This is a genomic window from Cumulibacter soli (genome assembly GCF_004382795.1).
GTDB lineage: Bacteria > Actinomycetota > Actinomycetes > Mycobacteriales > Antricoccaceae > Cumulibacter > Cumulibacter soli.
In genome coordinates this window covers 57,672-288,357 of record NZ_SMSG01000004.1, presented here as the reverse complement: position 1 = coordinate 288,357, position 230,686 = coordinate 57,672, and the positions used below count along the sequence as shown (strand labels likewise).

The window sequence follows — 230,686 nt, the reverse complement described above, 5'->3', positions numbered from 1 at the left end:
ATGAATGGCGCCGTGCGGCGGGCTTAAGCGTCGGCGGAATGTCGAACCACCTCATCTTCGCCGGAGCGCCAGGCACCGGAAAGACGACAGTGGGGCGCATCTACGGACAGCTCCTCGCAGCCCTGGGGGCGCTACCGGGCGGACCGCTGAAGGAGGTCTCGCGTCGCGATCTGGTCGGGCAGTACGTCGGGCATACCGCGGAAAAGACCGCCGCCGTCTTCGACGAGGCCAAGGGCGGTGTCGTGTTCCTCGACGAGGCCTACACGCTCACCAGGCAGGCCGGCGGCGGCAGCAACGACTTCGGTCAAGAAGCCGTCGACATGATCGTGAAGCTGATGGAAGACATGCGTAAGGACATCGCCGTGATCGCCGCGGGATACACGCACGAGATGCGTGACTTCCTCGATGCGAACCCCGGCCTTGCGTCCCGCTTCGTCAAGACCATCGAGTTCGAGAACTACGATGCCGACGACCTCACCAAGATCATCACCGGGATGATCACCAGCAACGACTACGCGATCGCCGACGACGCGGTGGGGCTACTGCGCGACTACTTCGAACGGATCCCGCGGGATGAGAACTTCGGTAACGCGCGAGATGCGCGCAAGCTGTTCGAGAAGCTCCGCAAGGTCCAGTCGGGTCGGTTACGGCAGCTGGCGAGTCGTCCGGAACTGAGCGAGCTCATCACGATCACCTCCGCGGACGTGCAGGAAGCGACGAGTACGCCGTAGGCCTGCTCGTCGCGACTCAGCGGCGACAAAACTTTGAGGGCCGCTCTCGTAGACGAGAGCGGCCCTCAAGGCGTTATGCGGCAAATGTTGTGGGGCGCTACTCGACGGTGATACCGCGCTCGGCGAGCCATACCTGCGGGTTCTCGCGCGCGCCGTACATCCCCTTCGTCACCTCAAAGTGCAGGTGCGGGCCGGTGGAGTAGCCGCGGTTGCCGACATCGGCGATGTGCTGGCCGGCCTTGACCTTCTGCCCGTCACTGACGAAGTACTCGTTGACGTGGCCGTAGACCGTCACGTCGCCGTTCTCGTGCTGGATGTAGACCGCGAGACCGAATCCAGTCGCCGGACCGGCGCGCATGACGGTGCCGTCGCCGGCTGCGAAGATCGGCGTACCGATCGAGTTCGCCAGGTCGATGCCCTCATGGAAAGTGCCCCAGCGAGCGCAGTAGCAACTGGTGAGGGTGCCGTCGACCGGCTTCGCCCACTTGCCCTTGACCTCGCCGGTGATCTTGTCCTTCGGTGCGCTGGCAGCGCTGGGGGCCTCACTGGAGGTCTCCGGCATGCCGGCTTCAGCCTTGAGCGCGTCCATCTTGACCTGCGCCGCAGCGAGTTTGGCCTGGCTGTCGGAGGAGACCTTCTGAGCCTTCTTGGACTGCGCGGACGCCGTCGCGGCGGCCTCGTCGGCCGACTTCGACGCGGCCTGCTGCGTCGACTTTGCCGCGAGCATCGCGTTGATGTGCTTGAGTTGGTAGTCGGTCACGGTGTCGCCGAGTACAGCCTTATCGATGAACTCCTGCGGGCCATCGGAGGACAGCAGCGTCTGCTCGGTCAGGGACATCGGGCCCTGCATGTACATATCGGCGGCGACGGCGTTCGCCTGATCGGTAGCGGCCTCGGCCTCAGCCGTGGCCTCCTTGAGGGCCTTCTTGGCCTTATCCGCCTTCTCCTTGGCGAGGCTCGCCTTGCCTGCGGCCTGGTTCGCCGCATCAGCGGCGGCGAGCATTTCGGCGTTGAGCTTCTCGATCTCGAGCTGCAGTTGGGTGACCTCGGGCGAGTATTGGCCGCCGGTGCCACCGGTCGCGCCGTTAGCCTCGCCCGTGCCGGCGGTGCCGTCGGTAGTCCCGGTTCCGTCGCTGTATCCGGTTCCGTCGTTGGTTCCGGTTCCGTCGGTATATCCGGTGTTCGCGTCGCCAGTTTCGCCGTAGCCGTTGGACTGATCGTCGTATTGGTACTGGCTGTTGTATCCGTACTGATCGGACTCGGAACCAGAAGACGGGGCGGCGCTCGCGGCGAGCGGGGTGCTCAGTGCCACCGTGGTGGCGGCGAGCGCACTCACGATCGCCATCTTGCGTCGATGCACTAGGTCGGGTCCTTACGTTGATTCGGTGCCTCAGCAGCGAGACAAACGATAACGGACAGATAAAGACTGTCAACAGTCTGTACCCGGCCGCACTCCCGGAGTTCAGTTATCCACAGGGATAACCGTCAGCCGGCTTACAGCATTTTGGATCGATTCGAGGGGGCCACGACCCACTGCGTAACGATCCGGTAACACGGTAGTGCGGTCGGGCCGACAGGTCGAGCGATCGGGGCATAGGTAACACTTTGACCCCCGTTCGTACCCGTATCGTTCACCCCCTGTTGTCCTTGTTGACCTGGGGTTTCGGGGACTTTAATGATTCTTGTGCGACGTGCGGCACATTTTTGGTGATGCGGTTTGCAGTTCACGCCGACACGATGTAGACCCGTAAGATTCGACGGGTCATCCGTTCGCCGTCACCTGCGCGTGATCCTTGCGCACCGACCACCGTGGAGCATCTCGATGGCCGCTGGACTTGCCGCGTTACTGGACGACATCGCTGCGTTCGCGAAACTGGCTGCCGCGTCGCTGGACGATATCGGCGCAGCGGCTGGCAAGGCGAGCGCGAAGGCAACTGGCGTCATCATCGATGACGCCGCAGTGACACCGCGGTACGTCGAAGGCCTGGCGGCCGAGCGCGAGTTACCGATCATCAAACGCATCGCCGTGGGATCGATTCGCAACAAACTCGTCTTCATCCTGCCGATCGCGTTACTGCTGAGCGAGTTTCTGCCGTGGCTGCTCACACCGATCCTGATGTGTGGCGGTGCATACCTCGCCTACGAAGGTGCCGAAAAGGTCTGGGAGTGGATCTCCGGACATGACGCACACGCGCCGGCGGATGGAGCGGCGGCGAAACCGACCAGGGTCGACGAAGACAAGGTTGTGAAGAGCGCCGTGACCACCGACCTGATTCTCAGCGCCGAGATCATGGTGATCGCGTTGAACGAGGTCGCTGACCAAGCGTTGTGGATGCGAGCGATCATCTTGGTCCTCGTCGCGTTGCTGATTACCGCGATCGTGTACGGCGCGGTCGCGCTCATCGTCAAGATGGACGACATCGGGCTCAGGTTGGCGGGACGCGAATCGGCGTTCTCGCAGAAGCTCGGGCGCGGGATGGTCGCCGCGATGCCGAAGGTCATGAGCGTGCTGTCTACGGTCGGAATTGTCGCGATGCTGTGGGTCGGCGGGCACATCCTGTTGGTAGGCGTCGACGAACTCGGCTGGGGATGGCTCTACGAGCAGGTGCACCACCTCGAGGAGGCCGTGCACGGCGTCGCCGGGATTGGCGGATTCCTCGGCTGGCTCGTCAACACCGTTGCCTCCGCCATCGTCGGCCTCATCGTCGGCGCGGTGATCGTGGCGATCATGCACCTCATCCCGCGGCGTACGAAAGCAGCCCACTGACTGGGCGTTGTTTCGCGATTGTTGACGCGCGCGGGGCGGCAATCAGGTCGATCCCGTGGATGGCGTGGATCCCGGAAACTAGCAGCGGCGTGCGGGGCCTGCCGGGCAGTGTGCGCTGGGGCATAGAGTGGTTCAGGCTCCATCGTCGGACGCTGAGGAGAAGCGATTGAGCACCACCAGCACTCCGCCTACTGAGACGGCTATGCGTCGGGCGCTTGCCCGCGTCGAACGCGGCAGCACCATTGATGAGGTTGAAGCGGAGATTCTGCTGCACGCCCGTGGTGCCGACCTTGAGCGACTCAGTGCGGCAGCGTCTCGCGTTCGCGACGCGGGTCTCGAGTCCGTCGGTCGCGCCGGCATTCTGACCTACAGCAAAAAGGTATTCATCCCGGTCACGCGACTGTGCCGCGACCGGTGCCACTATTGCACGTTCGCGACCGTCCCGCACCGCGTGGAATCCATCTACCTCTCACCCGACGAGATCCTAGAGATCGCTCGTGAGGGTGCGGCGATGGGCTGCAAGGAAGCGTTGTTCACGCTGGGCGATCGCCCCGAGGACAGGTGGGACGCCGCCGCGCAGTGGCTGGATGAAGCCGGCTACCCCGACACGCTCTCTTATGTGCGCGCGATGGCAATCCGGGTACTGGAGGAAACCGGGTTACTGCCGCACCTCAATCCGGGCGTGATGTCGTGGCAGGAGCTGCAACGGCTGCGTCCGGTCGCGCCGTCCATGGGGATGATGCTGGAGACGACATCCCGGCGGCTGTACGAAACGCCGGGCGAGGTGCACTACGCCTCGCCGGACAAAGATCCCGACGTTCGGATTCGGGTACTCGAGGACGCCGGCCGATCCAACATTCCGTTTACCACCGGCCTGCTGATCGGTATCGGCGAGACGTACGCCGAACGTGTCGACTCAATTTTCACCCTGCGCCGCATCGCCCGCACCTACGGCGGCATTCAGGAAGTGATCATCCAGAACTTCCGCGCCAAACCCGATACGGCGATGCGCAATGAACCGGATGCCGACATCCAGGAGTTCGCGGCGGCGCTCGCGGTCACCCGCGTGCTGCTCGGACCGAAGATGCGGCTGCAGGCGCCACCGAACCTCGCGCCCGACGACCTGAAACTGCTGCTGGACGCCGGCATCGACGACTGGGGTGGTATCTCCCCGTTGACCCCGGATCACGTGAACCCGGAGTATCCGTGGCCGCAGCTCGACGAACTGACGGCGTTCGTTGCCGAGCAGGGATTCACGCTGCGGGAGCGCCTGACCATTTACCCCGAGTACGTTGCCCGGCGCGAGTCCTGGCTTGACCCGCGGCTGTTCGCGCACGTGGATGCCCTGGCCGATGACTCGGGGCTCGCCGTTGCTGACGCGGTAGTGCAAGGGCGAGCGTGGCAAGAGCCGCCGTCCGCGATGATCGCCTCCGGCCGCGTGAACCTGAATAGCGACATCGACAGCGAGGGGCGACGGACCGAGACCCGCTCAGACTTCGACGGTGTGTACGGCGACTGGGAGGAGATCGGCCGCGCCGTGACCCAGCCTGCGCCGCGTGGATCATCGGGCTCGATTCGCCCCGAGTTCGCCCAGGCGCTCTCGGCCGCGGAGAGTCGGCAATCGGCGATCAGCGATGCCGAAGCGGCAGTGCTCTTTGATGCGCAGGATGGCGCGGAGATCGATGCATTGGCCGGCTTAGCCGATGAGTTGCGTCGTGAGGTCAACGGCGACGTCGTCACCTACATCGTCAACCGGAATATCAACTTCACCAACGTCTGCTACACAGGGTGCCGATTCTGTGCGTTCGCGCAGCGGCGAACCGACGCCGACGCGTTCACGCTGTCGCTGGAACAGGTCGCTGACCGGGCGCAGCAAGCGTGGGAAGTCGGCGCCACTGAGGTGTGCATGCAAGGTGGCATCCACCCTGACCTGCCCGGTACGGCGTACTTCGACATCGCTCGGGCTGTGAAGGACCGGGTGCCGCAGATGCATGTGCACGCGTTCTCGCCGATGGAGGTCATCAACGGCGCTAGCCGCACGGACCTATCTATTAGCGACTTCTTGGCGGCGGCGTCCGAGGCCGGTGTCGATTCCTTCCCCGGTACGGCCGCGGAGATCCTTGACGATGAGGTCCGCTGGGTGCTGACCAAGGGCAAACTGCCGACCGCGCAATGGATCGAGGTTGTCACGGCCGCACATCGGCAAGGGCTGCCCACGACGTCCACGATGATGTACGGGCACGTCGATCATGCCGGACACTGGCTAGCGCATCTGCGACTGCTCGGCCAACTGCAGGACGAGAACGGTGGCTTCAGCGAGTTTGTGCTGCTGCCGTTCGTGCACTCGTCCTCGCCCATTTACCTGGCGGGTCTGGCGCGGCCGGGGCCGACCAAACTGGAGAACAGGGTCGTACACGCGATGTCGCGGATCCTGCTGCACGGCAAGATCAACAACATCCAGACGTCCTGGGTGAAGACCACCGAAGACAGCGTGCGCGATCACCTGCGCGGCGGGGTCAACGACATCGGCGGCACGCTGATGGAAGAGACCATCTCGCGGATGGCGGGCTCGGAATCGGGCTCGTTCCGCACTATCACCGAACTTGAACGGATCGCGGCCGAGGCGGGGCGCCCAGCTCGCCAGCGCACCACCGAGTACGGCGAGGTGTCGGCGGAGCGTCGTGCGGTGGCTGTGCAACACGATGGCGTCTTGCCAGGGGATCTGCTGCGGCACATCCCCGTCGCCGGCGTCGTCTCTCGCTAGCGCCAACCGCCTAATGGCCCCCGGTCTTCGGCGCGTCAGCAGGTGTAGACCGACACGGCCCAGTCGGCGTCCTCGCGCCACGGCTCTAGTTGCCAGGTCGCAAACCGATGTTGCAACTGGAGCTCGATTGCTGCGGCGTCCGCGTCCTGCGTCGACACGGAGTAGTCGCGGCCGGTGGCGAACCCGGTGACGATCCGTCCGCCCTCGCGCAACAACGTGCGCAGATTGGCCAGCACATCGCGTTCGGTGCCAGGCGCGAGGTAGACCATGACGTTGCCCGCCAACACGATGATGTCGTACGACGTCGGCAACCGCGCCGATCCCAGCGCGCTCGGGGTGAGCGTGAGTAGGTCGTGCGCCAGGAGCGGCAGTCCGGGGTACCGTGCGCGTCCGACCGCGATATGTCCGGCGTCCTTGTCGACACCAGCGACGTGGTGACCGGCGGTCGCCAGCGCTGAAGCGACTCGTCCCGCACCACAACCGGCGTCCAGAATCGCCGCGGAACGGTCAGCGATTGCGTCGATGAACCGGGCCTCGCCGGCTGTGTCGGCGCCAGAGTCGTGCAGGCCGGTGAACCGGTCGACGTACGCCTGCCAGCGCGATCCGTGCGCGATGAGTTCGTTGTCCCAGCGAGTGGGCTGCGAGGCGGTCATGGCTCGATTGTCGCACTCAGCAGCGCGATGGCGGTGGGGCCGAAGAGATCCCGCGCGACGGACAATTACGGCGTTGAGTATGATGTCTTCTGCGTCACTGCGGGCGTAGTTTAATGGTAGAACTTCAGCTTCCCAAGCTGATAGCGCGGGTTCGATTCCCGTCGCCCGCTCCAAATAAAGGAGCCCCATATTCCAGCGATCGTCACGATCCGCCGGACATGGGGCTTCAACATTTCTAGGCACTGCGGCGTGAGTGACGACCGGGCCGTCCGTCGGCGGCTCTTGGGACGCCGTGAGGCGCGCTGACGGCGGGACGCTCACCACGATCGACGTTCGTGATTAGGAGGCCGACCATGTCCGCTCAAGCCGCTGCTGAGGATCCAACTCCCTCGCCGAACGCGGCACCTTTGCCGCCTGCGGCATTCCACCGCTGGTACGGGGGTTGGGACCCGCTCGATCCGACGTCGATTGGTCCGTTCATGGAGGGCTTCGATCGTCCGTGGTGGATCATCGGCGGGTGGTCGGTCGAGAAATGGACCGGAGTTTCGCGATCGCATGAGGATATGGACATCTCGATTTTCGCCTCGGACGCTGAGGCGTTCCGGTTGTTCCTCGCGGATCGCTGGACGCCGTGGAACATGGACGACGGGTGGCTGCGTCCGTTCGATCACCGCTTCCGCATCGTGGGTCGCACCAGTTCAATCTGGGTACGGAAGAACGCGCAGTCCGCGTGGGTCCTGGACGTGCCACTAACGCCCGACGACGGCGGGAGATGGACGAACAAGAAGCTCCCAGGTCACGCGGCCCCGCTGGATGAGGTCACCTGGGTCGCGGACGACGGCCTGCGATACCTCAACCCTGAAATCGCGCTGTTCATGAAGCACCAGCAAGCGCGTGAGAAAGACCGAGTTGATGCCGCGACGCTGCGCCCGCGATTGGACCGACACCAGCAGCGATGGCTGCGGAGTGCGGTCGCGCAGGTACGACCCGATCACCCGTGGGCGGTATCCCCGCAGCCATAGCCGCCGACGACCCGCCGACGGCGCGCCGAGGATGGGCATGAGTGACTCATCCTCGCTGTCGTCACCGACGGCCGGTTGGCGACGAGAGTGAACTCTTGCGTCAGCGGGATCGTGGCTACTTCTTTTTGGTGCCGGGCAGTATGCCCGCATCGATCACCGACTTCACGAACGGCCGCACGGCGGCGAAGAACTCGTCCGCGTCGTCCACGTTCGCCCAGATCGACGCGGCAGCGTCGTCTGTCTGGTCTTCGATCAGGTCGTACAACTGCGCCCCAGCGGTGGTCAGCCGCTCGGCGTCCGCTTCCAGCAGCCCGCGGGTCCGCAGCCTGTCTGCCGCCGCCTCCCAGGCCTCATCGCCCCACGCGCGGGACGACTTCGTCGCGTCCTTGCTCAGCGCGCCGCCGCCGACCGAGGGGTCGGGGTGCTCGGCGGTGTGCAGCACGAGTGCCTCGACCGGCGGCAACTCGTTGGCGATCAGGGCACCGATGTGTCCGTCGCCGCGCCATTCGCGCCACGTCGCGGTCGCCTGCCAGAGGGCGACATGCGGCTCTGAGTGGCGAGCGACGTCGAGGTTCGCAGCGCCGAGCGCTCGCCCAGCCTTGGTCGCGTTCGACAGGATCCCATTCAGTCGGTCGACCACCCGCGGCAGTTGATCGCTGCCGAGCAGGTCGCCGAACGCGCCGGTCAGAGCCTTGTCGGCGATGCGTTCGCGGGCCGCCAGCAACTGTGCCGGGGTGTGGCTGGCCAGCGCATCCTGCCAGCCCTTCTCGATCACTGCCGGGTTCCAGTTGTAGAAGGCGGCAGCGACGACGGCGGGGGAGCAGGCGCCGAGTGGCGCTCCCCGGAAGCCGACGTACGAGCCGTAGAAGTTCAGCCCCTCCGCTTTCGACACCTCCCCGACCTGTGGCCCGAAGTACGCGACGATGTGCAGCGGTTCGAGGGCTTGGTATGCCTGGCGGGCGTAGCCGCGGGCGCGTTCGTTGTGGCGGAGGGTCATGCGATGCTCCAATGCGACGAGCGGACGGATATCCCCACCTAATCACGACTCCCCGGCCGCGAGCAGGTCGTGGAGGTTCGCCGCGGCTCGGCTACAGGTGTTTCTGAATGTCCGGCAGTGCCTCGGTGAGCACGTCCAAACGCGCGCGGGTGCGATCGGGTTCGCCGACGACCGCCAGATTCGCCATCCCGGCGTCTCCGCGTGCTATCCCGGCCGCGATGCGCTCGCAGGCCAGGGCCATCCGCCGCTGTGCGGCGTGCGCGATGCTCAGCGCCGACGCCCCGCCGTACGAGGCGGCGAGCAGCGATAGCCGCCGTGCCACAAGCGCCGGGTCGAGCCCTTGGTACAGCGGTATCGCCGTCCACGCCAGGAAGCCGAGGTCGTCCATCGCGTCACCCGGGCCGGCCATATCCCAGTCGAACAATCCACTGGCCCGATCGCCGTCGAAGGCCCAGTTGTAGACACCGGGGTCGTTATGGCAAATCACCTCATCGCTGCCCAGCGTGCGTTCGCCGTACCGCCACTGCCGCGGGCCAGTCGGGCGAAACGACGCCATGGCATCGTGCAACGCGCGAAGCGCGGCGCCGCACGAGGACACCTGCGCGTCGGTGAGTAACTCGTCATCCGGTGCCACGGTGCGTCCAGGTATATAGGTGAGGACCTCGCGGCCGCGATCATCGATACCGATCGGAGTCGGCGCGAACTGCAGTGGCCGCAGGTGCTCCAGCAACTCGTGCACTGCCGGCGTCCAGGGTCCGGTCGGACGGCGAACCGTGGATCCGATCCGCACGGCTCCGTCTGTCGCGCCACCGGCGAGGGGTTCGCCATCGAGCAGGCGTTCACGCAGTTCGGGTAGGAACGCGCGATCGGCGCCCACCCAGTCCACGTCGTCGAGCTCGTCGGGTCCGACCCACCGCAGCGCGGAGTGCTCGCGCGCGACCGGAACACCGGCCGCGAGCGCGGCGTACACGGCGATCAGCCGTACCCCGGGACGTGGCTGCGCCGACGCGCCCAACTGGTCCAGCACCCGCACCGTGCACCCGAGCTCTTCGGTGATCTCTCGGACGGCCGCGTCGGCTATATCCTCGCCAGTCGATACCTTCCCGCCGGGAAGCTCCCAGCGTCCGGCGAGGTCTGGTGGGTACGCGCGTTGCGCGGCGAGGACCTCACCATTCGCGATAATGGCGACCGCGACGACGAGCTGTTCGATGGTGGACATCCACCCACGCTAGTGATCCGCTTTGGGTTCGCGAGTCCGAGGTCAGTACGCTTGGCGAATGCTGCTGTCAGACCGTGACCTGCGTGCCCGCATCGACCGAGGTGAACTAGGCATTGAGCCGTTCGATGAGGGACTAATCCAGCCGTCCAGCATCGACGTACGGCTCGACCGCTTCTTCAGGGTGTTCAACAACCAGAACTACACCCATATCGACCCGGCGCAACAGCAGGACGACCTCACCAGCAGCGTCGAAGTCCCCGAAGGTTCGCCGCTCGTCCTGCATCCCGGCGAGTTCGTGCTCGGTTCGACTCTGGAGGTCATCTCGCTGGCTGAGGATCTCGCGGGACGGCTGGAAGGCAAGTCCAGCCTCGGTCGGCTGGGGTTGTTGACGCACTCGACGGCCGGCTTCATCGATCCGGGATTCTCCGGGCACATCACCCTCGAACTGTCGAATATGGCGAATCTGCCGATCACGCTCTGGCCGGGGATGAAGATCGGCCAATTGTGCGCATTCCAGCTGAGTAGCCCCGCCCAGCACCCGTACGGATCGGAGATTTACGGGTCGCGGTATCAGGGCCAACGCGGGCCGACCCCGTCGCGCTCATCGCGTAACTGGCGGGTCTGGCCGACGATCTGAGCAGGTGTCGTTTGGGCGGAGACGCTGGCGCCACCGTCGTACAGACGCGCGCCGGTATGCGGACTGTCGCTGAGGCATGCAAGGTTGCGCTCGCTGACTGTGTTAGTACCGGTCTCGCCGAGGCGCTGCGCGGGAACGAGTTGCTATATAACGATCGTTCGCCCTAGCCAAGTCCGGTGCACATGGTCGAGAATCACGGCTAGTGACCGTCCGGCGGAGCGCCGGCGGCAGACGAGCCGCAGTGCGCGGCTGGAAGGGAACACCTGGTGACGTGGTACTCCTATGCCCAGACCGACCCGGACCGAGCGGCGTTAATCGCCGACGACGTACGGGTGAGTTTCGGTGAACTCAACGAGCAGGTAAATCGGATCATCAATTCGCTCGACTCACTCGGCGTTGGCCGCGGTGATGCGGTCGCGATCGTGCTGCCGAATGAGTGGGAATACCTGCCTCTCGAGTTGGCCTGCCTGAGCACCGAGCGGTACATCGTCCCGGTCAACCGCCACCTGACCGCGCCCGAGATCGCGTACATCCTCAGCAATGCTGAGCCCAAGTTGGTGTTGACCAACGCCGACCTGCTTCCCGTGGTGCGCGAAGCAGCCGCGGAGGCCGGGTTGCCCGGCACCGATCGGATCTACACCACCGGTGACCCGAGTGCGCCGACTGCATGGGCGAGTGCGTGGCAGAACTCTCCTGCCGATCCGCCGAAGGACCGGCTCGCGGGCTCGGTCATGTTCTACAGCTCGGGTACGACCGGCAAGCCGAAGGGGATTCGGCGTGCGTTGAGCGGGCTCACCCCTGAACAGGAGCACGAGGTCGGCAGGCAGACGTGGGGGCTGCTCAACTTGACCGAAGGGCCGGGCGTGCACGTTGTTGCGGCGCCGTTGTACCACTCGGCGCCGAACGGTATGGCGCTCGGCGCACTCGGTCGCGGCGTCACGTTGGCGTTCCCGGCCATGGGCCGATTTGACCCCGCCGAGTTCCTATCGTTCATCGAACGGGTCAAGATGACCGAGTCGTTCATGGTGCCGACGATGTTCCAGCGATTGCTGCGCCTGCCGGACGATGTACGCGCGGCATTTGATTCCTCGTCACTGCGTGCGGTGGTGCACGCGGGCGCACCATGCCCGGTCCCGACCAAGCACGACATGATCGCGTGGTGGGGCCCGGTGCTCGAGGAGTTCTACGGCTCAACCGAGAGTTCCGTCGTCACCACGGTGAGCTCGAAGCAGTGGCTAGAGGCGCCCGGCACCGTCGGGCAGGTACGCCCAGGGTGGCGGATGGAGATTCGTGGCGCTGACGGCAAGCCCGTCGCGCAAGGTGAGGAAGGGCTGATCTTCAGCATCGGCAGCGCGCCGTTCGATTACGTCAAGGACCCGGAGAAGACCGCTGGCACCTGGGAAGGTGAGGCGCTGCTGATCGGCGACATCGGCAAGGTCGATGAAGAGGGCCGGCTGTTTGTGCTGGACCGTCGTACTGACCTGATCCTGTCCGGTGGCGTGAACATCTACCCGGCCGAGATCGAGTTCACCCTCGCCGAGCACCCGTCCGTGATCGATGTTGTCGTGATCGGCGTACCCGACGAGGAGTGGGGCCAGAAGGTCGTCGCGATCGTGCAGCCTGTGGAAGGTGCGGACCGCTCGGCGCTGTCCGAGGAATTGGTGGAGTTCTGCCAAGGTCGGTTGGCGAAGTACAAGCAGCCGAGCCGTATCGACCTGGTCGATGAACTGCCGCGGATGCCTACCGGCAAGATCAGCCGCTCGAAGGTGCGCGACTCCTACCTCCCCGCGTAAGACCCGACGCGCCCTAACTGGTCACCGACCCGCGCCATCCCTGCGCTCTCGGGCTGGTCTATTGCGCGAACTTGCGGGGGAGTGGGTAACGCTATCCGCTCGATAGCGTTACCCACTACCCCGCAGATCGCTCCTAGGTGGGGTTGCCGGAGCGGTCGACGCGTACGGCGTCGCGGTGCGTACTGATCCTGCCGACGTAACCCTTCCAATTCGCGTCGATACCGCCGCGCTCGTCAGCCGTGGTCTCCCGGACCACCTTGCCGGGCGAGCCGAGCACCATCGAGTTCGCCGGGATCACGGTTCCCTGCGTGACCAATGCGCCAGCTCCGATGATCGATCCGGAACCGACGACGGCGCCGTTCATCACGATGGCGCCCATGCCGACGAGGACGTCGTCCTCGATGGTGCAGCCGTGCAGGATCGCGTTGTGGCCGACTGCGACGCGTTCGCCGACCGTCAGCGGAAACCCTGGGTCGGCATGGCAGGTCGTGCCGTCCTGGATGTTCGATCCGGCGCCGATCGTGATTGGCGTGGTGTCGGCGCGTAGGACGGCGCAGTGCCACAACGATGAGTCGGGGCCCATCGTTACCGCTCCGGTCACAATGGCCGTGGGTGCGATGTACGCCGACTCGTCGATCTGTGGCGTGCCGGTGTCGATCCGATAAATGTGCTCAGGCATGCGCCTGATTCTGCCCGAGGTACTTCCGCTGGCTCGGCGGTGGCCCCACCCGTCGTGAATTAAGGTCCTGGCCAATTGCCGGGTGTGCCTGAGCTTCCAGACCTGTCGGACGTGACGGAGCCGGGTTCTCGTTTCTTGTCCTGACTGGGTCGACGAGCGGTTGGTTTCCGTGCGCTGGTTGGTCGACACCGGCGGTGCTACAACGACGACGGGCGCCCGCCGGCCGAAGCCGAGGGCGCCCGTCGCGGGAGCGGCTATTACTGTCCGGACTTGTAGTTGCCCTTGACGGCCGACTTGTAGGTGCCGTCCTGGCCCGATCCGGCCGGCTTGGCCGGTGCTGCCGGGGGAGCCTGCTGCGATACTGCGGCCGGAACCTCAGTTTCCGGGGCGGGTGCGGAGTCGTCCGCGGCGTGCCTCGGTCCCGGAGCGGGAGCCGGGTCGGCCGCGGGCGCTGGGGCGCTCGCTTCCGGCTCGTCTTCCGCGGCCGCGTGACGACCGCCGGTTGACTCGCTCGCTGGTGCGGCTTCGGCCTGGGGCTCCTCGGTCGCTGGCGACGCAGGTGCCGCGGCCTCAGGTGCCGCTGCTTCGGGCGCTGACGCCTCGGCAGCAGGGGCCGGGGTCGGTGCTGCAGGAGCGGACGACGCCGGGGCCTTCTTGGCGTACTTCGACAGGTCGGAGTTGCCGTACGACCCCTTCACCTCTGACTTAGGCAGCGCCGCTGGAGCGCTCGCCGCCATCGTCTCCGCAGCCGGTGCCGCAGGGGCCTCGGTAGCGGCGGTGTCGGTGGCAGGCGCTTCCGCAGCCGGAGCTTCGGAAGCAGAAGCCTCGGCAGCGGGCGCGGTAGCCGGAGCCTCGGCAGCAGGAGCGGCCGCGGCCGGCGCCGCCTTCTTGGCGTACTTCGACAGATTCGAATTGCCGTACGACCCCTTCGCTCCGCCCGTGCCCTTCGGCGCGGCCGGTGGCTGCGCTGCTGGAGCGGACGGCGTGGAGGTAGCCGACGCCTGTTCGGTAGCCGGAGCTGATGCCTCGCTCGCCGGGGCATCAGCCGCCGGAGTAGCAGGCGCCTTCTTGGCGTACTTGGCTAGGTTCGATGAACCCGAGCCGTACGAACCCTTGGTGCTCGAGCCGTACGACCCCGTCGGCTTGCCCGCCGCTGCCTCGTCGGCAGGAGCCTCAGCGGCCGGTACGGCAGGCGCCGCAGCGTCACTCTTGGCGTACTTGGCCAAGTTCGATGAACCCGAACCGTACGACCCCTTACCGCCGGAGCCGTAGGAGCCCTTGGTCCCCGAACCGTACGAGCCCTTTGGCTTCTCGGTCTCCTCGGCGGGCTTCTCGGCCTCTTCAGGTTTGCCAGCGGCACCAGCAGCAGCACCGCCCGAGGCGTACGACGTTGCCTTGCCGCCAGAGCTGTACCCGCCAGCCTTGCCGCCCGATGAGTAACCACCGGCCGAACCGCCGGAGGAGTACCCGCCCGAGCCGGTCTTGGAACCACCCGAGGAGTAGCCGCCTCCACCGGAGGAGTAACCGCCTCCCGCGGGCTGCTCCGCGGCTGGCGCCTCGGCCGGTGGTGCTTCGGGCGCCGCGACGGACGCCGTTGCTCCGGTGTCTTCACGCTCGGCGACAGCAACCGCGGTCGCCGCGGCGACCGGGGCCGCGACGGCCGCAGCCGTCGCCGACTTCACCGCCGTCGCGAACCGTGCTGCCGATTCGGCAACGCCCGCCGACGCCACAGCTCCTACCGGCGCCAACTCACGCTTGGTGGCTCCGGCCATCGAACGCTGCATAATCTGCGCGACGTCGAGGACCTCGATCTCTTCACGCGCCTCACCGGACTGCTTGCGTGCAGTCACGGCGTCCGACAGCATCGTGATGCAGAACGGGCACGCAGTCGACACGATGTCCGGATCAAGCTCGAGCGCCTCATCGACACGTTCGACGTTGATCCGCTTACCGATGCGCTCTTCCATCCACATCCGAGCGCCGCCGGCGCCACAGCAGAAGCCGCGGTCCTTGCAGCGGTGCATCTCTTCGGTCTTGATACCGGGAACGCCGGCAAGCACTTCGCGCGGCGGGGTGTAGACCTTGTTGTGGCGGCCGAGGTAGCACGGATCGTGGTACGTGACCTTGCTGTCGATCGGGGTAACCGGGGTGAGCCGACCCGACTCGACGAGGTGACCAAGCAACTGCGTGTGGTGCACGACTTCGTAATGACCACCGAGCTGCGGATATTCGTTCGCGAGCGAGTTGAAGCAGTGTGGGCAGGTCGCGACGATCTTGCGAGTGCCCTCAGCACGGTTCTCGAATACGCCGTTGAGCGTCTCGACGTTCTGCTGAGCCAAACCCTGGAACACCAGCTCGTTGCCGAGGCGGCGCGCCGGGTCGCCGGTGCATGTTTCTCCCGAACCCATGACCCCGAACGACACACCGGCCAGGTCCAGCAACTCCGCGACCGCGCGGGTGACCTTCTTGGAACGGTCCTCGAGCGCGCCAGCGCAGCCGACCCAGAACAGGTACTCGACGTCGTCGGGGATTTCCCCTTCGATCTTGCGGACGTCGAAATCGAGGCCGGTCATCCAGTCCTCGCGAGCGGACGCCGACATACCCCACGGGTTGCCCTTGCCCTCAAGGTTCTTCAGCATGACGCCGGCCTCGGACGGGAACGCCGACTCAATCAGCACCTGGTAGCGACGCATGTCGAGAATGTGATCGACGTGCTCGATATCGACCGGGCACTGCTCAACGCAGGCACCACAGGTGGTGCAGGACCACAGCACGTCCGGGTCGATGACGCCGTTCTCTTCGGCGGTGCCGATCAACGGGCGCTCGTGCGCGGCGAGGGCGAGAACGTCCAGGCCCTCCAGCGCATTGGGGTTACCGACCTCTTCGCCCATCGAGTCACGTCGTCCGCCTGCCTGCAGGTACGGCGCCGTCTCGAACATGTGGTCGCGCAGGCCCATGATCATCAACTTGGGCGACAGCGGCTTACCGGTGTTCCAAGCCGGGCACTGCGACTGGCAGCGACCGCACTCGGTGCAGGTGGAGAAGTCCAGCAACCCCTTCCAGGTGAAGTGCTCAATCTGGGAGACGCCAAACAGGTCTTCCTCGGGATCCGATTCCTCCAGATCCATGACCTTGCCGTCGCTCATCATCGGCTTCATATCGCCGAGGGAGTTGCGACCGTCGGCGTTGCGCTTGAAGAAGATGTTGAAGAACGCCCACAACCGGTGCCAGCCGATACCCATCGCGGGCTGGCGCGACAGCACGAAGAAGAACGTCCAGGACGTCATGATCTTGATGAACGCGATGAGGCTGATCAGTACGCCGGCCGTCGACCAATTCACACCGATCGCTTCCCACAGGTTCGCGATAGCGTGCGAGACCGGCGCGGTCCACACCTGAAGGGTCTCTTCGCCGGCAGCGTCCGCGCGCACGATGCGGAACGAGCGGATCAGCATGATGGTCAGGCCGATCGTGAAGACGACAGCCTCGACGAAGTACGCCTGCCAGAACGTGGATCCGCTGAAGCGAGACTTGCGCTGCGGGTCACGCGGGTGTGCCCGCTGACGGAAGATGATGAGCGCGACGATTCCGAAGATCGTGCCCAGCGCGAGGATCTCGGTGACCAGCGACAGTCCCCACCAGTGGCCGATGATGGGGAGGTGGAAGTCAGGGTTGAGCGCCTCGCCGTACGCCTCTAGCAGCGTCAAGAAGAGGCCGAAGAACCCGAGGAAGGTCAACCAGTGAGCGAAACCGACGAAGCTCCACTTGAACATCTTGGTATGGCCGACAGTCTCGCGGGCCAGCGTCTTGGCCCGCGCGCCCTTGTCATAGCTTCTGGTGCCGTCGGGCTGGCCGTGCTTGAAGATTTTCCAGACGCTGCGAGCCTTGCCCACGAACAGCGCGATCGCTGTGACCGTGAACAAGACCGCGACGACGAAGAAAAACCAATTTAAGGCAGTCATCACGATCCTCTCGGGTTCCGAAGCAGGATACTCTGCGGTATTCACCGCAAATACGCTGCGTTCGGCTGGCCATCCACAACGTTCATCTGCTGGTTAATGCTCGGTACGGGTCAACCCGCTATGGTCAGCGTAATGAGAATTTCACGCAAGACACTGAGTTTTGTCGCACTTGTAGTGAGCATGTTGTACGGCGTCGGCTTTACCGTCGTCGACGACAAGCAGACATATGCGCCGATTGGTGGCGTGATCGTGGCGATCGCTTGGATCGCGGTGGGCGTGTTCGGCCGCGACGACCGCGCTATCGAGCGTCGGGACTCCGCGATCGAGTAGTCGGTACTCGCACGGCGACCGACTGGCTGATCCGGGCGAAGGCTGTGCTGGTGAATGGCACGTGAAGCATGCGGGCCGATCTCTCGCTTTTGTCGACTCGTGGCGTCCATCATCGCTACGGTCGGCGCGTGACGGACGTTCAGGAATACGCAGCGACGTACTACGACTTCTCCCGACCGACCGATGGGGTAAAGCACCGGGTCGACGGTTGGCGTGACTGGGTGCTTAGGCGACAGATTCGTCGGCGGTTGCCGCGACGCTCTCCGGGGCGATTGCTTGACGTAGGTTGTGGCCTCGGACTTTTCCTGGAGTCGATGAGCGCTGAGTTCGATCTATGGGGCCTGGACGTGTCCGAGTACGCGATCGCGCGTTGCCGCCAGCGACTGCCGGCCGCCACGTTCGACTGCGGGTCGCTGTCCGACGGAATCCGTTTCTCGGTGAAGTTCGACGTGGTCACCGCGATCAATGTCTTCGAACACCTCCAGGATCCGGCGCGAGCGGCGGACGCCGTACGCAGCCGCATGACGACCGGTGGATTGTTGATCACGCACCTGCCGACCATCGGCAATCGGCTGCAGCGCGCGCTGTATCGAGGCAGTTACGACCAAGACCCCACGCACATCTACCGTCCGTCCGGCACAGCCTTCACCGAACTGATCAGCGCCGCCGGATTCAGGTGCGTGGCCTCGGCGTACGCCCCGTTCGTACCGATGCCGGTGCTGCGTCGGGTGCCCGCGCACCCGGCATTCTTAGCGGTTTTCGAGGCTGCGTAGCGCCTCCGCGGGGTTCCGGCGGTGTGCGGCTGCCGATACGTTTGAGGTATGAAGCCTGATCTGCACGTGCACGCAAACGATCTTGAGTTCGCGTGCTTGGAGCGCGGCTCCGGACCATTGGCGCTGGTGCTGCACGGATTCCCGGACACTCCGGTGTCGTTCATCCCATTACTGGAGGCGCTCGCGGACGCGGGTTACCGCGCCGTTGCCCCGTGGATGCGTGGCTATGCGCCCACGGCGATTCCCGAGGACGGCGACTTCTCCGTCGCGGCGTTGGTTTCCGATACGAGTGCGCTGCACGAGGAACTCAGTGGGGACGAGGACGCGGTGATCATCGGCCATGACTGGGGTGCGAGCGTGTCGTACGCCGCCGCCGCGGCCAACCCCACCCGGTGGTCGAAGACGGTCGTGATGAGCGTTCCTCCGCCGCCGTACACGATGCAGGTGTTGCAGGACTATGACCAACTGAAGCGCTCCTTCTATATGTGGTTGTTTCAGTTGGGCATCGCCGAGAAGATGCTGACCACCCGTGACGGTGTGTTCATCGAGCGGCTCTGGCGCGATTGGTCGCCTGGTTTTGATCCCACCGAGGCGCTTACGCACGTACGTCGAAGCCTGGCCACGCCGGAGAACCTGACCGCGGCAATTGGGTACTACCGCGCGTCCTTTGGTGCCTTCCACCTCGGCGCACCACGGCCGGCGATAGCGCCGGTGCCGCCGCCGACCTGCCGCCAGCCGGGCCTGTACCTGCATGGGGCGGACGACGGCTGCATGGTCGCCACGTCGGAACTACTGGGAAAGATCGTGACGAACTTCGGTGCGGGATCAGCCGCCGAGTTCGTGCCGGACGCCGGTCACTTCCTGGTCAACGAGCAGCCGGCGGCCGTCAGCGAACGCATAGTCCGATTTCTCGCCAGCTGACCTGAATGCCGCCGGACGCTCGCCGACTACGCCGCGGCAGTGGGATCCATCCACATGATTTCCCAGATGTGCCCATCCAGGTCGGCGTACGAGCGGCCGTACATGAACTCGCCCATTTCCTGGGTGCGCCCTTCCGTCGCGCCGGCGGCGACGGCGGCGTCGACCAGTTGGTCGACCTCACCGCGGCTGTTCGCCGATAGTGCGGTGAGGACCTCGTGGGTGCCGGGTTCGGCGGTGGCGCCACTGTGGAAGGTGGCGAAATGGTCGCGGCTGAGCAGCATCGCGAACAGGTTTTCGCCGAGGGCGAGGCTGGCCGCGACGCCCTCCTGGCAGAACTCCTCGTTGAACGAGTACCCGAGTTTGCCGAAGAACTCCCGGCTACGCTCGACGTCCGCGACTGGCAGGTTTACGAAGATCATGTGATGCATGGTGTTGGCTCCTTAGTCTGGTACGGGGCCGGTGCCCCGTTCTGTAGGGCTGTTCTGCCCCGTTCACAGAGGTAGACGACGCCGAGATCGCAAACTCATCGGCATCTCGAAAGAATGTTCTGCGGTGCCGCGCAAAACGCAGTCCCAGCGGTTGCCTATCGCGCATAGAACGATGAGCGGCCTCTGGGACTGCGTCTTTCAGTCGTGCTTTGGGCTACGCCCTCGAGGTGCACCCTGGTCCGGGATGCAACCTGAGTCCGGTTACGCCCTGTGTCCGGATTGCACCCTGTGTCGGGTTACGCCGTGTGTCCGGTTACGCCGTGGGCAACTCGAGTCCGCCCTCTGGGGCGAGTTCGGCGGCGCGGGTACGCAGCAGCTTCTTATCGATCTTGTCCAGCAACCCCGTCGGCATCTCCTCAACGAAGTACACCTCACGCGGCCGCTTGAAGTCGGCGAGTTCGCGGGCGCTCGCGTCCAGTACCGCTGTTCGGACTTCGTCTTCACTCATCGATGCCTGATCAAGCAGTTTGATGAAGACCACCGGCACCTCGTCGAGCATGCGGTGCGGCGAAGCGATCACGGCGACGCTGTGTAACTGCCCTGGCGCTGCGAGCATCACCACCTGCTCGACCTGTTTCGCCGACACGTTCTCGCCGCCGACGCGCAGCACGTCTTTGTCACGGTCTGCGAAGTACACATAACCTTCGGCGTCGATCTGCACCCGGTCACCGGTGTGGAACCAACCGTCGGCGGTGTACGCCTTCGCGTTCGCCTCCGGGTTGTTGAAGTAGCCCAGCGCGAGTTGGACGCCGCGGGTTCCGCGCACGTACAGGTCGCCGATCACCCCCGGTGCGGCGCGTTTGCCGGACTCGTCGATCACCGCGATCTGATAGCCGGGGGTCACCGATCCGATCGATCCCTCGGGGGTGTCGATCATCAGGTCTCGGCGCAAGACGTGCGAGACGGTCTCGGTCATTCCGTACGCGCTGAACGTCGGCACGCCGTAGTGCTGTTCGATCAGCGGCAGCCGCGCCCCGTGGCTGAACAGGCGCAGGTTGTGCTTGGGCACCGGCTGCGAGGACAGTGCCTGGTGCGAGAACGCCTGCATGCTGCATACCGTCACGTTGTGACACAGCACCACGTCCCAGAAGGTGGACGCCGAGAACTTCGGCTGCAGTACGACCCGGCCGCCGGCCCAAATCATTGGCCATACGTTCCAGGCCTGCGCGTGGGTGTGGAACAGCGGCATGTTGGTCAGATAGGCGTCCACCGGCGTGATCCGCAGGTTGTCCGATACGGTCCGGGCGCCCCATAGGAAGTTCGCGTGCGTGTGGATCACGGCTTTCGGGCGCGCAGTGGTCCCGGACGTGTACTGGATTCCCGCCGGCATCAACGGATCAGGTTCGCGCAGTTCGAAGTCGTCGCTGTGACTCAACAACTCGTCGAAATCCGCACCGATCACGATGTACCAGCCGAGGGTGGGCGTGTGCGCCTTGAGCTCATCGAGTAGGTGAGGCTGGGTGATCGCGCCGACGGCGCCGCTGTGCTCAGCGAAGTACGTCAACTCGCCGCCGCGGGTGCGGGTGTTGGTGGTGACTGCGATCGCGCCCAACGTCGCGCACGCGTACCAGGCGAGCATCATCTCGGGGCAGTTGTCGCTGTGCACCTGGATGCGATCTCCGACCTGCACGCCTCGGGCGCGCAGTCCGTTCGCCGTACGGCGAACGTCGGACCAGAACTGGGCGTATGTCCAGCGACACTCGTTACCGTCGCGGGGTACCCATACCAGGAATTCGTCGTCGCCGGAGTGCTCGGCGCGATAGCGCAACAGCCACGGGACGTCACGCCCGAAGAAGGTTTCGTCGTCGAAATCCAGGTTCAGGGCGGGCATCGTGTCCGGCAAGGGTGTCCTCCAGAGGTGAGATCGTGCACTGTTTCTATCACCACGTCCCGAGAGACTGGTAACGATGATCACCGCTGGACGCCGGACTGCGCGAGAATGACGCGAGCCCTGTTTCGCTTTACGTCGGCGGGCGGCAGACCTGAGCAGATGACCCGAAAGAGCAGAACGACATGATCGAGATCCTCTCGCCGCGCGAGATCGAGCAGATGAGGCCGGCGGGCGCATTCGTCGGCAAGGTGTTGAGCACGCTTCAGCAGGAGGTCCGCGTAGGCGACAACCTGCTGGAGATCGATGCCCGCGCCCACGAGATGATCCGGGAGGTAGGCGCCGAGTCGTGCTACCTGGACTATGCGCCGTCCTTCGGTAGCGGGCCGTTCGGGTATGTCATTTGCACTTCGGTCAACGACGCCGTGCTGCATGGCAAACCGCGCGACCAGAAGGTGCAGGACGGTGACCTCGTCAGCCTCGACTTCGCGGTCTCCATTGATGGCTGGGTGTGTGATTCGGCCGTCAGTTTCAATGTCGGCACGCAGCGTGACGAGGATCAGAAGATGATCGCCACAGCGACCGAAGCCTTGCACGCGGGAATTGAGCAGGCGCGCGTCGGTAATCGAATCGGCGACATCTCGCACGCAATCGGCACGATCATGCGCGGCGGCGGGTACGGCTTCAACACGGACTTCGGCGGACACGGTGTCGGCAGCACGATGCACGGCGATCCGCACATCCCGAACAGTGGTCCGCGCGGGCGGGGGATGAAGCTCAAAGAAGGTCTCGTCATCGCGATCGAGCCGTGGCTGATGGCCGGCACCAACGACCTGATCACCGATAAGGACGGCTGGACGCTGCGCAGCGCGGACGGTTCGCGTACGGCGCACGTCGAGCACACGGTCGCGATCACGAAGTCTGGTCCGATCATCATGACCGCCCGCGACTAACGCCGGTACTTACTGGGCTGGTTTAGGGGCCGACAACCGGCCCGTATAGGGGCGGACAACCGCGACCCATCCGGCCCGAAACGAGCGCGGATCTGTCGCGGGTCCTTAGCGCGGCTAACGGTGTGCGGCACAATGGCCGAATGACCACCTCCGAGGCACCCGCGATCGGGGCGGGTCCGATGCGTCGGGCGCTGGTGGTCCTGTGCATCACCGAGATCGTCGCCTGGGGCGTGCTCTACTACGCGATGCCGGTAGCCGCCGAGCCGATGGCGAACGACACCGGCTGGAGTCAGTCGTCGATCTTCGGTACGTACTCGGCGGGCCTGGTGGTCAGCGCGTTCGTCGGTATTCCGCTGGGTTGGTTGCTGGAGCGTCGTGGCCCGCGTCTACTGATGACCGGCGCTTCGATTCTCGTCGTGCCTTGCCTGATCATCGTCGCCACGGCCACCTCGATCACCCAACTCGCCATCGGCTGGATCCTCGCCGGACTCGTCATGCCGGCGCTGTTCTATCAAGCCGCATTCACCGCGTGCACCGGCTGGATGGGCGAGAACAGGGTCAAGGGCATCACGGCGGTCACCGTCGCCGGCGGGATCTCCAGCACGGTGTTCGCGCCACTGACCAGTTGGCTGCTCAGCGAATTTCACTGGCGCACGATGTGGCTGATTCTCGCCGGCGTACTCGTGTTGATCTTGGTTCCGTTGCAGTGGTTCTGCCTGAATCTGCCGTGGACGCCGGTGGCGAAGGCGGATGCCGCGGCGATGCCGGTCGGGCGGATCGTGCGTACACCGCGGTACATCGCGCTGTCGGCGTCCATCACCGTGTTCATCTTCGGCGGGTTCGCCGTATGTCTGACGATCGTGTCGCTGATGACCGAGCGCGGGTTCTCACATTCGTTCGGTGCCACGGCACTCGCGTTGATCGGAGTCGGCCAGCTCGTGGGCCGGCTCGGGTTTGGCCGATTCGGTCACGGCCGAGCGCGGATGGTCCGCAACATGGTGATCGTGTGGACGTTGGTCCTCAGCACCGTGCTGGTAGCGGTGGTGGAGCGGCCGGTGTGGGTGCTGATCGTCATCGTCGTCCTGCTGGGTGCGGCCCGCGGCGCAGGGACGCTGATGCACGCCACGATGGTCGTCGACATATGGGGCCCTGAGCGGTACGGCGCCCTCATCGGAATCTTCACGATGCCGATCACGCTGGCGCAGGCGATCGCGCCGTGGGCCGGTGCGGCAATGGCGGCGCAACTGGGCAGTTTCCGCGCGATGGACCTGGTGATTGCGGGGCTGATCGCGGTCTCCGCGGTGGGGATCTACTTCAGCAGCCGGGTTCCCGCTCCCGTAGCGGAGGTAGCGCGTTAGCTACTTGGGCTCGAGCGTAAGAGAGTCGACTTCTTCGATCGCGTCATCGCAGTCGGCGCTCATGGTGCGGGTCGCCGTACCGCCCTCTTCGGGGATCTCGACGGTGTAGTTCGCGTCGATCATTGCGCCGGCGGTCGGAGTGCACGCGATCTGGTCGGTTCCCTCGCCGGACCAGACGCCATCGGCCAACTCCAGAGTTATCGTGAGACCGCTTTCCTCCACGGTGAGTTCGCAGGTCGTGTCGGTGCAGTCTTCGATCGTCCAGGTCTGCGGCTTGGTGAACGCCTCCGCGCCCTCGGTGCGCGGCGTACCGCCGAGTTGCCCGGTGGTCGGTCCGGAGTAACTGTCGATAGTCCCGTTCACGGAGTAGGTGCCGGCGATCGCAGGGCTGGCCGCTGTGGGCGACGATTCGGACTGGCCTGACGACTCGCTTGATTCGGCCTCGCTAGAAGGCGAACCGCCGGACTCAGCGGCCTCATCCGATTCGTCGGTGCGCTCGGCGGCGCTGGAAGGTGGTGCGTCGCCCGCCGAGGTGTCGTCGTCGGACTGAAAGAACAGGAAATAGCCGCCGACCGCCACGATCGCGACCACGAGGACCGCGGCGATCCCGATGATCCACCCCTTCGCGCCGCCTTTCTCGCCTTTGCCCGGTTCGTCCGATGATGTCTCGCTCCCCGACGCGCTGCCGAACGGGTCGGGGGCGCTTTGGAAGGAGGTCGGCGGGGTGTTGTGGATGAAATACTCGGGTTCGCCCGCTTGTGTGGTGGCCTCGTGACCTGCGTTTTGTTGATTGGCCTCTTGATTAGTGGCGCCTTGACCGGTCGGCGGCGCGGGCGGTGGAGTCCATCCGGGTTGCGCACTCGATCCGCTGGGTGCGGTAGGAGGGCTTGCGGCTGACGCATCCTGGGGTGAGCCCGACGCAGGCGCGCTGAACGGAGGTTCTGGCGTCGGTCCCGGCTGTCCAAACTGGGAATCCTGTGGCTGACCACTACCTGGTTGCTGTCCGTCGCGTGGGTCAGTCATCGCTGTCCTCTCAGGGGGCGGGGAGGGTCGTCGGCGTACGGCGCACCTGGCGGTGGCCTGGTGTATCGGAGGGACGAACCCGCCGGTACGTTCCCGCCCGGCTGAGGTTGCCGAAAAAGTTTCTGCGCGTGGGAATTACCGCACGGACGCGCGCGTTGTTACCGATGTAAAGTTGAGCAAGAGCGACTCAAGTCTTTGAGCACCGACTCGCTCACCTCACGAACTACGCAACAACTCGCACCACCCTAGTCAAAGGAGCATCACCCATGGCACGTGCTGTCGGTATCGACCTCGGAACCACCAACTCCGTCGTCTCCGTCCTTGAAGGCGGTGAGCCCAAGGTCATCGCCAACGCAGAGGGCTCGCGTACTACGCCCTCGATCGTCGCCTTCGCCAAGAACGGCGAAGTGCTCGTGGGACAGGCCGCCAAGAACCAGGCCGTCACCAACGTCGACCGCACCCTTCGCTCGGTCAAGCGCCACATGGGCACCGACTGGACGGTCGAGATCGACGACAAGAAGTACACCCCGCAGGAGATCTCGGCGCGCGTGCTGCAGAAACTGAAGCGGGACGCCGAGACCTACCTGGGTGACACTGTCACCGACGCGGTCATCACCGTGCCGGCGTACTTCTCGGACGCCGAGCGTCAGTCGACCAAGGAGGCCGGTGAGATCGCGGGGCTGAACGTGCTGCGTATCGTCAACGAGCCAACCGCTGCCGCATTGGCGTACGGCCTCGACAAGGGCGAGAAAGAGCAGACGATCCTGGTCTTCGACCTCGGTGGCGGCACCTTCGACGTGTCTCTGCTGGAGATCGGCGACGGTGTGGTCGAGGTCAAGTCGACCTCCGGTGACACCCGCCTCGGTGGCGATGACTGGGACGAGCGCCTGGTCGAGCACCTGGTCAAGACGTTCAAGAACGAGACGGGGATCGACCTGGCCGGCGACAAGCTCGCGATGCAGCGCATCCGTGAAGCCGCCGAGAAGGCCAAGATCGAACTGTCCGGTTCGCAGTCCACGGTCGTCAACCAGCCGTACATCACCGCTGGTCCCGACGGGCCACTGCACATGGACATCACGGTTACCCGTGCCGAGTTCCAGCGGATGACGCAGGACCTCCTCGAGCGCACCAAGGCGCCGTTCAACCAGGCGATCAAGGACGCCGGTGTGTCGCTGAGCGACATCGACCAGGTCGTTCTGGTCGGCGGTTCGACCCGCATGCCTGCTGTCACCGAACTGGTGAAGGAACTCCTCGGTGGGCGCGAACCGAACAAGGGTGTGAACCCGGACGAGGTCGTCGCCGTTGGTGCCGCGCTGCAGGCCGGTGTGCTCAAGGGTGAGGTCAAGGACGTTCTGCTGCTCGATGTCACCCCGCTGTCGCTGGGCATCGAGACCAAGGGCGGCGTCATGACCCGACTGATCGAGCGCAACACCACGATCCCGACCAAGCGTTCGGAGATCTTCACGACCGCAGATGACAACCAGCCGTCGGTGCAGATCCAGGTCTTCCAGGGTGAGCGCGAGATGACCCAGTTCAACAAGCGCCTCGGCATGTTCGAGCTGACCGGTCTGCCGCCGGCCCCGCGTGGCGTGCCGCAGATCGAGGTCGCGTTCGACATCGACGCCAACGGCATCGTGCACGTGACCGCGAAGGACCTTGCCACCAACAAGGAACAGTCCATGCAGATCACCGGCGGCTCGGCCCTGTCCAAGGACGAGATCGACCGCATGATGAAGGACGCCGAAGCACACGCCGAAGAGGACGCCAAGCGTAAGGAAGAGGCCGAGACCCGTAACAACGGCGACGCGCTCCTCTTCCAGACCGAGAAGTTCCTCGCGGAGAACGGCGACAAGGTTCCCGAGGACAAGAAGGAAGAGCTCAACGAGGCGATCTCCGGGCTGCGCGCAGCCCTCGGCGGTTCGGATATCGAGGCGATCAAGACCTCGCACGAGAAGGTTCAGGAATTGACTCAGCAGGTCGGCGCCGCGATCTACGAGCAGGCTCAGGCCAGCGCTGCCGCGGGCGGCGAGGGTGACGCCGGTGCTTCGCAGGCCGGTGCCGATGATGATGTGGTCGACGCCGAAATCGTCGACGAGGATGACGAGAAAGACACCAAGTAGTACGGGTCTGCTGAAGCCCACCGCGATGCCCGGCCTGTCGGGCCGGGCATCGCGGGACATCATCTGCATTGAGGAATGACATGGACCAGAATCAAGATCCGGCCGGTACGTCCCCAGACAACGGCGAGCAGGAGCCGATCGTCATCCGCGACAAACGCCGCGTGAATGACGTTGACGGTGCTCCTCGTACGCCGGATGAGACCCCCGACTCGCCGGAGGGTTCGGCTGCGCCTGAGGGCTCCGCGGCCGAGGACGCCGCAGTGCTGAGCGAGGGAGAGCTCGGCGAGATCGACCGGCTCACGAAGGAATTGGCCGAGCGGACCGGCGACCTACAGCGGGTCAACGCCGAATACGCGAACTACCGCAAGCGCACTGATCGTGAACGCGAATCGCTGATTGCGATGGGACAGTCGTCGTTGCTGGGCAACTTGTTGCACGTGCTCGATGACATCGACCGCGCAGACGAACACGGTGACCTGACCGGTGGATTCAAGAATGTCGCTGACGCGCTACGCAAGGCGCTCACCGACGTGGGTCTGGAGGAGTTCGGCGCCGAAGGCGATGAATTCGACCCGCAGATCCACCAGGCCGTATCGCAGTTGCCATCCCCGGATGTGACGTCGGAGGTGCTTGCGGCGGTCATGCGCAAGGGCTACCGGCAGGGCGAGCGCGTGCTGCGTGAAGCGATGGTCGCCGTCAAGGTTCCGGAATAGGTCGTTTCCGGTCGTCGACGGCCTGAGTGGAGGCGTCACGTGCGAGTCTTCCGGTCGTCTCGGAGCGAGTTGCTACGGGGACGTCGCAGGACTCAGATGACGGTGACCGATTTCAGCAACTAGCGAAGGATGGAGTGAACGTGCACAGTTTGTATCAAGGAGAGCCACCAATGGTGACCTCGTCGTACAACGACGTCACTGCTCGTTCGACGAGCTCGTCCCTCGCTAGTTCGCTTCGGTCGACGTCCGCTGACGAGCCTTTGTTCCTCGCCTACGGCACGGAATTACGACAGGAATCTTAGGTATGAGTCAAAAGGACTACTTCGAGAAGGATTACTACGCCGCGCTCGGGGTCGCGAAGGACGCAAGCGCCGCGGACATCAAGCGGACGTACCGCAAGCTCGCCGGCGACCTGCACCCGGACAAGAACCCGGGAGACGCCGAAGCCGAGCGTCGCTTCAAGGAGGTCTCCGAGGCGTATGGCGTACTCGGGGATGCTGAGAAGCGCGCGGAGTACGACGAGGCCCAGCGCCTCGCCGCGAGCGGATTCTCCGGATCGGGTGGCTTCCCAGGCGGATTTGGCGGCGGCCACCCGGGCGGATACTCGCAGGGGTTTAGCGCCGAGGACCTGTCCGACATCTTTGGCCGCAGCCGCGGCGGTGCCGGCGGACCGGACCTGTCCGATCTGTTGGGCGGGATGTTCGGCGGCGGTGGCGGCGGGTTCAACCAGCAGCCACGACCTACTAAGGGCGCCGACGCCGAAGCCAGCGTGTCGCTGAGTTTCGACGATGCCGTTAGCGGGGTCAGCCTGCCGCTGCGTACCGCGGGGCCGAACGGCACGCGGACCGTAACGGTGAACGTCCCTGCCGGGATCAACGACGGTCAACGATTCCGGGTCAAAGGCAAGGGTCAGCCCGGGAGCGGGGGCGGTCCGGCCGGAGACCTGCTGGTGCGGGTCAGCGTCGAGAAGCACCCGATTTTCGGGCTCGACGGCAACAACCTGACGGTGACTGTGCCGGTGACGTACGCCGAAGCCGTGCTCGGCGCCAAGGTGAAGGTGCCGACGTTGGACAAGCCGGTGACGCTGCGTGTCCCACCTGGCACACAGAACGGCCGCAAACTGCGTGGCCGCGGCAAAGGTATCACCACGAAGAAGGGGACCGGCGATCTGATCGTCACGCTTGAGATCGTCGTCCCGCAGAACCTCTCGGCGGATGCCGAGGAGGCGCTGAAGAAGTACGCGGAGTTGCAGTCGGGTGATCCCCGCGAGCACCTGGGTGTGTAACAGTCGACCGTAGGTCGGCGCGGGGGCCGGCATCAAGCCGGTGGAACGGAAGGATGGGGCGAGATGGCGAACGAATACGACCGGAGCAACGGCGTTCCGCCTGTCGAGGCGGTTGCCGAAGACGCGCCCGTCTTCGTGATCTCCGTGGCCGCCGAACTCGCCGGCATGCACCCACAAACGCTGCGTCAGTACGACCGGGTGGGTCTGGTCTCGCCCGGTCGCACGGCCGGCGGCGGACGTCGATACTCCCCGCGAGATGTCGCGACCCTGCGGGCTGTGCAGCAGTTGAGCCAGGAGGAAGGCATCAACCTGGCCGGCATCAAACGGATACTCGAGTTGGAAAATCAGGTTGCTGCGCTGCAGCGGCGGGTCGAGGAACTCCTGGTGGAGATCTCGGCGATGGATATGCGCGCGGCTGCGGCCGAGGCGGCCGTGCACGCGTCGTACCGCCGCGATCTTGTGCCCTTCAAGTCGATGTCGCTGGTCCCGCGCGGCTTCTTCCGCTGAGCCGCCGCTTTCTGCGAGAAGCGCCGGGGCGTGGGTGCTCGGCTTCTTCTGCTGAGCCTCCGCGTTCAGTCCTGCGTTCGGCGTGCTGGAAACGCAGAGCAGGAGGCTGCTTGTCGGCTATACGTGGATGAGTCGCTTCTGAGGCTGCGTGTTCAGCGAGGAAGCCCAGTGCCCGGCGCGGGCGAGTGCCGCGAACCTGTTCACGCGGCGACGTTCGCCACGCGGCGGCTCACTCGATGACGCGGTCGCCGCGGGTATAGACGTTCAATGCGTCACCGCGGTTGAAGCCGATCACGGTCACGCCGACATCCGCCGCGAGTTCGACGGCCAGTGCTGACGGTGCAGACACCGCCGACAGCACCGGGATCCCGGCCATGGCGCATTTTTGTACGAGTTCGAACGAGGCCCGACTCGACACCTGCAGCACCGAGCCGGTCAGTGGCAAGCGGCCATCGAGTAGCCCCCACCCGATCACCTTGTCGACGGCGTTGTGGCGGCCGACGTCCTCGCGCACGCAGGCCAGGTTCCCGTCCACCAGCAGACCCGCGGCGTGCACCCCACCGGTCTTGCCGAACACCTTCTGCTTCTCCTGGAGCCGCCCCGGTAGGGCGAGTAATTCCGCGAGAGTCACAGCGCCAAGATCGCCAGCGACGGGATAGGCAGATTCCTTCTGCACCGTTTCGATCGACGCCGTACCGCACACGCCGCAACTGCTGGAGGTGTAGACCTGCCGCTGCTGCGAGGCGGCGGGCGGTGCGGCACCGTCCGCCAGCTTCACGTCGATCACGTTGTAGTCGCGGTAGCCGTCGGCGCCAATCCCGGAGCGGTAGTCCATAGTCCGGATTTGCTCGCGCCGCGTGATGACCCCTTCTCCGACGAGGAACCCCGAGACGAGTTCGAAATCGCTGCCAGGGGTGCGCATAGTGACAGTGAACGGTTCGCCGTCGATCCGGATCTCGAGCGGTTCCTCACCGGCGAGGACGTCGGGGCGTTCGCGAGCGGGTACGCCCGCGCCGAGGCGCATTACCCGCCACGGCTTCGTCACGCGTGCCATCGATGCCCCCTCAGTACGAACCTTGCCCTTGCATAGCCTAGTTACGCTGGTGGAATGGGCGAGGAACCACTGAAAATTGGTAAGCGCAAGACCAGCGCGGTCGGCATACCAGGCGTCGCGCATGCGATGCAGCACGTACTGCGTGAGATGGGGCCGGTGCGCGGGGCGAAGGGGTTGCTGAACCTCAACCAGGTCGGCGGATTCGACTGTATGAGTTGCGCCTGGCCAGATCCGGATGCCGGTGAACGAAGCCACGCCGAGTTCTGCGAGAACGGCGCTAAAGCCCTCGCTAGCGAAGCGACCCGCAAGCGGATTACTCCCGAGTTCTTCGCCGAGCACAGCATCAGTGAACTTGCGCAGTACGACGACTATTGGCTCAATCGGCAGGGACGCCTCACTGAGCCGATGATCAAGGAGCCGGGTGAGGACCACTATCGCCCAATCTCCTGGGATGCGGCCCTTAGCCGGATCGCCGACCAGATTCGCGCCCTACCGGATCCGAACCGCGCCGCCTTTTACACGTCCGGTCGTACGTCGAACGAAGCGGCCTTCCTGTACCAGCTGATGGTGCGCGGTATCGGTACCAATAATCTGCCGGACTGCTCCAACATGTGCCACGAGTCCTCAGGCGAGGCGCTGGGACAGACCATCGGCATCGGGAAAGGGTCGGTGACCCTGCACGACGTGCATACCGCGCAACTAATCATTATCGCTGGACAGAATGCGGGCACGAACCATCCGAGGATGCTCACTGCCTTGGAGAAGGCAAAGCGTTCGGGTGCGGTGATCGTCGCCGTTAACCCACTGCCGGAAGCGGGTCTGACTCGCTATCGCAATCCGCAAACGGTCCGCGGTATCGCCGGGCGAGGCACCGTACTTGCCGATCACCACCTGCAGATCAAGCTCGGTGGTGATCTCGCGCTATTCCAGGGATTGGGGAAAGTCCTGGACGAGGCCGAGCGCGCCGGACGCCGTACCCTCGGCATGAGCAGCGTTTTCGATCACGATTTCATCGAGCGCTACACCGACGGAATCGAGCAATATCTGGAGAACTTGCGATCGACGTCCTGGACGGCGATCGAGCAGGCGTCCGGGCTGAGCGAGTCCGAGATTCGCGTCATCGGTGAACTGTTGCTCGCCTCGAACCGCACGATAGTTGCGTGGGCGATGGGGCTGACCCAACACCGTCACGCCGTACCGACGATCAAAGAAATCGTGAACGTCGTGCTGCTACAGGGAAACCTGGGCCGAGAGGGTGCCGGGCTGTTGCCGGTGCGTGGACATTCCAACGTCCAGGGCGATCGGACGATGGGCATTTTCGAGAAGATGCCCGAGCCCTTCCTGGATCGGCTGGACGCCGAGTTCTCCTTCACCAGTCCGCGCGAGCACGGCTACGACACCGTGAACACGATCCGCGCGATGCGCGACGGCAAGGTCGACCTCTTCATGGCGATGGGCGGCAACTTCCTCAAGGCCTCACCGGACACCGCGGTGACTGAAGCAGCGCTGCGATCTTGTGCTATGACCGTGCAGGTGTCGACGAAGCTGAATCATTCGCATCTTGCGCCGGGCAGTACGGCGCTGATTCTGCCGACCTTGGGACGATCCGATGCCGATCGGCAGGCCTCGGGGCTCCAGCGCGTCACCGTCGAAGATTCCATGTCCATGGTGCATGCATCTCAAGGGCGGCTGACCCCTCCGAAGGGTGACTTGCTGTCGGAGGTCGCGATCGTCGCTCGGCTCTCCGCGAAACTCTTCGACGATTCCGCGGGAAGCGCGATCGCCGGAGCGCCGGTAGCGGACTGGTCGGGGCTGGAAGCCGATTATGCAAAGATTCGCGAGCACATCTCGCGGGTCGTCCCGGGGTTTACCGACTACGAGGAGCGAGTCGCCGAGCCCGGCGGTTTCAAACTGCCGCACGGCCCGCACGACGTTCGGACCTTCACTACGTCGTCCTCGAAGGCGAGCTTCACGACGAGTGAGCTGTGGTGGCCCGAGGTGCCGGAGGGGCGGTTACTCCTGCAGACGTTGCGTTCGCACGATCAGTACAACACGACTGTGTATGGGAACGAGGATCGATATCGGGGAATTCACGGCGGCCGTAAGGTAGTGCTGGTGAACCTTGATGACCTGAGAGCGTTGGGATTCGCCGACGGCGATGTCGTCAACCTGGTTTCGGAGTTCCGTGACGGTATAGAACGGCGGGCCGACGGGTTTCGTGTCGTCGCGTACGACACTGCTCGGGGGTGCGCGGCGGCGTACTTCCCGGAGACGAACATGCTGGTTCCGCTGGATTCCACGGCCATCGACTCCAATACGCCGACCAGTAAGTCGATCGTCATTCGACTCGAGCCCGCCGCATAATCAGTGAGTCCCTCGGTTTCGTGTCGAGCGACCGCGAAACCGCATATCAACTGTGAGTTGATGTGCCGTATAGGCACAAAATCTCACATGCGACGCGGATCCCGTCGGCGCGAACAGTATTACCGGCGACATCCTCTTTTAGAGCACGAAGAGTTCTGCCGAGTTGGAGTCGACCAGTTTGAGTTCGCCGTCGCTGTCGCCGACGTACACCAGCGTTGAGCGCGAGGTATGTCCCGTGCTGGTGAAGTAGTCCCAGGTGATCGAGCACACGAGGTCTTCGCCGCAATGCAGTGACGACAACTGCGGTGATTCGATCTGCTCGAAGAACGAGATGAAGCCGTCGTGCCCGCCGCTGAGGGTTTGTTGTAGTTCGGGCGCGATCAACTCCCACGCGGCCTCGGGATCCTCCGCGCCGCCGACGAGGACCTGCGTGACGACCTCCTCGGCCTGCTCGGCTGGCGATAGTGACTCGTCGGGCGACTCGGACGAATCGCCGTCGCCGGAGGCATCCTGAATTGACTCGGTGCCGGATCCGCCGGCCTCGGTGGCCGGTTCGGTGACCCACCGCAGGCCGTAGCCCGCCGCGAGCATCACCACGCCGACGATTGCGACTAACCACCACGGAGAGCGCCGCGGGGCTTGCGCCCGGGTTCGGGCTCGCGGATTCGTCGGTGCTTCGGCGCCCTGTGCGGCTACTGCATCAGCGGAAGCGGGCGCGGGATCGCCACCGCGGGGGGTGGTGGACGGCGGCGGCATCCGGGTCGGCGGCGCCAACGCGCGAACGGTCTCCGCAGCCTCCATCCGGGCACGGCCAAGCGGCTGCTGCGCGAGTTTGCGTAGTACGTCGTCCAACGCGTCGACCGCCTGCAGCGCAGTCATCCGGCGGGCTTCATCGGCAGCCATCAATCCGTCGATGACCCCCGCGAGAGGTCCCGCTGCGCGCATCGGCTCGCGCTGCGCGTTGCCGATGCGCTGTAGCAAGACCAGCGTGGGTCCATCGCCAAACGGTAGATACCCCTCCACGGCGTGGAACAGTGTCGCGCCGAGACCCCACGCGTCGGCAGCCGGTCCGGCCGGCCGACCGCGAACGACCTCCGGCGGCAGGTACGCCGGAGTGCCCGTGATGAAGCCCTCGGCGGTGACGTGCGGATCGCCGTCGGCGCGAGCGATCCCGAAGTCACTGAGCAGTGCTTCGTCCTGTGCGCTGAGCAGCAGGTTGCCCGGTTTGACGTCGCGGTGCACGATACCGAGCGCATGCGCCGCGGCGAGCGCCGATGCGGTCTGTGCGCCGAGACGTGCGACGCGCGCTGGGGGTAGCGGGCCGTGGCGGAGCACGGACGACAGCGCCGGACCCTCGATGTAGTCCATGATCAGCCACAAGTCGCCGTCGGCGGAGATCAAGTCATGAATGGTGACAGCGTTCGGATGACGCAGTTGAGCAGCCAGGCGGGCCTCACGTGTCTCGAGATCACGGTCGACGCCGACGGACGAGCGGATCTGCTTGATCGCGACCTTGCGTTGCAGCAGTTGGTCGTGCGCCTGCCAGACCGTGCCCATGCCGCCCTTGCCGATCGGGTTCTCCAACCGGTAGCGCCCGGCGAGCACCTGCGGTGCCTGGCTCATGCGCCTTCTCCCTCGTCGTCGCAGCGCACTAGAGCCTATCGGCGCCCATGTTGCGGTCGTCGAGATGGCCAGAGGGTCCCCGTGCCCGCGTTGTGATTGCTCCCCGCCGAAGCGGCAGCCACCGCAAGCACCGTCGGCTCGAGAGTCGTTACTGCGAGCAACGTGGTCGCAGTTAGCGCAGAGCGGCCGCGCGCTCGCGGCATCGGCGAGCATCTTCGGGGGCTTGGGCCACCGTGAACGAATCGGCAGCCGCATCGAACATCGCGGCCGCATCTTTGTGGTGGGCTTCGGCGAGGATCCCACCCACCGTCTCGGCGTACGACCCCGCGAGACGATGGTTGCCGTTACGCAAAGCGATCCCGTAGCGCAGGACGTCGATTTCGGCACGCTCCTCGCCCGTCGTGCGCTCCAAAAAGGGTTCGTTCTCGCGCAGTACCCTTTCGGCCTTCGCATGCTCACCGATGCCGATCAGCGTCTCGGCCAGCAGCTGCACTTCGGAGGCCAGCGTGTGTGTCCAGGCGCCGTTTCGTTGCAGCACGATGGACCGCTCCAGATCCGCGCAGCCGACCAGTATGGCGCCGGTCGCCATTCGTAGCATCCCGCGCAGGCGCAGTGTCGACGCATAGAGGACGTCGCCTAACCCATCGGCCAGATCGGCCGCCTCCTCGGCGATTTCGAGCGCCTCGGTCGTCTCCTTGGCCATTCCGTGCACACCGGCTAGGAAACGCAGCATGGTTGCGAGTTGAACGTCGTCACCGGTGGATCGGGCGTGCGCGATCGCCTCGGCGGCCAGCTCGCGAGCTGATGTGTCGTGGCCCGCCTGCTGCGCGCACAGCGCGCGTGCCCCGAGCGCCTTGCCACGCTCAATGTCGTCGTCGGCCAGTTGGTGCGCGCGCTCGAATATTGCCCGGGCCACTTCAAGACGATCGATAGCAAGGTTGGCGAAACCGGTGGTGAGCACCGACTCGACCAGTTGACGGCGGGTTGGCTGGGCCGCCTCAAGCGCCGTCAATAGATGGTCCAACTTTGCCGCCAGCGGGACGATCGCGAGTGCGTCGGGGTGAGCCTCGCCGATCTGCGCGGTCACCACGGCCATTCGCATCGCGAGTTCGTTGGCATGCGCATCGATACCGCGCCACGCTTCGGCTGCATCGGTGGCGAATTGAATCGCGTCACTGAACCGCATATCGGTCATCGCCAGTAGCGTGTGCGCCTCGAACATCAGCGCGCGTTGCCGCAGCGTCAGTCCGTCCTCGAGAATGCAGCAGGACGCCGCGTCAACCAACTGCGCTGCGCGCAACTGCGCCAACGAGGTGCCGGACGCTATCGCCGCACCGAACTTCTCGAGGGCCTCGATCTGGTGCGATAGCGAGTGCGAATGCGTCATGCCTCCATAGTCGCGCATCGCTGCGACATTCTTGGTGAACTTTCGCAGTCTGTGGATAACGCGGCTCAGAGGACGAACGCCAGTGCGATGGGTAGGAATAGAAAGGCGAAGAGGTTGCCGAGCAGTACCGCCGAAGCGACCTTGTCGGGCTCTTGGTGGTAACGCTCGGCGAACATGAAGTTGAGCACCGCGGGCGGTAACGCACCGAAGATCAGCAAGGTCGCGGCTTGAATGTGCGGCAGATCGAATACTGCGATCAGCGCCGCCGCAATCAACATGCCGATGATCGGCCGCGAGATCGCGACGATAAGCGCGAAGCCGAGTGTGGAGATCTTGGTGGTGGCCATCCGAACGCCGAGACCGAACAACATCAGCGGAATAGCGACGTTGCCGACCATCACCACGGTCTGCAACAGCGGGTCCCAGATCGGTATGTCCAGCAGGCTGACGCTCAATCCGGCGATCGCCGCGAGCACCGATGGATTGCGCAGTACCGACCACAAGTTCGCGTGGTGGTCCAGATACCAGGCGCCGAAGGAAAAGTGCAGCGTGTTCGAGAGCGCGAACAGCACGACCGCGGCGGGGACGGCGTCCTCGCCGAACGTCAGCAGCGCGACGGGTATGCCCAGGTTGCCGCAATTGTTGAAGGTCATCGGCGGTACGAGCGTGCGCGGGTTGTGCCCGGTGAGTAACGCGATCAGCCGACCGCTGAGGCCGCTGCCGATGATGACGATGAGCCCAGCGAGCGCCAGCCAGCCGTAGGTCGATGCCTCGACGTGTCGCCCAGCGAGCGCACCGAACACCAGCGCCGGGGTGAACACATCCATGTTCAGCCGATTTGCCTCGGTCAGGTCCGGCGTGCGGCGACGCGCCACGACGTACCCGAGGGCGGCAATCGCGAACAGGGGAAAGAGAATCGAGATGATTCGTACGGCCATGGTGCCGGTAACGATAGCGACGGCGGCGCGCGCGACCTGCGCCGCCTGTGCGGGAACATTGACGGATGCCCTTCGGTGCCACCACTCAACCCCGCCGATGAGTCGTACGGTGGGGGTATGTGCCGAAACATCAAAGTCCTGCACAATTTCGCTCCGCCGGCCACCTCCGACGAGGTTGGCGCCGCCGCCCTGCAATACGTGCGCAAGGTCAGCGGATCCGCCAAACCGTCCGCGGCAAACCAAGAGGCCTTCGACGCAGCGGTTGCTGAGGTCGCCGCGGCGACCCAGAAACTGCTTGATGCGCTCGTGACGAGTGCGCCGCCGAAGGACCGTGAGGTTGAAGCGGCTAAGGCGAAAGCCCGCAGCGCCGCTCGCTTCGGCTAGGCAACTGTCCGGCTAATACAACGATCTAGTCCCCGGTGCAGCCGTGGAACGATCGTTCACTAGGGTTGTCGCCATGCGTACCTGGCAGGTAACTGAACTCGGCGACCCGACAAAAGTAGTCGCGCAGACTGAACTCGATGAACCGCGCCCGAGCGGCGATGAGCTCCTCGTGCGGATTCAGGTCGTCGGACTCGGCTTCCCCGACTACCTGATGGCACAGGGGCTGTACCACGACAAGCCAGAGTTGCCGTTCGGCATCGGCGGTGAGTCATCGGGCGTCGTGCTGCAGGCCCCACCAGGAAGCCCCTTCAATGAGGGCGACCACGTGCTGACGCTCGCCGGAAAGAAGGGCGGTGTGGTGCTGACGAGCCGCGTCGCCGCCGCGCCGGAGCGGCTGCTGAAAGTCCCCGCCGACATGCCGCCGGAGCACGCCGCGGTGATGTTTTCCGGTTATCAGACCTCGTACGTCGGGTTGATGCGACGCGGACATCTCGAGGCGGGTCAGACCGTAGTGGTCCATGGCGCCAGCGGTGGGGTCGGTATGGCCGCGGTGCAGATCGCCAAGGCCAGGGGGGCCAAAGTCATCGCGGTGGCCGGCGGGCAGCGCAAGGTCGATGCGTGCCGCGAGTGGGGTGCTGACGTCGTGATCGATCATCAGAAGGAAGACTTCGTCGAGGTCGTCAAGGACCTCACGAACGGTCGCGGTGTCGAGATGGTATTTGACCCGGTTGGCGGCGAAGTATTCGACAAATCGCGTCGAATCATGGCCGTTGAGGGACGACTCATCGTTGTGGGGTTCGCTGGTGGGACGATCCCGTCGGCGCCCGCGAACCATGTGCTGCTGAAGAACTATGACGTTGTCGGCATGCGGATGCGTCCGTTCCGGGAGGACCCGGAATACCGCCAGTTCGTGCATGACGAACTGATACAGATGTACCAGGACGGCGCGCTGAAGCCGTGGACCAGCAAGTACGCATTCGATGATCTGCCCGCCGCATTGGCCGAGATCGGTGAGCGCCAGGTCATCGGCCGCGTGGTTGTGACAGCGCCCGAAGAATAGGACTACCGGGACTCGGTTCGCTGACCGATCTCGGCCGTGACCCACGCTAGGCGCTTGGCGCAGCGTGAATGCGGTCTGCGTAGCGGGATAGAGTCTAAAGGTGACGGCGATGCCAGAGAGACCGCAGCGAATTTTAGTCGCCGGCGTATCGGGGTCAGGGAAGACGACCTTGGCTCGTCAAATCGCTGATATATCAGGCATCACGCACACTGAGATTGATGGGCTCTATCACGGTCCGAACTGGACGCCGCGCGCGGAATTCGTCGATGACGTTCGCGAGCTAGTCGCAGCCGAGGCCTGGGTCACCGAATGGCAGTACCGCGACGTACGCCCGTTATTACTGTCGCGGGCCGAATTGCTGATCTGGCTGGACCTGCCGACACACATGGTGATGTTTCGGGTGATCCGCCGTACGCTCTCGCGCCGCCTAAATCGAACGGTGCTGTGGAACAACAACGTCGAACCTCCGCTGCACACGATCTTCCGGGACCCTGAGCACATCATCAGATGGGCATGGCGTACGCGCGGGAAGTACCGGGATATGCATCAGAACCTGGACGTTGAGCATCTGGACGTCGTGCGCTTACGCAGCCGCCGCGCGGTGCGCGACTGGTTGGCTGAGTTCAGTGCGGATGCCGCAGCGCAGCGGCACGAATGACGAGCTGATCGCGTTCGGCGGTACTCGTCGCGTCGCGCGCGGCGTCGGCGTAGAGCGCCGCGGCAGTTTCCAGATCACCGACTTTCTCCTGTAGGTACGCAGACACCGCCTTGTATCGGGGAAGGGTCGGTTCGAGGTTGGCAAGCTCCGCGAGCGCAACGTGCCCACCATCGGCCTCCGCTGTCGCGACGACGCGGTTCAGCCGCGCGACTGGGCTGTCGGTGAGCGCGATGAGTTCGTCGTACCACTCCCGGATTTGGACCCAGTCGGTTTCCTCGACGCGGCGAGCATCCGCATGTAACGCAGCGATCGCTGCCTGTGTTTGAAACTCGCCGAGCTCATCACGCGCAAGCGCCCGCTGCAGCTTGTCGATTCCTTCGGTGATCAACGCGGTGTCCCAGCGCGATCGGTCCTGATCGGCCAGCAGCACGAGAGACCCATCGCTTCGGAATCTTGTGGAGCGACGAGCCTCGTGCAGCAGCATCAGCGCTAGCAGGCCGGCCACCTCGGGATGGTCGATCGCGACGTACAACTGACGCGTCAGGCGAATAGCTTCAGTGGCGAGGTCTACTTCGCCGCTATATCCCGCATTGAACACCAGGTAGAGCACGCGAAGCGCCGTCGCCACGTCGCCCGGGGCGTCGAGTCGTACGTCGGCAATAGTGCGTTTCGCGCGGGTAATCCGTTGTGCCATCGTCGATTCGGGCACCAGGTAGGCCTCGGCGATTTGCCGAGTCGTGAGGCCACCCACGGCACGTAGCGTCAGCGCTGCGGCCGAGGCGGCGCTCAGTCGCGGGTGAGCGCACAGGAAGTAAAGGTGCAGGGTGTCATCGACGTCCGGCACGACCGGCGCCTCGGCGTCGACCTGATGATCGGTGTCGACCTGCTCCTCGCGGCGGTGCCGAGCAGCATCCGATCGCGCGGCATCAAGAAACTTCCGCCACGCGACTGTGATGAGCCAGCCCTTGCGGTCCTCCGGCTCCTGCGACGTCCAGGTGCGGACAGCCTCAAGGAGTGCCTCCTGAACAGCGTCCTCTGCCGCCGCGAAGTCGGCTCCGCGGCGGCAAAGGATCGCGATCACACGTGGGACCAGCGCGCGTAACTCATCCTGGTCCATCCGCTACTCGCCGTTCGGCGCACCGCTCAGCAGCGGGCGGACTTCCAGCCATTCGTGCAACGGGTCCCCGCCGGCTCCTGGCGCCGCGGATAGCTCGCCGGCCAGTTCGATTGCGCGTTCCTGACTGTCGACGTCGATCAGCATCCAGCCAGCGATCAGGTCCTTGGTTTCGGCGAAGGGGCCGTCGGTGACGGGCGGGCGACCTTCGCCGCCGAACTGCACCCACATCCCGTCGAACGCTAATGCCTGGCTATCGACGTACTCGCCGGACTCACGCAGGCGCGCCGCGAAGTCGTTCATGTACTGGATGTGTGCGGTTACTTCTTCGGGCTTCCACTGGTCCATGGGTACGTCGTTCACCGATGCCGGTGCGCCGCGGTAATGCTTGAGCATGAGGTACTTGGCCATGACGATCTCCTCCGATTCGATGCGGCCCTCTTGACCGTATTCGCACCTGGGACGGAACGGATCTACCGATATCGACATCTCCGCCAAAAATCTTTCGGCTCACCGCATTTTGGGCTCGACTGTGATGCGCGTGTGAGGTGTGCCATAGTGCAGTGGAGACTGCCTGCACGATCACTGGGCACCATCTGAGGGAGACAATTTTATGCCGTTGAACCCGGAAGTTGAAGGCTTGCTTGCTGCTATGGCCGAGGCAGGTGCACCGCCCACCGCTGAATCGCCGGTGCCGTTGGCGCGCGCCGCTACCGAGGCGTTTGGCGAGATGCAAGGTGAGGCAGAGGAGGTCGCCAACGTCGAGAACCGCACCGTGCCAGGTCCCGACGGCGCGATTCCTGTGCGGATCTACACGCCGGCGACCGATGGCCCGAGGTCGGCGATCATCTATTACCACGGCGGCGGCTGGGTGATCGGTGATCTGGAGACCGTCGACAAGCCATGCCGGACGCTGGCGAACCGCACCGGTTCCGTTGTCATATCCGTTGATTACCGGCTCGCGCCCGAGCATGCCGCACCGGCAGCGTTCGATGACTGTTATGCCGCGACTGTGTGGGTTGCCGATAACGCTGCGGATCTGGGCATTGACCCGGCGAAGATTGTCGTGTCAGGCGACAGCGCCGGCGGCAACCTCGCAGCCGCGGTGTCCTTGGCCGCGCGGGATCGCAAGGGTCCGCAGATCGCCGGACAGGCGCTGATCTACCCCGTCACCAACTATGACTGGAGCAGTCCGTCGTTGGAGGAGAACGGCGACGGTTACCTGTTGACGCGTTCGTCGATGCAGTGGTTCTGGGCGCACTACCTCGGTGCGGCCGATCCGACCAACAACCCCTACGTGGTTCCGGCGCGTGCGGAAAGCTTCGCTGACCTGCCTCCGGCGTACGTCGGAACGTGCGAGTTTGATCCGCTGCGCGATGAAGGCGAGGCGTATGCGGGGGCGCTGCGTGATGCTGGAGTTGAGGTCACCGCCAAGCGGTACGACGGCATGGTCCACGGCGTGTTCTGGCTGCAGGGTGCTGTCCCGAGCGCGAAGGTTCTCATGGACGATGTGGTCGATTTCGTACACGGGGTCACGAAGTAATTCGTGGCTATCTGACGCCCGTGTCGGTGATTTCTCGCCGACACGGGCGTCGTGCGTTCGCAGGTCAGGCGCCGAGGATGACCGAGGCCTAAAGTCATCGGTCTGCGCTGGGTGGCGTAGCGCTGCGTGGGTACCCTCTGCCAACGGCACTTTCCGATGAAGCCAGAGAATTCCCGCCTCGTCTGAGGTCGCACACGTAAGTCCGATCCCACATAGTGAACTGCGCCCATCATGCGTTCCGGCTCGCGAAATCCTTGTCGCGCCGCGCCTTCCTCGCGATCAAGGTGTAGGGGATGCCCTACTAGCCGACCCGTAAATCCCGGTCGTAGCGTGATCTCACTCACCAAAGACCGCTCGAGATGCCAGCGCCCCTTGAACGGTCGAATCGGACCGGAGAAAGAAGGCACGCTGCACATGCCGGCTGAACGCAGTCTCACCGAAGAGCAAATTGCGGAGGACATCCGTCGGCGGCAGCGCGATGTGTGGCCGACAGAAGTGCCCCAGGAATTCGGTTACGAGCTGGGTGAGCGGCCTTTAACGGAGTACCTGCGAGAGCGTGCGCGGATATCGCCCAACGACCCGGTCTTGGTCTTTTACGGGTACGAGATGACCTTCGGCGAGCTCGACGAAATCAGCGATCGAGTCGGGGCTTATCTCCTGCAGCAAGGAATACGTCGGGGCGATCGGGTAGCGGTGATGATGCAGAACTGTCCGCAGTTCATTGCCGCGTTCTACGGAATCCTCAAAATCGGCGCGGTGCACGTACCCGTCAATCCAATGTTCCAAGAGTCAGAGTTGGTGTACGAGCTAGAGGACTGTGGCGCCGAACTGATCTTCGTGCTCGACGATCTAGCGCCGCTAGTGAGCCGAGTACTGGACCGTACGGCGCTGCGCGCGATGGTCACGACCTCCTTGACGGAGTATCTACCGGCGAAACCTTCGATTCCGACGCCTTCAGGAATGGCGAATCACCATCCCGCCACAAGCCACGCGGCACGATGGCGGGATGTAATGCGCGCTGCGTTGCCTGAGGAGTGGCCTCAGACGCACCTGGACGATTTAGCTGCGCTGAACTACACCGGCGGAACGACGGGCCTGCCGAAGGGATGCGAACACACACAGCGACACATGCTGTACACAGCCGCCGCAACGCAAAACTCGCGGTTCACCGGCGGGCAACACGAGCAGCCAGTCATGGTCAGCTTCCTGCCTGTGTTCTGGATTGCCGGCGAAAATAGTTGCGTCATATACCCCGTGTATACCGGTCGGCCATGTGTCTTACTGACGCGCTGGGATCCGGTCGCTGTAATGACGGCCGTACACCGCTACAAAGCGACTGCAGTCACCGGGACTGTCGATAACTATATCGAAATTCTCGAGCATGATCGATTCGATGAATTCGATCTCTCTTCGCTCACGGCTCCGGCCGCTATGTCGTTTGTGACGCGACTCAATTCCGATGTGCGAGCCCGGTGGCGAAATGCGGTGCACGTTGACAGCGTTCTGCGCGAGGGTTCGTATGGCATGACCGAAACGCATACCAGTGACTCCTTCATCAGAGGATTTCAAGAGGACGATTATGACCTCAATTCGCGGCCGGTCTTCTGCGGTCTGCCGATGCCAGGGACGGTTTTCAAAATATGCGATTTCGGCACCGGGAAAACTCTGCCGGTAGGTCTTGAGGGCGAAATATGCGTGAAGAGCCCATCACTGCTTACCGGTTACTGGAATAAGCCCGATGCGACACGTGCAGCGCTCAAGGATGGGTGGCTGCACACGGGAGACATCGGTCAGATCGGCGAAGACGGCTGCTTGAGGTTCCTTGGGCGAAGCAAGGAGATGCTCAAAGTGAACGGTATGAGCGTCTTTCCGTCCGAGATCGAGGTGCTGCTGTCGAAGCATCCCGCGATCGAATCAGCGGCCGTAATCGGAATCCCGGACGTTAAACGGGGCGAAAGCCCACTCGCGTTCGTGCTGATCGATGAAGCCGCTGGGGCGGATGTCGATGAGCGATCAATAGAGGCGTGGTGTCGCGAGAATATGGCGAAGTACAAAGTCCCGGGCATCGAAATCGTTAGCGAGATGCCTTTGACGGCGACCGGAAAGATTAAAAAGCATGTCCTACGGGAGCGCCTAGTCGAATTGACTAGTCACTCAGATGAGTAGCTTGCCGGATTGAGGAAACTTAGGGGGAGTAGTCGTAATTCGCGCATCGTAACTTGTTTCCGCGCGCCGACAGAATCGGAAAGTTGCCAGAACCGCATTAATCGACTTGGCCGCTTGAAGTCTGAGCCGCAGTATGTGCGACCAATCTCGCGTCGCCGCACATTCGGTCAGTGTCGCTGTGGTCGACGAGATTATCGAGGGGAGCACTTATGGCGTTAGTTGACGAGCACACCAAGCCGTCTGCGGCTACCGGTTTTTCTCCCAACAGGAAGGACTCACGCCGCACAACACATGCCGCGAAGGGGCGGCGCCGCAGGGAATTCAGAACACCGTGGGTAGCGATCACGTGGCTCGCGATAATCGTTCTGACGGGCGTGTTCGCTCCGCTTCTAGCTCCCCACGACCCCATCGAACAGCAACTTTCGGTTGTGAGCGAGGGCCCCGGTTTTTCATCGGACGAGTTCGGGATGTACCTCTTAGGTACCGACAACCTCGGCCGCGACATGCTCTCGAGGTTGATCTGGGGCATCCGGCCGATGCTGATCGTCGCCGGCCTCAGCGTCCTGATTGCTGGCACGATCGGCTTGATCGTCGGTCTGGCTGCCTCGAACGGTGCGCGATGGCTCGAGTTCCTGCTGATGCGGCTTAGCGACATCCAGCTTTCGATCCCGACATTCGTTCTGGCCATGTTGATGGCGTTCACCTTCACGCCCGGCGTTAAGAGTTCGATCCTTGCGATATCGGTCGCGACGTGGCCCTACTACGCGCGTCTTGTCCGCGCCGATGTCATTACCGTGCGTTCGTCGGCATTCGTACAACTCGCGCGGGTCGCTGGTCGGAGAGGTCCAGGACTTGTGTTCCGGCATGTGGTGCCGAATGCCCTGAACTCGTTCCTCGCGCTTTGCGTTCTGAATCTCGGCGTCTGCGTATTGATCGGAGCGTCGCTTTCATTTCTCGGGGTCGGGGTGCAGCCGCCGCAACCGGACTGGGGAAGCATGATCGGCCTCGGCAAGGACCATCTTGAGTCGTGGTGGATGGTGGTCATTCCTGGCGTGGCGTTCTGTTCTTTCGTGATGGCGCTCAACGCCTTCGGCAACTGGACCCGCTTCAAGTTGTCAGCTGACACCGGAAACGTCATTGGAGCACCGGCTATCGCGCCGTCGACTGAGGTAGCGACGTCAGAGAGTAATCACGGCGACACGGATGCTGCCGAGTTAGACGATGGCGCGATCGGCAATGACACGGTCTTGCACGTCGACAACCTCAGCGTCCATGACGATGCCGGTAAGTACGTCGTCAAAAATGCCTCACTCGTGCTGCGCCCGGGCCGCGTCATGGGAATTATCGGCGAGTCCGGCAGCGGAAAGTCCACCCTGTGTAAAGCAATCACGGCGCTGTTATCGCCGGGCCTGACCGCGTCTGAAGGGCGTCTTCGGTACGGCGATGCTGTGATCGGCGTGGATGAAGCAGCGGCATTGCGTGGCCGTCACGTCGGCATGGTCTTTCAGGATCCGTTGTCATCATTGAACCCGCTTCGCAAGATCGGGTGGCAGCTCGGCGAGACCAGGCAAATCCACGACATAGGTTCCCCGAGCCAAGTAGGGGAGTGGGTCCACGAGACTTTGGACGACCTCGGTTTCCAGGACAGTCAAGCCGTCGCTAACGCCTACCCGCATCAACTCAGCGGGGGAATGCGTCAGCGAGTCTGCGTCGGCATCGCCTTTGCTGGCGAGCCGAAGGTCGTGTTGGCCGACGAACCCACCACCGCCCTTGATGTATCACTCCAAGGACGTGTGCTTCGTTTACTGCTGGACGATTGCCGACAGTCTGAAGCGAGCCTGGTTCTGATCAGTCACGACGTCCGAGTGATCCGGGATACCGCCGACGACTTGACGGTCATGTATGGCGGCCGAGTGCTGGAGCAGGGGTCGGCCAAGCAGATCCTCGAGGCGCCTCGAAGCCCTTATACGCGCGCGCTACTCGATAGCGTTCCCGAGTTGACTCCGGCCCTCATCGATCGTCGGATGTCGTTCATACCGCCGGCCCCCGAAGGCACCGACACGACTGCCGGCTGCCCGTTCGTCGGCAGGTGCGCCAACGCTGTCGATGCGTGCCACTCGGCGTTCCCGCCGGCCTCGACCGTCACCGAAAACCATGTGGTGTGGTGCCACAACCCAGTAGCTGACGGGGTTGAGGGAGGACATCGTGTCTGAGATTCGCAACGACAATGATCGTGGCACAACTGTGCCCATTCTCGAAGCCGAGAACGTCGGACGACACTACCTCGGGGGCCGGGGAAACCCGCCTGTCATCGCGCTCGACCAGATCGACTTCCGCCTGACCGCTGGACAGTCCGTAGGAATTGTCGGCGAATCTGGGTCAGGTAAGACAACGCTGCTACGGCAGCTTCTGCACCTGGAGGAGCCGACGCGGGGACGGGTTCTTTTTCATGGTTCTGCATTGGGCAACGCGCCAGCTGCCGACCGTCGGGAGTTCCATCGGCGGGTACAGGCTGTCTTCCAGGATCCACGCAGTTCGTTGAACCCGCGCATGCCGATTTGGAAGTCGATAACCGAGCCGGCGACGGTCACGAACGGGCTGAATCGAACGCAACAAATGGAACTCGCGCGCAGATTGATCAGATCGGTAGACCTGCCGGAGGCATACCTTGCTCGGCGCCCAGGAGGTATGAGTGGTGGCGAGTGCCAACGGGTGTGCATAGCGCGCGCCATGTCCTCCGAGCCGGAGGTGATTGTTCTGGATGAGCCCGTGACGTCGCTTGATGCATCACTGCGTGGGCTCGTGCTGAACCTGCTACGGGACACAGCGCGCGAGCACGATGCGAACTTCATTGTGGTGTCCCACGACGTGACCCCGATCTATTTCCTCACGACCTACCTGTACGTCCTCTACCAAGGTCGCGTGGTCGAGGAGGGGGCGACGCAAGACATCGTCAGCAGCCCCGCACATCCGTATACGAAGCAACTCATAGCGGCCGTGCATCACCCCCTTCAAGACAGTGGCGATGAGGATCCCAGCGCCCGGGTCTCAAGCGGCTGTCCGTTTGTGGCGCGGTGCCCCGATGTCATCGATCCGTGCAGGGAGATGGCGCCTGCGCTGACGCGAACTCCCAGCGGCACCCAGAAGGTGAGATGTCATGTATATGGCGAATCGCCCGCGATCGTAGGGGGACGGGCATGACCAGGAGCGCGGTGAAGGCCGATCCAACTTCACTAGTCGAATTGGACCTGGCGATACAGCCGAAGTGGCGTCGTACGAAGTTCATCGGGGTTCGCCTGGTTGCGGCGATGGTGAGCATCTGGGGAGCGGCCACGATTGTCTTTTTCTTGACTCGACTGACCGGTGACCCGGTCTCGTTGATGTCGCCGCCGGGAGCCGATCCGGCGCAACTCGACGCGACAGCCAAGTTCTTCGGCCTTGATCGCCCTTTGATTATCCAGTACTTCGATTACTTGAAAGATCTGGCCACGTTCAGTTTCGGCGAGTCGTACTACCAGCGGCAGCCGGCGGGGGCTGTCGTAGCGAACGCAGTCGGCCCGACGCTCATGCTCGCAGGTATCTCTTTCCTCGTCACGCTGGCCGTCGCGATCCCGGCGGCGATGCTGGCGACGCGCAAGGCAGGCAAGCGAACCGATAAGTTGCTTACCTCCTCCGCCAGCGTCGGGATCTCCGTACCGGATTTTTGGCTTGGTCCACTGCTCATACTCCTTTTCGCGGGGACGCTCAGGTGGGTCGACGGAACACAGATGACCGGTCCATCGAGCTTCATACTTCCGGTAATAACACAATCGACCACACAGATATCAATTCTTTTTGTCCTCGCACGCGCCGCGCTCGTGAAGCAACGTAACGAGTCATACGTATATACAGCACGGGCAAAGGGTGCGTCCGAACGTCGAATACTCCTGCGGCATGTCATGCCTAACGGAAGTCTCGAGATTCTGACTGTCATGGGCTTGATACTCGCTAATCTAATTGCCTCAAATATTGTCGTGGAAATGGTGTTTGCGTGGCCCGGATTGGGTCAATTGTTGGTGACGTCGATGAGTAACTACGACTTCCCTATTATTCAACTATTAACGTTGATATACGCGTCGGCCTTCGTGGTTATTCTGCTGGTCGTCGACGCGTTATACCGACTAATTGACCCGAGGGCATAAGCGCGAAGGAGGTGAGGTCATCGTGACGACCGTGGGATTAGGGCCAACAGCACTACCGCTAATTGGTCGCGAGCGCCAAGTGAGCGAGCTCGTTGCGATGGCCAAATCTGCAATGCGCTCCGAGCGCCAAACCTGTCTCATCACCGGGGCCGCGGGGATCGGCAAAAGCCGCCTGATTGAGGAGTTTCTGGCCATGGCGCGCCGCTTTGGCATGAATGTTCTCGTCGGGCGGGCGATGAGCGTCGATGCTGGAATCGCGTATGCAAGCCTGCGAGCGATTCTTGAGAGCGCAAAGGACAACTACGAGCCGGATGTGGACAAGCTCGGGCAGGAGTTGCTGGAGCAAATCGACGAGGCCATGGGTAGCCCACAGGCCGGCGGTATGAGCTACTTTCGACCGCCGTCTCGCGAGCTCGTCACCTATCTGGAAAGACTGACGAGTGACGCTCCAACCGTGGTCGCGCTTGACGACGCGCATCTCGCCGACGAGGAAAGCATCAAGGTGCTAGTGCGACTTGCGGGCCGATTGGAGGATCGCCGGATCTTCTTCGTAATGGCTGCACGCGGTGACGGCCACGAGTCTGTTCGAACGCGCCGAGGGATCAGGCACTTCATCGAGGCCATCGGTGGCCATAGCGTCAATCTCGAGCCTCTGGACCGCGCCGACATCATGGCACTGATTACGGAGATGGTCGGTGCACACCCAGATGAGGAACTGAGCGACACCGTATTCCAGCACTCTCGCGGCGTCCCGTTCTTTGCGCAAGAGCATATCCTCGCGCTGCGACAGCGCGGGGTGTTGTGCGTTATAGGCGGTCGAGCCCGGCTGGCCAGTTACGCCGACGGTTCGCCGAGTGTGGCGAGCAACCCAACGATGGTCGTACTGGAACGTGTCGCGCAGCAACCGCCGTATGCGCGCGAGGTAGCAGAGATCATTTCGGTATTTCAGCGCGTAGTCGGTACTCAAATTGAACTCGTAAAGATGCTGTCGGGTCTCGATGCGGATCAGATGAGCGTAACTCTCGAGAAGTTGGTTGCTGACGCGATATTGGTCCGAACGGCGAACGACGGTTTCGAGTTTTCTCATCCGCTGATCGGCGAAGCGGTTTATCAAAGCCTTGACGACAATTTTCGGCAGCGCGTGCACAACGCCATTCTGGTGCAATTGGAATCGAGTTCTTCGGTGGAGGAGCTAAGCGCATCTGAGATTTCTTTGCGAGCCTGGCACACGGTGGAATCTGCTCAGCGTGGCGATCAGGTAGCGATCCGCGCAGCGTGTCGTGCCGCATCAGCGGTTCGATTCTCGTCGCCCCGTATTGCGGCCCAGTGGTACCAACGCGCCATTGACCTGCTGCCTGACGAAAGCGACATGAGGGCAAAACTGCTCGCTTGGCAGGCCGCCGCATTTTGGCGAGGATCGCTTCCCGAGCGCGCGATCGACGTGGGCCTGGACGCAATCTCAACGCTGAAGCCTGGCTATCTTGCCGAACGGACCAGGTACGCGGTGCTCAACGCGATGTATGCGATGGGCAAGTTCGAAATCACGTGCGACCTGGTCGACGAATACGCGCCAGTGAGTTCAGATGCGGTGCCGATGCACGCCTTGAAATCTCTCGCCGCATCGCATTTGGGACGTGTCCAGGATGCGCGGGCGTCGGTCGAGGGGCTGTTGGAGAAGGTTTCGTACAGCGCGCCGACCAATGAAGTACTGGCTCTGACGTATTTAGGCCAACTTGAGAACGGGATCGGAACGTACCGAAAGGTCGCGTCCGTGACGAACCGGATCGCAGATATAGCAGGGGACTCGCGCGGCCAGTACCACACCAATCACAAAGCGACTGCTCTCGAGGCGGGGCTGTACATCAACGTAGCCGCCGGGAACCTCAGACAAGCGCGGATATTCAGAGATCAGATCGACGACCTGTTGGACGGGAGAGAATCGCGTAATTTGGGCGCTCAGATGTCCTACGCGCAGGCCTTGCTGTCCTACCGTACGGGATCGTGGTACGAGGCTCTGCGACTGATCCGGTCGCGATTGGTCGATGTCGAACTCTCGGGATTCAAGGTCAATGCCACCCTGCTGAAATTGCTCGAGTCTCGCATTTTTCTAGGGGTGGGTCGCGTCGCGGCGGCTCGGCAAACCATCGGAGATGTACTACACAACGCAGAATGGTCATCCGTCGTGGAGTACGCCGACGCGTTAAGAACCCGCGCGCAGGTGATCGATCAACAAGTAACGGACGGCGCTGACCGCCTGCTGGAAATCGCACAGCGAGCTCGGGACGCTGGTTGGAATCAGGTCGAATATGGTGCGCTGGATCTGTGCCTCGACGGGCTATTCGATGCTGGTGATCCTCAATCGGCTGCCAGGCCCCTGCGGGACCTGCGTTCCTTGGCGCAGCGAACGGGGTTCCCGCGCTTCAAAGCCGTCCTGAATCTGCACGAAGCACTCTTGAACCAGAACGTATCCGCCGCGCAGCGCACATTGACGTATGGGGAAGCGCAAGGCGATCTGGTCTTGGTCGGTCAGGCCCGATACGCGCTGGCATCAGCGGGCGTCGCTACACGCCGAAATTTGGAACGTTCGCTGGGGATCTTCGAAAATCTGGGAGCCAAACCGTGGCTCGATCGCGCAGAGAAACTCGGTGCTGCAGTCGGGCTGGAGAGGGACGGCCGCGCAGCGGGTGCACGCGCGATCTGCCTTACCGAATCTGAGATGCGTTTAGCGGATCTGGTGCGCCACGGCTTAACGAATCAGGAGATCGCTGCCGCTCTGCACTACAGCCGAAAGACCGTCGAGACCTACTTGACGCGCCTATATCGGAAAACGGGTCTGAGATCCCGTGTCGAGCTGTCACTTGCTTTGGAACGTGGCGACGTGCAAAGCCGACTAGTCCGCAATTAGTAACGACCACTCGTGTCGCTGTCAGGAAGGAGCGTCTCGAATGCCTGATGAAGTGAAGGCGGGCCGAGCCGGAATACTTGAGCACGGGATCGCGGCCGTGCTTGATCACTGGGCCTCGCGCCGACCGGAGGACACCTTCGCCGTCTTTGATTCCGGCGAAGAGTGGAACTACACGGAGCTACGCGAGCTGGTACTGGATACCGCGCGTGTGCTACAAGACGCCGGGGTAAGACCGGGCGACATGGTCGTGACGTGGTTGGAAAACGGACCGCTCATGATCCGCACGTGGCTGGCCGTGAACTATTTAGGCGGCGTGCATGTGCCGATGAACACCGCCTACCGTGGCGCGCTGCTCGAGCACGCACTCAGCCTCGCCGAGGCAAAGATCATGGTGACTCACGCGGATTTGGTCGGGCGGTTGGATTCCGTGGATGCCGGCGGGCTCGAACTCGTCTACACCCTTGGCGCCCTCGAGCGTTCGCCCGAGCGAGTCTCGCTGCGTGATAGCGGGGAGTTGTGTCAGCCTCGGTCGGTTGACCCGAGCGCCGAAAACGTTCGGCCGTGGGACACACAGATGGTGCTGTACACGTCTGGGACGACGGGACCGTCGAAAGCGGTACTGGCGTCATACCGGCACATCGGGACGATGGCGCTCGAAGGCAACCCCACGAGCGCACCTGAAGATCGCGCGTTGGTGTACACGCCGCTCTATCACGTAACCGGCATCTCAGGGGTTTTGTGGGCGCTTGGCACGGGCGGCTCGATCGCAGTGTCGACGCGGTTCCGCACCTCGACGTTCTGGCGAGAGGTGCGTGGTCTTCGCGCGACATTCATGGTGTTGATGGGGTCGGTCGCGCGTTTTCTACTGAATGAGCCCGTGACGGAGGATGAGCGACGGACGACGCTGCGTCTCGCGCTCATTACTCCCTTCAACTCTGACGCGGTCGCCTTCGCGGAACGTGTTGGGATCGACTTCTACACCGTCTTTAATATGACGGAGGTATCGGTTCCGCTTCGTACTGACTTGAACGCGAAGGAACTGTATTCCTGTGGGCGCCTGCGTCCGGGCGTATCGGTGCGCATAGTCGACGAGAACGACATCGAAGTACCCGTCGGGCAGGTGGGCGAACTGCTCGTGCGTACTGACGAACCTTGGGAGATGTCGTCGGGGTACTACCGCAACGCCGAAGCGACTGCGTCGAGTCTCCGCAATGGGTGGTTTCACACCGGCGATGCGGTCAAGTGTGACGCGGCCGGAAACTACTTCTACATCGACCGCGTGAAGGACTCGATTCGACGCCGTGGAGAGAACATGTCGTCGTACGAGATCGAGGTGGAGGTCCAGGCGCACCCAGCCATTCTTGAGGCTGCCGCGGTAGCTGCGCCGAGCGAGTTTGGCGAGGACGAGGTGCTCGTTTTCGTCGTCCTGCACGATGGTGCGGAACTGGACCCAGTGGAGCTGATCGAGTTCCTCCGTCCCAGGATGGCGCACTTCATGATTCCCCGGTATATCCGCAAAGTCGATCAACTGCCGCGGACGCCGACCCAGAAGGTTCAGAAGGCTGAACTGCGAAAGATTGGCGCTACCGACGCCTGGGACCGCGAGGCAGCCGGCGTAGTGGTCAAACGTGACGACATCGGATCGTAAACAAAGCATCGATCCTGGCTGCTTCTCATTCGACGGATGGTGATGCCGACTGCCGTATTCGAGTTTGGGTAAATCTCTCGCCTGACGTCCGCGCGAACCCCGAGCGGGCGGAGGCAGCAATAAACGATCAGAGAAGGTGGTTTCGAATGACGTTCGAACATGATCTGCGCGCGCTGGCCGACTACCGAGTTTCGCGAAGAGGCGTCCTGCAAGGGTTTGGCATATTAGGTCTGACTGCCGGCTTAACGCCGCTTTTGTCGGCTTGCGGCTCCGGATCCTCGGGAAGCGAGGTCTCCAGTGATGAATTACGCCTCTCTATTGGCGCCCAGCCTAACAATCTGGATGCCGATAAGTTGACTGTGGGCGCTGACAATTACTTTCATCTTAATGTGTACGAAAAGCTCCTCGATTACGATCCGGACGGTAAACAAGTGGCCGCGATCGCGGCTGAACTTCCCGAGGTAAGCAGCGACGGCCGGGTGTACACATTCAAGCTCCGCAGTGGTGTCAAGTTCCATGACGGCTCGGACGTGACGGCCGAAGATGTGAAGTTTAGTTTCGAACGGTTTGTCGACCCGAAAATCGGCAACATATTCGCCTACAACCTCGGGCAGTTGGACAAGGTGGCAATTGTAGACCAGGCAACCATCGAGGTTCATCTGAAGAAGCCCGATGTGGCGTTCATGCCGCTGTGTGCGGTCGCGCCGATCATCCCTAAGGCCTACATCGAGAAAGTGGGCGACGACGAGTTCGCGACGAATCCGGTAGGTACCGGGCCACTGAAGTACGTGTCCCTGGAAGTGAATAAGGGATTCACGCTCGAACGTTTCGATGACTATTGGGGTACTCCCGCAGGCTTCAAGAAGTACACCTTTAACTACATCCCGGACAGCACGGCGCGCTCGACGACGCTGAAGAGCGGGCAGGCCGATCTCATATCTGCGATTCCCTCCCAGCAGTTGGAGTCACTCGAGGCTGAATCGGGATTGACGATCATTACCGATCTTGATGGCGACAATATGGATCTTAAGTTCAACCTGCTGGCCGACCAAGAGGGTAAGCCATGGATGGATCAACGTGTGCGTCAGGCGATGGACTTCGCCATCGACCGCGATACGATTCTGGATAAAGTTATGCTCGGTCTGGGTGAGAAGATATCCTTCTTCCAGCCGTTCAACGCGACTTTCGAACCAGCGAAGGCGGCCGGGCTTAAGCCTCGTGACTACGACCCTGACAAGGCAAAGGCGCTCCTTAAGGAAGCGGGCTACGCAGACGGATTCACGATACCATTCGCAGGGCTAGCTAACGGGCGGCAATCGAACTCGGCGGATGTTGCGCAAGCGATTGCGGGGTATTGGAATGACATCGGGATCGATGTTGATCTGAAGGTTCTAGATTATTCGACCTGGATTAGCTCGCTCAAGCCCGGAAGCGATTTCGGAGTCATGTACCAGCTGTTCGGTGATTCGCTCGACGGGCCAAGCCAACGGTTCACCGGAATGTTTCAGTCGGGTGGGACCTACACCATGGTCGAGGACGACCAACTGGACAAACTGCTGATTACGGCCTCCGGAAGTATCGGGGAAGAGGAGACCGATTCGAACTACATTGCTGCGGCCAAGTACATGGACGAGATTGCCTACGTGATTCCGCTATTTGCGACGTACGGCGCATTCGGGATGGTCGACGGTGTCGATTGGACGCCGTACAAGGGGATCGCCGCGACCCGCGTTGGGAACGCGAAGCCGGCTAGCTAGGTCACCATGATGCCAACAAAGTTTGTCCTGCCGATAGCAACCGTCGTAGAGATGAGGTTCGGTGAAGTTTGAACGCATAATGATTGCCAACAGAGGCGAGATCGCGATCCGCATCGCGCGATCAGTAGCGGAGCTTGGAATCCGATCGGTAGGGATCCATTCGCAGGATGACCGCGAATCGCTGCACGCCTCGTACGCGGACGAGTCGTACGAACTGCCTGGGACCGGACCAGCGGCTTACCTCGACATCGACGCGGTCATCGCGGCAGCCGTCGACATGCGCTGTGACGCAGTGCATCCGGGGTACGGATTCCTGAGTGAGCGGGCCTCGTTTGCGCGCGCATGCCAGGACCGGGGCGTCAGGTTTATCGGGCCGCGCCCAGACGCGTTGACTTTATTTGGCGATAAGGCGGCTTCGCGGGAACTGGCCGTAGCGCAGTCGGTGCCGGTGTTGTCGGGTACCGAAAGCGGCATCACGAGCAAGCAGGCGTCCGAGTTCCTGTCGTCCCTACCTGAAGACAGCGCGATGATATTGAAGGCGTCCTCGGGCGGTGGTGGCCGTGGTCAACGGATTGTCCGGATCGCCGAAGACGTTGACGAAGCATTTGCGAGGTGCGAGTCGGAGGCGCTTGCCTTCTTCGGGGATGGGCGACTTTTCGCTGAGCAGTACTTGACCGGGGCGCGACATATCGAAGTCCAGGTGCTGGGTGACAGTGCGGGAAACGTGTCGTACTTCTACGACCGTGACTGCAGCATCCAGCGTCGATTCCAGAAGATCATCGAAGTGGCTCCTGCTCCGAGGCTTGCCGGCGAAGTGCGGTCAGCCATCGCGGATGCGGCAGTACGAATGGCGTCGTGTGCGTCGTATGAGGGCCTCGGAACCTTCGAATTCCTCGTATCGGATGAGGGCTTCTACTTCATGGAGGCGAACCCTCGTCTGCAGGTAGAACACACCGTGACCGAGGAAGTGCTCGGGGTGGACCTGGTGCGTGCACAAATCGAAGTGGCAAGCGGCTCGTCGCTAGCCTCCCTTGGGCTTGGGCAACGTGACATCCCTTCGCCTCGGGGCTTCGCGGTGCAAGCACGAATCAACACCGAAAGAATTGCACCCGATGGCAGTCCGATCCCTACCTCGGGTGTGATTCAAGCGTTCGACCTACCGGCGGGATCGGGGGTGCGCACGGATTCCTTTGGTTATACCGGGTACCGCACATCGCATCGCTACGATCCGCTTCTGGCGAAGGTGATCGTGCACAGCCGGACGGATCGAATCGAGGATGCGTACGCGAAGGCAGCTCGGTCGCTGGATGAAGCGCGTATCCGTGGCGTGGCGACAAACGTCAACTTCCTGGCCGCGGTGTTGCGTCATCCGACGGTGGCGAAGGGGACGCCGTCAACGAGGTTCGTCGACGACAACGCCGATGAGATCTTGTCGCGGATGCCGCGTCCTGATGTAGAGACTCCCGGGCCTGACGGTGTCGAATCGGGGTTAGCGGGCTCCCGTGTCGATACGAATGATCCGCTGTCGGTCCTCAACGCACGCGATCGCGGTCCTGAACGGCGGCAGACTAGGGAGGCCGCGTACGACGAATCGCTGACACGTGTGGTGTCTCCGATGCAGGGGACCATCGTTGAGGTTGCCGTGCAGGCAGGCGATCTCGTTGCTGCTGGTCGACCGGTCGCGGTGATGGAGGCCATGAAAATGGAACATCCGATCAACGCGACGGTCGGTGGGATGATTCATGACGTTGTTGCGGTGCCGGGGGACGCGGTGCTCGAGGGACACACGCTGGTAACCATCGAGCCTCAAGATGTGGACGAATCCGTCGACGTAAGTGATGCTGAGCTGGACCCGGATCACGTGAGGCCAGATCTGCAGGAGTTGCTTGACTATCATGCCGCCGGTCGCGATGAATCGCGTCCTGCCGCTGTGGCGAAGCGGCACCGAAAAGGCTATCGCACCGCCCGTGAAAATATCGATGACTTGTGCGATACGGGAACGTTCGTCGAGCACGGGTCGCTCGTTCTCACGTCCGGAACCGGACTGCCGGAAGAGGAGGTTGTTCGCGACTTCTCAGGCGATTCAATGGTCTGCGGCATCGGTGATGTGAATGGGGCGGACTTTGGTCCGGGCGGATCACGTACTGCCGTCTTGTCTTACGACTACATGGTGCTGGCCGGCACCCAAAGCCAACTCAATCACCTGAAGACGGATCGGATACTGCAACTGGCGGCGGATTGGGAACTCCCAGTAGTTTTCTTCGCCGAGGGCGGGGGCGGACGAGCCGGTACAGGAGGCCGCCGAGCGGGAGGTGGCGAGGCCGCTCCGTCGAACAATGCGAATCCTCGCTCGCTCGCCGTGCAGAGTTTCGCAGCAATGGGCCGACTGAGCGGCCGTGTGCCGACCATAGGCATCACGAACGGCTACTGCTTCGCAGGCAACGCCGCGCTGCTTGGCATGTGCGATGTGGTGATCGCTACCGAGGACTCCAATATCGGAATGGGCGGCCCGGCGCTGATCGAAGGAGGTGGCCTCGGCGTATTTGCGCCGGAAGAGATTGGGCCGATCGAGGTCCAGTCGACTAATGGGGTTGTCGACATTGTCGTACGGGACGAAGCCGAGGCCGTGCGGACGGCGAAGCAGTATCTCTCGTACTTCCAAGGACCGGTCGACGATTGGGTCGGATCGGACCAGCAAGTGCTTCGGCATGTCATACCTGAGAACAGACTTCGCACCTACAGCGTCCGGGACGTGATCACCGGAATCGCGGACGACGGATCGGTGCTCGAGCTTAGGCGCGACTACGGGCGCGGAATGGTCACCTCGCTGGCGCGCATAGAGGGCAAACCGGTCGGGATCTTGGCGAACAACCCCGAGCACATGGCTGGCGCCATCGATAGCGAAGGGGCGCTGAAGGCCGCGCGCTTTATGCAGCAGCTGGAATCGTTTGGGATCCCGCTGGTGGTGCTTTGTGATACGCCGGGAATCATGGTCGGCCCTGAATCTGAAAAGACTGGCGCCGTGCGGCATTGCAACACGCTGTTCACGGTAGGCGCACAACTGACTATCCCGCTGTTCATGGTGATACTGCGAAAAGCGGTCGGTCTGGGCGCTATCGCGATGGCGGGCGGCAGCATCACCGAGCCGGCGATGGCCGTGGCGTGGCCGACCGGTGAATTCGCCGGGATGGGTATTGAGGGCCAGGTAAAACTCGGATATCGCAAGGAACTTGAGGCCATCGAGGATACGAACCAGCGAATGGAGCGATACCGGCAACTCGTCGACGAAGCGTATGAACGAAGCAAAGCGGTTCGACAGGCTGCGTCGTTCCACGTCGATGACGTCATAGATCCCAGCGATACCCGACGGATCCTCGCCGATGTATTACGTTCGGTTGGAGCACGTGGCCGGCGTAATGCAGAGGGGCATCGATGAGCGAAACTTCCGACGTGGATGCCAACGGTGCGCCGTTGGCGGGATTGCGGGTACTCGAGTTATCTGATTCGGCTGGCGCATTGGGCGGCAGGTTCCTGGCAGCACTCGGCGCGACGGTGTTGCGCGTGGACCGGCCTAACAGCGACCGCGGTGCCGAGCCGGGCACTTGTCGAGAGGCGCGAGATCTCACGCTCCACGTAGGTAAGCAAAGCGTCGAGATTGACACGAGCAGTGCCGACGGTCGGCGTGAGTTGACTGCGCTCATCACCGGCAGTGACCTGGTGATCTGCTCGCCGGGGCGCCCGATCATGGATCAACTAGGTATCTCGATCGAGGCGTTCGCCGAGGAGCATCCTGACGTCGCTCTGGTCTTGCTCGACCCGTTCCCGCCGGACTCGCCCTTCAACGGGGAGACCGCGACGGATCTGTTGCTGAGTGCCGCCGGTGGGTTGGCTTGGTTATGTGGCGGCGCCGAAGGTCGACCGGAGCAGCCGAAGGAGTTGCTCTCTCAATCGTATGCGGCGATCTCCGCGTCGCTGGCGGGGTTGCTCGGCGTCAACGCGCGCGCGTTGCAGGGCCGCGCGGGGTGGTTCGAGGTCACCGCCCAGGAAGCGGTGGCCTTTGCCTCGGCCCAGACTGGCGATGTCAACCATCTCACCTGGCACGACCGCATTCCATCGCGGCCCTCCTGGGCTGAAAACCCTCGCGGAGGCGTCTTCCAGTGCGCCGATGGCCGGTGGGTGAGCGTGGTCTTCTTCGGGGCGCGATACAAGCAGGTGATCGCCTGGTTTCAACAGGAGCGTCTGGGGGAGACCTATCACGATCCGGCATGGCTCGATTACGAGTACTACTTCGAACGCATCCAGCAATTGGCCGAGACGATGGCGGAGCTATGCACGAGGTACACCGCCGACGAGGTCGTTCAATCGGGTCAGTCACGTCTGATCATGGTCACCCCGGTGTTGGGTGCTACCGATCTGCTGTCCGACCCCCAACTCCTCGCACGGAACATGTTCAGTGCCGTGCCGGATAGCCCGTCACCGGTCGTCGTCCCGCGCGCGCCGTTGGTCTTCAGTCATGCGACGTTGCCGCGGCCGACGGCGCCGCCGCGACCCGGAGCGCATGATCCGGCGATGCTGGCCGAGTGGCTGCAGGAGAGTGCTCGTCGACAGGGCGGCCGCAGCGCGGTATCGCAGACCGGCAGGCTCCCGCTCGAAGGCCTACGGGTCGCGGACTTTACTTGGATGCTGGCTGGTCCGATCGCGGCTAGGTTCCTGGCGGACATGGGGGCCGATGTCGTACGTCTGGAGTCCAGCACGCGCCAGGACCTCGCACGTGAGATCGGTAATCACCCACCCGGGCTGCAGACAATCGATACCAACTCGCACCAGAACTTGGCTGGCGGCAACAAACGAAGCCTGGCCGTGAACATGCGTGAGGCAGAAGGCGTCGAGATCGCGCGAAAGGCCATCGGTTGGGCCGATGTAGTGATCGAAAACTTCCGGGGCGGGGCGATGGCGAAATGGGGTCTTGACCCAGAGTCGCTGCTGGCCGATCGTCCCGAGTTAATTGTTCTCAGCATCCCCGCGGTCGGTTCCGATGGTCCGCGCAGCGGCTTCGGCGCGATTGGATCCGGTGTCGCGGCGTACGGCGGCATTAACATGCTGACCGGCTTCCCAGAGAACCCGCCGAGAGGCGTGGGGGTGATGATCGCCGACTTCTTCACCCCGCTGTTCGCAGTACAGGGCGTCCTCGCGGCGCTCTACGAGCGCCAGCGCAGTGGTCGGGGCCAACACATTGACGCCGCCATGCTGGAATCCACGCTGTGGATGACTGGTACGACGCTTGCTGATGCTCAGTTCGAGGGCCAGGATCCGAAGCGTCGTGGAAATCGCGACCTGTCGATGGCGCCGCACGGCATCTTTCGATGCCAGGGGGACGACGAATGGCTCGCGTTGTCGATCCGCTCCGATGGCGAGTGGCGGGATCTGTGTCGAGTGCTCTCGATTCCCCTCGAGTGTGCCGAGCGGTTCGCTCTCGCTAGTACCCGCCTGGCTCATCAAGACGAGGTAGAGCGTGTTGTTGAGGACGCTACTAAGAAGTGCGTCAGGTGGGAACTGTCCGAACAATTGCAGGCCGCGGGGGTGCCCGCGGTGCCACTGGAGAATGTTGCCGATCATCTTTATCACGATGCCGGCATGCATCGGAGGTGGACGGAACACACCCACCCGTTCGGATACCCACTCATGTCTCAGAACCAGTTCATTCGCCCGGGTGGGTCGGTCGTTCCGAGTCGGCGATATCCGAACCTGGGTGAACACACGGCCGAGGTCCTTGGAGAGCTGGGATTCTCCGAGGATGCCGTGAACGATCTGTTTTCCCGCGGGATTCTGAAGTGAGTCGTGCCGCAGGAAGGGCAATGCAATGTGCCGCCGCGATGCGGCAACTCCAATGGACTCGCTACGTCACGAAACGCCGTTTCGGTAGAGGAGAGATCAATGACGTTTAGGTCAATCTTGATAGCCAATCGAGGGGAAATCGCGCTTCGTGTCAGCAGGGCGGCATCCGAACTTGGGATCCGAACTATAGGCGTGTATTCCGTCGACGACGCGGACAGCCTGCATGTTCAGCGGGTCGATGAGGCCGTGGCCCTGCCGGGCAAGGGACCACGTTCGTACCTCGATATCGACGCGGTGCTGGAAGCGGCTACTTCTGCAGGTGCTGAGGCGATCCATCCGGGGTACGGCTTCCTGGCTGAAAGCGCAGAGTTCGCTCGACGGTGCGCCGATGCCGGAATCGCCTTTATCGGCCCGAAAACCGAACACCTGGAGTTGTTCGGTCATAAGGGCCGGGCTCGGGCAGCCGCACTCGAGGCAGGCGTACCGGTAATGCGCGGGATCGACCGGGCGGTGTCGCTCGATGAGGCGGCCGAGTTCTTCGCCGGTCTTCCAGCTGGGCGCGCGATGATGATCAAGGCGATCGCGGGAGGCGGAGGTCGCGGGTCACGAGTCGTGAGCGATGCGGCTGAACTTGAGGACCTGTACGCGCGGTGCCGGTCCGAAGCGGCGATGTCATTCGGGTCGGATGAGGTCTATGTGGAGGAATTCGTCGCTCGCGCCCGGCATATTGAGGTCCAGGTCCTGGGCGACATGTACGGCGCGGTGGCGTCACTCGGGGAGCGAGAGTGCAGCCTGCAGCGGCGGCACCAGAAGGTGCTCGAAATGGCGCCCGCACCCGGGATCGGGGACGCTGTCCGCGATCAAATCATCGACGCCGCGCTGGCGCTCGCGCGCCACACGGCATACGCCAACGCGGGCACTTTCGAGTTTCTGCTGGATGTCGGGCCGGAGAGCGACGGAACTCAATTCGTCTTCATCGAAGCCAACGCGCGGCTTCAGGTCGAGCACACGGTGACTGAGGAAGTCACCGGCGTCGACATCGTCGCGGCCCAGATCCAGCTTGCACAGGGCGCGACGATCGACGAGATCGGCCTGGGCGGTACGCCGCTCGAGCCCCGGGGCTATGCGATCCAGGCGCGGGTGAACTTGGAGGTACTCGCCGAGGACGGGGCGATCAGACCAGGCGGAGGACTGCTTCAGACCTACGAGCCGCCCGGCGGTCCCGGTGTGCGTGTGGACGGTTTCGGATACGCGGGGTACCGAACGAATCCGGCATTCGACTCGCTGCTGGCCAAGGTGGTCGTCCACTCGGGCTCACGAAACGTCGGGGACGCAATCAAGCGACTGCGCAGAGCGCTGCGGGACTTCAGAATGGACGGCATCACGTCCAACATCCCCTTCCTGCAGGCAATCCTCGCCCACCCGGATGTCCTGGCCGACCGGTTCTATACGCGGTTTGTGGACGATCATGTGGCCGAACTGGTCCGGGCGGCAGAAGCGTGGACTGAGGCCAACCCGCCGCTGTCGATGGTCGAGTCGGCGGTGACAACGGTGACCGCCCCACAACGGGCGGACGGCCGCAGCGCACAGGCGGTCAGTGCCGACCCGTTGGCGCTCTTCGACTTCACTGGCACGTCCCAGCCCCCGGAGCCGGTCGCTCAAACGTCGGTGCGGGCGCCTTCGTCGGCGATTGGCGACGGCGAGGTCGCAGAGGTGCCGGCCCCGATGCAAGGCACGATCATTTCGATTGACGTCAACGTCTCGGACGTCGTACGAAAGGGCCAACAGGTCGCCGTGATCGAGGCGATGAAGATGGAGCATGTGCTCCGTGCCGGCACCACCGGGCGGGTATACGAGATACCGACCGACGTCGGCAACATCGTGTACGAAGGCGAAGCGGTCGTACGGCTCGATCAGATCGACAACGATGCCGAGGCTGTCGATAACGCTGGTGCCCAGGTTGATCCGGACCATATCCGTGACGATCTGCAGGAACTCTTCGATCGCAGGGCGCTCGTCCTCGACGAGAACCGCACGGCGGCGGTCGACAAGCGGCACTCTTTCGGGTACCGCACCCCGCGGGAGAACATCGCGCACCTGCTCGACGAAGGCTCTTTCAAGGAGTACTGGCCGTTGGTCGTCGCCCGACGGCGTTCTCGGGATGACGAAGAGACGTTGAAGAAGATCTCGCCCGCCGACGGGCTGGTTGGCGGTACCGGTTCGATCAATGGTGACCTGTTCGATGACGAGCGTTCACGGGCGATGGTCGTCTCGTACGACTACACGGTCCTGGCGGGTACTCAGGGCGGAATGAACCATTACAAGCAGGATCGGCTTTACGAACTTTGTCATCGTTTCCGAATCCCGCTGGTCCTATTCGCCGAGGGCGGCGGCGGGCGGCCCGGGGACGACAAGTTGGGTCCCGGTCCGGCCTTGGACGTCTATACCTTCGTGACGTTCTCGAAACTCAGCGGGCTGGTTCCGGTAATCGGCATCACTAACGGACGTTGCTTCGCCGGAAACACTGCGCTCTTGGCCTGCGCCGACGTCATCATCGCCACCGAGTCCTCGACGACGGCGATGGGCGGCCCGGCGATGATCGAGGGCGGTGGGCTCGGTATGTACACACCGGAGGAACTCGGACCGCCGTCGATGCAGTCACCGAACGGGGTCATCGATATCCTGGTCAAGGATGAGGAGGAAGCGGTCGACGTCGCAAAGAAGTACCTCTCCTACTTCCAGGGGCCAGTCGACGAGTGGGAGGCGCACGACCAACGACTGCTGCGTCACGTCGTACCCGAGGGCGGGAAGCGCCTATACGAGATGCGCGAGATCATCGAGCTCATCGCCGACGTCGACTCGGTCTTGGAAATCCGGCGTGACTTCGGGATCGGCATCATCACCTCGTTCATCCGTGTCGAGGGTCGCCCGATGGCAGTTATTGCGAACAACCCGCATCACCTGGCGGGCGCCATTGACTCGGACGGCGCCGATAAGGCCGCACGGTTCATGCAACTGTGCGACGCATTCGACATTCCGGTGCTAAGCCTGATCGACTGCCCCGGAATGATGGTTGGTCCGGAGGCAGAATCCAAGGCCCTCGTGCGGCACTGTGCCAGGTTGTTCAACGTCGGCGCGAATATGACCACGCCGCTGTTCGCGGTGGCCATCAGGAAGGCCTACGGGCTTGGCGGGCAGGCGATGTTCGGGGCCAGCACCCTGGTCGGCTTCTTCTCGGTGGCGTGGCCTTCCGCAGAGTTTGCCGGGATGAACATCGAGGGCATGGTGAAGTTGGGGTATCGCAAGGAACTACAGGCCATCGAGGACCCGGACGAGCGGCGCGAACAGTTCCAAAAACAGGTGGACGCCGCGTACGAGGCCGCGCGGGCGGTGAACGTGGCCGTTGGCGGCGGAATTGACGACGTGATCGACCCCGCCGAGACCCGAGAATGGTTGGCCGACAGTATGCGCCGGCTGCCGCCGACCGCTCCGCGCACCGAGAAGAAGTATCCGTTCGTCGACACCTGGTGAGTGTGGATAGGCGCGGTCGCGCCCGGGAGGTGGGGCGGCCGGTGGCGGACGTCTAGTGGATCGGGAGCGCTGGTTGGCTAGCCGAGTCGGTGCATCGCGGTGGTGAGCATGACCAACTCGCCAGCCTCGTCGGTGGCGTCGAGATCCACGACAGCATCGATTACCCAATCATGGTGCTCTTCTGGATCCGCCAGCGTCTGCCGCACCGACCATAGCCGCGCGATCGCGTCGTCGTCCCCACCCGGCGGCGGCCCCTCGATTGGCTCGATAGTTAGATGCGCCGGTCCGCGAGCATTACCATCGGTCAGCACATCGTCATGTTCGCTGAAGTAGGCATCGAGCGCGGCATCCCAGGCGGCCCGATCCATGACGGCGCTGCGCTCTGGTGAGCATTTCGCGGCCGCTCCAGTCTCCAGCGCTACCAGCGCATCCACACGATCGAAAGCGACGTGCTGCACCCGCAGGAACATCGCTGTGCGCACCATCACGCGCAGCGCACGATCCTGGCGCGACAGTGGGATCGGCTTGTTCACGGGCTCCTCGCGCTCGACGATGACAGCGTCCGGGTTGCTCAGCGCTGTCCACTCATCCAGCAAGCTGGAGTCGACCTGTCGGATCACCTCGCCAAGCCAATACTCCAGATCGGTGAGCTCTTCGGTCCAAGCGTCGTCCGGCAGTGTCTGTCGTAGCGTTCGGTAGGCGTCGGTGAGGTACCTCAGCAACAGACCCTCTGATCGCGCGATCTGATAGCGGCTGATGAAGTCGTTGAACCCCATCGCCTGCTCGTACATTTCCCGCACGATCGACTTGGGGCCAAGCGCATCCTCCGGTACCCAGGGGTGACCTTGGCGATATGTTTCAAAAGCAGCGCCCAGGAGTTCAGCTAACGGCTGCGGCCACGTGATGTCCTCGACCAGACGCATTCGCTCGTCGTAGTCGACGCCGTCCGCCTTCAACTCGCCGATCGCCTCTCCGCGTGCGGCTCGTTGTTGTGCGAACAGGATGACGCGTGGTGCCTCGAGAACTGACTCAATCACGGAGACCGCATCCAAGGCATATCCGGGATCTTCAGCGTCCAAGAGGTCTAACGCGGCGAGGGCGAAGTGAGACAGCGGTTGATTCAAGGCGAAATCTGCAGGCAGGTCCGGCGGGAGTACGTACCTCCGCCCAAACTCGTCGACGCTGTCGAGTCGTTGCACCACGCCGCTGCGCACCAGGCTGCGCGTCAACCTCAGCGCGCGCCGCACCAGCTTTAGCTGGCTCGAGCGGGGTTCATGATTGTCAGTGAGTAATCGACGCAGCACGACGAACGGGTCCTCCTCGCGGGAGATCACGTTGATCAGCATCGAGTTGTCGACTTTCATCCGCGAACGTAGCGCCTCAGGACTGCCATTCACGAGTTTGTCGAAGGTCTGCTCGCTCCACACCACCGTTCCGGGAGGAGGCTTACGCAACTGCGGTTTGCTTTTCTTCTTGGGATTGGCGGCGTTCTTGGCGTCCGATTTGGCTTTCGCGCGCTCGTTCTCAATCACATGCTCGGGCGCCTGGACAACCACGTACCCGGCCGTGTCGTATCCGGCGCGGCCGGCGCGCCCAGCAATTTGTTGGAACTCGCGCGCCTTGAGGACTCGATCACGGCTGCCGTCGAACTTGGCCAGTCCGGTGAACAGCACTGTGCGGATCGGCACGTTGATACCGACACCGAGCGTGTCGGTGCCGCAGACGATGCGCAGCAACCCGGCCTGCGCGAGCTGCTCCACCAGACGCCGGTACTTAGGCAGCATTCCCGCGTGATGGACGCCGGTCCCTGAGCGCAGCAACCGCGACAGCGTCTTTCCAAACCCGGCTCCGAACCGGAAATCGCCTATCTTATCGGCGATCGCGTCCTGCTGATCGCGGGTGGTTACCTTGGTGTTCAGCAGAGATTTCGCGTGTTCGATCGCCGCTTGCTGCGTGGAATGCACGACGTACACCGGGGCGTCGCCACCCTCGAGTAGTTCCTGCAGGGTCTCGCCAACGGGCGTCATCGCCCAGCGAAATGTCAGCGGTACTGGACGTGGCGCATCGGCCACGAGCGCAGTTTCGCGGCCGGTACGGCGAGTCAGATCCTTTCGAATATCAGTGACGTCGCCCAACGTTGCAGACATCAGTAGAAACTGTGCCTTCGGAAGTTCCAGTAGCGGCACCTGCCATGCCCACCCGCGATCGAACTCGCCGTAATAGTGGAACTCGTCCATCACGACCATCGCGACGTCAGCCTGGGCGCCCTCGCGAAGTACCAGGTTCGCCAACACTTCGGCGGTGCAGCAGATGATCGGCGCGTCCGCGTTCACCGACGAGTCGCCGGTCAGCAAGCCGACATTCTGTGGTCCGAACAGCCGACACAGGTCGAAGAACTTCTCGTTGACCAGCGCCTTGATCGGCGCCGTGTAGAAACTGACCCCATCATTGGCAAGCGTGTTCAGGATCGCGGCCGAGGCGACCAGCGACTTCCCAGAGCCAGTCGGCGTAGCGAGCACAACATGTGCGCCACCGAGTAGTTCAAGAATCGCCTCGTCTTGGTGCGGGTACAACTCGATCTCGGCGTCGGTTGCCCAGCCGGTGAAGATGTCGTAGATATCGTCTGGACCGGTGGCCGATCCAAGCCGCTCGTCCAGCCGTCTCATGCTGCAATCCAATCACGGCGACGCCGAGGCTTCACGGTGCGTTGGATCGCCAGCCGAGCGCGATGAGCTCGCGCAGCACGTCCTGCTCGACGTCCGCGAGCTTGTTGATGTAGAGGCAGCCGGCGCCCGCGCGGTATTTACCCAGGCGTGCCAATACGTCGTCGTGACCACTGAGCCCGTACAGCGAGTTGGAGGCTGATCGAGGGCTGAAACCGACGCGCGGCATATCGCCTTCGCGGCCTGACTCATAGGTGTAGTGCACCGCGCCGTACCCGACGATTGACGGTCCCCACATCACGGGGTCCTCGCCGGTGACGTCGGCGAACAACGTCAACAGCGCCGCACCGTCCTCGCGTTGACGCTTCTTGGGCAGCGCTGAGATCCAGGCGGCGGGTTCGATGCCGGTCGGCTCGGTCGCGTTTGCGTTACGTTCGGGCTTACGTCCATCTTCGATCGCCACCAGCCCGCCGGCCCTCGCGCCCACACTCGCATCGTCGTCGGCGAACTCCCAACCATGTTCAGTCATCGCGCGACGCAGGAGCCCGATCGCTTTCGGACCCATACCGTGCAGCGCGAGAACATCGCGCATCGGCACGCCGGCCAATTCCCCGAGATGGGTGTAACCCGCGGACGCGAGCGCGCGGCTCGCGGGGGCACTAGTTCGGGGAAAGGGCACGTCAGCCATCAGCTCAGTGTAGGGGAGCGCATGCCCGCTACCGGCCACAGCGCGAGCCGTAACTCGCGGGTGTGGAGTGCCAGATCGTGGGCCCGAATCGCCAGCTGAACGAGCGGTCAGTAACCTCGGGTCATGCGTGCTGTTCAAGTAGTCAACTATGACGGTCCCGAAGCCCTGGTCATCAACGACATCCCCGAGCCGACGGCCGGCCCGGACGAAGTCTTGATCGACGTCCACCGTGCAGGTGTCGCATTCCCGGACCTGCTCCTGAGCCGAAACATGTACCAGGTCAAGCCGGAGCCTCCGTTCACCCTGAGTGCGGACTACGCCGGGTACGTCGTTGCGGACGGCAACGGCTTCAAGGCAGGCCAGCGAGTCGTCGGCGCCAGTTCGCACGGTGGTGCGCAAGAACGCGTTGCGATTAAGGCCTCCTCGGTGTTCCCGCTGCCGGATGCGATCTCCTTCGAGGAGGCGACCGCGCTGCCAATGAACTACCTCACGGCCCAGTTCGCCCTCGTCGAGCGCGGTGAGCTCAAAGAAGGCGAGACCGTGATGGTCAACGGTGCCGCGGGGGGCGTCGGCACCGCCTCGATCCAGGTCGCCAAGGTATACGGCGCCCGCGTGATCGCGCTTGTCTCCAATGAGGAGAAGGCGCAGGTAGCCCGCGACGCCGGCGCAGATGAGGCGATCCTGCTGGACGGCTTCAAGGATGAGGCCAAGCGTCTGACCGACGGCCGTGGCGTCGACATGATCATCGACGTGGTCGGCGGCGATATCTTCACCGACATGCTGCGCTCGCTCGCGCCGCAGGGACGGTTGATGGTGGTCGGTTTCGCCGGTGGCCAGGGCATCCCCGAGGTCAAGGTGAACCGCCTCCTGCTGAACAACATCGACGTTCGCGGTGTCGGCTGGGGGGCGTTCGCAGCGATCACGCCCGGCTTCCAACGTCAGCAGTGGGAAGACCTGATGCCGCATATGGCGAGTGGCAAGATCAAGCCACCGATCGGCAAGGTCTACGCGATGGAGGAGTTCGGTCAGGCCCTGATCGACATGGATAACCGCAAGACTCTCGGCAAGTCCGTCGTCCGAATCAAGGACTAACTCGCGGCACCGAACCTGAGCGGTGCCGCCACCCGTTCGTCAACCACGCGCCGGCCGAGCCGGGCGTGGCTGACGGGGGTCGGGTCAGCGAATCTTGTCGCCGTACGTCCGGGTGACCTGCAACGTCAGCAGCACGCGCCGATCAGCGACCATCACGCGGCGATACTCGTCCCAATCGGGATGTTCACCGGCAGCGCGTCGGTAGTAATCGACCAGAGCTTCGACCTCGGCAGAGTCGGGCGACAAGCCCGGTCCCGTGAGTGTCACCGGTCCTTCCGCAGTAGCCCACGCCCAGCCATCCTTGCTGGTCACTTCTAGTGCTGCACGCGGGTCCCGGCGCAGATTGGCGGTCTTGGCGCGGCCCTCGGTCACCGAAATGAGGATCACCCCAGCGTCCCTGTCGAAGTACGGGGTGACGGGCGACAGTTGCGGCATGCCGTTTACCTTGATGGTGGCGAGTACGCCGATGCGGCTGGCTGCGAGGAGGTCTGCAGGATCGAACTCAGCGGAAGTCATATCGCGATGCTATGCCCGCGTCGCGACCAGATCGGCTGACCTGCGGTTCAAAACAGGCTTTGAGGGACGAGGCATCGGGATAATCCACTCGTCACGGCGCTGGGAGCTCGTTTCGAACCGGATCGGCAGCGAGGACGCCAGCGTGTGTCGCCGGATCGAACTAGTGTCATCGGGGTGAGCATTCTTGATGACGCCCGCGAGGGCATGAACACCGATATTCGACCCCAGGACGACTTGTTCGGTCACGTCAACGGTCAGTGGCTCGATACTGTCGAGATCCCGAGTGACCGCTCCAGTTGGGGTCCGTTCGTGCAACTTGCTGACACCGCGGAACAGCAGGTGCGCGAAATCATCCAGGATCTGGCGGACGCCGACCCGGGAACTTTGAGCGAGAACGGCGCGAAGATCGCCGCGCTGTACGCGTCGTTCATGGACACCGAACAGGTGAACAAGCGCGGGATTGAGCCGATCGCCCCGGCGATTGCGGCTGTGGGCGAGATCGAGGACGTCCAGGGTGTGGCGCGGTTCCTTGGTGAACTGGAGCGCGTGGGTGGATCGGGCCTGTTCGGCTCCTACATTGACACCGACGACCGAAACTCGGACCGCTACCTCGTGCACGTGACGCAGGGCGGGCTCGGGCTACCGGACGAGTCTTACTATCGCGAGGACAAGTTCGCCGAGATCCGTGCGAAGTACGCCGAGTACCTGCAGGTGATGTTCACGCTCGGCGGTATCGACGATGCTGCCGGTACCGCCGCGTTGGTGCTCGAGTTGGAGACCAAACTCGCGGCAGGTCACTGGGAGCGCGCGGACACCCGCGATGTGCAGAAGACGTACAACCTGAAGTCGTACGACGAACTCACCGCTCTCGGGCCGAACTTTGACTGGCACGGCTACATCACAGCGCTCGGTGGTGACGAGCAAACGCTTGCCGAGGTCTGCGTCCGCCAGCCGTCCTACGTGGAGCACCTCTCGGCGGTGCTGGCGCAGACCCCGATTGAACAGACGCGAGCATTCCTGCTCAGCAGGGTATTGCGCTCCGCGGCGCCGTATCTCACCGACGAGTTCGTCGAAGCGAACTTCGACTTCTATGGCCGTACCCTGTCGGGCACGCCTGAGTTGCGCGCTCGCTGGAAGCGCGCGGTCTCTTTCGTCGAGGGATCCATCGGCGAGGCCGTCGGCGAGCAATACGTGGCCCGACACTTCCCGCCCCGCTCGAAGGAGCTGATGGACGAACTCGTCGCCAACCTGCTGACGGCCTACCGGGTGTCGATCGAGGCCCTCGACTGGATGACCGAGCAGACCAAGCAGCGCGCGTTCGAGAAGCTCGAGACGTTCCGGCCGAAGATCGGCTACCCCGAAAAGTTCCGCGATTACTCGGCACTGCAGGTCCGCGCGGACGATCTGATGGGCAATGTCGCCGCGGCAGAAGCCTTCGAGACCGACCGGCAATTAGCGAAGATCGGCTCGCCGGTTGATCGCGACGAATGGTTCATGCTGCCGCAGACCGTAAACGCGTACTACAACCCAGGCACCAATGAGATCTGCTTCCCGGCGGGCATCCTGCAGAAGCCGTTCTTCGCACCGGACGCCGATCCCGCCGAGAATTACGGTGGTATCGGCGCGGTGATTGGCCACGAGGTCGGGCACGGCTTCGACGACCAAGGTGCGCAGTACGACGGCGCCGGGAACCTCAACGACTGGTGGACCCCCGACGACAAGGCCGCATTCGAGGTGAAGTCGAAGGCACTTATCGCGCAGTACGACGGTTTCTCGCCGCGCAACCTGCCCGATGAAAAAGTCAACGGAGCTCTGACCGTAGGCGAGAACATTGGCGACCTGGGTGGGCTCACGATCGGTCACAAGGCCTACCAGATTTCGTTGGGCGCACCGCACGATGGTGATCTCGCTGATATCGAGGGGTCGAAGCGACTCTTCACCAACTGGGCGTACGTGTGGCGCACGAAACGGCGTACTGAGCAGGAACTTCAGTTCTTGACGATCGATCCGCACAGTCCGCCGGAGTTCCGCGCCAACATCGTGCGGAATCTCGACGAGTTCCACACAGCATTCGGCACGCGTGCCGGCGACGGACTCTGGCTCGACCCCTCCGATCGCGTCCGCATCTGGTAGCCGCTCGTTGCCCTCGGCGCCGGCATGGTCCAGAGGGCGAACGCCGCTCGACGAGCGGCGCTTGGATGGGGGAGAATTGGCCGAGTTCAGCGGGACAAAGGGGTGGCTATGACCGGAACAGATCAGCAGTTGCAGGAGTGGATGGCGACGTACGGCGCGCCCGACGCCGATATCGCGCACCTCTTGTGTGATCGGCATCCCGCCGCGGACCGCGCCTTCACCGTTGTCGATGAGGATCTGTCGTCGTACGGCGTCACCTACGGAGAACTGGCTGATGCATCACGGCGTCTGGCGACGGTGCTCGCGCGGCGCGGCGTCACCGAAGGCAGCCGCGTGCCGGTTCTGCTCGGTAAGCGCCCGGAACTCGTCGTCGCGCTGCTGGCGCTGTGGCGACTCGGGGCGGTGCACGTCCCGCTGTTCACTGCCTTCGCGACCGGCGCGATCGCCATGCGCGTTGAGGGTTCCGGCGCGCGGCAGTTGATTACCGATGCCACGCAGCGCGAGAAAGTCGATCCGCTGGACGTCGAGGTCCTGGACGTCGATGAACTCGTTGTGTCGGCGAAGGACGCTGAGCCGATCGCGAAGGGTGTCGCTATTGGCGGCGACGGGATTTTCCTGCAGCTCTACACCAGCGGAACGACCGGCAAGCCCAAGGGCGTGCCGATCCCTACCCGCGCGTTGGCTACTTTTCACTCATATCTGCACTACGCGCTTGATGTTGCCGAGGATGACGTCTTCTGGAACGCGGCCGATCCGGGTTGGGCATACGGGCTGTTCTATTCGCTCATCGGCCCGATGCTGACCAAGCGCACCAGCTTGATGTTCACCGGCGGCTTCGAACCGGTGCAGACGATGCAGATCATGCGCGAGTTCGGTGTCACGAACTTCTGCGGCGCTCCAACGATGTACCGCGCGATCCGAGCCTCCTCCGCCGATGCGGCGTACCCGCTGCGCCGTGCCTCCTCTGCCGGTGAACCGCTGACTCCGGATGTCGTGTCGTGGGCGAAGGCCAACTTCGGTATTGAGGTGCGCGATCACTACGGCCAGACGGAACTTGGCATGGTGATTTGCAACCTGTGGCACCCGGCCGTGGCGCGTCCGCTCAAGGAAGGTTCGATGGGGATCCCGCTGCCGGGAATCTCCGCCGATATCGTCGACGGGCAGATCGCGATCGACGTCGCGGCCAGCCCCGCACTGTGGTTCTCCGGATATGTCGACGATCCGGCGAAGTCCGCTGAACGCTTCAGTGCGGATGGCGCCTGGTACTTGACCGCCGACACCGGCCGGGTCGATGACGATGGTTACTTCTTCTTCAACGCGCGCGATGATGACGTGATCCTCGCGGCCGGTTACCGGATCGGGCCGTTCGATGTGGAAAGTGTCCTCGTCACGCATCCGGCGGTCGCCGAGGTTGCGGTCGTGGGGCGTCCTGATCCGGACGGCGTACGCGGCGAGATGGTGGAGGCCTTTGTCGTGCTCATGCCCGGGTCTGAGCCGGGGCCGGAGCTCGCCGAAGAACTGCAGAGACTGGTGCGCGATCAGTATTCGAAGCATGCGTACCCGCGCAAGGTGAACTTTGTGACGGAGTTGCCCAAGACTCCTAGCGGCAAGGTTCAGCGCTTTTTGCTGCGGCAAGCCTCGGCAGAATAGGCTCGCGAGAGGTCGATTCCGCTATTGACCTTGACGTAGCGTCAAGGTTGATCATGGAAGCATGAAGATCGGAGCGTTCGCCCAGGCGGGTCGTACGACGGCTCGCGCCATACGCCATTACCACCAACTCGGGGTGCTGCCAGAGCCCGAACGTAGATCCAACGGCTACCGCGAGTACCAGTTCACGGACCTGGTGCGGCTACTGCGGATTACCTGGTTGACCCGTGCCGGCGTACCGCTGGGCAAGGTCGCCGACATCCTGCGCGAGTCGGACGCCGACGACCGGGATGCCGATGGTCCCGACGCAGAATCGACAGTTGCGCTATCGCGTGACTTGACCTTGGTCGCGATGACGATTGAAGCCGAACGTGACCGGTTGAATCGTCAGTTAGCCGCGCTGGCGCAGATTCGCGATGCGGTCGATGAGCGGCGGGCACTGTCGGCGTTGCCGACGACGCTGTCCGCTGCCCTCGACCATGTTGCCGACGCGGCTGAGGGGCCGCAGCGCGCGGTGATTGAACGCGATCGGGAGATGCTGGAGGTCCTCGCGTTATCGGGAGAGTTGCGCGAGGAGATGGTGCGGGCGTACGCCGCGCTCGCCGAGGATCCCGTCCAACTCGCGGAGGCCTTGCGCATCGGCGCTGACTTCGCCGCTATCGAAGGGAAGCGGGTTGGCGATGTCGAGCCGGAGATAGCGGCTCTCGTCGATGCGATGTTTGCCGCTCCCGCCGTTCGAGCGATGTTCGTGAGTGTGGACGCGATGGGTGGTTCCGACGGTCTGGATGGCGCGGATGGCATGGGTGGCCTGGAGATCCCGGAGTTGCCCTCGGCTGAGGACATGGTGTTCTTCGTGCCGGATCCGGCCCAGCGCGAGGTGGCACTGCGCCTGTTGCGGCGGATGTCCTGATGCGCTCATTCGCGACGCGCGGCCCGCTCGCTGACCCTGGCCCGATCGTAGAAACCAGCACTGCAGGAAACGTGACCCTCGAACCCCGAAGCGGGGAAGACGCGACACTGCAAGACCTAAGCGCGACCTTGGAACCCCGAATCGCGACAGACGCGACACTGCAAGACCTAAGCGCGACCTTGGAACCCCGAATCGCGACAGGCGCGACACTGCAAGACCTAAGCGCGACCTTGGAACCCCGAATCGCGAGAGATGCGACGCTGCAAGACCTAAGCGCGACCTTGGAACCCCGAATCGCGACAGATGCGACGCTGCAAGACCTCACTCGGTTAAACGTGACCGCAGCTCACGCATCGGTCGGCAACGCCTCGCCGGAGACCGTGACACCGGTAAGCGCAGCCCGTGGACCTTCAATCCCCGCGTCCGACCTCGATGGAAGCGACGCAACTCAAGTCGCTGACGGAGGTGATGCGGCCCCGGCCGTTGATGCGGGCGAGTGCACCCATGTCGCTGACGGGAGATCGAGGTCGTTCGATGGGAGCGGCGCGACTCAAGTCGCTGACGGAGGTGATGTGGCCTCGGCCGTTGATGCGGGCGAGGCGACTCATGTCGCTGACGGGAGATCGAGGTCGGTCGACAGGAGCGGCGCGACTCGCTCGGCTAACACCCTTGATGCGGCCTCGGCCGTCGACATAGGCGCGATGACTCACGCCGCTGACGGGAGATCGAATTTGCTCGACGAGCGCGTCGCGACTCGCGCTGCTGATGCCCTTGGTGCGTCCTCTGCCGTAGGCATGGGCGAGGCGACTCGCGCCGCCGGCGGGCGTTCGGAGCCGCGCGGCGGGGTATTGGAGTCGGGTGGGGTCGCCACACCCCGCGACGACCTGTCGCGCCGCGGATGGGTCCATGTGTCGTGGATCCTCACGATTACCGGGATGGTGAATCTCTGGCGATGGCTAGCGCGCCGCCCGCGCATACCGCGTGGAGCCTCCGGATTCGGATATCACCAACAACTCCTGCCGGTCTTCATAGTCATCACGATCGTTTCGGTGATCGAGACAGTGGTGGTCGACGTCGCCGTACACCAATGGACAGCCGTGCGGATCCCGCTGCTCGTGCTCGGTATCGGCGGCATCGTCCTGCAACTCGCGATGGTCGCCGGCTTGCTGAACAGGCCGCACGCCGTTGGGGACTTTGGGATTCGGGTCCGTAGCGGCGCCGCGATCGACCTGGACCTCAGCTGGGAGCAGATCACCTCGGTGGAGCGGGCTACGACCACGAGGATCGATAAGGCGCCGCCGTTGGTGCTCGCGGACGGCGCGGCGACGTACTACCTGCGGATGAACGACGCGACAAACCTGTTGATCGAACTCGAACGACCGACGCGCATCGACGTACCGAGGGGACCGGTGGTGGTCGACGCAATCGCGCTGTACGCCGATGATCCGAAGGCCTTTCTGCAAGAGGTCCGCCGGCGCGCCGGTCAGCCGAGTTGATCGCAGCCGCGACCTGGGGCTAATTGGCGTGAGGTGCGGGCATCGTCGGCGAAAGCGGACCTGGCGATCCGGAGTGGGGAACTCTCACCACTCCGGATGGCGAAGCCCGCGCTGCAGACTGAAGTCCCCGCCGGAGACCGAAGTCCGCGCTGCGGACCGAAGCCCGCGCCGGAGACCGAAGTCCCGGAAGTAATGGGCACTGCGCTCGAAAGCGCGCACGCCGCAAAACGCGCAGCAAAATCGGTGGGGCATCGTGCAGAGAGCGATGCCCTACCGATTTCTCTGCGTTTTTGGCGGCACTCGACGGCGCACTCGGGCGGCGCGCCTGTCCGGCAGGTCGACGCGATCGCCGTAGTGCAGGAATCCTTGGCCCTGAACGACACGCCGCATGGGGGCACTCGACAGCGCACAGTCCGCAAAACACGCAGCAAAATCGGTGGCGCATCGTGCAGAGAGCGATGCCCTACCGATTTCTCTGCGTTTTTGGCGGCACACGTCAGCGCATTCGAACGCGCCCGCGATCGCGAAAGGGTTGCTTGAAGACGAGAAGTCGCCAATTTCAAGTTGAGCGGAATAGGCTCAACTTTGTAAAGCGTTGCATAGGTGTCGCCGTGTAACCCGCGGCCACGCCTTTAGCCAACCGCGACTTTCGAGGAGACCTACGTGGACCAGCAGAAACTCACCACCAAGTCGTCGGAAGCGCTCGCCGCTGCCCAGCGGATGGCGGCCGAGAACGGTAATCCCCAACTCGAGCCGTTGCACTTGCTGGTCGCGTTGATCGAGCCGTCCGACGCGATTGCCCGACCGCTGCTTGAGGCGGTCGGTGCTGATGCCCAGGCAGTACTGACCGATGCCCAGCTGAAGATCGGCCGGCTACCCAGTGCGACCGGATCGACGACCGCGGCGCCTGCCGCTAGCCGGGGCCTGCTCGACGTGCTGAACGCCGCGACGAAACTCGCCGGCAGCCTGAATGACGAGTACGTCTCGACCGAGCACCTGCTGGCAGCGATCGCTCAGCACGGCGGCGACGCGCGGGGCTCATTGACCGATAACGGCGCAACGCCGGACGCGTTGATCAATGCGTTCAAGACGGTCCGCGGCAATAGGCGGGTGACCAGCGCTGATCCGGAATCCTCGTACCAGGCGCTGCAGAAGTACGCCGTTGACCTGACCGAACGCGCCCGCTCCGGCAAGCTCGACCCGGTGATCGGCCGTGATGCGGAAATTCGTCGCGTCGTGCAGGTGTTGTCGCGCCGGACCAAGAACAACCCGGTGCTGATCGGCGAGCCCGGCGTCGGTAAGACCGCGATCGTCGAAGGCCTGGCCCAGCGGATCGTGGCCGGTGACGTCCCCGAATCCCTCAAGGGCAAGCGGTTGATGAGTCTGGATCTGGCCTCGATGGTCGCCGGTGCGAAGTACCGCGGTGAGTTCGAAGAGCGCCTCAAGGCCGTACTGCAGGACATCACCGAGTCCGAGGGCGAGATCATCACGTTCATCGACGAACTGCACACCATTGTGGGTGCCGGCGCGAGCGGTGAAGGTGCGATGGACGCCGGCAACATGATCAAGCCGATGCTCGCGCGCGGCGAGTTGCGGATGGTGGGTGCCACGACCCTCGATGAGTACCGGGAGCGGATCGAGAAGGATCCGGCCCTGGAGCGCCGTTTCCAGCAGGTCCTGGTCGGCGAACCATCGGTTGAGGACACGATCGGCATCCTGCGTGGGCTCAAGGATCGGTACGAAGTGCATCACGGCGTACGGATCCTGGACCAGGCCTTGGTCGCCGCAGCGGCGCTGTCTGATCGTTACATCACCAGCAGGTTCCTGCCGGACAAGGCGATCGACCTCGTTGACGAGGCTGCTTCGCGCCTGCGGATGGAGATCGACTCCCGACCGGTGGAGATCGACGAGATCGAACGCGTCGTACGACGCCTGGAAATCGAGGAGATGGCGCTGTCCAAGGAGGACGACGCCGCATCAAAGACCCGCCTGGAGGCGCTGCGCAAGGACCTCGCGGACAAGCAGGAGCAGCTCAACGAGCTGACCGCTCGCTGGCAGCAGGAGAAGGGCGCCATCGAAGCGACCCGCGGGCTGACCGAGCAGCTTGATGCGCTGCGCGGTGAAGAGGAGCGCGCCGAACGCGACGGCGATCTGGCTAAGGCCGCCGAGTTACGGTACGGCCGTATCCCCGCGCTGCAGAAGCAGATCGAGGAGGCCGCCGACGTTCAGCAGGGTCGCGACCTGATGCTCAAGGAGGAGGTGTCGGCCGACGACATTGCCGAGGTGGTTGGCTCGTGGACCGGCATCCCGGCGGGTCGACTGCTCGAGGGCGAGACGGCGAAGTTGTTGCGCATGGAGGACGAACTCGGCCATCGTGTGATTGGTCAGCGAGCCGCGGTGCAGGCCGTCGCGGACGCAGTCCGCCGGGCCCGAGCCGGTATCGCCGATCCGGACCGCCCGACCGGCAGCTTCCTGTTCCTCGGACCGACCGGCGTCGGTAAGACCGAGCTGGCGAAAGCGCTCGCGGAGTTCCTCTTCGACGACGAGCGGGCGATGACCCGTATCGATATGTCGGAGTACTCCGAAAAGCACAGCGTCGCGCGACTTGTCGGCGCCCCGCCCGGTTACGTCGGGTACGACGAGGGCGGGCAGCTGACCGAGGCGGTACGGCGTCGCCCGTACACCGTCGTCCTGCTGGACGAGGTGGAGAAGGCGCACCCGGACGTGTTCGACGTACTACTGCAGGTGCTCGACGATGGCCGGCTCACCGACAGCCAAGGACGCACCGTCGACTTCCGCAACACGATCCTGATCCTGACCAGCAACCTCGGGTCGCAGGCGATCATGAACGTGGAGCTGGACGACGCCGCGAAGAAGGATGCGGTGATGGCAGTGGTTCGCGGGCACTTCAAGCCTGAGTTCCTGAACCGTCTCGACGAGGTGGTCGTCTTCGACAGCCTGGGTAGTGGCGAGTTGACCCGGATCGTCGACATTCAGCTGCAAACGCTGGCTCACCGCCTGCAAGACCGGCGCCTCACGTTGGAGGTCACCGACGCGGCCCGCGAATGGCTGGCGTTGGACGGGTTCGACCCGTTGTACGGCGCCCGGCCGCTACGCCGGTTGATCCAGTCGGCGATCGGCGACCAGTTGGCGAAGTTGCTACTGGCCGGCGGTGTCGTCGACGGCGACACGGTACTGGTCGACGCCGGTGCCGACGGACTCGTGGTCAGTAAGAAGGCAGTGGTGTCCGCGGCCTAAAGCCGGACGCAGTGGGCTGTGCCTCGCTATCGGGCGACGACTAGCGAGGCACAGCCCGACCACATCCGCGGTGCTCGCCGGAACTTACCTAGGGCGTACGTCGTTGATACTTCGTTGCCCCTGTCATCAATTCAGGCGTCACGTACCCTGGGGCGCAGAAACACTGATACATCCGCGTCGCGAAAGGACACTGTGAGCGAGCCGACGCCGCCGAGCCCCGCTCCGCCGAGCGCGCCACCGCCGCCACCGCATGAGGTCGACCGCACGCAGGGCGGACGTAAGCCCGCGCCCGATGGCGATCTGCCCATCGACGTGCGACGAACCCGCAACCTGTACACCGTCGTCGCGGCATTTCTGGTATTCATCGGCGTCACCAGCCTGATGGGTGTCTCCGAGGCGGTTGTCGAGTTTCGCAAGGCGTTGATCGAAGCCGACGCGGACGTCGCGGCGCAGGTCGGCGACGGCATGATCCAAGCACTGCTGATCCTGTCCGGGATCGCGACGCTGATCGTCGCTATCGGCCACGGGCTCACCTCGCACGCGATCAGTGACCGTCGTTCGTGGGCGCGGCCGGTGGGCCTCACATTCAGCGGCATCCTGCTCGGCCTCGCCGCGCTCAATCTCTTTTCCGGCGCCCAGATGCTGCCGACCTTTTTCTTCGCCGTCTCTGGCTTGCTCGGGATTTCGCTGATCAACCGGCCGACCGTGCGCGAGTACCTACGGCCGTCGCCGCCGCGATACCCGCCGAGCGGTCCTGGTGGCCCCGGCGGGCCGCACAACCCGGGCAGCGGTGGACCTGGTTATCCAGACGGTGCGTACGGAAATCAACCGGCGCCCGAGCAGCCCCGCCCCGAGAACCAGCAGACCCGCGACAACTAAGTAAGTGCGCACCGGCGTACGCCGGAGAACATCACAAGGAGAATCCGTGACCGATCGCGACACCCCCGGAGCGAATAGCCCCGAACCGGACGACGTCCCCCGGGAGCCGTCGAAGGCCGAGATCGACGACGCGATCCGCGCACGAACCGACGCCGAGGCGGCGGGCGCCGACCGGTCGGAGTCGACCGACGACAGCGATACCGACACGCGGGACGAGTTCCCCGCCGCTCCGGCGATCGATGAACAGGCGCAGCCGGCGGGCCGCAAGACTTTCCCGCCGTCGCGATTTGCCGTCATCTCCGGCTCGATCCTGGCAGCGATCATGCTCGGGCTGATGATTTTCACGTTCTCGCAGGACGTGAGCGCGCTCGTGCCGGACTCGAACCGCGCGCAGGTGGAGGGCACCGCCAGACTCCTGGAAGACCAGGACATCGCCGAATTCACCGACGACGAGATCGACGTGGCCAAGGACGCTTTCACCACCGCCGGCGAATCGCGCGATATCAACAGCGGGAATGTCGCGGATGCGCTGAACGTGGCCAAGCCTGACTCGGTGACGGCTGAGCAGATCGACGACATGCTTTCGGAAAACGACATCGAGTACTCGACCCTTGAGTCGATGGAGAGTCAGTTCCGCTACCAGGCGTTCATTTTCGGTGGCGTTGGCGTGGTCATGCTGCTGGGCACGTTCTTCTACCAGCGGGCGAAGTCGTGGGCGCGCTACATCGGCATGTTCGGGTCCGGCTTCATCTCCGTCATGTACCTCATGCAGGTGATGCAGGGTGGCATGAACGTCATCACGCTCGTGCTCACTGTGGTGGGAATCGCGACCTTCTGGGCATTCATGAAGGGCCGACTGGTGGAGCTGCCGCCGATGCCAGGACGACGTCCCCGAGGCGGGGGACTGTTCGCGCCGCGCCCGAAGCAGTAGACGCGGCCCGCAGCAGTAGCCGCATCAGAAGCAGTAGGCGCGGGCCGAAGTAGTGGGCGCGGTCCGAACCGATCGGACCGCGCCCAGAGCAGTAAAGACCGGACCCAATGCAGTGGGTTCGGGCGAAACAAGTGGACTGGGTCCGCAGCAATTGGACCAGGGGGGGGAACGCGACTTGCCTACGGCGGTAGTCACCGGTGCATCGAGCGGGATAGGCGCCGAGTACGCGCGTCAACTCGCGTCGATCGGCTATGACATCGCGCTGGTGGGTCGGCACGAGTCGGCCTTGGAGTCGGTCGCCGACGAGGTGCGCGCCTTCGGCCGTCGGGCCGAAGTGATGGTTGCCGACCTGACCGACGGCGACGACCTGGAATTCGTCACCGATCGGGTTCGTGGCCGCGACGTCTCTCTGCTGGTGAACAACGCCGGTTCCGGTACCCCCGGCCGGTTCGTGCGCTCGGCGCCTCAGGTCGAGCAGGACATGCTCGACCTGAACGTGTCGGCGCTGATGCGGCTGTGCCATGCGGCATTGCCGGGCATGTTGCAGCGCAACCGCGGCAGCATCATCAACGTGTCGTCGGTGGCGGCGTACACCCCGAGCGATACCGGTCCCGGATACGCGGCCAGCAAGGCGTACGTCGCGACGTTTACCGAATCGCTGGCCGTGGCTGTGCACGGCACGCCGCTGCGTGTGCTGTGTGTGTTTCCCGGCTACGTGCGGACGGCGTTCCATCCGCGGCTAGGGATGGACACCTCGTGGATTCCGTCGTGGGCGTGGCTGACTCCCGAGCAAGTGGTGACCGAGTCATTGCAGGACCTGCGTCGTGGCCGAACACGAAGCGTGCCGACCGCGCGTTACAAGGTGGCGATGACGCTCGCGCGAATCACCCCGCGACCATTGCTGCGCCGCATCCTGGCCAGCGCCGGAAAGGTAACGACTCGAGCCTGAAATGGATGGAGTCTCGTGTTGCGAAACTCCGACCGTTGCTCGATGCCGTGGCAGATGTGACCTATTCGCTGAAAAATAGTCCACAGAACGCCCAGATATCATTGTCACGAACTGGTTACGAATGTAACGTTGCACCGGTCTCACGATGAAGTCGTCCGAACCCGGAGCGACGCGTGAGGCACCGCCGAAACATCGGAACCAGCGATGGGACCGAAGTGCCGGGGAACCACAGTGGTCTCCCACATGGGGTGAATCGGCTGGTGTTGCTACCAGTCGTAGGGCAACCTTCCAAGCCCGAATCCGTCAGCTAACTCGGTAGGCGGTCGAGATGGAAGAGGAGTGCCGCCAACCATATGGCTGCCTCGAAGAAGCACCTGTTCGCTGCCTCCGCGGCGACCGCACTCGTCATGCTCGTGGGCCTCGCCGGTCCGTCCTTCGCAGAACCGGACGCCGACGCGATCAAGGAAGACAAGGCCAGCGTTCAGGAGGAAATCTCCGAGAAGCAGGCTGAGCTTGCTGCGGTGAACGAGGAGTACCTCGGCGCCAAACTCGAGTACGAGAAGCAGGAAGCCGCGCAGAAGAAGGCCGCGAAGGTTCTGGAGGCGGCGCAGTCCGACCTCGCCTCCGCCCAGCAGGTCGTTGCCGATCTCGGTGCGGACCAGTTCATGTCGGGCGCTACCCCGACCAGCATCATGTTGCTCGCCGGCGAATCGCCGTCCGACTTCATCGACAAAGCGAACGTCAAGTCGCAGATCGACTCGTTCCATGACGAGAAGTTGCAGGCGCTGGATGCGGCCAAGTCCGCGGACGTGCAGGCCAAGGAAGCCGCCGACGCGGCTAAGGCTGCCGCGGCCGAGGCGATGGACACCATCTCCGAGAAGAAGGAGTACCTCGAGGCCGAACTTCCGGAACTCGAGGCTCAGCTTGCTGATTTGAGCGAGCAGGAGCGCGCCGCGCTCGAGGCTGCGCAGGGTGGCGACACCGAAGCCGCGCAGCAGGCTGCGGCGGATCCGCAGGCCGCTCAGCAGAAGAACGAAGAAGCCACCGAGCAGGCTCAGACTGAGGTCAAGCAGTCGTCGCAGGCGAGTGGCTCGGCCGCGACCGTCGTGAACTGGGCGCTGTCTCAGCAGGGCAAGCCGTACGTCTGGGGCGGCGCTGGCCCCAACGGATACGACTGCTCCGGGCTGACGCTGGCGGCGTACGCCCAGATCGGTATCAGCCTGCCGCACCAGTCCGAGGCGCAGGCCGGTCACGGCACCTCAGTTTCGTTGAGCGCGCTGCAGCCCGGAGACCTCGTGTTCGCACCGGGTCACGTGGCGATCTACATCGGCAACGGCACCGTCGTGCATGCCCCGCAGCCGGGCCAGACGGTCACCACCATGCCGATGGAGTACATGAGCTTCACATCCGCGACCCGCTTGGTCTAGACGCGTCGCACCCATAGTCGCCGAGGGGCTCGCCGCTAACGCGGTGGGCCCCTCGAGCATGTTGCGGTGGAACCGGGTCACGCTACGGCGCACCTAATGCGCAGTGCCGATCTGACGACGAGCGACGAAGGAGTTGCATGGACGCTCATACCGTTCTTGCCGCAGCGGAAAAGAATCAGGGTCCAATGGCGATCCTCATCATCGGCTTGATGATTGTCGCGGCCGCGGCCGGATTCTGGATCGAGCATCAACGCAAGAAGCGGATCCATGCGTTTGCCGCCGCGCGGTCGCTTACCTATACCGCGCGCGACAACCGCTGGGCCCGCGTCGACACCGGCCGCCCGTACGGCGAGGGTCGCTCGCACAAAATCAAACACGTGATGACCGGCGCCCATCGCGGCCGTCCGATCACGATCTACGAACATCAGTGGACGACCGGGTCGGGTAAAGAATCGCAGACCCACGTCATGCATAAGACGCTGATCGGGTTGCCGAAGAGCTTCCCGCGCTTAGAGTTGCGCCAAGAGGGGATGTTCGGTCGGCTCGCGCGCCGCATGGGAATGAAGGACATCGAACTCGAGTCAGATGACTTCAACCAGAAGTATCGGGTGGCCGGTGAACGACGCTTCGCGTACGACGTCCTGCACCCTCGAATGATGCAGTGGATGTTGAGCGCGGATGCGCCGGGATTCACCATCAACGGGCCGTACATCGCGCTGGCTGGCAGCGGGAAACTCGACCTGAGTCGCGTCGATGCCGAGATCCAGTACCTCGACTCGATTATCGAACAGTTGCCGCGGTACGTCGTCGGCTGAGTCGCTCAGGTCTTGGTGGTTCGCGGTGCCTTATCGTGGACGGGCACCGAGACCTAGGGAGCAGCCGTGAGCCGAGCCGTACGCCGATCGTTGACCGGCGGCGTACTCGCCGTCGTTGTGACGCTGACCGGATGCGGTGGGTCTTCGCCCGAGGAGGAGACGCCGGACTCGAGCGCGGGCGTGTCATCGAGTTCTGCCCAGCCGACGTTGCCGCCGCCATCCGGTCCGGGGTGCGAAGCGGTGGGTGATATCGCGCCGTTCAGCGAGATGGATCTCATCGAAGCGCTGCACGCGATCCCGTCGACGCAAACGTTCGCTACGTATCTCGCCGAGGACGAGTCGGCCGCCGGTAAGTACGGGATGCTCGATGGGGTTACCGCTTTCGTGCCGGTTGATTCCGCGTGGACAAAGTTAGATGAATCGAGCGTTGAGGACCTTGAGGATCCGGACCGCCGGATTCACGCCGTGCAGTACGCGCTGGTGCCCACCGAAGTCGCGCCAGAAGAATTGGCCGGTGCTGAGCTGCCAACCTTTCGCGCTCCCGACGTGGTGCTGACTGCCGCTGCAAGTGGCAACGGCATCATGCTCAACGGCTCCGCGAAGGTGCTGTGCTCGGCGATCCCATTCGACGGCGGACTGATCTACCTCACCGACACGCTCCTGCTCCCGCCCAACTGAGCAGACGGTAGTTTGGGAGCGCACGAATCTCGCACCACACCACACTTGGGAGTTCACCGATGAGCGATCGCGCGCGCTTGCTAGAGCTGATCAACGAGATCGCCGTCGTCCACGGCAAGGTCACCCTCTCCAGCGGAAAACAAGCCGACTGGTACGTCGATCTGCGACGCGTCACGCTGCATCACGAGGCGGCACCGCTGGTCGGGAAGGTCATGCTGGAGGCCACCAAGGACATCGAGTACGACGTCGTCGGCGGGCTGACCCTCGGCGCGGACCCGGTCGCGACCGCGATGCTGCACGCCGCCGCCGCGCAAGGCCGCGCGCTGGATGCGTGTGTAGTGCGCAAGGAGCAGAAAAAGCACGGGATGCAGCGCCAGGTTGAGGGTCCGGGGGTCGAGGGTAAGCGCGTGCTGGCCGTCGATGACACCTCCACCACCGGCGGCTCGGTGTTGCAGGCCGTGGACGCGCTTCGCGCGGCCGGCGCTGAAGTCGTAGGGGTCGCGTTGATCGTCGAGCGCGGCGCGAAGCCAGCGATCGAAGAAGCCGGTATCCCGCTGGTTTCTGCCTTTACCATCGCCGACCTTGACGTCTGAGGCACACGTCTTGCGCGGCACCAGTGCCCGACGTCCACTACCGTGGGCAGCAATCGAACTGTCCGAGGAGGACTCGACGTGAGCACTGGTGTCGTCATCCTGATCATCGTCATCGCGCTGCTGGTCATCGCCGGTGTGTCGGTGGTCGCCATGTACAACAGGTTTGTTTCGCAGCGCAATCTGGTCGCCGAGTCTTGGCGCCAGATCGACGTCGAACTGAAACGTCGTTACGACCTGATCCCGAACCTGATCGAGACCGTGAAGGCGTTCGCATCGCACGAACGCCAGGTGTTCGACTCGGTCGTACAGGCGCGTAGCGACGCGATCGCTGCGCGCAACGCTCCCGGAGCGACCCGCGAGGTCCAGGCCAACGCCGAGAAGAACCTCTCCGGCACGCTGGGCAATCTGTTCGCCGTCGCCGAGAACTACCCGACGCTGAAGTCGGATCAGAACTTCCTGCAATTGCAGCGGGAAATGACCGACACCGAGGACCGCATCGCCGCCGGACGCCGGTTCTACAACGGCAATGTGCGGGCCTTGAACACGCGCGTCGAGTCGTTTCCGTCGATGATCATCGCGAACATGTTCGGGTTCGGTAAGGAGCAGTACTTCGAGCTCGATGAGGTCGGCGCTCGTGATGCGGTTCGCGCCGACTTCTCCTCGCTCACCGGATCGGGGCCCTCCAGCCGAGACATTTACCGTCAGCCGGCGCCGGGGCAGTCCGGATCCGAGCCGCAGCAGATCGCGAATGGCTACGTGCCGCCTGCCGTGCAGCCGACCGAGAACCCGCAGGTTCAACCCGCTCAGCCCCAGCAGTTCCCGCCGACTCAACCGCCTACCAGCGCCTAGTGCGCGGGTGCTGACCGCCCCGGCCCGTTGGCCGCCGCGGATCGCGTGACCTATCGTTGGCCCATGACACTGGACATCAACACGGTGAAGACGGTGTCGATCATCGTGATCGGCGTCCTCATTCTTTTGGCGATCTTGGCGGCGACGATTATCCGCAAGATCCTGGGCAAGGTGATCACGGTCGTGATCGTGCTGGGGTTGGCCGTGGCGATCTACTGGCAGCGTGATTCGTTGACCAACTGCGCCCAAGAATGCCAATGCACCTTCTTCGGCCAAACGGTTGAGATACCCGAGAATGACTTGGTGAACTGCGCCTCATGACCGAACCCGATATCGACACCGCGCTGAAGGAACTCGCGAATGAGTTGCCCGACGGCGTGCTGGTCACCGATCCAGACATCACGATCGCGTACTCACGGGACATGGCGATGCTCGCGCCGAGCGAACAGCCAGCGGCCGTTGTTCATGCCCGGACCACGGACGATGTTGTGACGGTGATGAAGACTGCCGCGCGGTACGGCGTACCGGTGCATCCGCGCGGTGCCGGCAGCGGCCTCGCCGGGTCCTCCAACGCCACCCGCGGCTCAATCGTGCTGTCGCTGGCGAAGATGAACCAGATCCTGGAGATCAACACCTCGGATCGATACGCACGCGTCCAGCCTGGCGTGGTGAATCTCGACTTCCGCAAGGAACTCGCCGGCCACGGGCTCTTCTACCCGCCGGACCCGTCCTCGTACGACTGGTGCACCCTCGGCGGCAACTTGTCGACGAATGCCGGCGGACTGTGCTGCGTCAAGTACGGCGTGACCACCGATTTCGTGATGGGCCTGGAGGTCGTGCTCGCTGACGGCGAAGTGCTGCGGACCGGACGACGCACCGTCAAGGGTGTGGCGGGGTACGACCTGGCGCGGGTGTTCGTCGGTGCCGAGGGCACGCTCGGGGTGATCACAGAGGCCACGCTGATGTTGCGCCCGCTGCCCGAGCCCCCGGCGACCTTGGTTGCGTCCTTCGAGGACCTCCATGCCGCCGGAGCGGCGGTCCAGTCGATGATCGACTGCGGGCTGGTGCCGTCCCTACTGGAAATCATGGACCAGACCGCGTTGCGTGCTGTCGAGGCGAAGCACCACATGGGCCTCGACCTGTCGACCAAGGCGCTGCTGTTGGCGCAGAGTGACAGTGGAGCCGAGCGTGCCGAACGTGAAATGAGCCAGATCGAGGACTGCTGCCGCACCGCCGGTGCTACTGAACTGCATCGGACGACGGATGCCGAAGAGGGCGACATGCTGCTGTTCGCCCGCCGACAGGCACTGCCGGCACTCGAGGCGCTCAAGGGTGGCTCCCTGGTGGACGACGTCGCCGTCCCGCGCTCGCGCATCGCCGAGTTCTTGGCGGGGTGCGAACAAATCGGCATCGACACCGACACCGTCATCGGAACCTGCGGTCACGCCGGCGACGGCAATATGCACCCCACGATCTGTTTCACCCCTGGCGACGGCGCCGAATATGAACGCAGTAAGGATGCGTTCGGTCGGATCCTCGACCTCGGCCTGTCGATGGGTGGGACGGTCACCGGTGAGCACGGCGTCGGTTCGATCAAACAGGAGTTCCTGGCCAAGGAGATCGGCGATTTGGGGTTGCGGGTGCACCGCCAGATCAAGGACGCCCTCGATCCGCAGGGGATCCTCAACCCGGGCAAACTCTTCTAGCCATCGCTGCCTGGTTCATTCGCGACCGGAGGGCTACGACGCTTCGGCGTGAGCAGGCCAGCTCGCGCCGACCGCATATTGATTAAATCCAATCTAATTGGATAGCCATTCGTCAAAGCGTCATGCGCGCGTAACCGTGGCGATAGTTGTTTGGCCAGTCGCACCGCTCATCCTGATCGCATGGCTACCACGCTCGGCGCGCTGCATTCCGCGCCCACTACGCCGGTCCGTTCCTACTCCTCGCACATCGTCCCGGCCGGACCCGAAGCCGAACTTGCGCTACGGCTGCGGTACCGCGTATTCGCCGAGGAAATGGGCGCACAACTCACCGCCGAAGCCGGTCGCGACCTCGACGAATGGGATGCCTACTGTCAGCACCTGATGGTGCGCGATGACAGCAACGGCGACGTCGTCGGGACCTACCGGATCTTCCCGCCGTCCTCGGCGGCACTGCTGGGCCGGTCTTACTCCTCGAGTGAATTCGATCTGGACAACCTGCGCTCGCTGCAGCACAGCCTCGTCGAGGTCGGTCGTTCCTGCGTCGCGCCCGAGCATCGCAACGGAGCCGTGCTCAGCCAACTATGGAGCGGATTGGCCCGCTATGTGATCACGTCGGGACACCGTTACCTGGGCGGCTGCGCCTCCATCTACCTCGACGAGGGGCGTCACAACGCGGCGCGAGTCGTGCGCAAGGCGCTCAGTGAGCACGGCGGTCCGGCCGAACTGAGCGTCACGCCGCACACGCCCTGGGAGTACGACCGATACACCGAGGAAGGCAAGACTGTCATTCCTCCGCTGCTTCGCGCCTACCTCAAACTCGGCGCGAAGGTGCTCGGGCAGCCCTCGTACGATCCCGAGTTCAACACCGCCGACCTATTTATTCTTGTCGATACCCATGCGCTAGATCCGCGCGTGGCCAAACGGTTCGTCGGGGAATAGGGCGCGGTCATGTCGCGATTCGAATCCTGTCCGCACCTGTGCGCGCGCAGCGGCGTGACGTGTCGTCACGAGGTGTCGCGGTGGCGAGTAGCCATGCGCCTGCTGGCGCTGTTTCGGGTCGCCATCGCCGGGGCCTTCGGTATCGCGCTACGCCGCGCCACCGACGTCATCACGCGGCGGGGACGTACCCCGGCGTACGTCGCCGAGGTATACCGCAAGCTGCTGAATTCAGCAGGGATTCAAGTGCGCATCACCGGCGTACGACGAGACTTCGCCGACGGCGGTGAAGCAGTCCTAGTCGTCGCGAACCATGTGTCCTGGCTCGATGTGATGGCGTACGCCTGGGTGCAGCCGGTCACGATGGTCTCCAAGAAAGAAATCGGTGACTGGCCGGTCATCGGGGCGGTGGCGCGGGCCGCCGGCACGATCTTCATCGACCGTCATAATCCTCGTGCCGTGGCGCGAACCGAGCGGCTGGTGGCTTCCCGGCTTCGAGCCGGCGGCATCGTCGCGACCTTCCCGGAGGCCACCACAACCTGCGGACGTGGTCTCGGCCGGATGTTCCCCGCGATGTTTCAGGCTGCCGTGGACGCCGACGTGCCGGTGCAACCGGTGGCGTTCACCTGGCTGGATCGTCATGGAGCGATCACCACGGCCGGCGCGTACGTCGGTGATCAGCCCTTGCTGGAGTCGATCCGGATGATCGTGAGCCAACGCGATCTCGTGCTGCAGATCGACATCTTGCCGAGAATCATGCCCAAACACGTGCGCCCGATGAACGATCGCAAGGCGTTGCGTACCGCTGCAGCAGAACGGATCGCCCTCGCGCTCGATCCGTCCGTGGGTGACTGGAACGCGCACCTGCGTCCGGCCACGTGCGTCGCCGGCGTACTGCCCATTCCGCTGGTCGATGACCCGTTGGTGGAGCTGGACGTGATTGCCGGGCTACCCCGGGACGCCGTCCGCCGGCCACGTGCGGCAGGCGCCGCATAGGCATACGTGTGCGTGGCGACGCGTCGACGGTGCCGCTGCCCGGCGATAGGGTTCACGTAGGCCGACAACCGCTGAACCAAGGAGAATGTGATGAGTGACTATGACGTACGCCAGGTCGTGCTGAGCACCGATGACCTGGACGCATCGATCGCGTTCTACACAGAGACCCTCGGCATGAAGTTGAAGTTCCGAGATGGCGCGCATTATGCCCAGCTCGACGGCGGGTCCATCTCGCTGGCGCTCGCCACGCCGGTCGACCATCCCATCCCCGGCAAGATCGCGGTCGGCGTCAAGACGGCCGATGTCGATGCGGCGGCGGCAGCCGTAGCTGAGAACGGCGGCGCGATCATCAAAGAGGCATACAACGACGCGCACGAGCGCCGCGCGGTCGTGTACGACAACCAAGGGAACGGCATCGTTTTCTACAGCCCGCTGCCGAGGGACTAAGCGAGCATGAGCGATGCGGAACTGAAAGACGCCGTCGCTGCGGTGCTGCCGCGGACGATCGAAGATCTGAAGGCGCTCGTGGCGATCGAGTCGATCAGTGCATCTGCAGCACACGATCGCCAGGTGCGAGCGTCCGCGGATGCGGTCGTGGCGCTGTTGGCCGAGATCGGCTGCCCGGACGTCCGGATCGTCTCCGAGGGCGGCAAGCCGGCTGTGATCGGGCACTTTCCCGCTCCTGAAGGGGCGCCCACGGTGTGCCTGTATGCGCACCACGACGTCCAGCCCACTGGTGACGAAGCTTTGTGGACGTCGCCGCCGTTCGCAGCGACCGAACGCGACGGACGACTCTATGGCCGCGGCGCGGCCGACGACAAGGGCGGGATCGCCGCCCACCTTGCGGCCTTACGGGCGTTCGAGGGGAAGCCGCCGGTCGGTGTCACGTTGTTCATCGAAGGCGAGGAGGAGATCGGCTCGCCATCGCTGCGCACGATCCTGCAGCAACACTCCGACGCGTTGCGCGCCGACGTCTACGTCATCGCTGACTCCGGGAACTGGGCCGTAGGCCGACCAGCCTTCACCACGACATTGCGTGGTATGGCTGACTGTGTCGTTGAAGTTGCCACCCTCGATCACGCGTTACATTCCGGCGTGTTCGGTGGCGTCGTCCCTGACGCGGTGACCGCGCTGTGTCGACTGCTAGCGACCTTGCACGACGACGCTGGGAACGTGGCGATCGCCGGGTTGCGCGAGGCGCCGCCGACCGACCTCCCGGATGCCGGTGACCAGATCCGCGCCGAGGCCGGCCTGCTCGACGGGGTGCAGCAACTCGGCGACGGAAACGTGTTCGACCGGATGTGGAACAAGCCGTCGGTGAGCGTGCTTGGCATCGATGCCCCGTCGGTGCGCGACGCCGCAAATGCGCTGCTGCCGGTTGCGCGGGCCAAGGTCGGGTTGCGGGTGGCGCCCGGCGACGATGCGCATCAGGCGCTGGCCGCGTTACGCGCACACCTCGAACAGCACGCGCCGTGGGGTGCTCGTGTGCGGGTCACCGACGGCGAGGTCGGGCAACCCGGCGTCGTCCCATTCGAGGGTCCGGTGTGCGAGCTGGCCGCCGAGGCGATGGCATCGGCGTACGGCGTGGAACCGGTCTTTATGGGGATCGGCGGCTCAATCCCGATGATCGCCGACTTCCAAGAGGTGTTTCCGGATGCGGTCGTGTTGGTGACTGCCGTCGGTGACCCCGACAGTCGTCAGCACGGTGTGGATGAGTCGCTGCACCTGGGCGATTTCGCCCGGGCCGCCACAGCCGAGGCGTTGCTATTGGCCAAGCTAGGGGATGCGGCGTCCAGAGCGTCTGAATAGTCAGAGCGTCTGGATAGCCACCGTCTGAATCGCCGACCGGATCGCGCCGTTCTGAGGGCGTGACCTGTTCGCTTGACCACCTGAGATCGGATATATCCGACGTCACACTTGCATCTAAGGTTAGTCTGCCCTAACTTTATGGGGTTGATCAACTGAGTGGGTGGAGGTCCGATGAAGGGTTCAGCGCGCGTCGTCGCGGCGATCACGGGAGTGGCGGCGTTGCTGCTGTCGGCATGCGGTTCGTCTGATGACGACGGCGGCTCGAACGGCGCCAATGACGGCTCGGGCGTCACCGTGACCACGAAGTTCGGAGACGTGTCCGTTCCCGAAGATCCCGAACGAGTCGTGGTGATCGGCGGTGCCTGGACCGACACGGCGCTGGCCCTCGGGGTCGAGCCGGTAGCGGCCGGCGGGGTCGACCTTGACAACGCGCCCTGGTTGGACGGTGTGATCGACGAGTCGATTGTCGACGATGAGCTGCTCGGCGCAGACGGCTCGGTGAACCGGGAGAAGGTCGCCTCCTACAAGCCAGATGTGATCATTGTTCAGCCGTTCTCGATCAACGATGAGGCTGCGTACGACGCCCTTAGCGAGGTCGCGCCGGTCGTCACCGGTATGGACGTCAACGACTCCTGGACGCACGTTCTTGATGTCGTCGCGCAAAGCACCGGCACGACTGACAAGGCCGAAGAGATCACCGCCGACGTGGATGCGAAGGCCGCCGACCTCAGCGAAGCCGCCCCTGAACTCGCTGGCAAGACCTATCAGTGGGTCCGGTACGACCAGGACCAGTTGTACTTCGGCAACGGGTCACTGCTGGACCTGCTCGGCCTCGAGCCTGGAACCGGCCAGGACAACACGATGAACACCAGCGCGTCGATTTCGCGCGAGAATTTGCCCGAGTTGGACGCCGACGTCGTCGGGGTCTTCTGCTACAGCGACTGCACGCCGCTGAAGGACGATCCGCGGCTGGCAGATTTGCCCAGCTCGAAGTACGGATCGCTGTTCTTCCCCGACCTTGCCCTAGCTGTCGCAATCAACAGCGCCTCGCCGCTGACGGTCCAGTACGTCTTTGACGAACTCGGCCCGCAACTCACCGAAGCTGCACCGAAGATGGCCAAGTAGCGCGTGACGAGTACGCCGGTCGCCACCGAACGCTCCGGCCGTCGTCGTGACGGCCGGAGCGTGTGGACGCGGGGCGGCGGACTGCTCGTCGGTCTTGCGCTGCTGGCGATCGCGGTCCTGCTGAGCCTCGCGATCGGCTCCAGCGATATCCCGTTTCCGCGGGTGATCGACGCCCTGTTCGGGCATGGCCTGCGGGACGACAACGTCAACATCTGGGGATCCCGATTTCCGCGGACGGTCGTCAGCATCATCGTCGGCGCCGCGCTCGCGGTCGCCGGCGTGCTCATCCAAGCGCTGACGCGCAATCCGCTCGCCGACCCGGGAATCCTCGGCGTAAACGCCGGTGCGGCGCTGTTCGTCACGCTCAGCACACTGCTGTTCGGCATCGCGGCGCCCGGCGACATCGTCTGGTTCGCCATCGGCGGTGCGCTGCTGACCACCATCGGCGTTTACGCCATCGGGGCCGCGCACAAGGGAGGGTCCGGCGCCGAGCGGCTCACCCTGGCCGGTGTCGCCGTCGGCGCAGTGCTGATGGGCGTTACGACGGGCATCATGCTGGAAAACCCGAGCGTGTTCGACCAGATGCGATCGTGGCTGACCGGGTCGGTGCTAGGGCGCTCGGTGAACGACATACTCCCGGTGTTGCCCTTGATCGTGCTCGGTCTGCTGCTGGCGATAGCCGTCGTACGGCCGTTGAACGCTATCTCGCTCGGCCAGGACACCGCGCGCGCCTTAGGCGTCAACCTAGGTCGCGCACGCGTGGTAGTCGTCATCGCCGTCGCGTTGCTGGCCGGATCAGCCACCGCAATCGCCGGTCCGATCCTGTTCGTGGGACTCATGGTCCCGCACGTCGTACGGTGGATCACCGGACCCGATCAGCGGTGGGTACTCGCAGGTTCGCTCATCGTTGGCCCGCTGCTCATGGTGACCTCGGACGTCGTCGGTCGAGTCGTGCTGCCGCTCGGTGAGATCCCCGTCGGCATCGTGACGGCATTCGTCGGCGCCCCGGTACTGATCCTGCTTGCGCGCCGACGAAACGCGAGCGAATCATGACGACCGACACGGCTCCGCGCCGCCGTACGACGAGGATGCCGGACGGGCGACCCGCCGTACGGCTCGGTGTCGGCGCGGTGCGAGTGCAGTTCACCCTGCGCACCGGCGTGGTGGTGGGCGCCCTGCTGATCGTGGCGCTGATCGCCGCCATCCTCGCCTTGCGGATCGGGGACTATCCGCTCACCTTGACCGAAGTGCTCTCGGCGCTCGCCGGAGACAACAGCCAATTCAGCTACGTCGTGGTGATGGAATGGCGACTGCCCCGGACCATCGCCGGGCTGGTGTTCGGAGCGGCGCTTGGGGTTTCGGGGGCGCTCTTTCAGTCACTGACCCGCAATCCGCTCGGCTCACCCGATGTCATCGGACTATCGGCCGGCTCGTACACCGGCGCGTTGGTTGCACTGATCTTCGTCGGCTCCAGTGCGACCACGCTCTCGACAGGTGGACTCATCGGTGGCTTTCTCACCGCCGCGCTGATCTATCTGTTCGCTTACCGCCGCGGCACTAGCCGTTTCCGGCTGATAATCGTCGGGATCGGGCTATCGGCGATGCTGACCGCGGCCAACAACTACCTGTTACTGGTCGCCAACCTCGACCTTGCGATGGTCGGCGCGGCCTGGGGTGCTGGGTCGATCGATCAGATCACCTGGAGCGAGGTCACTCCGCCGCTGGTGGTAATCGCGGTGGCTTTGCTGCTGTGCATAGTGGCCTCACGACCGCTCGGCGCGATGGCACTCGGTGACGATGCGGCGCGTGCTTTCGGGATCAAGGTTGAAAAGGCCCGTGGCGCGATCGTGTTGCTGGCTGTCGCGCTGACCGCGGTCGTCGCCGCGACCGCCGGTCCCATCGCGTTCGTCGCGCTGGCAGCACCGCAGTTGGCCCGACGTATGACGGCCTCTGCGGGCATCGCCCTGGTACCGTCCGCGGCGATGGGCGCGTGTCTGTTGTGCGTCTCGGACTTCGTCGCCGCACAGCTGTTCGGCAACATTCCGGTCGGGCTGGTCACCGTCGGCATCGGCGGCGTGTATCTCGTCTGGTTACTCATCCATGAATCTCGGAGGTCAGCATGAACGAGCAGGTCACCGATGGTGCCGTGCTGCCGATGACGGGGCGTGATGCGGCGCCGAATGATGCGCCTCCGATGAGCTCGTCCATGCCGCTGCGCGCGATTGATGCCACCCTCGGCTACGACGGCCGGACCATCAGCGAACATCTATCGATCGACATCCCGGAGAACTCCTTCACCGTGATCGTCGGCCCGAACGCGTGCGGAAAGTCAACGCTGCTGCGCGCGCTCGCGCGCCTGCTCACCCCGAAGGCCGGGGAGGTCCTCCTTGACGGCCGCGCGATCGCGTCGTACCCGTCGCGCGAGGTGGCGAAACGGCTCGGCCTGTTGCCGCAGACCTCACAGGCTCCGGACGGCATTCGCGTCGCTGAACTGGTTGGTCGCGGGCGTTACCCGCATCAGCGGTTGCTGCGTCAATGGTCACCGGCGGACGACGATGCCGTGGCCGCGGCGATGACCGCCACCGGAGTGAATGACCTGGCATCGCGGGTCGTTGACGAACTGTCCGGTGGCCAGCGGCAGCGAGTCTGGGTTGCCATGGCGCTCGCGCAACAGACCGAGTTGCTGCTACTGGATGAGCCCACGACCTTCCTGGACATCGCGCATCAACTGGAGCTATTGGAACTGTTCAGTGCGCTGCATCGCGCCGGTCGCACGGTGGTGGCGGTACTGCACGACCTGAACCACGCCGCGCGGTACGCCGATCACATCATCGCGATGAAGGCCGGCCAGGTGATCGCTGCCGGCCCGCCGGCGGACGTCGTGACGGTCGACTTCGTGCACGAAGTGTTCGGTCTACGCTCGCTCGTGGTACCGGATCCCGCGACCGGAACTCCGATGGTGGTGCCGATTCGTCCCTCGGCTACGGACGAGGCCACCCGCGATCTGAGTTACTCGGCTGGCATGTAGATGGGAGTACGGGAGCGGCTAGGTCTGCCCTGGTTTGCGCCGGCTGAGACGCCGTACAAAATCGCTGACCTGAAGATCGATGACGACACGACCGCGCGACGCCTTGGCTGGGCAACGATTTGGGCGCCACGACGGTACGTCATCCCCGGCGCGCTGCTGGGGGTGCTGCATCAGTTAGGTGAGGCGCTGGTTCCGGTGCTCGCGGGGCTGGCTATCGACAACGCGATCCGCGATCCCGACTTCTCCACATTGCTTATGTGGCTGGGGTTGCTCGCGCTCGACTTCGCGATGCTGTCTATGTCGTGGCGGTTCGGTTCACGTATCGGCTGGATCGGAATGCACGCCGTACGCCAGCAGCTTCGCGTCCGGGTCGCCGAACGATTATTGGATCCGCGCGGCAGCGCCGATCGCGAGCGGCTCCCCGGAGTGTCGATGTCGATCGCGAGCTCCGATGTTGATCGGCTCTCGCTGGTCGTGGCGATCGGTGTATATCCACTCGGTCAGGCACTGGGCGTCGTCTTTGCGGCCGTCGTTTTGTTGACGATCTCCTGGCCGCTCGGGCTCGGCGTACTGCTCGGCGTTCCTGCGCTGTTGTTCTTGATGGACCGGGCGGGTGAACCGCTGCGGCGGCGCAGCGCGACCGAGCAGCAGATGGCCGCGGCTGCGGCTGGTCGAGCGGCCGACCTGATGAGCGGATACCGCATCATCAAGGGGATCCGCGGCGAGGAGCAGGCTGACCTGCGTTATCGCAACGCCAGCCGTGACGCACTGTCGGCGACGCTGCAGGCCCGCAGCGTGTACGGCGGTTACCTCGGACTGGTGAACCTGCTGACCGGACTGTTCATCGCGGCAATCGGCACGGCAGCGGGCTACCTCATGGTGACCGGGCAGGTGTCGATCGCCGAACTCGTGACCGTCGCGGGACTTGCCCAGTTCATCATCGGACCGCTACAGGCGTTGAGTACCAACTTCGGAACGTTCTGGTCACGCGGACTGGCTTCGGCCGACCGAGTGTTGGCGGTGCTGCGTGACGAGCCCCGGCACGTCGGAGATCGGGCGATCGCCAAAACCGACCGTCCAGCCGAATTGCGGATCGCCGACGACCTGTGCGTGTCGCCCGGCGAGTTTGTTGTCGTGCGAGCCGATCAGGACGCCGCGGGTGAACTGATCCGCGCGGTGACCAGCGGCGAGGGCGGGGGCCGTGTCACGTATGGCGGCGAGGACGTCGCAGCGCTGGAGCCAGACGGGTACCGCGCTCATGTGCTCGTCGCGCCGCATGATGCGCAACTGTTCGCCGGGAGCGTGTTGCAGAACGTGACGCTGGATCGGCGGCGCGATGAGACCGGACGCGCAGCTCTGCGTGCCTCGGGCTACGCCGAGATTCTGCACTCTGATGCCCTCGACGACGAGGTTGGCCACGCCGGCGAACGGCTCTCCGGTGGGCAACGTCAGCGCGTAGCGCTGGCACGAGCAGTGGCGCAGGACCCACCGGTGCTCGTGCTCACCGAGCCCACGACGGCGGTCGATTCGGTCACCGAGGTGCAGATTGCCGCCAACCTGCGCGAGGCGCGCGCGGGCCGCAGCACGCTGGTCATCACCGGTTCGCCGGCGTTCCGCGCCGTCGCCGATCGGATCGTCGATTGGCCGCGAGCATGAGTTCGACCGAGCAAGCGCCCGAAGTGCGGCTGCCCATCGCGACGGCAGCCCAGACCCGAGCGGCGATCGCCAGATCGCTGCGCGGACGGTGGTGGTCGCTGGCCGCGGCAACGGTGTTGCTGATCGGTTCGGCCGCCGCGGGACTGGTCATGCCTGCGTCGCTGGGCGCGATGGTGGACGCCGACGGTCAGTCGCGGGTCGTATGGCTCGGGATAGCGATGGGCGCCGCTGCGATCGCACAAGGTGGGCTGCTCGCGCTCGGATTGGTCATCGCCAGCCGCCTGACCGAACGACTGCTCGCCGACCTACGTGAACGGATGGTGTCGCGCGCACTACGGCTTCCGCACAGTACGGTCGAGCGGGCGGGTGCCGGCGACCTGGTCAGTCGCGCGACCGACGACGTGGCACAGATCGCCGAAGTGGCGCCGCGGGTGGTGCCCGCGGTCGGCGGTGCAGCGTTCACGATCCTGATGACATTCTTCGGCATGGCGCTGCTGGACTGGCGATTCGCGCTGGCGATGCTGGTAATCGTGCCGTTGCATGTGCTCGCGATGCGTTGGTACTTGCGTACCGCGCCACAGGTCTACCAGGCCGAGCGAGCGGCGAATGCGCAGAAGACCGCCCAGTTGCTGCGGGCGATGCAGGGCATCGATACGGTCCGGGCGTACAACCTGTCATCACGCGAAGAGCGCGAGATCGGTGCGGCATCCTGGCGAGTGGCCGTGTGGTCGCTGCGGGCGCGCATCGTGCAGAACCGGTTTTTCGGCCGGCTGAACACGGCCGAGTTCGTCGGCACTGCCGCGATCCTGCTCGTGGCGTACTGGCTGGTCAGCGACGGGGCAGTGTCGGTCGGAATGGCGACCACGGCGGTCCTGTTTTTCCTGCGGTTGTACGACCCGATCGGCCAGTTGCTGTTCGTGGTCGACGATCTGCAGTCTGCGGCCGCTTCGCTCGCTCGCATCGTCGGCATCGACTTCGCTGCCGGGCAGCACGATGCTCCAGAGCGCTACCGCCAGCGGGAGGTCGCGTCGTCGGGTCGGCCAGGCGACGTCGTTGCCGGGTTGTGGAATGTGTCCTTCGGCTACGACCCTGCGCGGCCGGTGCTGCGTGATGTCTCGATCCGTGTCGGCCCGGCCGAACATATCGCGCTCGTCGGTGCATCGGGCGCCGGCAAATCAACCGTCGGCGCGCTGCTCGCCGGGCTTCGCGAACCGGACAGCGGCTCGCACGCGATGGAACCTGACGTGTTCATGATCAGTCAGGAAGTGCACGTCTTCGACGGCACGCTGCGCGAGAATCTGCTGCTCGCCGCCCCAGGAGCCAGCGACGAGCAGTTGCGTGCCGCGTTCGAGTCGGTAGGCGCCGGAGGGCTCGTGGCCGCGATGCCCGACGGACTGGACACCCAGGTCGGACACCAGGGGCACCAGGTGAGCGCCGCCGATGCGCAACTCATGGCGCTCGCTCGGGTCGTCCTCGCTGACCCGCCCTTCGTCATCTTGGACGAACCGAGCGCCGAGGCTGGTAGCGCGCAGTCCTCGGCGCTCGATGCCGCGGTGGCGGCGGCGATCGAAGGCCGTGCCGCGTTGGTGATCGTGCACCGGTTGACGCAGGCGGCGGAGGCCGACCGCGTGGTGGTGATGGCTGACGGCGCGATCACCGAACAGGGCACCCATGATGAGTTGCGCGCAGCACCGACGGCGTACGCCGCGATGTGGGATGCGTGGCAGTCGAACCGTTCACCGGGCGCCGGCGTTCCGAGCGTGTAGCCGGAGGGCCGCGGGCCTGTGGATCTCACGAGTTCAGCTTCCAGAGTCCTGGAATCTGACAGTTCCGTTGTGCCCCTACCGCTTACTAATGTGGGTAGACAGACTGCATTTTTGCGCGCCGGCCAGGGCGCGTTCGCTGCATACCGTTCGGCGGGTGCACGTGCCTAGGGAGTGACGATGTCGGTTATCAGCCCGAACGACGCTGAGGTCAGCGAGCCGGAAACCAAGCCGCGTCAGGAGATCCTCACCGGTACCGAGGCCGTCGTCCGGCTCCTGGTCGAGCAGGCGAAAGCCGACCGCCGAGCGGGACGTAACACCGGCGGATTCGCCTCGGGGTACCCCGGATCACCGGTCGCGCGCATCCACGACCTGCTGCTGGCGCAGCGCGAGGAGCTGAAAGAGTACGGCGTCCACTCCGCCGGCGGGCTCAACGAGGAATTGGCCGCGACCGCCATCTGGGGCAGCCAGAGTGTCACCGGGCTCGATTCCGCTGAAGTCGACGGCGTATTCGCATTGTGGTACGCCAAGGCCCCGGGGGTCGATCGCGCCGGCGATGCCCTGCATCACGGCAACATTCGCGGCGCTTCACCGACCGGCGGCGTCATCGTCGTGGCCGGTGATGATCCGAAGCCGAACGCGACGGTGTACCCGTCCGATTCGTCGCGGACCATGGCGTCCTGGGGGATGCCCGTGCTGTACCCGGGGAACATGCAGGAGGTCATCGATCTCGGCCTGCACGGGTACGCGATGTCCCGCGCGAGTGCGCTGTGGATCGGGATGAAGCTGGTGACCGATGTCGCCGACGGATCTGCCACCGTCGACTTGGACCCGGGCCGGGTCAACCCGATCATCCCGTCGATCGAGCTGGACGGCGCACCGTTCGTGCCGAAGATACGCATCAACCAGGCCGGCGTCGGGATGCTGGAAGCTGAGCGCGATCTCTACCTCGGGCGGCTCGCAATGGCCGCAGAGTACGTTCGCGTGAACGAACTCAACCCGGTGCACAGCGGATCCGGCAGCGCTCGGATCGGTCTGATCGCCCCCGGCAAGACGTACTACGACCTCCGTCAGGCGCTCGATCGACTCGGGCTGGACGACGAAAAGCTGACCACGCACGGTATCCGGCTCAAGCAGGTTCGCGCGCTGCATCCGTTCGGTGCCAGGGAATGGACCGAGTTTGCCGACGGGCTCGACGAGATCATCGTGGTCGAGGAGAAGCAGCCGTTCCTCGAGAACCAACTCAAGGACATCTATTACGCAGCGACACATCGTCCGGTGCTCGTTGGCCGCGTCACGCCGGAAGGGTCCGAGTTCCTGCCGGTAGGCGGTGAACTCAGCACCGAGATGATCCTTCGGATCGTCGGTAGTCGTCTGCGTGACGTGCACGGGGTCGCCACCACCGAACAGCCGCGACCGGAGCCGGTACGCAAACTCCTGCCATTAGCGACGTCGCGCGCAGGATTCTTCTGCTCGGGTTGCCCGCACAACACCTCACTGCAGGCGCCCGAAGGATCGCAGGTTGGCGCCGGGATTGGCTGCCACATCATGGCGCTGCTGGTCGATAGAGACGAGTACGGCGATATCCGCAGCTACACTCAGATGGGTGGCGAAGGCGCGCAATGGGTCGGTATGCAGCCCTTCGTCTCCGATAAGCACCTGTTTCAGAATCTCGGAGACGGGACGTACCACCACTCCGGTAGCCTCGCCGTGCGCCAGGCGGTGTCCGCGGGAGTACACATCACCTACAAGTTGCTCGTCAACGGCACCGTGGGGATGACCGGTGGCCAGGACATCTCCGGTGGCATGAAGGTCCCTGACCTGGTCAGCGAACTGTTGGCGGAGGGTGTCACCAAGGTCGCGATCACCACGGAGGAGCCGGATCGGTACAAGAGCGTGCGGCTGCCGCGTGGTGTGAAGGTGCACGATCGTGCCGAGATCATCGCCGTACAAGAAGAACTGCGCGAGCATCCCGGAGTCACGGTCCTCATCCACGATCAGGAGTGCGCCTCCGAACGCCGCCGCCGCTGGCGCTCCGAGCGCAGCAAGCCCACCACGCGGGTGCTGATCAACGAGCGCGTGTGTGAGGGTTGTGGGGATTGCAATGAACAGTCGCAATGCCTGTCGGTGCAGCCGACGCAGACGCCGTTCGGGCGAAAGAACACCATTCACCAGTCCAGCTGCAACCTTGATTTCTCTTGTGTGAAGGGAAACTGTCCGTCGTTCGTCACGGTGGATGTGACGGATGCCGTGTTGCCGCAGAAGGCGCAGGCGCCGGAACCGCCGACGGTCGGTGAACCGACGAAGTTGGTGCGCGGCTCGGAGTTCAACGTGCAGCTCGCAGGCATCGGCGGCACCGGTGTGGTGTCAGTGAGTCGCGTGATCGCGGCTGCGGCGGCGATCGAGGGACGGCAGGCTCGCGCTCTCGACCTGACCGGCTCGACGATCAAGGCGGGGCCGGTGGTGTCGCACATTCACGTGCGCGACACGGACACCGAGGCGCCGTCGAAGATCGACGCGGGCTCGGCCGACCTGTACATCGCATTCGACCTGCTGACGGCGGTCGCACCCGACAACCTCGTGTCCTCGGCCGCGAACCGCACCGTGCTGGTGGCCTCGACGAGCGCCGTACCGACGGCAGATATGGCGATTGACTCGAAGGTGTCCTATCCGGCACTGTCCGAGCTGCGGGAGCAGATCGACGCGGTCACTCGCGCCGATCACAACGCCTACCTCGACGTGGAGCATGTCGCCGATGCGCTGTTCGGCAATCACATGGCCGGTAACGCGCTGTTGCTGGGGGTTGCCTACCAACGCGGAGCGATCCCGATGGCGGCCGACAGCATCGAGCAGGCGATCCGAAATGACGGAATCGCCGTCGAGCAGAATGTGAAGGCGTTCCGGTGGGGCCGTGCGCTGGTCGCCGATCCCCAATTGTTGGCCGGCCTCAGCAACGAGACTGCCGCAGACAAGCAGGACCTGCTGGATGCCACCTCGCGTGAACTCATAGCAAAAATCGGCGCGGAAGGCGAACTCGCCGATATCCTTTCGATCCGGATTCCGGATCTGATCGGATATCAGAACGTGAAGTACGCCCGCAGTTACGCAGACCTTGTGGCCGAGGCCGCTCGTGCGGATGCGCGGGTCGGCGGCGATGGCTCGTTCGCAATCGCTGTGGCAACTCAGGCGCACCGGTTGATGGCGTACAAGGACGAATACGAGGTGGCGCGCCTGCACCTGCTGGAATCCTCGCGGATGCAGGTGGAGTCGACGTTCGGTACCGGTGCGCAGGTGTCGTGGAATCTGCAGCCGCCGACGCTGAATCTGTTCGGTCTGGATCGCAAGATCAAGGTGGGGCAGTGGTTTAAGCCGGCATTCACCGCGTTGCGCGGTACGAAGGCGCTGCGCGGTACGTTCGCCGATCCGTTCGGCCGCGCCGCCGTACGCCGCCTCGAACGCGAGTTGGTTGCGCACTGCCGGGAGTTGGTCACTGCTGCTGCGGAGGCGATCAACTCTGGCAATTACGCCGACATGGTTGAGCTGGTCGGCTGCGCCGAGGTGATCCGTGGGTACGAGGAAGTGAAGTTGCGCAACGTCGCGGAATACCAGGACCGGATCCGGCGTATCGCGTCGAAGGTGGCGCTGGACGTGCCGCGTGCCCGCCGAATCGATGAACTCGTCGCGCAGGGCCAGGGCTCGGACTGACCCAGGCCGCGCCGACGGGCCCGAGCGATTAGTGCACAGCTGGAGCGCCAAGAACACAGACGGAGCGGCTAAGTGTCCCCAAGGCGGGCAGACCTAGCGCTCCTGCCGTTGCAGGAAAGTTAAGGGATGACGCCGTCAGCGCGTAGCGCGGCGATCTCGGTCGGACCGTAACCGGCCTCGGCGAGTACGGCGTCTGTGTGCTCCCCGACGCTCGGCGGTAGTCGCAGCGGTGCCTTCTCGGCGAGGTCCATGCTGAACGGTGTGCTCACCGCGCGAAGGTCGGGAGCGTCCTGAAATGGCACGGTGAAACCGTTGACGCGCGCGTGTTCATCGTTGGCAATGTCCTCGGGCGTGGCGATTACCTCGAACACGATCCCAGCTGCCAAGAGCGAGCGCTGCCAGTAGTCGCGGTCGTGTTGCTCGAACGCCGCCTGCACCTGCTCGAACAGTGCCGTCGAATTCTGCTGGCGGTACTTCTTTGCCGAGAACCGTGGATCAGTAACCAGTGCATCGAGGCCGAGGCACGCACATAACGTCGGCCAATGCCGGTCTTCGTTCAGGATTCCTAAGGCGAGCCACCGATCGTCCGCGCACTGGTACGGCGCGGTCAACGCGTTCAGCGACTGGCGCCGAGGCGGACGCGGCACGAATTGCGCGCCGTTCAACGCCGCCGTCGCGTAGTACCCGTTGGCCCAGAGGCCGTTGGCCAGTAAGGATGAGCGTACGAGGGCGCCCTGGCCGGTGCGTTCGCGCTGATACAGCGCGGTTACGATCGCGGCGTACAGCGCCATCGCGGACGGGTGATCGCCCTGCCCAGACACCGATTTGGCCGGCTCATCGGCTGCGCTGACCCGCACCTGGTCCATCAGCCCGGAGCGCGCCCAGTACGCCGTACTGTCGAATCCGGGCTTGGTGGCCTCCTCGCCGAGTTCGCCGAATGCGGTGAACGAGCCGTAGATCAGCCGGCTATTCAGCGCCGACAGTGTCGCGTGGTCGACAGCGAGTTTCTCGCGGGCTTTCAGCGGAAGATTGGTAACGAAGACATCGGCGTCCGCGACGAGTCGATGTACGACGCTTTGCCCCGCGTCGGTGGTCAGGTCGATGGCGAGACCGCGTTTATTGCGGTTGTCCATCAGGGCGCCGTACTCGATCTCGGCCTGCGGCATCCCTGGCAGGGAAGAGACTTGTCGATAAGCGTCGCCGGTGGGTGCCTCGATCTTGATGACGTCCGCGCCGTACTCGGCCATGACCGTCGTGGCTGCGGGGGCCGCGATGTAACTGCCGCAATCGATCACGCGCAGTCCGCTGAACAAGAGTTCCGTCACGGTGCCTCCAGGCTTATCGAAAGTTCTCGGCAGCGTATCGCGTGCGGCGTACGTCTGCGGGCCCCCGAACTTCGCCGAGTAGCGCCGCCAAAAAACGAGCTTCGCGGCGTAGCGCCACCAAAAACGCAGAGAAAATGGCTAGGCATCCGCCTCTGCGCGATGCCTACTCGATTTTCCTGCGTCTTTTGCAGAGCCGAGCGAGCAAGATCTGTGCGGAAGCGAGGCAGCAAGGTCTGTGCGGAACCAAAGCAAAGCCTGTGTTGAACCGAGGCAGCAATCTCTGCAGAACCGAGGCGGACCCAATCTCTTGTAGACCCGGACACACAGCGGCCCCGGTTCCGCAGTGGCGGAACCGGGGCCGTTGATGACTACCGGACTAGACCTCGGCGGAAGCCGCCAGGAGGCCGCCGGCGGACGCCAGTTCTTCGATCAAGCCATCCTGATCGTTGAACGAGCGCGCGATGACAGTCAGCCGCTTGGCGAAGTGGCCGATCGGGTATTCCATCGTCATACCGATACCGCCGTGCATCTGGATCGACTCCTCCGCGATGTGCTTCGCGCATTCGTTGATCTGGATCTTCGCCGCGACGATGTCGCGGTGGCTGTTCTCGCCGTACGACGTGGCCGCGAGGCGCGCGAACAGCGCCATCGACTTCGCCAGTTCGAGCGAAGCGTACATATCCGAGGCGCGGTGCTGCAGTGCCTGGTTCACGCCGATCGGACGACCGAACTGCACGCGGGTATTCAAGTAGCCCGCGGTCATGGTCAGTGCCGACTCCATCGCGCCGACTGCCTCCGCGCACAGACCGGCGGTAGCGACATCGACGGCCTTGGTGATGATCGCCGAGGCGTCACCGGAACCGAGGCGCTGGGCTGGGGCGTCGCTAAGTAGCACATTCGCCGCACCGAAACCATCGGCCTGCTTCAGCGCGGACTTGGTGACCCCGGCGCCGTTCGCGTCCACGATGAATAGGCCGACTTCGCCGTCCACCGCGGCCGACACGATCAGCGTGTCGGCGCTGTCGCCTCCGAGTACGCCCTGCTTCTCGCCGGAGACGGTGTAGGCCTCACCCGAGCCGGAGGCCTTGGTCTGCGGGGCGCTGACGTCATAACGGCTGCCGGGCTCCTGTGCCGCGAAAGCAACCTTGCGCGATCCTTCGCCGATACCGCCGAGTAGTTCGGCCTTCTGCTCGTCGCTGCCGGCGGCGTCGATCAGCCCGCCGGCCAGCAGAACGGTGGAGATGTACGGCTCGAGCGCGAGCGCCTTGCCGAACTCTTCGAGGACGACGGCAACCTCGCCGAAGCCCATCCCTGCGCCGCCGACTTCCTCGGCGAATGGCAATGCGAGGGCGCCGAGTTCGGCGTACCGTCCCCACATTTCGTCGCTGTAGCCCAACTCGGACTTCAGCACTACGTCGCGCTTCTCGGCGTCGTAGTGCTCCTTCATCATGCGACCGACGGTCTGCGCGAGTTCGCGCTGCTCATCAGTGAGTTCGAGATCCACTTTGAAAGCTCCTAGTTTCTTCTAAGTCAGTCGGCTAGAGGCCCAGGATGGCCTTGGAGATGATTCCGCGCTGCACCTCGGACGAACCGCCGTAGATGGTGACCTTGCGGAAGTTGAAGTACGTCGGGAGCGCGTCGACGGCGCCCTCGGGAACGGCCGAGAAGCCGTCCGGGGCGTCGTAGCTGTCGCGGAAGTAGAGGGCGTCAGGGCCGACGACATCTACCAGGAGCTCGGTGATGTTCTGCTGCAAACGCGAGCCGACGAGCTTCAGCACCGAGGAACGCGGGTCCGGCTTGTCGGCGCCGGCGGCCTGCGTCGACAGGATGCGCAGCTGGGTCATTTCCAGTGCCTGCAGTTCCACCTCGACCTTGGTCAGGCGCTCTGCGAACAGCGGCTCGTCCAGCAGCGTGCCGCGCTTGGTGCGGGTGTTGGCGGCGTACTGCTTCAGGCGCGCGATGCGGGTCTTGGAGGTACCGACGCGGGCGATGCCGGTGCGCTCGTTGCCCAGCAGGAATTTCGCGTACGACCAGCCGGCGTTTTCCTCGCCGACGAGGTTCTCCACGGGGACCTCGACGTTGTCGAAGAAGACTTCGTTGACTTCATGGCCGCCGTCGATCAGCTGAATCGGGCGAACGGTGACGCCCGGCGACTTCATATCGATCAGCAAGAACGAGATACCGAGCTGCTTCTTCACATCCGGGTTGGTGCGGACCAACATGAAGATCCAGTCGCCGTACTGGCCGAGCGTGGTCCAGGTCTTCTGGCCATTGACGATGTACTTGTCGCCGTCGCGGACGGCGGTGGTCTTCAGCCCGGCGAGGTCCGAACCGGCGTCCGGCTCGGAGAAGCCCTGCGACCACCAGATGTCGAGGTTCGCGGTCTTCGGCAGGAACCGCTCCTTGATCTCCTGTGACCCGAACTGTGCGATCACTGGGCCGACCATGGACGCGTTGAAGGCCAGTGGCTGCGGGACGTTCGCGAGCTCCATCTCCTGGAGCCAAATGTGCCGCTGCACCGGGGTCCAGTCCTGACCGCCCCATTCGACGGGCCAGTTGGGCACGGCGTAGCCGTGCTCATTCAGGATCTTCTGGGTGGTGACGATCGGCTCCTTGCCATTGATCTCACCGCGCGCGTTCATCTCACGAATTTCCTTCGGAATCTTCGTGCGGTAGAACTCACGCATCTGCTCGGCGAACTCGCGCTCTTCCTTGCTGTACAGCTGGTCCATGGAATTGGCTCCTGAGTCTGGACTCGTTTGGTGTGACGGGCGCACGCGCCGCGCTTCGCGCCCTAAGACCGAATCGTATTCGGTTTTCGGTTCGGGCTCACGGTTGGGGTGATTCAAGGAACGATTCTTGTCGCTGTCTTGGCTGTCCGCATACACTATTTGGTACGTCTTTCGGGGTCCAGCGATAACCCCGCCGAGCGAGGGGAGTGGCCGTCGACATGAAGTCTTTCGTCGCCGTACGCCGCTTCACCGTCGATCTCCTGCTCACCGCTAGCGACCTCTGTCGCTAGCCGTTGAGGCTGCCTAGCCCCTCGGCACCATTTCTGCAGCGCACCGCCCGCGATAGGTCGCGTCCCCGGACCGGTCCAATCACCGTTATTGCGCGTAGTACTGCCACCTCAACAGGCCTTCGAGGTCGCTGTCTGCGATACCTCAACGCCGCCACGTAACACCGCTAGCCAAAGAACACCCCCTCTATCCAAGGAGAAGTCCATGCCCAGCTCGCTCGCCCTCGTCGAGATCGTCCCCGCTACCCAGACGCCCGACGCGGCTCGCAAGATCATCGAGCAGGCCGCGGTGCGCGCGGCAGCCGCTAATGCCGAATTGATCGAAGCCGAGGTGACCGCGAGCGCCGACCGGGTGTTCATCGTTTTCGAGGCGCCGGACCTCACCTCGCTCGGTGCTGAGGTGCTGAGCATCGACGGCACCACTGAGGTCACCGGGCCCGATTCGGTCCGGCTGGTCGGAGCCGATCTCGCCGACCTCAAGGCGAGCCGCCCCGAGGCCGGTTACCTCGTCGAATGGGATATCCCGGACGGCATCGACATGGACACCTACCTGGCGCGCAAGAAGGAGAAGTCGCCGTTGTACGCCGAGATCCCGGAGGTTTCGTTCCTGCGTACCTACGTGCGGGAGGACGTCGATAAGTGCTTGTGCCTCTACAACGCGCCGGACGCGGACGCCGTGGTACGCGCCCGTGAGATCGTCTCCACGCCCATCGACCGGCTGCACGCATTGAACTCGAACGTTCCTGCGCCGAGTGCGCCATGAGCGTGACGACGACGTCGGAGGGCCTCGCGCGGGTGCGTCACGCCGCTGACGACCTGCGCGCGGTGCTCGCCGAATCGGTGGCCCGGATTGACAGCGGAGACGCTCAGACGACTGAGCGGCTCGCTGACCTGGGCGGGCGTGGCTTGCTGGATCTCGGCATCGATTCGATCGCCGACCCGTTGTCTGCCGAGGCGGACGTGACCGGTAGCGCTGAGCTGATTGCGCTGCTGGCCGAGGAGTGCATGAGTAGTGCGTTCAGTCTGTGGGCGCATCGGATGGTGCTCGATTTCTTTGCCCGTGGGCAGCGCAACGCGCTGAACGACGCCACGCTGGCAGGGTTGCGATCGGGCGAGATCATCGGCTCGAGCGCGATGGCTGCCGGTATGAAGGCGCTGGCGGGTATCGAACCGCTCGGAATCACCGGACGCGTCGAGGGCGCCGAGATCGTGATCGACGGGCAGATCCGTTGGGCGTCGAATCTGGTCCCGGGCGCGGTCGTCGTGTTGCCTGTTGCATTGGACGACGGCCGTCGGGTGGTGCTGTGGGTCCGCGTCGGTGATCTCGGCGTCGACGTGCGGTACGTCGAGGGCCTGCTTGCGTTGAACGCCACCGCGTCCGGGTCGGTCAGTCTGAGTGGAGTGCGTATTCCGGCCGATGCGGTGCTCAGTTGGACGTTCGCCGATTCGGCGCGGGCGTACCGACCGACCTTCATGGTGCTGCAGTCGGCGTTCTGCGTCGGAATCTCCCGGCGCTCCGCGCGTGAGGCCGAGGTCCTCATCGAACGCGCCGGCAACGAGGGACTGGTGCCGCGATACGAAGCGGTCTGCGCGCAGGTCGCCGAAATCGAGCAGCGGTGGCGGCAACTCAGCACAGCGCTGGGCTCTGCGACGCCGCGCGACTTCGTGCAGTTGCGTCTGGATGCGAGCGTTGTCGCTGGCGAGGCGACTCGGCTCGAGGCGACCCTCGCCGGTGGGCGCGGATACGTCGCTGCGAGCGGCACATCGCGCCGATTCCGCGAAGCCGCGTTCTTACCCGTGCAATCGCCCTCGGAAGGACAGCTTCGATGGGAGCTAGCGTCGCTCGACTCGTAGACGTTCACCTGGTGCTCGGCGGCGAGCAGGTGCTGCGCGGGCTCAGCCTCGACCTTCAGCAGGGGTCCCAGACCGTGGTGTTGGGGCGCAGTGGCGCCGGAAAGTCGACCCTGCTTCGGGTGCTGGACGGCGAGCTGGCGCCCGATGCGGGCGCCGTCGAGCTCACCAGTGAGCACGGCGACTATCGCCGCGCGGTCGTGTACCAGCGCCCGCTGTTGTTCGACTGGTTAACCGTGCGACAAAACGTGGCTCTCGGACTCGGGTATCGCCGCAACCACGGCGTCGACCGGGCGAGGGTTGATGAGTTGCTGGAACTGCTCGGGATCGGTGATCTGCGTGATCGGTATCCCGACCAGCTTTCTGGCGGACAAGCGCAGCGCGTCTCGTTCGGGCGCGCGCTGGCCGTGCAGCCTGACTTGCTGTTGCTCGATGAGCCGTTCAGCGCGCTTGATCCGGCGACGCGATCCTCGCTGCAGGAGTGGATTCGCGTCGAGAGCCGCAATGAGGGACTCACCTCGGTGATCGTCACGCACGATATTGATGAGGCGCTGCTGCTCGCCGACGAGATCGTGCTGTTGTCGGACGGTGCAATCGAGCGGCGTTGGAGTGTGGATAAGGCCCAACGCGACCGTCAGCGCGCCGAGATTCGCGATGCCTTTGGTGTGGGGGATCGTGAGCAGGTGCTCATCGATGCCTGAGCTGCGCGGGCGCCTGCTGACGCGGCGGCGCGCACTGGTGCTGGGTAGTCGCGTGGCCGCCGCCGGGGTCGTTGGCGGGCTCGCCGGCTATGGCGCCTGGAACGCCGTGGCACCCGCGCTCGCCGGCAGTTCGAAGCGCGCCATCCGCATCGGTTATCTACCGGTCACCGACGCGGCGGCGCTGTTGACGGCGTACGACGGCGGGTTCCTTGCCAAGCAAGGAATCGACGCTCCGGAGCCGGTGCTTTTTCGTAGCTGGGAGTCCCTCGCTCAGGCTTTCGCTATCGGCGAGGTCGACGCGGTCCATTTGCTCATGCCGCTGGCGATTCAGTTGAAGTTGGCGAAGAAGACGCCGTTGAAGGTGATCGCCTGGGGGCATGTGAACGGATCTGCGTTGACGGTATCGAACGATATCGGTGATCTGTCGCAGCTGGCGGGGACCACGGTAGCGATCCCGTATTGGTGGTCGGTGCACAACATCCTGCTACAGCGGATGTTCGCCGCCGAAGGGCTGACCCCGGTGATACGTCAGCAGCCATCGGTATCCGAGGGAACGGTGCAGCTGGCCGTCATGGCGCCGGCGGATATGGTCGCCGCACTCGCCGGCGGCACGGTCGGTGGGTACGTCGTTGCCGACCCGTTCAGTGTTGTCGCGGAGAAGCAGGGGATCGGCCGGGTGGAGCGCTTTCTAGGTGATGTGTGGAAAGAGCACGCATGCTGCGCGATCGTCGTGCGCGAAGAGTTGATCAACGAGGATCCCGATGTGGTGCAGGGGCTGACCACCGCGATCGTGCAGGCGCAGCAGTGGATCGACGAGAATCGGCCGCAGATGGGCGCGTTGCTGACCGAGGGCGGGTATCTCCCGCAGCCGACGCCCGCGGTAGGTGAGGTGTTCACTCGTGATGCCGCGGCGTACGCCGATGTCACCACGCACGAGCAGTGGCATGGCGAACGCCTGGGCTTCAGCGCTTTCCCGATGGCCAGTTACACCGAAGCACTGGTCGAACAGATGCGCACCACGACGATCGACGGCGATACGGCTTTCTTGGATGACGCCGACGGTGACGCTGTGCACGGCGGGCTGGTCGATGACAGGTTCGCGCGTGCCGCGCTCGGCGGGGACGCATTGCCTTCGGGCAAGACGGATCGGCAGGAGTTGATCGAGCCGTGAGCACGGTGACTGACGCGCCGCGCGTCGCGTCCACGACGGCTCGCCGTACCGAAAGTCTGCTGGTCCCGATCGCGGGGATCATCGGTGCCGTCGCGATCTGGTACCTGCTGACCGAGGTCATCTTTGGCAATCGACCACTGGTGCGTGACTTCTCACCTGCGCGTACCTGGGCCGGGTTGTCGGAACTGTGGGAGTCCGGAGTACTGCTTGACGATGCGTCGGCCTCGGTAATGCGGCTGGTCGTCGGTCTGCTGATTGCCGTAGTGATCGGCGTCGTGGCTGGATTGACGGTAGGCACGGTGGGTTGGCTGGAGCGAGCGACGCAGCCAGCGGTCGGTTTCCTGCGGATGGTGTCGCCGCTGTCCTGGGCGCCGCTGGTGATCGTGCTGGTCGGCATCGGTGACCTACCGGTGATCGTGCTCGTCGCGCTGACCACGGTGTGGCCGATTCTGCTCGCTACCTCGGCCGGCGTACGGTCCGTCGACCCCGGCCATCGTGCGGTCGCGCGTGCGCTCGGCGCGAGCAGGATCGAGGCGTTGCGGACCGTGGTGCTGCCGACCGTCCGGCCACATGCGCTCAGCGGTATCCGGTCCGCTGTCGCGTTGGGCTGGGTCGTGCTTGTCCCCGCCGAGATGCTTGGTGTGACCAGCGGGCTCGGATACCAGATTCTCAACGCGAAGGATCAGCTCGCCTACCACCACATCACAGCGCTGATCGTGGTGATCGGCGTCCTGGGGTTGGCGATCGATGTGGTTGCGCGGTGGATCTTGCGTACGCCGCGACAACGCCGCGAAGAATCGCTCGGCGCGTAGAACTGCGGGTCTCTGGTTGGGTTAAATGCGCGTGATCGACGACACGAATGTGAAGCGCATGCGCCTCTAGTCGCAAGGTTTGTGCTGGCCTATGGTTGTTGACCGTGGTCCTGAGTTCCAGCGTGCGGACCCGGTTTACTGGAGGGCGAGCCTGCGGTGCGCAGGTGGCCCGGGATGAATAGGCCGACGATCTCGGTAAACGTGTACATCGGCAGAAGGGGGATGAGCGTGTCGGAGTCTTTCTTCGCGGTTCGCCGTTTCCCTATTGATCTGATGATGACGGCTAGTAGCCTCTGTCGCTACTAGATTCGTTCGCGCGGCTCGGCGCTGACGGTCATTGACCGTGGCGTATCGACCTAGGTCCACCGATCCCCGATTTGAGGGTGTTCGTAGCGGCGCGTAGTTCGAGCAGTTTCGTTGTAGCGATCGCCATCTCGCGTTTGGTCACCTCCCGCCGCGGCGTATCACCAGCAGGATCCTGAGAGGGAACTCCATGACAATTCAGCTTGCTTCGGTCAGCAAGACGTACGAGCGTCCAGGCGCGCCCCCAGTGCATGCGCTGAGTACGACAGACCTCGAGCTCAGGCACGGCGAATTCTTTAGTCTCGTCGGCCCGTCCGGCTGCGGAAAATCGACAATCCTGAACATGGTGGCTGGTTTGCTTGAGCCGACCACGGGCGAGTTACGCGTCGCCGACGAGACCGTTCGCGGACCGCGCCGCAGCACGGGGATCGTGTTTCAGCGGGCGACACTGCTGAGATGGCTGACGATCGAGAAGAATGTGCTGCTGCCGTCGAAGGTCGGAGGCGCTGTCACCAACGAACGACGCGAGATGGCAAGTCATCTGCTTGAACTAACCGGCCTGAAAGACTTCCGAAGGCGCTACCCGGCCGAATTATCCGGCGGCATGCAGCAACGAGCCGCCATCGTGCGAGCGCTGGTCAACGAGCCCGATGTCCTGCTGATGGACGAGCCTTTCTCCGCACTCGATGAGTTCACGCGCGAGTCATTGAACGATGAGTTGCTGCGTTTGTGGACCGAAACCCCGAAGACCGTCCTGTTCATTACGCACAACATCGCCGAGGCTGTATACCTCTCTGACCGCGTCGGGGTGATGCAAGCCCGCCCGGGCCGGCTGCGCGAGATCGTGCCGATCGAGTTGCCGCGTCCGCGCGGCCTCGAGTTGCGCTCAACTCCCGAGTTCTACGAGTATGTCAGCCGGCTACGTGCGCTCATCGGTCCCACCGGTGGAATCTCAGTCGACAACGACCCCACTAGCTATGAGGCATCGGCATGAGCGCGGGCCCGACCGAGGAGCAGACCATCTCCAAGGCGACCAAAGGTCGAGGGCGTAACCGCCTGCGAAACCTGGGCCTGCAACTCCTCGTGCTGGTGCTGCTCATAGCGCTGTGGTATTTCGCCGCCGCAAACGAATGGGTCACTCCGCTGCTGTTGCCGGAGCCGCTCAATGTCCTCGAGTCGCTGCAATCCGGCCTGCTGGAATCGAATGATAACGGCGGATGGTGGGGCGATATCGGCGTCACGCTGACCGAGACCGGTCTCGGATTCGTGATCGGATCACTGTTGGGGCTCGTGGTCGGCGCGTTATTCGCGTTCGTGAAGATTCTCCGTACCGCGTTTTATCCGTACGTCATCGCGCTGATGAGTTTGCCCAAGATCGCGATCGCGCCGCTGCTGATCGTGGCGTTCGGGTACGATCTGACACCGAAGGTGATCATCGCGACGATGCTCGCCTTCTTCCCAGTGATGACCGCCGCGACCGCCGGTCTGTCGGCGGTCGATCCCGACGAATTGAACTTGATGCGCGCGATGCAGGCCTCACGCTGGCAGGAACTGCGTTACCTCAGGTTGCCGAACGCGATGTCGTACGTGTTCCCGTCCTTCGACGTGGCGTTGATCGGCGCTCTGCTGGGCGCCGTCGCTGCAGAACTCGTTGGTGCGCAGTCGGGCCTCGGATATCTGTTGTCGCAAGGTCAAGCGTACGGCGACGTCGCTGGGATGTATGGGTTGCTGATCGTGCTAGCCGCACTTGGCGCTCTCCTGCACGTGCTGATCGCGGTCGTCCAGAAGGTGCTACCGGAAAGTGTTGTTCCTAAACCTCGGGAGGAGTCCAGATGAGCGAGTTCAAAGGGCTGCTCGACGGGGTCTCGGTGCTCGAATCCGGGGACGAACCCGCCGTCCGCTTCTGCGGCTGGATGCTTGCGGCCAATGGTGCGACGGTCTTCTGCCGGACACCGCAGGAGAGTTCAGACCGTTACTCGACTGACTTTCTCGATTCGGGTAAGTCATATGCCGATGACACGGTGCACGTCGACATTGTGATCGCTGATCCAGATTATGACTGGGAAAGCGTTCCCGCCAAAGTTATTACCGGCACCGTGTACCCGTTCCGTCCGACGGGGCCCTACGCAGACTGGACTGGTAACGAACTCGTCTACTCGTCGCTAGGTGGTGCGAGCGGATACACGGTGAGCCGCGAGGGTGTTCCGGCGTACGGATACGGCGATCGTTACCAGTACTTGGCCGGGCAGCACTTGTTCCAGGGCGTGACCGCGTCGTACCTGCAGCGACTCATCGATCCCGAGAGTGCGACTGGAGCGGCCCCGTTGGTGGAGGTCTCGAATTTTGAGACCGTGGTAACCACGCTGCCGTACCCGACGACGCAGTACCAGTACAACGGTGACGAATCCGTACTTGAGCAGTCCGGGCCGCGGTTCGTCAGCAGATGCAGCGACGGATTCGTGGTCATCTACGCCGGATTTGCATGGGATCCGATCGCGGCCACGATCGGCCGTGATGATCTGCTCACCGACGAACGTTTCGTTGAGAACGACGCTCGGTTCAGGCACGTCGCTGAGCTCGGCGAGGTCTTTGATGATTGGGCGGCTGCGCGCACCGTTGAGCAGGCGTGCAACGAGGGTAAGACGCACAACGTTGCTGTCACGCCCGTTCGTCCGGCCGCCGAAGCATTACGTGACGAGGATCTGTTGCGCCGCGGTGTCTTCACTTTGGATCGCTCAGGCGAAGGTTTGGTGCCGGCGATCCCGTACACCGTCAACGGGCACCGCTCGCGGGAGGGACGCGATGCTTGAGATGTCACAGCCGCTGCGAGGTATACGCGTCGTGGATCTGACCCATGTGTGGTCCGGCCCGATGGGCACCAGGGTCTTGGCAGGACTCGGCGCTGAGGTGATCAAGTTGGAGAGCCCCGCCAAGCCCGACACGTTGCGCGGAAATGCGGGAGATATCCGTTCGCGCTACCCGGACTTCGAACCGGGTGAAGATTCGATCAACCGCAACGCATGGTTCAACACGCAAAATGTCGATAAACGGGACGTCGTCCTCGATCTCAAGAGCTCGCGCGGCCTCGAGATCGCACACCAGTTGGTTCGCCACGCCGACCTCGTCATCGCGAACTACCGTCCGGGCGTGCTGGAGCGAATGGGTCTGGGCTTCGCTGCGCTGAGCGAACTCAATCCGCGAATCGTGCTGGTCGAAATGCCCGGCTACCCGCCGGACAGCCGGCTCGCCTCCGCACCCGCGTTCGGCGCTCAGTTCGATGCCCAATCGGGTTCGGCGAACCTCACCGGAAGCCCTACTGCGCCGCTGCTGACCGGTTTCGCAATCGGTGACCCGGTCGGCGGGCTGAATGCGGCTTCTGCCGCCATCGCGGCGCTGATCCGAGCGCGCAAAACGGGCGAAGGTGCGCATATTATGCTCGCGCAGTCAGAGGCCATGATGCCGTTGCTGGGGGAGTACTTCCTCGCAGAGAGCGTGGGCGAGCCGATCGTCGAGGACCTCAACGCGGACCGGCGTGCCGAGCCGCATGGCATCTACCGGACAGGCGACGGCGAATGGATCGCCCTGAGCGCGCGAACCGATGAGCAATGGCGTGCGCTACACGCGTGGCTCGTCGAACAGGGCGTCGAGGTGCGAGGTCTTGAAGCGAGCTGGACGCTTCCCGAACGCCGCCAGAATAGCGATCGGATCTCGGATGCGATGAAGACGTACGCCTCGTCCATCACCGATACCGATGCCGAGACACAAGCACTACAACAGCACGGCATCCCGGCAGCACCGGTGGCGGGCGCGCGTCGGCTGGTCGAGGATGAACACCTGCGTTCGCACGGTGTTCTGGTCGAAATGGAGCACCCGGCGGTCGGCACGCACCGGTACCAAAGCCTGCCGACCGTCATCGGTGGGCAGCGTGTCGGCGGCAGAACGCCCGCCCCCCTGTACGGGCAGGACACCCGCGAGGTGCTCGCCGAGGTGCTTGGTCTCGATGACCCGTGCATCGATGAACTCATCGCTTCCGGCATCTGCCGCGAAGCGCGTTAATTCGATCACGAAAGAAGGCATCACATGGGTGACCTCGTCGAGTACCAGTCCGAACACCGAGTCGCGACGATTCGGCTCAACCGGCCTGAGAAAATGAATGCGTTGACCGACGACCTCGTTCGCGAACTGCACGCCGTGTGGATTCGGTTCGAAGAATCCGATGATCGGGCCGCCGTTCTGGCTGCCGCGGGGGATCGGGCATTCTGCGTCGGCGCCGACCTGACGAACCCGCCAGACGATATGTCGCGGGCGGTACCGAACGTGGGCGTCGCATTGAGCAAACCCGTCGTCGCCGCGATCACTGGCCACTGCGTCGGCGGTGGCTACATCCTGGTGCAGCACTCCGATCTTGCAGTGGCGTCGTCGTCGGCTGTGTTTTCCTATCCCGAGGCGCGCGTGGGTATTACCGGCGGTCTGTGCGCAGGCACCTACGCTCGTGTACCCGCCAAGATTGCTGCTGAGTTCCTGTTACTTGGGGAGCCATTGAGCGCGCAGCGCGCTTATGAGGTCGGCATGGTCAACCGCGTCGTCCCTGATGGGCAGCAAGAGGAGGTCGCGCTGCAGATGGCGCGCACGCTCGCCGCGAGCGCACCGCTCGTTGTAGCGACCATCAAAGGATTTGGCGAACAAGTGGTCGCGCAGTCGCCTGCAGAGCAAGCCGCAATCACTCGCGCACGGCTGTTCGCCACCAACCAGAGCGCCGATGCGCTGGAGGGCCGCGAGTCCTTCGCGCAGAAACGCAAGCCCAATTTCACGGGAAAGTAGACCACATTATGAGGTCATTGTTTCGGCATAACCACCGCGTCGTAGGAGCTGTCATAGGTGTCGCGCTCATTGCGTCGCTCACGGCATGTGGCTCCTCTGACGACGAAACATCCGGCGGCACACCGGTCGCGTTCGCGATCGGCGCGCCGGTACTGATCGATTCGACAGCGCCCTACTCGAGCGTTCCGCTGGAGATGGGCTACTGGTCTGATGAAGGACTGAGTGTCGAACCGCAGGGGACACAGGGGGCGACTGCTGCACTGCAACTGGTGCTTGCAGGCCAAGCCGAGATTAGTAACGGCGGCACGTCCTCTATGTATCAGGCGGCGGTTGAGGATCCTGATGTGCGCGTGATCTCGCTGCAAAAGGCGAACCAGTGGAAAATCGATGTTCCCTCCAGCAGTTCGATAAATCAGATCGCCGATCTCAAAGGGAAGAAGATCGGGGTCCAGTCGCTGAGTTCGGCGTCGTACCTGTTCGGACGTGCCGCGGTGTCGGCGTCCGGACTGGATCCTGATGCTGACGTCGAGTGGATCGCGATTGGGGTCGCTAGTCAGGCTGCACAAGCGATTCAAGAGGGCACGGTCGATGCATATGCGACGTACAGCGGACCGAATGCCATCGTGAACAACTTCCTCGATGACCCGTTAGTCGACCTGCCGACGCCGTTGGATGAGATACCCGGTTTGGCGGGTTTGGCGACGACCAAAGACTACTTGGAGAGCAACCGCGATGAGGTTGTCGGTTTCCTCAGCGGTTTCTACAAGGGCGCGGTTTTTGCCGACGCGAATCCGGCAGCCGCGCTGCAGATTCACTGGCAGGCGTACCCCGAGCAGAAACCGGACGGTGACCTGCAGGAGGCGATCGACGCGACGGTACCGACAGTCGAAGAGCGGTTCGGGTATCCGGTGGAGCCGGGTCCAGACGGTAATCTCGGCGCAGTGAGCATGGACGATGCCCAGGAGGCGATCGATTTCATGTACGAGAACGGCGTCATCGACGAGCAGTTGAATGCGGAGGATGTTGTCGACTTGTCGCCGTCGATCGATGCGAACAACTTCGATATCGACGCGGTTAAAGAGGAAGCCGAGAACTGGACGCCGTAGGCGCGCCAGAGAAATCCCCGGTACTACTGCGAAAGGCCAATCTGCATGAATCTCAGTCTTCGTCGTTCGGTCAGCGTTGTCGCTGCCATGACTCTCATTAGTGCGTTAGCGGCGTGCGGTTCATCCGAGGACGAGTCGGGCGACGGTTCTTCCGTTACGTTCGCTGTCGGTGCACCGGTGCTGATCGATTCGACTGCGCCGTACACCACGGTTCCGGTCACCCAAGGGTACTGGGAGGACGAGGGCATGTCGGTCGAGGTCGAGCCGACTCAAGGCGCGACCGCGTCGATGCAGTTGCTCATGGCTGGTAAGGCGGATATTAGCAACGGCGGTACATCGTCGATGTACCAAGCGGCCATCGCGAATCCAGACCTACGGATCGTGTCGCTGCAGCCCAAGAACGTCTGGCAAATTTCGGTACCAGCGGATAGTGACATCACTGAGATTGCTGATCTCAAAGGAAAGAAGCTTGGGGTCCAGTCGCTGAGCTCAGCGTCTTATCTATTCGGTCGCGCTGCCCTGGCCGCTTCGGGAGTGGATCCGGATAAGGACGTCGAGTGGATTCCCACCGGCGTGGGCAGCCAGGCGGCGCAGGCGCTCAACGATGGCACGGTCGTAGCGTATGCCACCTACACCGGACCGAACGCCGTCGTCGCATCTGTGATGGGTGAAGAACTTGTTGATCTGCCGACCCCGCTCGACGAAATTCCTGGCCTGAGCGGAATCGCGACCACGAAGGACTTTCTGGCCGACAATCGCGACGCGGTGGTCGAGTTCCTTCAGGGGTATTACAAAGGCGCCGTCTTCGCGGCCACCAACCCGTCCGCCGCCTTGCAGATCCACTGGGCAGAGAATCCGGAACAGAAGCCGGATGGCGACCTCCAGGAGGCGCTTGATGCGACCGTCCCGACAGTTGAAGAGCGCTTCGAAGGTGCCGTTGAAACCGATGACTCCGGCGTAATCGGTGACGTGAGTATTGAGGAAGTGCAGAAGTCCATCGACTTCATGTACGAGTACGGAATCATCGACGAACAGTTGAAGGCGGAGGACATCGTCGACTTATCACCGTCGGTCGACGCGAATGCCTTTGATGTCGATGCAATTAAGCAGGAAGCGACTGATTGGAAACCATGAGGTGCGATCTGAGGGTGACGACGACATGAGTGTTACCGAACGAGATCTGCGCCGACTGGATCCCCCTGACACCAACCGTAGATGGGACGTCGATGCTCTTCTGCTGTATGCGCTCGGCGTCGGCGCAGGTAGCGGCGATCCGACCGCAGAGCTTGCGTTCACTACGGAAAACAGCAGCGGTGTTGAGACGCAGGCAATCCCGACTTACGGCATCATCTTGTGCGGCGGCGGCCCAGAGTTGCTTGCGCCCGCCGGCGTGCGTCCGGAAGACGTGTTGTTGGTCTCCGAGACGCTCGAGCTGTTCGGCACGGTTCCGCTCTCGGGGCAGGTACGTGTCGAACACAAGGTGGGGGCAGTAAGCGAGCATATCCGGGGGCTCACGGTTGAACTGGTGAACACTGCCGTGGGCGACAACGGACCGTTATGCCGGACGACGGCCCGAACATTGGTCCTCACTCGAGATCGGCCACGCAAGGGCGGTCGGGACGTACGTCCCGCCGCTGTACCGGCTGGTGCGCAGGTTTGGCAGTTCTCGATCCCGCTGAACCAGGCGCTGCTGTATCGGCTGACTGCGGGCCGTAATCCGTTGCATTCAGACCCGAAAGTCTCCGCCGCCGCGGGACATCGCATACCGATCCTGCATGGTAGATGTACCTCGGGTTTTGTGGTGCGTGAAATTATCGCGTGTCTACTGGACGGTGATGCCGGAAGGTTGAAGGAATTTACTGCGCGATTTGTCGGCCCCGTTTTTCCTGGCGACGATCTAGAAATCGCGGTGAGCGATCGTTCAGACGGCGGCGATTATTTGGTTTGGCGAGCGGCTGATCGCGACGTGGTACTCAAGGGCAACTACCGAACTGATTAGACGCGGCAACCCTTTTTCCTGGTAGTGCCCGTATTTTGTAGATTAGGACCCGTGCCGGTTGGTGGTCGCGAATATCACAAACTTGGTCTGCCGACCGGACTTCTGGCGGTGACCAACTGTCCAGTACCCTTTGTCTACTCCCCAGGACGCGGTAGACGAGGAAGCTATCGCGCTCTGGGGTCCTTTGTGTGGCTCGCTGCATGGCGCTTGACACATCCGCGGCCGTAGCGCGCGATATCCGCACGATCTGCCGTGCTAGGCGTTAGCGTGGCCACGTATCCCCGATGAACCTGAGGTGAAAGAAATGAACAAAGACGAACTCGTCGCCAAGGTCGCGTCTGAGTCCGGGCTGAGCCAGGCGGACGCCGATCGCGCCATCAAGGCCGTCGGGGTTGCCATCCGTGGCGCCGTCGCCGGTGGAGCTAAGGTCCAGATCCAGGGCCTCGGCACCTTCGAGCCCCGCGAGCGTTCGGCCCGTACGGGACGCAACCCGCAGACCGGTGAAGAGATCCAGATCGCCGCGACCACCGTTCCCGGTTTCAAGGCAGCCACTGCCTTCAAGAACGAGGTCGCTGGAAAGTAGTCCTTTCCACAGTTTTCGTAGTACGAGGTCAGTCCGATCATGTCGTGGCAACACGACGATGGTGACGGGCTGGCCTCGTCTCGTTCATGGGCGCTACGCCTCGGGCCTCGTTGATGGCGTTACGCCTCGGGCCCACCAGCGCATCGTGGAACTGGCTCAACGCATAGTTGAACGTGATGCCGCTCGCGTGGTGAGCCCGATAGCGGCGCCCGATTGCGACACCGTGGCAGGATCGCAGTATGTCAATCGGTGAAGATCTTATGGCCCAGCCGCCCGCCACCACGCTGCCGCGGAACGACGCCGCAGAACAGATGCGGGCGGACGGTGCGAGCGCCGAGCAGATCGCCGCCGCGCACCCCACGGATTCGGCCGCGTGGGCCGATCTCGCCCAGGCCGCGCTTGAGCAGAAGCAGAGCATCGCGGCGTACGCCTACGCGCGTACGGGCTATCACCGCGGCCTTGATGCGCTACGCCGCAACGGCTGGAAGGGCTGGGGGAGTGTGCCGTGGGCGCATGAGCCCAACCGCGGCGTTCTGCGCTGCTTCTACTACCTCGCCCAGGCCGCCGAACTGATTGGCGAGAGCGACGAGGTCGAGCGATTGAACACCTTGATCGACGACTCGGACCCGCAGGCCCGCGGCCATCTCGCCTGATTGTGTGGCTCCGGTTCTAGAGCCGGGACCAGCCTTCCAGACGTAGCCCGTTCAACGTGTGCAGGGCGGTGGCGTAGTCGTCTCGAGACAGCGATGCGCGCGACGACTCGATGCCCTGCATCCGCCCGTACGTGAACGTATCCTCGCCGCGCGCGTGCGCCTCCAGCGCCAAGGAAGCGATCGCTTCGGAGGTGATCACGCTGTCATTGTGATCTCCGAGGATCTCGGTCACCGCCGATGCTGCTTTCGCCGCGCGCCGTGCCGGCTTGCCGAGTACGTCGCTGACGGAATCCAGACCGTAACGCAGCCGTTTGGCGGCTTTGCGCACGTCATGCAGCGCCTCCTCGTGGGCGGCGCCGCTGGTCGATTCGGCGATGCGCGCCGCGCGGCGTACCCGCTTCCAGTCCCGATCGAACACCGCAGCGAGCCCGTCGGCGGCGCCCACTTCGGCGGCGTCGGTGAACTCGACCGTCCGTAAGCCGTCCAACCTGTCCAGCAGTGTGTAGTAGCGGGGCGAGGACATGAACACCAGGGCTTGGGCATGTGCTTGGTGGTAGCGCTCGGTGAGCGCTTCGGTGATTCGCTCTCGCACCGGACCGCGGACTAGGTCTTCGGGCTGCTCATCGAGCAGAGCGTGCAACCGGGCCAACATGACCTCGCTGTCACGCGCCTCGCCGAGGCTGTCCGCGAGAGCCTTGAGTTCGATACGCAACTCCTGCCCGTCCTGGCCCGCGAACAGCGAGCGGTAGGAGGACAGCACCGAGCGCAGTCGGCGGGCCGCGACCCGCATTTGGTGGATCGCGTCGTCGGTGTGCAGCCGCACACCGGAGTCGTGGTCCATCAGTCGTGCGCTTTCGCGCACCAGGTACCGCCGAGCGACGTCTCCGATACGCGGAGACCCAGGCCAGGTCGGCGCGGGTGCGGACGACGGCAACGCGGGTCCCAGCGCGCGGGCGAGTTTCGACGGGCCAACGTCCGTGCTCGCGCCGGCGCGCACCAGGATCGCCTCCACGTCGTCCAGCAGTTCCGGCGATCCGTCGTGTAGTTCGACCTCCCACTCGCGCCAGGATGCCTGCGGAACGTCGGCGATGCTCGGCGTCGAGGTAACCGCGTCATCGCAAAGTTCGGCCAGTAGAGCAGCGTCGGCGGCGCGTAGTTCGTGAATCGTGCGGGAAGTGGTCAGCTGCACCACCGGGTTAACGTCGCGCCCACGCAACACCGCGTGCAGATGCACCATGAGCTCGGGCGGTACGACGTCCGAGGCGGTGATCCGGTGCTGGATCTCGCGCCGGAAGCCATCCCCCGGCAGTTTCAGATGCCATCCTTCGTCGCTGCCGCCGAGGCGCTTCCGCAATGTGATCTTGTGCTGCAGTAGCGCGAGGTCGGGAGTATCGAAGTACCGCGCGTCGAGGACGACGGTGTCTCGGACGACGACGTGGCCAACGCCGTCGACACTGGCGGTCGAGGGAACGGGGGCGTCGTCGGGGACGGCGTACTTACGCTCGATCTCCCGCGTCTCCGATGTGCACATGCGATTATCTTGCCCCGCAGTGCCGAAAACGGCCACGAACAGGAAGTTCGTGACGATCGGTCGCCGTCGTCACCGTTGCTGGTGGGCAGCGATGAACCGGTTGGCGGCGCGGGTAAAGAACATCCCCATCATGGCCATCGCCCACGAGCCGTCGGTGAACTCGATCCGTACCCGGGCACGTTGAAACAGCCGGGGTGCCAGTTGGATGGAGCCGACAGCCGCCCGCTCGACGCTGAAATAGATCAGGTCGCGTTGCTTCATGGAGAGCAGCTTCTCGAATTCAGTGCCGACGACCGCTAAGCGATGCGTGGTCAGCAGCAGATGAGTCGCCCCCGGCGCTTCGAGCGCAACTGTGAACCGGTGCCCGACCGAGCCATGTGCGCCCCCGGCAGTCAACCCGGCGACTTTGGCGCCGATGTAATCGGAGTTGAATTCCAGCGGGCCGCCGAACGGGTCGAGCACGGCCTGGAATGACCAGCTCACCGAGTTGCGCAGCGTCGGCGCCTCGCGTCCGATCGCATCGGACTGACCGAACTGTTGCGCGAGTTCGTACGTCAGCGGCATTTCGCCTGGCATCAGCATGCCCCTGATCGGCTCGGGAATTATCTGCAGCATGCGTTGTCCGGCGCTCATCGGCGTCCTCCCGTTGCGATCGCCTCAAGATAGCAACGCGTTGTCCGCTACCGTCGCCGCATCCGCTCGAAGAATCCGCGTCGCTCGGGTGGGGTGGGGGCTTCGCGGCGCGCACCGCGCAGCAGCCAATGTTCGCGATCGTCGACGTACCAAGTGCGGCCGGTGACCTCACCCATGTCGCGGCCGTCCACCCACATCGGCACCGGATCGCTGGCGGTCTGCACCGCTCGGCCATACGTCGTAGTGCTGCGTTTGCGACCACTGGCCGGCGTGACGGACGCGCGCAACGTCAAAGCGTCGCCGTACTCAGGACGTACCGACAATCCACGAATCAGTCCGTCCGCGATCATCGTGTCGTCGTGGTAGGTCTGGGCGCCGAACTTCGCCAGCTTCGGCCGTTCAAATATGCATTCGCCCAGCAGCACCCCGCCGATGTCGTTACGCGCCAACGTCAGCGGTACGGGCTCGGCGGCTAACGTCGCCTCGATCCCCTGTGGCAGCGTGAACCGCTCGGTGAACTCCAGTGTCGCGTCGACTTCGTGAGCGTGCGAACCGGAGGCCGGAATCGACGGCAGGAACCCGATCGGCGTACCGAGGCTGTCCGAGCGACGCAGCCCGTCCACGACGATATTGAGCGTTGCCACCGTGCCGCACACCAGAACGCCGTCCTCGTCGATCTCGCGTAGGGCAGCGCGCACATCGTCTCGCGACGGAACCGCGGCCCAACGCGCGCGCACCGCGAACCCGTGCTGTGCCCAGCCTCGGGACGGCGCTGAGGCGTCCTCGATGACGGTGACCATGACTGGCTGCTCCTTTGAATGATCGATATTGCCTCAACCTACAATTCGCCTGCCGTAGGCTGTACGACGGTTGTGCGGTGCGACAAGCGCCGTACTCGACGGCGAGTAATGAGGGATGCACATGCCGGCAGTAGTGCTGATTGGCGCGCAGTGGGGCGACGAAGGCAAGGGCAAGGCTACCGACTTGCTCGGCGGCCGCGTGAGCCATGTCGTGCGATACCAGGGTGGCAACAATGCTGGCCACACGGTCATCACGCCGGACGGCCAGAAGTACGCGCTGCACCTCATCCCCTCGGGAATCCTCACTCCAGGGTGTACGCCGGTCATCGGTAACGGTGTGGTAGTCGATCCGCACGTGCTCGTCGAGGAGATGCAGGGCCTGGCTGAGCGCGGCGTCGACGTCAACCGCATCAGGCTTTCGGCCGATGCGCACCTGATCATGCCGTACCACATCGCGATCGATAAGGTCTCCGAGCGTTACTTGGGCAAGGCCAAGATCGGCACCACCGGCCGCGGTATCGGCCCGTGCTACCAGGACAAGGTCGCGCGCATCGGCGTCCGCGTGCAGGACCTGCTGGACCCGAGCATCCTCGAACAGAAGGTCGAGGCTGCGCTGGAGCTGAAGAACCAAATCCTGACCAAGATCTACAACCGCAAGGCGCTCGATGCCGCGCAGATCGTCGAAGAGACCCTCGAGGTCGGCGAGAAACTCAAGCCGCTCATCACCGACACGCGCCTGTTGCTGAACCAAGCGCACGAGGCCGGCGAATGGATCCTGCTGGAGGGTTCGCAGGGCACCCTGCTGGACGTCGATCACGGCACCTACCCGTACGTGACCTCGTCCTCACCAACCTCCGGTGGCGCGGCGGCGGGATCAGGGCTCGGCCCACGCACCATTGAGCGCAGCGTCGGCATTCTCAAGGCGTACACCACACGCGTGGGTTCAGGGCCGTTCCCGACCGAATTGTTCGACGATTCGGGGGAGTTCCTGCGCAAGCAGGGTGGCGAGGTGGGTGTTACCACCGGCCGCGATCGCCGCTGCGGCTGGTTCGACGCGGTGATCGCGCGGTACGCGGCGCGGGTCAACAGCCTCACGGATTTCTTCCTCACGAAACTCGATGTGCTGTCGTCACTGGAAACCGTGCCGATTTGCGTGGCGTACGAGATCGACGGCAAGCGGTTCGACGAGATGCCGATGTCGCAGAGCGACTTCCACCATGCGAAGCCGATCTACGAAGAGCTGCCCGGCTGGTTCGAAGACATCCGCGGGTGCCGTACGTTCGACGAACTGCCCGAGAACGCGCAGAACTACGTCAAGCGGCTCGAGGAACTCAGCGGCGCTCCGATGTCGGTCATAGGTGTCGGGCCGGGGCGCGAAGAGAACGTCATAGTCCGCGACCTGATCTAGCCGCGCGCCGTACCATATCGCGCGATAGATCGCTGAAGACCGCGGCCTGACGGCGGCCTGGGCAGTACTAGATGCTCGCCTCGCTATACGAAGCCACGTGCTGGCCGGTCAGCAGCGAGAACGCCCGGACGCGGTTCCTTAACCGGTCACCGTTCGCGTGTAATCAGCTTCGATGCGGTGGGTGGTGTGCTGCAGCAGGGGCAGCATCCGATTCACGAGCTCTTCGCGGCTGACTCTGCCCGAGCGCACGGATATGACCAGCGCCGCTGGATGCTGATTGATCCCGGCGTATACCGGCATCGCCAGCGATTGCACGCCGGATCGGAACTCATCGTCGACGATCGTGTACCCGCGGCGGCGGGCCGCGCGCACGTCTTCCAGAACCGCGGTTAAGTCGCGCTGCGTGTGCGAGGTCAGCTGCGGTACGTGCTGACCGCGGGTACGGATCGCCAAGTCCTCCTCGGACAATTGCGCCAACAACACCCGACCGGACGCCGAGGACAGTGCCGGTACCCGTTCGCCGACCCGCACAAAGTTGTCCGCGGATCGTCCTGGTTCGGACTCCACGACAACGACGCCGTCCATCCCGTCGAGCACGACCAGCGCGACATCATGCCCGATTCTCGAGGCCAATGACCGCATGTGTGGCTCGGCGATATCGGGCATCGTGAGCATCGAAAGGTACGCGCGGCCGATCTGCAGCACGGTCGGGCGCAACGAGAACCGGTCACCGTCGCGTTCGACGTACCCGAGATCGGTAAGAGTCAGCAGAAAACGTCGCGCGGACGCCCGAGTCATACCCGCATTGCGAGCAACTTCGCTGAGCGTCTGCCGGCGACGTTCGGCTGTGAAAGAGGCGATCACTTCCAGGCCTTTGGCGAGCGACTGTACGAAGTCGCGGGGACGGCCCTCGGTCACTGCCCTGGATTCAGGTGAGCAGCCAACAGAGCACCGACCTGCTCTGGCTGAGCGACGTTCACCAGGTGCGCAGCATCGTCGATAACCTCTAGCCGTGCGCCAGGAATCCCATCTGCAAACACCCGCATCGCCTCAGGAGTCGTGGACGGATCGTCCGTGCCGGCGATGGCGATCGTCGGCGCGGTGATCGTGCCCAACTCGTCGCGGGCGTCGAACCCCGAGAGTGCCTCACAGCATCCGGCGTACCCCTCGGCGTCAATGCTGCGAATCATCTCCAGCCACTGCGCGATCTCCCCGGGTCGTTGGGCGCGATAGGGCTCCGGGAACCAGCGGGGCATCGCGCCGTCCGCGACAGCCGCGGTGCCGTCGCGACGCACTGTGGCGGCGCGCTCACGCCAACTTGCTTCGTCGGGGAAATGTGCTGCCGTGGCGAGCAGGGCCAACCGCTCGATGCGTTCGGGATGATGGATCGCCAAATATTGGCCAAGCGCCCCGCCGAGGGACAGTCCGGCATACGAGGCACGCTCGATGCCCAGATGATCCATCAACTGCAGGACGGCATCGGCAAGTTGCTGCATGGAGTACGGGCCCGACGGCACTGCTGAGGCTCCGTGCCCGAGGTGATCGAATCGGATCACGCGCATCGCGTTGAGCGCGCCCAGGCCGGGTTCCCACATGGCGCGGGTGGCGCCTAATGAGGAGCCCAACAGCACGGGAGGACCGTCCGCAGCGCCGTCCTCGGACCACGCTAGAAGTGGATTTGCCATCGGTATCTCCCTCTCGCGTTGGGCATCCCAACAGCCTACGACGTGGGTGTGACCTCAGGCACCAGGAACGAGGGCATTGGCATAGCGGGCTGTTGACAGGTAGCGTTCAGGGTAGTTGTTGAGGTTTTGGTTTTGTTGTTGCAGCGGTACGGCGGTTGCCCTCCTGTTGTCCTGGCAAGACGTCCTAAGCATCACAGCTGCTCCAGCGGTCCGAAAAGCGGGCCGTGCACGTCCAAGGAAGACAGGAAAGAATGGCTACTGGCACCGTCAAGTGGTTCAACGCTGACAAGGGCTTCGGCTTCATCCAGCCCGACGATGGCTCGGCCGATGTGTTCGCGCACTTCTCGGCGATCAACGCTAACGGCTACCGCTCGCTGAACGACAACGACAAAGTTGAGTACGACGTCGAGCAGGGCCCGAAGGGTCTGCAGGCTTCGAACATCACGGTCATCAACTAGCACCTAGCTAGTAAGCGGGCCCCTTCCGATTTCGGAAGGGGCCCGCTGCCGTTTCCGGTCTCGCTTGCGCCTGCGTTCGCTCCGGAGGCGGCCTTCACCGTCGCGCTCGCCCCAAATCGGGTCTACATCTTCGTGTTGACCCGCACCGGTCTGAGCCTCGTGTTCGCTCCGAACCCGGCCTACACCGTCGTGTTCGTTCCGGGCCCGGCCTGCGCCTCGCGCTCGCCCACATCCGCCTACTGCGCCGTCAGGATGGTTCGCTGCGCTGCGAGCGCCTGTGCCGCGGCGTCGGAGACACCGCCGCATCCTGCCTCCGCCGCAAAAAACGCAGCGAAAATAGGCAGGCATCGCGTATAGAACGATGCCTAGCGGTTTTCGCTGCGTTATTTGCAGACCAGGCGTGGCGGAGAAGTGCGCGAAAGGCACTTTTGAGCGCGATAAGCAGCGCGACGGTGACTCGATTCAGCCAGATTGCAACCAGTAGGCTGAGTGTGTGGACGTTCTAGTTATTGGTTCAGGAGCCCGTGAGCACGCGCTCGTCGCCGCACTGGAGCGCGATCCGTCGGTCGACGGCTTGTGCTGCGCGCCCGGGAACGCTGGTATCGCGGTTGATACCGCGACTGAACCCGTGGACGTCAGCGACCCGGCAGCGATCGCCGCCCTCGCGCAGCGCCTCGGCGTCGACCTGGTCGTGATCGGTCCGGAGGTACCGCTAGTTGCCGGCGCGGCCGATGCGCTCGCCGAGGCCGGGGTCGCCTGCTTCGGACCTTCCGCCGCGGCCGCGCGACTGGAGGGGTCAAAGGCGTTCGCGAAGGAGATCATGGCGGCCGCAAACGTTGCTACCGCAGCCGCGCACAGTTGCGATGATCTCGACGCTGTCGCGGCAGCGCTGGATGAACTCGGCGCGCCGCATGTCGTCAAGGACGACGGACTGGCTGCCGGGAAGGGCGTCATCGTCACCAACGACCGCGATGCAGCGCTCGCGCACGCGACAGCCTGCATTAACGCCCGATCGAGGGTCCTGGTTGAGGAGTACCTCGATGGTCCGGAGGTGTCGTTGTTCTGCATCACCGATGGCACCACGGTGGTGCCGCTGCGTCCCGCGCAGGATTTCAAACGTGTCGGTGAGAACGACGAAGGTCCCAACACGGGCGGCATGGGCGCGTACACACCGCTGGACTGGGCGCCGCCGAACCTCACCGAGGAGGTCGTCCGCGACATCGCCCAGCCGACGATCGACGAGATGCGTCGCCGCGGCACTCCGTTCGTCGGTGTTCTGTACGTCGGACTGGCGTTGACCTCGAAGGGGACTCGCGTGGTTGAGTTCAATGCCCGCTTCGGTGACCCGGAGACCCAGTCCGTGTTGGCGATGCTGACCTCACCGCTGGGCGAGTTGCTGAATGCTGCAGCGCACGGTCGACTTGGCGAGCGACCGCCGTTGACGTGGCGCGACGGCGCCAGCGTGACCGTCGTACTGGCCGCGGACGGATACCCGTCGGCACCGCGCGCCGGCGACCCGATCGTGGTCGAGGGCGGTCCGGTACCCGGCACGCTGATCCTGCACGCAGGTACCAAAACCAATGGCGATCAGGTGCTCTCTGCCGGTGGCCGCGTACTGAGCGTCGTATCTGTGGGCCAAGATCTCGCTGATGCCCGGGCCCGCGCGTACCGTCAGCTTGACTCGATCCACCTCCCCGGCTCGCACTACCGCCGAGATATCGCAGCGAAGGCCGAACGAGGCGACATCACCGTCCCCTAAGTGGCAACACGGTCCTCGCGCGTGAGGGAAGTCCCTCGGATGTATCCCGCGTCGTGGTCGACACCACGTCAATCTGACTCCGCTCTGGTATCACTTGAGCCCAGGGAAATCATTCGCCTGATGAGGGAGTCCGTGTGTCGAGTGCCGATTGGTCCAGTGAAGTAGAGCAGATCGCCGAGCGCAAGAAGCTCGTCCAGCGGATGGGCGGCGAGGTCAAGGTCAAGCGCCAGGCCGATAACGGCCGCCTGAACGTGCGGCAGCGGATCGAGGCGCTCGCCGACGAAGGCACCTTCAAAGAGGTGGGCGCGACATCAGGCTTCAGCGAGTACGACGAGGACGGCAACCTCATCGACCTGCGCTCGAGCAACTTCGTGCTCGGCACGATCCGCATCGACGGTCGCAAGGTTGTCGTCGGCGGCGACGACTTCACCGTGCGAGGTGGCGCGTCTGACGCGGGAATCAAAGGCAAGCAGATTCACGCCGAGCGGATCGCGAATGCGATGCAACTGCCGATTGTGCGGCTGATCGAGGGTACCGGCGGGGGCGGTTCGGTCAAGGTTCTGGAGACCGACGGTTACACGTACGTACCGGCCAACCCCGGGTGGGACCTCGTCGTCGATAACCTGTCGGTCATACCCGTTGTCGCGTACGGCGGCGGTCCCGTCGCGGGCCTCGGGGCCGGCCGGATGGCGATGTCGCACCTGGCCATCTTCGTCAAGAAGCAGGCGCAGCTCTTCGTCGCCGGGCCCCCAGTTGTGCTGCACGCGACTGGCGCCGACCTAAATAAAGAAGAACTCGGCGGGTACGCGGTGCACGCCCGAAACGGCGCGATCGAACGGTGGGTGTCCTCGGAGGAGGAAGCGTTCACCGAAATTCGTCGGTTCCTGTCGTACCTTCCGTCGTCCGTCTACGAAGTGCCGCCAGTCATCGATAACGATGACCCGGTCGATCGTGCGGACGAGGCGCTGCTGTCGCTGGTCCCGCGTGATCGCCGCAAGGTCTACAAGGTGAAGACGCTGCTGGACGGCGTCTTCGACGCGGGTTCGGTGTTCACCTACGCCGAGTACGGCGGCTCGGTGTGGACCGGGCTCGCTCGACTTGACGGTCACCCTGTGGGCGTCGTCGCGACTGACCCATACAAGGGAGCCGCGGTCACCGCGACCGGCGCGAAGGCGATGACGCGCCTGTTCGATCTATGCACCACGTTCCACCTGCCGGTCGTCTCGCTGACCGACCAGGCCGGCTTGGCGATTGGCCTGGCCGCCGAGCAGACCGGGGCGATCCGCGATGGTGCGCGCGCGATTACGGCGGCGTACCAGGCAAATGTTCCAGTCGCGGAGGTCGTCGTACGCCGCGTGTTCGGGGTTGGCGGGGCCGGCCAGGTCAACCGGCACGGACACATCACGCAGTGGGCGTGGCCGTCGGGTGACTGGGGATCGTTGCCGGTCGAAGGTGGTGTCGAGGCGGCGTACCGCGCTGAACTCGAGGCCTCCGATGACCCGGTCGCGCTGCTGGCCGACATCAACGAGCGGCTGGAGAAGATCCGTACGCCGCTGCGCACCGCCGAGCGGTTCGGAGTGGACGATGTGATCGATCCACGAGAGACTCGCGCGCTGCTATGCGATTGGGTGCTTGACGCCTACAAGGTGTTGCCTCGTTTGGTGGGGCGGCCGAATTTCGGAGCTCGGCCATGACCGATTCGAACGTGGGCGCTGCTAGGTCGACCGCCTCAAGCGTGGACGCTGTAAGCCCGACCGCGATGCAGACCGCTGAACTGACGGCGATGCTGGAATCGGACGGCGCCACGATCATCGAGGCGCTGGATCGGCATGCTGAGCAGCGACCGGACGCACCGGCGGTCATCTACGGCCCGACTGGTGCGCGGCTGACCTATCGCGAACTGGCCGCGCGTTCGGACGCGATCGCCGGCAATCTGCGCGCTCGCGGGGTCGAACCGGGTGACGTGGTGAGTGTGCTGGCTACCGATCCGTTCGCGGCGACGGTGTGGATGTTCGGGATCTGGAAGGCCGCCGCGATCTACGGGCCAATCAACTTCCAGTATGCCGGTCAGTTGTTGTCGTACTCCCTCGATGATGCCAAGCCGGTAATGCTCCTATGCCAAGATTCGCTGATCGATCGGGTTGCGGCCGTGTGGGACGGTCTCGCCGTACGCCCGCAGGTGCTGATCTCCGGTGCGGCGCCGGACGGTTTGCCGATGCCGGCTGACGGCGCCGCGATACTCGAGCAGCCCGCGGCCCGTCCGGAGGTCGAGATCACGTTTCGGACGCCGTGCAGTCTGATCTACACCTCGGGTACGACCGGTCCGTCGAAGGGCGTGCTTCATCCGCACCGCTGGATCAACCAGTACACCTGGGTAATGCGCAGCCGGCTGACCCCGCAGGACGTTGTCTACAACGATTTGCCGATGTATCACGTCGGGGGTGCGTACGCGAACGTCGCGATGGCGTTGTGGGCCGGGGCATCGGTTGCGCTGTGGGATAGGTTCTCACCGTCGGAGTTCTGGTCGCGCATCGCTGCGCAGTCGTGCACCAGCGCGATCATCCTGGACGTGATGATCCCTTGGCTGCTGGCGAACCCAGTGAGTTCCGACGATCGACGCAACACGCTGAACAAGGCGCATATGCAACCGTTGCCGGTGCGTCATCGGGAGTTCGCGACGCGGTTTGGTATCGACTCGGTCAGCGCCGGATTCGGGCAGACCGAGTCTGGGTGTCCGTGCGTTGTCATCTTGGAGGAGTGCGCGCCCGGTGCGGGCACACCCGACGAGCTGTTCCGCGGTAAGACCCAGGCCCAGTTGCGGAGCGAAGCTCAGGCGCACGGGATATGTGTGCTGCCCGCTGAGAAGGTCAGCCGCAAGGCCGCGATGGGGCTGCCGGTGCCGTTTTTTGAGTGCGCTGTGCTCGATGAGGATGATCAGCCCTGTGCGCCGGGTGTGGCCGGGCACTGGGCGATTCGGCAGAAACTGCCGTACCTGTTGTACGACGAGTATCTCGGCAAACCGGATAAGACGCTGGAAGCGAACCGTAACCAGTGGTTCCACACAGGCGATTCGGCGGTGCAGGACGACGAGGGGTACTACTTCTTCCTGGACCGGCTCGGGGACCGGATCCGAGTGCGTGGCGAGAACATCTCCAGCGTGCACGTCGAGGAGATTCTGTCTGGTCATTCGCAGGTCGAGGTCGCGGCAGTTGTCGCGGTGCCAAGCCCGCGCTCGGACGAGGACGAGATCGTCGCGTTCATCCAGCCCGCGCCGGGCGAGCAGCCCAGCGACGAGTCCTTACGGGCGTACGCCGAAGCGAACATGCCAAAGTTCATGCGACCGTGGCAGTACCGGCTGATCGAGGAACTGCCGAAAACTCCCACGAACAAGATCGAGAAGCACAAGTTACGCAAGGCTGCCAACGAGGAAATCCCCGGCGCCTAGCCACCTGCTGCCTGGCGCCAGCTCTGCGACGGCAAGCGGATGGCCCCATAGATGATCGGACCCGATGGGGTCCGGCGATCTGTGGGCTGGTCGGGCAGCGGTGGGATGGCGAGACCGCAGAAGGCAACTGGCTAGTCGACGGTTGGCGAGAGATAGGCGGCCACGCCGCAGTCCTCCAAGTACAACTCGCTCCACTGGCCGTCGTACTCGAGCAGGACGCCGCGGCAGGTGCGCAGTTCGCCGTTCTTGGCCACCGCCCGGTCATTGGGCAGGCCTTCGCCGCACACCATCGACGTCAGGTAACTCAAACCGGGGTTATGGCCGACGATCATCAGGCTGTTGACGCTGTCGTCGACCTCTCTGATCACTTGGAGCACGTCTTCGGCGTCGAAGACGTACAGGTCATTCGTCGGCCGCACGTCGACATCGCTACCGAGCGCCGGCGCGATCTCTTCCCACGTCTGCATCGCGCGTAGCGCGGTCGAGGTGTACACCACGAGACCGTTCAGGTTCAGCGCGGCGATCGTCGGTGCGAGCGACTGCGCTTGCGCGCGGCCACGATCGGTCAGGTTGCGGTGCCAATCGTCTGCGGCCGTCGCCTCGGTCTTGGCGTGCCGCAGGATGATCAGTTGCTTCACTCAGTCTCCTCATCAGCGCCGGGCCCGGTGCCTCGACGGCCGTGATTATTGCCTACTCGCCCAAAGGTGCGCGCGGGGTGAACCTAAACGAGCTGATGACGTGATCAAACTCCGGCCCTAGCGTTCCGGCGTCCGGGGCGGCCCATTGAATAATCACGGTGGGTACGACGCGATGTCGCACATTTTCGGGCTTCTCGGCGATCATCACGTAGGCGGTCGCGATCGGCGGATCTTGTGAGCCGTCGACGACGATGCGGACCGCCTGGCTGCTGGTGCCGTAGTCGTGGTTGATGGTCTGCGAGACCTGCATGTGCGGGTTCTGCGCGCACAGTCGGCCAATGGTGAGGTCCGCAGCGTCACTGGCCGAGAGATGTCCAGAGAAAGTCCGGCTTTCCAGTCGCAGTACTGCGTCCCGACGTAGGTCGGTGCCGTAACGGATCGCTTCGGTCACGCTGTCACCGACGGCGTCGATCGTTGTCCAGGTCGATGGCAGGCTCAGTTTGAACTGTGAATGCGCCACGTGAGCCTCCTCGACTCGGCACGCGTCATCAGCGTCGATCGATCTCTGTGGTGTCCTGTCTACTACAGATCCGGCGCGGCGTCTGTGGATGTGTGGGGTGTCTTCTCGGTGTCGATAGGGGTTGGCTCCTGACGCAAGAATTTGAGTGCGGCGTTTGCGGCTGCAGCGACGGGCACCGCGAGCAAGGCGCCGATGACCCCAGCGATCAGTGCGCCTGCCGCGATCGACAGAATGACCGCCAGCGGGTGTACTTTAACGGCCTTACCGAGCAGTAGCGGCTGCAGGAAGTTTGACTCGAGCTGCTGCACCAGGACTACGACACCGAGGGTGAGGAGTGCCGTCAGCGGGTTCACCGTGACCAGTGCGATCAGCACCGCGACCGCGCCGGACAGCGTCGCGCCGATCATCGGAATAAACGCGCTCAAGAAGACCAGCGCAGCGAGTGGGACGACCAGCGGAACTTGCAGGATGAGCAAACCGATACCGATACCGACCGCGTCGACCAGTGCTACGAGCGCTGTGGCTTTGACATAACCGCCCAGTGTCGCCCAGGACCGTTCGGCAGCGCCGTCGACAGCCCCCCGGGACTGGGCGGGAACGAACTTCAGCAGCCACGCCCAGATCTTCGCGCCGTCCTTCAGGAAGAAGAACAAGCTGAATAGTGCGAGCAGGAACCCTGCTAAAAAGTGCCCGGCGGAGATTGCCGTATTCAGCGCCCCCGACGTGATCATGTCGGAGTTGTCGCCGATCCAGTCCGTAGCGGTGTCGAACCAACCGTTGAGTTGGGCGTCGCTGATCTGCCAGCCGAGACCGGCCAACCATTCGCGGACCTGGTCCAGGCCTCCCGTTGCCTGTTCGGCGAGCATTGGTGCGCCTTGCACGAACTGCTGGATTACCAACGTGATCAAGCCGATGACCAGTACCAGTCCGCCGACGAAGACCACGATCGTGGCCAACATCGGATTCATCCGGTGCCGCAGGAGCCAGTTCTTCGCCGGCATCAGCAAGGCCGCTAGCAGCACCGCGATGGCCAGCGGGATCGTGACGGTGGAGAGGAATCCGAGGATGTAGGCAAGCACCCACAATGCGGCGACGACGAGCAGGAAGCGCCAGGCCCAGTTGGCCATGGCATTCAGGCTGGGCGTGACGAGGTCGGAGTTGCGCTTGGGCCACGGAAGGTGCACGGGATTGGCCGCCGGCTTGGGGCGAGCCTCGCCCTTCGGCGCGGGGGGACCCGCGCCCTCCGGCGCGTCGTTCGAACGTGGCACTTTGCGACTCCCGTCCTCGATGGGCATGACCCTTCCGAAGTCTATGGGCGCGCCGCGTCCGAGGGCGATGCCGCGCGGTCGAAGACGCGGCGTACGGCGCAGACGGCCGCCGCACAACGGCGGTATCTCCTCCGCGCCGACCGGGTCTGCCGAGGGTGGCGCCGATAGGGAAGAATCGCAGGAGGCCGCGACCGTACGACGAAGGAGCCCCGCGTGATTGAGCGCTACACCCTCCCCGAAATGGGCCGGATCTGGAGCGATGCGCACAAGTATGAGGTGTGGTGCAAGGTCGAGGTGGAGGTCCTCGCTGCGCACGCCGCCGCCGGTACCGTGCCCGCCGACAGCGTGGAGCCGGTCCGTAACGCGCCGCCGCCGAACGCGAAGGACGTCGACGAGATCGAGAAGACCACGCAGCACGACGTGATCGCGTTCCTGACCGCGTGGGCGGACAACACCACGCCACGCGAGGCCGCTGCCTACGTGCACTTCGGCATGACCAGTTCGGATCTGCTCGATACCGCGCTCGCCGTCGTCCTCACCGAGGCCACCGATGAGATCCTCAGCAAACTCAACAACCTGATCGGCGTTCTGCGTGATCACGCGCTGGAACATAAGGACGCGATCAAGGTCGGACGCACCCACGGCATCCATGCCGAACCGGACACGTGGGGCCATCGGGTCGCCGACATCACGTTCGCCTTGGCGCGTTCGCGAGACCGGCTACTGCGCGCTCGCGAGGCGGTCGGCGTGGTTGCGATCTCCGGTGCGGTCGGCACCTACTCGAACATCGATCCGGATATCGAGAAGCAGGTCGCGGAGAATCTCGGACTGAAGCCGAGCCCGGTTTCTACCCAGGTGATCATCCGCGACGGAATCGCCGAATGGGTGAACGCGCTGGCGATCATCGCAACCGTGCTGGAGACATTCGCCCTGGAGGTGCGGCACGGTCAGCGCACCGAGGTCCGCGAACTGCAGGAGCCATTCGGTAAGGGGCAGAAGGGTTCGTCGGCGATGCCGCATAAGAAGAACCCGATCATCTCCGAACGCTTGGCTGGCCTGGCTCGACTGGTGCGCGGCTACACCACGCCGGTGATGGAGGGCATCCCGTTATGGCACGAACGCGATATTTCGCACTCCTCGGTCGAGCGCATCGCGTTGCCGGACGCATCAATCACGGTCGATTACATGCTGAACATCGCCACGCGCCTGGCCTCGGGCCTGATCGTGAACCGCGATCGGATGATCGCGAACCTGGAATCATCCGGCGGGCTGATCTACACCTCCGTCGTACTGCTGGAACTCGTTGACGCCGGAATGTCGCGCGAAGACGCGTACGCTCTGGTGCAGGGGGCAGCCATGGAGACCTGGAACACCGGTACACCGTTCCGCGAGACCTTGCGTACGGCGGCGTCGGTGGCGGGCAAGACGCTTGACGAGGCCCGCCTCGATAAAGTCTGCGAACCGCAGCGGTACGTCGATCGTCTCGCCGGCACGTTCGAGCGGCTCGCGGAGCTGTCGTGACGGTCACGGTCTCGGCACTGTTCCGCTACCCGCTGAAGTCGGGGCGGCGGATTGAGATGACCGAGGCGGATGTCCTCGCCAACGGGATCCGCGGAGACCGTGAATACATGGTGATCGATCCGGACGGCACGCTGGTCACCGCGCGTGAAGTCCCGCCGCTGATGCTCGTGAACTCTGCTCGCGTCGTCGCGGCCTGTGAACCGACGGGCGATATCCGGCCGGCGAATGTGTTCTCCTGGCAGGGCCTTGGGGAAGACCAGGGTGATGCGGCAGCGGCGATCGTCAGTGAGGTTGTCGGGCGTGAGGTGCGGGTCGTGCGCTTCCCGCGTAAACATCGCCGCGCCACCGGTTTCGGCGGCGGGCAGACGATGTACGCCGACGGGTATCCGCTCACGGTCGCCTCGACGCAGTCTTTAGCAGAGGTAAACCGGTGGCTGGACCAGCCGGTCGGGATGGAACGCTTCCGGCCCTCGATCGTGCTCGACGGGCTCCCCGGACCGTTCGTCGAGGACGACATCGCGATGATTCAGATCGGCGACGTGGTGATCGACTTGGTGAAACTATCCGGGCGGTGTGTGATGATCACGATCGACCCGGAGAGTTTGGACAAGGGCAAGCAGCCGTTGCACGCGCTCGGCCAGCGACGAGCGCTGCCGCAGATCGGCGGCGGGCGAGAGATCATGTTCGCGGTCAACTCGATCCCACGTACCGAGGGCACGATCCGCGTCGGCGACGAGGTGCAGGTGACTATGCATGAGGTGCCGTACGAACAGCGAGTCGCCGGGTCCTGAAGCCTGACGTATGAGCGCCCCTGGCGCTGATTCGGCGTGATTGATAGTCCACCGCACATCCCGCGACCCGGCTGGAGTTCTTGATGCAGACCCCTGTCACCGACTACCTCACCGAGATCCTGCATGACTGTGGTGCAGACAATCCTGGAGCGAATGCCGCTTATATCCCGGAACTCGCCAACGCTGACTCCGATCGGCTGGGTGTCTGTGTGTCGACCATCGATGGTGTGGTGTACGGCGCGGGCGACACCGACTTGCCGTTCTCGATCCAGTCGATCTCGAAGGCGTTTGTCTATGCGCTCGCGATCGACGAGCACGGGCTCGACTACGTGCTGCGCAGCGTCGGGGTCGAGCCCAGCGGTGAGGCGTTCAATGAATTGTCGCTGGAGAAGGGATCTGGGCGTCCGCTGAATCCGATGATCAACGCTGGCGCGTTGACCACGCACTCGCTGATCGGTGGACCCGCCGATTCACCGACCGAACGGTTCGAGAAGGTGCACCGCGGGCTGTCGGCATTCGCGGGGCGAAACCTCGAGGTCGACGAGGCGGTGTACCGGTCCGAGCTCAGTGAGGCCTACCGCAACCGCGCGATCGCCAACATGCTGCGCAGTTACGACGTATTCACAGTTGACCCGTTGCAGATCGTCGAGGGCTACACGCGGCAATGTTCGATCAACGTCACGCTGCGCGATCTGGCGCTGATGGGCGCTACGTTCGCCAACGGCGGCGTACAGCCGGTCACCGGCGAGCAGGTCGTCGCGCCATCGGTGGTGCGTCAGGTACTCAGCGTGATGATGACCTGCGGAATGTATGACGCAGCCGGTGATTGGATGTCCAATGTGGGCTTCCCGGCGAAGAGCGGCGTGGCTGGCGGCATCCTCGGCGTCCTGCCCGGGCAGGTCGGCATCGCGACACTTTCCCCGCGACTCGATGAGCACGGCAATAGTCTTCGCGGCGTTCGATTGTGTGACCGGATGTCGCGCGATATGGGTATGCACATTATGGAGGGCGCCGAACCGGCGCGGGCGGTCGTACGACGCGATCGGGTGTTGCGCTCGCCGCGTGGCGGCACGATCCGGGTGTGCAGTTTGCAGGGTGCGATCCAGTTCAGTGGCGCCGAACGGGTATTGCGGTTGCTCGCCGACGATCACGACAAGCACGAGCAGCTGGTGCTCGATCTACGTCGGGTGTCGTCGTTGAACGACGTCGCGCAGCGGATGCTGGCCGAGGGGATGCGCCGGTTCGCGCTCGATGGAATCGGCATCGTGCTGGTCGACCCGGAGCGGTTCATGACCGACCTGTCGTCCGCGGGTGAGCCGACGGTGTTGCGCGACCTGGGCGATCTGCGTAGCCTCGCGCGCTTGTCCTAGTACCACCCGGTCATCGAGTTGAGTGCGGTGCGAGCGCAGCGGAGTTGACGTATTGCCGCCGGTGTCCGTGAGCAGTCGATAGTAGAGCGCGGCGGGTACTCGCGGCGGATGCGTCGGGCTCGCTAGGGTCGGTTGATGAAGGCGCTGCAGCTCACATCCCCCGGCCATATTGACATCAACGACGTACCCGTACCCGAGATCGAGCCTGACGAGGTTTTGGTCAAGGTGGCCGGCGCCGGCCTGTGCCATTCGGACCTGCACGTACTACATCATCCGGCGTATCCAGCCATCCCGCTGACGCTCGGCCACGAGACTGCCGGTCACGTGGCAGCAACAGGCGCAGCCGTCGACGGCTTCACCGCGGGCGATGCCGTTCTGGTGTATCTGGTCTGGGCGTGTGGTCGGTGCCGCCAGTGCGTTGCCGGCCGCGACAATGTGTGCATCACGACCGGCGGGCGACATGGGATGCCGCCGTGCCCCGGACTCGGCCCAGACGGTGGGATGGCCGAGTACATCAAGGCAAAGGCACGCTTCCTTGAACCGCTCGACGGGCTGGATGCCGTCACCGCCGCGCCGCTCGCTGACGCCGGATTAACCCCGATGCACGCGATCAACGGGGCTTGGCACCGGCTCACCTCCGGCTCCACCGCGGTGATCATCGGCCTGGGCGGCCTTGGGCATATGGGCTTGCAGATATTGCGGGCCACCAGTGATGTCCGGATCGTGGCCGTGGACGTCGACCAGCAGAAACTTGACCTCGCGCACGGCGCGGATGAGAGGGTCCTCAGCGCGGACGCCGCGGAGGAAGTACTGGAACTGACAGGCGGCTACGGGGCGGACGCCGTGTTCGACTTCGTGGGTATCCAGCCGACCGTGGACCTCGCTACCGGCCTCATCGCCCCAGACGGGGCGCTGCGGTTTGTCGGCCTGGGCGCGGGCAGTTTCACCTACAGCGCGAGCGCCGCGACCGATGTATTGCCGTGGGGCGTGGATGTGCGGTGCTCGTACGGCGGTACGCGCGCCGACCAGCGTCAAGTGCTGGACTTGGCGCGTGCCGGCCGAATCGCGGTGCGAACCGAACGATATGCGCTCGCCGATGGGTTGCAGGCGTTCGCCGACCTAGAAGCTGGTGCGGTCACGGGCCGCGCCGTGCTGATTCCGTGAGCCACTATTGAACTCTGGCCGCAATTCAGGTCTGGCCGCGGCGAGGTCGACCGTGATCAGATGCGGCCGAACTCAGATGCGGTTGAACTCAGATGCGGCAGAATCGTCCATCCGGCCGCAGCGGACGCGTTGGCACCGGATAGCGCTGCGGAACGCACCGGGTTCGCATCGTGCAGGGGCGCACGTTAGGGTCATCCGTCGGCCGATAGCGTGGTGGCGTACAGGGGTTCCGGTGGAGGAGTAACCAATGAGTGAGCTGGATCTGAAACACATCGCGTCCGGCAAGGTCCGCGATATCTATGAGGTGGACGACGAGCACCTGCTGTTCGTGACCAGCGACCGGATCTCGGCGTACGACTACATTCTGGATACCCCGATACCGGACAAGGGAGCAGTGCTGACCGCCCTGTCGACCTGGTGGTTTGAACAGTTGGCGGACGTCGTCCCGAACCACCTCGTCGCCGTCGATGACGAGCGCATCCCTGTTTCGGTGCGCGGACGCTCGATGCTGGTGCGCCGGCTGTCGATGGTCCCGGTTGAGTGTGTTGCGCGCGGCTACCTGACTGGCTCGGGGCTCAAGGAATACAACGCGGCAGGCAATGTGTGCGGTGTGCCGTTGCCGGCCGGACTTGTGGACGGAAGCGAACTGCCGCAACCGATTTTCACTCCTGCTACGAAGGCCGAGATCGGCGATCACGACGAGAATGTCTCGTTCGAGCACGTGGCAAGTGTGCACGGCGAGGCGCTCGCGTCCGAGTTGCGCGACGTCACGCTGCGAGTGTACGAACGCGGGTTGCAGATCGCTCGCCGCAACGGCGTGATCGTGGCTGACACCAAACTCGAGTTCGGCCACGACAGCCAGGGCCGTCTCGTGCTGGCCGATGAGGTGCTGACTCCTGACTCGTCCCGGTTCTGGCCGGCAAGCCAGTACGAGCCGGGACGGTCTCAGCCGTCGTACGACAAGCAGTACGTGCGCGACTGGCTGACGGGACCATCCGGCTGGGACGGTGCCTCGCAGCCGCCCGCGTTGCCGGAGGTCGTCGTGGCAGCGACGCGCGCGAAGTACGTCGAGGCGTACGAGCGAATTACCGGACTGCGCTTTGCTGATTGGCTGGCGCACTTCGCAGGCTAGTATTCCCCGACGTACTCGACCGCGTTCAACGCCAACCGGATGTGGCGTTGCACGATATCGTCGGCGGACAGTTCCCGACCTGCCTGATACCAGAAGGCGATGCTGTTACACGTCGCGATGATCGAGCGTCGCGCTTCGGATGGATACGGCGTGCTGAATAGTTGCTCGGCTATCCCGAGCTCAATGATTCCGCCGAGGTCACGGTTTGTTCTTGACGTGACTTGTTCGTCGTACTGCTCCCATTCGGCGCCGAGATTACGGGTTGCGGTCAGCATCAGTCGACTCTCAACCTGTGAGTCGATCCGGTAGCGAACGCTGCCCTCGACGAATTTCGCGAGCCGGTCAACCGGATCGCTGGATGCTTGACTCATCAGCGCCTCATGCTGAGCGAAGTACTGTTCGATGCTGTCGATCAGGATCGTGCGCAGCAGGTCCTGCTTACTACGGTAGTAGTAATAGAGCATCGACAGGCTCAACCCTGCCCGGTCGGCAAGTTCGCGGATCGAGACCCCGTCGAAACCCTTCTCGGCGAAGGCGCGGGTGGCCGCCTCGCGGAGGTTTCGCTCGGCCTGAAGGTCGACGGCCTTCGGCGGTCGACCTGGCCGCGATTGCTTCCGTTCGCTGAGCAACTGCCATCCATTTCGCTTCTGTGTGTGTAGCCGGCACCTAACGGTAGTCCTCCACGCCGACCGAACTCGTCCGGACCTATTGACAGTATTCCCGGTCGGCCTTAATTTATCAATCGATTGATTAATTAACGCGGAGGTGCGCTATGAGGCGTGGATCGATGGTTCTGACCGCAAGCGGGCTCGGGCTGTGCGTGCTGCTGGGCGGGTGCTCAACTAAGGCCGACGATGGGAGTTCGGGAGCCGGGTCCGGCGACGGGGTCAAAACAGATGTCGGTGTCACCGACGACGCCATCACCATTGGCGTCCTGACTGACCTATCCGGTGCCTTCAAGGCGAACGGGCTCGCCATGACGGCGGGGAACGAGCTTTGGGCCGAGCAGGCGAATGCCGACGGAGGAGTTTGCGGGCGCGAGATCGTGCTCGACATCAAGGACGCTGGCTACAAGCCCGAGAACGCGATGGCGCTGTACGAACAGCAGAAGTCGACGGTCCTGGGCTACACGCAGCTCGTGGGCTCGCACATCATCGCCGCGCTCAAGAGCAAGATTGCCAGCGATGGTCTATTCACCATCGCGGCGGCAGTGTCGTCCACCAATATGGACGATCCGACCATCCAGGTGCTGAGCGCGACCAATGACATCGAGATGCTCAACGGGCTGGCCTATATGCAGGCCGAAGGCAAACTGAAGGACGGCGACACCGTCGCGCACGTCTACCTGGACGCTGAATTCGGGCAGAACAGTCTGCAAGGAAGCACCTACTACGCCGAACAACACGACCTGAATCTCATCGGCATCCCGGTCGGCGCGACCGACACTGATATGACCGCCATCGTCACGAAGATCAAGAGCGATGGCGCTGACCTCATCGCGCTATCGACCGCCGCCGCTGGGGCCGGATCTGTTGTGCTGCAAAACTCGGCGCAGGGTCTGGATCTACCCATCATCGCCAACAGTTCATCGTTCGCGCCGAATCTGCTGAATGACCCTGCGATGGTCGAAGCGATGAAGAACGTCGTCCTCGCCAGCGGATGGGCGCCCGTGGGCGCCGAGGGTGACCTCTCCCAGACGATCGAATCTGCGTATGAAGAGGAGTATGACGAACCGACGTCGTTCGCGCTTAATGCGGGATATGTCTACGGACTGACCTGGCAGGCCGTACTGGAGGAGGCTTGCGACGCCGGAGACCTCACCAGGGAGGGTGTGCTGAAGGCGAAAGAGAACATCACCGAACTCGACACTGGCGGGCTGTCGGGGACCTTCGATCTTTCCGACTATCGAGTCCCGACCACGCGCGAGACGTTCATGCTCGCCCCGGATGCATCGGTGATCGACACAGGTGGTCTTTCGGTAATCGCCGAGCTGAACGAATACGACGAAACTGCTGCCTATAAGGCGCCGCACGAGAAGTGAGTTGAATATGGATTTGGGGCTGAAGGATGCCGTCGTTGTTGTCACAGGTGGCGCGTCTAATATCGGGCGCGCCATCGCGCTGGGCTTCGCTGCCGAGGGCGCAAACTTACTGATCGCAGATATAGATGGACCTCAGAGTTCGCGCGTGGCTGATGAGGCGCGGAATGCTGGTGCGCAGGATGTCGCTACGCATATCGGTGATCTCGTGGCTGATTCTCAGGCCGAGGAGGTTGTGGGTGCCGCGATCGACCGGTGGGGACGAGTCGACGTCCTGGTCAACAACGTGGGCTGGGCGCAGCCGACTAAGTTCCTGAACGATACTGACCGCGGCGTATGGCAACGGACTGTCGACCTGAACCTGTTCACCACAATCGCCATGACACAGGCGGTATTGCCGAGGATGAAGGATGCCGGCGAGGGCAGCATTGTATTTATTGCCAGCGACGCTGCCGATGGTCAGGCGCGACACGGCATCTACGGCGCAGCCAAGGCCGGGGTCGTGGCCCTCGCGCGTACGGTCGCGCGCGAACACGGCCGTCACGGAATTCGATCGAACGTCGTATGCCCGGGCTTCGTCATCCCGCAGTCCGAGGTCGAAATCGGCGAGGGAAGCCTCTGGCGAGCAGGCGTGCAGGAGGTATTCGGTGGTGCGGACGAGAGCGATCTGCTCCGCACAATTCCGTTAGGCCGACTTACCAGCGGGCAGGACATAGCCGACGCGGTGCTGTGGTTCTCGTCAGCGCGGGCTGCCCGGCAGGTAACCGGCCAACTTGTATCGGTCAGCGGCGGATTCTGGATGCCATAGGACATCCGCAGTTCGGTGTAGCGAAAAGAATGACGACTTGGGGAATCACATGAGTTCAGATAGTCAACAGCAGCCCGCTCGTGGCTGGGTCATCGTGGGAGGAGCGTCCGGCGGGGTGGGCGCGGCGTCATGCCGGGCGCTCGCCGCCGACGGATGGGACGTCGCGGTTGTGTACCGCAGTCGGATCGAGCGCGCGCAGCAGGTGCTACAGCAGGTCGAAGCGGCGGGTCGACAGGGTCGGCTGATCCAGCTCGACTTCACCGATGCCGATCAGCTCGAGAGCGGCATTGATGAATTTGCCGACGGCCACGACCTATCCGGTGTCGTGTACGCAGCCGGACCAGACTTTGACTTCCGGTTCATCGCAGATCTGAAACCGACCGAGTTTCGACGGGTGATCGAGAACGATGCCATCGCGTGCTTCAACCTGGTGCGGCCGGCGCTCAAACACCTTCGGGAGCGTGGCGGTGCCGTTGTTGCCGTCGGTACTCCGGCAATCGATCGACACTATAAGCGCGATGTGCTGTCATCTGCGCCGAAGGCAGCGATCCGGGCGCTGATCCGGGGAATTGCCTCCGAGGAAGGGCGCTTCGGGATTCGCGCGAACACGGTCGACGTGGGAATGCTCGAAGGTGAGGGCATGTGGCAGTCGTTCTGGGAGCGGGGAGAATATACCGACGAGATTATCGATGCGGCACGGAAGGCGCTCCCGTTGCGGCGGCTCGGCACCGCAGATGAAGTGGCCGAAGCAGTCGCGTTTTTGATGTCGACGCGCGCGAGCTGGATTACCGGCCAAAGCCTCGCCGTGGATGGTGGCTTCGCGTGCTGAACGCAGAAGTGACGGCGCTGCGCGCTTCTCAACCGGTAATCGCCGGCGATGACGAACTGCGCGATGCCCTAGAGGATGCGAACCTGCCCACCTTGCTAGCCGCGCTCGCACACCTCACCGGCGAAGACAAGTGGTTGCATGGCGAGTTTCAGCCCACCCGATCGGCCCCGCTCGATGACAACGACAGCGGAGGTTTGTCGCCGGCCGCACAACGGGAGGCGCGGACGGCCGCGCTCAATGTCTTGACAGAGGTGCGGGATGGGCAGCGGCAGATTCCCGCACCGCCCACTCCTGACGAGGCGCTCCGGCTGCTGTCGCTGTCGCTGCGGGAGACGGTTCCGGACGACTACGCGACGACGATGGCGCAGGAGGCTGGCTTTCAAGCGCGCGATATCCGCTGGCGTGACGGCCGCCCATCCTCGGCTGAATCGTTCCGTGCCTTGGTGATTGGCGCGGGACTAGCGGGCATCGCGATGGCCCGGAACCTGGCGCAGCTTGGAATCGAGTACGAGCAGGTGGATAAGCACGCCGATGTCGGCGGCGTCTGGTGGGAGAACACTTACCCCGGCGCAGGGGTGGACACGCCCAGTCACCTGTACTCTTACTCGTTCGCGCCGAACCCGCAGTGGAGCCGCTACTACGCCAAACAGCCGGAGATCCTGGCCTATATCCGAGACGTGGCCGACGACACCGGAGTTCGGAACAACTGCAGGTTCGGGTGCGAAGTAATTAGCGCCCACTGGGATGCGCAGGATGCCATGTGGGATGTCGTGCTGCGTGAGAACGGAACCGAGTCGCACGAACGGTACAACGCCGTGATCTCCTGCGTCGGGATCTTGAATCAGCCGTCGGTTCCGCCGTACGAGGGAATGGACGATCTCAGGATTCCGGCATTTCACTCGGCGCGGTGGGACCACTCGGTCGATCACGTCGGCAAGCGCGTTGCAGTAATCGGTACCGGCGCGAGCGCTATGCAGATCGTGCCCGCTTTAGCCGGCACCGCAGCCGACGTGTTCGTATTCCAGCGCACGCCGCAATGGGTGGTGCCCAGCTCGAACTATCACCGTGATCTCACGCGCGGATCTCAGACGCTCATGTCGCAGATGCCCTATTACGCGGCGTTCTATCGGCTTCGGCTCACCTGGCTGCTCCAGGACAAGCTCCTTTCGACCCTGCACCGCGATCCGCAATGGCCGCATCAGGACCGATCCATCAACGCGAGAAACGACCGAATCCGAGAGGCGTTTACGCAGCACATCACTACCCAGCTCGACGCGCATCCCGATCTGATCGCGCAGACAGTTCCTGCTTATCCGCCATACCTCAAGCGGATTCTGATGGACAATAACTGGCTACAGACGATTCAACGACCCGACGTACACCTGGTGTCCAACGCCGTGTCTGCGCTGTATCAGGACGGTGTCATCACCGACGATGGCGCGCGGCATCGCGTCGATCTGGTCGTGTTCGCCACCGGCTTTCACAGCCACCGGATGCTGTGGCCAATGGACATCGTCGGCGCGCGCGGCCGCTCGCTCAGAGACGTCTGGGGTGATGACAATGCATCGGCGTACCTGGGCATTGGCGTACCTGAATTCCCGAATCTGTTTATGGTGGGCGGCCCACACACCGCGATCGGACACGGCGGCAGCGCGATCTACCCAGCGGAGTGTGCGGCCGCGTATATCGCCCAGATACTCGTTCGGATGATCGAGGAACAGTGGTGGTCAATCGAGCCGCGTGCGGACATTACCGAGCAGTACAACGCTGAGGTAGATAGAGAGCACGAATCGCTGATCTGGACCCACCCCGGTGCGACGAACTGGTATCGGAACTCGTCTGGACGGGTCACCATCAACACACCGTTCCGCGGTGTTGACTACTGGCGGATGACCGAGCGACCTCGATTTGAGGACTATGTGATTGCCAAGAGCTCCGCGAAGGATGTCGATCATGGATAACCCACTGCGAACCGCATTGGCGCTCACCGGGACCGAAGTCGACGCAGAGGGGATTCGGCACTTCACCGACATCCCGCCCACGCTGTTGGCGTTCCTGAGAGACGCCGCAGCGGACAGCGGCGACAAGACCGCCCTCGTCGGCCCGGACGAATCGGTGCATACATTCGCCTCGTTGTACCAGGCCGCCCGTGAGGTGGCGGGTGGATTGCGAGATCGCGGAGTCGTCCATGGCGACAGAGTGGTTCTATATCTGGGAAATGGACTGCCGTGGATCGAGAGCTTCTTTGGAATACTGCTGGCGGGGGCCATCGCGGTTCCAGTGAATCCCAAACTCACCGAGCGTGAACTGGCCTACATCGTCGAAAACTGCACTGCCGTGCTGACGTTGCGCGCGGGGTCCGACGTTCCTCGCGGGTCGGGATACTACGACGAGGAAGTGGCTGCGGGCGACGTCGCGGCTATTTGCTACACCAGCGGTACGACCGGATTTCCCAAGGGCGCGGTGCTGACGCACACGAACCTGCTCTCGAGTACCGAAGCGTTCAGCCGTGCCCTCGAGATCGACGACAGTGTGCCCACCGGGTTCGTATCGCTCGTCGCGATGCCGCTGTTCCACGCGGCGGGGTTGGTGACGCAACTGCTGACCACCTTCCGCTCGCGTGGCAGTTGCGTCATCCGTACCGGATTCGATGCCAGCGACTATCTGGCCTGCATCGAGAAGTATCGGGTCAACTCGCTGCTGGCCGTCCCTACCATTCACTTCGCGGTGCTGGCGCACCCCGACTTTGAATCCACAGACCGGTCCTCCGTGCGCACCGTGCTGTATGGCTCCACGCCCGTACCCACGACGCTGCCGCCGGCGCTGGCCGCCGGATATCCCGGCGCGCGTCTGGGAAATGGGTACGGAATGACTGAGTACGGGAACGCGACATACCTCCCAGATGCGGACGCTGTTGCTCACCCCGCCTCGGTGGGCTATCTCAATGTGTGCACCGACATTCGGATTGAGGCGCCGGAGGGACAAGTGGGCGAACTCCTCGTCCGTGGACCACATGTCTCCCGGCGATACTGGGCCTCCGAGGGCGCAACCGACTCGTTCGATGGTCCCTGGCTCCGTACCGGAGACATGGTTCGGATGGACGAGGACGGTCGACTCTACGTCGTGGACCGAGTTAAAGACATGATCATCCGCGGCGGGGAGAACATCTACTCATCCGAGGTCGAGAACGCCATCATGCAACACGAAGCCGTGGCGGAGGTTGCGGTCGTCGGTTATCCCGATGAGCGATTGGGTGAACGTGTACGTGCGGTCGTCGTACTCAAGCCGGCCTTCGACGTTGACGCGGACTCGCTGCTGCAGTTCCTGGCGAGCGGCCTAGCGAAGTTCAAGCTGCCCGAACGTGTCGATTTTCGGTCCGAACCACTGCCGCGCAACACAACGGGCAAGCTACTCAAACGCGAACTGAGGCAGCACGGTGATGAGGGGCGAGAATGACGAGATCGGATGAACCGAATGCGGCGGTGACGGCCAGCAGCGAATACGTCTCGTTTCGAGAACGGCTGCTGCAGCGGCCGAGCGATCCGTCAGCGAGCATGGAAGCCGTACGCAGTGGCTACGAAGCACATGCACAGGCCATGAGTAATCGGGACCTCGACGTGTCGGTCCGATCGGATCTGCTTGGCGCGATCCCGGTGGAGATCCATGAACCGGACGTCAGGTCGGACGGCGATGTCATGCTCTATTTCCATGGGGGTGGGTACTGTATCGGTTCGCTGGCGACCCACCGCAGTATGTGCGGTGCGCTCGCGGAAGCTGCTGAGGTCACGGTCATCGCGGTCGACTACCGGCTTGCGCCGGAACACCCGTTTCCCGCCGCGTACCACGATGCGCTCGCCGCTTATCAAGCCCTGACCGAATCACCGTTGGCGGACAAGCATGTCATCGTGGCGGGGGATTCGGCTGGCGGCGGGCTCGCCCTCGCTACGATTCTGGGAGCGGCCAACGCCGGCTTGCGGGAGCCATCGTGCGGGGTCCTCATCTCGCCGATGACCAACCTTTCCGTCGGCGGTGGCTCGTACCTGACGCGGGCCGACGACGATCCGATTGTGTCGCTGGCGGCCGCGCGTAGGTATGCGACGGCGTACCTTGACGGCGGGGACCCGACCGACCCTCGCGCGTCGCCGGTGTACGCCGATCTGAGCGGACTACCACCGATGCATGTGCAGGTGGGTGCCGATGAGGTCCTGCTGAATGACTCACTACTGATCGCGCGAGCCATGCGCGAGGCGGGGGTGCGCGTCGATCTGGACGTCTGGCCGTACGGGCTACATGTACTGCCGTTCTTCGAATCGCGATTGCCCGAGGGGCGCCGGGCACTCGAGTCGGTTGCCCGTTATGTACGTAGCCGCTGCCGAGAGGGGTAGTCCCGCGTCGGCCACGACAGACGTCAGATCGTCGCTTGTCGTGGCCGACCCAGTACGCGACATTTGTCGCGACTGATCGCAACAAACAGCGCTGTCGGTATTGAGCTGGTCGGACTTGACTAGAACTCAAGCATGAGACCGATAGAACTGTGAGACCGCGTGACGAACATGCTTGAACGCCTGCCTCAAGCGCGGCGCTCCTTCGCCAATGCGGGTCGCCTTTCATAAGCGGCGCCTCGCCGTGATGCCGCAGGTGCGGCATGAGATCGGGACGGACGATCGTTGGGCGCAATTGTGGGATGTAGTGCGGCGCGGTCAGGATCGAAGCGTGTGGGCCGCGGTGCCACTCATGGCCGAGTCGCGCTGCGTCGGGGTGCTCGGAGCGGGGTTTTCGGATTCGACTGAACTGGACGCCGCGTTACTGCTCAGACTCGGCGAGGTAGTCGGGACTGCGGTCGACACGGCCAACAACTTCGATAGAATCGCGAAGGAGGCCGCCGACGCCGCTCGGGGTCGAATGCGCCAGGACGTGCACGATGGGCTGTCGCAACAGTTGTTCTCGCTGAACCTGCAGGTTGAAGCCGCGCTGGCCGCGCACGACGATGTCGAGAGTTTGCGGCAGCGGTTGGCAGATGTGCAACGAATGGCTGCCCGATCGGTGGCTGCGCTGCGTGAGGCGACCTACCTCGACCAGCCCGAAGCGCTGGATCGGCACGATTTGCGCGGAGCGCTCGAGGTGCACGCGAACGAGCTGTCCCGGCAGTCGGGTCTAGAAATCGCGGTCCACGCGGAATCGGATCTGACTCGTCTGCCAACCGAAGTTGCCGCCGATGCGTATCGACTGGTGCAGGAAGCCATGAATAACGTGGTGAAGCATGCGCGCGCCCGCTGCATCGCGGTCGAATTGACGATCGAGCACAACCGGCGTGCGCTCGTCGTCACCGTGGTTGATGACGGTGTCGGCTTTATGCCATCAGTCGCGGATAACAGTCGCTCTGGACTGCGCGGTATGCACTCGCGGGCGGCTCGGCATGGTGGCCAGCTTCAGGTACGTGCGCGGACAGAAACGTCAGGCACGGAGGTGCGCGCTCACTTCGCTCTCGACGAGCGGGTCGCCGCGCGATCGGCGTGATGCCAAGGTGCTCGCAGGCGTACTGGAGAGTAGGGGGTCAGGTGACCAAAGGGACGGGGTCGGTCGGTTCCGCGGGAGCTGTGGACAAGACCCCGGCAACTCCCTACCGTCACCTGGGTGAGGTAATGTGCGCCACACGCATTTAGAGTGACTGCTACATACATGTACCGCAGTCGGATGAGGTAGTGAAGGGGACGGCGATGGAGCTGCACGAACTGGTTGCGGACTTCCTGGGCGCACAGGGTTCGCCGGTGTTCGGCCTGATGGGGGACGCCAACATGCTGTACCTTGCGACCTACCAGAACAAGGGGCACCGTTACTTGCCGGTGTCGTTCGAAGGCAGTTCGGTAGGTGCAGCCGACGCTTACTACCGGCTCACCGGGAAGACGGGGATCGCTTCGGTGACCCATGGCCCCGCCCTGACCAACACGATGACCTCTCTGGTCGAGGCGGTACGTGCCCGCAGCAGCGTGGTGTTGCTCGCCGGTGAGACCCCGCTGGAGGCGACACACTTCCAGAAGGTCGACATCGCCGCCGTAGCTCAGGCAGCCGGCGCTGGCTTCGAGACCATCTATCGTCCTGGCAGCGCACTACGCGATATGGCTCGCGCGATGCAGCGTGCTGTGGGGGAGCGTCGACCGATCGTGCTCGACATTCCGTTCAGCATGCTCAAGGTGACGGTTCCCGAGCCGTCCGGAATTCCGTTGCCGGTGAAGGCCAGCCCCGCAGCGCCCACCGAAGATCAACTCGACGTCGCCGTCGGAGCGCTCGTAGGTGCCCGTCGTCCGGTTGTCCTGGCTGGGCGCGGTGCGGTCGACTCCGGCGCTAAAGAGGCGCTGATTGCGCTCGCGGATCGGCTCGGTGCCCCGCTGGCGACCACGCTGCAGGCCAAGGGCATGTTCAGCGGACATCCACGCAATGTCGGCATTCACGGGACCTTGTCGCATTCGGTGGCTTCGGGTGCGCTCGGCGAGGCAGATTGCGTGATCGCATTCGGCGCCTCCCTGAACGTGTACACCTCGGACGGCGGCGGGCTCACCAAGGACAAGACCGTCATCCAGGTTGACGAGGACCCCTCGCGGTTCGGGCGGTTTACCCAGGTCGACGCGCCGGTTGTCGCTGACGCAAAACTCAGCGCAGAAGCGATCTTGGCGCTACTCGTAGAGGCCGATCACACCGGCGGGCAACAGTGGGGCGATCAGATCGCCGCCAAGCTGGCCGAGTGGAAGCCCGAGGACGAGTTCACAGATCATTCGGGTACTGACACGGTCGACCCGCGTTCGGCCATGGTCAAACTCAATCGGTTGCTGCCCAAGGACCGCGTCGTCGTCAACGACATCGGACGCTTCGTTGTCGCGGCATGGCCCTACCTAGAGGTGGCGGATCCGCGCAAGTTCATCAACATGGGCGCATTCGGTTCGATCGGCCTCGGGCTTGGCGGCGTAATCGGTGCGATTGGCGCACACCCCGATGACTTCATCGTCGGCGTGGTGGGCGACGGGGGATTCATGATGAACCCGACCGAACTAGCCAGCGCCGTCCGGCAGCGCGCCAAGCTCGCACTGGTCATTCTCAATGACGGGGCGTACGGCGCTGAGTACTACAAACTCGAGGACTATGGGGTCGATCCCAGTTACTCGCTGACTCATTTCCCCGACTTGGCAGGGGTGTGTGAATCGCTGGGCGCCCGCGTCCTGCGTGTGCACTCGCTCGATGATCTCGACAAGGTCCCCGCGCTACTGGACGAGGAAGGTCCGGTCGCAATTGATATCCGGCTGGACCCCTCGATCAACACTGCCGAATAGTCGGCCGTCAGCTGATCGCTGACGATGGTTACAAAAGTATCACGGTCGCTCGCTACCTATTGAGTGAGCACTCAGTAAATAGTCGGATAGTCGGGTGCTGTTAGTGACGCGCGCCATGGCGGCGTGGGCGAAAGCTAACACTTTTGACCGTGGCCAGCACGTCGACGACTTGCGGCGTTATCGGAAGGGTTTCTGGATGAACGGAATTGGGGGGACGTGCCGATGATCGGATACATAATTCGGCGCTTGTTGGTGGCGCTCCCGATCATTGTGATCGTGGCGTGCATCACGTTCGGCCTCGTGTACCTGATGCCGGGTGACCCGGCGGCCACGATGGCCGGTGATGGCGCCACCGCAGAGCAGATCGCGGCCGTGCGGCACGAGATGGGTCTTGACCGGGCGTTCTTCGTCCAGTTCTTCGACTGGGGCGGTTCGGCGCTCTCGGGTGACCTTGGCCGTTCGTTCCACTACGGCGTTCCAGTGACCGAGTTACTGACCCACCGCATCGGCGTCACGCTCTCGATCATCGTGGTCGGTCTGTTCTTCGCCATCCTGATCGGCATCCCCGCCGGCCTGATCGCCGGTATGCGGCCTGGCAGTCTGACCGACCGCCTGGTGACCGGTATTACCACGCTCGGCATTTCCGTCCCCGCCTTCTGGCTGGCGATGGTGATGATCTCGATCTTCGCCATCGAACTTGGGTGGTTCAACGCCACTGGCTATACGCCGATATCTGAAGGGTTCGGCGGCTGGATCTACTCGATGTTGCTACCGGGCCTCGCTGTCGCGGCGACATCCGCAGCCGATATCGCACGTCAGACTCGATCCTCCGTGGTGACGGTCGTCGGGCAGGACTTCATCCGAACCAACCGGGCCATGGGTGTGAAGTCGGGTTCGATCACACTGCGTCACACCCTGCGCAACGCGGGTGTCTCGGTCGCCACGATTACTGGTCTGCAGGTCGAGCGTTTGCTCGGCGCCGCGGTTGTCGTCGAGCTGTTGTTCGCGATGCCGGGTATTGGTGACTTGGCGCTGACCTCGGTGCAATCGCAGGACATCCCGGCGATTCAAGGTGTGGTCATCCTGGTGGCTTCGGTCGTCATCGTGACCAACCTGATCGTGGACCTGTCCTACGCCTGGATTAACCCGAAGCTTCGGAAGCGGTAACGGATATGGCTAAGAATCCAAAGAATCCACAGAACGGCGACGCAGTGGCTGACTCGTCGAACGGTACGTTGACGCAGGCGGAAATGGACGCCAAGATCTCCGCTGCCGAGGGTCTCGGTAAGGAATCGACAGGCAGCCCGCTGAAGCGGTTCGCTAAGCGTCTGGTGAAGCAGAAGCTGGCGATGATCTCGCTGGCGATCCTGGTCTTCCTGGTTCTGGTCGCAATCTTCAGCGACTTGTTGGTCCCGTACGACCCGACCGAGCAATCGCTGCTGGACAAGAACCTCCCGCCGCACAACGCGCACATCTTCGGTACTGACGATCTCGGGCGCGACGTGCTGAGCCGGATGATCGATGGCACCGCTATCACGCTCCTCGCGCCGGTCATCGCGGTTGCGGTCGGCCTATTGCTGGGTGTCCCCACCGGCCTAGCGGCTGGCTACTTCGGCGGTTGGGTCGACTGGCTCGGCTCGCGTATCGCTGACGCGCTGTTCGCGATCCCCGGCATCATCCTGGCGATGGCCATCGTGGCCGTTCGTGGTCAATCCACGGTCAACGCGATGATCGCGGTCGGCATCCTGTTCGCGCCACGCTTCTTCCGTGTTCTACGCGGTGAAACCATGGCGGTCCGAACGTCCATGTACGTCGACGCGGCAAAGACGATCGGCGCGTCCCCCGGACGCATCATCCGCTCGCACATCGTGCCGAACATCGCGCCGACGCTCATCGTGCAGTGCACCCTGCTGCTCGGTTACGGTGTGCTCGTCGAGGCCGGGCTGTCGTTCTTCGGTATCGGCGTGCAGCCACCTGAGGCCTCGTGGGGTGTTGTGCTTCGGCGCTCGTTCGAAAGCATCAACGAACTGCCGTTCCAGTCCCTTCCGCCTGGTCTGGCAATCACGATCCTGATTCTCGCGCTGCAGTTCCTCGGTGACGGTATGCGCGATTCACTTGGCAAGGAGATTCGCAGTGGCAAGTAGTGCGACAAGCGAAACCACGATGGACGTCACCGGGTCCTCCCTGCGGATTGAGGGCTTGAAGGTATCGGCGGCGACCGATCGCGGGCGACTGAACGTGATCGAAGATGTCTCCCTCGAGCTGTACCCGGGCATGATCACCGGCCTGGCCGGTGAATCAGGTTCGGGTAAGACGGTCACCGCCCTGTCGGTGATGCAGTTGCTCGAGCGGAAGGTGCTGAAGGTCGAGGACGGGCGCGCGATGCTCGGTGACACCGACCTGCTGGCGCTGCGCGGTAAGGCACTGCGGGCCTCTCGCGGTAACGACATCTCGATGGTGTTCCAGGAGCCAATGACCAGCCTCGATCCGATGTTCACCGTCGGATGGAGCATCAGTGAGGTCATTCGCGGGCACACCGGCGTCAGCAAGGCGGAGGCGAAGAAGCGGACGATCGAACTCTTCGAGAAGGTCGGCATTCCGCATCCGGCAGAGCGGTTCAACGCGTATCCGTTCCAGATGTCCGGTGGCCAGTTGCAGCGCGTGCTGATCGCGATGGCGATCAGTTGCGAGCCGAAGGTGCTGATCGCGGACGAGCCGACGACGGCGTTGGACGTGACGGTGCAGGCACAGATCATGCGCCTGCTGCAGCAGTTGGCCAGCGAAGGTATGGCGGTCTTGCTGGTCACGCACGATATGGGTGTGATCAGCGAGTACACCGATAACCTGGTGGTGATGTACGCCGGACAGGTCATCGAGTCGGGCACCACCCGCGGTGTGATCGCCAGCCCCAAGCACCCGTATACGGCCGGTCTGCTGGAATCGGTTCCCTCGACGCGGGTGAAGATGGAGAAGTTGCCCTCGATCGACGGCAAGGTGCCGATGCTGCACGAGATGCCTGACGGATGCCGATTCGCGCCGCGCTGCAAATACGCGCAGGATAAGTGCAATGCGCCGGTGGCGCTGGAGAACGACGAGACCGGCCGCGTCCGGTGCGTCCGTTCCCACGAGCTTGAACTGGAAGGTGTCGAATGAGCACCCAGACCACGGCGAGCCCGGCTCGCTCGGCCCCGCAGCGCGGCGAACTCGTGCTCGACGTCGAGGGCCTGGACAAGAAGTTCGTTACTCGTCGCAACTTCATCGGTCGACCCGAGGCACATGTGCATGCGGTCAACAACGTCTCGCTGAAGTTGCACGCGGGTGAGACATTGGCGCTGGTGGGCGAGTCGGGTTCCGGGAAGTCGTCGACGGCGAAGCTGATCACCGCCCTCGAGACGCCGGACGCCGGCAAGGTCACGGTGCTAGGCGAAGAGTGGACGGCGCTGTCCAAGAAGGACTTGCGCTCGAAGCGTCGTCACCTGCAGATGATCTTTCAGGACCCGTTCGCGTCGCTGAACCCGATGAAGATGGTCGTGTTCAACATCGGTGAGCCGTTGATCATCCACGAAGGCCTCTCTGGAACCGACCTCGACAAGCGGGTGCTGGAGTTGCTCGATCTGGTGGGTCTGCCCTCCACCGCGTTGCATCGGTACCCGCACGAGTTCTCCGGCGGTCAGCGTCAGCGCATCGCTATCGCGCGTGCGCTGGCGGCGCAGCCGGAGATCATCATCGCCGACGAGGCGGTCTCCGCTCTGGACGTGTCGACACAGGCGCAGATCCTGAACCTGTTGAAAGACATTCAGGCTGAGCGTCACCTGTCGTTCTTGTTCATCACGCACGACCTCGGTGTGGTCCGCCAAGTCGCCGACCGGATCGCAGTCATGTATCTCGGCGAGATTGTGGAGAACGGCGACGCCGACGCGATCTTCGAGAACCCCAGCCAGGCGTACACCCGCCGCCTGCTGGCTGCTGTGCCCGAGGTGAGCTTCAAGGGACGGGAAGAGCGTCGCTTGCTACTGGAGCGCGAAGGCGTCAACGTCGACGAGATCCTCGATCCGACTGCCCGCAATGAGATCGAAGAGGGCCTTCCGGTTGAGGAGGACGCAGCGGCTGACAACGTTGAGGAAGAGGCTGAGAAAGCCATCGAGGACGACACTCGGATCTAATCCTCGACCTGCTCACACACATCGCCCGCTCCGAACGGAGCGGGCGATGTCGTTTTGTTGCCCCGGAGCCGATCATCCGCATGGACCCTCCCTTGCCCCTCGGGGCCGTCACCTGCTCCGTGTTCGGTTGATGGCCGCTGTAGGGGTGCTCAAAGAGTGGCGCTCAAAAGAGTTACGGCGTGCTTCCCTCCTCGCGTATGAGGGAAGCACGCCGCAACCAGGTGGTACGGGTATTACTCCTTGCCGACGGCTACGCCGCGCAGGTCGGGTGAACCGCTTGACTTGTGGTAGATGTTCGACACGTCAGGCTGCGTCGCGGTCGCGAGGTGGATCATGCAGACCGGAATGATGTGCGGCGGATTCTCCACCCACGCGTCCATCATCTTGTCGTACGCGGCACTGCGCTCCTCGGGATCGAGGTAGTTGGCTCCCTCGGTCGCGTACTTGGTGATTTCCGGATCCTCCGAACCGCCCGGGTTGAACAGCGCACCTGGGCCCAAGTACCGGCTGAACAGGGCGTCGGGATCATTCAGACCGGTGTAGACCGAACTGGCGATGTCAGCGGTCTTCTCCAGAGAGAAGTCCTGGACCATCTGCGCCGGCGGGACCGGCTCGACCTCGACCGAGATGCCGATGTTCTCGAATTCGCTCTGTACGACCTCGGCGAACTTCGTGTAGATCGTGACGTTGGGCGTGGTGTTCACCAACTCAAGGTCGGTGATGCCCTTCTCCTCGAGGATCTGCTGTGCGGCCTCAGGGTCGTACGGGAATACCTCCAGACCGTCACCGATTTCCTCGCTGTACGCCGGGCTGTCCTCAGAGTACGGCTGGATCTGTGGGGTGCAGTGGCCGTCGTACATGCCCTCTGCGATCGCCTCGCGATCGATGGCCATATTCAACGCCTTGCGGACCTCTGGGTCGTCCAGACCGGGGGTCTGGGTGTTCAGCGCGACATACAAGAACACGGCGCTGGGCTTGGCGATGACGTTCAGGCCGGCCTTCTCGGCAGCGGCCAACTGATCGGGGTTGACCTGTGCGGCGTCCAGCTCGCCGGCCGCGAGCGCGTTATAGCGGGTCTGGTCGTCGCTAATCAGCTTGTACGTCATCGTGGCGACCTTCTGGGCGTCAGGATCCCAGTAGCCGTCGACCTTCTCGTAGTCAACGTGATCGCCGGGGACCTGTTCGGTGACCTTGTAACCGCCGATACCGACCGGTTCGTTCTTGATCGTGCCGGACTTGACGGCCTCGGGGGAGGTCATCATGCCCGCGCGGGCGGCGAGCGCGACAGCGAGCGAGCCGAGGCCGCCATCGACGTTGATCTTCACGGTGTGCTCGTCGATCACGTCGACGCTGGCGATCTGGTGGACGTCGCCGTTGATCTTGCTGTCCTCGGCGCGATAACGGTCCAGGTTGAACTTCACCGACTCCGCGTCGAACGGGGCGCCATCGTCGTACGTCAACCCCTCTTGCAAGGTCAGCGTCATCGACGACAGATCGTCGGCAGCCTCGAACGAGGTAGCGAGCCGGGGGACGATCTCGCCCTCCGGGGTTTGGTACAGCAGCGTGTCGTAGACGGGGTACCAGAAGGTGATGTCGGCGCCGTTGATGCTGTCGACCGGGTCCCAACTCGAGGCGTACGCCGTGTAGGCGAACGTGAAGTTGGCTTCGGGGTCGTACCCCTCTACGAGATCAATGCCCGTCGGGTAGTCCGACGTCTCTTTGGTGTCCTTTGCTGGTGCGTCGCCGCAACCGGCGAGGATCAGGCTCGTTGCGAGCGCAGCGGTCGTGAGTTGTAGGCCTCGTCGCATGCCGTCTCATTCTGTGGATCGTTGGGTTTTCGGGGTGCATTCGCGGCCCGAAAATGTATGGGTCGATCCATTTAATAGAGACCTGACATTGACGTCTAGTGGTCGTGATCTACGCCTCAGTAACTCGGTCGGATCACGGGGTTCGCAGACCGTCGAGAACCAGGTCGGCAAGTATGTCGGCGACGTCGTCGCTGGAGTGCTCGCCACTCAACTTGAACCATTGCGAGACCAGGCTGATCATGCTGATCAGCGCGTTGGTGATGACCCGATCGTTGGAGCGGAAAACGCCGGCCGCGGCACCATCGTCGATGGCTTGTTGCCACAGGCGTTGCACCTCGTCGCGAGCCGCTTGCAACTGCTCCTTGTGTGGCTTCGACAGCGCGGCGCGGTCGCGAAGTTCGATGGTCACGTGGCGGCGGTATCGAATGATCTGGGTGATGTGGTTGTGGACCATGGCGCGCACCCGTTCCTCGGGGGCGTCGTGTTCGGCGACCGTCTTCAGCGTGCTTTCAAGCATGTCCTCGATGTACGAGATGAGGATCTGCCACAGCAATTCGTCTTTGGATTTGATGTGGTAGTACAGCGCTCCGGATTGGACGCCGGCGGCTTTGCCGATTTCGGAGACGCTCGTTCCATGGAACCCTTGTCGCGCGAATAACTTCGCGGCCTCGTTCAAGATCCGCTTGCGCGTGTCCCCGGTCGCGGACTCAGGTGGGCGACCGCGGCGGGCGGGCGTCTGTGTCATAGCGTCCCCCAGCTAGTTGTGGCCTTCGCGCCGCAGAAGGCTCTCGGCAATGTAGTAAGCGCTCAGTACATGTTGGCCTAGTCTATGGGGTTGGTCAGCCGCTCCAAGGTAACGAACGAATAACGCCCTGTTGTTTTATGTGCCATGACGGTAGGTTGTTGGCTACCTACTAATTTGGAGGTCGAGATTGACCACCCAGCCGGACTTCACGGATTTCGAGTTGGTGCCACACGGCAACAGGTTTGAATCCTTCAGCGTCGACCAAGTCTTCGACCATCATTGGGGACGCACGATTACCGAAGCCGACACGGTCAAGTTCAGTACCGATACGTGTGCCTGGCGCCCGCTATACCTGAATCGGGAGTATGCGCAGGCCGACGGACACCCCGATATCCCGGTTAATCCGACATTGCTGCTGTGCGTGGCCGTCGGGCTTTCGGTAGAGGATCTCAGCGAGGGCGGTGGTCCCTTCCTCGGAGTCAATGACGTCGAGTTTCATCGACCCGTCTACCCGGGTGTCACTGTCACCGCGCAGTCCGTCGTCGAAGACACTCGCCGATCAGCCAGCCGACCCGAGTCGGGAATCGTCACGTGGAAGACCACCGTGCGAGACGCGGTCGGTGAGATCGTGCTGACCTACCGGCGATCCAACCTGATCCGCAGCAAGGACGCGTCGAGGACGGAGGTTGCGCGATGAGTGCAACTGTGAACGCCAGCCAGTCTCACCTCTTGAGCGAGTTCGGCTGGTTCGAGGATTTCACGCTCGGTCGGAAGATGCGCCATAGTCGCTCGTCGACCGTAGATGAGTTAGAAGGCTCGGGCATTGCCAAGCAGGTACTGAACACTGCTGAGGGGCACTGGAACGAGCACGTCCCGAACGGGTTGGCTCAGGGGCGCCTGGTCTTCGGGCTCGCCACCGGTTCGTTGGTGCTGGGCCTGACTGGCTTCGACACGATGGAGCATGCGCTCGCTGAGTTGAGCTACACCAACCTACGCTTCACTGCGCCGGTCACCCATATGGACACGATTACCGCGTACTCCGAAGTCATCGACGTCCGCGACAGCGATCGCGCGGACGCTGGCATCGTCACCTTCCGTCACTACGGCGTCCGCCAGGATGGCGTCATGGTGTTCTCGGGAGAGCGGACCGCACTTATCAAACGAAAGAGCCACTGGAAGGGCACCAAATAATGGGAAATCGTCCGAACCGTCTTCGTCGCAGTGAGCTGTCGACTCCTGGTAGCAGCCCGAAGATGATCAGCAAGGCCGCCGCGAGTGATGCTGACCTCGTGTTCCTGGACCTCGAAGATGCCGTCGCGCCGAGTGAGAAGGTGCCCTCGCGCGCCAACATCGTCGCCGGACTGAATAACGAGGACTGGGGCAAGAAGACCCGCGCCTACCGGATCAACGGCGTACACACTCAGTGGTGCCACGGAGACATCATCGACGTAGTCAGTGGCGCAGGGCGCAATATTGACGTCATCATCGTGCCCAAGGTCAAGTCGCCGCGCGATGTCTGGTTCGTCGACGACCTATTGACTCAGGTCGAGATCGCGAACGACCTTGAGATCGGCCGTATCGGCCTGGAGCTGCTGATCGAGGAGACCGAGGCGCTCTCCTGCGTGGAGGAGATCGCCGCGTGCAGCCCGCGGCTGGAGGCGCTGATCCTCGGCGTCGGCGATCTATCCGCGAGCCAGGGAATCCGTGCCGGGCACATCGGCAGTGGCTCCGGCGGCGCGTTCACTTACCCCGGCGACATGTGGCACTTCGCTCGCAACCGGATGATCGTGGCCGCCCGCGCGAACGGCATCGATGCGATTGACGGCCCCTTCGGTGGGATCAGCGACGCCGACGGGTACCGCGCGCAGGCGGCGATGGCTGCCACGCTCGGAGCGGTCGGCAAGTGGGCGATCCACCCGAGCCAGGTCGGGATCGCCAACGACGTATTCGCGCCGACCCGTGCCGAGATCGATAATGCGAAAGCGGTCGTACAAGCGGTGCGCGATGCAGAGGCCGCAGGAAACGGTGCTGCTAGTTTGAACGGCGTCATGATCGACGCCGCTACCGCGCGCATCTTCGAGTCCGTGCTGGAGCAGGCCCGGCTATGCGGCCTGGAGTAACCGGCAAGGCATCCACCGGACCGCTGCGCGGGGTGAGGGTGCTCGATCTGACGGCGATGCTGGCCGGGCCCTACGGCACGATGATCCTGGCCGACCTTGGCGCTGACGTGGTGAAGATCGAGCCGCCGAAAGGCGATGTCACTCGGCATAGCGGTCCGCACCGAGCCGGCGATACCGACGAGGGCCTGGCTGGGTACTTCCAGTCGGTGAACCGCGGTAAGCGCAGCCTGGTGATGAATCTGCGTGATGAGCAGACCAAAGAGCAGTTTCTCGAGTTGGTGCGCAACGCTGACATTCTGCTGGAGAACTACTCAGCGGGCGTGATGGATCGACTCGGCCTCGGCTACGAGACGTTGCACGAGGTCAATCCGGAACTCGTCTACGGCACGCTGCGCGGTTTCGGCGATCCACGTTCCGGGCGCAGCCCTTACACCGAATGGCCGGCGTTCGACGTCGTGGCGCAGGCAATGGGCGGATTTCTGGGAATCACCGGCACCGCCGACGGTCAGCCGATCAAGTCCGGGCCAGGGGTCGGGGACATCTTTCCGGGCACCCTGCTCGCCCTCGGCGTCCTGGCCGCGCTTCGGCATGCCGAGCAGACAGGGGAGGGGCAGTTCGTCGATATCGCGATGTACGACGCCGTCCTCGCATTGTGCGAGCGACCGGTGTACCAGTACTCGTACCTCGACCACGTCGCGCAGCCCGTCGGCAACTCGCACCCGCTGTTGTTCCCGTTCGACATCTTCCAGACGTCCGATGGGTGGATCGCGATGGCGGCTCAGGGCCCAAGTCACTGGCCGATTCTGTGCGAGGAAATGGGCCGCCCCGAATTGGCTAGCGACCCACGGTTCGCCGAGAACATCAACCGGGTGCAGCACCGAGCCGAGGTGGCGCCGGTGGTGGTCGAGTGGGTCAAGGCTCAGACGACCGCCGAGATCGTGCAGAAACTTGGTGGGCGAGTCCCGGTCGGCCCGGTGAACCATATGAACGACATTTACGCCGACCCACACGTCGCGGCGCGCGAGATGCTCGTCGATGTGCCGCAACCGGGATCGGATAAACCCGTCACTGTCGCCGGCGTACCGCTCAAGTTCAGCCAGACGCCAGCGCGAATCACGAATCGCGGACCGTTGTTGGGCGAGCATGACTACGACGACGTCCTGACGGCCTGGACCGAACGAGGCTGAATTCAGTAGCGCCATAACGAAAGGTGTCGAGGTATGCAGGATCAGACGGAGATGTTGGCGACGGCGCTGCCGCACTATCGCACGGGGGAAATCCCAGACGAGGTGCGAATGGTGGCGAAGTCCAGCCTGCTCGACTGGATCGGCGTCTCGTTAGCCGCAGCCCATAGCGACCCGATGCGTGGCCTGCGGGACGTGCTCAATCCCGCCGCGGTCCCCGGTAACGCGACGCTCATTGGTGGTGGCAGTACCTCGCCTATGCTGGCTGCTCGGCTGAACGGTACGGCGGGACACGTGCTCGATTTCGACGACGTGCTTTCCTCTTTCGGTCATCCGACGGTACCGGTGCTGCCTGCGGCGCTCGCGCTAGCCGAAGTTCATGGTGCGAGCGGCGATGCGCTCCTGCGCGCGTTCATCGGTGGCATCGAGACCGAATCGCGCGTGAGCGACATGGTCGGTGCGCGCCACTATGAGGTGGGCTTCCATTCGACCGCGACGTTGGGGATCTTCGGCGCGGCCGCGGCCAGCGCGATGCTGCTCGGCCTCGATCACGAGCAAACCGTAACGACGCTGAGCCTGGCGTCGATATCTTCCAGCGGACTGAAGTCTGCGTTCGGCTCGTGGGGAAAGTCGTTGCAGGTCGGACATGCGGCAGCTGAAGGCCTGATCGCTGCCCAACTCGCGCAAGCCGGGGCGACGGGCCCGGGGACACGGCTGGATGGCACGCAAGGTTACCTCCGGACTCACCGGGTGCCCGGCGATCCCACGATCGTCGCCGACCAGCTCGCCGCACCGTCGGACGACTGGCGCACGCTGGGCATGTTGTTCAAGTACCACGCCTCCTGCTACGGAACGCACTCCAGTATCGAATCGCTGCGGCGACTGCGCGGCGAGGCTGGCGACGCCGACGTCCGAGCCATCCGTCTCGGCGTCTCCTCGCGGCACATTGGCATGTGCGATCAGACCAACGCTCGTACCGAACTACAGGGCAAATTCAGCCTCGCATTCACCAGCGGACTCGCCTGGGTTCGGGGAAGTGCCGGTGAGGCAGACTTCCACCCGTCGTCGATGTCTGATGCACAGGTGCAAGACATGGCCGCTCGGGTGCAAGTCCTCGAAGACCCCGCCCGCCCGTTCAGCACCACCGAGGTCGAGGTCGAACTGAACGATGGTCGCACCCTGACGTCAGCCATCGATATGACGATCCCGGCGCCCATGTCCGAACTGCAGGACCAATGGGGCCGCTTAGAGCAGAAGTTCCGGTCCCTGACCGAACCGCTGCTCGAGGTCGCCGTCGTCGATGCGCTGGTCGATGCCGTGCGCAACGTCGATGACCTTGGCTCCGCGACAGAGCTCACCGCGGCGCTTGCCGCCGCCGGTGCTGCATTGACACCATCCCACTAGCGGCTGACGAACTAACCGATCCGAAGACAAGTAAAGAGGAACGAATGCTGCCGAACGATGACTTTCTGGCCGGAGGCTTAACCGAGGAGCAGCGCGAACTGCAGTTGCTCGCGCGCGAGTTCACCATGCGCGAGGTGCTGCCGGTCGCCAACGAACTCGACCCCGTCGAGGGCGAGATCCCGATGAGCCTGCGCGAGAAGATGGCCGAGGTCGGCTTCTTCGGGATCATGGTGCCCGAGGAGTACGGCGGCCTGGGCCTGGGCGCTTTGGAGTACTGCATCGTCGCCGAGGAACTCGCGCGTGGCTGGATGAGCGTGGCGAGCATCCTGGCGCGTGGGCAGAGCGTGCCGGTGGGATTGCCGGAAGACCAGCGCAAGAAGTACCTCGAAATGACCGTGCGTGGGGAATTCCTGGGGGCAACCGCGATCTCGGAGCCTGAGGCTGGTTCGGACGTCGCCAACATCTCCTGCCGCGCGACGAAAAGCGGCGACGAGTGGGTCATCAACGGCACCAAGATGTGGTGCACTTTCGCCGATGGCGCGGACTACCTGCAGGTGTTCGCGCGGACCTCGCCCGCATCCGATCCGCGGCGTCGCCATGAAGGCGTGTCGGCGTTCTTCATCCCGAAGGAGCGCGGCACCTTCCCAGAAGGGATCAGCGGCACCAAGGTCCGCAAGATTGGCTACCGCGGATGGAGTACGTGGGAATTGTCGTTCGACGATTTCGTACTGCCCGCCGACGCACTGGTAGGTGAGGAAGGGAAGGCGTTCCGCACGATCATGACCTTCCTAGATACCGCGCGGGCGCATACTGCAGCCCGGTCCATCGGCCTGGCCCGCGGCGCCATGGAGGACTCGGTCGACTACCTGAAGACCCGCATCGTGTTCGGTGAGCCGATCGAGAAGTTCCAGGCGCTGCGGTTCATGGTCGCCGACATGGCGACCAAGATCGAGGTGTCGCGCCAGTTGATGTACGCGGTATGTCGTGAGATTGATGCTGGTCGTCGCGCGAGCACCCAGGCGTCGATGGTGAAGTTGTACGCCTCGGAGATGTCCGAGCGGGTCACCAGCGACGCGCTACAGATTCATGCCGGAGCGGGATACACCACCGACTTCGCGATCGAGCGCTACTGGCGTGATGCGCGCCTGACGAAGATTTTCGAGGGCACCAGCCAGATCCAGCAACGGATCATTTCGGACTCGATCCTCGGCCGCTAGTGCCGGGCACGATTTATCTTGACCGCGGGGTCGCGAGCAGTACGCGCGCGACCCCGCGGTCGTCGTTGGTCTACCCGCGGGTTTTCACCGATACACCGCGACCTGCAGCGGGTCGGCGCTGCACTGACTAAGGGGTAGTGAAATGACGTGTGCACTGCAATTACCGGCGCCGCGATCGGGCCGTAAGGTCGCGCTCACGCTGGGGATCTCCGTCCAGTACCCGGTGGGGGAGGACCCCGCCGCGCGGTTTGAGGAGCAGGTGGAGCAGGCGCGGTTTGCCCGCGACCACCAATTCGACGGTGTGAGTGCGACGCAGCACTACCTCGCGCACCCGTTCCAGTACCTGCACCCACTCGCGACCTTGGCCCGGCTCATTCCGGAGACCGGAGATATGCAGCTCGCGACCGGGATCAGTCTTGCGGCCCTCGCGCACCCGGTCGATCTCGCCGAACAACTCGCGAGCATCGACATCATGTCCGGTGGGCGACTGTCGGTCGGGGTAGGACTTGGCTATCGCGATGTGGAGTTCGCCGCGTTCGGGCTGGGCAGGACTGGCCGGCTGCAGCGATACCTCGACAACCTCGAATTACTCCGTGCGTTGTGGACCTCTGAACGAGTCACGTTTTCGGCCGAACACGCCCGTCTCGATGACGTCCCGATCGCGCTGCGCCCGCTGCAACGGCCGCACCCGCCCCTGACGATGGCAGCGCATTCGCGCACGGCAATTGAGCGGACTGCGCGAATGGGAATCCCGTGGGCGGCCGCCGCGGCGCACGTCCAGGACGACTACTTCCTCGAGCAGGTCGCGATCTACCGTCAAGCGTGTCGTGACCACGGGCATGAGGGTCTCCCCATGACCGTCGGTGTCGAGTTGTACGTCGCGAAAACCGAGGACGCCGCGCTCGACGTGGTGCGACGCTCCCTGCGGGTCAAGTACGAGGCGTACCGGGCCTGGGGTCAGGACTCCGTACTCCCGGAAAGCCAAAGTTTCGATAAGGAGTTCGACGACCTGCGCAAAGGACGGTTCATCATCGGTGACCCACAGGCCTGCGCTCGTCGTCTGCAGGACCTGATCGACACGGTCGGTCCGGCGCAGATCGGTCTGCGCATGAACTGGCCCGGCATGTCCCGTGCGGAGATCATGAGCGGGCTCGATCTATTGGTGCACGAGGTGCTGCCTCGCGTCCCCGAACTGCGGGCAACGAACTGACGCTCGCACCTCCTGATCCGGGCCGCACGCGCCCGGACCGGCGCCCGAGCGCCGCCGGCCACACGCTAGGCGGGCACCAGTCCGGCATCAGCCACGCGCTAAGCGGGCATCATCTCCGGTGGAGATGATGCCCGCCAGTGTCAGGATGCGGCCTAGTTCTTATTCGGTGACGGCCACTCCACGCAGGTCGACGTAGTCGCTGGAAGCCCACAGATTGCTGACGCCGTCGGCGTACGCGACAACGCGATACGCCATACAGATCGGAATCATATTGGGCACCGCGTCCACGAAGGCATTCATGTAGTCGGCGTACGCCGACTTACGCTCGGCCTGATCGACCGCGTTCGCACCCTCGGCTGCTGCGGCGTCCATCGCGGGATCTACTTCACCGCCCGGGTTGTACAGCGCGGTTGGCGTGAAGTTGCGTTCGACGACGGCGGCAGGGTCCGGCGGGCCGGTGTAGCCGGACACGGCGGTGGGCATCGTCTTCGCGATACCGAAGTTCTCCACGATGCCACCGGAAGGAACCGGGTTGACGCTGATCTCCATCCCGACCTCTTCGAGGTTCGACTGGATAATCTCGGCGAGTTTCGTGGACGTCGAGTTGTTCGTGAGCACTGCGTCGAAGGTCTGCTGGGGGTCGACGCCGGCCTCCGTCAAGAGTTCCTTGGCCTTCTCCGGGTCGTACGGGAAGTGCTCCAGTCCGTCGCCGAAGTCCTCGTCGTACATCTCGCTGCTTTCGGGCCACAGTTGGATCTGTGGCTTGCAGTAGCCCTCGAACAGCCCACCGCCGATACCTTCGCGGTCGATGGCAAGGTTGAGCGCCGTGCGGACATTGATGTCGTCGAAGGGCGCTTCGGCGGTGTTGACCGAGAAGAAGTACAGCAGCGGTGTCGGACCGGAAAGGATGCTGAAATCCTTGCCCTGAGCGGGGTCGATCTGCTCGGCGGAGATTTCCGAGGCGGTGAGTTGACCACCGACCAACGCGTTATAGCGAGTTTGACCTTCAGGCATGCCGAACAGGTCCATCGTGGCGACCCGCTGTACTTCTGGATCCCAGTAATCCTCGGTCTTCGTCAGCGTAATGCTCGTGCCAGGAATGGCTTCGGTAGCGGTGTAGGGGCCGATACCGACCGGGTTGTTGGTGACGTTGTCCGCGGCGATGGCCTTCGGGGAGACCATCATGCCCGCGCGTGCGGCGAGGGTCGCTGGTAATGCGCCCAGGCTATCGGTCACGTTGATACGGACGGTCAGGTCATCGATCGCTGCGACGTCGGCGACCTGGGACAACTCCTGCTTGATTTTGCTGGTGTCCTCCATGTAGCGCTCGAGGTTGATCTTGACCGCTTCGGCGTTGAACGGGGCGCCGTCGGTGAACGTCAGCCCTTCGCGAAGGGTGATCTCTAAAGACTTCCCGTCTTCGGACGGCGTCCACTCCGTGGCGAGCATCGGCTCGAGTGAGCCATCCGGGGCGCGGTAGATGAGCCGGTCGTACACGGGCGCGAGGTATGTCTGGTCGAGTCCCGAAGCGCTGGAGAACGGATCGAAACTTGACGGCGGGTAGGCGCCGGCATAACTGAAATGCCCGTTCGGGTCGAAGTTCTCGTCCAACTTGACGTTGGTCGGGAAGGAGTCATCCGCCGCGTCGGCAGGCTGGTCGTCGGGAGCCGACCCGCACGCAGTCAGAAGGAGGGCTCCGGCGGTGAGCGCCGTGGCGAGCCGAAAACTTTGTCGCATCTCTGTCCAATGTCCGTTCTGTGGGCCCAGCGGTGCGGGGCGCGGGAGCCCGGCTGCTCTTGGGTGTGGGAAACAGTGAACGTGACCAAAAGTAGGTTGTCAACCACAAACATTGATTGAAATCGAGAGTCGTGCAAGAAAGTAGGTTGTCAACTAACAACATTACCCGCCGAGAGAGCTCATGGCGAGCGATGGGACAATCGGGCCACATAATCGCGCGCGATCGGCGCGCACGGAACTGTGGAGGGCTGGATGCGGCCGGAAGAAAACGGATCGTCGCGGGAGGCAAGCGCGCCTGCGTCTGCGCCTGTGGCGGTGCGGGTCACCGACGGGGCTACGCCGAGGACTGATTCAGGAGCACAGCCGTCCACGAAACAAGCGCGGGCGGCGTTGTCCACCCGCAAACTGCTCGATGCCGCCGCCGAGTTGATTGCTGAGGGCGGTGTCAACAACACGACCTTGGCGATGATCGGTGAACGCGCTGGGTACAGCCATGGCCTGGTAACCCGGCGATTCGGGTCCAAAGAAGGTCTATTGCTGGCGCTGGTGGATCGAATGACGCTTGGTTGGTTCGAGACTCACGTCAACCCGGCGTCGCGCGCGGCGGTGGGGCTCGAGGCGCTGCGTATCAGGGTTGATGCGATACGTGGTGGTTGGACGATCTCGGTACGCCGGATGCGTGCGCTCTACTCCTTGATGTTCGAAGCGGCGATCCAGCCGATCCCGAGTCTGACCGAGAAGATGCAGGAGTTGAATCAGGTCGCGCTGACCTCCACGAGCGCAGACACTCAGCGCGGGATCGACGACGGGTCGATCCGCCTGGACGTCGACCCGGATGCGGTAGCGCGCCAACTGACGGCGTCCTTCCGCGGCGTTGCGTACTTGGCGATGCTGCTGCCGGACGAGTTCGATGTCTTCGATGCATTCCGGGACATCGATGCGTACGTCGACAGTCTCGCGAACACCGACGAGTCCTGACGGCGCTGTACATCCCGGTTGCCGGGCGAGCGACCGGTTGTGATCAGTCGGTTTCGATGCCGAGTGCACGCATCTTGCGATACAGCGTGGATCGCGCGATCCCCAGCGAACCGGCGGCGGCGAGTTTGTTGCCCTCGGCGTGCTCAAGTGCCTCTTCGATCGCTTTGCGTTCGGCGCGTTCAATTGCGCTCATCCGCCGTTCTCGATTCGGGGCGCGATAGCGGCCGGGCAAATGATCGAGTCGAATCATCGGTTCGTCGCCGCTCGCGCTGAGCGCGGCAGACAGGATCGACTGCAGTTCACGGATGTTGCCCGGCCAGTCATGGTCGGCCAGTGCCGCGAGAGCCTGTGGCGACAAGGTCGGCGCTGCGTGTGGCGAACCGGCAAGTTTGATCAGTAGATCGAGCGATATCGCTTCCAGATCCGCCAGGCGAGCCCGCAGCGGCGGCGCTTGGATGAGTGTCGAGAAGAGGCTCGCGACGCTTAGCTTCTTGATGCTGCTGGCATCCGCTGCGGTCGCCACCACGCGGGCGCCGCGATCGATTGCGTCGCTGAGCAGTACGTCGATAGGTGCCAGGCTTTTCGGAGACCGATCGACGTTCCGCAGCAATAACCGCTGATTAGAACCTGCGCGCAGAGCCGCCACGTTCGACCGGACTCCGTCGGGTGTGTCATTCGACAGGTTCAGCGACACGATGGGCGCGGTACTGCCGAGGCTGCGAAGCAGTACGTGTGCAATATGTCCGCGGCCGGATCCGTCCTCGCCGATCACCAGGGTCGGCTTATCGGCTCGCGCGCTGAGATGCACGGCGTGACGCAGTCGATGTGCGGCCGGGGAGTCACCAGGAATGAACCGTCGGACCGGCTGGGGCATCGCCGGGATCGCGTGCACGCTCCGCATCGAGCGCGTCGCCACCGACAAGCGCAACAGGGCGCCCACGGTCTGCTCGGCCCGGGTGATCGCCGTCGCGTGGGCGGTTATCGTTGCGCCGGTGGAGGTGGCCAGCAGGATGGTGGCCGGGCGGCGTTTATCGAGTCGAGGTGCGACCTGCTCCCATAATCGTTGGCGTGAGGATCTCTGTAATAACTGCAATCCAGATTCGTTGCCGATAAACATCGACGATCCGACGGCGATCAGCGGCTCGTGCGAGCGATTAGTTTCAGCCAGGAAGGCGTTCAGTAGCACTTGCTCCGAGTCCGGGGTGCGTTCAAGTAGCGCCCGACTGATGTCGCGGGCCGCGCCCAGGACGACGGGACGTACGAAACGCATCGCGCCCTCGCCGGTGCAGATGACGCAGATAGTGCCGGCGGTCGTAGCGGTAACCGGATCGTGAATAGGTGCTGCTGCACACCACCAGTCCTGAAGTGTATCGGTGAAATGTTCTGGTCCGCGCACCTCCAGGTATTCACCGAGCACCAGCGAGGTACCGATGGCGTTGGTGCCGACGACATCCTCGGCAAACACATGACCGGGCACGGCACTGGCCTCGTCGAGCCGCCGGAGGAACTCGCGACCGCCCCCGCGCCGCTCCAGGATCCGTGCGTCGGCGGTGGTCAGCAGCAGGCACGCCCGCTGGTCATCGAGACTGTCGGTGAGCCAATCGAGTGGTTCGCGGGCCGCCGGCAGCAAGGGCTCGGGTGGAGCAGCGAGATCGCGGTACGGGGCGCCGAAGGTGTCGGGGCGGACGCCCGCAGCTCGCGATCGTTCCCAAGACGACACGATCTGCGACCGCACCAGGGTGCCACTCGCGACGCGCCACGACAGCGGTCGCGTGTGGTCGGCGGCGAGGAAATCTGCCCGCGCCTGACTCACCAGAGCCACGAAGTCGTCCTTTTCCGGCAATGGACCCCTCCTGATCTCCTGTCGCGGTGTGCTCTGTTTCATTATCGGACAGCCAAGCCGTCGATTTGGTGCGTATCCGGGAAGTATCGTCCAGTGACCCACACGACAGGCGGCATCGTAACCGGCCGTCATTTCCTCTGGAGGACACGCATGAATCGTCTGAAGTTTGGTGCCTTCATGGCGCCGTACCACAAGGCAGGCACCAACCCGACCGCTGCGCTGCGTCGAGACCTGCGCACGATCGATTACTTGGACGAGTACGGCTTCGACGAGGTCTTCATAGGCGAGCATCACTCGTCGGGTGGCGAGTGGGTCGCATCCCCGGAGATCTTCATCGCGGCCGCCGCGGAGCGTACGAAGCGCATCAAACTCGGCACCGGCGTCACCTCGATCAGTTACCACAACCCACTGTGGGTAGCGGATCGGATGATTCAGCTCGACCACATGACGCAGGGCCGCGCAATCCTGGGCATGGGTCCGGGATCGTTGCCGTCCGACTCGCAGATGATCGGCTTGAACCCGACCGATACCCGCGAGTTGCTCGAGCAGAACATCGACATCATCACGCGGCTGGTTCGCGGTGAAGTCGTGAACGCTGAGACTCGCACGCACAAGTTGATTGACGCTCAACTTCAGTTCGCGCCGTACACCCCGGGCGGTTTCGAAATGGCCGTCGCGGGTGTCGCTTCGCCGACTGGTCCGAGACTGGCCGGCAAGTACGGGCTGGGCCTGATGTCGATTGGTGCCACGCTCACGCCGGAGGGTTTCGACGCGCTGGCGCACCACTGGAACGTCGTCGAGGAGCGCGCGGCCGAGTTTGGCCAGAGGGCGGATCGCGCGGCGTGGCGCCTTGTCGGGCCGTTCCACATCGCCGAAACCGAGGAGCAGGCGCGTAAGGACGTCGAGTTCGGTATCGAGCACTGGTTCGAGTACTTCCAGCATGTCGCCGCGTTCCCGCAGATGGCGGTGGACGGCAGCAACCTGAAGGAAATGATCGAGTTCATCAAGAACGCCGGCATCGGTGTGATCGGTACGCCGGAGCAGGCTCGTGAGCAGATCCAGCGGCTCATCGATCAGTCCAATGGTGGGTTCGGCTCGATCCTGAACATGCACACCGACTGGGCGAACCCGGAGGCCACGCAGCGTTCGTACGAGCTCATCTCCCAGGAGGTCATGCCGTACTTCCAGGGTCAGGTTGAGCCGTTGAAGGCCTCCGAGGCCCGAGCTCGCGCTGGTCGCGACGCGCTGGCGCAGCAGCAGCTGGACGCCGTGGACCACATGACGAAGAAGTACGAAGCCGAGCTGGCGGCGAAGAAGAGCTAGCAACGCCGCGCTGGAAACGCAGTCTGAGCGGGCACTTGTCGCTGTATGAGCGACAAGTGCCCGCTCACGCTGCGTGTTGAGTAACGTTCGCGCGCACGATCGAGCCGCCCGGCGCGTCGCGGTGGCAAGATGAACTCACCGCGTCAACAGGTGAGGGGAAGTGGTCGCTATGGGGTTCTTCGAAGAGGCTAAGCACAAGATTGAAGAAGTCGCTGGCAAGGTCGAGGAGTTCATCGGCGATGCCCGCGGAGACAGCGCTATGTCGGCCGCCGGAAACGCGCATGCCGAGCACGGTGAAGCGCTGATCGAGCAAGACGAGCAGCGCGCCGACGACCATAAGGATCATCCAGACGCCGACGGTGAACGAGAGCGCGCCGAGTCTTAACGTCGCGTCAGCTGACGAAGCGCGACTCACACTCCGACCGCGCCGGCGGTAGGGCGATAATGGAGTGGCATTTCGTCGATCCCTCGGAGCTGCTGTGAACCCCTCGCACCCCCATGTGCTCACCGTCATCGAAGGGGGCCGGGCGCTGTCCGACTTCCGGATCGCGGGTTTGCGCTCCCGGCTCGACGGCGTGTTAGCCGGTATCACCGGAATCCGGGCTCGACACATCCACCTCGTGCTCAGCGACGCCGAGTTCGAGGAGGCGACGCGGCAGAAGGTCGTCGAACTGTTGACGTACGGCGAACCGGCGCAAACCGGTGATGCGCCCGCGTCGAGCACGTTCGTCGTCGCACCGCGCCTCGGTACGATCTCGCCGTGGTCCTCGAAGGCCACCGACATCATCCGTAATTGTGGTGTCGATATCCATCGGGTCGAACGGGTCGTCGAGTTCGAGATCGTGCACGCCGACGGTGCTTTGACGGCCGAGCGGTGGGTCGAGGTGGCAGCGCTGCTGCATGACCGAATGACCGAAACCGTGCTGACCTCGACCGATGACCTCGACCATCTTTTCGCGCCTCGTACCGCAGAACCGATGGAGCACGTCGACGTACTCGGCGGGGGTCGGGCGGCTATCGAACGGGCGGACGCCGAGTACGGTCTCGCGCTCGCCGACGATGAGGTCGATTACCTCGTCGATGCGTTCGTCGATCTCGACCGAAACCCGACCGACGTCGAGTTGATGATGTTCGCGCAGGCCAACTCCGAACATTGCCGGCACAAGATCTTCAATGCCGATTTCGTCATCGACGGCCAGGCGCAGCAGACTTCTCTGTTTGGGATGATCCGCAATACCGAGAAACTGAATCCGACCGGCACGATCGTCGCCTACAAGGACAACGCGTCGATCATGGTTGGATCTGCCCGTAGCCGTTGGCTGCCTGAGCGTGCCGACGCGCCGAGCCGATACGCGCCGCGCGACGGCGACGTCCACGTCCTGATGAAGGTGGAGACCCACAATCACCCGACCGCTATCTCGCCGTTCCCCGGCGCCGCGACCGGCGCCGGTGGCGAGATCCGTGACGAGGGGGCCACCGGACGCGGCTCGCAGCCGAAGGCCGGCCTGACCGGCTTCGCAGTCTCGAACTTGAACCTGCCCGATCGCCTCGAGCCTTGGGAAACCGGCAGTCTCGCCGCACCCGAACACATTGCGAGTGCGCTGGAGATCATGATCGACGGACCGATCGGCGCGGCGGCGTTCAACAACGAGTTCGGCCGCCCCGGCCTCGGTGGTTTCTTCCGGGTGTACGAGCAGGACGTGGACGGCGTACGCCGCGGTTACCACAAGCCGATCATGAGCGCGGGCGGCTTAGGCACGATCGGCGCCGAACAGACTGAGAAGATCGTGTTCGGCGACGGCTCGCTCCTGGTACAACTCGGCGGTGCTGGGATGCGGATCGGGATGGGTGGGGGTGCGGCGTCCTCGATGGCGTCCGGCGCAAACGCCGCGGAACTCGACTTCGATTCGGTGCAGCGCGGCAACCCGGAAATGGAGCGCCGTGCGCAGGAAGTGATCAACCACTGTTGGGCGCTAGGCAGCGACAACCCGATCCTCGCGATTCACGACGTCGGCGCCGGCGGTCTATCGAACGCGTTCCCCGAACTCGTCGATGACGCCGGGCTGGGTGCGAAGTTCGACCTTTCGGCCGTTCCGCTGGAAGAATCCGGGCTGGCGCCGAAGGAAATCTGGTGCAACGAGTCGCAGGAGCGATACGTCCTGGCGATCGCGCCCGAATCGTTGCCGCTGCTTATGGAGTTGGCGCGGCGCGAGCGCTGTCCGGTGGCCGTCGTCGGTCGTGCCAGTGCCGATAAACAGTTGGTGCTCGCCGATGAGCCCATTGACGTGAGCGGGTCGACGGCTGACGTCGATAAGCCGATCGACATGCCGATTCAGGTGCTACTGGGTAAACCGCCGCGGATGACCCGCGACGTGAGCCGGATCAGCCGTACCGGCGATGACACCGACCCCACGACACTCAGCGGCGCCGAGTTGCGCGATACGGCGTATGCCGTACTTCGCCACCCGACGGTGGCCAGTAAGCGATTCCTGATCACGATCGCCGATCGGACAGTCGGCGGACTGACGCATCGCGACCAAATGGTCGGGCCGTGGCAGGTTCCGGTCGCCGACGTCGCGGTCACCCTCGCCGACTACTCCGGGTTCGCCGGCGAGGCCATGGCGACCGGTGAGCGGATGCCGCTGGCCGCCGTGGATGCCCCGGCGTCCGGGCGAATGGCTGTAGGGGAGGCGATCACGAACCTGCTCGCGGCGCCGATGGATTTGTCCGGCGTGAAGTTGTCCGCGAACTGGATGGCTGCCTGTGGCGAGGACGGCGAGGACGCCGCGCTGTACGACACGGTGCACGCCGTCGGGATGGAGCTGTGCCCACAGCTGGGTATCAGCATTCCCGTCGGCAAGGACTCGTTGTCTATGCGCACTCGCTGGAGCGCCGACGGTACCGAGCACCAGGTGATCTCACCGGTCTCGCTGGTGGTCACCGCATTCGCATCGCTCGCGGATGTGCGCGGCACCCTCAGCCCGCTGCTGGTGGGCGGCGATACGTCGTTAGTACTCGTCGATCTGGGCGCCGGACGCAATCGCCTCGGCGGCTCCGTGGCGTCGGTGACCCGAGGCGGATTTGGGCGCGACGTACCGGACCTGGACGACCCGTCACGGCTGGTCGGCCTCGTCGATGCCGTCAACGAGTTGCGCGCAGCCGGTTTGGTGTCGGCCTACCACGATCGCTCGGACGGCGGACTGTGGGCGACGCTGGTGGAGATGGCCTTCGCATCCGGGCTGGGTGTGGATATCAGCGTGCCGGACGTCGGAGCGTTGTTCGCCGAGGAACTCGGTGCCGTCCTGGAGATACCGAACGAATCGTTGCCGCGGGCCCGCGAGGTGCTGGCCGCGCACGGACTTGGCGATCTCACCTCGGTGGTCGCGACGCCGTCGGGTGACCGGCGAGTTCGCGTCGTCGTTGACGGTGAGCGCGTGCTGGATGAGGCCGTGCACGATCTATTCGCGGCCTGGGATGAGGTGTCCTGGCGGATTAGCCGCCTGCGGGATAACCCGGACTGCGCCGATGCCGAGCATGCCTCCGTCGGTGCCGCGCACCCCTCTCTGGAAGTGGTGACGACGTTCGACGCGTCGGCGGACGTTGCCGCACCGTACCTCAACCTCGGTGCCAAGCCGCGGGTGGCGATTCTGCGCGAGCAGGGCGTGAACTCGCATGTCGAGACAGCCGTCGCGTTCGCGCGCAGTGGATTCGATGCGATCGACGTACACATGACCGACCTGCAGACCGGACGATTCGACCTCGCCGATGTGGCCGGTCTGGTCGCCTGTGGCGGATTCTCCTATGGAGATACTCTCGGCGCCGGCGAAGGCTGGGCTCGTTCGGTGCTGTTCAATGAGCGGCTGACCGAGCAGTTCGGAAGTTTCTTCGGTCGGACCGACACGTTCGCGCTGGGTATTTGCAACGGCTGCCAGATGTTCGCGGCGCTCGCAGAGTTGATTCCGGGAGCTGATGCGTGGCCGCGATTCACCCGCAACGTCTCTGAGCAGTACGAAGCGCGGCTCTCGCTGGTCGAGGTGCTGGACTCGCCATCGATCTTCTTCGACGGAATGGCCGGGAGCCGAGTGCCGATCGCCGTGGCGCATGGCGAAGGGTTGGCGGACTTCCGCCACCGCGGCAGTGAGCGCGAGGTAGTGCGCGCGGCGCGGTTCGTCGTTCCCGGTGGTGAGGTCGCCACTAGTTACCCGGCGAACCCGAACGGTTCGCCCGACGGTTTGACCGCGGTCACTACGCCGGATGGCCGGTTCACCGCGATGATGCCGCATCCTGAGCGGGTGCATCGAAATGTGCAGATGTCCTGGACCGACGGTCCGCTCACGCAGGACAGCCCGTGGCTGCGCATGTTCCGCAACGCGCGCCTACATGTGGGGTAGTCGTGGCGAAACGTACCCCGCCTACCCGCGCCGAAGCCCGCGCCGCGGTTGAACGAGTAGCGGGCTGGCTCGACGACGACACGGTGGCGCCCGAACGCGGGGCGATCGCCGACGCCGTGCGCGCCAGCGCACGGTATCTGGCGGCGCTGCATCCCGGCGGCGCACTGGAATTACGGGTGCCGCCGTACGTCGCGGTGCAGTGCGTCGAGGGCCTGAACCACCGACGCGGGACCCCGCCGAACGTCGTCGAACTCGATCCGCGTACCTGGCTGGCGTTGGCTACCGGGCGGCGCGCGTGGGAGGACGTCGTCACCGCGGGGGTGTCGGCGAGTGGTTCGCGGGCGGACCTGACGGCGCTGGTGCCGATTCGTGGACTCGTAGATGAATAGGTACGTCCGGATCGTGCTGGCGATCGTCGTCCTGGTTTTCGGTGCGCTGACCACCGGATCCGGCATCTTTGGTGCCGCCAGTAACTCGGACAGCGCTCTATTCGGACTTCTGGTGGCTTTGTTCGGTGGGCTGGCCGTGGGCGCCGGAATCTGGATCGGTGTCGGCGGCTCGGACGATCGCGACAGTTTTAGTCGGCCAAATGTTCGCGGCCGGATGGGGTATTTGCTGGTGGCCTGCCTCACCGGCGTGTTGGCGTTGATCAGCCTGGCCTACTTCTTTACCGGCATTGGTGACTCGACGCGCCCGCAGCAGGATGGTGACTTCGGGTTCATGCCGATCGGGCTGGCCGGGATGGTGCTGTTCGGCAGTGCCAGCGTGTTGTGCCTCGTCGCGTGGCTCGGCGCTCGCCGGCGGTGAGTGTGATCTATGCGCGCAGGTGAAAACCACACCAACAACGGGTGCCAATCGCCGCGAATCGCTCGTAGACTCGCCGGGTAAGCGACCTCCAGCTAAGGGACTGCCGTGCTTCTGGAAAACGCATCGCAACGTGACGCTGTAGCGCAGCCGGAATCGGCGCAGGACGACGTACCGCACGAGGAGTGTGGCGTCTTCGGCGCCTGGGCGCCTGGGGAGGACGTCTCCAAGCTTGCCTACTACGGTCTGTACGCGCTGCAACACCGCGGGCAGGAGGCGGCCGGAATCGCCGTCAGCGATGGTTCGCAGATCGTCATCTACAAGGACATCGGCTTGGTGAGCCGCGTGTTCGATGAGGCCACGTTGAGCACGCTGAACGGCCACATCGCGGTGGGGCACTGCCGTTATTCGACGACTGGTGGTTCGAACTGGGAAAACGCCCAGCCTTCGTTCCGCACCACCACGACGGGCACCTCGATTGCGCTGGGGCATAACGGGAACCTGGTCAATACTGCCGAACTCGCTGTCCGCGCCTCGGAGTACGGCGTGCCCGGGATGAGCGGTACGACCACCGATTCCGACCTGATCACCGCGCTGCTGGCCAGTCGGCCCGACCTTAGCGTCGAGGCTGCGGCGATGGAACTGTTGCCGACGCTCAGCGGCGCATTCAGCCTGGTGTTCTGCGATGAGCACACCTTGTACGCGACCCGCGATGCGCATGGCGTGCGACCGCTGGTGCTGGGACGTCTGGAGCGCGGCTGGGTAGTCGCCTCTGAGACCTCGGCGCTGGATATCGTCGGCGCCTCGTTCGTGCGTGAGGTGGAGCCCGGCGAACTGATCGCGATTGACGCCGACGGTTTGCGTTCCGAGCGCTGGGCGACGCCGAAGCCGAAGGGCTGCGTGTTCGAGTACGTGTACCTGGCGCGCCCGGACACAACGATTTCCGGCCGCAGCGTGCACGCGTCACGGGTGGAGATCGGCCGCAGGCTGGCGCGCGAACACCCGGTCGAGGCCGATCTGGTGATTCCGGTTCCCGAGTCGGGGACTCCGGCTGCGATCGGCTATGCCGAGGAGTCCGGTATTCCGTACGGGCAAGGCTTGGTCAAGAACGCGTACGTCGGGCGGACCTTCATTCAGCCGTCGCAGACCATCCGTCAGCTAGGCATCCGGCTGAAGCTTAATCCGCTGCGGGACGTGATCCGCGGCAAGCGACTGGTCGTGGTGGACGATTCGATCGTGCGAGGTAACACGCAGCGGGCGCTCGTGCGCATGTTGCGCGAAGCCGGGGCACTCGAGGTGCACGTGCGGATCTCCTCACCGCCGGTGAAATGGCCGTGCTTCTACGGCATCGATTTTGCCAGCCGTGCGGAACTGATTGCGAACGGGCTGGACGACGACGGGATTCGGACCACGATCGGTGCCGACTCGTTGGGTTACGTCTCGCTCGAGCAACTGATCAAGGCGACCGAACAGCCGCCGTCCCGGCTATGTGCGGCGTGCTTCTCCGGCGAATATCCGATCGAGTTGCCCGATGCCAGTTTGATCGGCAAGCACGTGCTGGAGGGCGTTGAGCGTCGGGTGGATCCCGTCGACGGCCTGTCCAGTTTGAGTTCTTCCGGTGGCGCCGAGGACGCCGTCCGCCGCCCCTGAGTTCCTCTCGCCCTCCCTGCTGGTGGCAGACGGACCTGCTTCTGTTGAGGTGCGTTCCTTCGCGCCTTAGCTCTCTATTGTTCGGCACTCTGCCAATAAAGTGATATCGTTTTAATATCACGACGATAGGGAGCACATCATGACGCAGTTGGTGCATGACGAGAACTCAACCGGCGGGCAGCCAGCGGGAACTCCGGTCGGCCCGGATGGCTCGCGGGTTGATGTGAGCGAGCGCAGGGCCTGGTCGATTGACGGGTTCGCGGGCCTAGTGATTTCGCTGGTCTTGCTTGGACTCGGAACTTGGCTGGTGGTTTCCGGTGCGATTGCCCTCGATGGCGGCGACAGCGGTGGCGGTGCGGTGGCCGCGCTGGTCGGTGGGATTATTCTGGTGCTGATCGGCATCCTGCTAGGGACCTCACTGGTCATCGTGCCGCCGGGGCAGACGCAAGTTGTGCAGTTCTTCGGCCGCTACATCGGAACGGTTCGCAAGGCCGGTCTGCGGATGGTCGTGCCGCTGAGTACGCACAAGAAGGTGTCCGTGCGGGTGCACAACTTCGAGACCCACGAGTTGAAGGTCAACGACGCCGACGGCAACCCGATCAATATCGCCGCCATCGTGGTGTGGCAGGTCGCGGATACCGCTAAGGCGACGTTCGCGGTGGAGGAGTACGAAGACTTCGTTGCCGTCCAGGCCGAGTCTGCGCTGCGGCATGTCGCGATGAGTCACCCGTATGACAATGACGCCACCGAGGTGACCCTGCGCGGTGATACCGACATCATCTCCGGCGAACTGGCGGACGAAGTAGCCGAACGCATCACGTTGGCCGGACTCGAGGTGATCGAGGTGCGGATCTCCGCGCTCGCGTATGCACAGGAGATCGCGCAGGCTATGCTGCAGCGCCAGCAGGCCTCGGCGATTATCGCCGCGCGCGAGAAGATCGTCGAGGGTGCAGTGGGAATGGTTGATGGCGCGCTGACGCGCTTGGAGGCGCAGGGAGTGGTCGAACTCGATGAGGAGCGACGCGCCACGATGGTCTCCAACCTTCTCGTAGTGCTGTGCTCCGAGCGCGGTACAACTCCGGTGGTTAACGCCGGATCGCTGTACTAGACCGGATGTCCGATGAACGACGAGGCCGCGCGGCCGCGTAAACGAAAGTCGGCCGAGCGCAAATCGGTACTGCTGCGACTCGACCCCGCCGTCCACGAGGCGCTGCAGCGGTGGGCCGCTGATGAGTTACGGAGCGTCAACGCCCAGATAGAGGTGATTCTGCGGCAGGCGTTGAAATCCGCGCATCGCAGCCCTAAGGCGATGGGAGAGTTGCCGCGGCGTGGGCGTCCGCCGATAGATCCGCAGTTATAGCTGACATCCGCGCAACCGGAGACCAGCGACCGCGACCGGCGATCAAGCGGTAGCCGCCGGTGCAGTTAGTCGCTGAAGTGATTGCGTCCGATGGAGTCGGTGACGAAGGTGTTGCCGTTGCGGGCATCGAATAGCGCCGCATTTCGCAGCGCCACCTCCTTAAGTGCGAGCCCCCGCTCCCGGGTCTGCGCGGAGCGCAGGAAGTAGCGAGCCGCGATCGCCTGGCTCTCGTATTCCCGAGCGGGGGCGTCAGCGGCGATATCGTCGGCCATCCAGCCCAAGATCAGTTCGGCGAAGTCTCCGCGGCCCTCCAATGCGCGTAGCAGATTGATATGTGTGGCTTCCTGTTCGATCAGATCGTGCGGATACTGCCGCATCACTGCTACCGCCTCCTCTTCGGCCTCGACGACGCGCCCCACGAGCGCAAGCCGAAAGGCGCGGTGCGAACGCAGCGCGATGGCGTCGTGCTCCTGCATGGCATCGTAGGGGCCGGTGGTTTCGAGGGCGGCCACTGCAAGCTGAGGATCGAAACTACCCGCGATTGATGCGCCGAGATTGGCGGCGGCGACGCGTGGCAGGGCCGAATCATACGGCTCGGCGGCGTGCCACTTCTCGCGCCACCGCCGAGCGCCGTCAGGATCGCCGGTCTGCATGGCAACGATCGCGCGGCAGAGGTACGCCACATCGAGCGGATCTCCCTCGGCACGCGACTGTTGTTCGACGGTGTCGACGAGTGCGTGAATGCGAGACAGCGGCACGTCAGGCATGTCCAGCAAGGTGTCTAGTGAGATCACCACATACAGGCGAGCTATCCCGGCCAGGTCGGGATACAGCGCGGCGCGGTACTTCGTCGCGATTTGGTTGAAGCGGACGTAGGTGGTGAGACTTTCCGCCCGCGCGCCTAGATCCCACTGCGCTGAATACAACTTGCCAAGCGCCATCACCATCAGTTGTGGGTAGTCGAGCTCGGTGGCATCGCGGTAAATCGACTCGGCGGCCGCGGTCACCGCGTGCGGATCGTCGAGGTGCTTCAGAGCTTCGTATCGCTCGAATAGGTCGTCGAACTGAGATTCGAGTGCGGCTGGAATCTCGTCATCGAAGGCGATCACCATGGCCGGTCAGGCCGCCAGGTGATCGCGTATGACGGTGTCCGTGACGAACGTATTGCCATTGCGCGCGTCAAACAGCGCGGCGTTACGCAGCGCCAACTCCCGCATCGCCAGTCCGCGTTCGTGAGTCTCGGGTGAACGCAGCAGGTATCGCGCCGCGACGGCTTGAGTCTCGTACTCGGAGGCGGCTGAGTCCTCGGTGAGATCGTCGCTCATCCATCCTAGGACGGCGTTCGCCAGCGTCGGATTGCCTTCCAGCGCCCGCAAGAGGTAGAGATGCGTTGATCTCGTACGCACCAGTTCCGGGTCGTGTTGCAACATCACCGCGACCGCTTCGCGCTCGGCTTCCTGGGCCCGACCGACTAACGCCAGGCTGTACGCGCGATGCGCCTGCAGCATGATCGTGTGCTTCTCTTCCAACGCGTCGTACGGCATGAACCGCTCGATGATTTCGAGCGCCAGGTCGGCGTCGTACGTCAGAGCGATGATCGCGTCCATCTGGAGCGCAGCGGTGCGTGGCACCGGTGAGGAGTACGGCTCGGCGGCGCGCCATTGCTCACGGTAGGTGCGGGCGCCGTCCAAGTCGCCGCACAGCGCGGCCACCACGCCACGGCTGAGCAGCACGTTATCCAGGGGATCGCCGGCGGCGCGTACTTGCTGTTCGGCGGCATCCAGCAACGCGATGATCCGAGACAGTGGTACGTCGGGCATCTGAGCCAGCGTCCCGGCGGCGATCACGATCAGCATTTGCATGTTTTCGGCGATCGTCGGATCGATAGCGTCGCGGTGCTTGACGATGATGCGATTCATTCGCAAGTAGGTCCCGAGCGATTCGGCCCCGGCATCGCGGTCGTACTGGGACGAGTACAAACTCGCGAGCACCATCAGCATCAGCTGCGGATACTCGATGGCGGCCACGTCCGTGTACAGCGCTTCCGCAGCTGCTTCCAGTTGTTCTGGGTCATCCAGCGTGTCGAGAGCCAGGTAGCGCTCGACGAGATCGTCGAGCACGTCCTCTAGGTCGGCTGGCCACTCATCGTCGTGGCGAATCACCATGGCGCGCTGTCTCCTTGTATAGATGGGTTCTGTCGATCGGCCGCCGCGACGATCAAGGTGTGTAGGGACTGGCTGAGGGCGAGGGCTTGGTGTTCGCCGAGTTGCTGTCCGGCCAACAGCAGTCCGAGTCCATACAGGGAGCGAATTGAGTCGCGCGCGATGTCACCGCGCGATGTCGCACCCAGCGCACGCACCGGTGGGCTGAGCAGGTTCAGGACCAGCTGGGGCGGGACATTTTCGGGTACCACGGCGAACTCGCCCAATATGTCAGCCATTGGATCGGGATCTTCGTTGACATCGGGCATGTACGTGCGGCCGGGAGCGAACAGCGACGGGGTAGAAACCGGCGAGAACGACTTCAATCGGAGCCGGACGTCGGCCGAGATCGGTAACTCGTCCCAGGCCGCGATGACCCGCGCAGCCAATTGGCGGTCGGCTTCGCGTGGCTCCGGGAGTAAGTCGATCACGCTGAGTAGATCGAGTTCGGAGATCCGCGCCTGAGGACGTCGAGCCTGCGCCTTGCCCAAAATCTCTGATTCGTAGACATAGCCGCCATTGATCAGCACCATGCCCTGCGCGCGCGACAGGTCCGCGAGGCCGCCGTACTCCGCGACGGACCGAACGAAGTGGACGTCGTCGTACTGCGCGAGCAGGTCATCCAGGGGACGGCGACCGACCGTGGAGACGACTGGCAGGTGCCGACAGACGAAGTCCAGCATCTCGTCGTCGTTGACCGCCAGAGCTCGTAGGCCGGTCGCGTGGACGTCGCAGAATGCCGCAAATCGGGCGGGGGAGTCGGCGGACATATCGTCGATGTGGTCGCGGATCCTCCGTCCGATCGCCTTCTTGACGTCGCCGAGCAGCGCATTCTCCTGCAGCGCTTCGCGCGATGCGGTGGGTGCCAGCGGACCGCAGTCAGCGACGATCCGCACGAAATATGCCCACGGTGGGGCCAATTGATCGTTGCGCGTCGAAAGCAGCATTCCACGCGCGTAAACAGTGTCCCCGGCCCGATCGCCGATACGTCCAGGTGAATCCAGGACGTACGCGACGCCGTTGAACCCGAGCAGGTCGAAGTGAAGTGGGAGCACGTCCAGCGGCGCGAACCCGAACTCTCGACGGCAGAAGGCTTCTGCCTGCTCGCGCGGCATCCGCCACGGTGGGATCTGCTGGCTCACCAACTCGCCGTCAACGTGAATCGGCACCTCGAGGTAGCGAGCGAAGTCTTCGGCGAGCGTGCGCACTCGCGCGGCGCTGGTCCATTCATGTTCCCCGCGGCGAGGACGCACCACGACTTCGGTCCCGGGTGAGTCGAGCGGCTCGTCGGCCGGCGTGACCGTGAATGTGCCGTCGGCGTACCCGACCCAGCGATCCGTACCAGCGTCGGCAGTCTTCGCGCTGCGCGAGCGGACCTCGATCTCGTCGGAGATCAGGAAGCAGGACAGCAGACCGATGCCGAACTGACCGAGGAAATCGCTGCGTACGGACGAGAAGTCCGACCGCTTGGAGGAGGCGCCAATCGTCGCGAGCAGACTACGCATCTCGTCCGCGGTGAGCCCGATGCCGTTATCGCTGATGATCAGAGCGCCATTCGTGGCGTCCACTCGGATCTGAATGGCCCCGGAGGTTGACGGATCGAGATTGCGGCGCGCGGTGATCGCGTCGCGGCCGTTCTGGATCAATTCGCGCAGGTAGACCCGAGGGCTGGAGTAGAGGTGATGCGAGAGTATCTCCACGATGCCGCGCAGGTTGACCTGGAACTGCTCGCGCATATCCGTCCGTCTCTCTCATGAAGTTCTGCGGGCTGCGAGTAACGCTATCGAGTGTCGAGCGTTACTCGCAGCCCCGCAGAACCGGCCGAGCGTGCTAGATCACCGCGGCGATCGCCTGCACTACGCGGTCAATGTTGCCCGCATTGATAGCTGCGACGCAGATACGGCCCGAATCGGTGCCGTAGACGCCGAATTCTGTGCGCATCCGCTCCATTTGCTCCTTGCCAAGTCCGGAGTAGGAGAACATGCCACGCTGGGTCGTGATGTATGAGACGTCCGAGGTGACGCCCGCAGCCTGTAGGCCGGCAACCAGGTCAGCACGCACGGCGCGGATTCGATCGCGCATTCCGCCGAGTTCGGCTTCCCACACCTTGCGCAGTTCGGCGTCCGCGAGCACGGCAGACACGACAGCGGCGCCGTGCGTGGGCGGGTTCGAGTAATTGGTGCGGATCAGGACCTTCAACTGGGACAGCACACGCGCGGCCTCGCCGGCGTCCGCGCAGTACGCCGACAGGGCGCCGACGCGCTCGCCGTACAGGCTGAAGTTCTTGGAGAAGGATGTAGCGGCGAGGAAGTTCAGTCCAGCGGCAGCGAACTTGCCGATGACCGCGCCATCCTCGGCGATCCCGGCGCCGAAGCCCTGGTAAGCCATATCGAGGAACGCGACCAGGTTTCGTTCGCGGACAACCTCGATGACGGTGTCCCACTGTTCGTCGGTGAGGTCATAGCCGGTCGGGTTGTGGCAGCACGCGTGCAAGACCACCACGGTGTTTGCCTCGGCAGCGCGCAGCGCGGCGATCATGTCATCGAAGCGGATCCCGCGTGCCTCCGCGTCGTAGTAGGGGTACGTCTCGACCTCGAAACCGGCCCGGCTGAACACCGCGCGGTGGTTCTCCCACGAGGGGTCACTGATCAGCACCTTCGACGTCGGGTATGTCTGGCGCAGGAGATCGCCGCCGACGCGCAGCGCCCCAGTGCCGCCGAGGGTCTGCACGGTCGCGATGCGGTCGGCATCGGCCTGCTCGCCGAACACGAGGGTCTTGACGGCCGCGTCGTACGTCTTCATGCCGTCGATCGGCAGGTAGCCGCGAGCCGACGGAGCCTCGGCCAACCGCGCCTCGGCCGAGCGCACGCAATCGAGCAGCGGAATGGTGCCGTTATCGCCGTAATACACGCCCACCGCGAGGTTGACCTTCTCCTGCTTAGGGTCGGCGTTGAACGCCTCCGTGAGTCCTAGGATCGGGTCGCGCGGTGCTTCGGTAATGCCGGAGAAAAGTGCCATGTCGTCATCGTAGAGGCGTGACGTGCGCGATAACGGCGTGAGTGTAGAGACATGCGCCTCAGCGCGGCCCCTGAGGGGCGCATCGGCGGCTCGCTCCGGCAGACTAGGGGCATGACCGACGTTTCTAAGTCCTCGACGTACGCCGCTGCTGGAGTCGATCTGGAGGCCGGCGACCGAGCAGTCGAGTTGATGAAGGCCAAGGTCGCGTCCGCGTCCCGGCCCGAGGTGGTGGGCGGACTCGGCGGGTTCGCCGGTCTGTTCCGACTCGACGTGAGCAAGTGGCGACAGCCGCTGCTGGCCTCGTCGACGGACGGTGTCGGTACCAAGGTCGCGATCGCGCGCCAACTCGATAAGCACGACACGATCGGGCAAGATCTGGTCGCGATGGTGGTCGACGACATCGTGGTGTGCGGTGCAGAACCGCTGTATCTGCAGGACTACATCGCGTGCGGCAAGGTCGTGCCCGAGCAGATCGCCGCGATCGTCGGCGGTATTGCCGACGGCTGCCGGATGGCCGGCACAGCACTCGTTGGCGGCGAGACCGCCGAGCACCCGGGCTTGATGAGTGAGGACGAGTACGACGTCGCCGCGTGCGCCACGGGGATCGTCGAGGCCGATTCGGTTCTCGGACCCGAGCGGGTGCGGGCCGGCGACGTGCTCATCGCGATGGCCTCCAGTGGGTTCCACTCGAACGGTTACAGCCTGGTGCGTAAGGTAATCGCGGATACCGGTCTCGACTTGTTCGCCACACCCGAGGGCCTCGATCGTTCCTTGGGTGAAGCCCTGCTGGAACCCACGCGCATCTATACGTTGCCACTGCTGGAGCTATTGAAGAGCACCGATGTACACGCCATGTGTCACGTCACCGGCGGTGGAATTCCGGGGAACTTGCCGCGGGTGCTGCCGGACGGGCTCAGTGCCACGGTTGAGCGCTCGAGCTGGGCGCTGCCGCCGGTGTTCTCGGTGATCAAGGAAGCTGGCGGTATCGCGCGCGAGGAAATGGAGCGCGCGTTCAACGTCGGTGTCGGCATGCTCGCTGCGGTGCCGGCTTCGGCCGCTGATGGCGCCGTGCGTCAACTGACGGCGGCCGGAATTGAATCTTGGGTATGCGGCCAGATCGCCGAGGCTGACGGCGCCGCGGTCACCACGCTCGTGGGTGACTACCGGGCCTAGCGCCGATGCTCTGCCCGGGGTGCAGCGCCCAGGGCTCGCGATCTCGCAACGTTGCAGCGCACAAATATCGACTCCCATCGGGGAGTCGATATTTGTTATTTGCCGGTGCTGATGGCTCGAGTCAGCCTGTGCTGCGACGGCCGGTGTCCGGCTCGTCGTTGTAGTCGGCGTACTTATCGGCGAGATCCGCGTACGGATCATCGTCGTAGTCAGCCTCGTCTCTGGGCTGAGCAGACGACCCTCCGAGCTCGCGCTGGAGCGCGCTCAGGTCGGTGTCAGGCGAAAAATACTTAAGTTCGCGAGCAACCTTGGTCTGCTTTGCCTTTGCACGGCCGCGCCCCATGGCTCGACCCCCTCATACGCAGCGGGCCGCACAAAGCGGTCCCGGATCCATTAGTCATATCGTGGGCACCAGCCTACCCGGCTTTGATCGGTTCGCCCACCTAGGCCCGGCGGTACGGCGCGTTTGGTGACGCGTTCATTCCGCTGAGCGCGAAATCGGCGCCCAGCGGCACGTAGTGCTCGTATCGTTCGGGGCGTGCACGCGTCGTACAGGAGTTCTCTGCGGGTCTACGAACCGATTTTCGCCTTCGAGGGCGCAGCCCGCAATCGATGGGCTCGCTACGCGGCTCGTCGGCGTCGCCAAGGTTCCGCGTTGGAGCGTGAACGGTACGCAATGTTGTCCGCGGTCGTCGGCACCCAGGTCGACTTTCACCGCTTGAATATCGACGAAGAGGCGCTGATCGCCGAATGGGGCGAGAACATCGTCGTGTGTCCGCTGGACACTCGTGACCGCGCGTTGCAAGCCATCGTCGACTCCGAATGGAAGTTGCCGTTCCCGCTCAGCGACCAGGTACTGGGGCGGACCGCGAGGCGCAAAGCTGCCGGTCTGCAATTGCGCCCGAAGCCGACCGAGGACGAGGGCAAGGATCACGTCGTCACCGCCAGTTGGGAGGTCCCGTTCTGGTGGGCGCTGATGTTCACGCCATCGGACGCCGTGCCGACCGACACGCTGGAGTCGATCGTGTATCGAACCTCCATCGTGGATGCGCTGCGACGCGGCGAACGTGCTCTCGAGTTGATCTCGCAGACCTTCGGTGTCACGCCGTTCATTTCCGACCTCGATGTAGCCGTGCGCTGGCTACGCACCTTTGACCTCGATTCGATGGTCGAATTGGATTACGAGTCGTTGGCCGGGCTGCTGCATCGGATCCGACCGGACGGCGATGATTCGATGTCCGTGGCTGCTGACGCGTTGGAATATCTGCAAGAGGGCGACCTCGATTCGTCGCTAGCCTCCTACCGGGAATACGCGTCGACCTGGGAGGACGTCGGACGGCTGGAGGGCTGGAACTAGACCTCGCTGATCGCCCGTCATCGCAAATGATGAGGGGTGCGAACGAGTTTGGTAGGGCGTCAGATACCGTCAGGCCAGACGACGTGAGGAGATATATGGCTGCGAAAGTGACTGGCCATCTGCAGAAGCAGGCATGGATCGACCGGGTGTTGCCGCCCGTCGAGGAGGTCCAGCCGGGCTTATGGTCCATTCCGGTCGAGATCCCGATTCGTCCACTGCGATACGTGTTGGTCTACGTACTTGAGTTGCGCGACGGTATCGCGATTATCGATGCCGGGTGGAATGACGAGAAGTCCTACGAGGCATTGACCGCCGGGTTAGCCAAGGGCGGCTACGCGGTCAGCGACATTAAAGACATTCTGATCACGCACGTGCACCCAGACCACTTCGGACTGGCGAAGCGGCTGCGTGAAGAGACCGGAGCGCGGATTACGCTGCACCGCGCTGAGGCGACGACGTTGATGATTGACCCCACTCAGGAGGTCAAGTGGCAGATGGAATCGGACTTCCATGCCATTGCCAACGGTGTCCCTGAAGAAGAACGCCAACTGATGAACCGTGACGTTGGCGAGTTCCGTTCGTTCGTCGACCACCATCCGCCGGATGTACTCGTTGAGGACGGACAGCGCCTCGACCTGCCGGGCTGGGAGTTGGATGGCATCTGGACCCCGGGCCATACGCCGGGGCACATGTGCTTCGTGGACAACACGCGCAAGGTGATGTTCACCGGTGATCATGTGCTGCCGCGCATCACGCCGAACATCTCGGTGCACTCCAGCAACCCGCCGGACGCGCTGGCGAAGTACCTCGATTCGTTGACCAAGGTCGGCACCATCGCCGATGAACTAGGCGAACTCGAAGGGCTGCCCGGCCACGAGTACCGCTACTCGGGGATCAGTGACCGCACCGCGGAGTTGATCGGTCACCATGAGGAGCGGCTCGCCGAACTCGTCGGCGTCCTGCGCGATCAGCCCGGCCTCACCGCCTGGGAGGTGTCGCAGCGACTGTCGTGGAGCCGGTCGTGGGACACCTTCAAGTTCCCGGAGCGTCGCTCCGCGTTGGGTGAGTCCGTCTCGCACATCGAGTTGCTGCAGCAGCGCGGGGTAGTGCAGTCCGATCCGGGCGAGACCAATCGTTGGCGAGTCGTCGAGAAGTCCTAACGTCGTACGGTGCGCATGCGGTGGGTTCAGTCCGGCAATAAGCAGTGGCTATCCGGGCAGACCCACCGCATCGTCATATCTACCTTCGCGAAGCCGCAGGAACAACAGACCGACCTGAACCGTTAGGCACAACATGATCAATCTGATTGCGATTCTCGTCGCGATCGCGGGCATTCTCGCGGTCGCCGGTGATGCGGCGTACCTGATGTTGCTCGACAAGGCCGCCAAATCGCGTGGCGCCGCAGGTTCAGCCGTGAACCGCTATGTGAGTTCTCAGTGGAAGACGGTCGGCGCCGTCGGCGGTGTATCGCTGGTCGCTCTGCTCATGACTTCGGGCGGAACGTTCATGGACATCGTGGCGATCCTGCTGGCCGCGGGCGCCGGCACCATGGCCGTCGGGCACCTGGGCAAGGTCCGCCAGAAGTACGGCAACAAACCCCCGGCCATCGGCTAACTTCAGCGCAGCGCTCTGTGGGGCAGCCTGCGAGGCTATCGGTTCGGTAGTCTCGCGGGCCGCCCCATAGGTCGTTGGGTGTCTACTCGGTGCTTCGGCCCGCGGTGGTAGCGATGCCGCCGTCCACCGGCAGCACCGAACCCGTCACGTACGCCGCCGCGCGGCTGGCGAAATACACCACCGTGCCACCGATGTCGTCCGGGCGACCGATCCGTCCCAACGGAGAGGATGCCGCGATCGCGTCACCATGGGCAGCCAGCGTCACTGCCATCATCTTCGATTCGAACGGTCCGGGCGCGATCGCGTTCACGGTGATGTATCGGTCGCCAAGGTTGAACGCTAGTACGCGGGTGAGTTGGTGAACCGCCGCTTTGCTTGGCCCGTAGGGGAACGCGGCATGCCGCGGCACCTGAATGCCATCAATCGAGCCGATATTGATCACGCGGCTCGGATCGTCCTGGGACGCGTTCTTTTCCAATAGTGGCAGCAATGCCTCGGTGAGGAAGTACGGCGCCTTCACGTTGATATCGAAGACCTTGTCCCACGCTTCTTCCGGGAAGCTGCCGATATCCGCGGCCCAGGTCGCACCGGCGTTGTTCACCAGAATGTCGAGACTGGATTCGCGGTCGGCGATTTCGCTCGCGTACGCACGGCACGCTTCGGGCGAAGATAGGTCCGCGGCCGTACCGACGACGTCCCCGTGCGCCGAGAGTTCGGCAACGGCCTCTTCGACTTGCTGCGCCTTGCGGGCTGCGATGTAGACGCGGGCACCCGCGTCGAGTAAGCCGCGCGCGGCCATCAGACCGATGCCGCGGCTCCCACCGGTGACGATAGCGACTTTGCCGTCCAGGCCGAACATTCTGTTGAGTTGATCCATGCCGGTACTCTGCCACGTTGGCGATACCCAACCGTGACCGCATTGTCGCGCCGCCCGTTGCCGGTTGAGTGAGCGCTCGATAGGTTGAGGGGAACTTTGTAGCCTCAGACCCTCAAGGCGGTACTCGATGCGATTCAGATTCAAAGCGTTCGCGGCAGGCGTTGGGCTTACCCTCGCGCTGTCCGCCTGCGGTGATGCCCCGGACAGTTCGGACGAGCCGTCGCGCGACGACTTCCCGATCGAGGTGCCAGCCTCCGACGACTACGACGAAAATGCCGAGTTCGTGATGGCAGAGTCCTTGATGCCGTCGAGTTTCGACCCATACGCGAGTGCTGCTGGGCTGGATCAAAACTACATGGCCCCGATCTACGACCGGTTGATCTACCGCACCCCCGCGGGTGAGTTCGAACCGATGCTGGCGACCGAGTGGACGCCGTCCGAGGACGGTAAGTCGCTCACGCTCACATTGCGTGAGGGGGTGAACTTCACCGACGGGACGCCGTTCAATGCCGAGGCGGTAAAGACGAATCTCGACCACTACCGGTCCGAGGGAAGCAAGATCGCTTCCGAGCTGCTGCCGGTCACCGACGTCGAGGTGATCGACGAATACACCGTCAAGGTGAATGTGCAAAGCGGACTCGGTGCCGTGACGTCGTCACTTTCGGCGCGAGCCGGGATGATGTCCTCCCCGAAGGGGATCAAGGAAGACACGCTCGCGAGCAATCCAGTCGGAACGGGCCCGTACAAGGTCATCGAGGCAACCCCGGGTACCCGCGTCGTACTGGAACGAAATCCGGACTACTGGGATCCGGAGGCCCAGCGCGTCGCCAAGTTGACCGTAGTCGCGATGCCGGATGCGCAAACGCGCTACAACGCGCTCGCCAGCGGTGAGGCGACCGCAGCCGCGATCACTGTCGACCAGTCGAAGACGATCGACGATGACCGTGTGATCGTTGCGGGCCCGACTCCGCTGATCTACTTCTTGGCAATCAACACCGCCACGGCGCCGTTCGACGATCCCAAGGTGCGCGAGGCGATGAGCCTGGCGATCAATCGTGAGGACATCTCCGAGGGGCTGTACGGCGGATTCTGCGACCCCCAGGTGCAGATGTTCGGTAAGGGCACGATTGGCTACTCCGAAGAAATTGGCGACGGGCTGGACCAGTGGCCGTACGACCCGGACAAGGCGACGCAGTTGCTCGAGGAAGCCGGGGTTGACCCGAGCACGGCGTACGACGCGAACGTGACAGATAACGACACGGTGGATCTGGCCGAGGTTATCCAGGCACAGCTCAAGCAGGTCGGTATGTCGATGAACGTCAAACCCGGACCGCCGGCGACGCTCCTCGAGGAGTTCGCCTTCGCCAAGACGTCGCCGCTGACGGTGTCTGGTTACACCGGTCAGCCAGACCCGGCCGGCGTACTGGATCGCAACTTCTTACCCGACGCGCTGTACAACCCGGGTGGCGAGATGCCGCAGGAGATGCTGGACCTCGGTAAGCAGGCGGCCAGCGAGACCGATCCTGACGTGCGCAATGAGTTGTACAGCCAGTGGAGCGAACTGTTCTTGGAAGAGGTCCGCAACATCATCCCGATCTGCCTGACCAACCGGCTGATCGGCGCAGATGATTCGGTCACCGGGCTGCATGCCGCGACCGATTACACCGACTTGCGGTACATCGCCGTCTCGCCGGAGTAGCACCTGAAATCTGCGGTGGTTTAGCGGTGGAAATTGCGATTACCCACCGCCAAACCACCGCAGATCTGTGTTCAGGAGGTAAGTAGGGCCTCGCCCGCGAGATGGGCGTACTGTCCGTCGGCGGCGAGGAGTTCGGTGTGGGTGCCGAGTTCGATCACCCGGCCGTGCGAGAGTACGGCGATCTGATCGGCGTCCTCGATGGTGGATAAGCGGTGCGCGATGGTGATCGTCGTACGGCCGACGACCAGGGCATCGAGGGCTGCCTGCAGTTCGCGTTCGGTGTCGTTGTCCAGGGCGGATGTTGCTTCGTCGAGGACGAGTACGCGCGGGTCACGCAGCAGGGTTCGCGCGATAGCCAAGCGCTGCTTCTCCCCGCCGGAGAAACGGTAGCCGCGTGAACCGACGAGGGTGTCTAGGCCTTCGGGTAGCCCCGAAAGCAGGTCGTCGATCTGGGCCGCTTCCAGCGCTCGCCAAATCTCGTCGTCGGTGGCATCAGGTTTGGCCAACCGTAGGTTGTCGCGGATAGACGCGTGCACGAGGTAGGCCTCCTGGGCGACGACGCCGACGATCGAGGTCAGGTTCTCGTTGGTGAGATCGCGAAGATCGACGCCGTCAATGGTGATCCGCCCGCGCTGCGGGTCGTAGATCCGCGACAGCAGGGAGGCGAGGGTGCTCTTTCCGGACCCCGTCTCACCGACCAGCGCCAACGAGGTGCCCGAGGGTACGTGCAGGTCAACGTCATCCACTGCGGCTTTCGCGGCATTCGGGTAACTGAACGTCGCGTGCTCGATGACTACGTCGCCGCGCGCGCTGCTCGGGTCGAGGTAGCGCGGATTGGCCGGTTCAGCCACGTCGATCGGTAGGTCCTGGTACTCGAAGATTCGGCTGAACAGCGCCATCGACGAGACCCATTGGACGCCGACGTTCAGTAGTCCGAGGATCGGTCGGAAGATCGTGGTTTGTAGCGCCGTGAACGCGACCAGCGTTCCAATCGTCATCCCGCCGGAAGTTGCGGGGAAACCCGCCGCTAGGTAAATCAGCGCGGGGATCGTCGCGAACACGACGGTGGTGGTCGACATCAGCCAGCGCCCGGCGAGTTGTGAACGAAGTTCGAGGTCGGCGATGTCGGCCGAGGTCGCGGCGAACTGTTCGCTGGATCGTCCGTTTGCGCCGAGCGTCTTCATCAGCAGCGCTCCGGAGACCGATAGGCGCTCCTCGATTTGGGTCTGCATATCGGCGCGGCGCTTTTGCAGGGCGGATGTTTTGTCGCGGCGCATCAGCGCGACCTTACGGCTGATATAGATCGCTGGAGGAAGTACGAACAGAGAAATGAGGGACAGCCGCCATGACAACGCGGCCATGGCGATGGCGGTCCCCACCGCGGTGGTCACGTTCGAGGCGATGGAAGTCGCGGTCGTGGTAACCACGTTCTGCATGCTGGAGATGTCGTTCGTCAGGCGGGACTGCACCTCACCGCTGCGCTCACGGGTGAAGAACGACATTGATTGTTTCTGTAGGTGGTCGAAGACCGACACTCGTAAGCGGTGCATGACCTGCTGGCCGACCTTGGTCGACAGGTAGGTCTGCAGGACGCCGAGTACTGCCGCCGCGACCGCGATGCCGATCATCCCGGCCACTGCCCACACGAGCAGGCTGATGTCGCCGTGCGGGAGGGCATCGTCGATGACCGTCCGAACTAGGAACGGCTGCGCGAGGCTGATCACGGAGGACGCGACGATCAGCGCGACGACGACCGCAATGACGCCGCGAAACGGCCGGAAGAGGGTCGTGACGCGACGTAAGGAAACTGGTGAGCGGTCGAGTTGCGCGCGGTCGGCCGGGTTCATTCGAGCGCTCATGCCGAGCGGACCGGGACCGCCGACGGGGCCCATAGGTTGCATAGGTGGCTCCCCTTTCTCGGTGTGCGGTGCGGCTAAGTGACCGGCACAAGCAATTTGTGAGGCTACCTCACAATGAAGCAAACGCTGCATGGGCTACATTCATTCCGTGACTGATCGCACCGACGACCTCGCCGAGTTGCTACGGCACGCTTCACGAGCCTTGCGCCGGAGCACGATGGCCCTGGTGGAGCCGTTCGGGCTGAGCGTGCACCAGTTCCATGCGTTGCGCTTTATCGCCGGTCGCGGCGGTGGTGAAACCCGCTGTGCAGCGCCCGACGCGTCGCCGCGGATCTCCGATATCGCCGGTCGAATGGGCATGGTCACCCGGTCGGCCACCGACGTGGTCGATCACCTGGAGCGCAAGGGGTTTGTTCGGCGCGCACAACACCCGACCGACCGTCGGTCGAGGGTCGTCGAAGCGACAGGACATGGGCTTGATGTGCTGGCGAAAGTCGAATCGGGGCGAGTGGCGCACGCGGAGGAATTCTTTGGGCGGCTCGATCCTTCCGAACAGGACGCGCTCGCGGTGCTGCTGCGCCGCCTCATCTAGCGGCTTGGCGCGTCGGTGAGCACCCTGTCGTGCGCGCGGACCGTCTGACGTAGCCGGCCGCCTGACTTACCGAATCCTGCGAATTATCTCGGACTGGTGAACCTGCTGACCGGAGCGTGGCCACGCAGGACGTCCGGTGGACGGTACGTCAAACCTTGATGGGGTACGTCGCCATGACGATCACGATTGCGATGGCTGCCAGCCCTGCAACCGTGAGCAGGACCTGACCTGGCCGACGACCGCGGGTGCGCTGCGCCAACGCAGCCAGGAATAGAACCAGCGCGAACAGGACGGTCAGTATCGAGTAGTTGTCCCCGCGTTGGTTGTTCTTCAGCGCGTCGGCGAATCGCTGATCGGCGCGCTCAGTCCACTGTTGAGCTTCGGCCGTCCCGTCCGGTAAGTACTCAGGGCGTGCGAACGGTGCGTTCTCCTGCATCCCGTCGGCCATCCAGGCATCGAACGCGACCGCGAACGCCGGGGTGAAGCGGGATTCGATGTAGTCCGCGAACTCATCCTCACCGGTCTGTGTCGCGACTACCCACTCCGAGTAGATGGTCAGGTCGAACTGGCGAGCGTCGCGTGCGGTTCCTTCGTAGTTGGAGGCTTGGACGCGAGCGCTAGAGGCCTCGCTGAACGCAATGGACATTTCTCCGCCCCACTTGGAGGCCTGGAAGCCCGACCACGCGGTCAGTACAGCGGTGATCGACATCAAGACGACGAGGACTATTTCGCGAATAGACTTCTCGCGCTCGCTGTCGCCCATGGCCGATGGAGATTCCGTGTCGATCGCCGCTCGTTCAGCGTTCATCGTCGTCCTCTTCAGTTCGGCGCGCAGCCTTCTCTGAACAGGTCGCGCTCGTCACCGATATCGTTGGGGTCGCGGGCCGACAGTGCCTCATCCGTTTCGGCTGGTTCCGTCCCGTTACTGCCCGACGTCACCGTGGCGCGGTAATTGCTTGGCGGTCGGGCGTGGGCGGGCTCTGCCCTCGTCCCGGCGCGATACAGCAGGACACGGTGGACAGGGCGGGTTTCCTCGGGCGATTAGGCGTTGGTGCCGCGGCGGGTGACCTCAATGCCCTCGGCGACGCGATCCCATACGGACCCGCCAATCGGTCGATCACGCAGTACGTGCTTGCTGATTTTCTGCGTCGGCGTTTTCGGCAGTTCGTCGATCACCTCGACGTACCTGGGCACCATGAAGTACGGCATGTTCCCGGCCAGGTAGCGAATGAAGGACCGGTGATCGAGCTGGACGTCGTCGCGCAATACGACGACGGCCTTGATCTCGTCCTCGCTCAATTCGGAGGGCACCGCGACAACCGCGCTCTCTAGGACATCGGGGTGGGTGTTGATGACTCGCTCAACCTCGAAACTGGATACGTTCTCGCCGCGTCGCCGCAGCGCGTCCTTGATCCGGTCCTCGAAAAAGTAGTGACCGTCATCGTCCACACGGAAGGCATCCCCGGTGTGCACCCACCCGTCGATCAGTGTCGCCGCGGTTTTCTCTGGCAGTCGGTGATAGCCGCTCATCATCATTAGCGGCGAATCCGCGCGCACCCACAGTTCGCCGACATTGCCAGGCGGAACGTCGTTTCCTTGTTCGTCGACGATCCGCAGCTGATAGCCGTTTCGGGCAAGCCCAGCGCCTCCTGGCTTGAGGTCCTTGGGAGCGCATCCCATCACGGCGCCGATCTCACTCATCCCGTACACCGGTTCGGCGTCAAGAGCGAAGCGTTCGCAGAAATCCCGAATATTGCTCGCAAGCGGCGCCATCGGAGCGAGGCGTAGTGGATTGTCGGCGTCATCATCCTCGGCCGGACGTTGCTGCAGCATCTCCGCCATTGCGCCGAGCAGCAGCGTGTACGTGACGTCATGTTTGCGTACTGTCGGCCAGAAACCGGATACCGAGAATCCGCTGCGAATGATCGCGGTCGCGCTGTGGATGAGTGCCTGGTACTCGCCGTACCACTGCCCGGCGAGGTGGAAGACCGGCAACGTGACGAGGAAGCGGTCGTTCGAGGTTGGCGTGGGACGGTCCTCGCGCGAGGCGTAGGTGTATGCGTGGGCGTGGGTAATGAGCACGCCCTTCGACGCTCCGGTGGTGCCCGAGGTGTACATGTACGCCACCAGATCCTCGGCACGGTTGGGGACGACGTCTGCGGGTTCGGCGGCCGTCAAGGAGGAGAACGGAACGCACTGCAGTGCGCCTGCGGACGTGCGAGCATCCCCGCGGACGATGATCGTGTGCAGATCCGTGAGCCGATCCGCGACAGCGACAACGCGGTCGACGTACACCGCGTCGGCAATGATCACACGCGCGCCACAGTCATTAAGAATGTGCACTAGGAAGTCACCCACGTATGCGGTGTTGATCGGTACCTCGATCATTCCGCCGAGCGTGATACCCATCCAGGTATGGGTTGCATCCAGTGAATTGTCCAGCAAGAACGCCACGGTGTCCTGACGTCGCACGCCGAGCGCGCTCAAAGCGCCGGCGATCCGCAACGCGCGTTCGTGTGCCTGGGCGAAGGTGTACTGCGCTTCATCGCCGATATGCGCGACCTTGTCCGGCGACTCGCGCAGGACACGCTCGAATGCGTGGCTGAGTGTGCGGTTTTCGACGGCGGGGAGGTTGCTGGTCTCACTCATTTGGCTATTGTGCACGCCTCGGCAGATGTGATCGCTCAGCATGGCGTCGCCGGTGTGCTCAGCAACCGACGCGTCGAGACGGTGATCCGCCTCGTGCTCCCGCCCGAGCCTTCGTACACTGGCAGACAATTCGGTCGTCCCGCAGTGAGGTCCCCATGACGCAGAGTGTTCCCGAGATCGTTTGGCAGCCGACGCCGGAGTCGATTGCGCAGACCAACATCCACGCGTTCGCTCGGTTCGTGCGCGCGAAGTACGGCGTGAATGTCGACGACTACAACGACATGTGGCGCTGGTCGACCGACAATCTCGAGGACTTCTGGGCGGCAACCTGGGAGTACTTCGATCTGCCCGGTGATTTCACCGAGGTTCTGGATGAGCACAAGATGCCCGGAGCGCGCTGGTTCGCAGGTGCGAAACTCAACCTCGCCGAGTACGTCGTTAGCCGTGGAGACGATGACGACGTCGCGATCGTCACTACCGGCGAACAGGGCGACTACGCGGAAATGACTTGGGCCGAGTTCCGGCGCCAAGTCGCGGCATTCGCGCACAATCTGAGTGACATGGGTGTGCGGCCAGAAGAAGTCGTTGTCGGGTACCTGCCGAATATCGCCGAGACGCTCGTTGCCGCGCTGGGCACTATCTCGATCGGCGCGATCTGGTCGGGTGTGGGCCAGGACTATGCGGCTGCCGCCGCGATCGATCGATTCGCGCAGTTGGAGCCGGTCGTACTCGTGGCAGCCGACGGACACCATTTTGGTGGCAAGGAACGTGATCAGCGAGATGCGGTAGCCGCATTGCGTGCGGGGCTGCCGACCCTGCGCGACACTATCGGCGTCAGCCGGCTCGGCAAGGGGGTACCGGATACGAGAGCGTTCGAGGAGATGGTCGACGGCGAGCATCCCTACGAGCCGCTACCCGTCGATTCCGACCACCCGCTATGGGTGCTGTTCTCCTCGGGGACGACTGGTCTGCCGAAGGGGATCGTGCACTCGCACGGCGGCGTACTGCCCGTGCAGGTCAGCCTGCTCGCGCTGAACTGGGATCTGAAGAAGTCCGACCGATTGATGTGGTACACGTCCCCGTCCTGGGTGATGTGGAACATCCTGGTCGGTGGGCTCACCGGCGGCGGCTCGGTGGTGTGTTACGACGGTGCGCCGATGGCGCCGACTGCGGCCGCGTGCTGGGACGTCGTATCGCGATGCGGGGTAACGATCTTCGGCACTAGCCCGGGCTTCCTCGGTGCCTCCCAGGACCAGGGAATCCACCCGTCAAAGGACTTCGACCTATCCGCGTTACGGATCATGGGTGTTACCGGTTCGCCGTGTCCGGACCATTCGTTCAAGTACGTGCGCGACGAGGTCGGCGACATACCGCTGTTTTCGATGTCCGGCGGCACGGACATCGCCGGCGCCTTCGCGATGGGATCGCCGAACGTTCCGGTATGGAGCGGCGAGCTACCGGTGCGCGGGCTCGGCCTGAAGGTGGAGGCCTGGGACGATGACGGAAAGCCGCTGGTCAATGAGGTTGGCGAACTCGTTTGTGTGGAGCCGTTGCCGTCCATGCCGATTCGGTTCTGGAACGACCCGGCCGGCAAGAAGTACCACGACGCATACTTCGACACGTACGACGGTGTATGGCGGCACGGGGACTGGATCAAGATCACCGATCGCGGCAGTGTCCTGGTGCTCGGCCGCTCCGATTCGACGTTGAACCGCAACGGCATCCGCATGGGATCAGGTGACATCTACTCGGCGGTGGAATCGATCCCGGAGATCGGGGAAGCGCTGGTGATTGGCGCCGAAGAGGCTGACGGCGGATATTGGATGCCGCTATTCGTCGTACTCAATCCGGGCTACGAACTCACCGAAGATCTGATTGCGAAGATCAAGACGCGTGTCCGCGAGCAGGCCTCCCCGCGGCATGTGCCGGACGAAGTCATTGCGGTAGAAGGGATCCCGCACACCCGCACCGGCAAGAAGTTGGAGATCCCGATCAAGCGGCTAATCCAGGGTGCAGAGTTCAAGGCTGTGGTCAATCCCGAAGTGATCGACGTCCCGGAACACATGGCGGCGTTCCAGGCGATCGCCCGCGAGCGCTACAACGAGGTCGCTGCCCGCACGAAGTAGCGGTTAGGCGGGCCGACGCAAGTTTTGCAGCCTGGGACAGTTCGACTTCGTCCCGGGGTCGGCTCGATGTCTGGGCTTGTTGGCGACACTAGCCGGCCGCGCCCGGGAGCCGCGTTGTCTTGTTTGGTCATCGACGGACACGCGGTCGAGGGCTGCATAACGGAGACGCCGCCGGAGGACGCGTCCGTTATGCAGCGGGTTGAGCGCGTACCTGAGAGCGCTATCTGTCGGTTTCGCGGTAATCGCCAAATTGGCGATCGCGGTCGCTGAGCGCAGCGCTCACGCCCTTCTCCTTGAATGACTTCATATATTCCTGCGATGCGGGTTGATGGAAACCCATCGCCTGAATATCTGCCCCATTACGAATCCCGTGTCGAATGCCCATCGCTTCCATCGCGCGGTGCGCCGAGCGCTTGTTCAGCGCGAGCAAGTCCAGCGGTACCTTCGTGATCCGTTCGGCGACGGCGAGTACGGCGTCGTCCAACTCGTCCAGCGGGTGCGCACGGTTGGCGAACCCACGTTCGGCGGCTTCGATGCCGGTCATCGAGTCGCCGGTGAGCAGCGCTTCCATGCCATGCCGTAGGCCCATCATCCAGGTCTGCCACTGCATGTCGGGCGGTGACATGAGCCGCACCGGAGGGTAACCGATCGCGGCGTCCTCGGCGACGTACACCAGGTCGCAGGCCGTGGCGAGCTCGGTGCCGCCGGCGAGGCAGTAACCATGCACCTGCGCGATGATCGGGGTAGCCATGTCCCACATCTCGAACCAGTTGTTCACCACGTGCCGCGACCACCAGCCGTCGACTTTTGCGATCGATCGCTCGACGCCGTTATTGCCGCCGGCGGACAGGTCGTAACCGGCGCTGAAGCACGGGCCGCCGCCGCGGATGATGATGACGGAAATGTCTGGATCGCGGTCGGCCTCGCGGATCGCATCGAACAGCGAGCCACGCAGTTCGTCGTTGAGCGCGTTGCGCTTCTGGGGTCGGTTCAGCGTGAGACGCCGGACCTTGGACAGCGGTTCGTCGATGAGCAACACAGGTTCAGTCATGTGCCGAGCCTAGGGTGCAGACGAAAATTCGGCGAGTGCCAAGTCCGCTCGCCCCACGATGCGGGGATGCCGAGGGCGCGGGTCAGACCAGGCCCGCCTCGTACGCCGTGATCACGATCTGTACCCGATCGCGGGCCCGAAGTTTGCGCAGAATCGACCGTACGTGAGTCTTTACCGTCGCCTCAGACAGGAACAGATCGGCGGCGATCTCCGGATTAGTCAGCCCACGCGCGATGAGCCGAGTGATTTCCCGTTCGCGCTCGGATAGTTCATCTAGTTCGTCCACCGGCGCGCGCCGATCAGGGGGACGTGCGAAGTGCTGAATCAGCCGTGCCGTCGTCGTGGGCGCGAGAACGGCGTCTCCGGCCGCGACGTGACGTACCGCGGCGATCAGTTCTTCGGCAGGTGCGTCCTTGAGGAGGAACCCGCTGGCTCCAGCCTGCAGCGCGTCAAAAGCGTGCTCGTCGAGGTCGAACGTTGTCAGCACCAGAACTCGGGTTGCGCTGTCCGCGGATTCGCAGATCCGCTGGGTAGCGGCGATTCCATCCATCACGGGCATCCGTACGTCCATCACGATCACGTCCACCGGATTTCGCGAGTTTGCCTCGATCGCTTGTGCACCGTCGTCGGCCTGCCACACCACTTCGATGTCGGGCTGCGATTCGAGAGCCATAGCGACGCCACCGCGCATCAGCGGTTGGTCATCCGCCAGCGCCGTTCGGATCATGTGGTCTCCTTCGGAAGGTGGGCGATAACGCGCCAACTGTCACCCGTCGCGCCAGCGTTCAACGTCCCACCGACCGCCTCGGCACGCTGGCGCATGCCAGCGATCCCTAGCCCGTTCCCACCCATATCGGTGATCTCATCACCCAGCGGATTCGTGATCGTCAACGTGATCGGGTTGGCGTAGGCGAGTTCGAGGTTCGCGCCTCCGCCACCATGCTTAAGCGCGTTAGTCAATGATTCCTGAGCGATTCGATAGATCGCGAGTCCAACCGATGCCGGTACCGGTCGGCGCGAACCGGTCTGCGCGTACGTCGCGCCGGCCTCACGTGCCAATCGCTCAAGATCATCGACTCCCGGCTGTGGCGGGTCTCGACGAATATCGTCGGTGCTGCTGAGTACGCCGAGCATCGTGCGCATCTCGTTGAGCGCCGTCCGGCCTGTGTCGCTGATGGTCCGCAGTACCTCGCTGCTTCGTTCGTCGGTGGCGATCATTCGCCCGCCCTCGGCTTGCGAGACGATCACCGCGAGCGAATGCGACACGACGTCGTGCATCTCGGCGGCTATGCGTGCGCGTTCCGCGGCGGCCGCATCTGCTAGTTGTCGGGCGCGGTCCTCCTCGGTACGACGTGCCCGCTGCTCCAACTCGTCGAGATAGGCCGAGCGTGTCGCGCGTAACCGGCCCAGCGCCCAGGCTCCGATCGGACCGCCGAGCGCGATGGCGGCGAGGATCAGCACGGCTGGTACCCCAGTGCCGAAGTCTGAGGCCCAATCATCGGCAACGGCGAGGTGCGCGCTGATGCCGATGCCGCCAGTCAACGCGAGCGCGAGGCCGGCGAGTGCCGTTCGGGAGTTGCAACGCTGCGCGAACACATACAGCGCGTAGAGGAAAAGTAACGAGGACGGCAGTACGGCGGCCGGAACCTGAAGCCCGTCATAGATCAGTCGAGGAGCAAACGCGAGGATTAGCATCGCCACGCCGGCAGCGACGTACGCCGCTCGGGGGAACGCCCGGACCAGCACGACGAGAGTATGGAGCGCGGCAACGGCCACCCACACGGACGCTGACCAGAATGTGGAGAGGTCTGAGCTGCGGAGGGTGTCGACGGTCGCGGGAAGCAGCAGGATCGCAGCGACGATGCACACGGCGGCGTCGATGGCCCACGCGCTGCGCGCGGGCCATCGACCGGAATGAGAAGTGCGCATTGATGAGGAGCCTATCCAGCGACCGGCGTACGCCGCAGTTCCTCCAGGCGCGTTGCGCTCCGCAGACGTCGCTCCTCGTACGCGAACGCGGCTACTACCAGCGCGATTGCCCACAGCGGCCACAGCATCTCCGGAAGCCACGCTCCCCAATGGTTTTCAGCGCCCTCGGGCGCGATCGCGATCTGGCCACCGGCCAGCTTGGCGCGGACAAAGAACGGCCCGGCCGAAGCAATCAATAGCGCCACAATCAACGCGAAGCGCCGGGCGAACCCGATCGGGACGTCCTTGCCGCCCATGAACGGAATCCACCGCGGGAAGACTTCGCCCCATCCTCGCAGCAGGCCGACGGTCAGAATTGCGCCGGCGACGGCGAGCAAGCCGAGCACCAGGCCGTTGCCGAGGATGGAGCGGACCTCTTCGAAGAACTCGGGGCTGAGGCCCAACGGCCACCCGAACACCCACGCCAACCGCGTCACGGCGTACAGGAGGGGCGGAATCACGGCGAGTACGACGGCCGTCGTCAACAGGCGTTGCAGCGTCGACCGGCTCAGTTGCTCCAATGGCCGCCGCGTCGGCCACAGCCGCCGGGCCAATTGGAACAACAAGACGACAGCGACGAGCACGATCACCGACCGCCACAGATGCCAATCGCCGAGGATCTGGCCCACGGTGGGCACGTCGTCGGCGCCGCCGATCCAGCCGGCGATAAGAATCGGAATGTAGGCCACGAGTTGCAGCGCGATCGGGTCGCCCCAAAACGCCAGCAGGACGGCGATTCCGCCGAGCAGAAGTATCGAGTACACCTTGTGCGAAGTCATGAGTTCACTCTGGCGCGCTCAGGTCCTCGCCGAATCATCCCGCGGTGCGGCCAGCCTCATCCCAGGGGATGAACGTGCGGCATGAGCACCGCGCCGGCCATCCCACACCTTGACGAGCCGCTGAAAACGCAGCCTGAGCGGCGACTTATCGATGTATGCGCGATGAGTGCGCGCAGCGACTGCGTCTTCGGCGGGAGTGGTCGAGACGCGGGCGCAACGGGCGCCCGGCGTCCGCGTGTCAGATCATTGATCGCCGGCAGGGTCGCCCAGGGCTGGCCCGGCAACTAGGGACCGACCAGCGATCAGCGCCCGCCCGGCAGTCAGCGAGATCACGACCGCGAGCCCGCCCGCACACACGGTGACCGCGAACGCAGGCGTGGCGCCGCCCGCGTCGGCCAGGCGGCCGGCAATCGACGATCCGAGCGCATAACCCAGCCCGGTAGCTGCGGCCATCAGAGTCATCGCGGCTCCCGTCCTAGTCGCTTCGGTGATCTGCTCGGCCATCGAGAACATCGTGATCATGTATGGCGCGATTGCGCAGCCGAGTACCAGCAGCACCGGTATCAACGCGCCGATCGAACCCACCCACAGCAGCGGGGTCGCGAGGACCAGGATGGCGCCGCCGAAGATGCGCGCGCGGCGCACCAGCGGAACCGAGTCCGGCAGCAGCGCGACCGCCAGGCCCGCAATCACGCTGCCGACGCCCAGCAAGGCATGCAAGAGCCCGGTGAGTCCGGGGTGCCCAGCCTCGGTCGCGATCACCGACGTGCCGGTCTGGACCGAGCCGAACAGCATGCCTAGGGACAGTTGGCCGATCGCCAGCGTGACGAGGCCGATGCTCAGCAATGTCGACGCCGAGGTGGTGCGTGGGCGGGCCCCTACCAACGCGGCAGAGCGATGCAGGGCGAACGCCGTTCCGAAGACCGCCAACAGGGCCGCTGCCAGCAGCATCGCAAACTGCGGCGAGACCACGGCGATGCTGATACCCACCAATGCTGGTCCAAGCACGAACGTTGCCTCGTCAGCGGCACCTTCGTACGAGAAAGCCGTCGAGACCAACCGGCCTTGATCTGGCTGCCCCTTGGTCAGCGGGCGCCACCGCACCCGGGCGAGCGGACCGACCTGCGGGCAGGCAACGCCCGCGATCGCCGCGATGAGGGCTACCGCCGCCCATGGCGCACCCGCCCAGACCAGTGCGACCTCGGTGACGAACCCGGTGGAGGCAATCAGTGACTGCGTCAGTACGACCGGGCGCTGGCCGACGCGATCGGCTAGAGCGCCGAAGTAGGGCGCGCATAGCGCGTTGGCGATCGCCAGGCCACCCGCAGCGACACCCCCGGCGCCGTACGAGCCCGTGTAGTCCTGAACGAGCAGCAGCGTGCCGATCTGGCTCATCGCCAGTGGGAGCCGCCCCAAGAAGGCGAAAATGACGTAGGACAGGCCGGAGAATCCGAACAGCCGACGGTAGGACGCGGTAGCGCTCATCGAGGTAATTCCTGAGGTACACGAACGGGTGGCGCGCCTACCCGCCCATCAGGTCGCGCCGGGTCCCTGTGCGGCCAGCAGTCTACCGACGTACCCGTAGGATGTCCGGGTGAGCCTTCGCCTTTTTGACAGCAAGAACCGGGCGGTGCGCGACTTCGTGCCCGTAGAGCCGGGCAAGGTCTCTATGTATGTGTGCGGTATCACCGTCCAGGGTCCGCCGCATATCGGACACATGCGGGTAGCGGTCGCCTTCGACGTCGTACGCCGCTGGCTGATCCGTACCGGTTACGACGTCACGATGATCCGCAACGTCACCGACATCGACGACAAGATCCTGATCAAGGCCGCGGAGCACAACGACGATTGGTGGAAGTGGGCCTACCGCTACGAGCTGGTCGCGACCGCGGCGTACAACACGCTCGGCGTGCTGCCTCCCTCGTACGAGCCGCGCGCCACCGGACACATCACCGAGATGATCGACCTGATCGCTGAACTCATTGACCGCGGGCACGCGTATGAATCCGGCGGTGACGTGTACTTCGACGTAGCGTCGTGGCCGCGGTACGGCGAGTTGACCGGGATGAAGGTCGACGAACTGCAACCCGCAGCCGATACCGACAACGACTCCAAGAAACGCGACGTGCGTGACTTTGCGCTCTGGAAGGGCCAGAAGGCGTCCGAACCAGCCAGCGCGTCGTGGCCGACTCCATGGGGCCGCGGTCGACCTGGATGGCACCTGGAGTGCTCGGCGATGGCGCGCCGGTACCTGGGCTCGGGCTTCGATATCCATGGCGGCGGCATCGACCTGCGATTCCCGCACCACGAGAACGAGATCGCGCAATCGTGCGCGGCCGGCGACGAGTTCGCGCAGTACTGGATGCACAACGCTTGGGTGACTCTCGCCGGCGAGAAGATGTCGAAGTCGTTGGGCAATACGTTGTCGATCGACGAACTGACCAAGAACGCGCGACCGGTTGACCTCCGGTTCTACTTAGCGACCGTGCACTACCGCTCGACCGTGGATTTCAGCGAGTCCTCGCTGGCCGAGGCTCGGGCGGCGTACGACCGGATCGAGGGGTTCATCGGCCGCGCGGACGTCGCCGGTGACATATCGACGGTCGCGCTACCGGACGGGTTCGTGTCCGCGATGAACGATGACATCAATGTCTCCGGCGCAATGGCTGTGGTGTACGACGCTGTGCGCCACGGCAACTCGGCGCTCGCGAGCGGCGACAAAGCGCGGGCCCGCGAGCTTGCCCTGCAGGTGCGCGCGATGCTTGACGTGCTGGGGTTAGACCCGCTTAGCGAACAGTGGGTCGACTGCGCGGAATCGCAGACGGCGGATCTCGGGTGGGCAATCGACGACTTGCTCGCACAACGAACCGAAGCCCGCGCGGCTAAGGATTTCGCGCGCGCCGACGCTATTCGCGACACGTTGACCGCCCACGGAATCAGTATCGAAGACACGCCCGACGGCCCGAAGTGGAGCAGGTAGATGCCCGGAAACTCCCAGCGTCGCGGCGCAATGCGCAAGGGCGGAACCAAAAAGGGGCAGGTCGTCGGATCCGGCGGCCAGCGCCGTAAGGGACTCGAGGGGCGAGGACCGACCCCGAAGGCGGCGGATCGTCCGAATCACAAGGCGTACCGGCGCGCGCAGTCCGGTGGGCCAAAAGTCGCCGGCCGCAAGACGCGTTCGAACCGCTCGACCGCGTCCGGGCCAGAGTTGCTCGTCGGGCGCAATCCCGTGGTCGAGGCGCTGCGCGCCGACGTACCGGCCACAGCCTTGTACATCGCCGAGCGAATGGATCTTGACGACCGCGTTCGCGAGGCGATTCGTGAATCACAGTCGCGCGGCATTCCGATCCAAGAGGTGAGTCGCGCCGAACTGGACCGGCTCACCGGCGGAGCATTGCACCAGGGCGTGGGCATCGCCGTACCGCCGTTCCAGTACGCCGATCCGGCGGACATTATCGCCGGCGCTGTCGATGCCGGTGAGGCGCCGCTATTAGTCGCGCTGGATGGTGTGCAGGACCCGCGAAACCTGGGTGCTGTGGTGCGGTCGGCAGCCGCGTTCGGGGCGCACGGCGTGATCGTCCCCGAGCGGCGCGCAGCTGGCATGACCGCGACCGCGTGGCGTACGTCGGCCGGTGCGGCGGCTCGCATGCCGATCGCGCAAGTGACCAACCTGTCGCGGACGCTCGTTGCCTTACAGAAGTCGGGTGTGTTCGTGGTGGGGCTGGCTGCCGACGGGGACGTCGAGTTGCAGAACTTCGACGGCGCGGCCGATCCGCTATGTGTCGTGGTGGGTTCTGAAGGTAAGGGGCTCTCACGTCTGGTAGCCGAGAAGTGCGACCAAGTGTTGTCGATTCCGATGGCGGGGACGACGGAGTCGCTGAATGCGTCGGTGGCCGCGTCGGTGGCACTGTGGCAGTTGGCAAGCGCGCGGGGTTTCGGTGGTGCGATTGAGTTGAGTGGGGAGCAGCAATGACGGCGATCGATCTCGGGATGCCCGGGATGCCTGGCACCAAAATCGACCGGAACACGGTCGACGAGGACGGGCGGCTGAAGCTCGAATCGCTGCTACGTAAGAAGTTCAGTGGCGATGTCGAGTTCGACTCATGGACGCGCGCGACGTACGCGAGTGACTCGTCGAATTACCGTCAGATTCCGCTGGGCGTTGTGTTTCCCCGCAATCAGGACGATGTGGAGTACGCCGTTGAGTGTGCGCGAGCCGTCGATGCGGCCATCGTGTCGCGCGGTGGCGGTACCGCGTTGGCGGGGCAGACGTGCAACGTCGCGCTGATCATCGACTTTTCCCGGTATATGAATCAGATTCTCGAGTTGAACGTCGAGGAGCGCTGGGTGCGGGTGCAGCCCGGGATCGTGCTGGATGATCTACGCCTCGTGACCGAGAAGTATGACCTCACTTTTGCTCCGGACCCGGCGACGCATGCCTACTGCACGATCGGTGGCATGGTCGGTAACAACTCGTGCGGTACGCATTCGGTGTATGCCGGTAAGACCGTCGACAATACGATCTCGATGCGGGTGCTCACCTACGACGGCACGGTGTTGGACGTCGGTCAGATCTCCGATGCTGAACTCGCATCGCTAGCCGCATCCGGCGGGCGGGAAGGCAAGATCTACACGCAAATCACCGCTATCCGGCAGCAGTACGCCGATGCGGTGCGCCAAGAGTTTCCGGACATCCCGCGCCGAGTCAGTGGTTACAACCTCGACTCCCTAAGTGAACCCGGCGGTGCGAACATCGCGAAGGCACTGGTCGGTAGCGAGTCGACGCTGGTCGTCGTCACCGAAGCGAAGCTGAAACTGGTGGCGTGGCCGAAGTATCGACGGCTGGTTGTGCTGGGCTATCCGGATATCTTCCGCGCCGCCGACAACGCGCCGGCATTCCGCGATATGCGCGGCATTATCGGCTGTGAGGGTGTCGATGAGCAGTTGACGCTGTACCAACGCCGCCGCGGGATGAACACGCGATCGCTCGATACTTTGCCCGCAGGTAAGGGCTGGGTGTTCGCCGAGTTCGGGTCCGATGACGAAGCCGATGTCGATGCGATGGTCGACGAGGCCGTCGCTGCCGCGCCTGGTTCGCCGAACGTTCTGGTGTGCCGCAGCGCCGCTGAGCAGAAGGCAATGTGGCTGGTTCGGGAGACGGCGTTGGGTGCGACGGCGCGCCCGCCGGGTGAGGAACCGCTCGTTGAGGGCTGGGAGGACGCCGCCGTACCCCCGGAGCGTCTCGGTGAGTACCTGCGCCGAATGGAGGAACTCTGGAAAGAGTTCGACTACCACGGGTGCTGGTATGGACACCTCGGTGACGGGTGCATGCACACACGCTCGAACTTCGATACCGAAACGGTCGAGGGGCTGCGTAAGTACCGGCAGTACCTAGAAAAGGCGTCGGCAATCGTGGGTGAGCTCGGCGGTTCGATGTCCGGCGAGCACGGCGACGGCCAGGGCCGCGCCGAGCTATGGGGCCGGATGTTCTCGCCGGAAGTGATGCGAGGCTTCAAGGAATTTAAGAATGCGTGGGATCCGAGTGGTCGGATGAACCCGGGCAAGTTGATCGACCCGTTCCCGCTGGATACGAACCTCAAGCATGGACCTGATCGCCCGCACAACCCGATGGGGAAGACGACGTTCTTCTTCGGGGACGAGGGATTCTCGCTGCAGGATGCTGCCGACCGTTGCGTTGGTGTGGGGCGTTGCCGCCGCACTGATACCGGCACGATGTGTCCGTCGTACCGGGCTACTCGCGACGAGAAGCATTCCACTCGCGGTCGAGCAAAACTCTTCCAGGAGATGTTCCGTGGCGAGAGCACTGAGGCGACGTGGCGCAACGAGGACGTGAAGAATGCGCTGGATCTTTGCCTTTCCTGTAAGGGATGCAAGACCGACTGCCCGACGAATGTCGATATGGCGACCTTCAAGTCGGAGTTCCTCTCGCACTACTACAAGGGCAAGGTACGCCCGCGCGAGGCGTACTCGCTGGGCATGATCCGGTACGGGGCGAAGTTTGCCTCGAAGCTGCCGTCGCTGGCGAACGGCGTACTCGCCTCACCGGTGGGCAAGATTGTCAAGTCGGCTGCGGGCGTGACGAATAAGCGCCCAGCGCCCACGTTCGCAAAGCAGACCCTGCGCGCTTGGCTGAAGAAGAATGTCTCGAGCGGGCCAGGCGATGTGGTGCTGTGGCTGGACACGTTCACGAACTTCCTAGGACCCGAGGCCGGGATCGCGGCGGCCAAGGTGATTCAGGCGGCCGGTGGAAAGTTGGTCGTTCCCGCCGAAGATCTGTGCTGCGGCCGCCCGCTCTACGACTACGGCATGCTTGATTTGGCGAAGCGGAACCTTGAGAAGACCATGCGTGCCTTGGCGCCGGCCATCGAGTCGCGTACGTCGGTCGTGGTCCTGGAGCCGTCATGCCTGGCGACGTTCCGCGACGAACTGCTCGGTTTGTTCCCCGAGGACCCGCGAGCGAAGACGCTGAGCGAGATCGCGCTGTCGCTGCCGGAGTGGCTCGCTGCCAAGTGGGCCGGCGACCCGTCGCGCGCTGCGGCCCCGACGCAAGCGGCGGCAAACGGCGGCGCGGCCGGCCGGGACGTTACGCCGGCCCGTGAGCGAGTGCTTCTGCAGGTGCACTGCCATCAGAACGCGAACGGCGGTCACGCCAAGGATGTGGAGATCCTTGAGGCGATCGGTTACGACGTGAAGGTGCTTGATTCGGGCTGCTGTGGACTCGCAGGTTCGTTTGGGTTTAACGCCCGACATGCGGATCTGTCGATGAAGGTTGCCGAGGACAGGCTGTTGCCGATGCTCGCAGCCGAACCGGACGCTGTGGTGGTTGCCGACGGTTTCTCGTGTCAGACCCAGATCAAGGATCTCGCAGGTCGTGAGGTCAAGACCATCGCCGAGCTCGTCGAAAAGGCAATGACCGCCTGATCAGGTGTCCAGGTCGACGCTGAATCGAATGATGAAGGCGGGTGTTGTACCGACTACGGTGCAACATCCGCCTTCGTGATGTTTACCCGCTGCGCCCCGTTGGTCGCCATTTGATGGCCGTCGTGGCCAAGATCCCAGTGTTCCTTCTTGAAGAGCTCTGGGCTGCCGCCTCATTAGTTGAGGGTTTAACTAATTTGACCTAGACTGGTGCCATGAACACCCACAAACGCATGCCGGTCGTGTACCTGGGGCACGGTGCGCCCCCGCTCGCCGATGACGAACTGTGGACCTCCCAACTCGCCGACTGGTCGGCCGATCTTCCCCGCCCCAAGGCGATCCTGGTCGTGTCTGCTCACTGGGAGGCAGCACCGGTGACGCTCGGCGCCACCCGCACGGTGCCGCTGACGTACGACTTCTGGGGATTCCCTCAGCGGTACTTCGATGTGCAGTACGCCGCCCCGGGTGCGCCGCAGCTCGCGGCCGAGGTGCTGCGCCTGCTCGGCGGTCACGTCGCTCAAGAGGAAGAGCGCGGGCTCGATCACGGCGCCTACGTGCCGCTCGTCGAGATGTACCCTGATGCAGACGTGCCGGTGCTGCAGTTGTCGATGCCGACACTGGCCCCGGCCGAACTGTTCGAGCTGGGGCGCAAGCTGGCGCCGCTGCGCTATCAGGACGTGTTGGTGATGGGCAGCGGATTCGTGACGCATAACCTCGGGCTGATTCAGTTCGGGTCTGGCGCGAACAAGGGGCAACGGCACACCTGGTCAACCGAGTTCGACCACTGGGCAACCGAGACCGTCCAGTCCGGCGATGTCGACGCGCTGCTCGACTTCATGCACAAGGCTCCGGCGGCACAGCTCGCCCACCCACGCACCGAACACTTCGCGCCGATCTTTGTCTCTATGGGGGCGGCGTACGGGGCAGTCGGCGAGGCGTTCCGCGCCGAGTCGGTGATCGACGGCTACTGGTACGGACTCGCGAAGCGTTCCTTCCAATTGGCCTAGATCGGGCGAGGGCTCTGGTCGCCGTGGCTTCCGACGGCACACGACACGGGGCCGTTAATTTTGCGAGCATTCCGGCGCTGTGACGTCCTACTGATCGGGCGCCAGTCGTTCGGCCGCCGCTACGCCGACGATCGAGTGAGTCGGCTGGAGCGCTGAACCGAATTACGAAGGCAGATGTTGTACCGACTACGGTGCAACATCTGCCTTCAAAGCGTTGGCGCGTGCGAGATTCGTGCCCAATGCATGAAGTGCGGCGCGCAACTCTCGGGGCTCGATCACGTCGACACCGGGGACGGCGGCGAGCTGTGCGGTGGCGACCTCTAGACGTTCGAGTGGGAGCGCAACTTCCAACGTCTCAGTGTCGCCGGCCCCGGCGAGTGCGCGCTCTATCGCCAGAGCAGTCGCCGGACCGGGTACGTGCGCTCGAAGATCGGGCAGCGAGGCACGCGGAATCCGGAGGATCGTGTCCAGTGTTCTGATCCGGCGGTCCAGGTCGTCGCCCGTCGATGCCCAGTACGTCGGCAGGTCGAAGTCCGCCGGGCGCTGGGCGAGTTCTTCGCGCCGAAGCGCCTCGGAAATGCGTTGCACCCGGTAGGTCCGCACTTGGCCACGATGAGCCGCAACCAAGTACCAGACGCCGTTCTTCAGCACGAGCCCCAGCGGATCTAGCCGCCGCGAGCGGGTCCGATCTCCTGTTGTGTAACGGATGTCGAGGCGTACGCCGTCCCACACGGCCTCGGCGACGACCGCTAGAAACTCTCCCGGTTCGCGCGTTCGGAACCAACCCGATGCATCGAGGTGGAATCGGGATGCGATCGCATCGATCTGGCTACCGACGGCAGTCGGTAGCCCGGAGCGAACCTTCGATCTCGCTGTCGCCAGCACACCTGCCATCCCGAGGTCGGCGGCGCCCGCCGGGCCGAATATCAACGCGCTGGCCTCCTCGCCGGTCATCCCGTCGACAGGCGAACGCCAACCGGGCATCAGGTGGATGCCGCCGCCGGGCCCCGACTCTGTCCACAGCGGAACGCCGGCTTCTTGGAGCGCCTGAATGTCCCGATAGATCGTACGCACCGAAACCTCAAGCTCGGCGGATAAATCGGCGGCTGTGCGAGTACCCCGGCGTTGCAAGGACATCAGCAAGGCGAGTAAGCGAGAGGAGCGCACGTCAATCCATCCGGTCGCGGCTGCTCGACTGCAATGCCGACCGATGCCGAGATGCCGCCAATGCTCTGACGGACACCGCATCCAAACGGTCAAAAGTGTCCAAAAGGCCAACCGTATCCGCGTGGCCAACCGTAACCACGTGACCAACGGTATCCGTGAGCGCTAGCGAATTCATACCCCTCAGCGTAGTCATGGGATCGAACGGAAGTCGAACTTATCGCTGACACAAGATGGCAGTAATAGGCAGGCATCATTGATGCCATGACGAACATCGAAACCATCGATAAGCCATTGGCTGGGCGGATCGCGTTGGTCGCCGGGGCCACCCGAGGCGCGGGGCGCGGTGTCGCGCAAGCGCTGGGTGACGCCGGCGCGACCGTGTGGTGCACGGGCCGCAGCACCCGTCAGCACCGCTCCGAGTACGACCGTGCCGAGACAATTGAAGACACCGCAGATCTGATCAACAACGCCGGAGGAACCGCGGTTGCCCGTCAAGTCGACCACACCGATGAAGCACAGGTGCGCGATCTCGTCGCGCAGATCGAGCGCGAGCACGGTCGACTCGACATCGCCGTGACCAGCCTCGGCGGCGAGAACGAGCAGGGTCTGTGGGATAAGCCCATCTGGGAGCAAGACTCCGCCGTCGGCCGCGGCATGCTGCGCGGCATCCTCGAATCCCACCTACTGACAGCCACCCATGCGCTCGGCCTGCTGCACCGCACGACCGGCGGTCTACACATCACGCTGACCGACGGGGATGCGGCGTACAACGACACGCACTACCGGATCAACGCATACTTCGACACCATCAAGACGGCGCTCACCAGACTCGCCTTCAGTTTCGGACACGAGCTTGCGCAGCACGGCGGCACAGCCGTAGCGCTTAGCCCAGGCTGGCTGCGTTCGGAGATGATGCTCGACATCTTCGGTGTACAGGAAGACAACTGGCGTGATGCTTGGACGCAGACTCCGACCGGAGAGACGGCTCCCGAAGACTTCGCGATATCCGAATCCCCGCTGTTCCTAGGGCGGTGCGTTGTGGCGCTTGCGGCAGACCCGGAACGTAGCCGATGGAACCAGCGATCGTCGACATCCGAAGTACTCGCGGCCGAGTACGGCGTGAACGACCTCGACGGATCCCGCCCTCGGGCCTGGTCGTTCATCACCGCTTTGGAAAAGGAACCCAAGCCGGACGTCGTGGACTACCGGTAGGCGGCGAATCGGTAACCTGTGCACGCGTCGTCGATGAGAGGGAAACGTATGCGTGCACTCAGGAGCGGTATCGCCGTACTCGCGATCGCCGTAATGGCGGGATGCGGCGGCACCGACGACGAACCGGCGGACGCCTCCACCGAAAGCACGGCCGCCGGATCCTCGGGTGAGCAAGCCACGGAGCCAGCGGATAGCGGAACGGCGGCCGTCGCGGGCTCAACTGCGCTCCCGGAAGCAGGCCAATGCAGCACCCTCACTTCCGAGGAACTGGACGAGAGCACCGCAAAGGTCGCTACCGAGTCCGCGGCGGGGGAGTGCGACTCCGCGCATAACGCGATAACCGTGGGAGTTGTGGGTCTACCGGACGACGACGCGGCCACACTCGACGCGCTGGTGAACACCGGTGCCGCGCTGGTTCCTGACGACAAGCAGACGTGGACGACGGTTGTCGTTCCAGCCTGCCAGGCCACGTTCGACGAGGCGCTGAGCGCGGCATCGATCGATACGGCCACGGACACCGTGGCATCGGCGCACAAGGCAACAGTAGTTCAAGGGCGAGCGTGGCTCCCGACCGCCGAGGATTGGGATGCCGGCGCTCGGTGGGTGCGTTGCGACCTGGTCAATTACGGTTCCGCTCTCACCGATTTGTCGACGCTCGATTACGGCACGATCTCCGAGAACCTCGCCGCGTGCCTGGCTGCGGACGTCGAGGGATCCTTCGTCGCCGCCTGTGACGACGAGATCACCAACGCACAAGTCCTCGCGCGCGTCACGCTGGACGCTGCGAAGACCGAGCAGGTGCAGGCGAACTACGATGCCTTCGCCGCCGAGGCCGAACAGATCTGCGCGGACACCGTGACGGCTGGCTTCCCCGACGTGGACAAGCCTGGTAAGGCATCGCTACCGGTCGCCTTCGCATTCGACGGCACGTTCGACTGCTATGTAGAGCGCGTTGCCAGCGACCCACTCGTCACCAGCTAACCGAAACGCCAGTAAGGCCATCGCTCACCGGTCAGGATGCGCGCAGGGCATCGAGGATGTCGTTGACGCGGTCCTTCGCATCCCCGAACAGCATTCCGGTGTTCTCCTTGAAGAACAGCGGATTCTGCACGCCGGCGTACCCCGCGGCCATCGACCGCTTGAACACCACGACCTCGCGCGCCTCCCACACCTCGAGCACCGGCATGCCAGCGATCGGGCTGTCCGGCTCGTCCAGCGCAGCCGGGTTGACCGTGTCATTTGCGCCGATCACCAGCACTACGTCGGTATCCGCGAAATCGTCATTGATCTCGACGAGTTCTTCAACGATGTCGTACGGCACCTTAGCCTCGGCCAGCAGAACGTTCATGTGGCCGGGCAGACGACCCGCGACCGGATGGATCGCGAACCGTACCGAAATTCCGCGCTCGCGCAACGCCGCAGTCAGTTCCGCGACGGGGTACTGTGCCCGCGCGACCGCCATTCCATACCCCGGCGCGATGATCACCGAGCGTGCTGAGCCGAGCATCGAGGCAACCTCATCGGCGCGGACTTCGCGATGGGTGCCGTATGAGCGGTCGGAACCGCTCACTTCAGCCGCCCCGAAACCACCTGCGATCACCGAGACAAACGACCGGTTCATGGCCTTGCACATGATGTAGGACAGGATCGCGCCCGAGGAACCGACGAGCGCACCGGTGATGATGAGCAGATCGTTGCCCAACATGAAGCCTGCCGCAGCGGCCGCCCAACCCGAGTAGCTGTTCAGCATCGATACGACGACGGGCATATCGCCGCCGCCGATCGCCGCCACCAAATGAAAGCCCAACAGCAGAGCCAACGCCGTCATGATGATCAGCGGGACCACTGACTCCGCGGCAATGAACCACGCCAGTAACCCGGCCGAGGCCACCAAGATCGCGAGATTGAGTAGGTGCCGGCCCGGAAGCATCATCGGCGCCGAGGGCATCCGAGCACTCAACTTCAGGAAAGCCACGATCGAACCGGTGAACGTCACCGCACCGATCAGTACGCCGAGGAACACCTCCACCAGGTGAGCGGTATCGCCAGATTCCCCGACGAGGTAGGCGTTGTAGCCCACGAGTACGGCGGCAAGACCGACAAAACTATGCAGCAACGCGATGAGCTCAGGCATGCCAGTCATCTCGACCGTACGCGCCCGCCAGATGCCGATAGACCCACCGACGAGCATCGCCGCCACGATCAACGCGAACGTCACTGCCCCCGGCCGTTCGCTATTACTCACGGCGAGCGCGATCGTCGCCACCAAAGCGATCGCCATACCAGCCATCCCGGCAAAGTTGCCGGCTCGAGCCGTCTCATGCCGCGACAGCCCGGCTAGCGCCAGGATGAATAGCACTGCGGCGACGACGTACGCACCGCTCACTAACCCCGCTAACGTGAACAAGGTGCCTCAGTCCTTCCGGAACATCTTGAGCATCCGCGAGGTCACCAAGAATCCGCCGACGATATTGATACTGGCTACGAGGACGGCGAGCAGCGCGATCACCGTGACGAGCGTGTTGTCGCTTCCGACCTGCAACAGTCCGCCCAGCAGAATGATCCCGGAGATCGCATTCGTCTCGCTCATCAGCGGTGTGTGCAGCGCGTGGGTCACGTTGCTGATCACGTAGTAGCCCACAACAACCGCCAGCGCGAACACGGTGAGGTGTCCGATCAGACTCGGCGGCCCGACGCTGGCCACGAGCGCAATGAGCACGGCGACTAGCCCGCCGGCGTACAGCCGCATTCGCGGATTGCGTGGCGGCTCGGCGACCGGCTCAGGCTGCGGCGCGGGAGCCGCAGGCGCCGCAGAGACCTGAACGGGCGGTGGCGGCCAGAGCAGAGCCCCCTCGTGTGCCACGGTGATCCCGCGGAGAATGACATCGTCCAGGTCGAGGCTGGCGACGCCGTCCTTCGCTGGGGTCATCAAGGTCAGCAGGTTCACGACGTTCGACCCATACAACTGGGACGATTGGGCCGCTAGCCGTGCTGGCAAGTCGGTGTAGCCGAGAATGGTGACGCCGCTGTCGGTCACGACCCGTTCGCCGGCGAGCGTGCCCGCACAGTTTCCGCCCTGGGCGGCAGCGAGGTCGACGATGACCGAACCCGGGCGCATCGCGGCAATCGTGTCGGCCGAGATGAGTTTCGGGGCCGGGCGTCCGGGAATCAGCGCCGTGGTGATCACGATGTCGGCCGCACGGGCTTCCTCGTCGTACATCGCAGCGGTCGCGGCCTCCTGCTCAGCCGACATCTCGGACGCGTACCCGTCCTCGCTGACCTGCTGCGGCATGTCGACGGTGACGAACTGCGCGCCCATCGATTCGATCTGCTCGGCGACCTCCGCGCGTACGTCGAACGCGCGGACGATCGCGCCGAGACTGCCCGCCGTGCCGATTGCGGCGAGTCCGGCGACACCTGCGCCGACGACGAACACGCGCGCGGGCGCAGTCTTGCCGGCCGCGGTGACCTGTCCGCCGAACTGCCGACCGTATTCGCCGGCTGCTTCCACGACCGCCCGGTACCCTGCGACGTTCGCCAGCGAGGACAGCACGTCCATCGACTGCGCCCGAGAGATCCGCGGGACAGCGTCCATCGCGAGCGCCGTCACGCCGCGAGTTTGCATGCTCGATACGAGTTCGGGATTGCGCGCGGGAGCGAGCTGGGCAATCACCATCGTGCCAGGGGATAGCTGCGCGATCTCGGCTTCGGTCGGAGCCCCAACTTTCAGCACGATGTCGCTGCGCAGCACTTCTTCGGCCTCGCCCAACTCGGCGCCGGCCGCAACATAGGCCTCATCCGGTTGTGCCGCGGCCGATCCAGCGCCGTGTTGCACGGTGACGTGGTAACCGAGGTTGACAAGTTGCGCGCTCGTGGCGGCGGTGGCCGCCACGAGCGCATCACCAGATTCTTTCAGTACCCCGATGCGCACGGCGGTCCCTTCCTAAGTTCAACTTTCACAATTGCATCATCCCGCCGATCCGGGATTCACAACGGGCCGCGGGCTAGTCGCGCGGACGCAGCACGGCGAATGAGTCGGTGACGGTCGCGACCCGCTCACTGAACCGGTACAGGTGTGCGGGACGTCCGCCCTTTCCCGTGCCGGCGGCTGTCGTTCCCGCGCGTTCGAGCTGACCACGACGGGTGAGTACCCGCTGGAGGTTGGTGGTTGCCGGCCGATCGCCAAGTACCGCGGCGTACACATCGGACAGCGTTGACAGCGTGAATGCCTCAGGAGCGAGCGCGAAGCCGAGGTTCGTGTACGACAACTTCGCGCGCAACCGCTGATGGGCAGACCCGACGAGCGAAGCGTGGTCGAAGGCCATATCGGGCAGATCGTCCACCTGCCACCACTGCGCGTTGCTCGGCAGTACTGGGTCCGAGGTGGTCGGCACCAGCCCCAGGTACGCCGTTGCGACCGTGCGTTGCGCCGGATCGCGGTCGGGGTCGCTACGGGTTTCGAGTTGCTCGAGATGAGCGATTTCGCCTAGATCCACCCGTACGGCGAGGTGGCGTGCAACACACTCGCCGAGGGTCTCGTCGGGTCGTAAGGGTCCACTCGGTAGAGCCCACGCACCGGCGTACGGCGCCCGATTTCGTTGCCAGGCAAGGATTTCCAGCGCGCTACTGCCGGGGGCGTCCACGCGCACGCGGAAAACCACAGCGATCGCCTCGTGGCGGTAACTCGGGACTTTCTGGCGTGGATCCACGATCGGATGTTACCGTGCAATCATGGTTTTCGCCTAGCAGGCGAAAACTAATTCGACGAAGGGCCACGGACCATGACGACTGCACCGACCGCTCCCGGCTTCGATCTAGCGAGCGACGACTGGACCAACTGGACCCCACGGCAGTGGGAAGACTGGCGCGCCGAGGTTCGCGAGCTCGCTGAGCAAAAGAACGCGGTCATCCTGGCGCACAACTACCAGATTCCCCAGATTCAGGACGTTGCCGACCACGTAGGTGACTCGCTCGGTCTCTCGCGGTTGGCAGCCAGCGTGCCGCACCCGACCATCGTTTTTGCGGGCGTGCACTTCATGGCCGAAACCGCTGCGATTCTCTCGCCCGAGAAGCGGGTCTTCATCCCCGACGCCGCTGCCGGTTGTTCGCTGGCCGACGCGATGACCGGGGACCAGCTGCGGGCGTGGAAGGCCGAACACCCCGGCGCTGTCGTCGTCTCATACGTCAACACGACGGCCGACGTGAAGGCCGAGACCGATATCTGCTGCACCTCGTCGAACGCAGTTGAGGTTGTCGAGTCGATCCCGGAAGACACGGACATTCTGTTCGGCCCCGATATGTTCCTCGGATCGCACGTGAAGCGGCAGACCGGCCGAGACAACATCCACGTGTGGATGGGCGAATGCCACGTGCACGCCGGAATCTCGCCGAAGGATCTCATCTCCTCGGTGCGCGATAGCGCGGACGCCGAACTTTACGTGCACCCGGAATGCGGCTGTACGACGTCGGCGCTGTGGTTGACCTCGAGCGGCGAACTGCCCGAGGAACGCACCCACGTGCTGTCCACCGGCGGGATGCTGGACGCCGCACGCACCTCGACAGCCAAGAAGGTCCTGGTGGCTACCGAGATCGGGATGCTGCACCAACTGCGCAAGGTCAACAGTGGTACCGAGTTCGTCCCGGTGAACCCGCAGGCAGCGTGCCAGTACATGAAGATGATCACGCCTCCGAAGCTGCTCCGGGCATTGCGTGAGGAACGCGAGCTGGTGACGGTCGACGCGGACATCGCCGAACGTGGACGCCGCGCGGTCGAGCGGATGATCGCGATCGGAAATCCGGGGAGCGGAGAATGACCCCACCGCCGGTGGTGATCATCGGCAGCGGGGCCGCCGGGCTGAGCGCCGCATTGATGCTGGCCGGACGCCGCGCGGTCACGCTGATCACCAAAGGCGAAATTGGTGACGGAGCGACCGCGTGGGCGCAGGGCGGTCTCGCTGCGGTCAGCGCCGCAAATGATTCGTACGCCGCACACGTAGCCGACACTCTGGTTGCCGGTGCTGGGCTATGCGAAGAAGACATCGTCTCGCAGCTCGTTTCCGCCGCCCCAGAAGCGATCGCGCGGCTCGTCGGATTGGGCGCCACCTTTGATCGCACCGCCGATGGCAGTTTCGATCTCGGGCTGGAAGGCGGGCACAGCGCGCGCCGCATCGTGCACGCTGGCGGTGACGCGAGCGGCGCGGAGGTCGCGCGAACGTTAGCAGCCGCAGTACGACGCGTCGCCGATGACGGTCAGATTGCGATTCTCGAACACACCTGGGCCGTCGACGCGATCCTGGATGCGCGCGGCGCGGTCGCCGGTGTGCGAGTGATGGATCGCGCAGGGCGGACCGATGACCTGGCGGCCAGTGCGCTCGTACTCGCCACCGGCGGGATCGGCCAGTTATGGCAGGCGACCACGAATCCGGGTACCGCGACAGGTGATGGGCTCGCACTCGCTGCGCGCGCCGGTGCCGTGCTGCGCGACGTCGAGTTCGTGCAGTTCCATCCGACCCTGCTCGCCGTGCCCACTCATGTCGGGGACCGTGGCGTATTGGTGACCGAAGCGCTGCGCGGGGAAGGTGCGGTCCTCGTCGACGACGAAGGCCGCCGGGTCATGGTCGGCGTACACCCGCTCGCAGACCTCGCTCCCCGGGACGTGGTGTCGGCGGCAATGCACGAACATCTGCAGCGATACGGCGGATCGTATCTATATCTGGACGGCACGGCGATCGACGAGCAGACCTGGCAGCGGCACTTCCCGACAGTGCTGCAGTTGTGCCGTGAACGCGGGGTCGATCCTGTCACCGAACCGATTCCGGTTCGTCCGGGTGCGCACTACCACTGCGGCGGCGTCTCGGCGGATCTCACCGGGCGCACCAGCGTTGAGGGTTTGTTTGCGATCGGCGAGGTTGCGTGCACCGGGGTACAAGGCGCGAACCGGTTAGCGTCGAACTCGGTGACTGAAGCGCTGGTCGCCGGGCACGCCTGCGGGCAGGCCCTTTGCGCCGACCGCCCGCAGATGACGGGTCCTCTGACAGACGTCCGAGTGCCCGCGAGCGGCGTGCGTGCATCGGCCCGAGAGCGGATCGTTGCGGCGATGAGCGAGTACGCCGCGGTGAGTCGTAACGCGGCCGGACTGGCGACGCTGGAGGGGATTCTGGCCGCAATCCAGCGAGTCACCCCGGCAGATCCTGCGGCGCTGGAAGCCGGAAACTTGTTGCTGGTTGCCGAACTGATCGCCGCGGCCGCCGTACGGCGCGAAGAGAGCCGCGGCTGTCACCGCCGTAGTGATTACCCGCAGAGCGATCCGGCGTGGCAGCAGCACATCGACCTGCGTCTCGCTACGGAAACCGGACGCATTACCGTCATGACGCACGCAGTGGAGGCAGCATGAATTGGCGCGAGCAACTCGGTGCGGCGGGCCTGGATCCGGAACAGGTAACCGATCTGGTGCGTCGGGCTCTTGCTGAAGACCTCAAGTACGGCCTCGATGTGACCACGACAGCGACGATCGATCCTGCGCAACGAGGGACGGCGGATGTGGTTGCCCGCGCCCCTGGGCGACTCGCCGGCGTTCCAGTTGCGTGCGGCGTGCTTGAGCTGTTCGCGGCCGACGCTGGTGTCCACCTGGATGTAGAGGTTCAGCTGCCAGACGGGTCTGTCGTAGAACCGGGCTCGAGCGTGCTGAGCGTGAGCGGACCCATCCCCGCGATCCTGACCGCCGAGCGGACGATGCTGAACATCCTGTGTCAGTTGTCCGGCGTCGCGACGCTGACGGGCCGTTGGCAGGAGGAGATGTCGGGAACCACGGCGCGGGTGCGTGATACCCGCAAGACGGTGCCGGGACTGCGCGAGTTGCAGAAGTACGCCGTTCGATGCGGCGGGGGAGTTAACCACCGGATGGGGCTCGGCGACGCAGCGCTCATCAAGGACAACCACGTCGCGGCGGCTGGTTCGGTGGCCGCGGCCTACCGCGCCGTCCGCGATCGCTTTGGCGATGACCTCCCGGTAGAGGTCGAAGTGGACACGACCGACCAGGCGCGGGAGGCAATTGCCGCCGGGGCTGACCTGATCCTGCTCGACAATATGCCGCCGCATCAGCTGCGCGAATGCGTCGCGCTGGGTCGAGCAAGTGGGCGCAAGGTGTTGTTCGAGGCGAGTGGCGGCTTGAGCCTGGAGTCGGCCGCCGAGGTCGCCGCCACCGGCGTCGACTACATCGCGGTCGGCGCGCTCACGCATTCCGCTCCGGTACTCGACCTCGGCCTAGACCTGCGCTAGCCCGCGGTTCGACCCGGTGCCCGTCGCTGTCGAGCACGAACTGGGTGGGCCAGCTTCACGCCGCCTCGACGTAATTGCGATGCGCTTGCGCGATCCGCTCGTAGCGGCCCGCGTTCGAGCTGCACTACCCGCACATGGCCGAACGATTGGAACTTGAGGCTCACGCTGGGCGTAGACGCGCCAAGAGCCCCCGGTGATCGCTGCCGGGTAGTTCGACGACAGCGGAGCCGACAGAGGTGAACGTCGCGCGATCGGCGAAGATGTGATCGATCGGGGTGCCCAGCAGCGACGGTAGGGCGGTAGGCCAAGTGCCGACCCCGCTAGTGCCAACATTCGCGTTCAGGCAGGTCGTATCGCGTAACGGGGCGTGGTCGATCGTGGCGTTGTAGTCGCCGGCCATGATCACCTGCGTTCGCTGATCGCAGATGTCGGTGACCAGATCGAGCTCGTCCCGCCATAGTTGCATCCGCTCAGCCACTGGCGAGGCGATGTGCACGGCGTAGAACACGGGACCGGATCCGCTGGCGGGCTCGGCACCCACGAGTCCGTATTCAGTGTCTGGCCCGTCGATGAGTTGATACTCGCCGAGATCCGCCGACACCAGCAGCCCGGTCGGCGCCGAGCCACCCGGGCGTCCGATCCCCATGAACACGTCGAACTCGTTGCCGGCGATCGCCTCGGCGTCCGGCGTCTGCGTTTCCGACAGCATCACGACGTCCGGATCGTGCTCGGCGATGAGGTCCCTGATCGCCGCGGGTCCGTCGATCGTGTCGAGGGTGTTGAAGGACAGCACGTCGATGTCACCAGGAAGCTTGTCCTCAGGCAGTGCGCTGGGGGCTGAGACGCCGCGAGCTAGCACGATGCCGGCGTTCGCCGATGTGAACAAGACCAGGATCGCCAGTGCCGCCGACAACCGAGTCGGTCGGTCCTCGCCGCGGTGGTGCACCATCAACGCGCACAGCAGAACTGCGAGCGCCGCGAGCATGCCGCCGAGCGCCAACAACGGGCGCAGCGCTACCAGGTGCGCGAACGGCGTGTACGTCGATAGGCCCACGAAACCGGGTTCGGTGAGTACCGCCGCCACGATGAGCAGTGCGCCTACGACTGACCAGCCTGCCCAACGTCCGTTCACGCAACCATTCTGCCGGTCATTGCGCGACTGGCGTTTGGTAGACAGGTCCCATGACGAGATACGTGATCATCGGCACTGGTGCGGTAGGCGGGACGATCGGCGGACGGTTGGCGCAACACAATGTGCCGGTGGTCTGGGTAGCGCGCGGTGAGCACGCGAGGGTGCTCGCCACTGACGGTATGACCCTCCGCACGCCCGAGGGCACCTTCAACGTCACCGCGCCGGTCTGGACCGGGCCGGACGACGCGGACTTGCGTGTCGGTGATGTGCTGGTGCTGGGCACGAAAGTGCATCAGGCGATCGATGCCTTGGCCGCATGGGCCGACGTTCTGGTCCGCGCGGCAGACTCCGATGATGTAGTGGGTACCGCGGGTGCAGTACTGCCGCTCATCACGGCTACCAACGGTCTGGCTGGCGAGGAAATCGGAATCCGCTACTTCCAGCGCGTGTACGGCGCGGCCGTTTGGTGTCCGGCGACGCACGTCAAACCGGGTGAAATCATCCCGATGTACGACAGTGTCTCTGGAGTCTTCTGGCTCGGCGCGTACCCCGGCCCGGCCGAACCCGACGCGTTGGTGCGGTCGATCAGCGCCGACTGGGAGTCAGCCCGACTCGGTGCACCGGTCACTGTGGATGTCATGGCGTGGAAGCGTCGCAAACTTGTGATGAATATGGGAAACGCCGTCGATGCGCTCGTCGACCCCTCGGACGCCGAGGGCAAGCGGCTGCTGAAGTCGGCGATGCAAGAGGCCGAGGCCGCACTGCAGGCCAGCGGTGCGAGTGTGATTAGTCCGGAGCGTGATGCTGAGGAGCGCGCCAAGGGTCCGCAGGTCGCGAAGGTGGAGGGCGCGCCCGAGCAGATCGGTTCGTCGACGTTCCAATCCCTCACCCGTGGCACGGGGACCGTGGAGACTGACTACCTCAACGGCGAAATCGTCCGGCTGGGCACGTTGTACGGCGTACCGACCCCAGTCAACGCAGCGTTGGCCTCCCTGGCGCGGCGCGCTGCGGCGAACGGGTGGGCGCCGCGCAGCCTGGCTGCCAGCGCCGTTGACGACGAAATCGTGGGGTCGTAGATGGAGCATCAGTTCGGCTTCCGCACCAAGGCGCTGCATGCCGGCGGTACGCCGGATCCGTTCACTGGAGCGCGCGCGGTGCCGATCTACCAATCGACTTCGTTCGTATTCGAGGACGCCGGCGAGGCCGCGAACCTGTTCGCGCTACAGAAGTACGGAAACATCTACTCGCGAATCTCGAACCCCACCGTCGCCGCGTTCGAGGAACGCATCGCGGCACTGGAAGGTGGTATCGGAGCGGTCGCGACCGCCAGCGGGATGTCCGCGGAGTTCGTCACCATCGCCGCGTTGTGTGAGGCGGGAGACCACCTGGTAGCGGGATCGCAACTATACGGCGGAACTGTGACGATGCTGGATGTTACGTTGCGACGTCTCGGCGTCGACACGACTTTCGTGCCCGGAAGCGAACCTGCCGACTACGAGGCCGCGATCACGGACCGCACGAAGGCGCTGTTCGTAGAGGTTATCGCGAACCCGTCAGGTGAGATCGCTGATATAGCGGCGCTCGCGGATATAGCGCACCGGCACGGCATTCCGCTCGTCGTGGACTCGACGCTGTCTACGCCGTACCTGGTGCGCCCGATTGAGCACGGTGCCGACATCGTTGTGCACTCAGCAACGAAATTCCTGGGCGGACACGGCACGACGCTCGGCGGCGTCGTGGTTGAGTCCGGCCGGTTCAATTGGGCTAACGGTAAGTTCCCGCGGATGACCGAACCCGTCGCCTCCTACGGCGGCCTGCAGTGGTGGGGCAACTTCGCCGAATACTCGTTCCTGACCCGACTGCGTAGCGAACATCTGCGCGATATGGGGCCCGCGTTGCCTGCACATTCGGCGTTCATGTTGTTGCAGGGGGTCGAGACCCTGCCCCAGCGAATGGACGAACACGTCGCCAATGCACAGCGCGTCGCACGATGGCTCGAAGAGGATCCGCGGGTTGCATATGTCAACTACGCGGGCCTGGTCGGACATCCGCACCATGATCGCGCGCAACGCTACTTGCCGCAGGGGCCGGGCGCCGTGTTCGCGTTCGGTGTCCGCGGTGGGCGGGAGGCCGGTGAAGCCTTCATCGATGGGCTGCAGATCGCCTCGCACCTGGCGAATGTCGGCGATGCGCGGACGTTAGTGCTACATCCGGCCTCCACCACGCACCGGCAGCTCAGCGCCGAGCAACTGACGGCGGCCGGGGTCTGTGAGGACTTGATCCGCATCTCGGTCGGGCTCGAAGATGTGGATGACATTCTGTGGGATCTGGACCGAGCTCTGCAGGCCGCGACGGGGGAGGCACGATGAACCGCACCTGGGAGGGGCCCTCAGCGCCGGAACGGATGCGGCTGCTTGATGAGGTGAAGTCGATCGCGATCGTGGGCGTGTCCGATAAGCCATCGCGCGCGTCGTATTTCGTTGCGTCGTACCTGCTGGGCACGGGACAGTACGACGTGTACTTCGTGAATCCGATGCTGAGCGAATTGCTCGGGCAGCCGGTGTACCCGTCGTTGAGCGCTCTACCTGTCGTGCCCGACCTCGTCGACGTGTTCCGTAAGCCCGCCGATATCCCGGGTGTGTTGGACGAGGCGATCGCGATCGGCGCGAAGGCGTTCTGGCTACAACTCGGGCTGTGGGACGAAGTGTCGGCGCAGCGGGCCGAGGAAGCCGGGATGCGCGTGGTGATGGATCGCTGCACCAAGATCGAGCACGCGCGCTTTCATGGTGGACTGCACTTTGCTGGATTCGATACGGGAGTGCTTTCCAGCAAACGCCAGAAGACCTGATCCTGCTCGGCGCGGTCGTGCAGTCTGGAGGTGCCGCCGGAGGTCAGTACGACGGTGAGCGACGCACAGTACGGTGCTGTCGCCACTGCCTAACGGTCGCGCGGCGAATAGTTAGCCGATGAGTTGGGCGAAAGTGTAGATCAGCAGGCCGGCCAGGGCGCCGATTACGGTGCCGTTGATCCGGATGAACTGCAGATCGCGGCCGACCAGGGTCTCGATCTTGCGCGAGGTCTCCTTGGTGTCCCAGCGAGCGACGGTGCCGGAGATCAGATCGGCGATGTCGTCCTTGTATTGCTCGACGACATAAAGCACGGCGCGTTCGATCCAACCGTTGACCTTCGCGCGCAACGCCTCATCAGTCTGCAGTAGCCGACCAGTACGAGCGATGGTGCCATCGACGCTCTGCCGCAGATCGGACTCGGGATCGTTGGCCATATCGATGATCTGCGTCTTGATCGTGGCCCACGCGGTCTGCGACCAGTTGCGTACGGCAGGGTGATCGAGGACGTCGAGCTTGATCGCATCGATCTTCGCTGCGGCCTCGGGATCGGTGCGCAGTTGTTCGGCGTACTCCCGGATCCGCGCATCGAAATCGTTACGCAGTTGGTGATTCTCATCCTCGGACACGTCCGTGATGAATGACTGGACTCCGTTGAACATTTTCTCGAAGATGCGGTCGTCGACGAACGACGGCACCCAGTCGGGCGACTCCTGCGCGACCTTGAGCCGGAACACGGCACGGTTTTCTTCCAGGAAGGTCGAGAGCGCCTTGAGCCCGGCCGTCATCATGTGCTGGTGGTTGCCGCCCTCGACGGCCACGTCGATCAGTTTCGCCACGAGCGGGGCAGCGGAGGTCGAGCGCACCCGCTTCACGACGATGTTGTCGAACGCGTCGTGTACGTCGTCGTCGTTCATGATCTCTGCGCCAACCTCCAGCGCGTGGCCGAGGTTGTTACCGAGTTTGCGGGCGTTGTCGGGATCTCCTATATATTCGCCGATCCGGTGTGAGACGTCGACCTGACGAAGTTTGTCGGTCAGCACCGTTCCGGTGAGGAAGTTGCCCTGGACGAACTCACCTAACGATTCGCCCAGCGAGTCCTTCTTGCTGGGGATGATCGCGGTATGCGGAACCGGAACGCCCATCGGGTGGCGGAACAGTGCGGTGACCGCGAACCAGTCAGCCAGCGCACCGACCATCGAGGCTTCCGCGGTCGCCTTCACGTACCCGACCCACGCGGGAGCGCCATTGCTCTGCCAGATCACGCACACGACGAAGACCACGGCGGCGAACACCAGCAGCCCGGTGGCGATCAGTTTCATCTTCCGCAGTCCGGCGAGGCGTTGTGCGTCAGTCATGCCGCCGAAGGACGCCGCGCTCACCGGTTCGGTGAATAGGTCATTGCTCACCCCATGAGCGTATTCGCTGCCGCGCCGCGACGTCCGATTCTCACCGTAGGGCAGCCGGGGCCGGCTAATGCGCTTCGGCGTACGTGCGTGCGGCGCGGACGTCGAGTCCGAACACGACCTCGGTGTCACCGAACAGCAATGTTGTCGCAGCCGCCGCCGACGCCTCGATGTGCGCGATCACTTCGTCGGCCAGCTCGGCGGTGCAATGCACCATCACTTCGTCGTGCTGGAAGAACACGATCCGGGCCGAGTCGCTGTCGCCGTACGCCGTAAACAGCCGGCCACGCAGAATGCCCAGCATCGATACTGCCCACTCGGCGGCAGTGCCTTGGACGACGAAATTGCGGGTGAACCGCCCCCGGGCGCGTTCCTGCGCGGGGCTGGGGTCGCGTTCGGTGCGTCCCGGTGAGGTTCGACCGAGGTGGGTGCGCACGAGTCCGCCGCGTTCGCCGGTCTCCGCGGCTGTCTCCAGCAACCGAAGCGCGCGTGGATAGCGGGCCCGTAGTACCTGCAGCGGCCGCGCGGCGCCGCCGCCCACCTGGCCGTACATCGCGCCGAGTAACCCGACCTTGGCCCGGGCGCGGTCGCCGCCGAATGCCTCGGCGGCCAGCGCCTCGTACATGTCGTCGGCTCCGGCGGCACGCACCATGCCGGGGTCACCCGACATCGCGGCCAAGATCCGCGGCTCGAGTTGCGCGGCATCCGCGACCACCAGCAGTCGCCCGTCGTCGGCTACCACCGCAGTGCGCAACTGTTTCGGGATCTGCAATGCGCCACCCCCGCGTGCCGCCCACCGCCCGGTCACGACGCCCGCGGGTACATATCCCGGCCGGAAGCGGCCCTCGTGCACCCACTCCCGCAGCCAGGACCAGCCGTGAGCGGTATGCAGGCGGGACAGTTCCTTGTAACGCAACAGCGGGGAAACGGCGGGATGCTTTACCGACCTCAGGAACCACTTGCTGGTCGAGGCGAGTTCGATGCCATCTCGAGAGAACGCCGTCAGCAGGTCCTGTGGCGAATCGGGATTGACTGACCGCCCGAACGCGGTATCAATCTGCGCGGCGAGATCGACCATCTTCGGTGGCCGTCCACCGCCACGTGGCCGATCGCCGAGTGCCTGCGCGAGCAGGGACTCGTGTACCGCGATGTCCCAGGGAATCCCGGCCTCGGTCATTTCCACGGCCAGGAGGGCGCCGACGCTGTCGATCGCGATCAATAGCCCGAGCTCCCCGGAATGCCCGCTTGCCTGCAGTTGTGCCTGCTGCTCGCGGTACTGGTGCGCGGCCGCGGCGCCGGGATCGGGCGCATCACCGGAGCGAAACAACGTCGGCACGTCATCGGGAGCGATGATGGGGTCGGGTCGCCGTCCGTCGTACGCCGCCAGGATCGCCGCGGCGTGCGCGAGGTCGTAACACCGATCGACGCGGATCCCTGCGGAGCGCAGCAGTGGGTAGGCCGTTGCCACCGACGGTATGACCCAACGCGGACGCTCAGCGCGCTCGATATCGGTGATCACCGAGGGGGTGATCGACCGGGTCCTACCGTCGACGTGCAGCCAAGGATCGCCGTCCTGGTCCACCCCTACCACCGGATTCATTTGGTCATTCTCGCTGGTCGATGTGAAAGGATTCTGACCAACTCGCGAATCGGGATTCAGCGTTTCGCCTGGTCATCCGCAATTTAGAGCGATCGCTCAGTCGGTGTGAGGGGCCTCACCGAGAATGAACTCGGTACGGCGGGCTATGTTGACAGGCAACGAAGATTCACTACGACGGGAGTGCTCCATGAGCGTCAACACCGGAATGGGCGGGGAAAACCCGCAGGACGAACTCAACGACCTACGCATGTCGGACGCGGCGTTGCCACTGTTCAACAAGATCAAGGCCTTCATCAAGGACACCGTTGACCCGATGTACGAGGAGTACGTCAAGCTCGGCGAAGGTCACGCCGACCGCTGGACGTTCGCGCCCGGTCAGCTCGAGGTGCTGCAGAAGGCTAAGGACAAGGCGAAGGCAGAAGGCCTGTGGAACTTCTTCCTTCCGGACGCCGAGAGCGGCGAGGGTCTGTCGAACCTCGACTACGCCTACATCGCCACCGAACTCGGCAAGAGCCCGCTGGCCTCGGAGGCAACCAACTGCTCCGCGCCGGACACCGGCAACATGGAGGTCCTCGAGCGCGTTGGTACGCCGGAGCAGAAGCAGCAGTGGCTGCAGCCGCTGCTCGACGGTGAGATCCGCTCGGCATACGTGATGACTGAGCCGGGTGTCGCCTCCTCGGACGCGAAGAACATCGAGACCACCGCTGTCCTCGAGAACGGCGAGTGGGTCATCAACGGCGAGAAGTTCTACATCTCCGGCGCCGGCGACCCGCGTTGCAAGATCATGATCGTCATGGTTCGCACCAACGATGATGGCGCGAAGGGCAAGAACCACTCGCAGATCCTCGTGCCGATGGACACGCCCGGCGTCGAGATCATCGAGCCGATGCGCGTCTTCGGTGCCGACCACGCGCCGCGCGGTCACATGCACATGCGCTTCAACAACGTGCGCGTGCCTGAGGCCAACATGCTGCTCGGTGAGGGCCGCGGGTTCGAGATCTCCCAGGTCCGCCTGGGCCCGGGTCGCATCCACCACTGCATGCGTACCCTCGGCAAGGCTGAGCTCGCGCTCGACCTGATGGTCAAGCGCGGCAACTCGCGTACCGCGTTCGGTCAGCCGCTGGCCAAGCTCGGTGGCAACCTCGAGAAGATCTCGCGTGCTCGCATCGAGATCGAGTCGATGCGGATGCTGGTCCTCAAGGCTGCCAAGGCCATGGACGTGCTCGGCAACAAGGAAGCTCGCGTGTGGATCTCGATGGCCAAGGCCGTCGTCCCGGCGAAGACCTGCCAGATCATCGACGAGTCCATGCAGATTCACGGTGCTGCGGGCATCTCGCACTGGTTCCCGCTGTCCGATCTGTACGCCGACGTGCGCCACCTGCGCTTCGCGGATGGACCGGACGAGGTCCACCACATGGTGGTCGGCCGTCACGAGCTGTCGCTGCACTAATCGCGTTGCACTAAACCGACCGTGAGAGCGCGCGGGGGTAGGCGAATCGCCGACCCCCGCGCGCTTTCGCAGTATGAGATCTAGGGAGTGGAAATGTCAGCACGAGCTGTGCGGATCGGCAGCTTTTCCGGATATTTAGGCGATCGATTCACTGGGCTGCACGAGTCGGTCACCGGTGATCCGGTCGACGCGGTGATTGGTGATTACCTGGCCGAGTTCACCCTCGCGCAACTCGCCGCGGTCGGACGAACCGGCAAGTCCGGGTATGTCGAGTTTTTCGTCGAGCAGGTGAAGGACAACCTCGCGGACATCGCTCGTAGCGGCGCAAAGGTAGTCACCAATGCGGGTGGATTTGACCCTGCCGGGCTCGCCGCGCAGCTTCGGGTGCTGTGCGCTGACGAGGGCGTGGATCTGAAGATAGCGCACATCGAGGGCGATAACGTGCTCGACAAGATTGCAGATCTCCAGGCGGCCGGTGCGAAGTTCGACAACCTCGATTCTGGCGAACCGCTGACCAGTTGGGGCTACGACCCGGTTGCCGCCAACGCATACCTGGGCGGATGGGGGATTGCCGCGGCGCTCGCCGATGGCGCGGACATCGTCGTCTGCGGACGCGTGACAGACGCTTCGCTCGTCACCGGTGTCGCGGCGTGGTGGCACGACTGGAAGATCGATGACTGGGACGCGCTGGCCCGTGCCGTTGTTGCCGGCCACTTGATCGAGTGTGGTGGGCATACGACCGGTGGTAACTTCTCGGGTTTCACCGCGATCCCGGACATGACCGCACCTGGTTTCCCGATCGCCGAGATCGCCGCAGACGGTACGACAGTGATTACCAAACATGAGCGCGATGGCGGTGCGGTACTGCCGGACACCGTCACGGCGCAGATCCTGTATGAAATCCAGGGCGTGCGGTACCTCAACCCTGATGTCACCGTGCACTTGGACGACATCACGCTGACGAAGGTCGGTAAGGACCGGGTCGAGGTGGGCGGCATCACCGGCTCGCCGCCGCCGGAAACCACCAAGGTCGCGATGTTCGCCCCGGTGGGCTACAAAATCACCAATACGGTGTACGCGACGTCGCCGAACGTCGCGGCCAAGGTCGAGTTGATGCGGGCGCAGGTCGGCCACGGTAAGCCGGCCGGCGTACACCTGGAGGTCCAGCCGCTGGGAGTCCCGGCGACGGACCCGCAGAATCAGTGGGAGGCGACTGTCGCCGTCCGCTTCATGGGGATCGCGAAGACCGCCGAGGAGCTCGTCGAGTTCGACATGGCCCGGCGGCTGGGAGCGCTGTTCTTACAGAGCATCCCAGGTTTCTTCACCGATGCGCTGACGCCGTTCAACAAGAAGCCGTCGGCGCAGAT

186 protein-coding genes, 1 tRNA gene and 1 riboswitch (2 of these 188 only partly in view) are annotated in these 230,686 nt (G+C 64.0%); of the genes, 132 read left to right on the top strand and 55 right to left on the bottom strand.

Translation table 11 applies throughout. The features are described from left to right. Positions 1–731: the 3' end of a right-handed parallel beta-helix repeat-containing protein gene (locus E1H16_RS10760; protein ID WP_134323874.1), read on the top strand. The gene continues 967 nt to the left of window position 1, outside the view; 731 of the gene's 1,698 nt are visible here — the last part of the coding sequence; its start codon lies off the left edge, out of view; its stop codon occupies positions 729–731. 97 nt (positions 732–828) lie between these two features. On the opposite strand, the gene E1H16_RS18780 is transcribed toward E1H16_RS10760, so the two are convergent. Further along, a complete protein-coding gene (locus E1H16_RS18780; RefSeq protein ID WP_134323873.1) occupies positions 829–2,091 on the bottom strand; it encodes a M23 family metallopeptidase in 1,263 nt (420 codons plus the stop codon). Positions 2,092–2,553: 462 nt separating this feature from the next. Between E1H16_RS18780 and E1H16_RS10750 the strand changes: the two genes are divergently transcribed. Both E1H16_RS10750 and E1H16_RS10745 read left to right on the top strand, forming a co-directional pair. Next, a complete protein-coding gene (locus E1H16_RS10750; protein ID WP_134323872.1) occupies positions 2,554–3,498 on the top strand; it encodes a DUF808 domain-containing protein in 945 nt (314 codons plus the stop codon). Between the two features lie 166 nt (positions 3,499–3,664). Further along, positions 3,665–6,262, top strand: coding sequence for a bifunctional FO biosynthesis protein CofGH (locus E1H16_RS10745; protein ID WP_243837822.1), 2,598 nt, complete (start codon positions 3,665–3,667; stop codon positions 6,260–6,262). A 35-nt stretch (positions 6,263–6,297) separates the two neighbouring features. Here E1H16_RS10745 and E1H16_RS10740 read toward each other — a convergent pair whose 3' ends face one another. Beyond that, positions 6,298–6,915: a class I SAM-dependent methyltransferase gene (locus E1H16_RS10740; protein ID WP_134323871.1), complete on the bottom strand. Its 618-nt coding sequence runs from the start codon at positions 6,913–6,915 to the stop codon at positions 6,298–6,300. 99 nt (positions 6,916–7,014) lie between these two features. Here E1H16_RS10740 and E1H16_RS10735 point away from each other — a divergent pair. Both E1H16_RS10735 and E1H16_RS10730 read left to right on the top strand, forming a co-directional pair. Next, a tRNA-Gly gene (locus E1H16_RS10735) sits at positions 7,015–7,088 on the top strand. A gap of 180 nt (positions 7,089–7,268) precedes the next feature. Beyond that, positions 7,269–7,937: a nucleotidyltransferase domain-containing protein gene (locus E1H16_RS10730; RefSeq protein WP_134323870.1), complete on the top strand. Its 669-nt coding sequence runs from the start codon at positions 7,269–7,271 to the stop codon at positions 7,935–7,937. 115 nt (positions 7,938–8,052) lie between these two features. On the opposite strand, the gene E1H16_RS10725 is transcribed toward E1H16_RS10730, so the two are convergent. Beyond that, positions 8,053–8,934 (bottom strand): SCO6745 family protein, encoded by an 882-nt coding sequence (locus E1H16_RS10725; protein WP_134323869.1) that lies wholly within the window; start codon positions 8,932–8,934, stop codon positions 8,053–8,055. 91 nt (positions 8,935–9,025) lie between these two features. Next, entirely contained in the window at positions 9,026–10,153 is a 1,128-nt protein-coding gene (locus E1H16_RS10720; RefSeq protein WP_208378996.1) for an NUDIX domain-containing protein, read from the bottom strand. Positions 10,154–10,211: 58 nt separating this feature from the next. Between E1H16_RS10720 and dcd the strand changes: the two genes are divergently transcribed. Continuing rightward, a complete protein-coding gene (dcd, locus tag E1H16_RS10715; RefSeq protein WP_134323868.1) occupies positions 10,212–10,790 on the top strand; it encodes a dCTP deaminase in 579 nt (192 codons plus the stop codon). Between the two features lie 266 nt (positions 10,791–11,056). Continuing rightward, entirely contained in the window at positions 11,057–12,583 is a 1,527-nt protein-coding gene (locus tag E1H16_RS10710) for an AMP-binding protein (protein WP_208378995.1), read from the top strand. Between the two features lie 133 nt (positions 12,584–12,716). Here the strand turns inward: E1H16_RS10710 and E1H16_RS10705 are convergent, their stop codons facing one another. Further along, positions 12,717–13,262: a gamma carbonic anhydrase family protein gene (locus E1H16_RS10705; protein ID WP_134323866.1), complete on the bottom strand. Its 546-nt coding sequence runs from the start codon at positions 13,260–13,262 to the stop codon at positions 12,717–12,719. A 257-nt stretch (positions 13,263–13,519) separates the two neighbouring features. Further along, the gene (locus E1H16_RS18595; RefSeq protein WP_208378994.1) at positions 13,520–17,224 is read right to left on the bottom strand and encodes a (Fe-S)-binding protein; all 3,705 of its coding nucleotides are present in this window, start codon (positions 17,222–17,224) and stop codon (positions 13,520–13,522) included. Between the two features lie 132 nt (positions 17,225–17,356). On the opposite strand from E1H16_RS18595, the gene E1H16_RS10695 reads away from it, so the two are divergent. From E1H16_RS10695 to E1H16_RS10685, 3 genes are all read left to right on the top strand, one after another. Further along, positions 17,357–17,554 (top strand): hypothetical protein, encoded by a 198-nt coding sequence (locus E1H16_RS10695; RefSeq protein WP_208378993.1) that lies wholly within the window; start codon positions 17,357–17,359, stop codon positions 17,552–17,554. Between the two features lie 128 nt (positions 17,555–17,682). Next, a complete protein-coding gene (locus E1H16_RS10690) occupies positions 17,683–18,327 on the top strand; it encodes a class I SAM-dependent methyltransferase (RefSeq protein WP_166741716.1) in 645 nt (214 codons plus the stop codon). 48 nt (positions 18,328–18,375) lie between these two features. Beyond that, positions 18,376–19,248, top strand: a complete 873-nt coding sequence (locus E1H16_RS10685; protein ID WP_134323864.1) for an alpha/beta fold hydrolase — start codon at positions 18,376–18,378, stop codon at positions 19,246–19,248. Between the two features lie 26 nt (positions 19,249–19,274). Here E1H16_RS10685 and E1H16_RS10680 read toward each other — a convergent pair whose 3' ends face one another. Both E1H16_RS10680 and E1H16_RS10675 read right to left on the bottom strand, forming a co-directional pair. After that, entirely contained in the window at positions 19,275–19,676 is a 402-nt protein-coding gene (locus E1H16_RS10680; protein WP_134323863.1) for a VOC family protein, read from the bottom strand. 313 nt (positions 19,677–19,989) lie between these two features. Next, positions 19,990–21,567: a class I adenylate-forming enzyme family protein gene (locus tag E1H16_RS10675; RefSeq protein ID WP_166741715.1), complete on the bottom strand. Its 1,578-nt coding sequence runs from the start codon at positions 21,565–21,567 to the stop codon at positions 19,990–19,992. Positions 21,568–21,749: 182 nt separating this feature from the next. Between E1H16_RS10675 and map the strand changes: the two genes are divergently transcribed. Both map and E1H16_RS10665 read left to right on the top strand, forming a co-directional pair. Beyond that, complete coding sequence (map, locus tag E1H16_RS10670; RefSeq protein ID WP_134323861.1) at positions 21,750–22,517, top strand: type I methionyl aminopeptidase; 768 nt, start codon at positions 21,750–21,752, stop codon at positions 22,515–22,517. Positions 22,518–22,657: 140 nt separating this feature from the next. After that, positions 22,658–23,875 carry an MFS transporter gene (locus E1H16_RS10665; RefSeq protein ID WP_134323860.1) on the top strand — a complete coding sequence of 406 codons (1,218 nt, stop codon included), beginning with the start codon at positions 22,658–22,660 and terminating at the stop codon, positions 23,873–23,875. Here the strand turns inward: E1H16_RS10665 and E1H16_RS10660 are convergent, their stop codons facing one another. Continuing rightward, positions 23,876–24,898, bottom strand: a complete 1,023-nt coding sequence (locus E1H16_RS10660; protein WP_134323859.1) for a hypothetical protein — start codon at positions 24,896–24,898, stop codon at positions 23,876–23,878. Positions 24,899–25,164: 266 nt separating this feature from the next. Between E1H16_RS10660 and dnaK the strand changes: the two genes are divergently transcribed. The 4 genes from dnaK (at position 25,165) to E1H16_RS10640 (ending at position 29,523) form a co-directional block, all read left to right on the top strand. Next, positions 25,165–27,018 (top strand): molecular chaperone DnaK, encoded by a 1,854-nt coding sequence (gene dnaK / locus E1H16_RS10655; protein WP_134323858.1) that lies wholly within the window; start codon positions 25,165–25,167, stop codon positions 27,016–27,018. A gap of 80 nt (positions 27,019–27,098) precedes the next feature. Then, on the top strand, positions 27,099–27,731 hold the full coding sequence (gene grpE / locus E1H16_RS10650) for a nucleotide exchange factor GrpE (protein ID WP_134323857.1): 633 nt from the start codon (positions 27,099–27,101) through the stop codon (positions 27,729–27,731). A gap of 304 nt (positions 27,732–28,035) precedes the next feature. Then, positions 28,036–29,016, top strand: coding sequence for a DnaJ C-terminal domain-containing protein (locus tag E1H16_RS10645; RefSeq protein WP_134323856.1), 981 nt, complete (start codon positions 28,036–28,038; stop codon positions 29,014–29,016). A gap of 63 nt (positions 29,017–29,079) precedes the next feature. Continuing rightward, complete coding sequence (locus E1H16_RS10640) at positions 29,080–29,523, top strand: heat shock protein transcriptional repressor HspR (protein WP_134323855.1); 444 nt, start codon at positions 29,080–29,082, stop codon at positions 29,521–29,523. A gap of 229 nt (positions 29,524–29,752) precedes the next feature. Here the strand turns inward: E1H16_RS10640 and fdhD are convergent, their stop codons facing one another. Next, positions 29,753–30,577 (bottom strand): formate dehydrogenase accessory sulfurtransferase FdhD, encoded by an 825-nt coding sequence (fdhD, locus tag E1H16_RS10635; protein WP_134323854.1) that lies wholly within the window; start codon positions 30,575–30,577, stop codon positions 29,753–29,755. A 54-nt stretch (positions 30,578–30,631) separates the two neighbouring features. Between fdhD and E1H16_RS10630 the strand changes: the two genes are divergently transcribed. Next, positions 30,632–32,941, top strand: coding sequence for an FdhF/YdeP family oxidoreductase (locus E1H16_RS10630; RefSeq protein ID WP_134323853.1), 2,310 nt, complete (start codon positions 30,632–30,634; stop codon positions 32,939–32,941). Positions 32,942–33,079: 138 nt separating this feature from the next. Here the strand turns inward: E1H16_RS10630 and E1H16_RS10625 are convergent, their stop codons facing one another. From E1H16_RS10625 to E1H16_RS10615, 3 genes are all read right to left on the bottom strand, one after another. Then, positions 33,080–34,564, bottom strand: a complete 1,485-nt coding sequence (locus E1H16_RS10625; RefSeq protein ID WP_166741714.1) for a serine/threonine-protein kinase — start codon at positions 34,562–34,564, stop codon at positions 33,080–33,082. A 172-nt stretch (positions 34,565–34,736) separates the two neighbouring features. After that, entirely contained in the window at positions 34,737–35,951 is a 1,215-nt protein-coding gene (locus E1H16_RS18390; RefSeq protein WP_166741713.1) for a hypothetical protein, read from the bottom strand. A 65-nt stretch (positions 35,952–36,016) separates the two neighbouring features. Then, the gene (locus E1H16_RS10615; RefSeq protein WP_134323850.1) at positions 36,017–36,889 is read right to left on the bottom strand and encodes an AEC family transporter; all 873 of its coding nucleotides are present in this window, start codon (positions 36,887–36,889) and stop codon (positions 36,017–36,019) included. Between the two features lie 117 nt (positions 36,890–37,006). On the opposite strand from E1H16_RS10615, the gene E1H16_RS10610 reads away from it, so the two are divergent. The 3 genes from E1H16_RS10610 (at position 37,007) to E1H16_RS10600 (ending at position 38,991) form a co-directional block, all read left to right on the top strand. After that, positions 37,007–37,273: a DUF2277 domain-containing protein gene (locus E1H16_RS10610; protein ID WP_134323849.1), complete on the top strand. Its 267-nt coding sequence runs from the start codon at positions 37,007–37,009 to the stop codon at positions 37,271–37,273. A 73-nt stretch (positions 37,274–37,346) separates the two neighbouring features. Beyond that, a complete protein-coding gene (locus E1H16_RS10605) occupies positions 37,347–38,333 on the top strand; it encodes an NADPH:quinone oxidoreductase family protein (protein WP_134323848.1) in 987 nt (328 codons plus the stop codon). A gap of 109 nt (positions 38,334–38,442) precedes the next feature. Then, the gene (locus E1H16_RS10600; RefSeq protein ID WP_134323847.1) at positions 38,443–38,991 is read left to right on the top strand and encodes a P-loop NTPase family protein; all 549 of its coding nucleotides are present in this window, start codon (positions 38,443–38,445) and stop codon (positions 38,989–38,991) included. Here E1H16_RS10600 and E1H16_RS10595 read toward each other — a convergent pair. Next, a complete protein-coding gene (locus tag E1H16_RS10595; RefSeq protein ID WP_134323846.1) occupies positions 38,957–40,108 on the bottom strand; it encodes an RNA polymerase sigma factor in 1,152 nt (383 codons plus the stop codon). The genes E1H16_RS10600 and E1H16_RS10595 overlap by 35 nt on opposite strands. Before the next feature lie 3 nt (positions 40,109–40,111). Continuing rightward, positions 40,112–40,516: a YciI family protein gene (locus E1H16_RS10590; RefSeq protein ID WP_134323845.1), complete on the bottom strand. Its 405-nt coding sequence runs from the start codon at positions 40,514–40,516 to the stop codon at positions 40,112–40,114. Between the two features lie 202 nt (positions 40,517–40,718). Between E1H16_RS10590 and E1H16_RS10585 the strand changes: the two genes are divergently transcribed. The 11 genes from E1H16_RS10585 (at position 40,719) to E1H16_RS10535 (ending at position 63,671) form a co-directional block, all read left to right on the top strand. After that, complete coding sequence (locus E1H16_RS10585; protein ID WP_134323844.1) at positions 40,719–41,648, top strand: alpha/beta hydrolase; 930 nt, start codon at positions 40,719–40,721, stop codon at positions 41,646–41,648. Between the two features lie 372 nt (positions 41,649–42,020). Continuing rightward, entirely contained in the window at positions 42,021–43,814 is a 1,794-nt protein-coding gene (locus E1H16_RS10580) for an AMP-binding protein (RefSeq protein ID WP_208378992.1), read from the top strand. Between the two features lie 428 nt (positions 43,815–44,242). Beyond that, the gene (locus E1H16_RS10575) at positions 44,243–46,027 is read left to right on the top strand and encodes a dipeptide/oligopeptide/nickel ABC transporter permease/ATP-binding protein (protein WP_166741712.1); all 1,785 of its coding nucleotides are present in this window, start codon (positions 44,243–44,245) and stop codon (positions 46,025–46,027) included. Continuing rightward, positions 46,020–47,015: an ABC transporter ATP-binding protein gene (locus E1H16_RS10570; protein ID WP_134323842.1), complete on the top strand. Its 996-nt coding sequence runs from the start codon at positions 46,020–46,022 to the stop codon at positions 47,013–47,015. Before E1H16_RS10575 ends, E1H16_RS10570 begins: the two co-directional genes overlap by 8 nt. An 11-nt stretch (positions 47,016–47,026) precedes the next feature. Next, positions 47,027–47,995: an ABC transporter permease gene (locus E1H16_RS10565; protein WP_166741711.1), complete on the top strand. Its 969-nt coding sequence runs from the start codon at positions 47,027–47,029 to the stop codon at positions 47,993–47,995. A gap of 22 nt (positions 47,996–48,017) precedes the next feature. Next, a complete protein-coding gene (locus E1H16_RS10560) occupies positions 48,018–50,900 on the top strand; it encodes a helix-turn-helix transcriptional regulator (protein ID WP_208378991.1) in 2,883 nt (960 codons plus the stop codon). A gap of 40 nt (positions 50,901–50,940) precedes the next feature. Then, complete coding sequence (locus tag E1H16_RS10555; RefSeq protein ID WP_134323839.1) at positions 50,941–52,548, top strand: AMP-binding protein; 1,608 nt, start codon at positions 50,941–50,943, stop codon at positions 52,546–52,548. Between the two features lie 146 nt (positions 52,549–52,694). Further along, the gene (locus E1H16_RS10550; protein WP_134323838.1) at positions 52,695–54,305 is read left to right on the top strand and encodes an ABC transporter substrate-binding protein; all 1,611 of its coding nucleotides are present in this window, start codon (positions 52,695–52,697) and stop codon (positions 54,303–54,305) included. A 61-nt stretch (positions 54,306–54,366) separates the two neighbouring features. Next, the gene (locus E1H16_RS10545; RefSeq protein WP_134323837.1) at positions 54,367–57,741 is read left to right on the top strand and encodes a carboxyl transferase domain-containing protein; all 3,375 of its coding nucleotides are present in this window, start codon (positions 54,367–54,369) and stop codon (positions 57,739–57,741) included. After that, positions 57,738–60,140: a CaiB/BaiF CoA-transferase family protein gene (locus E1H16_RS10540; RefSeq protein ID WP_134323836.1), complete on the top strand. Its 2,403-nt coding sequence runs from the start codon at positions 57,738–57,740 to the stop codon at positions 60,138–60,140. The genes E1H16_RS10545 and E1H16_RS10540 overlap by 4 nt, the downstream gene beginning before the upstream one ends. Positions 60,141–60,239: 99 nt before the next feature. Beyond that, positions 60,240–63,671 carry a carboxyl transferase domain-containing protein gene (locus E1H16_RS10535; protein WP_134323835.1) on the top strand — a complete coding sequence of 1,144 codons (3,432 nt, stop codon included), beginning with the start codon at positions 60,240–60,242 and terminating at the stop codon, positions 63,669–63,671. 77 nt (positions 63,672–63,748) lie between these two features. Here the strand turns inward: E1H16_RS10535 and E1H16_RS10530 are convergent, their stop codons facing one another. Both E1H16_RS10530 and E1H16_RS10525 read right to left on the bottom strand, forming a co-directional pair. Then, positions 63,749–66,337, bottom strand: coding sequence for a DEAD/DEAH box helicase (locus E1H16_RS10530; protein WP_134323834.1), 2,589 nt, complete (start codon positions 66,335–66,337; stop codon positions 63,749–63,751). Positions 66,338–66,368: 31 nt separating this feature from the next. Then, positions 66,369–67,022 (bottom strand): DUF1801 domain-containing protein, encoded by a 654-nt coding sequence (locus E1H16_RS10525; RefSeq protein WP_134323833.1) that lies wholly within the window; start codon positions 67,020–67,022, stop codon positions 66,369–66,371. A 123-nt stretch (positions 67,023–67,145) separates the two neighbouring features. On the opposite strand from E1H16_RS10525, the gene E1H16_RS10520 reads away from it, so the two are divergent. Continuing rightward, complete coding sequence (locus tag E1H16_RS10520) at positions 67,146–68,114, top strand: NADPH:quinone oxidoreductase family protein (protein ID WP_134323832.1); 969 nt, start codon at positions 67,146–67,148, stop codon at positions 68,112–68,114. Between the two features lie 84 nt (positions 68,115–68,198). Here E1H16_RS10520 and E1H16_RS10515 read toward each other — a convergent pair whose 3' ends face one another. After that, positions 68,199–68,630 (bottom strand): PPOX class F420-dependent oxidoreductase, encoded by a 432-nt coding sequence (locus tag E1H16_RS10515; protein WP_134323831.1) that lies wholly within the window; start codon positions 68,628–68,630, stop codon positions 68,199–68,201. Positions 68,631–68,804: 174 nt separating this feature from the next. Between E1H16_RS10515 and E1H16_RS10510 the strand changes: the two genes are divergently transcribed. From E1H16_RS10510 to E1H16_RS10390, 26 genes are all read left to right on the top strand, one after another. Further along, on the top strand, positions 68,805–70,763 hold the full coding sequence (locus E1H16_RS10510; protein WP_134323830.1) for a M13 family metallopeptidase: 1,959 nt from the start codon (positions 68,805–68,807) through the stop codon (positions 70,761–70,763). A 108-nt stretch (positions 70,764–70,871) separates the two neighbouring features. Next, the gene (locus tag E1H16_RS10505; protein ID WP_134323829.1) at positions 70,872–72,413 is read left to right on the top strand and encodes an AMP-binding protein; all 1,542 of its coding nucleotides are present in this window, start codon (positions 70,872–70,874) and stop codon (positions 72,411–72,413) included. A 61-nt stretch (positions 72,414–72,474) separates the two neighbouring features. After that, entirely contained in the window at positions 72,475–73,320 is an 846-nt protein-coding gene (locus E1H16_RS10500) for a MerR family transcriptional regulator (protein ID WP_134323828.1), read from the top strand. Positions 73,321–74,021: 701 nt separating this feature from the next. Beyond that, positions 74,022–74,816 (top strand): hypothetical protein, encoded by a 795-nt coding sequence (locus E1H16_RS10495; protein WP_134323827.1) that lies wholly within the window; start codon positions 74,022–74,024, stop codon positions 74,814–74,816. A gap of 663 nt (positions 74,817–75,479) precedes the next feature. Then, positions 75,480–78,074 (top strand): ATP-dependent chaperone ClpB, encoded by a 2,595-nt coding sequence (clpB, locus tag E1H16_RS10490; RefSeq protein WP_134323826.1) that lies wholly within the window; start codon positions 75,480–75,482, stop codon positions 78,072–78,074. A 192-nt stretch (positions 78,075–78,266) separates the two neighbouring features. Next, positions 78,267–78,953: a hypothetical protein gene (locus tag E1H16_RS18385; protein ID WP_166741693.1), complete on the top strand. Its 687-nt coding sequence runs from the start codon at positions 78,267–78,269 to the stop codon at positions 78,951–78,953. Positions 78,954–78,999: 46 nt separating this feature from the next. Next, on the top strand, positions 79,000–79,884 hold the full coding sequence (locus tag E1H16_RS10485; protein ID WP_134323825.1) for a hypothetical protein: 885 nt from the start codon (positions 79,000–79,002) through the stop codon (positions 79,882–79,884). A 175-nt stretch (positions 79,885–80,059) separates the two neighbouring features. After that, a complete protein-coding gene (locus E1H16_RS10480) occupies positions 80,060–80,833 on the top strand; it encodes an SDR family NAD(P)-dependent oxidoreductase (protein WP_166741710.1) in 774 nt (257 codons plus the stop codon). 172 nt (positions 80,834–81,005) lie between these two features. Then, positions 81,006–81,170, top strand: a riboswitch (cyclic di-AMP (ydaO/yuaA leader). 16 nt (positions 81,171–81,186) lie between these two features. Next, positions 81,187–82,260, top strand: coding sequence for a C40 family peptidase (locus E1H16_RS10475; RefSeq protein WP_134323823.1), 1,074 nt, complete (start codon positions 81,187–81,189; stop codon positions 82,258–82,260). 137 nt (positions 82,261–82,397) lie between these two features. Continuing rightward, positions 82,398–83,075, top strand: coding sequence for a hypothetical protein (locus tag E1H16_RS10470; protein ID WP_134323822.1), 678 nt, complete (start codon positions 82,398–82,400; stop codon positions 83,073–83,075). A gap of 66 nt (positions 83,076–83,141) precedes the next feature. Beyond that, positions 83,142–83,753 (top strand): fasciclin domain-containing protein, encoded by a 612-nt coding sequence (locus E1H16_RS10465; protein WP_134323821.1) that lies wholly within the window; start codon positions 83,142–83,144, stop codon positions 83,751–83,753. Positions 83,754–83,812: 59 nt separating this feature from the next. After that, positions 83,813–84,346 (top strand): orotate phosphoribosyltransferase, encoded by a 534-nt coding sequence (gene pyrE / locus E1H16_RS10460; RefSeq protein ID WP_134323820.1) that lies wholly within the window; start codon positions 83,813–83,815, stop codon positions 84,344–84,346. A 78-nt stretch (positions 84,347–84,424) separates the two neighbouring features. After that, complete coding sequence (locus E1H16_RS10455) at positions 84,425–85,195, top strand: LemA family protein (protein WP_134323819.1); 771 nt, start codon at positions 84,425–84,427, stop codon at positions 85,193–85,195. Positions 85,196–85,258: 63 nt separating this feature from the next. Continuing rightward, entirely contained in the window at positions 85,259–85,516 is a 258-nt protein-coding gene (locus E1H16_RS10450; RefSeq protein WP_134323818.1) for a hypothetical protein, read from the top strand. Next, positions 85,513–86,901, top strand: coding sequence for an FAD-binding oxidoreductase (locus E1H16_RS10445; protein WP_134323817.1), 1,389 nt, complete (start codon positions 85,513–85,515; stop codon positions 86,899–86,901). The genes E1H16_RS10450 and E1H16_RS10445 overlap by 4 nt, the downstream gene beginning before the upstream one ends. A 180-nt stretch (positions 86,902–87,081) precedes the next feature. Further along, a complete protein-coding gene (locus E1H16_RS10440) occupies positions 87,082–87,840 on the top strand; it encodes a GNAT family N-acetyltransferase (protein ID WP_134323816.1) in 759 nt (252 codons plus the stop codon). Between the two features lie 9 nt (positions 87,841–87,849). Continuing rightward, entirely contained in the window at positions 87,850–88,833 is a 984-nt protein-coding gene (locus E1H16_RS10435; protein WP_134323815.1) for a lysophospholipid acyltransferase family protein, read from the top strand. A 90-nt stretch (positions 88,834–88,923) separates the two neighbouring features. Beyond that, positions 88,924–89,280, top strand: coding sequence for a VOC family protein (locus E1H16_RS10430; protein ID WP_134323814.1), 357 nt, complete (start codon positions 88,924–88,926; stop codon positions 89,278–89,280). 6 nt (positions 89,281–89,286) lie between these two features. Next, positions 89,287–90,642: a dipeptidase gene (locus tag E1H16_RS10425; RefSeq protein WP_134323813.1), complete on the top strand. Its 1,356-nt coding sequence runs from the start codon at positions 89,287–89,289 to the stop codon at positions 90,640–90,642. Between the two features lie 171 nt (positions 90,643–90,813). Continuing rightward, a complete protein-coding gene (locus E1H16_RS10420; protein ID WP_134323812.1) occupies positions 90,814–91,767 on the top strand; it encodes an ABC transporter substrate-binding protein in 954 nt (317 codons plus the stop codon). Positions 91,768–91,770: 3 nt separating this feature from the next. Then, positions 91,771–92,820, top strand: a complete 1,050-nt coding sequence (locus E1H16_RS10415) for a FecCD family ABC transporter permease (protein WP_243837821.1) — start codon at positions 91,771–91,773, stop codon at positions 92,818–92,820. Next, positions 92,817–93,890, top strand: a complete 1,074-nt coding sequence (locus E1H16_RS10410; RefSeq protein ID WP_243837820.1) for a FecCD family ABC transporter permease — start codon at positions 92,817–92,819, stop codon at positions 93,888–93,890. The genes E1H16_RS10415 and E1H16_RS10410 overlap by 4 nt, the downstream gene beginning before the upstream one ends. Beyond that, positions 93,887–94,795 (top strand): ABC transporter ATP-binding protein, encoded by a 909-nt coding sequence (locus tag E1H16_RS10405; RefSeq protein ID WP_134323811.1) that lies wholly within the window; start codon positions 93,887–93,889, stop codon positions 94,793–94,795. The genes E1H16_RS10410 and E1H16_RS10405 overlap by 4 nt, the downstream gene beginning before the upstream one ends. After that, on the top strand, positions 94,796–96,451 hold the full coding sequence (locus E1H16_RS10400; RefSeq protein ID WP_134323810.1) for an ABC transporter transmembrane domain-containing protein: 1,656 nt from the start codon (positions 94,796–94,798) through the stop codon (positions 96,449–96,451). It begins immediately after the preceding gene. Further along, complete coding sequence (locus E1H16_RS10395) at positions 96,448–98,217, top strand: ABC transporter ATP-binding protein (protein ID WP_134323809.1); 1,770 nt, start codon at positions 96,448–96,450, stop codon at positions 98,215–98,217. The genes E1H16_RS10400 and E1H16_RS10395 overlap by 4 nt, the downstream gene beginning before the upstream one ends. A 177-nt stretch (positions 98,218–98,394) precedes the next feature. Beyond that, positions 98,395–101,919 carry an indolepyruvate ferredoxin oxidoreductase family protein gene (locus E1H16_RS10390; protein WP_134323808.1) on the top strand — a complete coding sequence of 1,175 codons (3,525 nt, stop codon included), beginning with the start codon at positions 98,395–98,397 and terminating at the stop codon, positions 101,917–101,919. A gap of 119 nt (positions 101,920–102,038) precedes the next feature. Here the strand turns inward: E1H16_RS10390 and E1H16_RS10385 are convergent, their stop codons facing one another. From E1H16_RS10385 to E1H16_RS10375, 3 genes are all read right to left on the bottom strand, one after another. Continuing rightward, positions 102,039–103,244 carry a CaiB/BaiF CoA transferase family protein gene (locus tag E1H16_RS10385; protein WP_134323807.1) on the bottom strand — a complete coding sequence of 402 codons (1,206 nt, stop codon included), beginning with the start codon at positions 103,242–103,244 and terminating at the stop codon, positions 102,039–102,041. 376 nt (positions 103,245–103,620) lie between these two features. Beyond that, a complete protein-coding gene (locus E1H16_RS10380; RefSeq protein WP_134323806.1) occupies positions 103,621–104,748 on the bottom strand; it encodes an acyl-CoA dehydrogenase family protein in 1,128 nt (375 codons plus the stop codon). Positions 104,749–104,782: 34 nt separating this feature from the next. Beyond that, on the bottom strand, positions 104,783–105,976 hold the full coding sequence (locus E1H16_RS10375; RefSeq protein WP_134323805.1) for an acyl-CoA dehydrogenase family protein: 1,194 nt from the start codon (positions 105,974–105,976) through the stop codon (positions 104,783–104,785). 492 nt (positions 105,977–106,468) lie between these two features. Here E1H16_RS10375 and E1H16_RS10370 point away from each other — a divergent pair, with 492 nt between their 5' ends. The 15 genes from E1H16_RS10370 to E1H16_RS10300 all read left to right on the top strand — a co-directional run bounded on the left by E1H16_RS10370 (position 106,469) and on the right by E1H16_RS10300 (position 120,263). Continuing rightward, positions 106,469–107,026, top strand: coding sequence for a DUF4242 domain-containing protein (locus tag E1H16_RS10370; protein ID WP_134323804.1), 558 nt, complete (start codon positions 106,469–106,471; stop codon positions 107,024–107,026). Continuing rightward, positions 107,023–108,117 carry an acyl-CoA dehydrogenase family protein gene (locus E1H16_RS10365; protein WP_134323803.1) on the top strand — a complete coding sequence of 365 codons (1,095 nt, stop codon included), beginning with the start codon at positions 107,023–107,025 and terminating at the stop codon, positions 108,115–108,117. The genes E1H16_RS10370 and E1H16_RS10365 overlap by 4 nt, the downstream gene beginning before the upstream one ends. Further along, on the top strand, positions 108,090–108,815 hold the full coding sequence (locus tag E1H16_RS10360; RefSeq protein ID WP_134323802.1) for an ABC transporter ATP-binding protein: 726 nt from the start codon (positions 108,090–108,092) through the stop codon (positions 108,813–108,815). The genes E1H16_RS10365 and E1H16_RS10360 overlap by 28 nt, the downstream gene beginning before the upstream one ends. Further along, positions 108,808–109,986, top strand: a complete 1,179-nt coding sequence (locus E1H16_RS10355; RefSeq protein WP_134323801.1) for an ABC transporter substrate-binding protein — start codon at positions 108,808–108,810, stop codon at positions 109,984–109,986. The genes E1H16_RS10360 and E1H16_RS10355 overlap by 8 nt, the downstream gene beginning before the upstream one ends. After that, positions 109,983–110,798, top strand: coding sequence for an ABC transporter permease (locus E1H16_RS10350; protein WP_208378990.1), 816 nt, complete (start codon positions 109,983–109,985; stop codon positions 110,796–110,798). The genes E1H16_RS10355 and E1H16_RS10350 overlap by 4 nt, the downstream gene beginning before the upstream one ends. Positions 110,799–111,291: 493 nt before the next feature. Further along, positions 111,292–112,095 (top strand): ABC transporter ATP-binding protein, encoded by an 804-nt coding sequence (locus tag E1H16_RS10345; RefSeq protein ID WP_134323800.1) that lies wholly within the window; start codon positions 111,292–111,294, stop codon positions 112,093–112,095. After that, entirely contained in the window at positions 112,092–112,937 is an 846-nt protein-coding gene (locus E1H16_RS10340; protein ID WP_134323799.1) for an ABC transporter permease, read from the top strand. Before E1H16_RS10345 ends, E1H16_RS10340 begins: the two co-directional genes overlap by 4 nt. Next, complete coding sequence (locus E1H16_RS10335; protein WP_134323798.1) at positions 112,934–113,911, top strand: CoA transferase; 978 nt, start codon at positions 112,934–112,936, stop codon at positions 113,909–113,911. The genes E1H16_RS10340 and E1H16_RS10335 overlap by 4 nt, the downstream gene beginning before the upstream one ends. Then, entirely contained in the window at positions 113,904–115,157 is a 1,254-nt protein-coding gene (locus E1H16_RS10330) for a CaiB/BaiF CoA transferase family protein (RefSeq protein ID WP_134323797.1), read from the top strand. Before E1H16_RS10335 ends, E1H16_RS10330 begins: the two co-directional genes overlap by 8 nt. Before the next feature lie 24 nt (positions 115,158–115,181). Further along, positions 115,182–115,922, top strand: a complete 741-nt coding sequence (locus tag E1H16_RS10325) for an enoyl-CoA hydratase/isomerase family protein (RefSeq protein ID WP_134323796.1) — start codon at positions 115,182–115,184, stop codon at positions 115,920–115,922. Between the two features lie 8 nt (positions 115,923–115,930). After that, positions 115,931–117,028, top strand: coding sequence for an ABC transporter substrate-binding protein (locus E1H16_RS10320; protein WP_134323795.1), 1,098 nt, complete (start codon positions 115,931–115,933; stop codon positions 117,026–117,028). An 87-nt stretch (positions 117,029–117,115) separates the two neighbouring features. After that, positions 117,116–118,162: an ABC transporter substrate-binding protein gene (locus E1H16_RS10315; protein WP_166741709.1), complete on the top strand. Its 1,047-nt coding sequence runs from the start codon at positions 117,116–117,118 to the stop codon at positions 118,160–118,162. Between the two features lie 25 nt (positions 118,163–118,187). After that, positions 118,188–119,027, top strand: coding sequence for a MaoC/PaaZ C-terminal domain-containing protein (locus tag E1H16_RS10310; RefSeq protein WP_166741708.1), 840 nt, complete (start codon positions 118,188–118,190; stop codon positions 119,025–119,027). Positions 119,028–119,331: 304 nt separating this feature from the next. Continuing rightward, positions 119,332–119,610, top strand: a complete 279-nt coding sequence (locus E1H16_RS10305; RefSeq protein ID WP_134323792.1) for an HU family DNA-binding protein — start codon at positions 119,332–119,334, stop codon at positions 119,608–119,610. Positions 119,611–119,849: 239 nt separating this feature from the next. Continuing rightward, the gene (locus E1H16_RS10300) at positions 119,850–120,263 is read left to right on the top strand and encodes a DUF3151 domain-containing protein (protein WP_134323791.1); all 414 of its coding nucleotides are present in this window, start codon (positions 119,850–119,852) and stop codon (positions 120,261–120,263) included. A 16-nt stretch (positions 120,264–120,279) separates the two neighbouring features. Here the strand turns inward: E1H16_RS10300 and E1H16_RS10295 are convergent, their stop codons facing one another. The 3 genes from E1H16_RS10295 to E1H16_RS10285 form a co-directional block, all read right to left on the bottom strand. Beyond that, positions 120,280–121,794 (bottom strand): CYTH and CHAD domain-containing protein, encoded by a 1,515-nt coding sequence (locus tag E1H16_RS10295; protein WP_134323790.1) that lies wholly within the window; start codon positions 121,792–121,794, stop codon positions 120,280–120,282. A gap of 69 nt (positions 121,795–121,863) precedes the next feature. After that, positions 121,864–122,427 carry a hypothetical protein gene (locus E1H16_RS10290; RefSeq protein ID WP_134323789.1) on the bottom strand — a complete coding sequence of 188 codons (564 nt, stop codon included), beginning with the start codon at positions 122,425–122,427 and terminating at the stop codon, positions 121,864–121,866. Positions 122,428–122,474: 47 nt separating this feature from the next. After that, positions 122,475–123,227, bottom strand: coding sequence for a hypothetical protein (locus E1H16_RS10285; RefSeq protein WP_134323788.1), 753 nt, complete (start codon positions 123,225–123,227; stop codon positions 122,475–122,477). Between the two features lie 121 nt (positions 123,228–123,348). On the opposite strand from E1H16_RS10285, the gene E1H16_RS10280 reads away from it, so the two are divergent. Further along, positions 123,349–124,635, top strand: coding sequence for an adenylosuccinate synthase (locus tag E1H16_RS10280; protein ID WP_134323787.1), 1,287 nt, complete (start codon positions 123,349–123,351; stop codon positions 124,633–124,635). 138 nt (positions 124,636–124,773) lie between these two features. On the opposite strand, the gene E1H16_RS10275 is transcribed toward E1H16_RS10280, so the two are convergent. Both E1H16_RS10275 and pcaD read right to left on the bottom strand, forming a co-directional pair. Beyond that, entirely contained in the window at positions 124,774–125,553 is a 780-nt protein-coding gene (locus E1H16_RS10275) for an IclR family transcriptional regulator domain-containing protein (RefSeq protein ID WP_134323786.1), read from the bottom strand. Then, complete coding sequence (gene pcaD / locus E1H16_RS10270; protein WP_134323785.1) at positions 125,550–126,320, bottom strand: 3-oxoadipate enol-lactonase; 771 nt, start codon at positions 126,318–126,320, stop codon at positions 125,550–125,552. The genes E1H16_RS10275 and pcaD overlap by 4 nt, the downstream gene beginning before the upstream one ends. Positions 126,321–126,571: 251 nt before the next feature. On the opposite strand from pcaD, the gene E1H16_RS10265 reads away from it, so the two are divergent. From E1H16_RS10265 to E1H16_RS10250, 4 genes are all read left to right on the top strand, one after another. Next, positions 126,572–126,778 (top strand): cold-shock protein, encoded by a 207-nt coding sequence (locus tag E1H16_RS10265; protein ID WP_134323784.1) that lies wholly within the window; start codon positions 126,572–126,574, stop codon positions 126,776–126,778. Between the two features lie 493 nt (positions 126,779–127,271). After that, the gene (gene purD / locus E1H16_RS10260; RefSeq protein ID WP_134323783.1) at positions 127,272–128,537 is read left to right on the top strand and encodes a phosphoribosylamine--glycine ligase; all 1,266 of its coding nucleotides are present in this window, start codon (positions 127,272–127,274) and stop codon (positions 128,535–128,537) included. Positions 128,538–128,671: 134 nt separating this feature from the next. Then, on the top strand, positions 128,672–130,231 hold the full coding sequence (locus tag E1H16_RS10255) for an acyl-CoA carboxylase subunit beta (RefSeq protein ID WP_208378988.1): 1,560 nt from the start codon (positions 128,672–128,674) through the stop codon (positions 130,229–130,231). Continuing rightward, a complete protein-coding gene (locus E1H16_RS10250; RefSeq protein WP_208378987.1) occupies positions 130,228–131,982 on the top strand; it encodes a class I adenylate-forming enzyme family protein in 1,755 nt (584 codons plus the stop codon). Before E1H16_RS10255 ends, E1H16_RS10250 begins: the two co-directional genes overlap by 4 nt. A 131-nt stretch (positions 131,983–132,113) precedes the next feature. On the opposite strand, the gene E1H16_RS10245 is transcribed toward E1H16_RS10250, so the two are convergent. The 3 genes from E1H16_RS10245 to E1H16_RS10235 form a co-directional block, all read right to left on the bottom strand. Further along, positions 132,114–132,620, bottom strand: coding sequence for a SixA phosphatase family protein (locus tag E1H16_RS10245; protein ID WP_134323782.1), 507 nt, complete (start codon positions 132,618–132,620; stop codon positions 132,114–132,116). A gap of 52 nt (positions 132,621–132,672) precedes the next feature. Beyond that, positions 132,673–133,140: a hypothetical protein gene (locus E1H16_RS10240; RefSeq protein ID WP_134323781.1), complete on the bottom strand. Its 468-nt coding sequence runs from the start codon at positions 133,138–133,140 to the stop codon at positions 132,673–132,675. A 62-nt stretch (positions 133,141–133,202) separates the two neighbouring features. Further along, positions 133,203–134,408, bottom strand: a complete 1,206-nt coding sequence (locus tag E1H16_RS10235; RefSeq protein ID WP_166741707.1) for an AI-2E family transporter — start codon at positions 134,406–134,408, stop codon at positions 133,203–133,205. A 213-nt stretch (positions 134,409–134,621) separates the two neighbouring features. Here E1H16_RS10235 and purB point away from each other — a divergent pair, with 213 nt between their 5' ends. The 5 genes from purB (at position 134,622) to E1H16_RS10210 (ending at position 140,386) form a co-directional block, all read left to right on the top strand. Then, positions 134,622–135,929 (top strand): adenylosuccinate lyase, encoded by a 1,308-nt coding sequence (gene purB / locus E1H16_RS10230; protein ID WP_134323779.1) that lies wholly within the window; start codon positions 134,622–134,624, stop codon positions 135,927–135,929. Continuing rightward, a complete protein-coding gene (locus E1H16_RS10225) occupies positions 135,926–136,720 on the top strand; it encodes an MOSC domain-containing protein (RefSeq protein WP_134323778.1) in 795 nt (264 codons plus the stop codon). The genes purB and E1H16_RS10225 overlap by 4 nt, the downstream gene beginning before the upstream one ends. An 83-nt stretch (positions 136,721–136,803) precedes the next feature. Beyond that, complete coding sequence (locus E1H16_RS10220; RefSeq protein ID WP_134323777.1) at positions 136,804–138,090, top strand: glutaminase; 1,287 nt, start codon at positions 136,804–136,806, stop codon at positions 138,088–138,090. Between the two features lie 135 nt (positions 138,091–138,225). Next, a complete protein-coding gene (locus tag E1H16_RS10215; protein WP_134323776.1) occupies positions 138,226–139,254 on the top strand; it encodes an alcohol dehydrogenase catalytic domain-containing protein in 1,029 nt (342 codons plus the stop codon). A 247-nt stretch (positions 139,255–139,501) separates the two neighbouring features. Further along, entirely contained in the window at positions 139,502–140,386 is an 885-nt protein-coding gene (locus E1H16_RS10210; protein ID WP_134323775.1) for a phosphoribosylaminoimidazolesuccinocarboxamide synthase, read from the top strand. On the opposite strand, the gene E1H16_RS10205 is transcribed toward E1H16_RS10210, so the two are convergent. Continuing rightward, positions 140,383–141,015: a TetR/AcrR family transcriptional regulator gene (locus tag E1H16_RS10205; protein ID WP_166741706.1), complete on the bottom strand. Its 633-nt coding sequence runs from the start codon at positions 141,013–141,015 to the stop codon at positions 140,383–140,385. The two genes, E1H16_RS10210 and E1H16_RS10205, sit on opposite strands and share 4 nt — an antisense overlap. Before the next feature lie 158 nt (positions 141,016–141,173). Between E1H16_RS10205 and E1H16_RS10200 the strand changes: the two genes are divergently transcribed. From E1H16_RS10200 to E1H16_RS10145, 12 genes are all read left to right on the top strand, one after another. Continuing rightward, entirely contained in the window at positions 141,174–142,427 is a 1,254-nt protein-coding gene (locus tag E1H16_RS10200) for an ABC transporter substrate-binding protein (RefSeq protein WP_166741705.1), read from the top strand. Between the two features lie 7 nt (positions 142,428–142,434). Beyond that, positions 142,435–143,232, top strand: a complete 798-nt coding sequence (locus E1H16_RS10195; RefSeq protein ID WP_134323772.1) for an SDR family NAD(P)-dependent oxidoreductase — start codon at positions 142,435–142,437, stop codon at positions 143,230–143,232. Positions 143,233–143,281: 49 nt separating this feature from the next. Then, positions 143,282–144,061, top strand: coding sequence for an SDR family NAD(P)-dependent oxidoreductase (locus E1H16_RS10190; RefSeq protein ID WP_134323771.1), 780 nt, complete (start codon positions 143,282–143,284; stop codon positions 144,059–144,061). Next, positions 144,055–146,022, top strand: a complete 1,968-nt coding sequence (locus E1H16_RS10185) for a flavin-containing monooxygenase (RefSeq protein WP_208378986.1) — start codon at positions 144,055–144,057, stop codon at positions 146,020–146,022. The genes E1H16_RS10190 and E1H16_RS10185 overlap by 7 nt, the downstream gene beginning before the upstream one ends. After that, positions 146,015–147,517 (top strand): class I adenylate-forming enzyme family protein, encoded by a 1,503-nt coding sequence (locus E1H16_RS10180; protein ID WP_166741704.1) that lies wholly within the window; start codon positions 146,015–146,017, stop codon positions 147,515–147,517. The genes E1H16_RS10185 and E1H16_RS10180 overlap by 8 nt, the downstream gene beginning before the upstream one ends. Further along, the gene (locus E1H16_RS10175; protein WP_134323769.1) at positions 147,514–148,446 is read left to right on the top strand and encodes an alpha/beta hydrolase; all 933 of its coding nucleotides are present in this window, start codon (positions 147,514–147,516) and stop codon (positions 148,444–148,446) included. The genes E1H16_RS10180 and E1H16_RS10175 overlap by 4 nt, the downstream gene beginning before the upstream one ends. A gap of 208 nt (positions 148,447–148,654) precedes the next feature. Next, positions 148,655–149,578 (top strand): sensor histidine kinase, encoded by a 924-nt coding sequence (locus tag E1H16_RS10170; protein WP_134323768.1) that lies wholly within the window; start codon positions 148,655–148,657, stop codon positions 149,576–149,578. A 200-nt stretch (positions 149,579–149,778) separates the two neighbouring features. Further along, positions 149,779–151,383, top strand: a complete 1,605-nt coding sequence (locus E1H16_RS10165) for a thiamine pyrophosphate-binding protein (protein ID WP_134323767.1) — start codon at positions 149,779–149,781, stop codon at positions 151,381–151,383. A gap of 222 nt (positions 151,384–151,605) precedes the next feature. After that, complete coding sequence (locus tag E1H16_RS10160; RefSeq protein WP_134323766.1) at positions 151,606–152,550, top strand: ABC transporter permease; 945 nt, start codon at positions 151,606–151,608, stop codon at positions 152,548–152,550. A 5-nt stretch (positions 152,551–152,555) separates the two neighbouring features. Then, positions 152,556–153,527: an ABC transporter permease gene (locus tag E1H16_RS10155; RefSeq protein WP_208378985.1), complete on the top strand. Its 972-nt coding sequence runs from the start codon at positions 152,556–152,558 to the stop codon at positions 153,525–153,527. Then, positions 153,517–154,536, top strand: a complete 1,020-nt coding sequence (locus E1H16_RS10150; RefSeq protein WP_208378984.1) for an ABC transporter ATP-binding protein — start codon at positions 153,517–153,519, stop codon at positions 154,534–154,536. Before E1H16_RS10155 ends, E1H16_RS10150 begins: the two co-directional genes overlap by 11 nt. Beyond that, the gene (locus E1H16_RS10145) at positions 154,533–155,546 is read left to right on the top strand and encodes an ATP-binding cassette domain-containing protein (RefSeq protein ID WP_134323765.1); all 1,014 of its coding nucleotides are present in this window, start codon (positions 154,533–154,535) and stop codon (positions 155,544–155,546) included. Before E1H16_RS10150 ends, E1H16_RS10145 begins: the two co-directional genes overlap by 4 nt. A gap of 233 nt (positions 155,547–155,779) precedes the next feature. Here E1H16_RS10145 and E1H16_RS10140 read toward each other — a convergent pair whose 3' ends face one another. Then, positions 155,780–157,354 carry an ABC transporter substrate-binding protein gene (locus E1H16_RS10140; RefSeq protein ID WP_134323764.1) on the bottom strand — a complete coding sequence of 525 codons (1,575 nt, stop codon included), beginning with the start codon at positions 157,352–157,354 and terminating at the stop codon, positions 155,780–155,782. A gap of 133 nt (positions 157,355–157,487) precedes the next feature. Further along, positions 157,488–158,099, bottom strand: a complete 612-nt coding sequence (locus E1H16_RS10135; RefSeq protein ID WP_134323763.1) for a TetR-type transcription factor C-terminal domain-containing protein — start codon at positions 158,097–158,099, stop codon at positions 157,488–157,490. A 187-nt stretch (positions 158,100–158,286) separates the two neighbouring features. On the opposite strand from E1H16_RS10135, the gene E1H16_RS10130 reads away from it, so the two are divergent. From E1H16_RS10130 to E1H16_RS10100, 7 genes are all read left to right on the top strand, one after another. Then, positions 158,287–158,796, top strand: a complete 510-nt coding sequence (locus tag E1H16_RS10130; protein WP_208378983.1) for a MaoC family dehydratase — start codon at positions 158,287–158,289, stop codon at positions 158,794–158,796. Further along, entirely contained in the window at positions 158,793–159,290 is a 498-nt protein-coding gene (locus E1H16_RS10125) for a MaoC family dehydratase (protein ID WP_134323761.1), read from the top strand. Before E1H16_RS10130 ends, E1H16_RS10125 begins: the two co-directional genes overlap by 4 nt. Then, positions 159,290–160,219, top strand: coding sequence for an HpcH/HpaI aldolase/citrate lyase family protein (locus tag E1H16_RS10120; protein WP_134323760.1), 930 nt, complete (start codon positions 159,290–159,292; stop codon positions 160,217–160,219). The genes E1H16_RS10125 and E1H16_RS10120 overlap by 1 nt, the downstream gene beginning before the upstream one ends. Next, positions 160,204–161,406 (top strand): CaiB/BaiF CoA transferase family protein, encoded by a 1,203-nt coding sequence (locus E1H16_RS10115; RefSeq protein ID WP_134323759.1) that lies wholly within the window; start codon positions 160,204–160,206, stop codon positions 161,404–161,406. The genes E1H16_RS10120 and E1H16_RS10115 overlap by 16 nt, the downstream gene beginning before the upstream one ends. A gap of 33 nt (positions 161,407–161,439) precedes the next feature. Then, a complete protein-coding gene (locus E1H16_RS10110; RefSeq protein ID WP_134323758.1) occupies positions 161,440–162,807 on the top strand; it encodes an MmgE/PrpD family protein in 1,368 nt (455 codons plus the stop codon). A gap of 44 nt (positions 162,808–162,851) precedes the next feature. After that, positions 162,852–164,024, top strand: a complete 1,173-nt coding sequence (locus E1H16_RS10105; RefSeq protein ID WP_134323757.1) for an acyl-CoA dehydrogenase family protein — start codon at positions 162,852–162,854, stop codon at positions 164,022–164,024. A 142-nt stretch (positions 164,025–164,166) separates the two neighbouring features. After that, entirely contained in the window at positions 164,167–165,234 is a 1,068-nt protein-coding gene (locus E1H16_RS10100; protein WP_134323756.1) for an LLM class flavin-dependent oxidoreductase, read from the top strand. A gap of 159 nt (positions 165,235–165,393) precedes the next feature. Here the strand turns inward: E1H16_RS10100 and E1H16_RS10095 are convergent, their stop codons facing one another. After that, a complete protein-coding gene (locus E1H16_RS10095; RefSeq protein WP_134323755.1) occupies positions 165,394–166,971 on the bottom strand; it encodes an ABC transporter substrate-binding protein in 1,578 nt (525 codons plus the stop codon). A 252-nt stretch (positions 166,972–167,223) separates the two neighbouring features. On the opposite strand from E1H16_RS10095, the gene E1H16_RS10090 reads away from it, so the two are divergent. Next, positions 167,224–167,949: a TetR/AcrR family transcriptional regulator gene (locus tag E1H16_RS10090; RefSeq protein ID WP_134323754.1), complete on the top strand. Its 726-nt coding sequence runs from the start codon at positions 167,224–167,226 to the stop codon at positions 167,947–167,949. Between the two features lie 43 nt (positions 167,950–167,992). On the opposite strand, the gene E1H16_RS10085 is transcribed toward E1H16_RS10090, so the two are convergent. Continuing rightward, positions 167,993–169,771 (bottom strand): sigma-54-dependent Fis family transcriptional regulator, encoded by a 1,779-nt coding sequence (locus tag E1H16_RS10085; protein WP_166741703.1) that lies wholly within the window; start codon positions 169,769–169,771, stop codon positions 167,993–167,995. 171 nt (positions 169,772–169,942) lie between these two features. Here E1H16_RS10085 and E1H16_RS10080 point away from each other — a divergent pair, with 171 nt between their 5' ends. The 8 genes from E1H16_RS10080 (at position 169,943) to E1H16_RS10045 (ending at position 179,320) form a co-directional block, all read left to right on the top strand. Beyond that, the gene (locus E1H16_RS10080; protein ID WP_134323752.1) at positions 169,943–171,115 is read left to right on the top strand and encodes an LLM class flavin-dependent oxidoreductase; all 1,173 of its coding nucleotides are present in this window, start codon (positions 169,943–169,945) and stop codon (positions 171,113–171,115) included. Between the two features lie 169 nt (positions 171,116–171,284). Then, positions 171,285–171,500: a CsbD family protein gene (locus tag E1H16_RS10075; protein WP_134323751.1), complete on the top strand. Its 216-nt coding sequence runs from the start codon at positions 171,285–171,287 to the stop codon at positions 171,498–171,500. A gap of 94 nt (positions 171,501–171,594) precedes the next feature. Further along, positions 171,595–175,506 (top strand): phosphoribosylformylglycinamidine synthase, encoded by a 3,912-nt coding sequence (gene purL / locus E1H16_RS10070; protein ID WP_134323750.1) that lies wholly within the window; start codon positions 171,595–171,597, stop codon positions 175,504–175,506. A 2-nt stretch (positions 175,507–175,508) separates the two neighbouring features. After that, on the top strand, positions 175,509–175,895 hold the full coding sequence (locus E1H16_RS10065; RefSeq protein ID WP_134323749.1) for a sterol carrier family protein: 387 nt from the start codon (positions 175,509–175,511) through the stop codon (positions 175,893–175,895). Further along, entirely contained in the window at positions 175,888–176,313 is a 426-nt protein-coding gene (locus tag E1H16_RS10060; protein ID WP_134323748.1) for a hypothetical protein, read from the top strand. The genes E1H16_RS10065 and E1H16_RS10060 overlap by 8 nt, the downstream gene beginning before the upstream one ends. A gap of 105 nt (positions 176,314–176,418) precedes the next feature. Then, positions 176,419–177,960, top strand: coding sequence for an amidophosphoribosyltransferase (gene purF, locus E1H16_RS10055; protein ID WP_134323747.1), 1,542 nt, complete (start codon positions 176,419–176,421; stop codon positions 177,958–177,960). A gap of 139 nt (positions 177,961–178,099) precedes the next feature. Continuing rightward, on the top strand, positions 178,100–179,068 hold the full coding sequence (locus tag E1H16_RS10050) for an SPFH domain-containing protein (protein ID WP_134323746.1): 969 nt from the start codon (positions 178,100–178,102) through the stop codon (positions 179,066–179,068). 12 nt (positions 179,069–179,080) lie between these two features. Beyond that, positions 179,081–179,320: a type II toxin-antitoxin system antitoxin gene (locus tag E1H16_RS10045; protein ID WP_134323745.1), complete on the top strand. Its 240-nt coding sequence runs from the start codon at positions 179,081–179,083 to the stop codon at positions 179,318–179,320. A 65-nt stretch (positions 179,321–179,385) separates the two neighbouring features. Here E1H16_RS10045 and E1H16_RS10040 read toward each other — a convergent pair whose 3' ends face one another. The 4 genes from E1H16_RS10040 to E1H16_RS10025 form a co-directional block, all read right to left on the bottom strand. Then, positions 179,386–180,432, bottom strand: coding sequence for a hypothetical protein (locus E1H16_RS10040; protein ID WP_134323744.1), 1,047 nt, complete (start codon positions 180,430–180,432; stop codon positions 179,386–179,388). A 6-nt stretch (positions 180,433–180,438) separates the two neighbouring features. Then, positions 180,439–181,485, bottom strand: a complete 1,047-nt coding sequence (locus tag E1H16_RS10035; protein WP_134323743.1) for a hypothetical protein — start codon at positions 181,483–181,485, stop codon at positions 180,439–180,441. Next, the gene (locus tag E1H16_RS10030) at positions 181,479–183,257 is read right to left on the bottom strand and encodes an HSP90 family protein (RefSeq protein WP_134323742.1); all 1,779 of its coding nucleotides are present in this window, start codon (positions 183,255–183,257) and stop codon (positions 181,479–181,481) included. Before E1H16_RS10030 ends, E1H16_RS10035 begins: the two co-directional genes overlap by 7 nt. A gap of 94 nt (positions 183,258–183,351) precedes the next feature. Beyond that, positions 183,352–184,539, bottom strand: coding sequence for an amino acid aminotransferase (locus tag E1H16_RS10025; protein WP_134323741.1), 1,188 nt, complete (start codon positions 184,537–184,539; stop codon positions 183,352–183,354). Between the two features lie 111 nt (positions 184,540–184,650). Between E1H16_RS10025 and purM the strand changes: the two genes are divergently transcribed. Next, complete coding sequence (gene purM, locus E1H16_RS10020) at positions 184,651–185,712, top strand: phosphoribosylformylglycinamidine cyclo-ligase (protein WP_134323740.1); 1,062 nt, start codon at positions 184,651–184,653, stop codon at positions 185,710–185,712. Positions 185,713–185,833: 121 nt separating this feature from the next. Here purM and E1H16_RS10015 read toward each other — a convergent pair whose 3' ends face one another. Continuing rightward, positions 185,834–186,055 carry a DUF3073 domain-containing protein gene (locus E1H16_RS10015; protein WP_134323739.1) on the bottom strand — a complete coding sequence of 74 codons (222 nt, stop codon included), beginning with the start codon at positions 186,053–186,055 and terminating at the stop codon, positions 185,834–185,836. Between the two features lie 195 nt (positions 186,056–186,250). On the opposite strand from E1H16_RS10015, the gene E1H16_RS10010 reads away from it, so the two are divergent. From E1H16_RS10010 to E1H16_RS10000, 3 genes are all read left to right on the top strand, one after another. Continuing rightward, on the top strand, positions 186,251–187,069 hold the full coding sequence (locus tag E1H16_RS10010; RefSeq protein WP_134323738.1) for a DUF8083 family protein: 819 nt from the start codon (positions 186,251–186,253) through the stop codon (positions 187,067–187,069). Positions 187,070–187,164: 95 nt separating this feature from the next. Beyond that, positions 187,165–188,229, top strand: a complete 1,065-nt coding sequence (locus tag E1H16_RS10005; RefSeq protein ID WP_134323737.1) for an MBL fold metallo-hydrolase — start codon at positions 187,165–187,167, stop codon at positions 188,227–188,229. Positions 188,230–188,362: 133 nt separating this feature from the next. After that, positions 188,363–188,683 carry a hypothetical protein gene (locus E1H16_RS10000; RefSeq protein WP_134323736.1) on the top strand — a complete coding sequence of 107 codons (321 nt, stop codon included), beginning with the start codon at positions 188,363–188,365 and terminating at the stop codon, positions 188,681–188,683. A gap of 82 nt (positions 188,684–188,765) precedes the next feature. On the opposite strand, the gene E1H16_RS09995 is transcribed toward E1H16_RS10000, so the two are convergent. Beyond that, positions 188,766–189,560, bottom strand: a complete 795-nt coding sequence (locus E1H16_RS09995; RefSeq protein WP_134323735.1) for an SDR family oxidoreductase — start codon at positions 189,558–189,560, stop codon at positions 188,766–188,768. Between the two features lie 127 nt (positions 189,561–189,687). On the opposite strand from E1H16_RS09995, the gene E1H16_RS09990 reads away from it, so the two are divergent. Then, on the top strand, positions 189,688–191,259 hold the full coding sequence (locus E1H16_RS09990) for an ABC transporter substrate-binding protein (RefSeq protein ID WP_134323734.1): 1,572 nt from the start codon (positions 189,688–189,690) through the stop codon (positions 191,257–191,259). Positions 191,260–191,330: 71 nt separating this feature from the next. Here E1H16_RS09990 and E1H16_RS09985 read toward each other — a convergent pair whose 3' ends face one another. Then, a complete protein-coding gene (locus E1H16_RS09985) occupies positions 191,331–193,160 on the bottom strand; it encodes an ABC transporter ATP-binding protein (RefSeq protein WP_243837819.1) in 1,830 nt (609 codons plus the stop codon). A 106-nt stretch (positions 193,161–193,266) separates the two neighbouring features. On the opposite strand from E1H16_RS09985, the gene E1H16_RS09980 reads away from it, so the two are divergent. After that, positions 193,267–193,710, top strand: coding sequence for a MarR family winged helix-turn-helix transcriptional regulator (locus tag E1H16_RS09980; protein ID WP_166741702.1), 444 nt, complete (start codon positions 193,267–193,269; stop codon positions 193,708–193,710). Positions 193,711–193,858: 148 nt separating this feature from the next. Here the strand turns inward: E1H16_RS09980 and E1H16_RS09975 are convergent, their stop codons facing one another. Next, positions 193,859–194,518, bottom strand: coding sequence for a hypothetical protein (locus E1H16_RS09975; RefSeq protein WP_208378981.1), 660 nt, complete (start codon positions 194,516–194,518; stop codon positions 193,859–193,861). Between the two features lie 233 nt (positions 194,519–194,751). Beyond that, positions 194,752–196,359: an AMP-binding protein gene (locus tag E1H16_RS09970; RefSeq protein ID WP_134323732.1), complete on the bottom strand. Its 1,608-nt coding sequence runs from the start codon at positions 196,357–196,359 to the stop codon at positions 194,752–194,754. A 155-nt stretch (positions 196,360–196,514) separates the two neighbouring features. Here E1H16_RS09970 and E1H16_RS09965 point away from each other — a divergent pair, with 155 nt between their 5' ends. Continuing rightward, positions 196,515–198,485 carry an acetoacetate--CoA ligase gene (locus E1H16_RS09965; RefSeq protein ID WP_134323731.1) on the top strand — a complete coding sequence of 657 codons (1,971 nt, stop codon included), beginning with the start codon at positions 196,515–196,517 and terminating at the stop codon, positions 198,483–198,485. A gap of 220 nt (positions 198,486–198,705) precedes the next feature. Here the strand turns inward: E1H16_RS09965 and E1H16_RS09960 are convergent, their stop codons facing one another. From E1H16_RS09960 to E1H16_RS09940, 5 genes are all read right to left on the bottom strand, one after another. Then, entirely contained in the window at positions 198,706–199,536 is an 831-nt protein-coding gene (locus tag E1H16_RS09960) for an enoyl-CoA hydratase-related protein (protein ID WP_134323730.1), read from the bottom strand. Between the two features lie 82 nt (positions 199,537–199,618). Continuing rightward, entirely contained in the window at positions 199,619–200,263 is a 645-nt protein-coding gene (locus tag E1H16_RS09955) for a response regulator (RefSeq protein ID WP_134323729.1), read from the bottom strand. Next, positions 200,260–201,465: a sensor histidine kinase gene (locus E1H16_RS09950; RefSeq protein WP_134323728.1), complete on the bottom strand. Its 1,206-nt coding sequence runs from the start codon at positions 201,463–201,465 to the stop codon at positions 200,260–200,262. The genes E1H16_RS09955 and E1H16_RS09950 overlap by 4 nt, the downstream gene beginning before the upstream one ends. Before the next feature lie 11 nt (positions 201,466–201,476). Then, entirely contained in the window at positions 201,477–202,283 is an 807-nt protein-coding gene (locus E1H16_RS09945) for a hypothetical protein (protein WP_134323727.1), read from the bottom strand. A 243-nt stretch (positions 202,284–202,526) separates the two neighbouring features. Then, positions 202,527–203,768 carry an MFS transporter gene (locus tag E1H16_RS09940; protein ID WP_134323726.1) on the bottom strand — a complete coding sequence of 414 codons (1,242 nt, stop codon included), beginning with the start codon at positions 203,766–203,768 and terminating at the stop codon, positions 202,527–202,529. 109 nt (positions 203,769–203,877) lie between these two features. Between E1H16_RS09940 and cysS the strand changes: the two genes are divergently transcribed. The 4 genes from cysS (at position 203,878) to E1H16_RS09920 (ending at position 210,229) form a co-directional block, all read left to right on the top strand. After that, on the top strand, positions 203,878–205,263 hold the full coding sequence (gene cysS, locus E1H16_RS09935; RefSeq protein WP_134323725.1) for a cysteine--tRNA ligase: 1,386 nt from the start codon (positions 203,878–203,880) through the stop codon (positions 205,261–205,263). After that, entirely contained in the window at positions 205,264–206,256 is a 993-nt protein-coding gene (gene rlmB, locus E1H16_RS09930) for a 23S rRNA (guanosine(2251)-2'-O)-methyltransferase RlmB (RefSeq protein ID WP_134323724.1), read from the top strand. It abuts the gene before it with no gap. After that, positions 206,253–209,225 carry an FAD-binding and (Fe-S)-binding domain-containing protein gene (locus tag E1H16_RS09925; RefSeq protein ID WP_134323723.1) on the top strand — a complete coding sequence of 991 codons (2,973 nt, stop codon included), beginning with the start codon at positions 206,253–206,255 and terminating at the stop codon, positions 209,223–209,225. Before rlmB ends, E1H16_RS09925 begins: the two co-directional genes overlap by 4 nt. A 212-nt stretch (positions 209,226–209,437) precedes the next feature. After that, positions 209,438–210,229: a dioxygenase family protein gene (locus tag E1H16_RS09920; protein ID WP_134323722.1), complete on the top strand. Its 792-nt coding sequence runs from the start codon at positions 209,438–209,440 to the stop codon at positions 210,227–210,229. Positions 210,230–210,415: 186 nt separating this feature from the next. Here E1H16_RS09920 and E1H16_RS09915 read toward each other — a convergent pair whose 3' ends face one another. Then, entirely contained in the window at positions 210,416–211,396 is a 981-nt protein-coding gene (locus E1H16_RS09915; RefSeq protein WP_134323720.1) for a helix-turn-helix transcriptional regulator, read from the bottom strand. A 261-nt stretch (positions 211,397–211,657) separates the two neighbouring features. Between E1H16_RS09915 and E1H16_RS09910 the strand changes: the two genes are divergently transcribed. Then, complete coding sequence (locus E1H16_RS09910; protein ID WP_134323718.1) at positions 211,658–212,608, top strand: SDR family oxidoreductase; 951 nt, start codon at positions 211,658–211,660, stop codon at positions 212,606–212,608. Positions 212,609–212,656: 48 nt separating this feature from the next. Beyond that, on the top strand, positions 212,657–213,589 hold the full coding sequence (locus E1H16_RS09905) for a hypothetical protein (RefSeq protein WP_134323716.1): 933 nt from the start codon (positions 212,657–212,659) through the stop codon (positions 213,587–213,589). A gap of 31 nt (positions 213,590–213,620) precedes the next feature. Here E1H16_RS09905 and pntB read toward each other — a convergent pair whose 3' ends face one another. From pntB to E1H16_RS09890, 3 genes are all read right to left on the bottom strand, one after another. Beyond that, positions 213,621–215,015 (bottom strand): Re/Si-specific NAD(P)(+) transhydrogenase subunit beta, encoded by a 1,395-nt coding sequence (pntB, locus tag E1H16_RS09900; protein WP_134323714.1) that lies wholly within the window; start codon positions 215,013–215,015, stop codon positions 213,621–213,623. Between the two features lie 6 nt (positions 215,016–215,021). After that, positions 215,022–216,539, bottom strand: coding sequence for a Re/Si-specific NAD(P)(+) transhydrogenase subunit alpha (locus E1H16_RS09895; protein WP_134323711.1), 1,518 nt, complete (start codon positions 216,537–216,539; stop codon positions 215,022–215,024). A gap of 73 nt (positions 216,540–216,612) precedes the next feature. After that, the gene (locus E1H16_RS09890) at positions 216,613–217,317 is read right to left on the bottom strand and encodes an NUDIX hydrolase (protein ID WP_243837818.1); all 705 of its coding nucleotides are present in this window, start codon (positions 217,315–217,317) and stop codon (positions 216,613–216,615) included. 72 nt (positions 217,318–217,389) lie between these two features. Here E1H16_RS09890 and nadA point away from each other — a divergent pair, with 72 nt between their 5' ends. The 3 genes from nadA to nadC are packed head-to-tail and all read left to right on the top strand — an operon-like array spanning position 217,390 to position 220,885. Further along, positions 217,390–218,421 (top strand): quinolinate synthase NadA, encoded by a 1,032-nt coding sequence (nadA, locus tag E1H16_RS09885; RefSeq protein ID WP_134323707.1) that lies wholly within the window; start codon positions 217,390–217,392, stop codon positions 218,419–218,421. Next, on the top strand, positions 218,418–220,001 hold the full coding sequence (gene nadB / locus E1H16_RS09880; protein WP_134323705.1) for an L-aspartate oxidase: 1,584 nt from the start codon (positions 218,418–218,420) through the stop codon (positions 219,999–220,001). Before nadA ends, nadB begins: the two co-directional genes overlap by 4 nt. Continuing rightward, positions 219,998–220,885, top strand: a complete 888-nt coding sequence (gene nadC, locus E1H16_RS09875) for a carboxylating nicotinate-nucleotide diphosphorylase (protein ID WP_134323703.1) — start codon at positions 219,998–220,000, stop codon at positions 220,883–220,885. The genes nadB and nadC overlap by 4 nt, the downstream gene beginning before the upstream one ends. Before the next feature lie 160 nt (positions 220,886–221,045). Here the strand turns inward: nadC and E1H16_RS09870 are convergent, their stop codons facing one another. After that, positions 221,046–222,017 (bottom strand): endonuclease/exonuclease/phosphatase family protein, encoded by a 972-nt coding sequence (locus tag E1H16_RS09870; RefSeq protein WP_134323701.1) that lies wholly within the window; start codon positions 222,015–222,017, stop codon positions 221,046–221,048. 50 nt (positions 222,018–222,067) lie between these two features. Between E1H16_RS09870 and E1H16_RS09865 the strand changes: the two genes are divergently transcribed. From E1H16_RS09865 to E1H16_RS09855, 3 genes are read left to right on the top strand one after another with little or no spacing between them, the layout of a single operon-like run. After that, positions 222,068–223,093 (top strand): ketopantoate reductase family protein, encoded by a 1,026-nt coding sequence (locus E1H16_RS09865; protein WP_134323700.1) that lies wholly within the window; start codon positions 222,068–222,070, stop codon positions 223,091–223,093. Next, positions 223,094–224,386, top strand: a complete 1,293-nt coding sequence (locus E1H16_RS09860; RefSeq protein ID WP_134323698.1) for an O-acetylhomoserine aminocarboxypropyltransferase/cysteine synthase family protein — start codon at positions 223,094–223,096, stop codon at positions 224,384–224,386. It abuts the gene before it with no gap. Continuing rightward, entirely contained in the window at positions 224,383–224,865 is a 483-nt protein-coding gene (locus E1H16_RS09855; protein ID WP_134323696.1) for a CoA-binding protein, read from the top strand. The genes E1H16_RS09860 and E1H16_RS09855 overlap by 4 nt, the downstream gene beginning before the upstream one ends. A gap of 111 nt (positions 224,866–224,976) precedes the next feature. Here the strand turns inward: E1H16_RS09855 and E1H16_RS09850 are convergent, their stop codons facing one another. Both E1H16_RS09850 and E1H16_RS09845 read right to left on the bottom strand, forming a co-directional pair. Continuing rightward, positions 224,977–226,272, bottom strand: a complete 1,296-nt coding sequence (locus E1H16_RS09850; RefSeq protein WP_134323693.1) for a DUF445 domain-containing protein — start codon at positions 226,270–226,272, stop codon at positions 224,977–224,979. A 64-nt stretch (positions 226,273–226,336) separates the two neighbouring features. Then, positions 226,337–227,869: a bifunctional 3'-5' exonuclease/DNA polymerase gene (locus E1H16_RS09845; RefSeq protein WP_134323692.1), complete on the bottom strand. Its 1,533-nt coding sequence runs from the start codon at positions 227,867–227,869 to the stop codon at positions 226,337–226,339. Between the two features lie 187 nt (positions 227,870–228,056). Here E1H16_RS09845 and E1H16_RS09840 point away from each other — a divergent pair, with 187 nt between their 5' ends. Next, positions 228,057–229,319 (top strand): acyl-CoA dehydrogenase family protein, encoded by a 1,263-nt coding sequence (locus E1H16_RS09840; RefSeq protein WP_166741701.1) that lies wholly within the window; start codon positions 228,057–228,059, stop codon positions 229,317–229,319. Positions 229,320–229,412: 93 nt separating this feature from the next. Beyond that, a protein-coding gene (locus tag E1H16_RS09835; protein ID WP_134323688.1) for an acyclic terpene utilization AtuA family protein crosses the window boundary here: on the top strand, positions 229,413–230,686 show its 5' portion. 523 nt of this gene lie beyond the right edge of the window; only the first 1,274 of its 1,797 coding nucleotides appear in the window; its start codon is at positions 229,413–229,415; its stop codon lies beyond the right edge, outside the window.

What these genes read in the sequence shown, in the direction of transcription:
- E1H16_RS10705 (WP_134323866.1), bottom strand. Translation starts at nt 13,262, where the DNA reads ATGCCTGAGCACATTTATCGGATCGACACCGGCACGCCACAGATCGAC.
- E1H16_RS09995 (WP_134323735.1), bottom strand. Translation starts at nt 189,560, where the DNA reads ATGGATCAACTCAACAGAATGTTCGGCCTGGACGGCAAAGTCGCTATC.
- E1H16_RS10395 (WP_134323809.1), top strand. Translation starts at nt 96,448, where the DNA reads ATGAGTTCGACCGAGCAAGCGCCCGAAGTGCGGCTGCCCATCGCGACG.
- E1H16_RS10640 (WP_134323855.1), top strand. Translation starts at nt 29,080, where the DNA reads ATGGCGAACGAATACGACCGGAGCAACGGCGTTCCGCCTGTCGAGGCG.
- E1H16_RS10210 (WP_134323775.1), top strand. Translation starts at nt 139,502, where the DNA reads ATGAGTGAGCTGGATCTGAAACACATCGCGTCCGGCAAGGTCCGCGAT.
- fdhD (WP_134323854.1), bottom strand. Translation starts at nt 30,577, where the DNA reads ATGGCACGCGTGACGAAGCCGTGGCGGGTAATGCGCCTCGGCGCGGGC.
- nadC (WP_134323703.1), top strand. Translation starts at nt 219,998, where the DNA reads ATGAATTGGCGCGAGCAACTCGGTGCGGCGGGCCTGGATCCGGAACAG.
- purM (WP_134323740.1), top strand. Translation starts at nt 184,651, where the DNA reads ATGACCGACGTTTCTAAGTCCTCGACGTACGCCGCTGCTGGAGTCGAT.
- E1H16_RS09970 (WP_134323732.1), bottom strand. Translation starts at nt 196,359, where the DNA reads ATGAGTGAGACCAGCAACCTCCCCGCCGTCGAAAACCGCACACTCAGC.
- E1H16_RS10370 (WP_134323804.1), top strand. Translation starts at nt 106,469, where the DNA reads ATGCCCAGCTCGCTCGCCCTCGTCGAGATCGTCCCCGCTACCCAGACG.
- map (WP_134323861.1), top strand. Translation starts at nt 21,750, where the DNA reads ATGATCGAGATCCTCTCGCCGCGCGAGATCGAGCAGATGAGGCCGGCG.
- dcd (WP_134323868.1), top strand. Translation starts at nt 10,212, where the DNA reads ATGCTGCTGTCAGACCGTGACCTGCGTGCCCGCATCGACCGAGGTGAA.
- E1H16_RS10585 (WP_134323844.1), top strand. Translation starts at nt 40,719, where the DNA reads ATGCCGTTGAACCCGGAAGTTGAAGGCTTGCTTGCTGCTATGGCCGAG.
- E1H16_RS10120 (WP_134323760.1), top strand. Translation starts at nt 159,290, where the DNA reads ATGGGAAATCGTCCGAACCGTCTTCGTCGCAGTGAGCTGTCGACTCCT.
- E1H16_RS10675 (WP_166741715.1), bottom strand. Translation starts at nt 21,567, where the DNA reads ATGCCCGCCCTGAACCTGGATTTCGACGACGAAACCTTCTTCGGGCGT.
- E1H16_RS10175 (WP_134323769.1), top strand. Translation starts at nt 147,514, where the DNA reads ATGACGAGATCGGATGAACCGAATGCGGCGGTGACGGCCAGCAGCGAA.
- E1H16_RS10355 (WP_134323801.1), top strand. Translation starts at nt 108,808, where the DNA reads ATGCCTGAGCTGCGCGGGCGCCTGCTGACGCGGCGGCGCGCACTGGTG.
- E1H16_RS10435 (WP_134323815.1), top strand. Translation starts at nt 87,850, where the DNA reads ATGTCGCGATTCGAATCCTGTCCGCACCTGTGCGCGCGCAGCGGCGTG.
- E1H16_RS10420 (WP_134323812.1), top strand. Translation starts at nt 90,814, where the DNA reads ATGAAGGGTTCAGCGCGCGTCGTCGCGGCGATCACGGGAGTGGCGGCG.
- E1H16_RS10470 (WP_134323822.1), top strand. Translation starts at nt 82,398, where the DNA reads ATGGACGCTCATACCGTTCTTGCCGCAGCGGAAAAGAATCAGGGTCCA.
- E1H16_RS10475 (WP_134323823.1), top strand. Translation starts at nt 81,187, where the DNA reads ATGGCTGCCTCGAAGAAGCACCTGTTCGCTGCCTCCGCGGCGACCGCA.
- E1H16_RS10110 (WP_134323758.1), top strand. Translation starts at nt 161,440, where the DNA reads ATGCAGGATCAGACGGAGATGTTGGCGACGGCGCTGCCGCACTATCGC.
- E1H16_RS10290 (WP_134323789.1), bottom strand. Translation starts at nt 122,427, where the DNA reads ATGAGCGCCGGACAACGCATGCTGCAGATAATTCCCGAGCCGATCAGG.
- E1H16_RS10190 (WP_134323771.1), top strand. Translation starts at nt 143,282, where the DNA reads ATGAGTTCAGATAGTCAACAGCAGCCCGCTCGTGGCTGGGTCATCGTG.
- E1H16_RS10625 (WP_166741714.1), bottom strand. Translation starts at nt 34,564, where the DNA reads ATGAGCCAGGCACCGCAGGTGCTCGCCGGGCGCTACCGGTTGGAGAAC.
- E1H16_RS10330 (WP_134323797.1), top strand. Translation starts at nt 113,904, where the DNA reads ATGCTTGAGATGTCACAGCCGCTGCGAGGTATACGCGTCGTGGATCTG.
- E1H16_RS10555 (WP_134323839.1), top strand. Translation starts at nt 50,941, where the DNA reads ATGCCTGATGAAGTGAAGGCGGGCCGAGCCGGAATACTTGAGCACGGG.
- E1H16_RS10220 (WP_134323777.1), top strand. Translation starts at nt 136,804, where the DNA reads ATGCAGACCCCTGTCACCGACTACCTCACCGAGATCCTGCATGACTGT.
- E1H16_RS09945 (WP_134323727.1), bottom strand. Translation starts at nt 202,283, where the DNA reads ATGACTTCGCACAAGGTGTACTCGATACTTCTGCTCGGCGGAATCGCC.
- E1H16_RS10665 (WP_134323860.1), top strand. Translation starts at nt 22,658, where the DNA reads ATGACCACCTCCGAGGCACCCGCGATCGGGGCGGGTCCGATGCGTCGG.
- E1H16_RS10445 (WP_134323817.1), top strand. Translation starts at nt 85,513, where the DNA reads ATGACCGAACCCGATATCGACACCGCGCTGAAGGAACTCGCGAATGAG.
- E1H16_RS10725 (WP_134323869.1), bottom strand. Translation starts at nt 8,934, where the DNA reads ATGACCCTCCGCCACAACGAACGCGCCCGCGGCTACGCCCGCCAGGCA.
- E1H16_RS10305 (WP_134323792.1), top strand. Translation starts at nt 119,332, where the DNA reads ATGAACAAAGACGAACTCGTCGCCAAGGTCGCGTCTGAGTCCGGGCTG.
- E1H16_RS10040 (WP_134323744.1), bottom strand. Translation starts at nt 180,432, where the DNA reads ATGGTGATCGCCTTCGATGACGAGATTCCAGCCGCACTCGAATCTCAG.
- E1H16_RS10310 (WP_166741708.1), top strand. Translation starts at nt 118,188, where the DNA reads ATGAGTGTTACCGAACGAGATCTGCGCCGACTGGATCCCCCTGACACC.
- E1H16_RS09840 (WP_166741701.1), top strand. Translation starts at nt 228,057, where the DNA reads ATGAGCGTCAACACCGGAATGGGCGGGGAAAACCCGCAGGACGAACTC.
- E1H16_RS10720 (WP_208378996.1), bottom strand. Translation starts at nt 10,153, where the DNA reads ATGTCCACCATCGAACAGCTCGTCGTCGCGGTCGCCATTATCGCGAAT.
- E1H16_RS10440 (WP_134323816.1), top strand. Translation starts at nt 87,082, where the DNA reads ATGGCTACCACGCTCGGCGCGCTGCATTCCGCGCCCACTACGCCGGTC.
- E1H16_RS10100 (WP_134323756.1), top strand. Translation starts at nt 164,167, where the DNA reads ATGACGTGTGCACTGCAATTACCGGCGCCGCGATCGGGCCGTAAGGTC.
- E1H16_RS10410 (WP_243837820.1), top strand. Translation starts at nt 92,817, where the DNA reads ATGACGACCGACACGGCTCCGCGCCGCCGTACGACGAGGATGCCGGAC.
- E1H16_RS10660 (WP_134323859.1), bottom strand. Translation starts at nt 24,898, where the DNA reads ATGACTGACCCACGCGACGGACAGCAACCAGGTAGTGGTCAGCCACAG.
- E1H16_RS10080 (WP_134323752.1), top strand. Translation starts at nt 169,943, where the DNA reads ATGAATCGTCTGAAGTTTGGTGCCTTCATGGCGCCGTACCACAAGGCA.
- E1H16_RS10215 (WP_134323776.1), top strand. Translation starts at nt 138,226, where the DNA reads ATGAAGGCGCTGCAGCTCACATCCCCCGGCCATATTGACATCAACGAC.
- E1H16_RS10495 (WP_134323827.1), top strand. Translation starts at nt 74,022, where the DNA reads ATGACTCACGCCGCTGACGGGAGATCGAATTTGCTCGACGAGCGCGTC.
- E1H16_RS10630 (WP_134323853.1), top strand. Translation starts at nt 30,632, where the DNA reads ATGGGCGAGGAACCACTGAAAATTGGTAAGCGCAAGACCAGCGCGGTC.
- E1H16_RS10740 (WP_134323871.1), bottom strand. Translation starts at nt 6,915, where the DNA reads ATGACCGCCTCGCAGCCCACTCGCTGGGACAACGAACTCATCGCGCAC.
- E1H16_RS10025 (WP_134323741.1), bottom strand. Translation starts at nt 184,539, where the DNA reads ATGGCACTTTTCTCCGGCATTACCGAAGCACCGCGCGACCCGATCCTA.
- E1H16_RS18595 (WP_208378994.1), bottom strand. Translation starts at nt 17,224, where the DNA reads ATGACTGCCTTAAATTGGTTTTTCTTCGTCGTCGCGGTCTTGTTCACG.
- E1H16_RS10140 (WP_134323764.1), bottom strand. Translation starts at nt 157,354, where the DNA reads ATGCGACGAGGCCTACAACTCACGACCGCTGCGCTCGCAACGAGCCTG.
- E1H16_RS10105 (WP_134323757.1), top strand. Translation starts at nt 162,852, where the DNA reads ATGCTGCCGAACGATGACTTTCTGGCCGGAGGCTTAACCGAGGAGCAG.
- E1H16_RS10090 (WP_134323754.1), top strand. Translation starts at nt 167,224, where the DNA reads ATGCGGCCGGAAGAAAACGGATCGTCGCGGGAGGCAAGCGCGCCTGCG.
- dnaK (WP_134323858.1), top strand. Translation starts at nt 25,165, where the DNA reads ATGGCACGTGCTGTCGGTATCGACCTCGGAACCACCAACTCCGTCGTC.
- E1H16_RS10430 (WP_134323814.1), top strand. Translation starts at nt 88,924, where the DNA reads ATGAGTGACTATGACGTACGCCAGGTCGTGCTGAGCACCGATGACCTG.
- E1H16_RS10035 (WP_134323743.1), bottom strand. Translation starts at nt 181,485, where the DNA reads ATGGTGATTCGCCACGACGATGAGTGGCCAGCCGACCTAGAGGACGTG.
- E1H16_RS10515 (WP_134323831.1), bottom strand. Translation starts at nt 68,630, where the DNA reads ATGACTTCCGCTGAGTTCGATCCTGCAGACCTCCTCGCAGCCAGCCGC.
- E1H16_RS09920 (WP_134323722.1), top strand. Translation starts at nt 209,438, where the DNA reads ATGAACACCCACAAACGCATGCCGGTCGTGTACCTGGGGCACGGTGCG.
- E1H16_RS09950 (WP_134323728.1), bottom strand. Translation starts at nt 201,465, where the DNA reads ATGCGCACTTCTCATTCCGGTCGATGGCCCGCGCGCAGCGCGTGGGCC.
- E1H16_RS10500 (WP_134323828.1), top strand. Translation starts at nt 72,475, where the DNA reads ATGAAGATCGGAGCGTTCGCCCAGGCGGGTCGTACGACGGCTCGCGCC.
- E1H16_RS10160 (WP_134323766.1), top strand. Translation starts at nt 151,606, where the DNA reads ATGATCGGATACATAATTCGGCGCTTGTTGGTGGCGCTCCCGATCATT.
- E1H16_RS10000 (WP_134323736.1), top strand. Translation starts at nt 188,363, where the DNA reads ATGATCAATCTGATTGCGATTCTCGTCGCGATCGCGGGCATTCTCGCG.
- E1H16_RS09965 (WP_134323731.1), top strand. Translation starts at nt 196,515, where the DNA reads ATGACGCAGAGTGTTCCCGAGATCGTTTGGCAGCCGACGCCGGAGTCG.
- E1H16_RS10265 (WP_134323784.1), top strand. Translation starts at nt 126,572, where the DNA reads ATGGCTACTGGCACCGTCAAGTGGTTCAACGCTGACAAGGGCTTCGGC.
- E1H16_RS09905 (WP_134323716.1), top strand. Translation starts at nt 212,657, where the DNA reads ATGCGTGCACTCAGGAGCGGTATCGCCGTACTCGCGATCGCCGTAATG.
- E1H16_RS10375 (WP_134323805.1), bottom strand. Translation starts at nt 105,976, where the DNA reads ATGGACCAGCTGTACAGCAAGGAAGAGCGCGAGTTCGCCGAGCAGATG.
- E1H16_RS10360 (WP_134323802.1), top strand. Translation starts at nt 108,090, where the DNA reads ATGGGAGCTAGCGTCGCTCGACTCGTAGACGTTCACCTGGTGCTCGGC.
- E1H16_RS10125 (WP_134323761.1), top strand. Translation starts at nt 158,793, where the DNA reads ATGAGTGCAACTGTGAACGCCAGCCAGTCTCACCTCTTGAGCGAGTTC.
- E1H16_RS10750 (WP_134323872.1), top strand. Translation starts at nt 2,554, where the DNA reads ATGGCCGCTGGACTTGCCGCGTTACTGGACGACATCGCTGCGTTCGCG.
- E1H16_RS10075 (WP_134323751.1), top strand. Translation starts at nt 171,285, where the DNA reads ATGGGGTTCTTCGAAGAGGCTAAGCACAAGATTGAAGAAGTCGCTGGC.
- pyrE (WP_134323820.1), top strand. Translation starts at nt 83,813, where the DNA reads ATGAGCGATCGCGCGCGCTTGCTAGAGCTGATCAACGAGATCGCCGTC.
- E1H16_RS10610 (WP_134323849.1), top strand. Translation starts at nt 37,007, where the DNA reads ATGTGCCGAAACATCAAAGTCCTGCACAATTTCGCTCCGCCGGCCACC.
- grpE (WP_134323857.1), top strand. Translation starts at nt 27,099, where the DNA reads ATGGACCAGAATCAAGATCCGGCCGGTACGTCCCCAGACAACGGCGAG.
- E1H16_RS10050 (WP_134323746.1), top strand. Translation starts at nt 178,100, where the DNA reads ATGACGCAGTTGGTGCATGACGAGAACTCAACCGGCGGGCAGCCAGCG.
- E1H16_RS10155 (WP_208378985.1), top strand. Translation starts at nt 152,556, where the DNA reads ATGGCTAAGAATCCAAAGAATCCACAGAACGGCGACGCAGTGGCTGAC.
- E1H16_RS10530 (WP_134323834.1), bottom strand. Translation starts at nt 66,337, where the DNA reads ATGAGACGGCTGGACGAGCGGCTTGGATCGGCCACCGGTCCAGACGAT.
- E1H16_RS10400 (WP_134323810.1), top strand. Translation starts at nt 94,796, where the DNA reads ATGGGAGTACGGGAGCGGCTAGGTCTGCCCTGGTTTGCGCCGGCTGAG.
- E1H16_RS09865 (WP_134323700.1), top strand. Translation starts at nt 222,068, where the DNA reads ATGACGAGATACGTGATCATCGGCACTGGTGCGGTAGGCGGGACGATC.
- E1H16_RS09910 (WP_134323718.1), top strand. Translation starts at nt 211,658, where the DNA reads ATGACGAACATCGAAACCATCGATAAGCCATTGGCTGGGCGGATCGCG.
- E1H16_RS10645 (WP_134323856.1), top strand. Translation starts at nt 28,036, where the DNA reads ATGAGTCAAAAGGACTACTTCGAGAAGGATTACTACGCCGCGCTCGGG.
- E1H16_RS10300 (WP_134323791.1), top strand. Translation starts at nt 119,850, where the DNA reads ATGTCAATCGGTGAAGATCTTATGGCCCAGCCGCCCGCCACCACGCTG.
- E1H16_RS09925 (WP_134323723.1), top strand. Translation starts at nt 206,253, where the DNA reads ATGACGGCGATCGATCTCGGGATGCCCGGGATGCCTGGCACCAAAATC.
- E1H16_RS10550 (WP_134323838.1), top strand. Translation starts at nt 52,695, where the DNA reads ATGACGTTCGAACATGATCTGCGCGCGCTGGCCGACTACCGAGTTTCG.
- E1H16_RS10135 (WP_134323763.1), bottom strand. Translation starts at nt 158,099, where the DNA reads ATGACACAGACGCCCGCCCGCCGCGGTCGCCCACCTGAGTCCGCGACC.
- E1H16_RS09990 (WP_134323734.1), top strand. Translation starts at nt 189,688, where the DNA reads ATGCGATTCAGATTCAAAGCGTTCGCGGCAGGCGTTGGGCTTACCCTC.
- E1H16_RS10525 (WP_134323833.1), bottom strand. Translation starts at nt 67,022, where the DNA reads ATGGCTGACGTGCCCTTTCCCCGAACTAGTGCCCCCGCGAGCCGCGCG.
- E1H16_RS10250 (WP_208378987.1), top strand. Translation starts at nt 130,228, where the DNA reads ATGACCGATTCGAACGTGGGCGCTGCTAGGTCGACCGCCTCAAGCGTG.
- E1H16_RS10405 (WP_134323811.1), top strand. Translation starts at nt 93,887, where the DNA reads ATGAACGAGCAGGTCACCGATGGTGCCGTGCTGCCGATGACGGGGCGT.
- E1H16_RS09955 (WP_134323729.1), bottom strand. Translation starts at nt 200,263, where the DNA reads ATGATCCGAACGGCGCTGGCGGATGACCAACCGCTGATGCGCGGTGGC.
- E1H16_RS10615 (WP_134323850.1), bottom strand. Translation starts at nt 36,889, where the DNA reads ATGGCCGTACGAATCATCTCGATTCTCTTTCCCCTGTTCGCGATTGCC.
- E1H16_RS09855 (WP_134323696.1), top strand. Translation starts at nt 224,383, where the DNA reads ATGAACCGCACCTGGGAGGGGCCCTCAGCGCCGGAACGGATGCGGCTG.
- E1H16_RS10595 (WP_134323846.1), bottom strand. Translation starts at nt 40,108, where the DNA reads ATGGACCAGGATGAGTTACGCGCGCTGGTCCCACGTGTGATCGCGATC.
- E1H16_RS10005 (WP_134323737.1), top strand. Translation starts at nt 187,165, where the DNA reads ATGGCTGCGAAAGTGACTGGCCATCTGCAGAAGCAGGCATGGATCGAC.
- E1H16_RS09940 (WP_134323726.1), bottom strand. Translation starts at nt 203,768, where the DNA reads ATGAGCGCTACCGCGTCCTACCGTCGGCTGTTCGGATTCTCCGGCCTG.
- E1H16_RS09985 (WP_243837819.1), bottom strand. Translation starts at nt 193,160, where the DNA reads ATGCAACCTATGGGCCCCGTCGGCGGTCCCGGTCCGCTCGGCATGAGC.
- E1H16_RS10365 (WP_134323803.1), top strand. Translation starts at nt 107,023, where the DNA reads ATGAGCGTGACGACGACGTCGGAGGGCCTCGCGCGGGTGCGTCACGCC.
- E1H16_RS10030 (WP_134323742.1), bottom strand. Translation starts at nt 183,257, where the DNA reads ATGCGCGAGCAGTTCCAGGTCAACCTGCGCGGCATCGTGGAGATACTC.
- E1H16_RS10680 (WP_134323863.1), bottom strand. Translation starts at nt 19,676, where the DNA reads ATGCATCACATGATCTTCGTAAACCTGCCAGTCGCGGACGTCGAGCGT.
- E1H16_RS10115 (WP_134323759.1), top strand. Translation starts at nt 160,204, where the DNA reads ATGCGGCCTGGAGTAACCGGCAAGGCATCCACCGGACCGCTGCGCGGG.
- E1H16_RS10285 (WP_134323788.1), bottom strand. Translation starts at nt 123,227, where the DNA reads ATGGTCACCGTCATCGAGGACGCCTCAGCGCCGTCCCGAGGCTGGGCA.
- E1H16_RS10095 (WP_134323755.1), bottom strand. Translation starts at nt 166,971, where the DNA reads ATGCGACAAAGTTTTCGGCTCGCCACGGCGCTCACCGCCGGAGCCCTC.
- E1H16_RS09960 (WP_134323730.1), bottom strand. Translation starts at nt 199,536, where the DNA reads ATGACTGAACCTGTGTTGCTCATCGACGAACCGCTGTCCAAGGTCCGG.
- E1H16_RS10195 (WP_134323772.1), top strand. Translation starts at nt 142,435, where the DNA reads ATGGATTTGGGGCTGAAGGATGCCGTCGTTGTTGTCACAGGTGGCGCG.
- E1H16_RS10320 (WP_134323795.1), top strand. Translation starts at nt 115,931, where the DNA reads ATGAGGTCATTGTTTCGGCATAACCACCGCGTCGTAGGAGCTGTCATA.
- E1H16_RS10520 (WP_134323832.1), top strand. Translation starts at nt 67,146, where the DNA reads ATGCGTGCTGTTCAAGTAGTCAACTATGACGGTCCCGAAGCCCTGGTC.
- E1H16_RS10425 (WP_134323813.1), top strand. Translation starts at nt 89,287, where the DNA reads ATGAGCGATGCGGAACTGAAAGACGCCGTCGCTGCGGTGCTGCCGCGG.
- E1H16_RS10045 (WP_134323745.1), top strand. Translation starts at nt 179,081, where the DNA reads ATGAACGACGAGGCCGCGCGGCCGCGTAAACGAAAGTCGGCCGAGCGC.
- E1H16_RS10165 (WP_134323767.1), top strand. Translation starts at nt 149,779, where the DNA reads ATGGAGCTGCACGAACTGGTTGCGGACTTCCTGGGCGCACAGGGTTCG.
- nadB (WP_134323705.1), top strand. Translation starts at nt 218,418, where the DNA reads ATGACCCCACCGCCGGTGGTGATCATCGGCAGCGGGGCCGCCGGGCTG.
- E1H16_RS10325 (WP_134323796.1), top strand. Translation starts at nt 115,182, where the DNA reads ATGGGTGACCTCGTCGAGTACCAGTCCGAACACCGAGTCGCGACGATT.
- E1H16_RS10730 (WP_134323870.1), top strand. Translation starts at nt 7,269, where the DNA reads ATGTCCGCTCAAGCCGCTGCTGAGGATCCAACTCCCTCGCCGAACGCG.
- E1H16_RS10060 (WP_134323748.1), top strand. Translation starts at nt 175,888, where the DNA reads ATGAATAGGTACGTCCGGATCGTGCTGGCGATCGTCGTCCTGGTTTTC.
- rlmB (WP_134323724.1), top strand. Translation starts at nt 205,264, where the DNA reads ATGCCCGGAAACTCCCAGCGTCGCGGCGCAATGCGCAAGGGCGGAACC.
- E1H16_RS10695 (WP_208378993.1), top strand. Translation starts at nt 17,357, where the DNA reads ATGAGAATTTCACGCAAGACACTGAGTTTTGTCGCACTTGTAGTGAGC.
- E1H16_RS10685 (WP_134323864.1), top strand. Translation starts at nt 18,376, where the DNA reads ATGAAGCCTGATCTGCACGTGCACGCAAACGATCTTGAGTTCGCGTGC.
- E1H16_RS10280 (WP_134323787.1), top strand. Translation starts at nt 123,349, where the DNA reads ATGCCGGCAGTAGTGCTGATTGGCGCGCAGTGGGGCGACGAAGGCAAG.
- E1H16_RS10345 (WP_134323800.1), top strand. Translation starts at nt 111,292, where the DNA reads ATGACAATTCAGCTTGCTTCGGTCAGCAAGACGTACGAGCGTCCAGGC.
- E1H16_RS10200 (WP_166741705.1), top strand. Translation starts at nt 141,174, where the DNA reads ATGGTTCTGACCGCAAGCGGGCTCGGGCTGTGCGTGCTGCTGGGCGGG.
- nadA (WP_134323707.1), top strand. Translation starts at nt 217,390, where the DNA reads ATGACGACTGCACCGACCGCTCCCGGCTTCGATCTAGCGAGCGACGAC.
- E1H16_RS10605 (WP_134323848.1), top strand. Translation starts at nt 37,347, where the DNA reads ATGCGTACCTGGCAGGTAACTGAACTCGGCGACCCGACAAAAGTAGTC.
- E1H16_RS09975 (WP_208378981.1), bottom strand. Translation starts at nt 194,518, where the DNA reads ATGAACGCTGAACGAGCGGCGATCGACACGGAATCTCCATCGGCCATG.
- E1H16_RS10335 (WP_134323798.1), top strand. Translation starts at nt 112,934, where the DNA reads ATGAGCGAGTTCAAAGGGCTGCTCGACGGGGTCTCGGTGCTCGAATCC.
- E1H16_RS10540 (WP_134323836.1), top strand. Translation starts at nt 57,738, where the DNA reads ATGAGCGAAACTTCCGACGTGGATGCCAACGGTGCGCCGTTGGCGGGA.
- E1H16_RS10505 (WP_134323829.1), top strand. Translation starts at nt 70,872, where the DNA reads ATGACCGGAACAGATCAGCAGTTGCAGGAGTGGATGGCGACGTACGGC.
- E1H16_RS10600 (WP_134323847.1), top strand. Translation starts at nt 38,443, where the DNA reads ATGCCAGAGAGACCGCAGCGAATTTTAGTCGCCGGCGTATCGGGGTCA.
- E1H16_RS09860 (WP_134323698.1), top strand. Translation starts at nt 223,094, where the DNA reads ATGGAGCATCAGTTCGGCTTCCGCACCAAGGCGCTGCATGCCGGCGGT.
- E1H16_RS10315 (WP_166741709.1), top strand. Translation starts at nt 117,116, where the DNA reads ATGACTCTCATTAGTGCGTTAGCGGCGTGCGGTTCATCCGAGGACGAG.
- E1H16_RS10170 (WP_134323768.1), top strand. Translation starts at nt 148,655, where the DNA reads ATGCGGGTCGCCTTTCATAAGCGGCGCCTCGCCGTGATGCCGCAGGTG.
- E1H16_RS10015 (WP_134323739.1), bottom strand. Translation starts at nt 186,055, where the DNA reads ATGGGGCGCGGCCGTGCAAAGGCAAAGCAGACCAAGGTTGCTCGCGAA.
- E1H16_RS10450 (WP_134323818.1), top strand. Translation starts at nt 85,259, where the DNA reads ATGACACTGGACATCAACACGGTGAAGACGGTGTCGATCATCGTGATC.
- E1H16_RS10535 (WP_134323835.1), top strand. Translation starts at nt 60,240, where the DNA reads ATGACGTTTAGGTCAATCTTGATAGCCAATCGAGGGGAAATCGCGCTT.
- E1H16_RS10340 (WP_134323799.1), top strand. Translation starts at nt 112,092, where the DNA reads ATGAGCGCGGGCCCGACCGAGGAGCAGACCATCTCCAAGGCGACCAAA.
- E1H16_RS09845 (WP_134323692.1), bottom strand. Translation starts at nt 227,869, where the DNA reads ATGAATCCGGTGGTAGGGGTGGACCAGGACGGCGATCCTTGGCTGCAC.
- pcaD (WP_134323785.1), bottom strand. Translation starts at nt 126,320, where the DNA reads ATGGCAAATCCACTTCTAGCGTGGTCCGAGGACGGCGCTGCGGACGGT.
- E1H16_RS10145 (WP_134323765.1), top strand. Translation starts at nt 154,533, where the DNA reads ATGAGCACCCAGACCACGGCGAGCCCGGCTCGCTCGGCCCCGCAGCGC.
- E1H16_RS10390 (WP_134323808.1), top strand. Translation starts at nt 98,395, where the DNA reads ATGTCGGTTATCAGCCCGAACGACGCTGAGGTCAGCGAGCCGGAAACC.
- E1H16_RS18390 (WP_166741713.1), bottom strand. Translation starts at nt 35,951, where the DNA reads ATGACGCATTCGCACTCGCTATCGCACCAGATCGAGGCCCTCGAGAAG.
- E1H16_RS10180 (WP_166741704.1), top strand. Translation starts at nt 146,015, where the DNA reads ATGGATAACCCACTGCGAACCGCATTGGCGCTCACCGGGACCGAAGTC.
- E1H16_RS10590 (WP_134323845.1), bottom strand. Translation starts at nt 40,516, where the DNA reads ATGGCCAAGTACCTCATGCTCAAGCATTACCGCGGCGCACCGGCATCG.
- E1H16_RS10295 (WP_134323790.1), bottom strand. Translation starts at nt 121,794, where the DNA reads ATGTGCACATCGGAGACGCGGGAGATCGAGCGTAAGTACGCCGTCCCC.